Genomic DNA, 184,311 nt, shown 5'->3' with positions numbered 1-184,311 from the left:
GTCCGAGGCGGACGCCGTGCAGGCGCCAGACGAGGTTCTTGAACGGGGTGCCGTTGAAGGCGTTGAAGTGGGTGTCGGGGACCTTCCACAGCCGCTCGTGGTGCCAGAAGTACGGGTCGTAGATGGAACACACCTGGGGCCGCAGCGGGCGGAACCGCGTCATGCACCGCTCCACCAGCGCGTAGTAGACGGCGGTGAACCCCAGGCTCCCCGCCAGGAAGCCGGCGTCCAGGGCGAGGCCCACGCCGTCGTCGCGGGTGGCGGTCGCCAGGCTCAGCAGCGTCAGGCCGAAGACGTGCACCCACCGGATGAACAGGACCAGGGCGATGGTGCGGAGGTTGTAGCGGTTCTTGGCGGCCAGTCGTCGGTGCAGTTCGTCGCCGCTGCGCAGGTGGTCGAAGCGGCTGTCGCGCTCCACCGACCTCGGTATCTCGAAGCACGGTGAACCCAGCAGGCCCACACCGGTGCGGACCTCCCCGTCCAGCGGGACCATCACCTTGGTCGCCAGCAGGCAGTTCTCACCGGTGCGACCCTGTGCGGGGTAGGCGATGTAGTTGCCCAGGAAGTTGTGGTTGCCGATCGTCGTGCGGGCGACGCTGAAGGAGGTCCGGGAGATCTCGGCGTTGAGCAGCGACAGGCCGTCGGCGACCATCGTGCCGGTGCCGACCGTGCTCAGGTACGGGGAGTCGTGCTGGAGCCCGATGCCGAAGTTCGAACCGGTCTGCTCGACGGGGGAGAGACGGTACCCCAGGCCCCGTTGCAGGTAACTGACGATGGCGGAGCTGTCCCCGAAGAGCCAGACGAAGAACTTGAGGTTGGTCATCCGCGCGACCGTGCGGTGCACGGAGTAGCGGAATCCGTAGAGCGGGTAGGCCGTCCCGGGGACGAGCAGCCGGTGCAACAGGCGGGGAACGGTGCCCAGCACGGCCAGACCCACGACGACGAAGCCGACGAACCCCACGAGGGAGAGGGCCAGGGCGTCGAGGAGCAGCGCGCCGGAGGTGACGGGCTGCGGAGCGAGGCCGTCCGGGCCGTCCAGCACCGGCACCCGGGTCAGCAGCAGGGCGGTGCCGGCGACGATCAGCGGCACGCCGAGGAGGAGCGCCTTCGCCAGGCCCACCACGCCGAACGCGGCCCGTCGCCAGGTGCCGCACCGCACCGGTGGGACCCGTACGTAGTTGACCTCGGTGGGTTGGGCCGGCGAGCCGTGCCACCGCTGCCCGCTGGGCACGCTCGCACCGCGCGGCAGCGCGGAGGTGTGGCCGAGCTGCGCACCGTCGCCCATCGAGGTGCCGATGTCCAGGACCGTCCGCTCGCCGACGAACACGTCTCGTCCGAGGGTGACAGGACCCGTCTGTATCCGCCCGGCATGGGCCCGGTAGCAGAGGAAGAACGCGTCCTTGCGGATCACCGTCCCGGCGCCGATCGTGAGCAGGTCGGTGCAGACCGGGACCGTGCGGGACAGGATCGTGACGTGCTTGCCGACCCTCGCCCCGAGCGCCCGCAGGTAGAGCACGTACACGGGACTTCCGACGAACAGCACGACGGGGTTGGCGTGCACCAGGACCTTCACGATCCAGAAGCGCAGGTAGGTCAGCCCCCAGACGGGAAACGCGCGGGCCGTCCACCGGCCTATGAGGAGCCATTTGGCGAGGACCGGGAAAGCACACAGCCCGAGGAATTCGGCGCCTCCGAAGGCGACCGCCCGACGGTAGACGCCGCTCGGTCCCGAACCGTCGGCCACCCATCGGTATCCGCGCGTGGTGGCGAATGCGACGAGGCCCGAATACCCGAGGAAGAACACCAACTGGGCCACCCCGCACAGGACATAGCGCACGGTGCTGCCGGTGGGTGGTGCCTCGTCCGGCGGTGCGGCGGTCGGGGCGGATTCCGTGACACCGGGGGCGGTTCGGGCGGGCGCGGCATCGACCACCGCGACCGCGAGGCTGCGCACCGTCGAGTGCTGGTAGATGTCCTTCATCGACACCGGCGGCAAATCCGGCCGCTTTCTGACCCGTGCGCAGAAGTGCGCCATCACCAGCGAGTCGGCACCGAGGTCGGCGAAGAAATGACTGTCGACCGCGACCCGCTCGGTGCGCACGACCTCGGCCAGCAATTCGGCGAAGGCGCGCTCCACGCCGGCCGCTGAATCGCCGCCGTCCGCAGGCGGCGTGCGGGATTCCAGCGGGTCGCCGGGCGGGCCGTCACCGGGTTCTCTGACCATGCGAACTCCTTGAGTCTCATGCGCTTTGTGCGCACTGAATCCGATGCGCCGGACCTGCGGGTCGGGGCGGGCCCGTGGGGGCCGCGGGGCCGGCGGAGGGCGTGCCGTGGTGCGGTGCGTCAGGGCGCGTCCGCCCTGTTGAGCGAGGAGACCGGGCCTTGCGGGCATGCCGACGTCGCGGGCGTACCCGCAACGGCGCCAGTGCCGTGAGAAGTGCCGGCCCGCCGGCACCACCTGTCGGGCGACGCGCAGCAGTCGTCGCCCGACAGTCGTGTCCCGTGCCGTATCGGACGACACCGGAATGCTCAATGCGCCCGCCGGCAGACGAATTCACCAACGGTCCCCTGGCATAACCTCAGGCGTACCGCCGGCGACAAAGGACGTACGACTCCCCGATGGTTTCCCGGCGCCCGAAAGCGCCGCCGATCCTCGACCTCTACGCCCGGGCGCAGTCGTTTCGCACCCAGCGTGAGAACGCCGGTCTGGGCGTGCTCGTGTTCGCCGTTCGGTGCCCTTTCACAGCCCGGCCAACGGCAGAACTAAGGGATACCTCACAACGATCAATCGGCAACCCGCCGGGGGCTTCCAGTGACCATCCCGGGCCGGTTCCGGTCGAAGTCAAAACGACGCGCAGAGGGAATCCAGCATTGTGCCCCCTTTCCGATCCGGTCGAATGGGGTCGTTGAAGAACGTAGGACCCGACCGGAAGGTGAACTAGGCAGGTGTAGGCCAATAAAAATGCACGCCTGCACACGACGAAAATGGATCAGCTCGTCCGTTCCCCCGAGGTTTGGCCTCCGTGTAACGCAGCCTCACGCGGGGTTCACCACCTGCTGGTTCGTGCCGCGCCCGCCTCGTCTGAGAGGTCGGTACGCACCCGCCCACTACCTCACAAATGTCAAGAAACGCCACAAAACGCAACAAATTTCCATAACTCTCAAAAGGTGTGAATGGCTACGCGCGGCGGTAAGGGAGAGTGGGCGCTATACGCGTCAACACGGGAGCGGGCTGGCGCAAAGCAGCCGACGGGTCGAGTGCCCTCGCTAAAGATTCGACCGCTCTCCGGCAAGGGCTCGCCACGCTCCGGTAAACCAGTCGCCAGGCCGCTCGGAGGGGAATTTTTACTCTCATTCCTCCGGTTTTCCTCCGGCGCGCTCGGTGTTCCCCCGGTCCGTTCTCCGCGACGGTGCGGGTGGGGTGCGTGGTGCCGCGCCGTGGTGAGGAAACGTCACATCAGGGTCAGAGCTTGTGAACATCATCCAAAAGCGGTAATGGCCGCAGACCGCTCATGCCCCTATCATCTGCGACATGACGCCCACATGCGTCCCAGACGCCACTGCCGAGGCCAACGAGCGCATACGTGCGTTCATGGCCGCCCGAGTCGGTCGGCCGCTATGGCCCGAGGAGCAAGCCGAGTACGAGCAACTGCTCACCGCCTGGGCGAACTCCGTACAGACATCCCCCACCACCAGTTGAACTGGACCAGCCCCGCCCCTGCCACGGCAGGGGCGGGGCGTCGTTCGGTTCGGGGCGCGGTGGGGCGGGACGGGCGAGCCTGCGCCGCCGTCCGGGGCTCGTCACGGCCGGTGCCACCAAGGCGGTCGGGACGTCCCAGTCGGTCCGACGGAGACGCACCCCCCTCGTGGCGCTGCTCACGACGAAACCGCCCTTGGGTGGAGCCACTTGGCGTGGTCGCACCGCCGAGGCCAGGAGCGCCCCTGAACCGCCTACCGACCAAGTCCCTTGGCAATAAAGGATGTTCGGATTAGTGTGCGACGCGCCCATCAAATGAGGTACCTGGTTGGTGACGCCCGCGGTGCATGCATCCCCGGGAATGGTGGTAGCGAGGGGGCGCGCAGAAGCGCGAGTGAGCCCCTTCTGCAACATTCTGATGTTTGCGCCCCCTGAATGCGAAGGCGCCCCCCTTCGCGCCGTACCGGGATGATCTCTCGCCTGTTTCGCTTGTCCCTGCGCACGGCCACCCTGCGCACCACTGGCCGTTCTGCTCATCTCTGTTCACCTCCCGGGAGGGAATGTGTCCACACCGGACAGCGTCACCGGTTCCGCCACCGAAGAGCCCGCACTCGAACCACCCGCAGACAGCGCGCGCACCAGCCTCGCCACACAGGCCGCACGCCAACTCGCCACCACCACCAAGACCGTGCCCCAGATGCAGGCCATCACCTCGCGGTGGCTGGTGAAGATGCTGCCGTGGGTGGACGTCAAGGGTGGCACCTACCGGGTCAACCGGCGTCTGCAGCTCCGAGTCGGCCGGGGACGCGTCCAGTTCGAGCAGAACGGCGCGGACGACATCAAGGTCATCCCGCAGACCCTCACCGAACTCCCCGTCCTGCGCGGCTACGACGACGTCGAGGTCCTCAAGGAGATCGCCGGCCGCTTCCGCGTCCGTGACGTCCGGGCCGGCCAAGTCCTCTTCGAGGCCGGGCAGCCCGCCACCGAGGCGTACCTCGTCGTCCACGGCCGGTTCGCCCGCTACAAGGCCGGCAAGTACGGCGAGGACGAGGTCATCGGCGTCGTCACGGACGGCGACCAGATGGGCGACGAGGCGATCGGCCAACCCGAACCGCGGTGGTTGAGCTCCGTACGGGCCGAAACCGCGGGCGTGGTGATGGCCCTGCCCTGGGGCGTGCTCCAGGAGTTCACCGAACGGGCGCCGTCCCTGGCCGCCCACCTCACGGCGTACGCGGAGCAGCAGCAGCGCCCCACGAACCGCAAGGGGGAGGCGGAGGTCCCGGTACAGGCGGGCCACGTCGGCGAGCCGACGCTGTCCGGCGGCTACGTCGACTACGAACTCGCCCCCCGCGAGTACGAACTCTCCCTCACCCAGACCGTGCTCCGGGTCCACAGTCGCGTCGCCGACCTCTACAACGAGCCGATGGACCAGACCCAGCAGCAACTCCGGCTCACCGTCGAGGAGATCCGCGAGCGCCAGGAATGGGAGCTGGTCAACAACCGCGAGTTCGGACTGCTGCACAACGCCGACTACGGCCAACGCATCAGCACCTACACCGGCCCCCCGACCCCCGACGACATGGACGAACTGCTGTCCATGCGCCGCAAGACCCGACTGTTCCTGGCCCACCCGAAGGCGATCGCCGCCTTCTTCCGGCAGTGCAACAAGCGCGGACTGGTGCCGGGCACGGCCGACGTCGACGGCCACGAGGTCCCCGCCTGGCGCGGCGTCCCGATCTTCCCGTGCGGCAAGATCCCGATCGGCGACGCCCACACCAGCAGCATCATCGCGCTGCGCACCGGCGAGGCGGACCAGGGCGTCGTCGGCCTGTACCAGACCGGTATCCCCGAAGAGTTCCAACCCGGCCTGAACGTCCGCTTCATGGGGATCGACCAGGCCGCCATCATCAAGTACCTCGTCACCGCCTACTACTCGCAGGCCATCCTCGTGCCCGACGCCGTCGGCATCTTGGAGAACGTCCAGCTCGGCCGGAGCGCCGACTGACCCGGTGGAGTCTGAAGCATGAGCACGCCCCCCAACACCGACACCGGGTTCTCGCTGCCCGGACCGCCCAACCTCGCCCGTGACCTGCGGGCCCGCCGCAGCGGAGCGGTACCCGGCCTCGCGTACCGGGCCGCCGCCCCCGCCGACCCGGAGAAGGCCGCGGAGATCGACCGCCGGCTGGAAGCCTGGGCCCGCGGCCTGGACCTCTTCCCCGCCCAGTGGAGCGGCGACTTCGCGGAGTTCCAGTGCGGCCGCGCCGTCGTCCTGCAACACCCCGGCGCGCTCGACCTCGAACGCCTCACCGCCGCCGGCAAGTTCCTGCTCGCCGAGAACGTCGTGGACAGCTGCTACTGCGAGGAGGACGAAGGGCGGGGCGCCTCGCGCAGCATCCTCGGCGGTCGCCTGATCCTGGCCCAGTCCGCCCTCGACCCCTACCACGGCACCCCCGCGCTGGAGGCCGAGTGGCTGGAGGGCATGCAGGCCGACGGCCCGCTGCGCTCGTACTACTGGGCCATGAAGGACTACGCGGCCCTCGCCACGCCCAGCCAGGCCGACCGGTTCGTGCACGACATGGCCCGGCTGCACCTCGGCTACCTCGCCGAGGCGTCCTGGTCGCAGTCGCGGTACGCACCGCAGGTCTGGGAGTACCTGGTCATGCGGCAGTTCAACAACTTCCGCCCCTGCCTGTCCATCGTCGACACGGTGGACGGCTACGAACTGCCCGAGGCGCTCTACGCCCGACCCGAGGTCCAACGGGTCACCGCCCTGGCGTGCAACGCCACGACCATCGTCAACGACCTGTACTCCTTCACCAAGGAGCTGGCCAGCGACCCGACCCACCTGAACCTGCCACAAGTGGTGGCCGCCAACGACAAGCGCGGCCTCAAGGCCGCCTACCTCAAGAGCGTCGAGATCCACAACCAGGTCTTCGAGGCGTTCGAGACCGAGTCGGCCCCCTTGGCCGCCCTCTCCCCACTCTTGGAGAGGTACGTCCGGGGTCTGGCCGACTGGGTCGCCGGCAACCACGAATGGCACTCCACCAACACCGACCGCTACCAGCTGCCCAACTACTGGTAGATCGATCCACGTACCACTGCAAGGAGTCACCGTTGACCATCGCACACGCCGACACCGCCACCCGCACGCCGGTGCCGACCCAGTCCACGTACCAGTCACGGGTCGCGGACTACTGGAACGCCGAAGAGAACCCGGTCAACCTCGAACTCGGCAAGATCGACGACCTGTACCACCACCACTACGGCATCGGGGACGCCGACCGTTCGGTGCTGGACGAGCAGGACGCCGACCTGCGCCGCGAGCGGGTCACCGGCGAACTGCACCGCCTGGAACACGCCCAGGCCGACCTCCTCGCCTCCCACCTCGGTGACCTCGGCCCCACCGACCGCGTCTTCGACGCCGGCTGCGGACGCGGCGGCGGCAGCGTGGTGGCGAACCTGCGCTACGGCTGCCACGCCGACGGCGTCACCATCTCCGCCAAGCAGGCCGAGTTCGCCAACGAGCAGGCCCGCAAGCGCGGCATCGACGACAAGGTGCGGTACCACCACCGCAACATGCTCGACACCGGCTTCACCACCGGCGCCTACGCGGCGTCGTGGAACAACGAGTCGACCATGTACGTCGAGCTGGAGCTGCTCTTCGCGGAGCACGCGCGGCTGCTGCGCCGCGGCGGCCGCTACGTCACCATCACCGGCTGCTACAACGACGCCTACGGCCGCGCCTCCCGCGAGGTGTCGCTGATCAACGCCCACTACATCTGTGACATCCACCCGCGCTCGGCGTACTTCAACGCCATGGCCCGCAACCGGCTGGTCCCCGCGCACGTCGAGGACCTCACCGAGGCCGCGCTCCCGTACTGGGAGCTGCGTCGGGAGGCCGACCACCTGGTCACCGGCATCGAGGACACCTTCTTGAACGCCTACCGCAACGGAAGCTTCCAGTACCTGCTGATCGTCGCCGACCGCGTGTGACCTCCCGGGGGCCGCGCGGCTGACGGCGCGGCCCCCGGAGCCCCCTGCGACGCCCCGACCGACCAGGCACTACGGTGTCTGGTCGGCGCCGCGTCCGGTGCCGTCAACGGGACTCAGGGGGACAACCGTGGCCACTCCGCCACCGCCGTACGGATCCGCACCACATGCCTGGGCCCCGCCGCCCGGCGGCCAGGCACACCACCAGGCGCCCTACCCCAACGGGCCGTACGCCCCGCCCCAGCCACCTCCCGGATACGCCGTGCCCCAGCCGTACGGTCCGTACCCGCCGCAGCCCGGCACGCCCGCCTGCGGTGTCTGCGGGGCGGGGCCCGCGGCGCCCGCCGTCGTCCGCGGTCACCAGGGCATCATCGTCCTGATGCGGTTCCTGAGCCGGCGTGGGACGTTCTGCCGCGACTGCGGACTCGCCACCGTCCGCGAGATGTCCGCACGGACCCTGTGGCAGGGCTGGTGGGGGCCGATGTCCCTGTTCATCACGCCCGTCACCCTGCTGATGAACCTCGGCCCCGCGGCCCGCTTCCGCGGACTCACCGCCCCGACGGGCGGCTTCCGACCGGCGCTCGACCCGGGGAAGCCGTTGCTGCGCCGACCTGAGGCGCTGCTCTTCCTCGTGCCGATGCTGCTCGTCGCCTTGGCGCTCCCCGCGCTCTTCGTCATCGGCCTGCTGTCCGACGGGGCGAGGTCCTCGTCCGGACCCGGCTTCGACACCGCGCCGACCCTCGCCGTCGGAGCCTGTGTGCGCAACGACGGTGACTGGCACGAACAGGACCTACAGGTGACGGAGTGCGGCGCACCGGACGCCCAGTACCGGGTGACGCGTCGCCTGGAGCGGGCCGGAACGAGTTGTGCCCGCGGGGAGTTGTACGCCGACCTCAGGTACGGTCCCGGCGGCACGACGGTGTCGTGCCTCGAACCGCTGCGCTAGGTCCGTACCGCTGGGCGCGCCGGAACCACCAGGTCGGCGCGGGCCGGCAACGAAGTGCGGTCGCGGGCGTACCGGGGGCGGCCGGGCCGGTATAACCTTCCCCATGCCTCTTGACGAAGCCGCACCGCAGCAGCCCTCCGGCCGGCCCGCCGCATGGTCCGACCTCGATGCGGAGGCCGAGGACGTGACGGTGGCGGTCATGACGGCGTCCCGCCTGCTGATGGCCGTCTCGGCGCGCGCCCTGTCCTCCATAGACGACGCCGTGACCCTGCCCCAACTGCGGGCCCTGGTCGTGCTGGAGAGCTGCGAGCCACTCAAACTCGCCGCGCTGGCCAGCACGTTGGGGGTGAACCCGTCGACCGCGATGCGGATGGTCGACAAGCTCGAAGCCGTCGGACTGGTCGACCGCCGGGCCAACCCGGAAAATCGCCGCGAGGTCGTCCTGCGCCTCACGGCGGCGGGACGGGACGTGGTGGAGCAGGTGCTCGCGCACCGCCGGGCCGAGATCCGCACGTTGGTGGGCCGGTTGCCGGCCGAGCAACGCGAGGGACTGGTACCGGCGTTGCAGGCACTGATCCAGGCCGCCGGGGAGCTGGCCGTGGATCCGGTCGACGAGGTGCGGCGGACGGGCGGGCTGGTGCCGAACCCGCTCGCGCCGGGCGGGCGCGACGGCCTGGGCTGAAGCTGCGCGGAAGCGGGCCCGCGCGGGCCGGCCGGCGTACCGGTCAGTGCGGTGCGTCGATCCGCTTCCGTCGGGCGGCGGGCTTTCGGCGGACGGGCCCTGCGGTGGCGGGGTGACGGTAGGGCGTGGCACGGGCCCGCGAGCGGTAGACGACGTAGGGCCGGATCAGGTAGCCGACGGGGGCGGTGAAGGCGTGGATGAGCCGGCTGAAGGGCCAGAGCGCGAACAGGGCCATCGCCAGCAGGGCGTGGACCTGGTACACCAGCGGCGCGTGTGCCATCGCCGGGACGTCGGGGTCGAGGGCGAACAGGCTGCGGAACCAGACGGAGACGCCCAGGCGGTAGTCGTAGGGGTTGGCCACCGAGGAGGCGGTGGCGGTGAGCCCGGCCAACAGGACGACCGTCAGCAGCGGATAGACCAGGCGGTCGCTGCGGCTGGTCGCCTGGCGGACGGCGGGCACCCGCAGCCGGCGCCAGAGCAGGACCGCCAGGCCGCAGACGGCCGCGATGCCGGCCGCGCCGCCCATGGTGAGCGCGACCGTGTGGTACATCGTCTCGCTCACCTGGAGCCGTTGGGTGAGCCCTTCGGGCACGAGCAACCCCATGACGTGGCCGCCGGCGACGAACAGCAGGGCGTAGTGGAACAGCGGGCCGCCGACGCGCAGCATCCGGGACTCGTGGAGCTGACTGGAACGGGTGGTGAAGCCGAAGCGGTCGTAGCGGTAGCGCCAGAGCGTGCCGGCGATCAGGACGGTCAGGGACAGGTAGGGCAGGACGCCCCACAGGGCGATGCGCACGTGCGTGGTCACCGGCGGACTCCTTCGTCGCCCGGGGCGCTCAGGAGGGGGAAGGGTACGGGGGTCGGGGCGTCCGCGACGGGCGCCGGCGGCGGGCCGGCGGGCACCGTGCGCTGGACGGCCCGCAGGACGTCGACGTAGGGGCTGCGGTGGGCTTCGAGGGCCTGGGTGAGCAGGTCCACGGCGCCGCGGTACTGGTGGAGCAGGGGCGTGCCCGCCTGGGGGCAGCGGGCCGCGAATTCGAGCAGGGCGGGGAGGAAGTCGGGGAGTTCGCCGTCGTCGGGCTGCCAGCCGTGGGCGCGGTACCGGCCCTTGAGCGCGGCGAGGGTGGCGCCGCGCCGGCGGGTGTCGCCGTCGGTGTAGTGGGTCAGGTGCAGGGTCCGGCGTCGCGTGCGGTCGAAGGTGGTGACGTAGCGCGCCGCCAGTTCCAGGGTCGGGGCCTGCGCCGGCCCGTGGCAGAAGCAGAGCAGCAACTCCACCTCCGGGCCGCGGAGTTGGGTGAGGGCGGCGGTGACGTGGGCGACCCGCTGCGGCCAGTTCGGGTCGGGGTAGGACAGGAGCAGGGCGGCCGCCTGGTGCACGGCGCGGTGGCGGTTCATCGGCTGCCGCCCTCTTCGCCGCGGGACGGGAACAGGCCCTGTGGTCGGCCCCGGCCGTTCCAGTTCAGCAGGTTGATCCGGTCGCGCAGGCCGCCCTTGCGCGCGCCGGCGGCGGCCACCGGCGGGGCGTGGAAGGCGTCCGGCTCGTACATGCCGGGTCCGCCGTGCCCCTCCAGGCTGCACCCGTCCCCGGGATCGGCGTCCCGGTCGGTGTCGACGGTGTATCCGGTGGGAATCACGTAGCGCTCCTCGTACTTGGCCAGCGCCAGCAGTCGGTACATGGCTTCGATGGACTGCTCGTCCATGCCGACGCCGCGGGCGATGTCGGGGTTCCGTTCCTCACCGAGGTTGATCCGGCGCATGTGCGCGCGCATCGCGGCGAGCCGGCACAGTGCGGCCTCGACCGGTGCGGTGTCCCCGGCGGTGAACAGCCCGGCCAGGTAGTCGAGGGGGATGCGGAGCGTGTCGATGGCGCCGAAGAGGTTGGCGGGGTCCTCGCCGTCGTGGCCGCTGCGGGTCAGGGCGTCGACGACGGGGGAGAGCGGGGGGACGTACCAGACCATGGGCAGGGTGCGGTACTCGGGATGGAGGGGGAGGGCGACCCGGTAGCGGGTGATCAGGTCGCGGACGGGGGAGTGGCGGGCGGCGGTGATCCAGTCGTGTGGGATGCCGGACTCCTCGGCGGCCCGGACGACCTCGGGATCGTCGGGGTCGAGGAAGCAGTCGAGTTGGGCCTCGTACAGGTCCCGCTCGTCGGGGACGGCGGCGGCCTCGCCGGCCCGGTCCGCGTCGTAGAGCATCACACCGAGGTAGCGCAGCCGGCCGACGCAGGTCTCCGAGCAGACGGTGGGCTCGCCGGCCTCGATGCGCGGGTAGCACAGGGTGCACTTCTCGGCCTTGCCTGTGCTGTGGTTGAAGTACACCTTCTTGTACGGGCAGCCGCTGACGCACATCCGCCAGCCGCGGCAACGGTCCTGGTCGACCAGGACGATGCCGTCCTCGATGCGCTTGTAGAGCGCGCCGGAGGGACAGACCGCGACGCAGGACGGGTTCAGGCAGTGTTCGCAGATCCGCGGCAGGTAGAACATGAACGCCTGCTCGTACTCCAGCGCGACCTGGTCGTTCATCTTGCGGAGCACCGGGTCGCCGGCCAGGTGCTCGGGGCCGCCGCCGAGGTCGTCGTCCCAGTTGGGACCCCAGGTCACCGCCGTGGGCCGGCCGTCGATCAGGGAGTGCGGGCGGGCGGTCGGCAGGTCCTCGCCCAGGGGCGCGGAGATCAGCGTCTCGTAGTCGTAGGTCCAGGGCTCGTAGTAGTCGTCGAGTTGCGGGAGTTCGGGGTTGGCGAAGAGTCGGGCCAGGCGGCGGGCGCGGCCGCCGGAGCGCGGCACGAGGCGGCCCCGGCCGTCCAGGCGCCACCCGCCCTTCCACTTGTCCTGGTCCTCGTGGCCGCGGGGGTAGCCCTGGCCGGGGCGGGTCTCGACGTTGTTGAACCAGGCGTACTCGGTGCCCTGGCGGTTGGTCCAGGTCTGTTTGCAGGTGACCGAGCAGGTGTGGCAGCCGATGCACTTGTCGAGGTTCATGACCATGGCGACCTGCGCCATGCAGCGGCCGACGGGGCTCTTGCGACGGGGCATCTTCAGTACTCCACGTGCTGGGTGCGGCGGCGGATGACGGTGACCGCGTCCCGCTGGTTGCCGGTGGGGCCGTAGTAGTTGGGGGCGAACGACAACTGGCCGTAGCCGCCGATGAGGTGGGTGGGTTTGATCAGCAGGCGGGTGAGGGCGTTGTGCACGCCGCCGCGGCGTCCGGTGGCCTGGGTGCGCGGGACGTTCACCAGGCGTTCCTGGACGTGGTACATGAACACCGTGCCGGGCGGCATCCGGTGCGAGACCACGGCCCGGGCGGTCACCACGCCGTTGGGGTTGACCGCTTCGATCCAGTCGTTGTCCGCGACGCCGATGGCCTCGGCGTCGGCGACGCTCATCCAGATGACCGGCCCGCCGCGGGCCAGCGTCTGCATGAGGAGGTTCTCCTGGTACTCGGAGTGGATCGACCACTTCGAGTGCGGAGTGAGGTAGCGGACCGTCACCGAACGCGCGCCGTCCTCGACCGGACCGCTGCCCTGCACCGCCGACTGGTCCAACGGCGGCCGGTAGACGGGCAGTTGCTCGCCGAGTTCGGCCATCCAGTCGTGATCGAGGTAGAAGTGCTGGCGCCCGGTGAGGGTGTGCCAGGGCTTGCGGTGTTCGGTGTTGACGGTGAACGGCGCGTAGCGGCGGTCCGGCGCCTCCTTGCCGGACCATTCGAAGCTGGATCCGACCTGGACGGGCCGGTTCTGGGTGTCGGAGAAGACCACCCGCCGCTCGCGGACCGCCTCGGCGAGCGCGGCGAAGCCGCTGCCCGGGCCGCACCGTTCGGCGAGGCGCTCGAAGCCCTCGGCGGCCAGCCGCCCGTTGGTGGTGCCGGACAGCGCCAGGATCGCCTCGCACATCTTCACGTCGGTGTCCAGGCGGGGCCGCCCGCGGGCCGGGCCGTCGGTGACGGTGCCGCAGCGCTCGGCCAGCCAGCGGGCCTCCGGCGCGGGGTGGACGGTGATGCCCTTGACGGTCATGCCGTGTTCCTCGGCGAGCGGACCGAACGCCGCCAACTTCGCGGCGACGGCCGGGTAGTTGCGTTCGACGACGGTGAACATCGGGAGGTTGCGACCCGGCTCCGGCGGCGCGCCGTCCCGCCAGTCCCGCGGCGTGCCGCCCGGTTGGGCCGTCTCGCCCGGGGTGTCGTGCTGCGGCGGGGTGGCCACCAGGTCGTACGCGGTGTCCAGTCGGCCCACGGCCAACTCGCTGAAGCGGGTGGCGAGTCCCTGGAAGACCTCGAAGTCGGTGCGGGCCTGCCAGGGCGGGTTGATCGCGGGGGAGAAGGCGTGCACGTAGGGGTGCATGTCGGTGCTGGACAGGTCGTGCTTCTCGTACCAGGTCGCGGCGGGCAGGACGAGGTCCGCCATCAGCGTGGTGGACGTCATCCGGAAGTCCAGGGCCAGCAGCAGGTCCAACTTGCCGCGCGGGGCCTCGTCGTGCCAGGCGAGGTCGCGCGGCCGGCCGGCGTCCGGGGCCTCCGCCGCCCGGGCGTTGTCGCTCGCCCCGAGCAGATGCCGCAGGAAGAACTCGTTGCCCTTCGCCGAGGAGCCGATGAGGTTGGCCCGCCACACGGTCAGCACCCGCGGCCAGTTGGCCGGGGCGTCCGGGTCCTCGCAGGCGAACGCCAGCCGGCCGGCGGCGAGTTCGATGGCCGCCCACTCGCCGGGTTCGTGGCCCGACTCGTGCACCCGGCGGCCCAGGTCGAGGGGGTTGGCGGTGAACGCGGGGGCGGACGGCATCCAGCCCAGCCGCATCGACTGGGCGACCAGGTCGGCGGCGTGCCGGCCGGCGAACGTCCCGCCGCCGGTCGGCGCGGCCAGCGAGCCGGCGTCCTGGCCGTCGTAGCGCCACTGGTCGGTGTGCAGGTACCAGTAGGGCGTGCCGGCCACCTGGCGGGACGGGCGCACCCAGTCCGCCGCGGACTGCAACTGCTGCCAGCCGGCGTACGGCCGGACCTTCTCCTGCCCTACGTAGTGGGCCCATCCGCCGCCGTTCACGCCCTGGCAGCCGGTGAGCAGCAGCAGGGTGAGGAACGACCGGTAGATGGTGTCGGAGTGGAACCAGTGGTTGGTGCCCGCCCCCATGACGATCATGCAACGGCCGCGGGTCTTCTCGGCGGTGTGCGCGAACTCCCGGGCCGCGCGCACCACCGCACCCGCCGGCACCGAGGTGATCGTCTCCTGCCAGGCCGGGGTGTAGGGCCGGGCGGCGTCGTCGTAGTCCGCCGGCCAGTCACCCGGCAGCCCCGGCCGCGCGACGCCGTACTGGGCCAGCAGCAGGTCGAAGACCGTGGTCACCTTCCGGCCGCCGATCTCCCGCACCGGGACGCCGCACCGCACGGCCTCCGCGGTGTCGAAGCGCGGCATCAGCACCGGCACGCCCGTACCGCCCGCCTCGTGGAGGGTCAGGGCCGGCTCGATCCCGTTCAGGTCCAGGTTCCAGCGCCCGAGGCCGCTCTTGGACCAGCGGTCGCCGAGGGTGCCGTGCGGGACGACCGGCCGGCCGGAGGCCGCATCGAGCAGCACCGGCTTCCAGGCAGCCGCCGCCGCGTCGTCCTCCTCCAGTCCCAGCGCCGCGGCGGTGACGAACTTCCCCGGCACGAACGCCCCGTCCCGCTCGTCGAGTTCCACCAGGAACGGCAGGTCGGTGAACTGCTTGACGTACTCGACGAAGTACGGGACCTGTCGCCGGACGAAGCACTCGGTGAGCATCACGTGCCCCATCGCCATCGCCACCGCGCCGTCGGTGCCGGGGTGCGGATGCAGCCACTCGTCGGCGAACTTGGTCGCGTCCGCGTAGTCCGGGGAGACCACCACCACCTTCTGGCCGCGGTAGCGCGCCTCGGCCATCCAGTGCGCGTCCGGGGTGCGGGTCACCGGCACGTTGGAGCCCCACAGCATCAGGTACGCGGCGTCCCACCAGTCACCGGACTCCGGTACGTCCGTCTGGTCGCCGAAGACCTGCGGCGAGGCGATCGGCAGGTCCGCGTACCAGTCGTAGAAGGAGACCATCGGCGCGCCGATCAGCGACATGAACCGGGCGCCGACCGCGTGCGAGGCCATCGACATCGCCGGGATCGGCGAGAAGCCGGCGATCCGGTCCGGGCCGTACGCCGCGATGGTGTGGACGTGGGCGGCGGCCGCGATCTCCAGGGCCTCGTCCCACCCGATGCGCACCAGGCCGCCCTTGCCGCGCGCCGACTGGTAGCGGAGGCGTTTGTCGGGGTCGCCGGTGATCTCCGCCCAGGCCGCGACCGGATCGCCCAGTCGCTGGCGCGCCTCGCGGTAGAGCTCCAGGAGGACCCCGCGGGCGTGCGGGTAGCGCACCCGGGTCGGCGAGTAGGTGTACCAGGAGAACGAGGCGCCCCGCGGGCAGCCGCGCGGCTCGTACTCCGGCCGGTCCGGGCCGACCGAGGGGTAGTCGGTCTCCTGCGTCTCCCAGGTGATCACGCCGTCCTTGACGTACACCTTCCACGAACACGAGCCGGTGCAGTTCACTCCGTGCGTGGAACGGACGACCCGGTCGTGGGCCCAACGTTCCCGGTAGGGCGTGTCGTTGACGCTCTGGTCGGTCCGGTAGACCGCCCTCAGGTCCGGCGTCGTGGGTGACCTCCGCAAGGACGTTCCGATCCGCAGCAGCTGCTCTGCGGCCACCGCCGCCACGCGTTCAGCTTCCTTGCGGGTACCGCGTCGTACCACCACCGTCGCTCCTTTCACGGTACGCGGGTAGTGGCGCAGACCACTCGGGCCCCCGTGCCGGGGCGGTCGCGTTCCACCGGCATCAGCTTGACCCCGCCGCAGGTGTCCTGACGCGCAATCACGGGAGGGTTGATGAGAGTTATACGTAGTTTTTCTTGCGCTTTGCAATATTTGCCAATGGCATGTACTTCGAAATGATGAAGGTCCGGCCGGGACCTGCGGTGCCGGCCGGACCCGGCGGTTGAGGCGCCCGACGATGGGGAGCTATGAACGACATGACCTCCCCCGCTCCCCGTCGGGCCTTCGAGCTGCTGCTCGCCGGCAACCAACGGTTCGTCGCCGGCACGCCCGCACACCCCAACCAGGACGCCGCGCGGCGTGCCGAGACCGCGCCGGCCCAACGCCCGTTCGCGGTCCTGTTCGGGTGCTCCGACTCGCGCCTGGCCGCCGAGGTCATCTTCGACCGCGGCCTGGGCGACCTCTTCGTCGTCCGCACCGCCGGGCACGTCGTGGGGGCGGAGGTCCTGGGCAGCGTCGAATACGGGGTGGAGGTGCTGGACTGTCCGTTGGTCGTGGTCCTCGGTCACGACTCGTGCGGGGCGATCGGCGCCGCCTGCGCCGCGCTCGAAACCGGTGTGACGCCGAGCGGCTACATCCGTGACGTCGTCGAGCGCGTCACGCCCAGCGTGCTGGCGGCGCGGGCGGCCGGGCGCGTGCGGCCCGGCGAGATCCTCGCCGAGCACGTGGGACACACCGTCGACCTGCTCCTGAACCGTTCCCGGGCGCTGGCCCAGCGGGTGGCGGACGGTCGGGCGGCCGTGGTGGGGCTCTCCTACCGGCTGGCCGACGGGGGCGCCGACCTCGTCGCGGCCCGCGGCCTGGGGGAGCGGTGACCCGCCCCGTGACCTGCATCATTGCAGAATGCAATGGTATTCTGGGGGTGACGTCATTCGAAGCATCTGAAAGGAAGCGATTCGAATGTCGGATCTCTCCCATCACGCAACCACGGACATCACCAGCCACCCGGACGTGGCCGAGATGCGGGAGCGTTACGCCCGTCTGCTCTCCGGACGCCAGGCGACCGCCCTCGACGGATTGGTCCTCCTCGCCGGCATGTATACGGCGATCTCGCCGTGGGTGGTGCACTTCCGGCTCACCAGCCCCGAACTGGCGGTGAACAACCTCATCATCGGGCTCGTGTTGACCGTGATCGGTCTCGGGCTGACCCGGTCGCCGGAGCGCATGTACCGGTTGAGCTGGACCTGTGCGGTGATCGGTGTCTGGATGATCATCTCGCCCTGGGTCGTGACCGCGGGTCACCACCCCACGGCCGGGCTGATCTGGAACAACGTCTGGATCGGCGCCGTGACCCTGGCCCTCGGCCTGGCCGCCACCCGTCTCGCGATGGCGACCGAGGCGCCACCGGCGTCCAGCACGTAGCCGGGGGCGGGCAAGCGCACTGCTCCGGGAGGAGGCGGTCATGGGTCTCCCCATGCGCGACCGGCGGGCCCTCGCCCGGATCGAGGAGTACTTCCTGGCGGACGACCCCGACCTGGCCCTGCTGCTGAGTACCTTCGGGGGCGGGCCGCGGCGGCGCCGCCGGCCCGTGCCTGCCGTGCGGCGCCGGGCCGGCGCCGCCATCGCCTACGTGGCGGTGGCGCTGGGCGCCGCACTGCTGGTCGCGGCGTGTCTGGCGCGGAGCGCGGTGCTGCTGTGGGCGGCCGGGGGCATGGTGTTCCTCTCGGTCGCGCCGTTCCTCGCCGCGCGGCTGCGCGCTCCCGGGCGGCGGGCCCCGGACGCCCGCCGGCACGGGGCGCAGCCCTAGAACGTTGTTCACTGCAATATTTCCCTGTCGATAGAATGGGCCCGGGTGGGCGCACGGGAGGCGGGTGAGTCTCATGAAGTGCTTCGACTGCGCGTGGGCCGAAGAGGTCGTCGACGCGGTGGGTGTGTGCCATCACTGCGGCGTCGGTGTCTGTCTCCGGCACTGCCACGTCGCTCTGGAGCCGGGGCACCGACTCGCCGGTGTCGGCCAGTCGACGCTCGCCCGGCCGGCCCGCGAACTCACCTGCCTGACGTGCCACTTCGCGATGGCGCCCGTGCAACAGGCGGAGGCGAAGCGCAGCGTGCACTGAGGTGTGCGGCCGGGCTGCCGTGCCTGGCGTGACTGGCTCCGCCCGGTCGTGACTGGCCCGTCTTGGTCGTGACTGGCTCGTCCCGGTCGGTCGACTGCGGGAAAGCCTGCGGGGAGGTGTGGGCGGCGCACTGCGGCGCACGGGTCGGGCGGCGTCCGCCCCTGGGAGCCAACCACCGGCCCGTCCGAGTGCTGGACACCACCTGTCAGCAACTTTTGCATACTGCAATACTTCCGGTATGGAAAACATACAAGCGGGCCTGTGGTCGGGCGGGCGAGCGCGGTGCGCCGGACCTCTGCGACGGGGCGGGGCGCTGCGGTGAGCGGGACACGCAAGGGAACGGCCGGGCACCGGGGCGCCCACCTCGGCGACTTCACCGTCCAGCCGAGAATGCTGGTGATCTGCGGCTGGGCGCTGCTCGTGGGCGGTGCCGGGGCGGTGGCGGCACTGGCCTTGTTGCGGTTGATCGGGCTGGTCACCAACGCGGTGTTCTACCAGCGCTGGTCGACCTCGTTGGTCGCACCGGGCCTGGAGCACCGGCCGTGGTGGCTGGTGCTGGGCGCGCCGGTGCTCGGTGGTCTGGTGATCGGCGTGATGGCCCGCTACGGATCGGAGAAGATCCGCGGGCACGGCATGCCGGAGGCGATCGAGGCGATCCTCACCGGCGGCAGTCGGGTCGCCCCGCGGGTCGCGGTGCTCAAACCGGTGTCGGCGGCGATCAGCATCGGCACCGGCGGCCCGTTCGGCGCCGAGGGGCCGATCATCATGACCGGCGGCGCGATCGGCTCCATCCTGGCGCAGGCCCTGCGGCTCAGCGCCGACGAACGCAAGACACTGCTGGTCTCCGGGGCGGCGGCCGGCATGGCGGCCACCTTCAACTCACCGCTGGCGGCCGTGCTGCTCGCCGTGGAACTGCTGCTCTTCGAATGGCGCCCGCGTAGCTTCGTCCCGGTCGTCGCGGCGGTCGGGGTCAGCACCGTGGTGCGCGGCTTCCTGCTGGGCACCGCCCCGATCTTCCCGGTCTCCGCCGCCGGCCTGCACGTCGCCCCGACGGTCGACGTGCTCTGCGTCCTGGCCGGGCTGCTCGGCGGCGCCCTGGCGGTGGCCGCGACCTGGCTGGTGTACCGGGCCGAGGACGGCTTCGCCCGGCTGCCCTTCCACTGGATGTGGTGGCCCGCCATCGGCGGACTGGTCATCGGCCTGGGCGGACTGGTCGAGCCGCGCGCGCTCGGCGTCGGCTACGACGTCATCCAGCAGTTGCTGACCGGCCGCGCCACGGTGTCGCTCATCGTCGGGATCCTCGTCGTCAAGACCCTGATCTGGTCGCTCTCGCTCGGCTCGGGCACCTCCGGCGGGGTGCTCGCTCCGGTCTTCATGATCGGCGGCGCGGTCGGCGCGGCGGAGGGCCTGGTCTTCCCGCACGTCATCCCGGGCTTCTGGGCGATGATGGGACTGGCCGCCGTGGTGGGCGGCGTGATGCGGTCACCGTTGACCGGCGTGGTCTTCACCCTCGAACTCACCCATGCCTGGGGCGCGGTGTTGCCGCTGCTGATCTCGTCCACCGCCGCCTACGCGCTGTCGGCGCTGTTGCTCAAGCGCTCGGTGCTCACCGAGAAGATCGCCCGGCGCGGCCTGCACCTCACCAGGGAGTACTCCACCGACCCGCTGGAGACGTTCTTCGTCGAAGAGGTCATGGATCGCCACCCCGACCACCAGACACGCCTCACGGCCGCCGACCTCCTTGGCGGCGGTGCGGTGACGGACGACCGCGGGGCCGCGGTGGTGACGCTGCGGCCCGACGACACCCTGCGCCGGGCCGCCTACCTCTTCGCCGAACACGACGTCACCCAGGCCCCGGTCGTCAGCCACGGCCCGGACGCGCACGTGGTGGGCACGCTCAACCTCCACCACCTGCTCCACGCGCGACGGCACGACCTGACGGAAGAGCATCACCGGCAACGTCTCCTGCTGGGCAACCGCCGGCGTGCGCCGGACGCCGTCGCCACCTGAGGCCGTGGGGCCCGCGGCGCGCCGCGGGTCCCGTCGGCACTGCCGGTTCCGTCGCTCCGGCCGCCCGCCAACGCGCCCGGCCGGGCCCGCGGAACCGCGCCGCTCAGTACGGGTCGGTCAGCGAATCGGCGGTCGGCTCGCCGGCCGCGTCGGTCAGGGCGCGCAGGCCCCGCACCAACTCGGCGCGCCGTTCGGCGGGGAGACTGGCGACGATGGTCTGGATCTCCTGGTGGCGGTGGGCCAGGACCTGCTCGACCAGGCGCCGGCCGTGCGGTTTGAGGGCCAGGATGACCTCGCGGCGGTTGTCGGGGTTCATCTGGCGGTCCACGAGGCCGCGGGCCTCCAACTTGTCGACCATCCGCATCGCCGTGGACGGGTTCACGTCCAGTCCGGAGGCGAGCGCGGCGAGCTTGACGGGGCCTTCGCCGTGCAGGACCACCAGGGTGCGCAGCTGCGGCAGGGTCAGTGTCGGCTCCGTCTCGGCGAGCGCCCGCGCGGAGAGCGCGACGAACAGCCGGGACGCCGTCATGACGGCGGCGGCGACCTCCTCCACGGTCTCGTGCAGATCGTCCGTCGAGCGGTCGGCGGGGGGTCGGGGGTCGCCGTTCTGAGCTTGTCGCACCATACCGCTTTTATACCGTTCTCCCAGGTGGCGGCGGAGGGGGCGGGCGCGCGGGGCGGTGCGCCCGGGGTGTGCCCGCGCTGAGAACCCCCCGAGTACGTTCACACTTCAATCAACAGTTTGTTTATGATCTGCGGGCCGCACCTGCCTGCCTGGAGTTCCTGCATGTCCGTACCACCGTCCCCCGCCACCCCCAGGCCGCACCCGTTGCACGCGCTGCGGGCCACGGCCTTCGCCCTGGGAGCCCTGCTCCTCCTGGTAGGGGTCGGCGTGCTGCTGCACGAGCCGCTGCTGATCCCGCCCCTGGCGGCCAGCGCGGCCCTGGTGCACGGTGCGCCCGGGCTGCCGATCTCCCAACCGCGCAACCTCATCGGTGGCCAGTTGATGTCCGCGGCGATCGGCTTCGGCACCCTCGCCGTGACCGGGAGCACCGGCTGGGGCGCCGCGGTGGCCGCCAGCCTGTCACTCGGCGCCATGATGCTCACCCACCTCTCGCACTCCCCGGCCGCCGCCACGTCCGTCATCGTGGTGCTCCAGGCGCCGCACCCGCTGCCGTTCCTGCCGCTGCTCGCACTGGCCACCGTCCTGCTGGTGGCGATCGGCCTGTTGCCGGGCCGCATAGGGGGCCACCCGGTCCGCTATCCGGTCGCCTGGTGACGCCGCCCCCGGCCCGCCCGCGCCCGGTCCGGTGACCGCGCCCGCTCACCCCTCCCCGGGCCCCGCACGTCGCCGACGTGCGGGGCCCGGTTCGCTTCGGGACGTCCGTCAAACCGCTCTCGGGGCGGGACGGCACAGCGCGGTGTAGCGCTCCTCGTCGTCCGCGCGCGTCCAGCCGCCGGTGCCGGCGTCCGGATCCACGAGGACGAAGCCGTTGTGCCGCAGCTGTTCGCGCAGGCCGTCGGCGGGGAACCGGGTGCCGTCCTGGGGGTCCCCGGTGGGCCGCAGCGTGACCAGTACGGCCTCGGTGTCGCCGGTGTCGGGCTCGCTGTCGAGGCTGGATATCTCCAAGTGCCAGCGCCCGTCACGGGCGAAGGCCGTGGCGCGGAATGCCGCCCGCCGTGCGGGGGCGGTCCGTTCGGTCTCCGTCATGCGTTCTCCGTCATGCGAGGGCGCCCCTCGGTGGGGCGCGTCAGGCGGGAAGGGCGGGGCGGTGCGACGGGCCGGCCGGGGCGGGACCCCGGCCGGCCGTCCGTGTGGAGTCTGACCGCTTTTCCGCGGCTCGCACGGCGAACACCGAGGTAATTCACCCATCTGGCAAGGGAGTTGGGGAAGAGGGCGGACGCGGAGTGTGTCGACCGGGGCGTTCCGAGGGGCAGTTACGGCACGCGGTCGACGGGCGGAAGGTGGCGGGCGACGTCACCCACGCGCTGCTCGTGGGGCGTGCGGGCGTGGCACGATGCCGCGATGACCTCCCACTCGCCCCGGCCCGAGGAATGTCCCGCCGTCCCGCCCGGCGCACCGCCGGGTGCCGTGCCCGCCGTCGTGCCCGCAGGTCGGCTGGCCGGCAGCGAGCAGCCCGTGCTCGCCCTGTCGGCCGGCCGGGTCCTGCGGCCCTGGCGGCACGGCGACGCCGACGTCCTGGTGACGGCCAGTCAGGACCCGGTCATCCGCCACTGGAACCGCCTGCTGGTGGCCACGGCCGAGGACGCCCGCCGGCGGATCGACGGCATGCACCACCGCTGGCGGTCCGAAGCGAGCGCGATCTGGGCCATCGCGCGACCGGACGGCGACGCCGACGGGCTCATCGGCTGGGGCGACATCGACCTGGCGGGCGGCAGCGCGGAGATCCTCTACTGGGCCCTGCCCTCGGCACGGGGCGGTGGTGTGGTGACCGAGGCCGCCCGGCGGGTGAGCCGCTGGGCCCTGGACGACCTCGGTCTGCACCGGCTCCGGCTGTGCCACTCGGTGGCCAACCCGGCCTCCTGTCGGGTCGCGGCCAAGGCCGGGTTCTCCTTCGAAGGCACCATGCGGAGCGCGCTGTTGCACGCCGACGGCTGGCACGACGAGCATCTGCACGCCGTCGTGCGGGGCGACCTCTGACCCGTGGTGCGCGATCCGTTCCGCCGCGGTCCCTCGGGCGGGTGGACCGGGGCGGCGCCTCACCGCAGCACGGTGCCCGACTCCGCTGCCAGCAGGGGCAGTTCGGCGCGGGTCGGGGCGCCCTCCCAGTCGCCGTGCGCGGCAACGGCGAACGCGCCGGTGGTGACGCCCCGCTCCAGGCATGCCGCCGGGCCCGCGCCGTCCAGGAGCGCGGAGAGGTAGCCGGCGACGAAGGCGTCACCGGCGCCCACCGGGTCCACCGCGCGCACCGGGCGCGCCGGACGGTGCGTCTGCCCGTCCGCGGTGCGGACCAGCGCACCGTCCGCACCGAGCTTCACCACGACTTCCGCGACGCCCGACGCCAGCAGCCACTCCGCCCGTGCCGAACGGTCGGCACCGGCGCCTTCGGGCAGGGCCAGCGGCAGTTCGTCGTCGGACGCGATCAGGACGTCCACCCGCGGGGCCCAGGCGCGCAGCACCTCGGCGGCCACCGCCGCACTCCACAGCCGGGAGCGGAAGTTGACGTCGAGACAGACGACGGAGCCGTGCTCGCGCGCCAGGCACAGTGCCCGCTCGGCGGCGGCGCGGGGGCCCGGGCCGAGCGCGGGGGTGATGCCGGTGAGGTGCACCAGCCGCGGCGGGGCGGTCGCGAAGGCCCGTTCCACGGTCTCCGGGGAGAGCCGGGAACCCGCGGACCCGGAGCGGTAGTAGTGCACGCGGGTCGCCTGCGGGAGGCGGGGCTCGAAGAGCAGCAGGCCCGTCGGCGCCCCGGCGTCCACGGCGGCGGCGGAGACGTCCACCGCTTCGGCGCGCAGAGTGCGCAGGACCAGGCGCCCGGCCTCGTCGTCGCCCACGGCGCCGGCCCAGCGCACGGAGTGCCCGAGCCGGGCCAGGCCGATCGCGACGTTGCTCTCCGCCCCGGCCACGGACACCGCCATGGTGCCGCCCAGTTTCAGGGGGCCGCTGCCGCGCAGGGCCACCATCGTCTCGCCGAAGGTCAGTACGGGCCCCGGGCGCGGTCCGCGCGCCGCACCGGCGCCCCCGTGCCGCGTCGCGGGCTGGTCGGCGGTCATGTCGTGCCTCCCGTCTCTTTCGTTGCCCGCACTCTATTTCTGCCGTGCCCGCCCGTGGCTCGGCGGGCGCTCGCAGTCGGTCACCACTCGGCGAACGAGCCGTCCTGGTGCCGCCAGACCGGGTTGCGCCAGGCGTGCCCGGTGCGGTCGGCGGCCCGCACCGCCGCCTCGTCGACGTCGATGCCGAGGCCCGGCCGCTCGGTGCGCAGCAGGGCGCCGCGGTCGAAGCGGAACGGTTCCGGGTCGACGACGTAGTCGAGGAGTTCGGCGCCCCGGTTGTAGTGGATGCCGATGCTCTGTTCCTGGATTAGGAAGTTGGGCGTGGTGAAGGCGAGTTGGAGGCAGGCGGCCAGGGCGATCGGGCCCAGCGGGCAGTGCGGGGCGAGCTGCGCGCCGTACGTCTCGGCCAGGGCCGCGATCCGGCGCAGTTCGGAGATGCCGCCGGCGTGCGAGACGTCGGGCTGGAGGACGGCGACCCCGGCGTGCAGCGGAGCGAGGAACTCCCGGCGGGAGTAGAGGCGTTCACCCAGCGCGAGCGGGACGGAGGAGGCGTTCACCAGGTCCGGGAGCACGTGCGCGTGGTCCGGGAGCACCGGTTCCTCGACGAACATCGGGGCGTACTCGGCGAGCTGCGGCAGCAGGCGGCGGGCGTTGGCGGGGGAGACCCGGCCGTGGAAGTCCAGGCCGAAGTCGTGTGCGTCGCCGAGGACCTGGCGGGCCGTCTCGGCGCGCCGCAGCACGGCGCGGACCTCGGCGGGGGAGGCGACCGGCGTCATCCGCCCGCAGCCGTTCATCTTGACGGCGGTGAAGCCCGCCTCCAGCTGCGCGGTGACCGCGTCGCGCACCTCGGCCGGATCGTCGCCGCCGACCCAGGCGTAGGCGCGGACCCGGTCGCGCACCGGGCCCCCGAGCAGCTGGTGCACGGGGACGCCGTAGTGCTTGCCCTTGATGTCCCACAGCGCCTGGTCCAGGCCGGCGACCGCGGAGGACAGCACCGGACCGCCGCGGTAGAAGCCGCCCTTGGTCATCACCTGCCAGTGGTCCTCGATGCGCATCGGGTCGGCGCCGACGAGGTACTCGGCCAGCACGTCGACCGCCGCCCGGACGGGTTCGGCGCGGCCCTCGACGACCGGCTCGCCCCACCCGACGACGCCCGCGTCGGTCTCCACCCGGACGAACATCCACCGCGGTGGGGCCAGGAACGTCTCGATGCGGGAGATCTGCACGGCGGCCGTCCTTCGGTGCGGTGTTCCACGGGGAGCGGGGCGTGAACGAGGTGCACGGGAGGGTGATTATTCCCCCGCCCGGCGTCTGCCGTGCGCACGATCCGGGCCACGAGCGGCGAGCCGTGGCGGCCCGGGACACCGGCCGGCGGCGGAAGGATGACGGAAGTCTGACGTCCCGCCGCGGTGCGGCCCGCGGCCGGGCGGGCGGCCGTACGGTCGGGACATGCTGATCCTGGTCACCGGAGGGGCGGGCTTCATCGGCTCGCACCTCGTCACCGCGCTCACCGGGGCCGGACACGCCGTGCGCGTGCTCGACGCCCTGTTGCCCGCCGCCCACCGCACCGCACCGTCCCGCCCCGACGGGGTGGACTGGCGGCACGCCGACGTCCGCGACGAGGAGGCCGTCGCCGGTGCGCTGCGCGGGGTCGACGCCGTCTGCCACCAGGCCGCGATGGTCGGGCTCGGCAAGGACTTCGCGGACGCCCCCGCCTACGTCGGCTGCAACGACCTGGGCACCGCCGTCCTGCTGGCCGGGATGGCCGCGGCCGGCGTGCGCCGCCTGGTGCTGGCCAGCTCCATGGTGGTCTACGGGGAGGGCCGCTACGCGTGTCCGCGGCACGGCGTCGTGCGGCCCGGGCCGCGTCGCGTCGCGGACCTGGAGGCGGGCCGCTTCGAACCGCCGTGCCCGACGTGCGGCGCACCGCTCGCCCCCGACCTGGTGGACGAGGACGCACCGACCGACCCCCGCAACGTCTACGCCAGTACGAAACTCGCCCAGGAGCACCTGGCCGCCGCGTGGGCCCGGGCGACCGGCGGACGGGCCGCGGCCCTGCGCTACCACAACGTGTACGGCCCCGGCATGCCGCGCGACACGCCCTACGCGGGCGTCGCCTCGCTCTTCCGCTCCGCGCTGGCGAACGGCGCCGCGCCCCGGGTCTTCGAGGACGGCGGGCAGCGCCGGGACTTCGTGCACGTGCGGGACGTCGCCGCGGCCAACCTCGCGGCCCTGACCGGGGTCGACGGGCTGCCGCAGGGCACCGTCCGGGCGTACAACGTCGGCAGCGGCGAGCCGCACACGGTGGGGGAGATGGCCGCCGCGCTGGCCGACGCCCACGGCGGACCGACGCCGGTCGTCACGGGGGAGTACCGGCTCGGCGACGTCCGCCACATCACCGCCTCCGCGCACCGGCTGCGCACCGAACTCGACTGGCGGCCGCGAGTCGGGTTCGCGGCGGGCATGGCGGAGTTCGCGGCGGCGCCCCTGCGCGCGGGCGGCCCGCCCGGGGCCGCGACGTCAGCGAACCGTAAGGGTGCAAAGCCCCTTTCGCACCCTTTGGGCTCGTAGGGTGAGTGCGGTGAACGAGCCCTCCCCCTCCCGTCCGCCGGTGGACGTCGTACTGCCCTGCCTCGACGAGGCCGCGGCCCTGCCGTGGGTGCTGGACCGGATCCCGCCGGGCTGGCGGGCGATCGTCGTCGACAACGGTTCCACCGACGCCTCCGCGGCCGTTGCCCGCCGGCTCGGCGCCCACGTCGTCCACGAGCCGCGCCGCGGCTTCGGCGCCGCCTGCCACGCCGGCCTGACCGCCGCGACCGCCGACGTCGTCTGCTTCTGCGACTGCGACGCCTCCCTCGACCCCCAACTCCTGCCGGGGATCGCCGGTCCGGTCCTCGACGGCACCGCCGACCTGGTCCTGGGCCGCCGCCGACCCACCACGCCCCGCGCCTGGCCGCTCCACGCCCGCCTCGCCAACCTGGAGTTGGCGCGACTGATCAGGCGGCGCACCGGACTGCGCCTGCACGACCTCGGACCGATGCGGGCCGCCCGCCGCGAGGCCCTGCTCGCCCTGGACCTCACCGACCGGCGTTCCGGCTACCCGCTGCAAATGGTGGTCCGGGCCGCGGACGCCGGCTGGCGGGTGCGCGAGACGGACGTGCCCTACCACCCGCGCACCGGACGCTCGAAGGTCACCGGTACCTGGCGCGGCACCTGGCACGCGGTCCGTGACATGCGCGGGGTGCTCGCCGAGCCGCCCGCCACCGCCCCGGTGGGAGCCGCGCAGGCGCCCGGAGCCGGACGATGAGCGCGCGGCTCCCGGTGCCGGGACCGGCCACGCTCCTGGTCATCGCCAAGGAACCGGTGCCGGGCCGGGTCAAGACCCGGCTCACCCCGCCCTACACGCCCCGGGAGGCGGCCACCCTCGCCGAGGCCGCCCTCGTCGACACCCTGCACACCGTGTCCCGGACCCCCGCCCGACGGCGCGTGCTGGTCCTCGACGGCCGCCCCGGCCCCTGGCTCCCGCCGGGCTTCGACGTCGTGCCGCAGTCGACCGGCGGCCTCGACGACCGCATCGCCGCCGCCTTCGCCCACTGCGGCCCAGGAACAGCCCTCCTGGTCGGCATGGACACCCCCCAGATGACCGCCGACCTGCTGGCGGGGGTCGGCGGGGACGACGACCACGACGCCTGGTTCGGGCCGGCGGCCGACGGCGGGTTCTGGGCGCTCGGCCTCGCGGACCCGGCCCGCGCCGCGGCCCTGGTGCGGGGCGTGCCGATGTCCACCGACCGCACCGGGGAGCTCCAGCGGCACCGGCTGGTCGCGGCCGGGCTGACGGTGCGTGACCTGCCGGTGCTGCGCGACGTGGACACCGCCGCCGACATCGCCCCGGTCGCCGCCCGCTGCCCGCCCGGCTCGCGGTTCGCCGCCGCCGTCCGCACGCTCGCCGGCGTCGCGCGGTGAAGGGCGCCGCCCGCACCGGAACCGTCGTCACCGCCGCCCTCCTCGTCCTCCTCACCGCCGTCGTCGTCGCCACCCTCCAGGCCGGTGACGGCCAGAGCGCCCCGGGCCGCATCCTGGTCGGCTACGCCCTGGCCTGGGGCCTGTTCGCCGCCGCCGCGCGTGCCGTGCGCTCCGTCCCGGTGCGCGCGGCCACCCCACTGGTCCTGGTCGGTGCCGCCGCCCTCGCACTGGCCGGGCTCGCCGCCCCACCGCGCACCAGCACCGACATGTACCGCTACGCCTGGGACGGGCGTGTCCAGGCCGCCGGGACCTCCCCCTACGCCCACCCGCCCGCGGCCCCCCAACTCGCCCCGCTGCGCGACGCATGGCTCTTCCCCACGGCCCGCCCCTGCACCGGCTGGGGACTCACCCGCACCGACGACGGGCTCTGCACCCGCATCAACCGCCCCACGGTCCCCACCGTCTACCCGCCGCTCGCCGAGGGCTGGTACCTCGCGGTGCACGCCCTCTCCCCGCCGGACAGCCGCCACAAGCCGCTCCAAATCGGCGGCGCCGTCGTGGCGTTCGCGACCACCGTCGCCCTGCTCGCCGTAATGCGCCGCCGCGGCGACCCCCGCCGGGCCCCGCCCCGCGCCGCCCTGTGGGCCTGGTGCCCGGCCGTTCCCTTCGAGGCGGTCAACAACGCCCACATCGACGCCCTCGGCGTCCTGTTCACCGTGCTCGCCCTCGGCACCGCCACCGCCGGGGCCCGCCGCGGCGTCCTCCTCGGGGCCGCGACCGCCGTGAAACTGCTGCCCGTCCTGGCTCTGCCCGGGGCCCTGTCCGGCCAGCGCGCCCCGGCACGGGTCGTCCGGGTGGTGGTCCCCCTCCTCGTGACCGTCGCCCTCAGCTACCTGCCGTACGTCGTCCTCTCCGGCAAGGCCGTCCTGGGCTACCTGCCCGGCTACCTCCACGAAGAGGGCTACGCACCCGGCGACGTGCGCCGCTTCGTCCTGCCGCGGCTGCTGCTGCCGGACGCCGCCGCGGCGGTGACCGCCGGCGTGCTGCTCGCCGCGCTGGCGCTGTCCGTCTGGTGGCGCGGCGACCCCGCCCGCCCCTGGCGCGGCGCCCTCCTGGTGACCGGTACGGCGCTGCTGCTGTTCTCGCCGAACTACCCCTGGTACGCCCTGCTCGTCGTCGGCCTCGTCGCCCTGGACGGCCGCGTCGAGTGGCTGGCGGTCCCCCTCGCCGGCGCAGTGCTCTACCTGGGCGGACCGACGCTGCCGGGCTTCCCCCTCCAGGCGTTGACGTACGTCCTCGCCGCCCTGGCCGTCGTGACCGGGGCCGTCCTGCGCAGCGATGCCGCCCGGCACCGGTTGCCCAGGCCGACCCGGCGGCGGGCCCCGGGGCGGCCGGCCGACTGACCACGGCCGGCCGGCCTTGCCGATCCGCCCCGTTCAGGACTCCTCGTCGTCCCACAGCGGGTGCTCGCGCCGCGCCCAGGCCCGCGAGGCGTAGCCGGAGCGCAGGGCGCGGCGGGCCTCCGGGTCGCGGGCGGCCAGCACCACGTGACCGAGGACGAGGACGCCGACGAACAGCGCGGTCCAGTCGTGCACGAACGTCGCCCCGGTCCGCCACGGCACGGGCACCACACGCGGGAACCACAGCATCAGACCGGTCCCGACGAGGACCAGCGCGGCACCGGCGACCAGCGCCGCGTACGCCTTCTGCCCGGCGTTGAACTTCCCCGAGGGACCGCGCCGCCCCCGCAGGGCCGCCCGGATCCAGCCGCGGTCGTACGGCGCGAACCGGTTCAGCCGGCCCAGGTCGGCGCGCAGCGCCCGCGAGGCCAGACCGACCAGCAACGGCACCGGCAGGGCCAGGCCCGCCCACTCGTGCACGGTCACCACCAGCCGCCGGCGGCCGACGAGTTCGGCCAGCGACGGCACGTACAGACAGGCCGCGGTGACCAGCAGGACGCCCATCAGCGCCGCCGTGATCCGGTGCACCCACCGTTCCGCGCCGGTGAACCGTCGCAGCCTCCCGGCCGCCCGCACCGGGGCCGCGGGCTCAGCCGACGGGGACATCGTCGCGCCCGTTCGACCGGCCCACCCAGGCGTCCACGTCATACCCGTACCGTTCCCAATAGCCGGGCCGGACCCGGTCGGTGACCGTGATGCCGGACAGCCACTTCGCCGACTTGTAGAAGTACATCGGTGCCGCGTACAGCCGGACCGGGCCGCCGTGCGCGTCGGTCACCGGGCGGTCCGCCATCTCGTAGGCGACCAGCATGTCCGGCCGCCGGGCCTGCGCCAGGGTCAGGCTCTCGCTGTACACCCCGTCGAAGCAGGTGAAGTGCACCGCCGCCGCGCCCGGTGCCACCCCGGCCGCGGCGAGCAGGTGGGACAGCGACACCCCGGTGAACGGCGTCCGCGGAACCCGCCAGCCGGTGACGCACTGCACGTCCCGCACCAGCCGGGTGCGCGGCATCCGGCGCAGCTCCGCCAGCGTGTACACCGCGGGACGCGCGACGAGCCCGTCCACCGTGAGCCGGTAGTCGGCGGGGGACCGGTGCGGCACGGAGGGCGCCACCGAGTAGAAGCGGAATCCACCGGCGCCGGGCAGCACGCCCGTGAGGCCGGTGGGGTCCTCGTCCCGTACCGCCCCGAGCGCTCGGCTCACCGCGTCCTGCAAGGGTGCCCCGGTCGCCACTCCCACGGCGCCCAGACCGAGCATCCCCAGGACCAGCCGTCGTCCGACGGGCGTGTCTCGTCTCTCTCCGACCATGCGGCCCAGCAGAGCACCATCCGGGGGCCGCCGACCAGCCCGCACGCCCCGATGTCAGCGATCCGTAAGACCCGTCAGCGCCGCCCACCGGGGGCGCGGCGTCAGCGACGGCGTCGGAACACCAGCAGCCGCAGCACGACGAAGCGCACCACGGTCACCAGCGCGAAGCTCGGCACCAGCACCGCGACCTCGGCCGCCGTCGGGGCGGTCGGCCACCGGTGACGGAGCAGCAGGACCGCGCCCGACGTGGTCGCGTAGGCCACGACGAAGAGCGCGCCCGCAGTCAGGTGGGCCCGCAGGACCCGGGCGGTCGAACCGCGGAAGGTCAGCCGCCGGTTGGCCTCCGTGTTGAGGACGGTGACGACGAGGAGGGACACGAGGTTGGCGGACAGCGGCGGCCACCAGCGCCGCAACGCCCAGTACGCCAGGGCCTGGGCGACCGTCGAGGCCAGCCCGATCACGACGAACCAGCCGACCTCCCTGCCCAGCGCGCCGCGGCCGGGCCGGGCGGAGGCGGAGGCGGTGGCGGACCGTGCGCGGGGTTTTCGCACCGCACCATGATGCGGCCGCGCCCGCACGAGCGGGCGCGCCGCGCGGGGCGGCGGTTCGCCCGTTCGACTGGTGCCGGCCCGGCACGGGCGCGTCGGACCGGGCCGGCGCAGGTCGGGACCAAAGCCCCTACGCGCCGGGCATGATCGTCGGTTGCATGGCTGCCCACGACGCTTTTGTCGTTCCGCCCCCTCGGATTGGGACTTCCATGAGCCATGTCTCCAGACGGCGCCTGCTCGCCGTCGCCCCGGTCGCCGGACTCGCCGCGGCCGTTCCCGCCGCCCTCGCCACCGCCGGCACCGCGGCCGCCGCCCCCGCCCGGCCGGCTGCCGCGCCGCGCACGGCGGCCGCCCGCCCGCTGCAAGAGGTCACGGACGCTTGGGGGAGGTGGATGGCCGCGGAACGCTTCCCCGCCTCCCGCGGCTGCCGGTTCACCGCCTCCACCGACTACGGAACGCGGAGCGAACTGGCCGACTACCACCGGCACCAGGTCGGCGCGGAGTACCGCGGCATCACCTACGACCCCAAGGCCCCCTCGCCCGTACCGGGCCAGGTCAGCTCCGTGACCACCAACTACCGCAACGGGTCGACGGTCGAACAGGTCGTCACGTACAAGCAGAGCAAGACCACCGAGCAGGACCTGCGGATCTCGGTGACGGAGTCCTTGAAGATCGGCGTCACCGTGGAGGTCTCCGCCGAGATACCGGCCGTCGCCAAGGTCAGCGAGACCACCTCGATCGAGACCAACCTCTCCTCGACGCAGGAGTTCACGCACAAGGAGACGCAGAACTGGAGCGTCGACCTGCCGCTGCGGATCCCGCCGAAGTCGCTCATCGAGGCGTCGCTCGTGGTCGGCACCCAGAGTTACGACATCGACTGGACGGCCACCGTGGACCTGGTGGGGAGGGTGGCGATCTGGTTCGAGGAGAAGATCGACCTCAACCACGACGGTGACTACCACTGGCTCTGGTTCGTCCCCGTCGAGGAGGTGTTCCGCGACTGCCGCGCCCACGGCATCGTCGACACCAGCGGTTACGAGATCACCGCGGCCGGCGTGCAGGGCTTCGCGCGCGGGAAGTTCGGCGGCGGCCAAGGCACGTCCCTCAACGTGAACGTCGTCCAGCAGGACCTCGCCGGGCGCGCGCGGCGCAGCGCACCGCGGACCGTCCCGGTACCGCTCGGCCAGGACGGCGCGAAGGCCATCCGCGCCGGCCGCTGACCGGCCGCACCCCGCCGCTGCACCGGCCGCACCCCGCCGCTGCACCGGCCGGACCCCGCCGCGTCAGCCGCGCCAACTGCCGCTGTTCCAGGAGGGGAAGGAGCCCCGCCGGTGATCCGGCGGGGCTCCTTCCGTGCGCACGGCGGGTCAGGGGCGCTGCGCGGGGGTGCGCACGGCGCCCTCGCCACCGGCGAGTTGCCACTCGTGGTGGAGCGGACCGAGCGGAACGCTCCGTTCGAAGACCGGCGTGCCGAAGACGTCCAGGTGCGCCCGGAGGGCGCCGGAGAGGTCGACGCCGCCGTACGCCGCCCACTTCCCGACCGCCGAGCCCGTGCCGTTCGAGGCGCCGGTGGCCGTGCCGGACACCTCGGCGCGCAGGTACGGGGCCAGCGTGCCGGTCACGCCGACGCTGCCGTACAGGCCGACGCTCGCCTCCGCGCCCAGTGCGGCCTTCACCCGGCCGGCCGCCGTCGCGGTCGCCGTCAGCGGGGTGCCGTGCAGGTCGGCCCGGGCGAGCGGCGTCCAGCCCTTGGCCCGGCTGTAGGAGCCGCCGACCCGGAACTGGCCCCGCACGTCCTGTTTCACGTCGACACTCACCGTGCCGTCGGCGTCGACCTGGAGGTAGCAGGTCAGGTCGAGGTTGACCACGACCGGCACCACGCCGACCTGGACGACGGGGTCGGCGTGCAGCTTGGCGAACGGCACCCGCACCGGTTGGCCGTCCGGCGTGGAGGCGGCCGCCCGGCCCTTGAGTTCCCACTGCGAGGCCCAGTCACCGGCCAGGCTCACCGAGGCGGTGCCCGGGGTGCCGGTGGTGGTGCCCTGGCCGTCGTAGGAGAAGTCGACCTCGGGCGAGAGTTGGACGAAGCCCGTGGCCGACGCGTCGACGGTGCCCGCCGGCGTCTTCACCGTGGGCAACGCGGCGCGCACGTCAACCCGCAGGCTGCCGAGCGGCAACTGCGCGCCCGCCGGCCCGAAGTGCACGGTGCCGTTCTTCGCCCAGGACACCTTGACGTTCGGGGTGAGCGGCTCGACCCGCATCGTGGCGGGATCGACCGGGACCTGGCCCTTCGCCGTGGCGCCGCCGAGCAGCGCGCCCAGGGTGGCGGGGGCGGTCTTGACCTCGGTGCCCCGTGCGGTGGTGCCGACCACCTCGGTCACCTTGGCCAGGGCGCCGCGGGGCGCGCCGGGGACAGGGGCGCTGGCGAGCACGTCGCCGACCGCAACCGCGGCCGGCCGGTGGGGAGTCGACCCCTGCTCGTGGTCCGCGCCCCGGCCGCCGTGCTTCCCCTGCCGTTCGCCGTGGTTGTCCTTGCCGGTGCCCTTCGGCGGGGTGCCGGCGGCCGGCCCGGCGATGACGGCCCGGCCGCGCGCGGCGTCGAACGCGACGATCTTCAGCGGGGACTTGGCCGCCGGACGGTGGCCCGTCCCCGGCTTCGCCACGGCGCTGGGCGTCCCGGCGCCGGCCGGCGCGGGGGCCACGGCGAGCGGGGCCTGCGCGTCCGCGTCCTCGGCGGCGGTCACCGGCCCGGCACTGTCGCTCCTGCCTGCTGCGGTGCCGGAGGACCCGTTCGCACAACCGCTGACGACGAGCAGGGACGTGACGGTGAGCGCCGGTAAAACGGCGTATCTGATGGACTTGCGCACTGTTGGTTCCTCGGGAGCGTGGCGGGGGGCGGCCGAAGGGAGGAAGCACTCCGGCCGGGCGGTTACCCGCAGGTAATGATTGGCATGATCGTGCCACGTGTCATACGCGCACAGAGCCGGATAACCGGCCACATGGTGATGATCTGGATCACATCGGTGACGGCCCGCCGACCCCTGCTCCGGGGTGGCGAGCGCGTCCGCGCGCGGTGCCAGGGGCAGCGGCAGCGGGTGCGGATCCGGCGAAGGTGCCGTCCGGCGCCGGAAGCGCACGCCGGCGGGACGGTGGCCGAAACGGCCGCCCGGAGTCTCGCGTCGAGCCCCTGCGCGGTGCACGCGGTCGGACCCGAGGCGGTGCGTCTACGTGCCGCGGCGCTGCGGAAACGCGGCCTCGATCCGCGGGACTGATTCCCTTAGCCGGGGCCCGACCGGAGAATTACTAGAAGTGTCGGCCGGAGCCCGAAAATCGCCTACTGTGCACGGCTGAATAGTTGCGTGGTGAGGTAGGTCACCGCAAAGGGTGGAACCGGTGGCAGGCGTGCGCCATCGCGTGCGATAGCGATTGGCAAAAAATGTTCTACGGGCCCGTCACGGGTGATTCGGCACTTCGGACATGACATAGCATCAGTGCGCCAAGCAACCAGTCCAGAAAGCCGTGCGGAAGCGTCCCTGACCGGGATCGCCCGCACCCGCTGCGACTGTCCCCACACCATGAGCTGGTGCCGCACACCCCGCGGTACCGGTTCTTCTGAATGCGAAAAACAGGAATGCAATGCCCGTTCAACAATTAACGGACCTCATACGCTTCGTGCGTCGCAACTCGCCCTTCTATCGCGAGCTCTACGCCGACCTTCCGGACCGGGTGGCCGAGCTGACGGACTTGCCGGTCGTCCCGCACGACGCATTCTGGCGAGCCAACACACCGCGCGACAACGGACTATTGACCGGACCGCTCGACGAGGCGGTGGTTTTCAAGAGCGGCGGCACCACCGGCGCGCCGAAGTTCTCCGTCTATACCCGAGAAGAATGGCGGGAATTCACCGAGGCGTTCGGCAGCGGACTCGTCGAAGCCGGCCTCCGCCCCGGCCACCGGGTCGCCGACCTCTTCTACGCCGGTGAGCTCTACGCCAGCTTCACCTTCGTCCTGGACGCCCTCCACCGGGCCCCCGTCGCCAACGTCCGGCTGCCGATCGGCGGCGGCGCACCGTTCGCCTCGACCGTGCACACGCTGGCCGAGTTCGACGTCGACGTCATCGCCGGCACCACGACGACGCTCTGCGGCCTGGCCGACCACCTCGTGCGCAACGACCGCCAACTCCCCGACGTGCGCCTGCTGTTCTTCGGCGGCGAGGGACTGTTCGAGGACCAACGGCCGCTGCTCCGCCAGGCGTTCCCGAACGCGGAGGCCCGGTCCATCGGCTACGCCGGCGTCGACTCCGGGCTGCTCGGAGTGGCCGTCCCGGGGGCCGACCCCCGCGTCCACCGCGCGTTCACCCCGCACACCGTCGTGGAGATCCTCGACGAGCACACCGGCGAGCCGGTCACCCGCGACGGCGTCGCCGGCCGCATCGTCGTGACGGACCTGCGCCGGCGGCTGATGCCGATCGTCCGCTACCCGGTGGGCGACCGCGCGGAGTGGACCGACGCCGCCGCCGGGCACTTCCGCATCCTCGGCCGGGCCGAGGAGGGCGTGCGCATCGGCGCGGTGTCCCTCTACACCCAGGACGTGCACGACCTGGTGCGCGCCGCCGACCCCACCGGTCAAGTGCTCGGCACCCAACTGGTGGTGCGCCGCTGGGACGGCCGGGACGGACTCGTCCTGCGGCTGGCCGTCGCCGGCGACCCGAGCACCGGTGACGACGCGGACGCCGGCGGCCTCGGACACCTGGCCGCCGCCATCGCCAAGGAGATCCTCGCGGCCCGCCCGATGTACGCCGCGGAGGTCGACGCCACACGCATCCATCCGCTGGCCGTGGAGTGGGTGCGGCACGACGAACTGGTCGTCAACGCCCGGACCGGCAAGCTGATGCGGGTCATCGACGAACGGCCGCACTCATGACCGCGACCCCGGCCCCGCGCCGGCTTCCCGTGGTCCTGCGCAACCGGGCCTTCGGCGCCGTCTGGGTCGCCCAGGTCCTCACCCAGGCCGCCGGCCGGATGTTCCAGGTCGGCGTGGTGTGGTGGCTGGTCGGCCACGCCGTCGACGGCGCCGGGGACCGCGGTCTCGCCTCGGGGGTGTTCCTCGCGGTGAGCACGCTGCCCGCGGTGGCGCTCGCGCCCCTGGTGGCCTCGATCATCGCCCGCTGCCCGCACCGCACGGTGCTGGCGTCGGCCGCCGCCGTGGCGGGCCTGGTGGCCGCCGCCACCGCCGGTTGGACGCACCTCGGTTCGCCGCCGATGGCGGTCGCCTACGGGGCCGCGCTGCTGCTGGCGGGCTGCCAGGCCCTGTTCGACCCCTGCCTGACCACCTCCGTCCCGGAACTGGTCGACGACGCCGACATCGAGGCCGCCACCGGCTTCGAACTCGCCACCCAGTCCCTCGCCGGTCTGGCCGGCGGGCTCCTCGGGCCGCTCGTGGTGGACGCCTGGGCGCTGACCGGCATCGTCGCCGGCTGCGCCGGCGCCTACCTGGTCGCCGCCGCCCTGGTGGCCGTGACCCGTTTCCCCCGCGCCACCACGGCGCCGGCGGGCACCGCAGCGGCCGACACCGCACCACCGCGCCGGACGCTCCGTCAGATCCTGGCGGACCACCCGTTCATCCGGCGCGTGCTGCTCTGCTTCGCCGCGGTCAACGTCTTCTCCACCGCCCTCTACGTTGTCATGCCCCTGTACACCCGGGCGGTGCTGCACGCCCACGGTTCCACCGCCGCCGCCCTGGAAACCGCACTCGGCATCGGCACCCTGCTCGGCTCGTTCACCGGCGCACGGCTGCCGGGTTCGGCCACCACCGTCGGCGGGGCCTGTCTGGCACTGCTGGCCGTGGCCCTCGGGACGCCCGGCCTGTTCGCGGACCGGTCGGTGGCCGTCGCCGCCCTGATCGTCGCCGGCTGGTGCGTGGGGGCGATCGGCGTGCGGTTCGTCGCGCTCTTCCAACGCCTGGTCCCGGCCGCCGACAAGCCCGGCTTCTTCGCCGTGATGCAGGCCCTGCTCGGCGCGACCTTCCCGCTGTCCTCCCTCGTCTTCGGCGCGCTCGGCGACCACCTGTCACCGCAGACCCTGTGCCTGCTCCAGGCCGTCGGAGTGCTCCCGCTCGCCGCGGCCCTGTGGTCGATCGGGCGACGCGCGGACGCCCCCGCCGAGGCCGTCGACCGCGCCGCCCCGGCCGCGTCCGGGACGCGATCCGCCCCGGCCGCTTCCGCCGCCGGCGCAGCACTGGAGGAGGCCCGATGACCACCACGATCCGCCCCGCCGCACCCCAGGACATCGCCGAACTGCGGCAGTTGTACTTCGAGGTGTACGGCCACGGCTACCCGGTGGCCCTCGGCAGCGACCCGACCGAGATGCACCGCCTGATCACCGACCCGCACAGCCACTGGCTCATCGCCCGCCGCACCGACACCGGTGAACTGGCCGGCTCCGTGGTCGTGCAGACCGACCCCGGCAACCGCGTCGGCAAACTCGTCGGCCTCGCCGTCCACCCGCGCCAACGCCAGTGCGGCCTCGCCGGCCGGCTGACCGGTGCGGTCACCGCCGACGCCCTCGCCGCCGGCACCCTCGACTCCATCCACACCACCGTCCGCATGGTCACCCAGGCCCCGCAACGCGTCGTCGCCCGCAACGGGTACCGGCCGCTGGGCCTGCTGCCCAACGCCGCCGACGTCTCCGGCTGCGAGACCCTGGCGCTGTTCGCCTGCCACGCCGAAGGCGTCCTCGAACGCCGGGAGCGGGTGACCGTCGTGCCCCGGGCCGTCATGCCCCTGCTGGACGCGGCCGAGGAGAGCATCGGCATCCCCTGCGCCGCGGTCCTGCCGGCCGACGCCACGGACCTCGACGCGGCCCCGCCGCTCCCGGGCGGCGGCGCGGGCACACCCCCGGGCGGCCTCCTGACGGCTCCCGCCCGTCCCGCCACCCGCACCCCCATCGAGGTGATCAGCGCACCCGGCTTCGTCCGCCGGCGCTTCCGCGAGCTGTTCCCCGACCCCGCGGGCGCCTACTCCCCGCTGCGCACCCCGAACACGGTGCTGACGACCCCGGACGGCGCGTTCGAGATCTACGCCGACCTCGACCCGGCGGCCAGCAGCTGCGCCCTGGTCGCCGTGCACCCCTACCCGGCGGCCGCCGCCCGGGCCCTCGACTCCCTGATGACCGCGCTCACCCGGGCCGGCGCCGACTACGTCGAGACGCTGGTGCCCCTGGCCGACACCGCCGGGCTGCACGCCTTCCTGGCCGCCGGCTTCGTCCCCAGCGCCAGCTACCCGGCCATGCGCCGGGTCGGCGACCGCTTCCACGACTACGTCGTGCTCTCCCGCACCGACCGGCAGATCGACTTCCGCACCACGGCCGTCAGCCCGCTGGTCCAGCCCTACCTGAACGCCTACCTGACCACGTGGGCGTCGACCTACCTGCCCCACCACGAGGTTGTCCTGTGAACCCGCATCTCGCCCCCGTAGAGGTCCCCGACCCGACGGCCCTCGCCAGCGTCCAACGCCTCTGCGACCTCCCGTCGCCCTACACCACCGGACCCGAGGCCGACGCCCTGTTCGCCGACGCGATGGCCGAGTCGCACGCCTGGCACGCCGACCGCTCCCCGCTATTCCGGGCCCTCCTCGACGACGCCCCGGAGGTCCCGGCGCCCACCGTCGGCGCGCGGACCCGCACCCCGCTCCTGCACGCCAACTTCTTCAAGCGCCACGAGGTGCTCTCCGTCCCGCGCGAAGAGGTCTTCCTGCACCTCACCTCGTCCGGCACCACCGGCCAGAAGTCCCAGATGTTCTACGACCGGTGGACCATCCGCGCCGCCCAGCGCATGGTGGCCCGCATCTTCGACCACTACGGCTGGATCACCCCCGACCAGCCCGTCAACTACCTCCTCTACAGCTACGAACCCGCGCCCGAGGTGCGCCTGGGCACCTCCTTCACCGACAACTACCTCTGCGACTTCGCGCCCGCCCGGCACACCACCCACGCCCTGCGGCACACCGGCACCGGCACCGGCCACGCCTTCGACGTGCGCGGCTGCATCGACGCCCTCCGGCGCTACGCCGAGGACGGGCTGCCGGTCCGGATCCTGGGGTTCCCGGCCTTCCTGCACTTCACCCTGGAACGGATGCGCAGCGCCGGCATCCCGCCGCTGCAACTGCCGCCGGACTCCCTGGTGCTCCTCGGCGGCGGCTGGAAGGGCCACGCCGACCGGCAGATCGCCAAGGAGGAGTTCTACGACGGGGTGACCCGGCAACTCGGCATCCCCCCGGAGCGGATCCGGGACACCTACGGTTCGGTCGAGCACTGCGTGCCGTACGTCGAGTGCACCCACCACCGCCTGCACGTGCCGGTCTGGTCCCGGGCCGCGGTCCGTGACACCCGCACCCTGCAGCCCCTGCCGTACGGCCGACCCGGCTATCTCCACCTGGTCTCCCCGTACATCACCTCCGTCCCGGCGCAGAGCGTCGTGATGGGCGACCTGGCCTCGCTGCACCCCGGGGACGCGTGCCCCTGCTCCCTGGACACCCCGTGGTTCACGATCCTCGGCCGCGCCGGGGTGAGCCGCAACCGCAGCTGCGCGGTGGCCGCCGCCGAACTCCTGAAGGGCATGTGATGACGACCCGACTCCACTACTGGCAGGGCGCGTTCATCGACGACGCCGAGGCGGCCGAACGCCTCACCACCCTGCCGGACCTGGTCGCCCGCACCCTGGCGGAGCCGCTGTCCACCGAAACGGTCCTGCTCGCCTGCGACACCGTCAGCCGCGCCCTGCACCAGCCGCACGGCGACCTCCACGCCCGCCTCCTCGCCCACCTGACCGACCCCGACGGCGCCGCGCCGACCGACCCCGAGGAGGCCGCCGCCACCCTCGCCGAGATCGCGGACGCCCTCGCCCGGCCGGCCCTGGAACGCAAGCTCCGGCGCGAACTCGGCGGACCGCGCCCGGAACGCCTCACCCGTCCCGACGCCCGCGAGACCACCTACGAGGCGTGGGCCCCGGTGGGCCTGCTCGTCCACATCGCCCCCGGCAACGCGGCGGCGGTCGCGTCGCTGAGCGTCGTCGAGGGCCTCCTCGCGGGCAACGTGAACGTCCTCAAGACCAGCAGCGGCGACACCGCACTCGCCCCGCACCTGCTCGCCGAACTGGCCGCCGCCGACCCCACCGGGGCCCTCGCCCGCCGGATCGTCGCCCTGCGCTTCCCCTCCAGCCGCCAGGACCTGATGCGGCTGATGTGCGCGCCCGCCGACGCGGTGGCGGTCTGGGGCGGCGAGGACGCCGTGCAAGGGGCCGCGGCCCTCGTCCCGCCCGGCTGCCGGCTCGTCGAATGGGGCCACAAGATCTCGTTCGCTTACCTGACCCGCGACGCCCGCACGGACCGGACCGCCCTCACCGAGCTCGCCGCCGACGTCTGCCGCGCCGAGCAGCAGGCGTGCTCCAGCCCGCAGGTCGTCTACCTGGACGCCGAACCGGACGACGACACCACCACCGCGGCCACCACCCGCGACGAACTCTTCGCCTTCGCCGAGGAGTTCGCCGCCGTGCTGGCCGAGGTGTCCGCGAAGACCCCCGGCCCGAACGGCGACCCCGACGGGGCGGACGCGGCGGCCGGCGCCGACCTGGCCCGCGCGGCCGAGCGGGCCGAGGTCACCACCACCGAACTGGTCGCCCGGGCCGAACAGCACCTCGGCCTGACCAAGGTGATCGCCGCCGACGACGGGAGCTGGCGGGTCTTCGCCGACACCCGCCCGGCGCTCACCGCATCCCCGCTGCACCGCACCGTCTGGATCAAACCCCTGCCCCGCCGCGACGTCGTCGCCACCCTGCGCCCCATGCGCCGCTACCTCCAGACCGCCGCGGTGGCCGGCACCCCCGCCGACGTCGCCCAGATCTCCCGCACCCTCCTCACCGCCGGCGTCCAGCGGATCACCCCGCTCGGCTCCATGCTCGACGGCTACCACGGCGAACCCCACGACGGCGTCTACGCCCTCCAGCGCTACAGCCGCCGGGTGAGCGTCCGCGCCCCGCACGCCGCGTTCGCCACCACGCCCTGCCTGGACGAGCTGATCGCCCCCGCCGCCCCGCCCGCGGCACCCACCGGCCCGCTGATGGACAAGGCGGCGGCCCAGGCCCAACTGGCCACCCTGGCACCGGAACACGCCCAGCTGTACTTCCGTAGCGGCGGAACCACCGGCGCCCCGGCCCTGTCCGTCTTCACCTGCGACGACTACGACACGCAGATGCGCGCCTCGGCGCACGGCCTGCTCGCCGCGGGCTTCGACCCGGCCCACGACCGCGCCGCCAACCTCTTCTACTGCGGCGACATGTACGGCAGCTTCATCAGCTTCTTCTCCATCCTCGAACGCCTGGGCGCCACCCAGATCCCGATGGCCGCCGGCCCCGACCACGAGGCGATAGCCCAGGCCCTCGTCACGTACCGGGTGGACACCGTCTTCGGCATGCCGTCGTACCTGTGGCAGCTCTTCCACACCCAGGGCGAGCGCCTACGCGCCTACGGCGGCATCCGCAAGGTGTTCTACGGCGGCGAGCACTTCACCGGCGAACAGCGGCGCATCCTCACCGAAACCTTCGGCGTGCAGGTCATCCGCTCCGCCGCCTACGGCAGCACCGACCTGGGCCCGCTCGGCTACCAGTGTAGCCACGCACAGGGCACCGAACACCACGTCCTGACCGACCTCCACACCCTGGAGATCCTCGATCCGCAGGAGGACCGCCCCGTGCCCGCGGGCCAGCCGGGACGCCTCGTCTTCACCACCCGCACCCGGGCGGGCCAGCGCCTGGAGCGCTACCAGATCGGCGACCTGGGCCGGGCCGTCGCCGGGGTGTGCCCCTGCGGCAGCCACACCCCGCGCATCGAACTCCTCGGCCGGTACGGCGAGGTTTTCCGCATGGGCACGTACCACTTCAACTACCGCCGCTTCACCCAGGTCGCCGAGGAACACCTCGGGTACCGCGGCGAGTTGCAGCTCGTACTGTCCAACGAGGCCGGCCGCGAACACCTCACGGTCCGCCTCGACGCCCACTACGCCCCCGACCCGGCCGCCGCCCGCGCGGCCCTGCTGACCCACGTCCCCGAACTCGGCTCGGCGGCCGGCCCGGAAGCCCTCCTGACCCTGGCCGTCGAAACCGCCCCCACCCTCGCCTTCGAGCGCACCCCCACCAGCGGCAAGCTCCGCACCGTCATCGACCGCCGCACGCCGACCTCCTGAGCGACCGGCACCGTCAGCGCGGGGGCCGGGCCGTCCGGGCACGGTCCCCGCGCACCCGCACCGCCGGGCACGCAGCCGTACGGGACGCGTGCCCGGCACCCCAGGAACGGCCCGGCCGCCGCGGGCTCCCCGCGGCCGCCCGGCGCCGCACCAGCCACCCCACCCCCACGGCCGCCGCCGCCAGGGCGTAGGCCGTGGTCGCCACCGCTCCGTGGGCCGGGAAGGCCCGCGCCGTGACGTACGCGACGGTGCCCGCGGCGGCGACGGCGAGCCATTCCCAACGACCGTCCAGCGCGACCAGCGCGACCAACAGCAGGGCGTACCAGGAGTAGCCGGGCGTGAGCAGCAGGAAGGCGGCGCCGGTCACCAACAAGGCCCCGCGCCACGGGCGTTCGGGGCAACCGCGCCACAGGACGCCGCCACACACCGCGAGCAGGACCACCACCAGCACCGGCAGCGCCCAGGCATCCGGCAACAGCAGTCGCAGCAGCGCGTACCGGCTGCCGGCCGACGCGTCGCGGTAGCCCTCCTCGTTGAGGTAGCCGCTGAGGTAGCCGAGGACGGAGTCGTGCGAGGCGAGCAGGTAGGGGAGGTAGCAGAGCGCGAGCACCGCGGCGGCGGGGAGCAGCACCGCGACCGCGTCGCGGGGGCGGCGCACGCCGGACAGCGCGCCCGGCAGGACGACGGCCGGCACGAGTTTGGCGGCGACCGCGGCACCGAGCAGCGCGCCGCCCCGCGCCCGCCGCACCGCCACCACCCCCAGCCCCGCCACGGTGAACAGCACGCCCAACACGTCGACGTGCGCGTTGTTGACGGCCTCGACGGGAACGGCCGGGCACCACGCCCAGTAGGCCGCGGTCCGGGGGTCCCCGCGGCGGCGCAGGACCAGCAGCAGGGCGCCGGTGACCGCGACGGACAGCACCGCTCCGCCGACCTGGAGCGGCTTGAGACGGGCGCCGTCGGGGGAGAGCAGGTGCACGCCGAAGAAGTAGGACTCGGCCAGCGGCGGATAGATGGTGTGCACGGTGGGCCGGTTGAGCAGGGTGCAGTGCGGCGTGGCGCCGGGGGAGGCCAGCCGCGCCCGGTCGGGGCCCGTGCAGGCGGCGCCGGTGGGGAACAGCCAGGCGTCGCGGAGCGGAGCCAGTTGCGGGGCGGCCGGCACGTAGTCGTAGGGCGAGGTCCCGGATGCCTGGACCCGGCCGTCCCAGGCGTAGCGGTAGGCGTCGGTGCTGGTGCGCGGCGGTGCGACGAGGCCGGTGACGGCCAGCACCGCCGACCCGGCGAGGATCAGGGCCACCGCCCGGCGCACCGGTGCCCGCCGCACCGCCCACGCGGCGCCCGCGAACAGCGCCCAGCACAGCGCGTACCGCCAGGACAACCCCCCGGGATCGCGGCGGTAGCCGTCGAACGCGACCGTCCACACCAGGGCGACGGCGAGGGCGGTGGTCAAGGCGGCGGCGAGCAGCAGGCGGCGACGTGGTTCGATCACGCCTGCAGCCTGGCAGCGGACGGTGGCCGTGCCGAGGGCGCACGGCCCGCCGTCCCGGTTTCGTAAGGAGTTCCACGGTCCCGAACGGCCCGGCGCGCGGTGTGATGGGAACCATGCAACCGTCACCGCGCCGGCCGCTGCGCCGGCTGCCGTCCGTGCCCGCCCGCATCTCCGCGCTCCACGACGCCCGGACCGCAACGGTGGTGGGCCGCTGGTTGGGCCTGGCCGTCGCCCTGTGCTTCGGCACCGGTCTGGTCAGTCACCTCCTCCAACACCCCCCGGACTGGCTCCGCGACCACCTGCCCAGCCGGCCCGCGTGGGGCTACCGGCTCACCCAGGGACTGCACGTGGCCTGCGGCATCGCCGCGCTCCCGCTGCTGCTCGCCAAGTTGTGGACCGTGTACCCGAAGCTGTTCGCGTGGCCGCCGGTGCGGTCCGTGCGGCACGGCCTGGAACGGCTCTCGGTGGCGGTGCTGGTGGCGAGCGGCGTCTTCGAGGTGCTGAGCGGCCTGCTGAACATCGTGCAGTGGTACCCGTGGCCGTTCCCCTTCGTGCCCGTCCACTTCGCCGTCGGCTGGCTCCTGGCCGGTGCGGTGGTGCTGCACCTCGCCGTCAAGTGGCCGCAGATCACGGACCATTGGAGCCGGCGCGCACCGGGCACGCGCCGGCTGCCGGCCGCGCACGGACCGGACCGGCGGGCACTGCTGGCGGGACTGGGGGCGGCGGTCGGCGCCGTCACGCTCACCACCGTGGGCCAGTCCGTCACCCCGCTGGGGAAACTGGACCTGCTCGCGCCCCGCCACCCCGGCCACGGACCGCAGGGGCTGCCGGTCAACCGCACGGCGCGGGCGGCCGGCATCACCGCCGCCGGCCCCGACTGGCGGCTGACCGTCACCGGCCCACGGCCGTACGAACTGAGCCTGGCCGCCCTGCGGGCCCTGCCCCAGCACGAGGTGGAACTGCCGCTGGCCTGCGTGGAGGGGTGGAGCGTCGCGGCCCGCTGGACGGGCGTCCGACTGTGCGACCTCCTCCGGGCGGCCGGCGCGGACCCGGCCGCCCGGGTCCGCGTGGTCTCGGCGGAGCGGTCCGGCGCCTACCGGGTCACGGAGATGGGCGCCAGCTACGCCGCCGATCCGCTGACGCTGCTGGCACTCCGCCTCAACGGCCAGGAACTCTCCCTGGACCACGGCCACCCCGCCCGCCTGATCGCGCCCAACCGCCCCGGGGTCCTCCAGACCAAGTGGGTCTCGCGCCTGGAGGTCTTGTGAGGACGGTACGGATGCGGTACGCGGCAGGATTCCTGGGAGTGTTCGGAATGGCGGTGGGCCTGCTCCTGGTCTGGGGCACGGGGTGGGCGGGCCACGTGGTGCTCTGGTTGGCCGGGGCGCTGCTCCTGCACGACGGGCTGCTCGCGCCGCTGGTCTGCGGGGTCGGGTTGCTGCTGCCCGGCCCGACGGGGCGCGGGGGACCGGTGCGGGGGGTGGTGCGCGGTGCGCTGATCGTGGCGGGCGCCCTGACCGCAGTGGCCCTACCGCCCCTGCTGCGGCCCGGCGCCCCCGCCAACCCCTCCGTCCTGCCGCTGGACTACCCGCGCGACTGGCTGGTGTCGGTCCTGGCCGTCACGGCCGGGGCGGCGGCGCTCGCCGGCGTGCGGCCGCTCGCACGGTGGTGGCGCGGGGCTCAGTCCCGGCGCAGCTGAACGAACCGGCGGTCGCCCACCCGCCACTGCTCGACCGCCACCCAGCCGGCCCGCCCGCCGTACGCCAGCAGCGCGCGGGTGCCGAGCCGGGCCCACGGGAACGGCGTGCCGTGCCCGCCGCGGCCGTCGTCCACCCGGACCACGACCCGCTCGTCGAGTTCCGTCCCGGCCGTCTCCACGATCACCGTGCCGTCCGGCGCCGCGAGTTCGCGGGCCCGCGCCAAGAGGGCCCTCGGGTCACCCCCGATGCCGATGTTGCCGTCGATCAGGAGCAGCGTCGCCCACCGGCCCGTACCGGGCAGCGGGTCGAACACCGAACGGCACAGGGCGGCACCGCCCTCCCGCACCGCCCGTTCCACGGCGTGCCGGCTGACGTCGACGCCGAGCGCCGGCCGACCCCGCGCGGCGAGGGCGGCCACCAACCTGCCCGGTCCGCAGCCGACGTCGAGGACCCGGCCCCGGCAGCGGGCGAGCACCGTGGCGTCGGCCTCGTCCGGCGGCGCGCACCAGCGCTCCACCTCCAGCGGCAGCAGCCAGCCGTCGCCGCGCCGCAGGAACAGCGGCCCGCGGCCGGTGCGCAGCGCATCGGCGTAGGGGTCGGCGTGCCAGTCCCGGGCCCGGGCGGCGGGCGCGGGCGCGGGCCGGTCCGCGAGCGCCAGCGCCCGGCGGTCCACCGGTGTGCGCAGCGCCCCACCCGACGTGTCCACGAGGGCGGCGCCGGCCGGGTCAGCGGCCTGCCGCGGGGGGAGGGGCGGGCCGGACGCGCCCACCGCGCACTGTTCCATCGAGTCGTTCACGGCCCTCACGCTACGAACCGCAACGCGCCCCGTGGGGCTCCCGGACCTTACGAAACGCGGACGTCGACGGCGCGCCGGCCGCTGCGCCCCGGCGGGGTGGGAGGCTGGACGCATGAAGAACGTGCTGGTCGTGGACGACGACCCCACCGTCTCCGAGGTCCTGGCCGGCTATCTGCAACGCGCCGGTTTCGCCGTGCGCCGGGCCGCCGACGGCCCCACCGCGCTCACCTCGGCCCGCGCCCACCGTCCCGACCTGGTGGTCCTCGACTTGATGCTGCCCGGCATGGACGGTCTGACCGTCTGCCGGGAACTGCGGTCGCACGGCCCGCTGCCGGTGATCATGCTGACCGCCCGCAGCGACGAGGAGGACCGCATCCTCGGGCTGGAAGTGGGCGCCGACGACTACGTGACCAAGCCGTTCAGCCCACGGGAGCTGGTGCTGCGGGTGACCTCCGTGCTCCGCCGCGCCGGTACGGCCGACGCGGCGGGCCCCGTGCTGCGCGCCGCCGGATTCGACGTCGACCCGGCGGCCCGCCGCGCCCTGCACCACGGCCGCGAACTGGCCCTCACGCTGCGCGAGTTCGACCTGCTCTGCTACTTCCTGCGCCACCCGGGCCAGGTCTGCGGCCGGGAACGCCTGATGCAGGAGGTGTGGGGGTGGGAATTCGGGGACCTGTCGACCGTCACCGTCCACGTGCGCCGCCTGCGCGCGAAGATCGAGGACGACCCGGCCCGCCCGTGCCTGATCCAGACGGTCTGGGGCGTGGGCTACCGCTTCGACCCCCGGCCCGAAGACGCCGCCCACCCCGACGAGAGGCCGTGACCGTGCGGGACGTACTGCTCATCGCCCTGTACGCGTCCGGCGGCGCGGCCGGCGCCGGTGTCCTGGGTGCCGGCGCCCTGCACCTGCTGCGCCGCCGCTCGATCGCCGTGTCCCTGACGGTGGTCGCGGCCGTCGCCGTCGGCGCGATGCTGGCCGGAACGCTCGCGGTCGCCTGGGCGATGTTCCTCTCCTCGCACGACCTGGCCGTGGTCACCACTGTGGTCGCGGTGGCGACCGCCGTCTCCCTGGCCACCGCCCTCGCCCTGGGGCGCCGGCTCGTGCTCGACTCCCGCGCACTGGCCCGGGCCGCCCACGACTTCGGCGAGGGCGGCACCTTCGTGCCGCCCACCCGCCCCGCTGCCGCCGAACTCACCACGCTCAGCGCGGAGTTGACCGCCACCAGTGCCCGCCTGGCCGCCTCCCGGGACCGCGAACGCGCCTTGGAGGAGTCCCGCCGCGAACTCGTCGCCTGGATCTCGCACGACCTGCGCACCCCGCTCGCCGGCCTGCGCGCCATGTCCGAGGCCCTGGAGGACGGCGTGGCGGACGACCCCGCCCGCTACCACCGCCAGATCCGTACCGAGGTCGACCGCCTCAACACCATGGTCGGCGACCTCTTCGAACTCTCCCGCATCCACGCCGGGGTGCTGGCCCTCGCCCCGGCCCGGGTGTCGGTCTACGACCTGGTGGACGACGCGCTGTCCGGCGTCGGCCCGCTGGCCCGGGAACACCGGGTGCGCCTGGTGGGCGACCGGGTCGAAGCCGTCCCGGTCGAGGTCGACAGCAAGGAGATGACCCGGGCGCTGGCCAACCTCCTGATGAACGCCATCCGCCACACCCCGGCCGACGGCACCGTGGCGCTGGCCGCGGAACGCCGTGCCGACACCGTCGTGCTCTCCGTCACCGACGGCTGCGGCGGCATCCCCGAGACCGACCTGACCCGGGTCTTCGACACCGGCTGGCGCGGTACGACGGCCCGGACGCCACCGGCCGGCGCCGGCCTGGGCCTGGCCATCGTCCGCGGCATCGTCGAGGCCCACGCGGGACGGGCGGCCGTCCACAACGTCCCCGGCGGCTGCCGCTTCGAGGTCACCCTGCCCGCCGCGCGGACCTGACCCGTTCCGCCGCGGTGCAAAGGGCGTCGCCGGGCCCGGCCCGGCGTCAGCCGAGTGCCCCGACGAGCGCGGGGACGTCGGCGAACGCGGCGTCGGCCGGCTGGCCGCAGACCTTCCCCGCGGTCTCCCCGGCGAAGCTGAACACGCCGACGAGTTCGGGGCCGCGCCGTCCCCAGGTGACCAGGGGGCTGCCGCTGTCCCCGAAGCACATCGTGGTGCGGCCGCCGGACAGGTCGCGGGCGCAGAAGACCGATGCCGGGTCGACGACCGCCGGGGTCTGCGCGGCGCATCGGGCGTGCGTGCGGACGGTGAGGTCGCCGCGGCGCAGCACGTCGCCGCGGACGTCGGTGCCGGGCCGGTCCGGGTCCGGTGCGGCCGTGGTGCCGTGGCTGAAGAGCGACACCGCGGTGCCGGGGGCCGGCCGGTGCGCGGCGAGGGGCAGCGGCCGGACGCCGCGCACCGGGGCGTCGAGCCGGATCTCGGCCAGGTCGTAGGCGGCCGAGGACAGCTCCGGGGCGTGCGGATCGGCCGGCGACGGCAGGAGCGCGTAGCGCGGGTGCGGGATGACCGCGCGGATGTCGCGCACGGTGCCCGGGTCCCGGGAGAGCACCGCGGAGCCGAGGTGCACCTCCGCCTTCCGGAAGTCCACGCCGTCGAGGCAGTGGGCGGCGGTGAGCACCCGGTCCGGGGCGATGAGCGCCCCGCCGCACGAGGCGCGGTCCAGGAGCGGGCCGCCGCCTTTGACCGCCAGCGTCGCCAACCACGGAGCCGCCCCGCGTCGCGGCACCTGGGTGCCGCCCGACATCGCCTCGGCGGGACCGGCCGTGCCCAGGGCCGCGACCACCGCGACCGCCGCCGCACCCAACGCCGCCGCGGCCCGGCCCCGCCGCGCCGGCTGCCGACGGCCCGCCGGGCCCTTCGTCCGCACCACTTCGCCGCTCATGTCGCTCCGTCCTCGTCCCGTACGGATCGCTCGCTGGTGAACGTCCGGAACCGAACGTAGCGGCGGGCGGCGGCGGGTGTCGTCAGCCCGCGGTCGCGTCCGCCGTCATCCTGCGGGCGCACCGCCCCTGAGTCCCCTCAGGGGCGGCGCCTAGTCCATTCGGCAGTTGCCTAAAAGGTTTAGGCATGTGCATAATCGATTCAGGTAAGCGTAGGAACGAAGAAAGGGCGCTCATGGCGGCGCGGGTAGGACTGACCACGGAACGCCTGACCAGGGCGGGCGCGGAGCTGGCCGACGAGGTCGGCTTCGCGCAGGTGACCGTCTCCGAGCTGGCCAGACGGTTCGACGTCAAGGTCGCGAGCCTGTACTCGCACGTGAAGAACTCCCGCGACCTCAAGACCCGGATCAGCCTGCTCGCCCTGGCGGAACTCGCCGACCGGGCCGCCGAGGCCCTGGCCGGCCGGGCCGGCAAGGACGCCCTGGCCGCCTTCGCCGACGTCTACCGCGACTACGCCCGGGAGCACCCCGGCCGCTACGCCGCCACCCAGTTCCGACTCGACCCAGAGACCGCCCTCGCCAGCGCCGGCGTCCGGCACGCCCAGATGACGCGGGCGATCCTGCGCGGCTACGACCTGCCGGAACCGGAGGAGACGCACGCCGTGCGCATGCTGGGCAGCGTCTTCCACGGCTACGTGAGCCTGGAGTTGGCCGGCGGGTTCAGTCACAGTGCTCCCGACAGCGGGGAGACCTGGTCGCGCGTCGTGGACGCCCTCGACGCCCTCCTGCGGAACTGGCCCACGCCCGGACCGCCGCGACCGTGACGACCGCGGTCGACGGCACCCGCACCACACGGCAAGCCCCCCACCCCCGACGAACAGGTTGAGGCGATGACGACCCCTGCCCACTGGATCACCACCCCCCTCACCGGCGACATCGTGCGCGGCGCACTGGAGTTGGAGCGCACCGAACGCGGCGTGCTCCCGCACCGTCTGCCCGCCCGGGCCCGTGCCCAGTGCGACGACGGCCTACTCGCCATGGCCGAATCCCAACCCTCCGGCGTCCGGCTGGTCTTCCGGACCCGGGCCACCGCCATCGAACTGGACACCCTCCCCACCAAGCGCGTCTACGTGGGTGCGCCCACCCGCCACGACGGCCGCTACGACCTGCTCGTCGACGGCCGTCCGGCCGGCCAGGCCAGCGTGCCCGGCGGCAACACCCTGACCATCGACATGACCAAGGGGACCGCCGAGCACGCGTCCGGCCCGTCCGGAACGGCGCGCTTCGCCGGACTGCCCGACCGCGTCAAGGACGTCGAGCTCTGGCTGCCGTACGACGAGACCACCGAACTCCTCGCCCTGCGCACCGACGCGCCCGTCGAGCCGGTGCCGGACCGGGGCCGCAAGGTGTGGCTGCACCACGGCAGTTCGATCAGCCACGGCACCGACGCGGCCAGCCCCACCACCATCTGGCCGGTGCTCGCCGCCGCCCACGGCGACGTGGAACTGATCAACCTGGGCTTCGGCGGCAGCGCCCTGCTCGACCCGTTCACCGCCCGCGCACTGCGGGACACCCCCGCGGACCTGGTGAGCATCAAGATCGGCATCAACCTGGTCAACGCCGACCTGATGCGCCTGCGCGCCTTCGCCCCCGCCGTCCACGGCTTCCTCGACACCGTGCGCGAGGGCCACCCCACCGCACCGCTGCTCGTCATCTCGCCCATCCTGTGCCCCATCCACGAGGACACCCCGGGGCCCAGCTTCCCGGACCTCAGCGCACTGGGGGAGGGGCGCCTGCGCTTCCGGGCCAGCGGCGACCCGGCGGAGCGCGCGAGCGGCAAGCTGACCCTCAACGCCATCCGGGACGAACTCGCCCGGATCGTTCGGCAGCGGGCGGCCGACGACCCCCACCTGTACTACCTCGACGGCCGGGCGCTCTACGGCAGCGCCGACAACGCCGAACTCCCGCTGCCCGACGCACTGCACCCGGACGCGGCCACCCATCGCCTCATGGGCGCCCGCTTCGCCGAGCTGGCCTTCGCCCCCGACGGCCCCTTCGCCGCCGGAGCGCCCGCCACCCGTTCCGCCGCCGAACCGGCCGCTTGACCCGGGCCGACCGCGCCCCCGGGGCTCCCGGGGGCGCGGACATCGCTCGCGGCGGGCGGCAGGGGTCAGCGCCAGTGGTTGTTGCTGGTGTGGTCGCCGGCGAGCCAGCGGGCGAGGTCGGCGTGTGCCGTGGCGCGCCGCTCGGCGTCGATCTTCTCCACGTCCGGGTGGTCGACGGCGAACTCCAGAATCAGCCCGTTGGGGTCCGTGACGTACAGCGAGACGCAGAACCCGTGGTCGATCACGTGGGCGTTCGTCTCCGCCTGGCCGGCCGCGGCGATGCGCTCGCGCATCGCGTCCTGGGTCTCCGCCTCGACCTTGAAGGCGATGTGGCGCAAGGGGGTGGCGTTGATGTCGGTCTTGAACTCCTCCTGGTCCTTGGGGTCGGCGAACTGGAAGAAGGCGAGCGCGCTGCCGTCGGCCAGCCCGTAGAGGGCGTGACTGTAGGCGCGCTCGGCCCCGGACAGCACCTCGCGCTCGGTCCACGTGGCCACCAGGGGCAGGCCGATCACGTCCTCGTAGAAGCGCCGGTTGGCCTCCTGGTCGTCGGTGATCCAGGCGTGGTGGTGGAGGCGGAGCGGCAGGCTCTGGCTCATGTCGGGTCATCTCCCTTGACCGGATGGGGTGTTGGGCCGGATGCCTTGGTGGTCGCCGGCGCTCTGGCCAGCATGCCGCCCGATTCGATTGAACGTTAAATCAATTCGCGCCATTGTTCGCGCGCCGAGGCGCGGGCCGCCCGTCGGGCGCCGCGACGCCGACCTCACGGGGCGATGCGCCTACGGCCGTTCGGCCTCCGGGGGCTGCTGCCGGGACGGGAAGAGGATCGGGCTGAGGAGGTACGGGTTGCGGTCCGGGGCCGGCCGGGTGGGGGAGCGGCGGAGCCGGCGGGCCGGACGCTTACCTCTGACGTCATCGCTCCCCAGGCGACCCGCGTGTCACGATCACCGGCGTCCGCGCAGGAACGACCGGAAGGCCCTCATGACCGCCTACGCCATAGCGCACCTCCAAGACGCCGCCCCGCACCCGGAGATCGCCGAGTACATCGAACGCATCACCGGCACCTTCGAGCCGTTCGGCGGTCGCTTCCTGGTGCACGCGACGCAGCACGAAGTGAAGGAGGGCAGGTGGCCGGGGAACGTCGTGGTGATCGGCTTCCCCGGAATCGACCGGGCGCGGGCGTGGTGGGACTCGCCCGCTTACCCGGAGATCGCCCCGCTGCGCGCGCGGCACATCGAGGGCGACATCATCCTGGTCGAAGGCGTCCCCGACGGCTACGACCCGACGTCCACGGCCCGCGCGATGCGGGACGCCCTGCCGGCCGACTGACCGCCCCGGCGGGGCGAGGGGACCACGGACCCGTCGGCGCGTCCTCCCGACGTGCGGCCGAAGCAGCGCTCCAGTTCCACCAGGTCGTAGAAGCGGCTGCCCCGGGCGACCGGTCGGCACCCCGTCTTGAAGGCCGTCTCCTTCTCGTTGTAGAGCATGCGCACCAGGTAGGTGTCGCCCCGGCGGAACACGTCCCACTGGATGTTGGCGGCCATCGGGGCGACGGACGCGCCGCGCCAGGGATTGTCGGCGTAGGTGTAGCGCTGTGCGGGGTCGGCGGCCTTGGTGCTGCCGGGCAGCCCCATCAGCGCGGCCAGCGGAATGATCTCCTCGGCGTGGGTGAAGCGCAGCTCGGCGCCGCGCTCGTCGTTGCCGTCCCGCTTGGCCTCCACCTGACGGAAGAAGTCGTCGAGCAGCACGCCGGCCATCGCGTAGGTGATGTCGCTGTCGGCGAAGCCGGGACCCTTCTCGTAGAACTCCGCCGCGTCGTCGAGGTACCCGAACCAGTCGGCGTCGCGCGGCGCGAGGTACCGCTCCAGGCGCCAACCCCGACCGTGCGGGCTCTCCGCGCGCATGGCCGGTGCGATGCCGTAGAGGTGGTGGACGGCCTGCGCGGCGTCGACGGCGCTGCCGATCGACGCGAACTCCCCGTCCACGACGCGTTGGACGAACGCCGGCCGGAAGAGCTTCGCCAGTACGCGCCGCGCGGCGGCGCGGGTCGCCGGCTGGTCGGTGACGTCCTTCAGGGTGTGCGCCAGGCGCTGGTCGTGGGCCAGCCAGTCACGGTAGGCGGCGCCGCCGGCGGACTTGTGGAAGTAGAGCAGGTCCTTGTCGGTGCGGGCGGGCCCGACGAGCGGCTTCAGCGCCGGGTCGGTTCCGACGAGGGCGTCGGCGAAGACGGTCCCGCTGTCGACGGCGCGGCCCTGTCCGGAGCTGACGACGTCGATGCGTTCGTGCTCCGCGGCGATCGTCGCGAACAGCTGCGGCAACCGCTGCGCCATCCGGACGGCCGTGCCCCGCAGTTCCCGCTCGCCCCGACCGCTGAGGTTGCCGTAGCCGACCTTCTCCATGGCGGCGAGCAGCGCCCGCACCTCGGGCCCGAACTGCACACCGAGAGAGGTGAGTTGGTGCTCCTCCGCGGCCCGGTCCCACAGGTGGAGGATCAGCTCGCCGTCCGCACCGTCGGAGGCGGCCCGCGAGCCGTGACGGGAGACGTTCTCGGTGAACACCGGGCGGAAGCCCCGGGGAGCGGACTGGTAGGTCCCCGGATCCTGCCGGGGCGCGTACGGTGCCTTGGTGCTGTACGCGGCGCCGGAGCGGTCTGCGGGGTGCCGCTCCTGGGCCTGCCGGGCGCTACGTGCGGAGGGCCGGGCGGTGGCGTCCGCCGGGGCGGTGGCGGCCAACAGGACGCAGAGGCCGAGGCCGAGGACTGCCGGGGTTCGTCTCATGGCCCCATGGTTTTCGCCGGACGTGAACCGGGGATGGCCGCGAGGTGGCCCGGTGGACGCGGTCAGCGCGGCTGCTGCGCCTTCCGGCGCACCCGACGACGCGGGCGCGCGTTCACGACGGCGCGCCGTCGAGGACCTCCACCGTGCCGGTGTCGAGCCAGTAGTAGGCGCCCACCACCGCGAGGGTGCCCTTCTTGACCAGCGGCGCCAGGTCCGCGTGCGAGCGCAGCGCGGTCGAGGTCAACGTGACCTGGGCGCGGGCCATGGTCTCGACCGGGTCGGCGCCGCCCTTGCGCACCGCCTGCTCGTAGGCGGGTTTGAGGGCCAGGGCGATCGACTGGAGGTTGCCGGGCAGGGGGGTGCCGTCCCGCAGCGCGACGTAGGCGGCCTTGACGGCGCCGCAGCGCTGATGTCCCAGGACCACGATCAGCGGAGTGCCGCTGGTCAGCGGCCCGTACTCGACGGATCCGGTGACCACCGGCGCGAGCGTCTGGCCTCCGGTGCGCATCACGTAGAGGTCGCCCAGCCCGGTGTCGAAGAGCAACTCGTGCGGCACCCGGGAGTCGATGCAGGAGAGGATCGACCCGAAGGGCTCCTGCAGTTGGGCCACCAGCTGACGCCGGTTCGGGTCCCGGTCGGGGTGGTGGAGGTCTCCGCTGACCCAGCGCCGGTTGCCCTCCACCAGACGCGCGAAGGCCGCGGCGGGGGTGCCCGGTCGGGCCCGCGCCAGTGCGGTGGCGGGGGCGGAGGACGCCGGCGCGGCGGTGCGCGTCGCGGAGCACCCCGCGAGGGCGACCGTGGCACCGGCCAGCCCGCCCGCCAGCACGGTCCTGCGATCCAGCGGTCTCTTCCCGTCCATCGGTCGTTCTCCTCGCCGTCGCCCGGCTACGTCCTCGCGTGACCGGGCACATTCTTCGGCGGGGAACGGGGCGGGGGGCGCAGGCACGAGCGGGCGCGCACCACTTGGCCCCCGACGGACCAACCGCCCGTCCTCGTCGGATCGCCACCGGCCCTCGACGGACCGGCGGACCGGGGGCCGCCCCGGCGCACCCGGCATGCTCAGTCGGCGCGGCCCGTGGCGGCGACGATGACGCCGAGCCCGATCATGGACAGGCCACCGACGCCGCCCACCATGGAGAGGCGCTTGGGGGAGCGGGCGAACCAGGTCCGGGCGGTGGACGCGGCCAGCCCCCACACGCTGTCGGACAGCACCGCGATGGCGTTGAAGACCAGGCCCAGCAGCAGCATCTGGACGATGACGTGCCCCTGCGTGCGGTCGACGAACTGCGGCAGGACGGCGGCGAAGAACACGATCGTCTTCGGGTTGGCGATGCCGACCGCGAACCCCTCCCACAGTGTGCGCAGTCCGCCGTAGGCGGGCCCTTCGCCGGCGAACGACGCCTGGAGCGTCCCGCGCTGACGCACCGCCTTGATCCCGAGGTACACCAGGTACGCCGCGCCCAGCAGCTTCAGCGTGGTGAAGACGATCGCGGAACGCTCCACGACGGACCCGACGCCCAGCGCGACGGCCACCACCAGGAGATAGGCCCCCAGGGTGTTCCCCGCGACGGTGGTCAACGCAGCCCGCCGGCCTTGGGCCAGGGCCCGTCCGATCACGAAGAGCACACTGGGACCGGGAATGACGATCAAAAGGAACGACATGGCCGAGAAAGCCAGGAGACGGTCTGTGGATAACATACGGATCATGAAAGCACGCAGGCCCGTTGTCCTTCAGGCTTTCCGTGCACATGGCCGAAAGGCGACCGGAAAGGGCGCCGGCAGCGGAGAATGCCGGCGGGTGTGGCGCGGCGCTTAGGGAAGCTCGATCCGGTAGACGACCTTCCCGTCGAACTCGGTGAATCCCAGTGACGCGTAGAAGGCGCGCGCACCGGGATTGTCCCGGCCGGTCGTCCACTCGATGCGGGTGCACCCGGGGCGGGCCGCGGCCACCGCGCGCAGTTCGCCCATCAGCCGGGCTCCGACGCCTTGGTGGCGGCAGGTGTCGCGGACGTACAACTCCTTGAGGAAGAGCGAGTGCGTGGAGCCCGCTGCCGGCCACAGGAACCCGTAGGCCGCCAGTCCGACCAGGTCGCCGTCGGCGTCCTCGACCAGGAGGACGCGGGCCAGCGGCGGCGAACCGAAGAGGGCCTCTCCCACCTGGCGGACCCGTTCCGCCAGCGGCTGCACCTCGGTCTCCCCGTAGAAGCGGTCCATCTCCTCGACCAGTTCGGCCACCGCCAGGACGTCCCCGGTGTCGGCCGGGCGGATCGTCACGCTCACGGACATCTCCCGTCGTTCTCGGCTCGCTCGACTCGTGACCCTTCAACGGACGGCCGCGGCCCGGCGACACGGCACGGCGGGGCCGTCGGGATGCTCCCGGCCAAATACCGCACCGTCCCGGCCAACTGCCCGGCCCTTCCCGGCCACGGGACGGGCGGATGAGAGGGCGGCGGGCCTGAGGGGTACGCGAGGACGACCGGTTGCCGGCGTGGTGGGGTCCGTTCGCCGATCATTCCCCTGACCACGGGCGGGAATCCCCGAAGGGTGTGGACGAGGTGCCCATGATCGGTAATTGCGGTGACGCCGCGCGGGACAAACAAGATCGTGTCCGTGAATTGAGACGGCTGAGACGCGATGACATGTCTCATGTGGTGGCATGGGCCTGGGGCACCATCGCCCCTCATGGACAGCGACCTGTTCGCCAGACTCGTTCCCGACGGGCTGTGGCAAATAGCCGCCCCGCTATTACCGACGTTCGGCCACCGTCCACAAGGCGGCGGAACGGCCCCGCGAGACGAGCGGATCGTCTTCACCGCAGTGGTCTACGTATTAACCAGCGGCTGCGCCTGGCGCCAGCTGCCGAGGGCGTTCGGCGTCTCGCCCGCGACGGTGCACCGGAGGTTCGTATTGTGGAGCGAAGTGGAACTGTGGCGTCGACTTCATGACGCCATTCCGGAACAGCGCGGCACCTACGGCGAGTTGGCGTGGACGTCGACGATCGTGCAGGCCGCGGCGGCGCGCGCCCACACGACACACGCCGCCCGGCGCCGGCCCGCCCAGCCGCCGGCGGGCGGGCAGCAGGAGCCCGGGGCGGACCGGGATGCCGGCTCGCCACCTGCGCGCTTTCCGGAATGACGGCCCCCTGTGCGGCCTTTCCGACGCGGCCGACCGCCCGCACCGAGTGCGACGTACCAAGGGCACCAGCGCCACCACGTGAGACGTGTTGTCCCGCTTGACGACGCTGTGGGATTTGCGGGATTGTGGCGCCGGATCAAGGGCCTGCGGCATGTGCAGTAGGTAGCGGAAAAAGCGGTTCCGGAAAGACGCGCAAGCCAACTTCGGATGGCGGGGATGTCATTGGAAAACCGTTCTTCCTACCCATTCAGTAAGAATCCGGTACTCGATCAATCAGCCGGAGAGAAACCGGAACCTCCGCGTGTCCGCACGCGGGTGCGCATTCCGTTGAAGATATCCGACGGCAAGCTCGCGCCGAGCGAAATCATCACCTTCGACGGACTCGACGACGGACGCGAACACCTCATGGTCGTGTTCGGGGACGCGCTGACCCAATCCGTACCGCTCGTCCGGCTCCACTCCGAGTGCCTGACCGGTGACGTGCTCGGATCCACCCGCTGCGACTGCGGGCCGCAATTGCGCGAGGCCATGACCTTGATGCACGACAAGGGCGGCCTCCTGCTCTACCTCCGTCAGGAGGGCCGGGACATCGGTCTCTACAACAAGATCGATGCCTATGCCCTGCAAGACACCGGCATGGACACCTTCGAAGCGAATCGTGCCCTGAACTTCCTCGACGACCAGCGCACCTACTCCTCGGCTGCCCAGATGCTCGTCACGATGGGCCTCAAGGAAATCGAGATCCTCTCCAACAATCCGGAGAAGATCCGGCAGCTGGAGGCCGGCGGTATCACCGTCCACCGTCAACGGCGCACCGCCGTCCACCTCACCGAGGCGAACCGCAAGTACCTCCAAGCAAAAGCCATGTACGCCGGCCATTCCATCGAAATCGACTGACGAGGAGGGCGCGCGTGATCGCGCACAAGAGTCCCATCAGCGGTATTGCGGCCTACCAGGACAAGTACATCGCCAGCGCCGGCTACGACAACCAAGTGATCCTGTGGGACCAGGCCACCAAACGCCCGGTCAACCGCGTCCTGCACGACCACCTCGCCAACCAGTGCGCCTTCAGCCCCGACGGCACCCTCCTGGTCACCTCGTCCAGTGACTACAGCGCACGCCTGTGGTCCGTCCCCGACCTGAAGCTCCGCGCGGTCTTCAACGCACAGGCCGACGACGTGGAGATGTCGGCGTTCCACCCGACCCGGGAATGGATCGCCACCGCCTCCCGCGACCACAACCTGCGCGTCTACGACTTCACCGGCACCCTGGTGCACTGCTGCGTCGGCCACACCGCCGACGTCATCTCGGTGGACTGGTCCGCCGACGGAGAACAACTGGTCACCTCCAGCGACGACGGCACCGTCAAACGCTGGTCCGCCACCACCGGCGCCCTCCTGGAGGACATCGACCTCGGCGGCGTCGAGACCGACACCATCGTCAGCGCCCCCGACGGCACCCTCTACGCGGGCAACGACGGCGGCCAGATCATCGTCATCCGCGGCGCGGACCGCACCACCGTCCAGGGACACGACGCCGGCATCAAACGCCTGGTGCTGAGCGCCGAGCGCGGCCTCCTGGTCAGCCTCAGCTACGACCGCAAACTGCTGCTGTGGGACACCGGCGAACGGGAACTCCGCCAGATCGGGCAGTCCGACATCCCCGACGACGTCTGGCCCCGCTCCTGCGCCTTCGCCGCCAAGGACACCCTGGTCTTCGGCACGTTCGGCGCCTCCTACCGCACCTACGACTACCTCAGCGGCCAGTGGAGCGACGCCGCCGTCCCCACCACCCCCGGCATCAACGCGGTCTGCGCCGACGGCGGCAGCGTCTACACGGTCGGCGACGCCGGCACCGTGCTGCGCGACGGCGCGGTGCACGGGCAGACGGGAAGCCTGTGCAACTTCCTCACGCCGCTGAGCCCCACGGTCGTGGTCACCGGCGGCCAACTCGGCAAGCTGATGGACGCCGCGACCGGACGCGTCCTGCACCAGCACCGCTCGCCGCTCAACTGCGGCGTCCGCTACGACGTGGACGGGGTCCCCCACCTGCTGGTGGGTGCCTACACCGGCGAGGGGCTGGTCTTCCGCCTCGCTCCGGACGGCCAACTCCACCACGTCACCGACCTCCCCCTGCACGAGAACGCGGTCAAGGGCGTCGCCGTCTCCGGCGACCTGCTGTTCTCCGTGTGCGCCGACACCGGCGTCGCCTGGCACGACGCGCGCACCAGGGAACTCGTCCACCGCATCGACGCCGCCCACGACCGCATCGCCAACGGCTGCGTGGGCCTCGCCGACGGCCACTTCGCCAGCGTCGGACGCGACCTCAAACTCCGGCTCTGGGCACCGGACTTCACCTCTCGCGTGATCCCCACGACGCACCCCAACTCCATCAAGTGCGTCGCCGCCGACGCCGCCGGCCGACTGATCGCGACCGGTTCCTACCACGGCCACGTCAAGATCTACGACCGCGCCGGCGACCGGTGGACCATCGAGGAACGCCCGACCACCGCCGGCATCTCCTCCCTGTCCCACGACCCCGACCGGGGCCTGTTCCTGGCCGGCTCCTACGACAGCCAGGTCTACGAACTCCCCGGGACGACGGCGTGACCACCTCCACCGGACGGCCCCGACCCACCGTCACCGACCCCAACCGGCTCGACGACCGGTCCGCCATGGGACTGCCCGCCGCACTGGTCGAACGCCTCCCGCACGACCTGTTCGCCCGCCACGCCGACCTGCTGAGCCGCGCACCCGCCGAACTCGTCGACCTGTGCGGCGACGCCACCGCGGACTTCGCCCGCCGCTACGCCGCCGGCACCCTCCTGGGACTGCGCGGCGACCCCCGGATCCGGCCCGACGACCCGGACACGGTGGCCCTGCCCGCCGCACACTGCGCCATCGGACTCCCGGAGGACCAGGTCCAACAGGTCGTCGACGACTGGGCCGACGTCGGGGTGCAGGAATCCTGGATCGTCAAGGAATGCCCCCGCCACCAGATCCACTTCGACGCCTTCCGGATCATGCGGTACCCGGTCACCAACCTCGAATACCGCGCCTTCCTCGCCGACACCGGCGCCGAGGCGCTCCCCACCTCCTGGGAATTCGGCGGCTACCCCCTGCACCGCGCCAACCACCCCGTCTGGACCGTCCGACCGCAGGACGCCGACGCCTACGCCGGGTGGCTGGCCGCCCGCACCGGCCGCCACTTCCGGCTGCCCACCGAAGCCGAGTGGGAGTACGCCGCGACCGGCGGCCGCGACCGCGCGTACCCCTGGGGCGACGCCTTCCGGCCCGACCACGCCAACACCGTCGAGGACGGCCCCCTCACCACCTCCCCCGTCGGCATCTACCCGGCCGGCCGCACCCCGTTCGGCGCCGAGGACATGGCCGGCAACGTCGAGGAGTTCGTCGCCGACGACTACCGCCCCTACCCGGGCGGCGCCGCAGTGGCCGACGACCTCACCGCCGCCGGCTCCTACCGCATCGCCCGCGGCGGCAGCTTCACCCGCTTCGGCGACCTCGCCCGCTGCTCCCGACGGCACGGCTGGTTCGACCGCAAGATCTACGCCATCGGCTTCCGCCTGGTCGAGGAGGTCGCGGCGTGACGGTCGCCAGCGGACGCCCCGTGCCCCCCAACACCGACCTGATCGGCGACCGGCACGCCATGCGGCTGCCGGCCTGGTTCGAAGGACGCACCCGGCCCACCGAACTCCAGCGCCACGCCGCCGAGTTGCGAGGGGAAACCCCCGACGCACTGGTGGCCCTCGCCGAGGACCCGGACGTCCCCTTCGCCCGCCGCCACGCGGCCGGCAACCTGTGCGGCCTGGTGGGGGACCCCCGCATCCGCCCCGACGACCCCCCGATGGTGGACGTCCCCGGCGCCCGCGCCCGCATCGGCCTGGAGGCGGACCGCCTGCCGGAGGTCCTCGCCCAGTGGCGGCACACCGGCCTCCAAGAGGACTTCCTGCGCAAGGAGTGTCCGGCGCACGACGTCGACCTCGCCGCGTTCCGCCTGATGCGCTACCCGGTCACCAACCACGAGTACCGGGTGTTCCTCGAAGACACCCGCGCCCGCTGGCTCCCCACCTCCTGGCACTTCGGCTGCTACCCCGACCACCTCGGCAACCACCCGGTGTGGACCGTCCCCGCCCAGGCGGCGGACGCCTACGCCGAGTGGCTCGCGCACCGCACCGGGCGGGCCTTCCGGCTGCCATCCGAAGCCGAGTGGGAGTACGCCGCCACCGGCGGGCAGCGCCGCGAATTCCCCTGGGGCGACGCCTTCGCCCCCGACCGCGCCAACACCTCCGAAGCCGGACCGCTGTCCGCGACCCCCATCGGCAGCTACCCCGCGGGCCGTTCCCCGTTCGGCGTCCTGGACCTGGCCGGCAACGTCGAGGAGTACGTGGCCGACGACTACCGCCCCTACCCGGGCGGCGAACTCGTCGCCGACGACCTGCTGCCGTACGCCGGCGGCATGCACTCCGCCAACGAGGTGCTGCGCGCCCAGAGCACCTACCGCATCGTGCGGGGCGGCAGCTTCACCCGCCGGGGAGACGTGGCGCGCTGCCGGCGCCGACACGGACTGTACGACCGCGGCTTCTACGCGGTCGGGTTCCGACTGGCCGAGTCCTCCTGAGACAGGGAATCATGCAGCGAGCCCCTCATGTCGCGGTCATCTACCACAGCAGGAAAGGCACCCTCCACGCGCTCGCCCGAGCCGCCGCGGACGGTGCGCTGGCAGGCGGCGCCGCCGTGCGCCTGCGCCGCGTCGAGGACCGCGCACAGCAGGGGCCACCACCCGGTGCACCCCACCCCGTTCCGGTCGCCACGCACGACGACGTGCTGTGGGCCGACGGCATCGTGCTGGGCACGCCCACCTACTTCGGCAACGTCTCCGCCGCGCTGAAGCAGTTCCTCGAATCGACCTCGGACCTGTGGCGCGCCGGCGCCCTCGCCGACCGGGTGGTCACCGGCATGACCAGCGCCAACAGCCCGCACGGCGGCCGCGAAGCCACCCTGCTCGCGCTGTACCGCAGCATGTACCACTGGGGCACGTTGATCATGTCGGCCGACCCCACCGACAGCTCCTTCACCGCCGCCGGCGCCAACCCCTACGGCGTCGGCGCACCCCCGGCCACCGACGGCGCCGTCCCCGCGGCGTACCTGCGCGCCGCGGACGCCCTGGGCCGCCGGCTCGGCCACTACGCGCACCGACTCGCCGCCTCCCACACCGCCGCCCGCATCACCACCCGCCCCACCCGCATCGCCGTCCTCCACCACCCCGACTGCGCCGGCACCCGCATCCTGGCCGACGCCCTCGCCCACGGAGCCCGTTCCCCACACGCCGAGGTCAGGCTCCGCCCGCTCGCACCGCCCGGCGCCGCCCGCACGCCGTCCGGTACCCGGGCCGCCACGCCCGCCGACGTCGCCTGGGCCGACGCCGTCGCGTTCGGCGCGCCGGTCCGCGCCGGCATCGTCGCACCGCTCCTGTCACAGTTCCTGGCGTCCTGCGAACCCCTTTGCACCACAGGTGAGTTGAGGGGAAAGACGGTCACCGCCTTCGTCACCACCCGCCATCCGCACAGCGGCAGCGAAACCGCCCTCCTGGCGCTCTACGACGCCCTGCACCACTGGGGAGCGGTCATCGTGCCCCCCGGCTACACCGACCCCGCCGTCGCGGCGGCCGGCGGGAACCCCTACGGCACCGCGCACTGCACCGCGGGCGGCGCACGGCCCGCGGACGCCACCGTCGAGGCGGCCGTCTTCCAAGGACAACGCCTGGCACGGCTGACCGCACGCCTGCACGGGCGGTGCGCCACCAGCCCGGGCCCGCCGCGCGAACCGCCCGCCCACGGGCCGAACAGGACCGCAGCCGCCCCGCCCGCCGGTGCCCTCCCTGTCCGAGAGGAACTCCACGTGACCCCTGCGAAGGACGCCGCCACCGCCCAGGAACCGAGCGCCGCGCGCATCCGCCACCTCGGCGAACTGCTGGACCACCACAACGCGCACCGGCCGCAGGCACCGGCCGTCCTGTGCCCGAACGTTCCCGCCCTGACGTACCGCGCACTGCACCAGCAGGCCGAGCGCACCGCACGCGGGCTGGCCGCCGCGGGCATCGGGCGCGGCGACCGGGTCGCCGTCGCCCTGCCCCACGGGCCGCACGCCGCCGCCGCGTTCGTCACCGTGGCCCGCACCGCCGTCGTCGCGCCGCTCGATCCCACCGGCACGGCCCGGGAATTCGACGCCTTCTTCACCGACATGGACGCCCGCGCGGTCATCGTCCGACAGGGCGCCGACACCCTGGCCGCCGCCGTCGCCCGCGCCCAGGGCCGCACCCTGCTGCACCTCGTGCCCGTCCCCGACGGCGCGGCCGGCACGTTCGACCTCGTCCCCGACCCGGACGCCGCACCGTCCCCGGCCCGCCGGTCGCCCGCCCAACCCGCCCCACCCGACGACGACGCCGGGCGCGCCGCCGACATCGCCTTCCTCATGCACACCTCCGGCACCACCGGCCGCCCCAAACTCGTGCCGCAGACGCACGACATCGTCTGCCACTCCGCCCGCAACATCGCCACCAGCCTCCAGCTCGAAGACCGCGACCGCTGCCTGAACGTGCTGCCGCTCTTCCACGGACACGGACTGATGAGCCCGCTGCTGGCCACCCTGTGGGCCGGCGCCAGCGTCGTGTGCCCCGAAGGGTTCGACGCCACCGCCTTCCCCGACTGGCTGACCGCCTTCACCCCCACCTGGTACACCGCCGTCCCCGCCGTCCACCAGGCGATCGTCGGCGCCCTGACGACCCGCCCGGACGCCCTCCGGCAGCCCCTGCGCTTCGTCCGCTCCGCCTCGGCCCCGCTCCCGGCCGACCTGCGCCAGGCACTGGAACGCGCCGTGCAGGCACCGGTCATCGACTCCTACGGCATGACCGAGGCGTGCTCCATCGTCACCAGCAACCCCCTACCGCCCGCCCCCCGGAAACCCGGCTCGGTCGGGGTGTCCATCGGCAACGAGATCGCCATCCGCGGCGAGCACGGCGGCCTCCTGCCCCCGGGCGAGAACGGCGAGATCGTGCTCCGCGGCGCCACCGTCATCGCCGGCTACGACGACAACCCCACGGCCGACGCCCAGACCTTCACCGACGGCTGGCTCCGCACCGGGGACTGGGGCCACCTCGACGAGGACGGCTTCCTCTTCCTCACCGGCCGCATCAAGGAGATCATCAACCGCGGCGGGACGAAGATCTCACCCGTGGAAGTGGAAGAGGCACTCCTGGCCCACCCCGCGGTGGCCGAGGCCGCGGTCTTCCCCCTCCCGCACGCCACCCTCGGGGAAGAAGTGGCGGCCGCCCTCGTCGTCACCACCCCGATCGAGGACGACGAGCTGACCGCGTTCCTGGCCACCCGCCTGGCAGCGCCCAAGGTCCCCCGACGCCTCTTCCGCCTGCCGGCCATCCCCCGCACCACCACCGGAAAGATCCAACGCGCCGCACTCGCCACCCGCCTGGCACGCCCCACCACCGGTCGGCAGACCGCACCCAGCACGGCGCTGGAGACCCGCATCGCCGCCATCTGGTGCGACCTGCTCGGCCGCGAACGCGTCGGCACCCAGGACCATTTCTTCGACCTCGGCGGCAACTCCCTGCTCGTCCGACAGCTCCAGGTGCGCCTGCACGACGCCCTCGGCACGGACGTACCCGTCGTGGAACTCTTCGCCCGCCCCACCGTCGGCGCCCTGGCCGACTACCTGGCCCGCGACGACGACCGCACCGAACCGGACCGGGCACCCGACGCGGCGGCGGGCAACCGGCGCCTGGCGCAACAACTCCAGCAGCGCCGCCGGCAGCGGGACGCCGAGATATGAGCACCGGACTGGAAATCGCCATCGTCGGCATGGCCTGCCGCTACCCGGGTGCCGAGAACGTCGGCCAGTTCTGGAACAACCTCCGCGACGGCGTCGAATCCCTCACCCACTTCGACGCGGACGCCCTCGCCGAAGCCGGGGTGCCGCCGGCCCTCCTGGACCACCCCGACTACGTCAAGGCCCGCGGCATCCTCGCCGACCCGGCCCTGTTCGATGCGGAGTTCTTCCAGATCACGCCCCGCGAAGCCGAACTCATCGACCCCCAACACCGGTTCTTCCTGGAATGTGCCTGGGAAGCCCTGGAGGACAGCGGATACGCCAACGAGCGCCGCCCCGCCGCCACCGGCGTCTACGCCGGATGCTACGAGAACACCTACCTGCGCCACCTCCAGGCACACCCCGAGCTGACCGAAGCGGCCGGCTGGCTGCTCACCCACCTCAGCAACGAAGCGGACTACCTCGCCACCCGCACCGCCTACAAACTCGACCTGCGCGGCCCCGCCGTCAGCGTCCAAACCGCCTGCTCCACCTCCCTGGTGGCCGTCCACCTCGCCGGACAGGCCCTGCTCAGCGGCAGTTGCGACCTCGCCCTGGCCGGCGGCAGCACCGTACGGGCCGAGCACACCGAGGGCTACCGTTACGAACCCGGAGGCATCCTCTCGCCCGACGGGCACTGCCGCTCCTTCGACGCCCAGGCCCAAGGCACCGTCAGCTCCAGCGGTGTGGGCGTCGTCGTCCTCAAGCGCCTGGAGGACGCGCTCGCGGACCGGGACACCGTGCACGCGGTCATCAAGGGATCCGCCATCAACAACGACGGCGCCGCCAAGGTGGGCTTCAGCGCCCCGAGCGTCACCGGCCAGGCCCGCGCCGTCCGCGCCGCCCACCTGATGGCCGACGTCGACCCCGGCACCATCGGCTACGTCGAGGCGCACGGCAGCGCCACCGCACTGGGCGACCCCATCGAGGTCGAAGGACTCACCCGCGCCTTCCGCGCCGGCACCGACCGTACCGGCCAGTGCGCCCTGGGCTCCGTCAAGTCCAACATCGGCCACACGCACGCCGCTGCCGGCCTCGCCGGACTCATCAAGACCACCCTGGCCCTGCGGCACCGCCGGATCCCGCCCAGCCTGCACTACCACCGCCCCAACCCCGACATCGACTTCGACCGCTCGCCCTTCCACGTCTGCACCGAACTCACCGACTGGAAGACCGACGAAACCCCCCGCCGGGCCGGCGTCAGCTCCTTCGGAACCGGCGGCACCAACGCCCACGCCGTCCTCGAAGAGGCCCCCGCCCGCCCCACGACCAGCGCCACCCGGCCCTGGCACCTCCTGCTGCTCTCCGGCCGCACCGACACCGCCCTGGAAGCCGCCACCGGCCGCCTGGCCACGCACCTGCGCGAGACCCCCGACCAGCACCTGACGGACGTCGCCTACACCCTCCAGGCCGGCCGCACCCCCTTCACCCACCGCCAAGCCCTCGTCTGCCGCGACGCCACCGACGCCGCCGAGGCCCTCGCCACCCGGGACCCCCGCCGACTGCTACGGCAACGGCAACACACCGGCCAGCGCAGCACCCGCCCGGTCGCCTTCATGTTCTCCGGCCTGGGCGACCAGTACCCGCACATGGCGCACGACCTCTACACCCACGAACCGGTCTTCCGCCGGGAGATCGACCGCTGCGCCCAACTCTTCCAACCCCACCTCGACATCGACCTGCGCACCCTGCTGTACCCCACGGACCGGGCCCCCGAGGCCCCGGCCCCGCACGGCGGCGGGCTCGACCTGCGCAGGATGCTCGGCCGCGGCGCCCCACCGTCCCCCGGCGCCGCCGAACTCCACCACACCCGCTACGCCCAGCCCGCCACGTTCATGGTCGAGTGGGCGTTGGCGCAGCTCTGGCAGGACTGGGGCGTCACCCCGCAGGCCCTGATCGGCTACAGCATCGGCGAGTGGGTGGCCGCCTGCGTCGCGGAGGTACTCTCCCTGGAGGACGCCACCCGCCTCGTCGCCCGGCGCGCACTGCTCATCGACCGCCTGGACGGCGGCGCGATGCTCGCCGTCTCGCTCCCCGAGGCGGCGGCGCGCGCCGTCGACGACCGGCTGTGCGTCGCCGCCCTCAACGGCCCCGCCCTGACCGTCCTGGCCGGTCCGACCGACGCGGTCGCCGAGGTCGAACGGCGGCTCACCGACGACGAGATCGCCTGCCGCCGGCTCCAGACCACGCACGCCTTCCACTCCCGGATGATGGAACCGGCCCGCGCGCCGTTCACCGAACTCACCCGCACCGTCACCCTCCGCCCGCCCCGCATCCCCTACCTCTCCAACGTCACCGGGACCTGGATCACCGACGCCGAAGCCACCGACCCGACCTACTGGGCCCGGCACATGTGCCAGACCGTGCGCTTCTCCAGCGGCGTCCAAGAGCTGTGGCAGGACCCCGACCGCATCCTGCTGGAGGTCGGGCCCGGACAGGCGTACAGCAGCCTGGCACTGCAACTGCTGCCCGAGGACGGCGACGGCAGCCGCACGGCGCTGTCCTCGCTGCCCGCCGCCCACGACGACCAGGGTGCCGGCCCGTTCCTCCTGGCCACCCTCGGCCGACTGTGGCTGGCCGGCCTGGAACCGGACTGGGACCGCGTCCACTCCGGGGCGGAACCCGGGCGGGTCCCCCTGCCCACCTACCCGTTCCAACGCCAGCGGTACTGGATCGACCTGCCCACCACCCCGGGCCGGGACGCCCACCGCCCACCCGGCACCCAGGCACCGACGCCGGCGTCCACCGACCCGCTGCGCAAGCTCCCCGACCTCGCCGACTGGTTCTCCGTCCCCACCTGGACCTCCACCGCACCACCGGCCCCCGTCGACGACGAGGAGCTGGCCGCACACCCGCAACGGTGGCTGCTGTTCCTCGACGACCTCGGCTTCGGCGAACGCCTGGCCGGACGCCTGCGCCGGACCGGGCACGACGTCACCACCGTTGCGCCCGCGGCCCGTTTCCACCACGACGACCGGCACGCCACCCTCGACCCGGACCGGACCGAGGACTACCACGCACTGCTGCGGGACCTGGCCGCACACGACCGCCTGCCCCACACGGTCGCCCACCTGTGGACCGTCACCGCCGACGCCCCCGCACCGCCCGGCCCGGACCGGTACGACGACCACCGGCGCCGCGGCTTCGCCAGCCTGCTCGCCCTCACCCAGGCATGGGGTGCCCTCGGCACCGACGACCCGCTCCACCTGGCCGTGGTCTCCAACGGCCTCCGCCAAGTCACCGACGGCGAGCCGATCAGCCCCGAAAAGGCCACCGTCACCGGGCCCTGCCTGGTCGCCCCGCAGGAACACCCCCGGCTGACGACCCAGAGCATCGACCTCGGCCCCGCCACCGACCGCCCCCGCCTCACCGACCGCGCACTGGACCGCCTGCTCACCGAACTCGTCCGCCGGCCCGCCACCGACCCGGTCGTCGCCCACCGCGGACGCACCCGCTTCACCCCCGGCTGGCAACCACTGCCCCTCGCGCGCCCCGCGCACCGCCCGCCCCGCATCCGGGACCACGGCGTCTACCTGATCACCGGCGGACTCGGCGGCATCGGCCGGACCCTCGCCGCACACCTGGCCCGCACGGCCCGGGCCCGCCTCGTCCTGGTGGGCCGCTCCGCACTCCCCGCCCGGCACGACTGGGACGACTGGCTCGCCACCCACGACGCCGACGACGCCACCGCCACCAAGATCCGCGACGTCACCGCCCTGGAGGAACTCGGCGCGCAAGTACTGGTGCTCACCGCCGACGTGACCGACGCGCCCCAGATGCGCACCGCCCTGGCCACCGCCCGCGAACGGTTCGGCCCGCTCGACGGCGTCATCCACGCCGCCGGCATCCCCGGCGGCGGCCTGATGCAACTGAAGGACCCCGCCACCGCACACGCCGTACTGGCCCCCAAGGTCCACGGCACGCTGGTCCTCGACTCCCTGCTGCGCGAGAGCCCGTTGGACTTCCTGCTGCTGTGCTCCTCCACCATCGCCGTCAGCGGCGGACTCGGCCAGGTCGACTACTGCAGCGCCAACGCCTTCCTGGACGCCTACGCCCGGTACCGCAGCACCGCCGACGGCCCGCACACGGTCGCGGTCAACTGGGACGCCTGGCAGGAAGTGGGCATGGCGGTCAACACCCTCACCCCCGCCGCCCCGCCGCACCCCGAGCACCGCCCCGTCGACCACCCCCTCCTGCACACGTGCCTGGCCACCACCCCCACCCACGCCGTCTACGCCACGCGGTTCACCAGCCCCGACGACTGGCTCGTCGACGAACACCGCATGCTCGGCCACCCCGTCATCCCCGGCACCGCGTACCTGGAGATGGTGCGGGCCGCCGTGGCCGACCAGGGCCACGGCCACCTGGTCGACTTCGAAGACGTCCTCTTCCTCGCCCCCGTCGTCCTGGGCGACGGCCAGGCCCGCGAAGTCCACGTCGTCCTGGAGAAGCACGCCGACGCGTACCAGTTCTCCGTCGCCAGCCGCGCCGGCCACCCGGGCACCAGCGGCCCGCACTGGACCGAACACGTCACCGGCCGGGTCCGCCCCGCCCCGCCCCGGCCCGCCACAGACACCCCGCCGCAGGCCATCCCCGACCTGATAGCGCGCCACGCCCTGCGCGACGCGGGAGCCGTCACCCACCACGGCCCGATGACCTTCGGCCCGCGTTCCCAGTGCGTCGAACGCGTCTGGGTGGGGGAGGGGCACGTCCTGGCCCGACTGGCCGTTCCCGAGCCCTACGCCGACGAGGTCACCGCCCTGGGCCTGCACCCCTTCCTCCTCGACGTCGCCACCGGATTCGTCAGCCTCTACCTGGAACGCGACTACCTCATGCCGCTGCGCTACCGCGCCATCGACATGCACGCACCCCTCCCGCCCCGCCTCCACACCCTCCTGACCCAGCGCACCGAGGGGGCGGGCACGCCGCACGAGACCCGCTCCTTCGACGTGACCCTCCTCGACGAGGACGGCCGCGTCCTGCTGACCGTCCGGGACTTCGTCATGAAGAAGGCCCGCGCCCTGGACACCAAGCTGGTCGCGCTGCGCGACGGCACCTCCGACGAGGTGCCCGCCTTCCGCCACCCGCACCCGCCCGGCCCGTCCCACGAGGAGAACGCCTTCCGCGCCCACCTGGAGACCGGCATCCTCCCCGCCGAGGGCACCGACGCCTTCGAACGCATCCTGGCCCGCGACGTCACGCCTCAAGTCATCGTCGCGACCAAGGACTTGACGGCGCTCATGGGCAACGTCGGGGCCCTGCGACCCGAACCCGCCGACCCCCAGCCCACCACACCGCCCCGGGCCCACGCCCGGCCCCCACTGGCCACCCCCTACGTCGCCCCGACGACCCCCCTCCAACAGCGCCTGGCCGACCTGTGGCGCGACCACATCGGCGTCGAACCCGTCGGCATCCACGACAACTTCTACGACCTCGGCGGCCACTCCCTCCTCGGCATCACCCTCGTCGCCCGCATCCGCGAGACCTGCCAGGTCCACCTCACCCTGCAGACCCTCTTCGACCACCTCACCGTCGCCGCGCTCGCCGACGTCCTCACCGAACCAACCCCCCAGACGGAGCGCACATGACGCCACCCGCACCACCACCGGCACACCCACGCAGCCATCCACCGAGGCACCGCACACCACCGCACGCACACCGGGCCGGCACCCTCCTCGTCGGCCCCCACCAACACCACAGGAGGCAGACATGAGTCGGGTCGGGGTGATCGGCGCGGGCATCATGGGCGGGGGAGTGGCCCAGAGCCTGGCGACGGCCGGTCACGACGTCGTGCTGATCGACGTCAGCAAGGACATCCTGGATTCCACCGCCACCCGCATACGCACCGAACTGCGCCTGAGCCGCCTGGTCGGCGCGACCAAGGAACCCGTCGACACCGACCGGGCCCTCCGGGCGATCACCTTCACCACCGACTACGCGGACCTCCACGACGTCGACTTCGTGATCGAGAACGTCACCGAGAGCTGGGAGATCAAACAACGGGTCTACCCCGTCCTCGACGACGTCTGCCCCCCGCACTGCGTCTTCGCCGCCAACACCTCCGCCCTTCCCATCACCCGCCTGGCCTCCCTCACCCGGCGCGCCCCCCAGGTCCTGGGCATCCACTTCATGAACCCGGTCCCGATGAAGCCCGTGGTGGAGCTGATCCCCGGCCACCACACCACGCCGGCCACCGTGGCCACCGCCGAGGAACTGCTGGCCACCATGGGCAAGACCGCGATCGTCGTCAACGACTCGCCCGGCTTCGTCTCCAACCGCGTCCTCATGCTCACCATCAACGAGGCCGCCTTCCTCGTCCACGAGGGCGTCGCCACCGCCGAACAGGTCGACGCGGTCTTCACCTCCTGCTTCGGCCACCCCATGGGCCCGCTGGCCACCGCGGACCTGATCGGCGTCGACACCATCCTGCGCAGCATCGAAGTCCTCCACGACAGCTTCAACGACAGCAAGTACCGCCCCTGCCCCCTGCTCAAGCAGATGGTCGACGCCGGACTGCAGGGCCGCAAAACCCGGCAGGGGTTCTTCTCGTACGGATCCCACGGCTGGGAGGCTGACCGTTGACCGACATCCGCTCCGACCTCGCGACGTTCCTGGCCGACAGCTTCCCCAACCTGACGATCGCCGACGACGAGGACCTCTTCGGCCGCGGCATCGCCAACTCCCTGTTCACCATCCAACTGATCATGTTCGTCGAGAAGCACTTCGCCGTGCAGATACCGAACGAGGACCTCGAACTCGACAACTTCCGCACCGTGACGGCCATGACCAAGCTCGTCGAACGACTGACGGGAACCCGACCGGATGCCTGACCCCTTCCCCGACACCACCGCCTTCCGTGCCGTCGTCGACGCCGAGATCGCCCCGCACGCCGACCGGTTCGACCGCGACGAACGCCTCCCCGACGACCTGCTGGCCCGCCTCGGCGAACTGGGGTGGTGGGGCGCGATCCTCCCCACCGACGTCGGCGGCGCCGGCCTGGACCTCGTCACCCTCGGCGCCCTGCACGAGGAGGTCGGCCGCGGCTGCTCCTCCGTGCGCAGCCTGCTCACCGTGCACTCGATGGTGGCCCACGCCGTCGCCCGCTGGGGCAGCGCGGACCAACGCGAGCGGTGGCTGCCCCGCCTGGCCAGCGGGCAGGCACTCGGCGCGTTCTGCCTGACCGAACCGGAAGGCGGCAGCGACGCCGCCCAACTGGCCACCACCGCAACCCGCCACTCCGCCGGCCACACCCTCGACGGACACAAGCGCTGGATCACCGGCGGCCAACTCGCCACCCTGCTACTGGTCTTCGCCCGCACCGAACGCGGCCTGACCGCCTTCCTCGTCGAACGCGACACCCCCGGCCTCAGCATCCGCCCGCGCACCGGCATGTTGGGCACCAGGGCCAGCATGCTCGCCGAGATCGACTTCGACCACTGCCCCCTCGGCGCGGACGCCGTGCTCGGCCCGGAGGGCTTCGCGCTCGCCACCGTCCTCACCGGCGTCCTCGACATCGGCAGGTACAGCGTGGCCTGCGGCTGCGTGGGCATCCTCCAAGCCTGCATGGAGGCCAGCGCCGCCCACGCCGCCCTCAAGGGCAACCGCCCCGTCCCGCTCGGCGACCACCAACTCGTGCGCCGGATGCTCACCCGGATGGTCACCGACGTCCGGGCCGCCCGCCTGCTGTGCCGGGAAGCCGGCCGGCTCAAGGACGACGACGACCCGCACACCATCATGGCCACCTGGATCGCCAAGTACTTCGCCGCCACCGCCGCCAGCCGCGCCGCCGCCGACGCCGTCCAACTCCACGGCGCCGCCGGCTGCTCCACCGACCACCCCGTGCAGCGGTACTACCGCGACGCCAAGGTCATGGAGATCATCGAGGGCAGCACCCAGATCCAGGAGGTCCAGATCGCGGAGGAGGCGTACAGATGAGCAGCCGGACACCCGGCACCGCACCAGCCGGCGGCCGACGCGACACCCCGCGCGACAAGCCGCCCCGCGGCCGGGTCAAATGCGTGGTCTGGGACCTCGACGACACCCTCTGGGACGGTGTCCTCCTCGAAGACGGCGACGTCACGCCCCGACCGCACCTCGTCGCACTGGTCGAGGCGCTCGACGCGCGGGGCATCCTGCAGTCCGTCGCCAGCAAGAACGACCACGACGCCGCCTGGGCCGCCCTCACGCGGTGCGGACTGGCCGACTACTTCCTCCACCCCCAGATCAACTGGAACCCCAAGTCCGCCTCGATCGCGGAGATCGCCGGCGCCCTCAACATCGGCGTGGACTCCCTCGCCTTCGTCGACGACCAGCCCTTCGAACGCGAGGAAGTCGCCTTCCGCCACCCGCAGGTGCTGTGCGTGGACGCCGACGAGGCCGCCACCGCCCTCACGGAATGGGAAGAATTCCAGCCACGCTTCCGCACCGACGAATCGCGCAACCGACGGGCGATGTACCAAAGCGGCCTCGCCCGCGACCAGGCGGAAAAGGCGGCAACGGCCACCGGCGAGGACTTCCTGGCCACCCTCGACATGGTCTTCACCCTCACCCCCGCAGCGGAGGAGGACCTCCAGCGGGCCGAGGAACTCACCATCCGTACGAATCAGCTGAATTCCACCGGAAGGACCTACTCGTACGAGGAACTCAAGGTACTGTGCCAGTCGCCCGACCACCTGCTGCTCGTCGCCGAACTCGAAGACCGCTTCGGCCCGTACGGGAAGATCGGGCTGGCGTTGATCGAGACCGGCGAGACGGTCTGGAGGCTGCGATTGCTGTTGATGTCCTGCCGCGTCATGTCCCGCGGCGTCGGCGCGGTCCTGCTCAACCACATCATGACCCTGGCCCGCGACAACAAGGCACGACTACAGGCCGAGTTCGTCGAGACCGGGCGCAACCGGATGATGTTCGTGACGTACCGCTTCGCGGGCTTCCGTGAGGTCGCCCGCGAAGCCGACACCGTACTGCTGGAAGCGGACCTGACCCGCGTCCAACCCCCGCCCCGTCACCTCACCGTGGTGACCGACCCGACCTGACCCCGACCCGCCCGGGCCGCCCGCACCGGCACCCTCGCCCGGACACTCCTCACCTTGGGTGGAGCACTACGCCATGGCAACCTTCGTCCTCGTCCACGGTGCCTGGAGCGGCGCCCACGACTTCCGTCGCGTCCGCGACCTCCTCCAACGCGCCGGCCACCGGGTCTTCACCCCGAGCCTGACCGGCATCGGCGAACGCGCCCACCTGGCGAGCCCGCAGGTCGGCCTGACCACCCACGTCACCGACGTCGTCAACTGCATCCGCTACGAAGACCTCCACGACATCGTGCTGCTCGGCTTCTCCTACGGCGGCTGCGTGATCACCGGAGCCCTCGACCACATCGCCGACCGGGTACGCCACCTCGTCTACCTCGACGCCTTCCTCCCCGCCGACGGCCAGGCAGCCGGCGTCCCCGGCGGCGCCACCCACCCCCGCATCACCGCCCTGGGCGACAGCTGGCTGGTACCGCCGCCGCTGCGCGAGTTCGAGGACCCCGAAGTCGGTGCCTGGGTCACCGCCCGGCGCACCCCGCAACCGATCGGCACCTTCACCGAACCCGTGCGCCTGACCCGCCCGCCGGAGGAGTACCCCTTCACCCGCACCTACATCAAGGCCATCGGCGAACCCCGACCGGAACCGCCCGGCCCGTTCTGGACCGCCGCCGACCGCGTCGCGAAGTCCCCCGACTGGCGCTACCACGAAATCACCTCCAACCACCAGATCCCGAGCAACCGCCCCGAGGAACTCGCCGCGCTCCTGCTGGAGTTGGCCTGACGGCGAGCCGCAGCCACCACGCCCGACGTGACCCCACCCCCACAGGAGAGGACACCCACGTGCCTTGGATCTGCCTGACCTGCGGAAACCACGACTACCACGAAGGGAACGAACCCCCGACCGTCTGCGTCGTCTGCGCCGACGACCGGCAGTGGGTCCCCGCAGGCGGACAGCGCTGGTCCACCCTCGACCGCCTCAAGGCCGACGGCTTCCACAGCCAGGTGCGCGAGGTCGAACCCGGCCTCGTCGGCATCGGCGCCGAACCCGTCATCGGCATCGGCCAGCGCGGACTCCTCCTGCGCACCGACGAAGGCAACGTCCTGTGGGATCCGTCGCCCTACATCGACGACGCCGCCATCCAGGCCGTGCGGGACGCCGGCGGCCTGCGCGCCATCAGCTCCAGCCACCCCCACTTCTACGGGGCCGTCGTCGCCTGGAGCCAAGCCTTCGACGCCGAGATCCTGCTGCCGCAGGCGGACATCCACTGGCTCTCCCGACCCGCCGCCACCGAACCCCTGGTCACCACCTGGGAGGGCACCCTGCCGATCGCCGACGGCGTGACCCTCGTCCAGTGCGGCGGCCACTTCCCGGGCAGCTCGGTGCTGCACTGGGCGGCCGGCGCCGAAGGCCGCGGCCTCCTGCTCACCGGTGACACCATCAACATCTCCCCGGGCGAGGACCGGGTGGCCTTCCTCTACAGCGCCCCCAACCGCCTGCCCCTGCCCGAACAGGGCGTCCACCGCGTCGTCGAAGCCGTCCGCCCCTACCCCTTCGACCGGCTCTACGGCCACTGGTGGGAGCCGGCCATCCGCCGCGACGCGCAACGCATCCTCCAGGACTCCACCGCCCACTACCTCACCTTCATGCGCGGCACCGCACCCTCCTGGGTCGTCGATGGCGACTGACCAGCCCGCCACCGCACCACGCCCCTACGTCCTGCTCAGCGCCGCGATGTCCCTCGACGGCTATCTGGACGACACCAGCGACCGGCGGCTGCGCCTGTCCAACGCCGCCGACTTCGACCGGGTCGACGACGTCCGCGCCACCTGCGACGCCATCCTGGTCGGCGCCACCACCGTCCGGCGCGACAACCCCCGGCTCCTGATCGGCTCGGCCGCCCGAAGGGCCCGCCGCCGCAGCCAGGGACGCCCCGAACACCCCACGAAGGTCACCGTCACCACCAAGGGCCTCGACCCGTCCCTGGCCTTCTTCACCACCGCGGGCGACAAGATCGTCTACTGTCCCCGGCCGGCCCTGCCCACCCTGGCGGCGGAACTCGGCGACGTCGCCGAGGTGTCCGCCGCCGGCGACCCCCTCGACCTCGGCCTGCTCCTCGACGACCTCGGCGGCCGCGGCATCCGCACCCTCATGGTCGAGGGCGGCACGACCCTGCACACCCAGTTCCTCGTCCAGGACCTCGCCGACGAGGTCCACCTCGCCCTCGCCCCCTTCTTCGTCGGCGAAGCGGGCGCGCCGCGCTTCGTGGGCCCCGGCGCCTTCCCGCACGACACCGCCCGCCGGCTGCACCTCGCCGACGTCACACCGGTGGGCGACGTCGCCTTCGTCCGCTACCTGGCCAAACGGGGCGAGGGCGGATGAGCACCCACCGCGGCCAGCCGACCCGACAGGACCGGCACTGGCTCGGCGAAGCGATCGCGCTGTCCCACAAGTGCCCGCGATCCACCACCGCCTTCTGCGTCGGCGCGGTCGTCGTCGACCACCACGGCGAGGAGATCGCCCGCGGCCACTCACGCGAGGCGGACGACCACCAACACGCCGAGGAGGCGGCGTTGGCCAAACTCGACCCGCACGACCCCCGACTGGCCCACGCCACCCTCTACAGTTCCCTGGAACCCTGTGGTCTGCGCAGGTCACGCCCCGCCCCCTGCGCCCGCCTCATCGCCGCGGCCGGCATCCCCCGGGTCGTCTACGCCTGGCGCGAACCGTCCCTGTTCGTCGCCGCCCGGCAGGGCCTGGGCATCCTGACCGCTGCCGGCATCACCGTCGTCGAGATCCCCGACCTGGCCGCCGCCGCCCGAGCCGCCAACACCTACCTCCCGGGCATCGACCCCTGACCGCCCCGCCCCGACACAGGCGGCCACACGCCCGTCCCGACGACCTCGATATGACGCTACGTCAGCGATCCGTCACCGTCACTCGTACCGTGGCCCCCGGCCGCGCCGCCGGCAGTCGGAGCTTCGTCCGTCCGGGCCCGTCCGCGACCACGACCACGACCGGGCCGCCGCCGGTGACGCGTACCCGGGGCCCGTGCGGGAAGGCCGCGTCGGGAAGGGACAGCACCGTCCAGGCACGCCGCGTGGTGCGGTCGGCGGTCAGGGTGAGGGTGTAGGTCCCGGTGGCCGGGCCGGCGGATTCGGCACCGGGGACCCCCGCCACCGCCGTTGCGTACGGGCCGAACGCCGGCTCCTTGCCGGGGGCGGGAACGCCGTCGCGGTCGTAGGCGCAGTAGCCGCCACCCCCGGTGGCGCGGCAGTCGTACCACAGCGCCCACCCCGCGGCGAAGCCCCCGAACGAGGACACTTGACGCTTCATCAGCTCCGCGTTGCCGGGCGTGCGGGCCTGGGGCGGTCCCCATTCGCCGACCAGTACCGGCAGCCGGTGACGGGCGGGGTAGTCGCGGACCGCGGCCTCGTAGCGCTCGATGAAGCGGCCCGAGGGGTCCCAGTCGGCGCCCGATTCGACGGCGGTGTCGTAGGAGTGCGGGGCGTACCCCAACCGGGCCGCGCCGGGCCGCGGGTCGTGGAAGCCGGGCAGGCTGGTGGGGACGCCCTGGCCGACCAGGACGGTGGGTTCGACGAAGAGCCAGGCATCGGGGTCCACGGAGCGCACGGCGCCGATCAACCGCCGGTACATCGCCGCCAACCGCCCGCGCTCCAGCGTGGCGGAGGCGCGCACCTGGTCGTCGGGATCGGTCGGATCACCCGGGACGGGCCCGAACGGCTCGTTGAACAGGTCGTACCCCAACAGGGACCGGTGGCCGCGCAGCGCCTTGGCCACCGTGACGTACGCGGCGCGCTGCGCCGCGCGCAGGTCGGCGTCGTCGTACAGGTGGGTGAAGGCGGCCTGGACGGCCGGCTGGAAGTACTCCGCGAACCAGTCGTCGGGGTTGGGTTCGAAGGGCAGGCCGTCGGTGCGGGCGGCCCAGGCGGGAATGCCGTTGTGGCCGAACGTCGGACCGAACACGTCCTGGTGCCAGTCGACCAGCATCAGCACCCGGTAGCGGTCGGCCCAGCCCAGGACCCGGTCGAGGTAGCGCAGGTAGCCGGCGTCGTAGTGTCCGCGCCGCGGTTCGACCTTCTCCCACTGGACGTTGAGCCGCAGCAGGTTGAAGCCGTGGCCCGCCAGGTCGGCGAGGTGCGCTTCGGTGACGGTGTCGGTCTTGCCGAGGTTGAGGCCGCGCAGCGGCAGCGCCCGGCCGTCCCGGTCGGCGAAGAACGTCCGCCCGGTGCGCGAGGTGACGGTGGCCGTGGGCACGGGCCAGTCGGCCGCCCGGTCGGCCGACGACGTGGCCCGGGCGACCGCCCCCACCGCCGCGGCCGACCCCGCGGCGGTTCCGGCACCACAGACGGCACTCAGCACCGCCACCCCGAGGGCGAGGCTCGACACGGCGCGGCGCAGCGGCATGGTGGCTCTCCAATGACAGCGGCTCGACGTCACTCGGGTCGGCGGTCGCCGACCGCCGTCCGGGATTCTGCGGCACGCACGACACGGAAGGAAGGGGCGTGACGCAGGTGCTCCGGGACCGCCCGGCGGACGCGGAGGGCCGCGCGGACCGGGTGCGCGCGCCCGCCGCGGACGCGGATCAGTCGCGGACCGCCTGGTGCAGCAGGGCGCCGAACTCGACCGGATGCGTAGTCAGGCCGGTGTGCCCGCCGGGGAAGTGCCGCAGCTCGCAGCCGAACCGCTCGGCCAGCAGCGCGGCCGGACGGTAGGGCAACTCGCCCCGGGAGTCCTGGCCGCAGGCGAACACCAGCCGGTCCGACAGGGCCGCCAGCCGTTCGAGGTCGGGGGCGTAGGACATGAAGCCGGGGACGATGCGCCTGACGAAGAAGGGCAGGTCGGCCATCGTCCGCTCGGCCCGCGCCGCGGCCTGCGGCGGCAGTTCGACCTCGGCCCGCGGTGCCGCGGTGCCGCCGTCCTTCGCCAGCCCCGCCGCGAACTCCGCCATCGCCGGCAGCAACCCCTCGCTCCGGAACGTCGCCTGGACGCGGGCGAGCAGGGCGCGGTGCACGGCGGCGTCCGGCAGGACCTCGACGACCGGCGGCTCGTGCACCACGACGCGCTCGACGCGTTCGGGCCGGGCGGTGAGCAGGTGCAGGGCGACGATCCCGCCCGAGCTGGCGCCGAACACCCGGGCGGGCGCGTCGGGCGACAACAGCTCCAGCAGGCGGAACGCGTCGTCCGCGTGCTCGGCCACCCGTTGCTCGGCCTCGGGGTCGTCGAGCGTGCTGCGGGACATGCCGCGCGGGTCGTAGGTGGCCACGGTGTGTGTGGTGGCCAGTTCGTCGGCGACGGCGTCGAAGGCGGCGGCGCCGCCCGTGCCGCCGGGGATCAGCAGCAGGAGCGGTCCCCGGCCGCGCACTTCGTAGTGCAGGGTCGCGCCGTCGACCCGTAGCTCGCCGGTGGTCGGGAGGGTCGGGGTGGTCATCAGGAGTCTCCTTCGGGGGACGGGGGCCAGTGCGCGAGGAGGGCGTGCAGGGCGTCGAGGGCGCGTTCCCACGAGCGCTGCGACGGCCGTGCGTGTGCGAACCCGCCCGCGGCCTCCAGCGCGACGAACCCGTGGAACGTGCTGCGCAGCAAGCGGACCGCGTCGGTGAGGTCCGGCTCGGTCAACCCGTAGCCGCGCAGCACGCCGTAGCTCAACTCCACCGCGCGCCGCGGGCCGGCCGCCTTCGCCACCAGCTCGGGGTCGATGTCGATCGGGGTCTGGGTGGCCGCGTAGCGACCCGGGTGCGCGCGGGCGTACTCCCGCCAGGCGTCCGCGAACGCCACCAGTGCGTCCTTGCCGGACCGCCCCGCGGTCGCCTCCGCGATCCGGACGGTCTTCTCGTCCGCCGCCAGCAGCGCGATCCGTCCGCGCAGGTCCGCCAGGCCGCGGACGTGCGTGTACAGGCTCGCGTCCTGCACACCGAGCCGCCGCGCGACCCGCGCCATGGTCACCTGGTCGAACCCGACCTCGTCGGCGACTTCGGCGCCCGCCACCGTCACCCGCTCCGCCGTCAATCCGGCCCGCACCATGCGCCCTCCCGCTTTCCTAGGGTCCCTAGGTTAAACCTAGGGACCCTAGGAAAGGCAAGCGGAATGCGGCACGCGGGAACGCGGAGAGGGCATCCGCCGGTGGCCCGGACCACGCCGGGCCACCCACGGATGCCCTCTCCTGACGGGGCCGGCGTCAGCGCCGGGCGCGCCGGCCCTCCTCGCACCCGCGCCGCCAGTCCTCCTCGTACCAGCCCGGATGTTCCCGCCCCGCCACCTGGCTGCACGGCGTCAGCCGGTAGGCGCGCAACTTCGTGAACAGTGGGCCGCCCGCGTCCGGGCACCCGGGCTGCGGCAGCCCCGACCCGCAGCCGGGCCGACTGCGCCGCTCCTCCTGGGCCCGTTGCTCCCGCTCGCGACGCTGCCGTTCCTCGGCGGCGACCTCGGCCCGCACTTTCGGGTAGTACGCCGCCGCCCAGGCCCGGCCGTCCTCGTGCACCTGCGTGCGGTGCGCGTCGTGCACCCCCGCCACCACCGCGGTCGCCGTCGCCAGCAGTGCCGCGACCACCCCGACCGATTTCGCCGTCCCCCATGTGTCCTTCATGGCGGTCACCCTGCCACAACGCCCGGCCCGCCCGGACCGCGCCAACCGCCCCTGCGCGCAGTGCACTTGCCGTGCCGTCGGGGCGGGGCCGCCTCCGCCCCGCGGCGTTCGGGCCCGACGTGCCGGACCGGTCCGTGCCGGGCGGCACCGTTCACGGCCGGGTGGCGCGCTCCGGTGGTTATGCTGCGTCCGCTGCGCCTGGCACCGTGCCCCACCGCCACGCGCGGTCACGTCCAAGCGGGGCGTCACCCAGCTCCGGAGCGCCCTGCTCCGCCGGCGGCCGGTTCGTCAGGCCGCCCCACCCAGCAGAGGACACCGGCATGCAGCAGCCCACCACGGTCGCCGACGAGCTCCGCAGCGCACTGCGGACCTTCCCCGACTTCCCCAAACCGGGCATCAACTTCCAGGACTTCACCCCGGTCTTCGCGCAGCCCCGGTTACTGCGCCGGATAGCCGAGTCCCTCGCCGCCGCCTACGACGGGGAGTTCGACCGGGTGCTCGCCGTCGAAGCGCGCGGGTTCGTGTTGGGCACGACCGTGGCCGCCGTCGCGGATCGTCCACTGGCCCTGGCCAGGAAGAAGGGCAAACTGCCCGGCCCGGTCTTCAGCGCCGCCTACGACCTGGCGTACGGAACCGACACCCTCGAACTCCAACAGGACGCCTTCGCACCCGGCGAACGCGTCCTGGTCGTCGACGACGTCCTCGCCTCCGGTGGCACCCTCGCCGCCGCGGCCGGCCTCGTGGCGGAATGCCGCGCCCAACTCGTGGGCTTCAGCGTCGTGATGAGCCTCGCCGGCCTCGACGGAGCGGCCCGGCTCGCCCCCGCGCGGGTCTTCTCCCTCCTCCCCGACCACGCCTGACCCCCGCGCCGGGGCGCGCCCCTGTCGGCCGGCCGCCGTCGCACCGCGCGGCGGCCGGCCGACCGCGGTGGCGGACGGGCTCCGTACCGCTCGGCAGGGTCCGATGCGGGTGGGGTTGAATGGGCTCCGGCCACAGGGCGAGGGGCGTGGCGCCGACGACGGCGCGGGAAGGGTGACTGTGCGCGTTTTGGGGGACCGCTACGAACTGGTGAGGTTCGTGGGTCGGGGCGGCATGGGCGAGGTGTGGGAAGGCCGGGACCGGGTGATCGAACGCCGGGTCGCGATCAAACTCCTGCCACCGCACCACGGCGACGCCGCGGGTGCGGAGTTGTTCTTCCGCGAGGCGCGCACGGCCGGCGGACTGAACCACCGCGGCGTCGTCACCGTCCACGACGTCGGCCGGGACCGCGGCGACGGCACGCTGTTCCTGGTGATGGAATTCGTGGTCGGCCGGGACCTGGCGGCCGTGTTGCGGCAGGACGGGCCGCCGCCGGTGCCCGTCGCCGCCGACTGGGCCGCCCAGGCCGCGGCCGCACTGGCGGCCGCCCACGACGCGGGCATCGTGCACCGCGACCTCAAACCCGCCAACCTCATGCTCACCGCGGAGGGCGACGTCAAGGTCCTCGACTTCGGCATCGCCCGGTTCATGGCGGCCACCGACAAGTCCAGCAAGGTCATGGGCACGCTCGCCTACATGGCCCCCGAGCGGTTCCGCGAACACGGCGGCGACGCCCGCACCGACCTGTACGCCCTCGGCTGCGTGCTGCACGAACTCCTCACCGGCGTACCGCCGTTCCAGGCATCCGACCCGGTGGCCATGATGGCCGCCCACGTCCAACAGGCGCCCGACGCGCCCGGCACCCTGCGCCCCGGCATCCCGGCCGCCGTCGACGACCTCGTCATCCGGCTGCTGGCCAAGGCCCCCTCGGACCGCCCGGCGTCGGCGGCCGAGGTCCACGACGCACTGCGCACGCCGACCGCCACGGCCGGCGCCCTCCCGACCCCGGCCGCCACGGCCGCCACCCCCGACCCCACGGCCGTCGACCCGACGCCGCCCCTCGCCCCGGTCACCGCCCCGGTCACCGCGCCGAACCCGTCTCCCGACCCGCACCGACTCCCCACCCGGACCGCCACACCGCCCCGGCCCCCGCACCCGCCGACCGACGGTCCGGAGCCGACGCAGCCCCGGTCGCTCGGCCGACGCCGCGCCCTGCGGCTCGCCTTCGGCGCGGCCCTCGTCGCCGGCGCGGGCACCGGCCTGGCCCTGCTGCCCTGGGGCGACCAGCAGGAACCGTCCACCGCGGCGGGCGGGCAAGGGGGCGCCCCTTCCCTGGCGCTGGCCGACGCCCGCCCCTGGCGCTTCGACGCCCCCATGATCATCCCGAAGGGGCCGGTGCTCTCCCGAGGCGTCCTGTACCTCATGGACGGTGCGACGATCCACGCCGTGGACGCCCGCACCGGCAAGCAACGAGCGACCCTCACCGTCCCGGACCCCCAGGTCGGCAGCGGTTGGCTCGCGGCCGCCGCCGGGACCCTCTTCGCCGTCGGCGCCAAGGGCAAGCTGTACGCACTGAACGGCGCCGACGGCAGCACCCGGTGGACCTTCGCCGCCGGCGACGACATCGGCTGCGATCCCACCGTGGCCGGCGGACTGGTCTACGTCGGCAGCCTCGACAAGAACCTGCACGCCGTGGACGCCGCCACCGGAGCCCAGAAGTGGGCCTTCCCCACGGGCGACTTCGTCCTGTCCACCGCGACGGTGTCCGGCGGGACGGTGTACGTCGGCGGCGACGACAAGCACTTCTACGCCGTGGACGCGGCCACCGGCGCCAAGAAGTGGGCGTTCGGTGCCGGCGGCACCTTCCGGGCCACCGCCGCCGTGGCCCACGGCACCGTCTACGTCCCCAACAACGACCAGCGCCTCTACGCCCTCGACGCGGCCACCGGCGCACAGCGCTGGACGGCCCCCCTGGGCGGCGGCGCCACACCCGACGACAACGACCGTCCCTCGTGCCCGGTGGTCACCGCCGACATCCTCTACGTGGGCGGCCGCGACGGCCTCCTGCACGCCCTGGACCCCACGACGGGCCGGCGCAAGTGGACCTACGGCACCGCCGGCGACTTCCGTCCGACGACCCCGGCCGTCGCCGACGGCACGGTGTACGTGGGGAACCGGGCCGAGGCCCAGGGAACCCTGCACGCCGTCGACGCGGCCACCGGCACCAAGCGGTGGAGCGTGCGGACGGGCGGCGCGCTGGGTGACACCTACGCACCCGTCGTGGCCGACGGCCTGGTCTACCTCACCAACAGAGCGGGCCTGTCCGCCGTTCCCACCGCCCCGGGACCGGGCCGGAAGTGACGCCCGCGGGGTGACCGCGGCGACCCGCTGCGCCGCGGACCGGCGCGCCCGCGCAGGACGCGCCCGGCCGCTGCCTGCTCCCGGCCCGCGGACCGCACCGTGTGTCACTGCTGCGAGGGTCGGCGGCTGCCCGGGATTCTGGACGGGAGGCGCGGGTACGGCCTCGCCAAGCAACCCACGGGTAGGTCGCACATGACGGAGCTCGTCCCCGGAACCCGGCAACGGCGCGTGGTGCTCGTCGTGTGTTGCGGTGCCCTGTTGCCCATCGGCATCGACATCACCGCGATCAACGTCGCCCTGCCGGCCATGGAGACGGAACTCGGGGCCACGATCGCCGGCATGCAGTGGGTACTGGACTCCTACAGCCTGGCGATGGCGGCCCTGATGCTGCTGTTCGGCTCGGTCGGCGACCGGGTGGGGCGGCGGCTGGTGCTCCAGATCGGCTTCGCCGTCTTCACCGCCGGCTCGGTGCTGTGCGCGCTCGCCGGGTCACTGGAGTCGCTGGTGGTGTTCCGGGTGGTGCAGGGCGTGGGCGCGGCGAGCCTGTCACCGGTCTCGCTCTCCCTCGTCGCCCAGGCGTTCCCGGGCACGGCGGAGCGGGCCCGCGCGATGGGCGTGTGGATGTCCGCCTACGGCCTGGGCCTGGCCGTGGGGCCCTTCCTGGGCGGTCTCTTCGTGGACAGCATCGGCTGGCGTCCGCTGTTCTGGCTGAACCTGCCGGTGGGCCTGCTGGCGATGGCGCTCACCGCCCGGTCCGTGCCGGAGTCCCGGGCGGTGCAGCCGCGACGCCTGGACGTGGTCGGACAACTCCTGGTGGTCGTCTTCCTCGGGGCGCTGGCCTACGCCGTCATCGAGGTCCCGCACAAGGGCTGGGCGGATCCGGTCATCGCGGGGTGCCTGGCGCTCGTCGTCGTCTCCTGCGGCGGGCTGCTGTGGTGGGAGCGGCGCTGTCCCGAGCCGCTGCTCGAACTCGACCTGCTGCGCGATCCGCGCTTCAGCGGCGCCATCGTCGCGGGGATGGGCGTCTTCGGGACGTTCGGCGGCTTCTTCTTCCTCACGTCGCTCTCCCTCCAGCACCCGCAGGGCCTGTCCGCCCTCCAGGCGGGCCTGTGGATGCTGCCCACGTCGATCGTGCTCGGCGGGTGCTCGCCGCTGGCCGGACGCCTGGCCGACCGGTACGGCACCCGGCGCCTGCTGGTGACGGCCGGACTGGCCCTGGCGAGCAGCGCGGCCCTGCTCACCCTGCCGAGCGTCAACGCCCCCGGGATTCTGCTCCTGGTCGACTACCTGCTCTTCGGCCTCGGCGTCGGCCTGGCCGCCCCCTTGCTGATCAGCGCCGCGGTCTCCGGCCTGCCGGCCGACCGGGCCGGCTTCGCCTCCGGGCTGTTCACCACGGCGGGCCGCTCCGGCTTCGCCCTGGGCGTCGCCGTGCTCGGCGCGATCCTCGCCGCCGGGCTGCACCAACGCCCGCTGTCCCACGCCGCCGCGTTCGAGGAGGCGGTCCGACCGGCCTGGTGCCTGGTCGCGGCGGGTGGCCTGGCGGTGGCGGTGCTCGGGGTGCTGATCACCACCCCGCGGCCGGTGCACAGCAGCGCGCGATGAGCGGCCGGCCCGGTGCGTGCCCGACCGGACACGCACCGGGCCCGCCGGCTGGCCCAGCAGCCCCGTCCACCGAAAACCAAAGAAATCTCGGCGCCGATGTCGAGAATCCCCGGACGGCTTCGTCCCCGGTGGTGAACGCGCCCACAATGGGCGCCACCAGCATCAAGGAGAGTCATCATGGCCAAGTACCTGCTGCTCAAGCACTACCGCGGTGCCCCGGCCGCGGTCAACGACGTGCCGATGGACCACTGGACGCCCGAGGAGATCTCGGCGCACGTGCAGTACATGCAGGACTTCGCGGCGCGGCTGGAGAAGACCGGCGAGTTCGTCGACGGCCAGGCGCTCTCCCCCGAGGGCACCTTCGTCCGGTACGACGGCGAGGGCCGCCCGCCGGTCACCGACGGACCCTTCGCGGAGACCAAGGACCTCATCGCCGGCTGGATGGTGATCGACGTCGACAGTTACGAGCGCGCCGTCGAACTGGCCGGGGAACTGTCGGCCGCCCCCGGGGCCGGCGGCGAGCCGATCCACGAGTGGCTTGAGCTGCGCCCCTTCCTGAGCGCGCCCCCCACCATCACGGAGTGACCGGACCGATGGACGACGCCCTGCTCCGCGGCCTCACGCCGAGCGTGCTCGCCCTCCTCGTCCGCCGCGGAGCCGACTTCGCGGCGGCCGAGGACGCGGTGCAGGACGCCCTCGTGGAGGCGGTCCGGGTCTGGCCCGACGACCCGCCGAGGGACCCGAAGGGCTGGCTGGTCACCGTGGCCTGGCGCCGGTTCCTCGACGCGGCCCGGGCGGACGCCGCCCGCCGCCGGCGAGAGGACCGCCTCGACGAGGAGCCGGCGGCCGGCACCGCGTCCGCGCGGGACGACACGCTCCAGCTCTACTTCCTCTGCGCCCACCCCTCGCTGACGCCGGCCTCCGCGGTCGCGCTCACCCTGCGCGCCGTCGGCGGCCTGACCACCCGTCAGATCGCGCGGGCGTACCTGGTGCCCGAGGCGACCATGGCGCAGCGCATCAGCCGGGCCAAGCGCACCGTCTCCGCCGTGCGCTTCGATCGGCCCGGCGACGTCGCCACCGTGCTGCGCGTCCTGTACCTGGTCTTCAACGAGGGCTACTCCGGCGACGTCGACCTCGCCGCCGAGGCCATCCGGCTCACCCGGCAGCTCGCGGCCGCCATCGACCACCCCGAAGTGGCGGGCCTGCTCGCCCTCATGCTGCTCCACCACGCCCGACGCGCCACCCGGACCGCGCCCGACGGGAGCCTGGTGCCGCTCGCCGAACAGGACCGCAGCCGGTGGGACACCGCCTCGATCGCCGAGGGCGTCGAGCTGCTGCAGGCGGCCCTGGCCCGCGACCGGTTGGGCGAGTTCCAGGCCCAGGCGGCCGTCGCCGCCCTGCACGCCGACGCGCGCACCGCGCAGGAGACCGACTGGGTGCAGATCGTCGAGTGGTACGACGAACTCGCGCGCCTGACGGACAGTCCGGTCGTACGCCTCAACCGGGCGGTCGCCGTCGGCCAGGCGGACGGCCCGCAAGCCGGCCTGGCCGCGCTCGCGGAGCTGGACCCCGCACTGCCCCGCCACACCGCGGCGGCGGCGTACCTCCACGAGCGCGCCGGCGACGCGGCGACGGCGGCCCGGCTCTACGCCGAGGCCGCCGACAAGGCGTCCAACCTCGCCGAACGCGACCACCTGCTGCGCCAGGCCGCACGGCTCAACGCCCACAGGCACGGTTGACGGGGCGCGACCAGACCCGTGAGCCTCGACAACCGCCAGGTCAGCGGCGTGCCTTGGACCTTCCGCCGAGGGAGCTCCGCCGGCATGGTCGGGACCGCACCTTGCGCACGGCGGGGTGGAGGGTTTGGCTGGTCAGGGTCACGACGGCGTGGGCCGCAGCCAGTCCGGGGAACGGGACACGGCACGGGCGCGCACCGCCGCACCGCCCCCACCTCGTACAGGAAGACCCGCATGACATCCCTACTCGACGGCTGTACGCCGTGGCCCGAGGTGTTCGTCGACCGCTACTGGGCGGTCGGGCACTGGCGCGGCAACACGCTCGACAACCTGCTGCGCGGTTGGGCCCTGGAGCACGGACCCCGGACCGCGCTGGTGCACGGCACCGACCGCCTCACGTACGGGCAGCTGAACCGGCGGGTGGACCGCACGGCCGCCGGGTTCCGCCTGCGCGGTCTGCGACCCGGGCAGCGGGTCGTCGTCCAGCTGCCGAACGTCCCCGAGTTCGTCGTCACCGTGTTCGCCCTGATGCGCGTCGGCGCGGTCCCCGTCCTCTGCCCGCTGGCGCACCGGACATCCGAGGTCTCCCACCTCGTGCGGGTCACCGAGGCCACCGGCTACGTCGGCCCGGCCACGTCCCAGGGCTTCGACCACACCGCGATGGCTGCGGAGATCGCGACCCAAGGACCGTTCCTGCGGCGGGTCTTCACCTACGAGGCGCCAGGCACCTCGTCCCCCTACGGCGGCCTGGCGACCGACCGGTCGGGCTGCCACTACTTCCCGCTGGCCTCCATCGACGCCCCACCCGAGCCGCCGCGCGCACAGAGCGCCGACCACGTGGCGTTCTTCCTGACCACCGGCGCGACCACCGGGGCGCCCCGGCTCGTCCCGCGCACCCACGACGACTACGTCTACCAGGCACGGGCCGCCGCCGAACTGGTCGCCCTCACCGAACACGACGTGTACCTCGCCGCGCTGCCCGCCGACGCCAACGTCGCCTTCGGCGCGCCCGGCATCATCGGCACCCTCTCCGTCGGCGGCACCGTCGTCCTGGCCGACAGCCCGGAACCCGAGGAGTGCCTGGCGGCCGTCGAACGGGAACGGGTCACCCTCACGTCCGTGACGCCCGCCGTCGTGCGGCGTTGGCTCGACGCACCGCCCGACGGCCGGGCCGACGTGAGCAGTCTGCGGCTCGTGCAGGTCGCCGGCGCGTCCCTGGAGCGTGCGACCGCCGAACGGATCGGCCCCGCCTGGGGATGCGGCCTGCAACGGGTCTTCGGTACGGCCCTGGGGCCGCTCGTCCTCACCCGCCCCGCCGATCCGGACGAGACCGTGCTCACCACCCTGGGCCGACCCCTCTCGCCCGACGACGAGATCCGCCTCGTCGACGGCGACGACGCGGACGTGCCCGACGGCGGGACCGGCGAACTCCTCGCCCGCGGCCCGTACATCCCGCGCGGCCACTACCGCGCTCCGGAGCACGACGCACGCGCCTTCACCGCCGACGGCTACTTCCGCACCGGCGCCCTCGCCCGGCGCACCCCGGACGGCAACCTGGTGGTGACGGGCCGCCTCGAAGGCGCCCCGCAGCGCACCGACCACGAGGACCCAACTGGCCCATAACCACCTCCGGCGCCGCCCCGGGAGCCTCGGGACCCTTGGGCCCGCCCGAGGCTCCCCCACCTCACCCCTGCGGCCAGAGCCGGCAATGGTGTGCGGCCGCGAGGTCCACGCGGTGGATCCCGCCAGCACCGGTGTCGAGCTGCTGCGCGTAGGGGGCGGCGGCGCCGGCCGACACCGGCCGCCAGGGCGCGAGCCCCCGCCCGCCCGGTGCGCCGTTTCGCGCGAACGCCGTCCAGTAGTCGGTCATGTCCGCGGCCAGCGCCTCCTGCGCCCCGGTGAACGAGGCGTGTCGCCCGCCCAGGTCGAACAGGTAGGGCAGCTCAGTGGCGTGGGCCGCGCCCAACGGCAGCTGTGGGGACGTGGGGTAGCCGATGCCGGGCGCGTCGCGGTCGGCGAACTCGTAGGCGTAGGTGGGCGTGTGCGCGGCCAGCAACCGATCCGCGGCGAGCGTCTGACAGGCGAAGACGCGGTCGGTGTTCAGCGCCGCCCAGGCCAGTGCCGGTGTGCCGTACGCGGTCGGGGAGTACACCGCCGCGAGGCGCCCGGCCCGGTCCCCGAAGGTGTCCCGCAACAGGGCGCGGTACGACTCCGCGGTGATCGGTTGGTTCTGTTGCAGGGCGGCTACGTAGGCCCGCATCTCGTCCCGGTTGCTGCCTTGCAGCACGGGAACCCGGTGGAACCGGCCGTCGCGCAGGGCGCTCGCCGGCCGCCGGGGCACCAGGGGAGTGCCGTAGGAGACCTGCTGGAAGTCCTGGTTCGCGCGCAGCAGTTCGGCCGCGGGCTTGGCGCGCAGGCACGCCAGCGCTCGCGATGCCTGTGCGCAGCCCAACGTGCCGGCGGCCTGCCGGCCCGCGGACTGCACGGCCGGCAGCGAGGTCCACGGCGAGAAGCCTGCGACGCCCGGATAGACGGCGTTCTTGCCGAAGTCGAGGGTGCAGGGCCCGCTTTGGACGATCGCCTTGGCGAACAGTCCGGCCGCGCTCGGCGAGGTCAGCTGGGTGCAGGTGCTCATTCCGCCGGCCGATTCTCCGGCGAGCGTCACGTTGTGGCGGTCGCCGCCGAACGCGGTGGCGTTGCGTTGGACCCAGCGCAACGCCGCCTGCTGGTCGGCCAGTCCGAAGTCACCGGAGCCGGCCAGCCCCGGGTAGCCGAAGTCGCCGAAGATCCCCAGCCGGTAGTTGAGCGTCACCACGACCACGTTCCCGCGCTCGGCCATGCGGTGCGCGTCGTAGCTGCTGCCGGCGCCGCTGAGGAACCCGCCGCCGTGCAGCCAGACCACCACCGGCAGCGGCCGGTGCCGGTCGGTGCGCGGGGCGGTGACGTTGAGGTAGAGGCAGTCCTCGTTGGTGCTCCCGCCGTGTACCTCGTGGCTGGCTGCCTGCGGGCACGGGCTGCCGGGGCGGCCGGCGTCCCGCACGCCCGACCACGGTCGGGCCGGGGCGGGCAGGCGCCACCGCAACGCGCCCACCGGCGGCGCCGCGTAGGGGATCCCGGCGAACGTCCGGTAGGCGCCGTGGTCGACGCCGCGCACCAGTCCCGCCTCGGTGGCCACCAGCGGGCGCCCCGACGCCTCGGATGCCGCGGCCGGCGGCGCGGGCGCGCCGAGGCAGACGACGGACGTCAGGCCGAGGGCGAGCACCGGCGGCAGGAGACGGCGCGACAGGAACCTCATGGGTCCTCCAAGGGCTGGGATGGTCCTCCCCAGCCTCGCGGCCCGCCCCTCCTCCCGGTAGGGCCGGGCAACCCCCGCCCCGGCATGACATTTGTCGTGGTCACTGCTCCGAGACCTTGTGGACCAGGGTGTCGTCGGGTCCCAGCCGTCGCCCGTCCGCCGACCGCACTTCCAACGCGTCGAGGGGACGCCCCTGTTGACGGTCGACCAACTCCGAGTGGGGTTCGCCGGCGGAGAAGAAGTGCTGTTCGCCCCACTGCCGCAGGGCCACGATGACGGGGAACAGCGCCTCGCCCTTCGGGGTCAGCACGTACTCGCGGTAGGCGCTGCCGTCCGAAGCGGGGACGGAGGCGAGAACTCCGCCGGCGACCAGGGCCCGCAGTCGCGCGGTGAGGATGTTCTTCGCGACGCCGAGGCTGCGTTGGAACTCCCCGAAGCGCCGACTCCCGTCGAAGGCGTCCCGCACGATCAGCAGCGACCACCAGTCGCCGATCGCGTCCACCGACCGGGCGACGGGGCATGCGCTGTCGTCGAAGCGCGTCCGGTTCACCATGTGCCGGCCCTCCCTTTCAAGATAGTTGCAACATGCTACCAAGAAGGCTACCGTCCCAACTGGTAGCAAGTTGAAACCGAAAATCGCGAAAATCGCGGAGGAGTACTGATGCCAGGCAACGGTGAGGCCGTGACACGACGGACCGAGACCCGCAACGAGGAGGAATCCGGGTTCGTCCTGTCCCGTCGCGTCGTCATCCTGTTCGCCGTCGCCTGCGGGGCAGCGGTGGCCAACGTCTACTTCTCCCAGCCGCTCCTGGTCACCATGGGGCACGACCTCGCCCTGAGCCCGGCACTCGTCGGCAGCGTGGTGACGCTCACGCACGTCGGATACGGCCTGGGACTCTTCTTCCTCGTGCCGCTGGGCGACGTGGCCGACCGCAGGCGGCTCATCGTGGCCCAGTTACTGCTCCTGGTGGTGGCGCTGGCCGTGGTGGCCGCCGCCCGCACCGCGGCGGTCCTGCTCGCAGGCATGGCCGCAACGGGACTCCTCGCGGTCGTCACCCAGACACTGGTGGCCTTCGCGGCCTCACTGGCCCCGCCCGCCGGGCGCGGACGGGTGGTCGGTCTGGTCACCAGCGGCGTGGTCGTCGGAATCCTGCTCGCCCGCACCGTGTCCGGCCTGCTGGCCGATCTCGCGGGCTGGCGCTCCGTCTACCTCGCCTCGGCGTCACTCACCGCCCTGCTCGCCCTGGTGCTCCACCGCGTACTGCCCCGTCACAGGACCGCTCCTGTCAGGGTCCTGACCTACCGTCAACTCCTGCTCTCCACCGCCACGTTGTTCGCACGGGAACGACTCCTACGGCTCCGGGCCCTCTTCGGCCTCCTGGTCTTCGCCGCCTTCAGCACCCTGTGGAGCAGCGTCGCGCTGCCGCTCAGCGGCGCACCGTACTTCCTGTCCCACAGCGCCATCGGGGCGTTGGGACTGATCGGCGTCGCCGGCGCCCTCGCCGCGACCGTGGCGGGCCGCCTCAACGACCGCGGACTGTCCGGCCGGACCACCGGCATCGCCTTGGCGCTGCTCGCCGCCTCGTGGCTGCCCTTGTCCCTCACCCGCAGCTCGCTGTGGGCCCTGGTCGTCGGGGTGGTCCTCCTCGACCTCGCCGTGCAGGCGGTGCACGTCACCAACCAGACCCTGATCTACGCCCTGCACCCGGACGCGGGCAGCCGGCTGATCGGCGGCTACATGGTCTTCTACTCGATCGGCAGCGCCACCGGCGCCCTCGCCGCAACCGCCCTCTACACGGCGGCCGGCTGGGGCGCCGTGTGCGGGCTCGGCGCCGCCTTCAGCTGTGCCGGGCTCGCGCTGTGGGCGCTCACCCGACGCGACGCCCCGCACCCCGCCACCGAGCCGGCTCCCGGTGGCGCAACCCGAGCGAGCGCGCCCAACGCCGAGTGACGACCGTACCCGCAGCTCAGAACCACGCTCTGACCTGCGGGTTCAACCACCGGAGAGCAGCGTCGCCGCTTCCGTCAGCCGTTCTTGAGCGCGTCGGTGAAGGCGAACGGCGACTGGGAGACGCCGCTGCACACCGGAGAGGCCGCCGGTTTCATGAGCTGCGCGGCGCCCATGCGGCCCTTGGGCGCCGTCCGCGCGAGTGAGCCGCACGCCTGGTCGCGGCTGACGGACCAGTAGGACATCCGGCCGACCCCGTTGCCCGCCGCCCAACTCGCCACCGAGGCGGCGTCGGCCAGGCTGAAGGTGGAACCGTCGTCGTTCACGCCGATCATCGGGGTGATGCCGAGGTTCGCGTAGTCGTAGCCGGGGTCCACGGACTGCATCTGCGCCAGGGTGGCCTTGCCGGCGCTGATCGCCGCCGCGCCCATGTCGGTACCGGTGCCCTGCCCGTAGTCCATCGTCATCACGTTGACGTTGTCCAGCTTCACGCCGGCTGCCTTGGCGGCCTTCAGCACGTTGACGCCGTCTGCGGTCAGTCCGGTGGGCAGCACCGGCAGCGTCACCGAGGCGGTCAGTCCGGAGTTGTTCGCCTTGAGGTCCTTGATGGCCGTCATCTGCCGGGCCACGCCCGCGGTGTCGGCGACGGCCGCGCCCTCGATGTCGAAGTCCAGGGCGTCGGCGCCGTAGGCGGTGATCTCCTTCTGGTAGCCCGCGTCGATCTGGCTCTGGTCGGTACAGGTGAAGGCCAACGGCAGACCGCCGGCGCCGCCGGACGAGATGATCACGCTGGCACCCTCGGACTTGGCCTTGGCGATCACCGGGTCGATGTTCGGGTCGTTGCCGACGGGGAGCGTGTCGCCCCAGATGTTGTTGCAACCGGCGCCGATGGTGAAGGCGGCGCTGTAGGTCTTCAGGCCGTGACCGGTGATGGCGGCATCGAGCTGGGACACGCCGGAGTTGCTCATGTCCACGTACGGGGCGAACTGCGTCGCGCTGACGCCTACGGTCGGCTGACTCGTGTGCGGGTGCACGGTGCCCGCGTTGGCGGTGGGGATCGCGAGGGGGGACAGGGCGCCGGCGGCCGCCGCGGCCAGGGCCATTCGGGTCGACATCCTCATCAGGTGTCCGGTCCTTCCGTGGGGGGAGGAAGAGCGAAGTGCGTGACCGATCACCGACAAGAGTTGGACTAGACCAAAGCCGGAGTCAAGAGTCCAGGAGGGCGCAACTACCCAAGTTTTGCGACGACTTGGGGTACTCCTGGGCGCCACATGGCCGTCGAACCGGACGCCGGGCCGCCGGCCGGGCGGGGCGGGGTGGTGCCGGGCGCGGGCCCGTACCGGATCCGCGTCGGGTCCGTATCGGTCCGGTGAGCGGCAGGCCCGCCGCCCCGGGGCATGACGCACCGGAGCGGCGGGCTTCCTCGGCCCGGAGGGCTCGGAGTCATGGCCTGACCGGGCGACCGACGGGCTGCCTGGCCGGCCGACTGAACTACCGACCGGCCGAGCGACCGGTCAGGCCCGGCAGCGCAGCATTTCCAGCGGCGGGTGCGCAAGGGCGTCCGCCCAGAAATCCTCGCCGAACTCGCGGATGCCGGCCGCGGACACCTGGAGCGGAACCCACTCCACCGCACTGAACCCGGCCGCCCGCAGGCACTCCTCGTAGACCTCGCGACGCGGTGCCGTGGCGACGATGCTGATCGGCTCCGGTTCGAGGAGGGCCGTGACCCGCACCCGCGGACCCATCTCGGTCTCCTCGCCGGTCGGCTCGCAACGGAACCCGTATGTGTCGAGGGACGGGCAGTCGAACGCGTAGTCCGGCTTCTGGGCGAACACGAAGAACTCGCCGCCAGGCACCAGGCTCCGGTGGATGTTGGCGGCCATCCGCTCCAACTCCACCGCGTCCGCCGCGTAGTTCAGGCACTGCACGCCCACCGCGACGTCGAAGCGCCGCTCGACGGACCGCAACTCGCCCACGTCACCGACCTCGTACCGCACGCCCAGCGGCTCGCGTCGCTCGAACTCCTCGGCAACGGCGATCATTTCGGCGGAGATGTCGACACCGAAGACGTCCGTGGCGCCGCGCCGCTTGAACTCCCTGCTGTAGAAGCCGGTCCCGCACGCCACGTCCAGAACGGACTTGCCTCGCACGTCCCCGACCATGCCCAGGAAGCTCGGCACCTCCCCGTAACGCACCAGTGGCAGGGCCTTGAACCCCTCGAATGCTTCACCGATCTCGTCGTACTGCTGCACGCTCACGTGCGGCCCCTCCCGTGCTTCGTCGGTGTACGTGACCACGCCGGCCCCACGGATGCACCGGATGGAGCGGATGCACCGGATCAACGGCTCGCGGCGTGGCCGAAAGTCTCCTCCGTCGTGCCTGGCCGCTGTATTGGCAAATGATACAAAGAAGGTGGTGGGACGATCCTCCAATCACCCAACACCACCTGGCGAATCCGGCCGTGACCTGGGCCTGCGCTCTCCGTTCCCACCACCCGACCCGTTCCCACCACTCGACCCGATCCGGCCACCAGGCAGTCGTCCGCACGCACCACGCCCGCCGTCCCCTCACCCCCAAGCGTCGTCTTCCCGGGGGTGATTCGCCCATCTGGTGGAGATCATCTTCCGGCCTCGCCCCGGCGTGCGGGATCCTCGGCACCAGCCGTCGGCGCAACGTCCAGGCGGCTGCACCAGCCGCCGCGCGGCGTCCACGGCCCCGGCGGACGAACCACAGGCACGTCCACGAGACGGACCGGGCAACAAGGAGGCAGGAAGTGGTGAACACGGACGAGACGTTCGTCATCGTGGGCGGGGGACTGGCCGGCGCCAAGGCAGCCGAAACCCTGCGCGCCGAAGGCTTCGGCGGCCGGGTGATCGTCCTCGGCGACGAAGGCGAGCGCCCCTACGAGCGTCCGCCGCTGTCGAAGCAGTTCCTCGCGGGCAAGGCCGACCGGGACAGCGTCTTCGTCCACGCGCCCGACTGGTACGAGCAGGCCGACGTCGAACTCCGCCTCGGCCAGCCCGCCGTCCACCTCGACCGGGCGGCGAAGACGGTGCGCCTCGCCGACGGCACCTCCGTCCGCTACGACCGGCTGCTGCTGGCCACCGGTGCCGAACCGCGCCGCCTGGACGTCCCCGGCGCCGGCGTCGCCGGCATCCACCAGCTGCGCAACCTCGCCCACGCCGAGCAACTGCGCGAGGTCCTCGCGAAGACCGGCCGTGACCAGGGGCACCTCGTCATCGCCGGCGCCGGTTGGATCGGCCTCGAAGTGGCCGCCGCCGCCCGCGAGTACGGCGCGGAGGTGACCATCGTCGAACCGGAACCCACCCCGCTGCACGGAGCGCTGGGCCCGGAACTCGGCGTGGTCTTCCGTGACCTGCACGTCGAACACGGCGTCCGCTTCCACTTCGGCGCCCGCCTCACCGAGATCGTCGGCCAGGACGGCATGGTCGTCTCGGTCCGCACCGACGACGGCGAGGAACACCCCGCCCACGCGCTCCTCGTCGCCGTCGGTGCCGCCCCGCGCACGGCGCTCGCCGAGGCCGCGGGGCTCGCCCTCGTCGACCGCGCCGCCGGCGGCGGCATCGCCGTCGACGCCTCCTTGCGCACCTCCGACGCGGCCATCCACGCCGCCGGCGACGTCGCCGCCGCCCTCCACCCCCTGCTCGACACCCGGCTGCGCGTCGAGCACTGGGCCAACGCCCTCAACGGCGGCCCGGCCGCCGCCCGCGCCATGCTCGGCCAGGACATCAGCTACGACCGGATCCCGTACTTCTTCTCCGACCAGTACGACCTCGGCATGGAGTACTCCGGCTACGCCCCGCCCGGCTCCTACGACCAGGTCGTCTGCCGCGGCGACGTCGGCAAGCGGGAGTTCATCGCCTTCTGGCTCCGCGAGGGACGCGTCCTGGCCGGCATGAACGTCAACGTCTGGGACGTCACCGAGCAGATCCAACAGCTCGTCAGCTCCGACGCCCGACCCGACCCGAACGCCCTCGCCGACCCGCAGGTACCGCTCGAATCGTTGGTGTGAGGCGAACGGGACGGGCTCGGGCGCAGCTGGCCGCGGTCGCCGGCCCGGCCCGCCTCGACCGCCACGGTCCTCACCTCCGCCCGCCGAACTCCCAGTCGTGCACCTCGATGTCGGCGTACCGCTCGGGCGACAGCACGGCGCGCGCCGAGCCCGGATCCGGTGCCCGGAGCAACGCCGCCGTGCCCAACCAGGCGGAACCGTCGTCGGACAGCAACGGACCGTAGGCGATCAGCTCGTCCCGGTCGGATGGCGGCGCGAGGTCGGCCGCCTCGCCGGTACCGAGGCCGAGCACCAGGTACCGGTTGCCGCCGAGCCGGCCGCCGGGGAAGTCCCACATGGTGCGCCCCAACGTGTTGCGCCATCGCCGTAGCAGCACGTCCCGGTACGCGCCGGCCTGGTAGTTGGGCTCGTCGAACGCGAACGCGCGGGCGGCGGCGGGATCGGGCAGGTCGAGGACGTGCAGGCTGCCGGTGAGGGTGTCACCGTCGGCGGCGAACGTCGGGCCCCGGGCGATCATCTCCTTCGCGTACCGGTCCATGTAGGCCCAATGCTCCGTCAAAAGCTGTTCGCGCAGCGGCAAGGAGCCGATCCGGTCCCGGTGGTAACAGAGGAATTCCATGTCTCATGGTCCCGCCACGGAGCCACGCCGTCCATGGTGGGAGTGCTGGTCGGCGTACGTTCCGCGCCGCCACGCGCCGTGCCTACGGACCGTCACCGCGTCCCCCGGGGGTACCCTGCGCCCTCCTTTGGTGCTGCAATGCAAGGAACTGGACGGCGACGTACGGGGGTTGCACGGTGCGGTATGTGCGCGATCTGGTACGGGAAGTGGTGGCCGAGCACGCGGCCCACGAGTTGCCGCTCGTCGACAGCCTGCGGACGTTGGACGACGACCGGGTGGTGCGCACCCTCGCTCGGCGCGGGAGCCGGCGGGAGCCGCTCGGTTTCGGCTACGCGGATGTGTCCGCGGTGGTGGCGCCGGTGGTCTGGCTCGTCCTCGACCAGGCGGCGCGCCGCACGGTCGACCGCGCCACGGAGGGGCTGCTGACACGCGGCCGGGCCGGCGTGCGCAGACTCCTGCGCCGTGCTCCGGCCACCGCGAACCGCACCCTGACCGCACTGGATCCCGGCGAATTGGCGCTGGTCAGAGCGCACATCGTGGAACGGGCCACCGAGCGGGGCCTGGACCGCCCGGACGCCGAGGCGCTGGCCGACGGCGTCGTGGCGCGGATCGCGACGGCGGCCGCGGTCGACGACGGGCACCCCGAGACCCCCGGCACCACGTCATGAAGGCCGCCACGAAGGCCGCCACGTCGTGAAGGGCATGGTGTCGTGAAGGCGTTCGCCGGGCTCCGGAGCGCGACCGGGACGGGACCCCGCTTCGCGTTGTTGATGGTCCTCGTCGTGGTGTCGAGCGTCCCCACGCTCGACGAACTGCTCCAGAGCGTCCCGGCGGTCCTCGGGCTGCGCGACGGCCGGGCGGCCCTGGACGGCCCGTCGGGCTGTCTGTACGCCGCCGGCTTCGACCCGGGCAGCACCGACCCGCAGAACCTCCTGACGGCCCTGACCCGCCCGGGCACCCTGCACGCGTGCATCGGCGACCACGCGCTCGTCCCGTACCAGGGCGCCCTCGCCACCGTCGTGCTGCTCGCCCTCGCGGCCGGGCTGTACTGGTGGCTGCCGGCGGCCCGCGAGCGGTGGCGGCGGCTGCTGCCGCTCGAAGCCGTCGACCTCGACGGCACGCTGCGGGCGGAACTCGCCGCACTGTGCGCCCGCACCGGTGTCCGCGCACGGCTGCGCTTCCGCGTCGACCCCGCACGGACGACCTCCGGCGCCAGCGTCCACGGCCGCTCCGGCAACTACACCGTCTGCCTGCACTCCGGCCTGCTGCCCCGACTCGGCACCGACCCGGAGGGCTTCCGCGCCGTCGTCCTGCACGAACTCGCCCACGTGCACCACCGCGACGTGGACTACGCCTACGCCAGCACCGCCCTGTGGCGGGCCTACGTCCTGCTCGCCCTGATCCCGACCTTCGCGGAGACCGGCTGGGTCCTCGCCCTGGCATTGTCCGGCGTCAAGTCCCCGTGGTGGCCGGGCGGCGCGGCCGTGCTGTTGGCCCCCGTGCTGGTCGGGCTGTTGCTGGCCGCGCTGGTGCACCTGGCGCGGGCCGACCTGCTGCGGCGGCGCGAACTGTTCGCCGACCGCCGGGCGGTCGCCTGGGGCGCGGACGCCGCCAGCTGGCAGCGCCCCGATCCCGCCGGGCCGGTGGCACCGTGGCTGCGCCGGTTGACCGCGCTGCTGGGGACCCATCCGCAGTGGGCGGAACGCCGACGCGCGCTCGTCGACGCCGGGCGCCTCGACCGCGTCGGTGCGCTGGCGATGTTCCTCACCGGTGTCTCGGCGGCGCTGCTGTACCAGTCACTGATGACGCTTCCGGTCCTGTCCGACGGCCCGGGCTCGATCTGGATCACGGTCGGGACCGTGGCACCGGTGCTCTGCCTCACCCTCGGCCTGCCGCTCCTGCGCGGCTCGGGCACCGCCGACGGAGCGGGGCCCTCCGCCGCGGTGGCGGGCCTCTGGCTCGGACTCGGCCTGCTGCTGGGCCAGTTCGTCTCCAGCACCCAGTACCGGCTCGACTGGATGCTGCCGCAACCCCAGTACCTGCTCGCGTTCCTGCTCGTCGCGGCGGTGCCCGCGGTGTGGTGGTCCCAGTCCCTGCGCCTGGCACTCGCCCTGCCTGGCCGGGGGCACCGCTGGGCGGCCGCGGCCTGCTGCGCGCTGGTGACCGCCGCGGTGCTGTGGGCCGGACTGCGGTGGTGGTCGGTGGCGGGCGAAAGCCTCTCCCTGGGCATCGGCGACCGGGGCGCGGAACTGGCCGCGTACTACGCCCGGACGGTCCCGGGCGACTGGCACGGCTACGGGCCGGACCTCTCGGCGTTCTCCACCGGCCTCATGGTCCTCACCCCGCTGGGCGGCGACCTCCTCGTCGGGATCGTCACGCTGTCGATGTGGCTGCTGCCGCTGGCGCTGGCCCTGTTCCCGGGCGTGCGACGGACGGTCACGGGTCTGGCGGGCCCGGCTTTGCGGCCGGTCACGCCCCTGCGGCTGCGGTGGACGCTCGGCGCCGGTCTCGTCGGGGCCCTGGTGTGCGGGACGGGCCTGGTCCTGGCCCAAGTCGTGATGAACCAGTCGCGGCCGGCGACGCCGAAGGGGCCGGCCGGCCCCTTCGTCCTCATCCACATGTGGTGGGTGAGCGTGACGGTCCTGGCGGCCTGTCTGCTGACGGCCGCGGTGGTGGCCGCCGGGGCACGCCGGCACTGGCTGCTACGGGCGCTGATCGCCGCGCAGGTGGTCCAACTGCTCGCCTACGCCGAGGTGTTCGTCCTCTTCTCCCTCGACGGCTGCCTGGGCCCGTTGAACACCGCCTTCGACGGGTGCCGGTGGCGTCCCCGCAACGGCCTGATCATCGACGGCACGGTCACCTCCTTGACGCTCGTCAACGCCGTCCTCGGATCGGCCTGCGCGGCATTGGTGGGGGCGGGACTGGCGTGGGCGGTGCGCCGGTTGCGCGGCCGACCCCACGCGGACGAGGCCGCCGCACCTGCGCCCAGTCCGACGCGCCGCCCGCCCTCGACGCTCCTGAAGGCGGGGACGCTCCTCGCGCTCGGCCTGCCGGCGGTGGTGCTGGCCGCCGTGACCCTCACCCAGGCGGCTGGCTCCGACGACTCCCGCCAGTGGCAGGAAGCGGCCGACGCGGTCCGGAAGCAACGCGGGCCCGCCCCTCCGGCGCGGACACCGCAGACCCGCGCCTGGCAGGCGGCGTCGTGGCTGAACGCCGGCGGCACCCGGCTTGCCCACCAGATCAACGCCGCCTCGATCGCCCTGGACTCCGAACTCCTCAAGGCCGCCGCCGGCAAGCGCCACGCCGACGGGACGGTCGCGCTGGACGAGCAGGCGTTCCACCGCCGCTGCGGCACCCTCGGCCAGCCCGTCGAGGAGGCCCGCGCCTACTTCCCCGTCCCGGCCCGGGACCTCCAGCGGAACTGGTCCGCCGCACTGGACCAACTCCACCGAGGGGTGCAGGACTGTCAGGAGGCGACCGTCCCGTCCAAGGGCGCACCACACCGGAGCGATGCGGAACGCGAGCACCTCTTCACCACGTCCCTCAACGAGATCGTCAACGCGATGCGCACCTTCGGCACCGCGATCGGGGACATCAAGCGGGCCGCGACCACGCCGCCCCGCTAGCGCCCACGGGACGAACCGCCGCGCAGGACCGTCCGCCGGCCCGAACGGTGACGCCGGCTTCGGCCCGTCAGGCGCCGTCCGGTGCCGGCGCTGGTGCCGACTCCGGCGCGGCGTGCGGCGGCGCGGCGCGGCGGGGGAGCAGGAGCGGGGTCGCGAGCAGGAGCACGCCGGCCAGACCGATGGCGGTGCGCGGGCCGAGGAGGCCGGCCAGTGCGCCCCATGCGGCCGTCAGGAGTGCGGTGACGGCTTTGGTCGTCACCGACCAGGCGGACAGCGTGCGGGTGATCCGGTCGTTCGCGGTGCGTTCGAGGCGGTAGGTGGCGTAGACGGGGCCGAAGACGCCGCAGCAGAAGATGAGCCCGAGTTCGACGCCCATCACCAGGAGCAGGCCCCCGGTGCCGGGCCCCGTGAAGGCCAGCCCGACGGGCCAGAGCGCACGCAGCCCGCCGACCACGACCAGGACCCGGTGCGCTCCGAACCGGGTGGCGAGCGGCCGGGCCAGCCGCGACCCCAGCAGCCCGCCGATGGAGGGCACGGCGAAGGCGAGCCCGTACTGCCAGGGCGAGAACCCGAGCCGCCCGAGCATCAGCACGGCGAGCAGCGCGTCGGCGGCCATCAGCAGGCCGTTGAACAGCGCGGTGTTGAAGAACAGCGGACGCAACGTCGGGTCGGCGAGGATGTACCGCCAGCCGTCGAGCAGGTCACCGGCCCGCAGGCGCGCGGCCTGCGGACGCTCCGGTCGCGGCTCCCGACCACCCGTGGCGCGGATGCCCAGGGCCGAGAGCAGGTAGCTGACCGCGTCGGCCACCACCGTCGCCACGGGACCGAGGAGCCCGATCGCCGCGCCGCCCAGCGGCGGTCCGACGACCGTGGTCGTCCAGGCCGTGGACTCGAACCGGGCGTTGGCGACGAGCAGGTCCTCGGCCGGCACCAGCGTCTTCAGGTACGCGCCCGAGGCGGCGCGGAAGGTGATGTCGGCCGCCGAGACGACGACCGCGACCAGCAGGAGCTGGACGAAGGAGAGCACGCCGCACGCGAAGGCGACGGGGATCGTCAGCAGCGCGACGCACCGCACCAGGTCCGTGGCGACGAGCACCGGCCGCTTGCGCCGGAACTCCACCCACGGGCCGAGCGGCACCGCCACGGCCGCGCCCACCGCGGTCCCCACGGCGGACAACGCCGCGACCTTCGCCGGCCCGGCGTGCAGCACCTGGATCGCGATCAGCGGGAACGCGCCGAAGGCGAGCCAGGTGCCGAGCGCGCTGGCCCCGTACGCACCCCACAGCCACCCGAACCGACGCCCCAGCCGATGCCCGTTCCCCATGTTCGACGCCTCACCGCTCACCCGTACAACCGATCCGTGATCGGACGTATCAAAGCGAGCGCGATACCCGGACGACAAACAACCGCAGTACCACCTTGCCACAACCAAAGGTTGTTCCAGTAGGCTGGCAACTGTGGATCTCGAAGCAGTCCGGACCTTCGTCGCCGTCGCTGACGCCGGGCAATTCCAGGAGGCCGCCGTCGAGCTGGCCGTCACCCAGCAGGCCGTCTCCAAACGCATCGCCGCGCTGGAGCGCAACCTCGGGGTGCGGCTGTTCACCCGCACCCCGCGCGGCGCGCAGCTCACCATCGACGGGCAGGCGTTCCTGCCCCACGCCCGGGAGCTGCTGCGCGTCGCCGACCGGGCCGTCGCGTCCGTGCGCGCCGGCCGCCGTCCGCTGCGCGTCGACGTGATCAACTCGCGCGGCGCGGCCTCGGGCCTGATGCGCGACTTCCACCGCGCCCACCCCGAGATCGACCTCGACGTGATGTTGCTGTTCGAGATGGACACGGCCGTCGCCGCCATCCGGTCCGGCGCGCTCGACGCGTCGTTCCGCGCCGTCGGCGTGCCAGGTCGGCCCCTTCCCCCGGACATCGAGTCCGTCCGGGTGGTCGACGAGCCGCTCCAGCTGCTCACCGGCCCCGGCCATGCGCTGGCGGGCGCCCGATCGGTGACCGTCGCGCAGCTCACCGGGCACCGGATCTGGATGCCCGGCATCGTCCCCGGGACGGAGTGGGCCGCCTACTACGACGACCTCGTCGCCGAGTTCGGCCTCACCATCGAGGCGACCGGTCCCAACTTCGGCTCGGACGCGCTCCTCGACACCGTCGCCGACACCCCGGCCCTGGCCACCTTCATGGGCGAGCACACCCGCCTCGTCTGGCCCGCCGACCACGGCCTGCGCCGCATCCCGGTGACCGACCCGACCCCGGTCTACCCGCACTCGCTCCTGTGGCACCGCGACAACCCGCACCCCGCGCTCGCCACGCTCCGCGCGTACCTCGCCGGCACGGCGGCCGACCACGACGGCACCGGCACCTGGACACCGGACTGGACGCCGCACTGGACGACCGCACCCTGAACGCCGCCGCGGGGGAGCGGGCCGACCGGGATCCGGCGGGCGGACGGTTCGCCGTCCGGCCGCCGCGTCAGCCGAGGCCGGCCGCCCACGCCGTCAGCACGGCGAAGTCGTCGGCGGTGAGTCCGTGCCGCGGGTCGACGCGGTGCAGGAGGGCGGGACCGTCGTGGTGCTCCGCCACCCAGGCACGATCCGCCCGTGTGATGTCGTCGTCCACCCAGGCGAACGCCCGACCCCTCGCCCACGCCACGATCGCCGGCGTCTTCCAGAACACGCCGTCCTCGGGCTCCGGCCGCGGCGAAGGCCAGGCGATGAAGGGCAGTTCCGGCAGCCCCAGGACCGGCGCGACGTAGGCGTTGGCCTCGTCCTCCCACGTCGTCGCCCACACCAGGTCGAAGGGGAGCGAGCCCAGTGCCGGGCCGTGATCGGGGTTGAGCCACACCCGCAGCGGCTTCACGCGCTCGTCCGGCACACCCCAGTCCGCCAGCCGACGCCGCTGGGCGGCCTCCCAACGAGGCGTCAGCAGACGGTGCGTCTGATAGCCCGCGGGCCGCCGCTGCGGTTTCGCCGCATACGGATTCAACGGTCCGTCCACGTCCACCAACAGCAGCGGGCGCACCGGCTCGCTCCCCTCTTCCGATGCCTGGCTAGGCCGCGTCGGCCAGTTCCTGCGGCCTGACGACGACGTACGCCTGGCCCTGTGCCGCCTGGAATCCGGTCTCGCGATGGGCCAGGAACGTCGATACCGGGGTGGGGATGTGGTAGCAGAGCACCGACGAGGGGACGGAGAACACGCCGGGCGAGTCCGCGAAGAGCGGGGCCTCGGCGAGCACGTAGTCCAGACCGGCCCGCAGGTGTTCCGCGGAGATGCCGACGCCCTCACCGGGCCGGTTCATCACCACGGCGCGCACCATCTCCTCGCAGACGGTGGCGAAATCGCCGTCCTCAAGGAAGGCCCGGTCGGTGCTCTCGCGTGCGGCCCGGTACTCAGGGGTCTCCTGGATCTCGGACAGGGACCGGACGCGGAACCGCTCGCCGTGTTCGCTCACGCTCTCCAACGAGCGCCGTAGCCTGCGCCGCAGATCCTTGAGCGTGCGCTTGACCGACTTCTCGGCTTCCTGGGGGCTGCGGCCGTCCGCGATCAGCATGTCGTCGATGTGCGTGTCCACGTAGACGACATCCGTGCGCTCGAAATGCTGCCCGGCCCATTGCAGCAGCATGGTGACGTTCTTCTGGCTGAAATAACTGTTGCCCGCACTGATTCCAATGAGAGCGTGCTCACCGCGTTGCCGGATCTTTCGGCCGCGATTGCCAAGTATTTCTTCCCGCATACTGTGGTCCAGCGCGGGAACTAAGCCTGATAGCATGCTATGAAATCCTTTTGGGATGGCCCCGGACGAATGTCAGGGGGTTTCTATTTCCGGAAGGGCGCCCGCCATTTGGCGACACAGGTCGTCCAGGATCTCGCCCATGTCCCGGTCCTCGCCCATCGGCGCGAACATGACCTCGTCAAGGCGTTCGCGGACGGCGGTCAACCGCGCCGTGCTGCCCCCGTGTTCGCCCAGGAGTTGCAGCACCCGGCGGGCCCCGTCGGTGCAGCGGTAGATGCCGTAGTCGGCCGGCTCGTCCAGGAGTCCGCGACCGCTGCTGAGCAGAAAGGCGGCGAGGAGTGCGATGTCCTCACGCAGTTGGGGCGGCAGCACGGTTTCCCCAGGATTCATAGTTGACGACCTCATTCTTGGCGCGGCGGGGGGACGAGACGAGTGCCGTCGCGGGACGGCCGATCGGGACGACGAGCATGGGCTCGAGGTGTTCCGGGATGCCGAGCATGCCCTTGACGATCTCGGACCTGAAGCTGCCCACCGGGCATCCGCCCAGGCCGAGCGCGTGCGCCGCGAGCAGGAGGTTCTCCACCGCCATGGCGACGCAGAGCTTGCTGGTGTCGTAGATCGTCTGGGAGAGCTTCGGCGAAAGGTTGTCGGTGAGGCTGCGGTCGACGCAGGCCACGACGAAGAAGGCGGGCGTGCCCAGCACCCCGGGCGAGAACGCGCGCAGTTGGCGGACCCCGGCGGGCCTGCGCACGACCACGAAGGACCAGGCCTGCCGGTTGGAGGCGGTCGGCGCGGCGAGCATGGCCTCCAGAAGGCGCTCGATCAGCGCGTCGTCGACCGGCTCCTTCGAGTAGTTGCGTACCGCTGTACGGGTTTTGAGGACCGTCAACGCGTCCGCAACGGATTCGGGCGGCGATTCAGGTGAACTTTGAGTTAACATCAATCCCCTTCTTTTTGGGCGCACTTATCACCGGCCGCTGTGCGGCAATTCTGGTGGCTGACGTCTCGCCGGTACTCGCTCATCCGGACGGTTCCCGGACACGGTCGCCAGCAGCGGGCAATGACAAGTCGATTGCCCTGCGGCTGGATTCGCGACCGGTCCGCTCGACGGGCCGGTGGCTGGGTTCGATTCAGTTCGGCGAAACAATTTTCGGACCAGGTGTACCAGCTCAAGATCCAGCCGGACAAGGGGGATCGGAGGAAGCTTCGTCACATTGACGCGGATTTAAGCATTCCGCAGCATCGAATTCCGCCACGGGTACCACTGAACCGGAAACGTTCCCACCGGTTTTCGAAGTGGCGAGAAACCGGACGGTGCCTACCTCGGAAGGGACGGGCCCGCCCCGAGCGGATCGCCGCGGAAGGGCGCCATGCGCTCGATTTCGGCCAGTCCCAAACGCCACAGAAACCTCAGACACCTCAGATGTGTCAGTTATCTCAGCCGTTTTCGGCGTGTCGCGGGCGGTTGCGGCGGGACCGTCGACTGGTGGGCGCGCATGGCGGCGCGGGCAACGGACCGACCCGCGACCGCAGCGTCGGCCGCACCGCCGGCGAGCACCCCTCTCCTCGACCGGCCTGGCGGCCCACGACGTGCTCAGCGCCACGCGCGGCTCTCGCCGTCATGCCTGGGCGCGTCCCCGCCCGCGGCCGCCTGCCCGCCCGCGGTCGCCGCACACAAGCGGGCGGCGACGCTTCCCGCCCGCCTACCCGCCCGCCTACCCGCGCGCCGTACTAGTGCTGGATGACGGAGCGGATCCAGGCGAGTTGCTGGGAGATCTCGCCGGCCTCGGCGATCTCCTCCCGGTCGGAGCCGTCGAAGACGCCGAGGAGCGTCTCGGTGCCGCGCGGACCGACGCTCATCACCGGACCTCCGGAGTCGCCACCGGCGGGAATCCCGGCCACCTTCTCCATGCAGAAGTCCGAACCGCCCGGCGCGGTGTGGCCCTCGCAGCGAGGGTCGTCCGCCGCTACGACCCGCAGGTCCGACTGCTTGAGCACCGGGGACTGGCAGGTGTTCTCGTCCCCGGTGCAGGTGGCGCCCCACCCGTACTGCCGCACGACCTGACCCCGGTGGACCCCGGCCGTGGCCAACGGGGCCGTGCGGACTTTCATCGGCGGGACCTTGACGAGCATCATGTCGGCGTCCGCGCTTCCGGCGCGTCGGCCGGGCACCGGGCGGACCGTGACGCCCTTCCGCATGTCGAGGTTGCCGACCCGGAACGAGATCCGCTTGTCGGCGACCGGCTGGGCCTGCTCGAAGAAGCAGTGCGAGGCGCTGAGGATCCACTGGGGTGCGACCGCCGTCCCGGTGCACGTCGGCTTCCCGTCGACGAGCATCCGCACCGCCCACGGCCCGTAAGTGCTCTTCGACCCGCCGATCACGGCGGAGGCCGGCGCCGACGACATCACCGCCCCCGCCGCCAACACCAAGGCACTCAGCAGCAGCACACGAACTCGACGCATCATCCGGAAAAGCTCCTCGCTTGTGGGGGCACGCACTGGTGGAGATGCCCCACTGGGCCGAACAGTTCCGAATGATCTCCGTGAAACGCCGCTGCGGCACCACAACGGCCCGCGCCGCTCGTGTCGTTGGAGCGGCATCGGCCGTCAGGGGAACCGGTCACCGGCATCGCCTCGTCCCGACCGGTGGGAACGGCGCTCCAGGATTGCCCGGCCGGCCCCGAGGGGCCGGCGGCGGGGAAGTCAGCAAGGGCCATTGACAGGGGCATCGCCTAATTCCCTTTCCACTGGGGCAAGTTCACGAATGCCACCCCATCGACAGGAGATTGGTCCATGACTTTTGCATTAGGACGAGGCAGGGCGCGAACGGCTGCGGCCGCGCTGCTGCTCGTAGCGGCACTCTTCGCCGGTGCCAAGGCGACCGCCGCCCCCGCGACCGCCGCCCCCGCGGCAGCGGCGCCGGTCAAGAAGGGGCCCACCTCGGTCGCCTACGTCGAGGTGAACAACAACAGCATGCTCAACGTCGGCAAGTACACGCTGGCCAAGGGCGGTGCCAACGTGTTCGACGTCGCGGTCGTCTTCGCCGCCAACATCAACTACGACACCGCCAAGAAGTCGGCCTACCTGTACTTCAACGAGAACGTGCAGCGCGTCCTCGACGATGCGGCGCACCAGATCCGACCGCTACAGGCCAAGGGCATCAAGGTGATGCTGTCGGTGCTCGGCAACCACCAGGGGGCCGGCTTCGCCAACTTCCCGTCCAAGGAAGCCGCCTCGGCATTCGCCAAGCAGTTGTCCGACGCCGTCGGCAAGTACGGCCTGGACGGCATCGACTTCGACGACGAGTACGCCGAATACGGGAAGAACGGCACCGGGCAACCCAACGACAGCTCCTTCGTCCACCTGGTCTCCGCACTGCGTGACTACATGCCCGACAAGCTCATCTCCCTGTACAGCATCGGCCCGTCGGCGGAGAAGCTGTCCTACGGCGGCGTGGACATCACCTCGAAGTTCAACTACGCCTGGAATCCCTGGTACGGCCAGTGGCAGGTGCCGGGCATCGCGCTGCCCAAGTCGAACCTGTCTCCGGCAGCCGTCCAAATCGGAGCCACGCCCGCGGGCACCGCAGCCGACTTCGCCCGGCGCACCGTGGGCGAGGGCTACGGCGTGTACCTGACGTACGACCTGGACGGCTCCGACCGGCACGAGTACCTCTCCAGCTTCACGAAGGAGCTGTACGGCAGCGACGCCGTCTACACCCCGTGACGACGTTCGGGCGCGCTGCCGACGCCTGCGCCCCGTCGGGCAGTCCGTAGGTCAGCGAAGACGCCCCGCCCCGCCCCGAGCCCCCGGGGCGGGGCGGGGCGTCTTCGTCGCGGCAGCCGTTTCGACCTGCCGGCCGATCGTCGTCGAAGCGAGCGCGAACGCCGTCACCGTGCTTCCCCGATGCGCGCGGACGCAGGCGGGCGGCACCTGCCGGGACGGTCATGCCCCGGGTGCGGGACACAAGGGGCCGCCGTAGAAGGCGATGCGATAGGGCTATTACCTGCCCACCGCTTGCCCGCGCCCGCGGGTTCTGGTGCGGGCGCCGCCGGGTTTCGGTGGGGCCAAGAGCCGCAAGCCGCATCCGCACACCGCGCGCCTCGCCCTTCCCGTCGAGGGAACCTTGTCTAATGTCCCGAGCTGTCCAAATTGATCCGTAATGGGTCGGTTTGTATAGGTTCGGTGAACCACTTCACGCGCTTTGCACATCGAGAAGGGTTACGAGCTCCATGAAGACCTCCCGCATCTTCCCCGCCTCGCACGCCTCCCTGCGTGCCGTCTGCACCGCCGCTGTGCTCGCCGGGGCGATGGCCGTACCGACCACCGCGTTCGCGGTGGGCACCCCGGAGCAGCAGGACCGGCCCGCGTCCGCCGGCGCCGCGCGCACCGCACCCCAGGCGCCGGTCAAGGACAGGGTCAGGGCCGTCGGCCTCGGCGGCGGCATGGAGGCCGTGATCCACAACGGGGTCTGCGACCTCCAGGCGATCGGCAGCGGCAAGCCGTTCGCGACCCTCAAGAAGGGCCAGAGCTACAACAAGGGCATCTACGTCTACTTCGACGGCACGCACGTCCACTCCAAGACGCCGCGCGTGAACAACCACGGCAAGAACAAGCCGGGCCCGGCCCGTACGGTCATGCTGACCAACGGCGCGCGCGCCACCGTGCAGAAGGTCAACGGGAGTTACACGGCGAAGATCCAGCTCAAGAACAAGCAGATCGCCACCCTCAGCTCGACCCACCGCTCCGTCACGCACGAGGGCGTGCGCTACACGGTGAACCCGGCGAACGGGACGGTGGCGCTCCAGCGCATGGCCAAGCGTCAGGGCAGGCACGGTGCGAAGCACCGGGTGATCCACGTGCGGGCGCAGATGCGCCGCGCCCCGCAGCGCCAACTCCAGGCGCCGGTGGCCACCCAGGCCCAGCCCGTCGTGACGGAGCAGGCGCAGTCTCCCGTCATGAACCAGGCACAGCCGGCCATGACGGGCCAGGTCCAGGCACCGGCCTACGGTGACTGGGCGGCGCACCGCTCGTACCGTCCGATGGCTCGGGCGGGCGCGGTGGCGATGTCGTTCGCGGCCGCGGGTTCCGGCGGGGGCCGCTGAGATCGCAGGAGGCCGCTCGGGCCGAGGTCGGCGCGCGCGTGCCGTAGGCCCCGTGTGCACCGTCTCCGGTCCCGCCGTCCCCGCCCGAGCCCGTACGCGGGATCGCGCGAGCATCGGCCCGAACCGCCACATCGGCTTCGGCGCGAAGTGCGCCCGTGCATCCTGACCGGCGGCTGCTCCACGGAGCAGCCGCCGCTCGCGGCACCTGCCGGCCCCCTCAGGGCAGTTGACGGCCCCTCCTCGCCGTCCGCCCGTTCCGCCCCGTCCGCCCCTTGGTGCCCCACCACTCCTCCCACGCGACGCGAACCAGGCGTACGAGTTGCCGGAGGCGCTCGGGGTCGGGGCTGGGGAGGTGAGGACGTCCCCTTCGCCCTTCTCCCGTGTGGCACGGCCTCGCTCCGTGCTCGCGCGCGAGGACGTGCAGTGCGCACCAGCGTGCCTCGGTAGGTGTGCCCTTACACGTACCGGGTCAGGAACTGGACGGCCAAGCTGGTGGCGGACACCACCAGCCACAGGCAGCCGCCGAGCAGCAGGGGAGCGGCGCCGGCGCGGCGCAGCTTGGCGGGTTCGGTGGACAGGCCGATCGCCGAGAGGGCGACGGTGATCAGGAAGACCGCGAGCGCGCTGAGCGGGCCGTGGGCCGCAGACGGGACGAGCCCGACGGTGTTCGCGGCCGCGAGGACGAGGAAGCCGCCGAGGAACCACGGCACCAGACGGCCGACGCGGACCCGGCGGGGGAGCCCCTGCTCCGTACCTGCTGCGCCCGTACTCGCGTCGGCCGTCCGCGCGCGGCGACGGGCGAGGGCGGCGAGGCCCAGGCAGATCGGGATGATCAGCAGTGTGCGGGCGAGTTTGACCACCACCGCGTAGTCGGCCGCCGGGCCGCCGTAGGTGGTGGCGGCGGCGACCACCGACGACATGTCGTTGACCGCCGTGCCGGCGAACAGTCCGAAGGTGTGCTGCCCCATTCCCAGCAGGTGCCCGAGCACGGGAAAGGTCAGCACCGCGGCGATGTTGAAGACGAAGATCGTGGAGACGGCGTAGGCCACCTCCGCCTCGGCCGCGCCGATGATCGGGGTGACCGCGGCGATCGCGGAGGCGCCGCAGATGCCGGTGCCCACCCCGATCAGGGTGCGCAGGTCGCGGACGACCCCGAGGCGGCGTCCGATGCCGTACGCCGCCGCCAGGCAGACCGCGAGGGTCACGATCATCACCGGCAGCGAGCTGACGCCGACCCGCAGCACCTGTCCCAGGGAGAGTTGCGCCCCCAGCACCACCACCGCGGCCTGGAGCACTCCGCGTCCGGCGAAGGCGATGCCGGGGCGCAGCCGGTCGCCGGGTCGCGCCACGACCGCCACCAGCACCCCGAGCACGATGCCGCTCACCGGCCCGCCGACGACGGGCACCAACCGACCCAGTGAGGTCGCGACGAGGGCGACCGCGACGGCCAGGGCGAGCCCGGGCAGCCGGTCGACGAGGGCGGCGCCGGGCTTACGGGCGGGGGCGGGCTCACGGGCGAGGTCGGGCGGGTGGGTTGGCCGGGGGAGGCTGGCGTCCTTCATGATCACCACTCTGGGTGACCCCGTGCTCGCCCTGTAGCCCCTGATCGTGCAGGAGGTCATAGCCTGCACGCATGACCGAGTCATACGCTGGGGCTGTGACAGACTCCTCCGCGTCCGACCGCCCTTCCGCTCACCTCCCCCTGCGCACGCCCGACCTGGAGTCGCTGCGGCTTCTGGTCCTCGTGGCCGATCTCGGGAGCCTCGGCCGTGCGGCGGAGCGGCTGCGGATCTCCCAGCCGTCCGCCAGTCGCCGGCTGTCGACGTTGGAACGGGGCCTGGGACTGGTGCTGGTCGACCGGACCCGACGCGGCTCCCGCCTGACGCTGGCCGGGCAGGTCGTCACGGGGCACGCCCGGTCCGTCCTGGCCGAGCTGGACGACCTGCTCACCGGGGCCGGCAAACTGCGCGACCGGCGGGAGTCCGAACTGCGCGTCGCCGCGAGCCTCACCATCGCGGAGTACCTGCTGCCGACCTGGATCAGTGAACTGCGGAGCCGCCGGCCGGAGCTCTACATCGGGCTGCAGGTGACCAACAGCGAGCATGTGCCCGAGCTGGTGGAAGCGGGCGAGGCCGACATCGGGTTCATCGAGGGACCACGCCTGTCCCGCGTGATGTCCACGCGGCAGGTGGCCGAGGACCGGCTCGTCGTGGTGGTCGACCCCGGGCACCCGTGGGCGCGCCGCCGCGAGCCGCTGTCGGCGCGCGAACTGTCCCGCACCCCGCTGGTGCTGCGGGAGAGCGGTTCGGGCACGCGGCAGACCCTGGACCGTGCGCTGCACCTGGCGGGCTGCGACCGCGCCCGGCCCTTGGTGGAACTCGGCTCGACGGCCGCCGTGCGCGGCGCCGTGATCGCCGGCACCGGGCCGTCCGTCCTGAGTGAGCTGGCCGTCCGCGGGGACATCGTCGAGGGTCGGCTGACCGGCGTCGACGTGGCGGGCGTCGACCTCACCCGCGACCTGCGTGCGGTCTGGCCGAGCGGACGGCGCCTGGTGGGGCCGGCGGCGGAACTGGTCACGGTGGCCCGACGGGAAGCCACCGTCTAGCGGCCTGCCTGCCTGCGCGGTGCTGGGCGGACACCGCGCCCGCCCCCCAGCCCCTTCCGCACTGGCAGAGTGCTGACCCGGCCCGTTCGTGGTGAGCGGGCCGGGCTCCGTCAGTGGAAGCAGAGGCAGAACGGATGGCCCGCCGGGTCCGCGTAGACCCTCCAGTTGGCCCCGGGGCGGATCTGGTCCGTTCGCTCCAAGACGGTCGCGCCGAGGGCGAGCACCCGCTCCTCCTCCCCGTCGAGGTCGTCCACGTCGAAGTCCAAGTGCAGCTGTTGCGGACGCTGTTGACCGGGCCAATCGGGTGGTCGGTAGCCGTCCACCCGTTGACAGGCCAGCGGCGTCCCCTCGAACCCCTGCACCTCGACCCATCCGGGCTCCTCCGGGTCCGTGACCACCCGGCCGCCGAGCAGTTCCGCGTAGAACTCCGCGAGCCGTACCGGATCGTCGCAGTCCAGCGCGATCGCTTGCAGCTTCCGCATCACTTCCGACAGCCCTCGCTCTCTCGTCACTTCCACCACGCCCCGTGCGACAGGGGCGTACCCGTCACCGCGGCCGGACATGCGCGGCAGTGCTCCGGACGTCCTGGTGGGGCCGCGGCGTGCCGTGCCTCGCGATGCTGCGGTACGGGACGTGCCCGGCGACGGCCCCTTGGTGATCCCGCGAGGGCGAACGAACCGGTGGTCGGTGCCCGCCCCGACCGGTCAGGTCAGTTCGGCGGTGATCCGCCAGAACGGCAGGAGAACCCTGTCGTACTCGTCCACCGACACCAGGCCCTCTCCTTCCGGGGCGTTCGAGAGCGCGGGCGACAGGCTGTGCCACTGCTGCATGGACAGACCGGTGGTGTACTGGCAGGGCTCCATGCGCCGGATCGCCCAGTCCTCGGCGAAGTCCGCGCGCAGGCTGTCTTCGTCCATGGCGGCCGGCATCTTGAGGAAGGCCGCCAACTCGCCGCTGAAACAGAGGACGTGGAGCTTGGCGCCGGGTGCGCACACGCGACGCAGGCCCGTCAGGTACGCCCGCCGCTGATCGGCGTCCAGGCAGTGCAGCATGGCGCTGTCGACGACGGTGCGGAAGCCACCGGGGACACCGATGCCGTTCAGCTCGGTCGCGTCGGCGACGGTGAAGGTCACCGGGGCGGCGGCGGTGACCTTGGACCGGCTCTGCTCGATCGCGGACGGCGCGGCGTCGAACGCGGTCACCTCGTGTCCGCGGCTCGCCAGGAAGACGGCGTTGTCCCCCAGCCCGCAGCCGCATTCCAGGACCGGGCCGGTGATGTCGCCCGCCGCCTCCAGCTCGACGAGCAACGGCTGGGGACCGTCCAGCCGCCACGGGATGAGGTCCGTCTGAGGAGAGGCCGCACCGTAGGCGATCTCGCGCCCTTGGTACACCGCCTCGAAGTCCAACGCCGGCTCTGAGCCGCCTTGGTGGTCACGCACCGCATGCTGATCGGCCACAACTCTCACCCCTACTAGTAGACGAGGCTGTTCACTAATGCAAGTGTAGGCAGGAAGGAACGCCACCGTCTACTGTCGGGGGCATGGGAGAGAGTGCGAACCCGGGCCGCCGCCGTGGCGCGGAACTAGAACACGCGATCTACGCCGCGACGCTCGACGAGCTGGCCGCGAACGGCTACGGCCGACTCTCCATGGACGGCATCGCCGCCCGGGCCGGTACGGGCAAGGCCGCGCTCTACCGCCGCTGGCCCGGCAAGCAGCCCCTGGTCCTGGACGCCCTGCGCCACGCCCTGCCCCCGCTGCCCGAGCCGAACCCGGAACGCTCGACCCGGGAGAACCTCGCCGACGTCCTCACCGCCTTCAACGACGTACTGGCGGGCCGGACCCTGATACCGGGCATCGAGTTCATCGTCGACATGCTGCACGAGCCGGAGCTGCGCACCCTGTTCGCGCAACAGGTCATCGCGCCACGGCTGGCGAGCATCGACGCCCTCCTGCACGAGGGCGTCCACCGCGGCGAGTTCGACTCCGGGGCCGTGCAGCCCCTGGCCGCCCGCACCGGACCCGCGCTCATACTGCAGAGCTTCCTCCTCACCGGCGAACCGCCCGGCCCGCGGGAACTCGACCTCATCATCGACACCGTGCTCCATCGACCGGCCCCGCCGCAGCGGTAGGCGCGCGACGAGGGCGGGGCACTCGCGCCCTCTGTACCAGCCGGAGGCGGACGGGTCGGCGCACCGCCCGTGACGCCGTCAGCCCTGCACGGTGGGGCGGACGACGATTTCGCTCACGTCGATGCCCTCGGGCTGCTCGATGGCGTAACCGATGGCGGCGGCGACGGCCGACGGCGGCATGGCGATCTCGTCGCGCTGTCGGGCGATCGCCGCGGCCGCCGCAGGGCTCCCTCCCTTGCCCACGCCCTCCGTGTCGGTGAACCCCGGCGAGACCAGGGTGACGCGCAGGTCGGGCCCCGACTCCTGCCGCAGGCCCTCGGTCAGCACCTTCACCGCCGTCTTGGTGGCCGCGTAGACGGCCTGCGGGGACTTCACGACGTAGGCCGCGGTGGAGGCGACGTTGACGAACTGGCCGGAGCGCTGCCGCCGGAAGACCGGCAGCGCCGCCCCGATGCCGTTCAGCAGGCCGGTGACGTGGGTGGCCACCATGGCGTCCCAGTCGTCCTGGCGCAGCTCGTCGAACGGCGAGATGGCCATGGTCCCGGCGTTGGAGACCAGCACGTCGAGCCGGCCGAAGCGATCGAGTGCCGTGTCCGTCAGGCGCTTGAGGTCCGCGCGGCGCGTCACGTCGACGACGACCCCGACGGCCGAGCCGCCCCGCGCCGTGATCCGCTCGACCACCGCGTTCAGTCGTTCCTCGCGTCGGGCGCCGAGCACCAGGTGGGCGCCCCGTTCGGCGAGGTGGGTCGCCGTCGCCGCTCCGATGCCGCTGCTCGCACCCGTGATCGCGACGACCTTGCCCTCGACACCTGACATGACCGGATTCCTTTCGACGGGGAATTCCACTCCACGGGGAGTGCGCAGGTCAGCGCGTTGCCCTAGAGTAAAAGCGGGGGTGTCCCCACTTGGTGGAAAGAGTAAGTGGGGACACCCCCAGTTAGCAAGAGGAGAGCAGGAGAGGGGATGGCAACCGCTGATGGCTGACGGAGGAGCACCACGACCGCTGCGGGCCGACGCACGGCGCAACCGGGAGAAGATCCTCAAGGCTGCCGTGCGCGCGTTCGCGACGGAGGGGCTGGACGCGCACCTGGAACGCATCGCCAAGGAGGCGGGCGTCGGCAGCGCGACGCTGTACCGCAACTTCCCCACCCGAGAGGCACTGATCGAGGCGGTCTACCGCAACGAGGTGGCCCAACTCTGCGACGCCGCACCCACCCTGCTCGCAACGAAACCACCCCACGAAGCCCTGCGCGCCTGGACACTGCTCTTCCTGGACTACGTCACCGCCAAGTACGGCATGATCGACGCCCTGCGCGCCCTCGCCGCGACGGGAAGCAACCCCTACGGGAACAGTCGGGAAATGATCCGTACGGCCCTCACCGCACTCATGGACGCGTGCGCGACCGCCGGCACGATCCGCACCGACATCAGCCCCACCGACCTCGCCGCCGCCCTCGAAGGCATCGCCCTCACCTCGGCGCACCCCGACCAACGACCGCAAGCGGAACGCCTGCTGGCCCTCACCCTGGACGGCCTCACGGCCCGCCCGTGAAGACCCCTGCGGCACCGGTCGAGCCGCCGGTGCCGCTCCCGTCGCTCAACGGTGTCGCGGGTGGCGTGCGCGAGGCACGGTCACGCCACCAGGCGCAGCCAGGCCGCCGCGAGTGCGGCGTGACCGGCCGGCGTCGGGTGCACGCCGTCCTCGGACCAGTGCTCCGGCCCGCCCGCCGCGGCGAGTTCGGCGAACATGCCGTCCGCGGCGAGCAGGTGCGCGCCGTACGTGCGGGCGAGTTCGCGCACGACCTGGATCTTCGGGTCCAGGTCGGCCCGCCACTGCGCGCGGACCGCATCGTCGATGTGCGCGTGGCCGTCGCCGGCCATGACCGTGCCGCTGACGGGTACGAGGAACGGCTCGATGAGGATCAGCTCGGTGCCCGCCGCGGCCAACGGGGCGAGCAGGCGGTCGTAGCCCGCCGCGAACTCCTCCGCGGGGATCACGCGGCCCTCCGGGTCGATCGTGTGCCAGCCCATGTCGTTGACGCCGACGAGGATCGACACCACGTCCGGACGCGCGTCGAGCACGTCCGACTGCCACCGGGCTTCCAGATCGCTCACCTTGTGGCCGGCGATGCCGCTGTTCAGCCAGTTCACGGGCCGGTCCGGGTGCCTGAAGCCCCACTCGCCCGCAATCCGCAGCGGGTAGCCGAAGCCGAGGCCGTCCTCGCTGTCCAGCCGCTGGCTGTCGGTGACGGAATCGCCGGCGAACATCACGGTGGTTCCCGGACGGAGGGTGATCGTCATCTGTGCTCCTTGAGAGGTGGGGCGGGGGAGGGGGTCGGGAGTGCGGAGAGGGGGCGGCGGTTCAGGCTCCGGCATTGCCGAACCACTGGTCGGCGGCCTGCTCGAACGCCTTCCGGTCGACGTCGCGTTCGCCGATCCAGGCGACGACGCCGTCCGGCCGGACGAGCACGGCACCCAGCCCCAGGTCGTCCTTGGCCGTCCCGGCCGCGTACCGCAGCCGGCTCCGCCGGTCCGCTGCCGCGTCCCGCAGGCGGTGGTCGGTGCTGAAGTCGAGCACGACGCCCCGTCCGTCGTGCATCAGGTCGGCGAGGTACGCGCCGTCCTCCAGGCGGAAGTCCGGGGCGTTGCGGCCGACCAGCGGATGATCGCTGCCGAGGTCGTGGCGGACCGACGAGCCCGAGAGCTTCCCGAACGCGTAGGTCGTCCCGTCCTGGGTCCCGAGCAGGTCGCGCAGCACTCCTTGGAGGGCCTGGCCGTGCCGGTCCGGCGACATGGCCGCCACCTGGGCACGCGACCAGTCGAGCACCTGCGCGCCGACCCGGTGGCGTTCGCGGGTGTAGGTGTCGAGGAGTCCGTCCGGTGCGTGCCCGTGCACGGTCGCCGCGAGCTTCCACCCCAGGTTCAGGGCGTCGCCCAGCCCGGTGTTGAGCCCCTGCCCGCCGAGGGGGGAGTGGATGTGCGCGGCGTCGCCTGCGAGCAGGACGCGGCGCTGTCGGTAGGTCGTCGTCTGCATCGCCCGGTCGGTGAAGGTCGACGCGCGGTGGACCTCGGTCAGCGTCACGTCGGTGCCGGAGACGCGGCGCAGCACCGTCTGGAGGTGGTCCAGCGTCGGCGGCTGCGAACGGTCGAACGCGCCGCCGTCGAAGTCCATCGCGCCGATGTGCCCCTCCGCGCGCAACCGGAGGTACATGCCGGTCGGCGTCAGGTTGATGCCAGGGCGCAGCACCTCGGGATCGGCCAGGGTGGCGACCACCGTGTAGCCGGTGAACCGCGGTTCGGTGCCGACGAACTCGAAGCCGGCGAGCCGCCGCACCACGCTGCGCCCGCCGTCGCAGCCGACGACCCAGCGGGCCGCGTACGCCTCTTCGCCGGCCCGTACGACCACGCCGTCGTCGTCCTGTGCGAGGCCGGAGACGGTGACGCCGCGCCGGATCTCCACGCCGAGCTGGGACGCCCGCTCGGACAGCACCGTCTCGACCGCGGCGAGGCTGGTCATCGTGAAGTCCGGCGCCAGGCTGGGCAGTCGGAACGGCAGCGCGGTGAGGTCCACCTTGGTCGGGTCGAGCACGATGCCGGCGAAGTGCCCCACGCCACCGCGGATGGGCGGCGGCCCGTCCGCGTCGAGCTCCGGACCGGGCACGTCATGGGCACCCGACGCGGCCAGCAGCGGGGGCAGCAGGCCGCGGCGGTGGAACGCCTGGAGCGACGCGGCGAACAACCCCCGGACGCCGAGCGGCTCCGCCCGCCACGGGGACCCGGGCTCCGCCTCCCGCTCCAGCACGACGACGGAGCAGCCGGCGAGCCCCAACTCGCAGGCGAGGAACAGACCGACCGGGCCGGCGCCCACGATCACTACGTCAGGCATGAGGAATTCCCTTCGAAAGAACCCAACTCGTTGACGCCCCAAGGCTGCGGGGTGCCGCTCACACCGGGCTCACACGGCGCTGACACGGGAGCGCACCGGTGCCGCCCTGACGTGCGGACCCCGCGGCGCGTGCGCGAGGATGGGCAGATGGACGGGGGTGTGCGGCTCGGCGTCACGCTGCTCGGCGCCTTCGAGGCGTCGCGCGGTGACGTCGTCCTGCCCGTACCGGGCGCCCGCTTACAGGCCCTGGTCGCGCGGCTGGCGCTCGCCGGCGGGCGCGCCGTCGCACGGGAAACACTGGTCGACGCGATCTGGGCCGCGGACCCGCCGACCGACCCGGCCCACGCCCTCCAGGCCCTCGTGTCACGACTGCGCCGCACCCTCGGATCGGCCGGCGCCGTCGCGCCGGGCACCGGCGGCTACCGGCTGGCCGTCGACGCCGCCGACGTGGACGCACTGCGGTTCGAGCAGCTCGCCGAGGACGGCCGGCACCACCTGCGGGCCGGCGCACCGCATTCCGCGGCGACCGTGCTCGGGGAGGCCGTGGCGCTGTGGGGCGAGTGTCCCGGCGTCGAGCCCGCGCTCGTCGCCGTAGTGGCGCCCGCCGTCGCGACCCGGCTGGCCCACGCCTCGATCGAGGCCGTCACCGACCTCGCCGACGCCGAACTGGCCCTGGGGCACGCCGACGCGGCCGCCGTCCGCCTGACCGCCCTGCTCGCCGAGCACCCCGTCCACGAACGCGCCGCCGCGCTGCTCATGGACGCGCTCGCCGCCCAGGGCCGCCAGGCCGAGGCCCTGGCCCGGTACGAGCAGGTCCGCGCCACCCTGGCCGACGACCTCGGCACCGACCCGGGCGCCGCCTTGCGCGAACGCCACCTGCGCCTGCTGCGCGCCGACCGGCCCGCCCCCGACCCCGCGCCGACCGGACGGAGCAACCTGCCCGCGCCGCTGACCAGCTTCGTCGGCCGCGACGACGACCTCGCCCGGATCGACACGCTGCTCACGGCCGGACGGCTGGTCACTGTGGTCGGTCCCGGCGGCGCGGGCAAGACGCGGCTCGCCGTCGAGGCCGCCCGCCGCCACCGCCGCGAGTACCGCGACGGCGCCTGGATGATCGACCTCGCCTCGGTCACCGAGCCCGCCAAGCTCGGCGCGGCGCTGCTGGCCGCGATCGGGCTGCGCGGCTCGGCACTGTTCGAGGCCTCGGCCAAGCTGCGCGGCGACGCCAGGGGCGAACTGGAGGTGCTGGCCGACCAGTTGGGCGGCCGGGAGAGCCTGCTCGTGGTGGACAACTGCGAGCATCTCGTCGACGCCGTGGCACACCTGGTCGCGGCGCTGCTGGCCCGCTGCACCGGGCTGCGGGTACTGGCCACCAGCCGCGAGCCGTTGGCGATCGACGGCGAGAGCCTCGTCCTGCTCGGCCCGCTCGCCCTCCCCGCACCACACGCCGACGTGGCACGGGCCCGCCGGTCGGCGTCGGTGCTGCTGTTCAGCGAACGGGCGGCGGCCGTGCGGCCGGGGTTCGACGTCGACCGGCACAACCTCGGCGACGTGCTGCGCGTCGTCCGCAGCCTGGACGGCCTGCCGCTCGCCCTGGAACTGGCCGCGGCCCGCCTGCGCACCCTCTCGCTGCCGGACCTGGCCGCCGGGCTGTCCGACCGGTTCCGCCTGCTGACCACCGGCAGCCGCACCGCCGCCCCGCGGCACCGCACGCTGCGCGCGGTCATCGCGTGGAGCTGGGACCTGCTCGGCGCGGACGCGCGGACGGTCGCGGAGCGGATCGCGGTGCTGCCCGGTGGCGTCACGCCGGCCTCGGCCACCGCGATCTGCGCCGGCACCGCGGTACCGGCCGGCGAGGTCCGGGAACTGCTCGCGGACCTGGTCGACCGGTCGTTGCTGCACCTCGCGCCGGACACCGGCCGGTACCGGATGCTGGAGACGATCCGCGAGTACGGCCTGGAGCGCCTGGCCGAACAGGGCACGTCGACCGACGTGCGGGATCTGGCAGCCCGTCACTTCGCCGAACTCGTCGCCCGCCACGACCCGCTGCTGCGCGGCCCCGAGCAACTCGACGCGCTCCACGCGCTGCACGCCGAGTACGCCAACGTCCTCGCCGCGCTGCGCCACCTCCACGACACCGGCGCCGCCGCCCGCGCGATCGGGCTCGCGGTGAACCTCATCTGGTGCTGGCGCATGCTCGGCCGGCACGTCGACGCCGCCCACTGGCTCGGCGCGGCGGTCGCGTTGCCGATCGAGCAGCCGAGCGTGGAGCGCGACATCGCCGAGGGGATGCTGCGGCTCGACCTCGTCGCCACCCCGGGCACCCCGGTCCTCGACGTGACCGAGGAGCGGGGCGAGGAACTGTGCGCGCTCATCGGCCGCCTGCGGAACCATCCGGAGCTGCCGGGCGCCGGTGGCGCCCTGCTCGCGACCCGACTGGCCGCCCTGGACGAGGAGGCCGACGCGCCGTCGACGTTCCTCGGGCGGCTCGTCGACGGGCCGGACCCGTGGCTGGCCGGACTGGCCCGCATGTTCCGCGCCCACTTCGCCGAGAACGAGGCCCACCTCGATCAGGTGCGCAGCGACGTGCCCGCCGCCCTGGCCTGCTTCGAGGCAGCGGGCGACCGCTGGGCCCTGGCCAAGGCACTGCCGTTGCGTGCGCTGCTGCGGCAGTACGACGGGGACCTCGACGGCGCCCTGGCCGACCTCGACGAGGCCATTCGGCTGGCCCGCGAGTTCGGGTCGCTCAGCCTCGACGACGAGATCTTCATCGAACTCCGTCGCATCGACGTGCACGAGCGGCTCGACGACGGCGGACGGGCGGGGCGACTGATCGCCGCGGCCCGCGAGCGCGCGGCGCGCTCGGCCTCACCCGAGCTGGCGATCGTGCTCGACGCCCGGGAGGCCGGTCTGCACGTCCGGACCGGCGATCTGGACCGGGCGCGCGAGCTGGTCGAGTCGGCCGAGGCCGGGCTGTCCGAGCAGCTTCCGGCCGTCGGCGCCCACGGGCGGGCCCTGGTCGCCACGGCACGGGGCGCGCTCTGCCTCGCCCGCGGCGACGGGCCGGGCGCCCAGGAGGCGCTGGACCGGGCGTACGAGGCGGCGGTCGACAGCAGGGACATGCCGTTCGCCGCGACGGTGGTGGTGACCGTGGCCGGCCTCGCCGCGCACTACGGGCGGCACCGGGACGCGGCCGGCCTGCTCGGCGCGGCGGCCCGTCTGCGGGGCGCCCACGACCACACCGACCCGCAGGTCCGCGCGGTGAGCAACCGCAGCCGGCGCGCGCTCGGCGACGACCGCTTCGCCGAGGCGTACGGGGCCGGCTGGAACCTCGACCCGTCGGCGGCCCTGACCCGGACCGACCCGACGCGCCTGCGCTGCGTGCCGCCGCCGTCCGGGCCACGTCCCGAACCGGGCCCCGTCGTGCAGCGGTGACCCTGGGCGGCCGCCATGCCGCCGCTGCCCACCGAACGTCCTCCCGCGGGCGTGGTCAGCTGCTGCCCTCGCGCTTGAACAGCGTCTCGACCACGCCGTGCGGGTCGGGGGAGTGGGGGCGGAGTACCAACCTGGTTCCCGCGCCGCCCACTCCGTACGTGAAGGGATCGGACCGTGCCATCCAGCTTTCGTCCTGCTCCTCCTGAATCGGGTTGCACTTGCGGTGGGTGGTCGGGCGCATGGCGGAGACGGTGAGGACGTCGCCGGTGAAGTGGGCTCGGGCGGTGACGCCGTTGCAGACGAGTCGGCCGGTCATCGTCCCGTTCTCGTGGAAGATCCAGGAGATCCTCCTGCTGTCCGGGTCGGAGCCCTGTCCGCCGTCGTCGCCCTGCACGTACCAGTAGTGCCATCGTGCGCCGAAGAAGCCCCGCGCCGGCCGGGTCACGCTGAGGGCCACGCGGTCGCCCCGGTCGTTCTTCAGGTCGAGGGTGCCGTCTTCGCCCGCGCGGTCGGGCTTCCGCTCGGATATCGCCAGGTGCCCGGTGAAGACTTCCTTGAGCTTCTGCTCGAAGGACGTCAGGCGCTGCGGGCAGCCTGAGACGGTCGCCGCCGGGCTGTCGCCCTTGAGCGTGAGGTCGTCGGCCCGCACGTCCGCCGTCAGCCGGAAGGGCGTGCAGCCGTAGGTGCCCGACACGGTGCCGTCGCGGCGGAACTCGACCCAGTTCCTGAGGAACGTCGTCGCTTCGGTGAGGGGTGGCGAGGAGAATTTCCGGCCGTCGACCTGGCCGCCGTCGAAATTGAGGACTGCGCCCACCAGCAGGTCGCCGGCGCCGCCCGGACGTTGCTTCGGGACGTCGGGGTCCGCGCGCCCGGCGTCACAGGCGGTGGACATCAGCAGTGTGACCAGCACGGCGAAGGTGGGGGAGAGGGCTCGGCGGAATCGGCGCATGGTCACAGGACGCGTGAGCGAACGGGTGGGTTGTACGCGCGGCCGAAACCGGCCGAGGATCCGCCGCGGATGTTAGTGGGGTGTTAGTGGGGTGGCAGGCGGGTGGGGGAGGGTGGGTGCCGCACCGAGAAGACACCGAGAAGACACCGCGAACACATCGCGAACACTGACTGTCCCGGGGGACCCGAGATGAACTCCAACACCGCTGTCGGCACTGTCCGCACGGCCCGCCGTCGGCGTGCCCTGCGCCTCGTCGCGACCGGACCGCAGTCGGGCGGCCCGCACGCCGGCCAGGGCACGTCGCAACCCCCGCTCCGCGCCGCGCAGTTGGCGGACGACGGCAACGCGGAGGTCCACTACCTCGACCAGTGGCGTCATCACGCCGAGGCCGTCAGCCGTGGTACGGCGGTGGCGACGTCGGAGACCGGGGCCGTGCTGTGGGCCTCGACGGCGACGGCATGTCCGCTGTGCTCGGCACCGGCGGCGTGACCGTCGCCCACGCGTGCATCCGGCCTGGCCACGAGCGGTGGAACTCCCCGGGGGGGGGGCTCCGCCGCCGCAGCAACCCGCGCCAGACCACGCAGGGCGCCATCCGCTCGGATGCGAGCCCGATGCCCAGCAACTGCGCCACGGTAAGGAAGGTCGCTGATGTCCCGTCAGTCGAAGATCGCCCTGTTCGCCTCCCTGCTCACCCTGATCATCGGGCTGGTCTGCGCCGCACAGGACCAGATGGCGGGCAGACCGCAGGCGCAGCCGGAAGCGGAAGTGGGGGCGAAGGTGGGGCACGGGGCGGTGCCGGCGGTCAACGCCGCGGGGACGTTCCGGAACCCGCTGAACACGGGGGCGGACCCCTTCCTCACCTATGCGAACGGGGCCTACCACCTCACCACCACCCAGAACGACAGCATCAAGATGTGGAGTTCGCCGTCGCTCGGCACGCTGCTGGACGCGGACCCGGTGACCGTGTGGCGGGACAGTGACCCCACCCGCAACCAGCACATATGGGCGGCCGAGTTCTACCGTTTCGGCAACCGCTGGTACATGTACTACACGGCCGACGACGGCGTGGACGACCATCACCGGCTGTACGTCCTGGAGTCGGACGGCGACGACCCGGCCGGGCCGTATCACTTCAAGGCGAAGCTGACCCCGCCCGACCACACGAACGACTTCGCCATCGACCCGAGCGTCTTCCAGCACAACGGCAAGCTCTACCTGGCCTATTCGGGGCTCAACCCCTACCAGCACAACGGCCTGAACATCGCCCCGATGTCGAACCCGTACACCGTCTCCGGGGACGCGGTGGCCCTCAAGGCCGACGGGGGCTGCCCGGAGGTCCGTGAGGCCCCCGAATTCCTCAACCGCAACGGGCGCACCTGGCTGACGTACTCCACCTGCGACACCGGCAAGCCCGACTACCAGCTGTGGATGCTGTCCCTGCCGGACAACGCCGATCCCCTGCAGCCAGGCAATTGGCAGCAGCACCCCGGGCCGGTCTTCGGCCGCAACGACGCCAAGGGGGTCTACGGCCCCGGCCACCACGCCTTCTTCCGGTCACCCGACGGCACCCAGGACTGGATCGTCTACCACGCCAAGTCGACCTCGGCGTACACCTACGGCAACCGCACGACCCGGGCCCAGCCGATCCGCTGGCGGGCGGACGGCAGCCCGGACCTGGGCCGGCCGTTCGCCCTGGGCGCGACGCAGGGCCTGCCTGCCGGCGACCCCGGCAACGGCAACTACTGGATCAACGACGACGGCCGGTCGAGCGGACCGGGCCACGTCACCTACCAGGGTGCCTGGAACTCGGGCAAGGGGTGCGCGACCCAGTGCTTCTGGGGCGACGACCACTGGAGCGACCGGACCGGCAACACCGCGACCTTCACCTTCACCGGCACCCGCATCGCGCTGCTCTCCGTACGGGACACCGGCAACGGCATCACGGCCCTCAGCGTCGACGGCGGCCCCGAAAAGCGCGTCGACTTCTACGCCTCACCCCGCACGGGCGAAACGCTCCAGTACCTCAGCCCGCGGCTGCCTTCCGGCAAGCACACCCTGCGCGTCCGGGTCACCGGGGAACACGGCGCACCGTCCACCGGAGCCTTCGTGAGCGTGGACCGGGCCGAGGTCTACACCGACTGAGACCGACCGAGGGCCCGACCGTCCGCGTCGTCGCGCACGGTTCGGGCGCGCGCGCCGACCCGTGACGTGCCGGCGCTGCCTGCGGCCGGCGGCGCGGCGCGGAAGGTCCGCCGGTACGTCGACGGGGCCACGCCCGCCTCCGCCGCCAGGTGGCGCCGCAGCGAGGTGGCGGTGGCGAAGCCGACCTCGTGGGCGATCCGTTCCACCGACAGGTCGCTGGACTCCAACAGGTGCCGCGCGCGCCGCAGCCGCTGCTGGGTCAGCCAGCGGCCGGGGCTCAGCCCCGTCTCCTCCCGGAAGCGCCGGGCGAAGGTCCGGGTGCTCATCGCCGCGTGCGCGGCCAACTCGTCCAGGGTGAGCGGCAGTTCCAGCCGATGCAGCGCCCAGTCACGGGTCGGCCCGGTGCCCGTTCCGCCCGCCGGCGGCAGCGGCCGCTCGATGTACTGCGCCTGACCGCCGTCCCGGTACGGGGGCACGACGCAGCACCGGGCGACGTGGTTGGCCACTTCACTGCCGTGATCCTGGCGGACCAGGTGCAGGCAGACGTCGACGCCGCTCGCCGCGCCCGCCGAGGTCAGCACGTCACCGTGGTCGACGAAGAGCACACCGGCATCGAGCTCGACCCGCGGGAACAACTCCCGGAAATGGTCGGCGAGCGCCCAGTGGGTGGTGGCCCGACGCCCGTCCAGGAGGCCGGCGGCGGCCAGCAGGAAGGCGCCGGTGCAGATGGACACCAGACGGGTGCCCGGGCGGACGAGGGAGAGCGCCGCGAGCGCTCGCGGGTCCGGGGCGGTGGCCGAGGCCCGGGAGATCGCGTACGGGGGGATGACCACGGTGTCCGCCTCGGCGAGCACTTCGGGACCGTGCCCGGGGGTGACGGTCAGGTCCGCGTCGGTCCGCACGGCCCGCCCGTCCACGCTCGCGGACAGCACCTGGTAGCGGCCACCGGCGGACCCCAGGACCCGGTGCGGGATGCCGAGTTCGAAGGGGTAGACGCCGTCGAGGGCCAGGACGACGACCTGGTGGGCGCCGGGCCGCGGATCCGGGTGCATCCGGCGGTCCGCTTCCGCCGCGCGGTCGGCGAGGCCACGGGCCCGGGTGGGCAGAGAGGGCACGGTGGGCGCGGTGCGGGCGGTGGGAGCGCCGTCGGTACCGGGGACGCGGCGGGCGGCAGGGTCGAGAGCCATGGCAGGAATGTATCGAAGGCTGACCTTCTGGCCATCGTCCAGGCGCGGACCGTACGGCCAATATCGAGGCATGACTTCCACGCACACCCCTGACGACCTCAACTCACCCGATAACTCACCCGATGGCTCACCTGATGACTCACCCGATGCGACGACCATGACGAACCCACCTGAGCCCGCTGACTTCCCTGACTTCCCTGACTCCCTTGGCTCCCCGGAATCTCCGAAAACTCCGAAATCTCCTGACCTCGCTGCCGCCTCGAACGGCGCCCCCGTGATGCACGCCCTGCACCAGACGACCCTCGGCGGCCCCGAAGTCCTCCAACTGACCGAGCTTCCCCGGCCCGCGCCCGGCCCCGGCCAGATCCTCGTCGCCGTGCACGCCGCCGGACTCAACCCCACGGACTTCAAGCACCGCGCCCTGCGCATCTTCCTGCCGCCCCCGCCACTGACCCTCGGCTGGGATGTCTCCGGCACCGTGGTGGAGACCGGCGTCGGCGTGACCCTCTTCCGGCCCGGGGACGAGGTGTTCGGCATGCTGCCCTACCCGCACGGGGCCGGCTCCCACGCCGAGTACGTGACCGGACCCGCCCGCGCCTTCGCCGCCAAACCGGCCGGCATCGACCACGTCCAGGCGGCCGCCCTACCGCTCGCCGCACTCACCGCCTGGCAGGCCCTCGTCGACACCGCGGACCTCCGGGCCGGTCAGCGGGTGCTGATCCACGCCGCGGCCGGCGGCGTCGGTCATCTCGCCGTCCAGATCGCCAAGGAACGCGGCGCGCACGTCACCGGCACCGCGAGTGCCCCCAAGCACGACTTCCTGCGCGCACTCGGCGCGGACGCCTGCATCGACCACCGCTCCGAGGACTTCACCGACACCGAGGAGCGCTACGACGTCGTCCTGGACGCCCTCGGCGGGCAGACCGCCACCCGTTCCGTGCGCGTGCTCCGCCCCGGCGGCGTCCTCGTCTCCCTCCTACCGGGTGCCGAGGACACCCTGGCCGTGGCGGAGCAGGCACGGGTCCGCGCCGTCAACCTGCTCGTCGAGCACGACCAGGCCGGGATGCGCGCCCTCGCCGAACTCGTCGACCGGGGCCGGCTCCGCGCCCATGTCTCCGCCACCTTCCCCCTCGCCGACGGCGCCCGGGCCCACGCGCTCGGCCAGACCGGCCGCACCACGGGCAAGCTGGTCCTCACCGTGCGCTGAGTTCGGCACTTCCCCATGGGGAGGCGTGACTTCCCCACGGGAAGGACGGGTCACCGGCCGACCGTCGCCGTGAGGCGTCGCAGTGCGGCGCGGGCGGGCGGGCCCCAACTGGGCTTGCCCCCGGGGCGGCCGCGGACGCCGGCGTCCGCGATGTGGATGCCGGCGAGGGCGCGCAGCACCGCCCAGCCGCGGGCGCGACGGAGGGTGGCGGCGTCCGGGCCGGGCCGGTACGCCGCGTGGAAGCGGTCGAGGGCGCCGTCCGGGAGCAGGATCCACGCGGCGGCGAGATCGCAGGCCGGGTCGCCGGCGAAGAGGTCGCCGAAGTCGATGACACCGGCGAAGGCACCGTTCGTGGTCAGGACGTTGGCCGGGTGCAGGTCGCCGTGGAGCCAGTGGGAGGGGCCTGCCCAGTCCGGCGCCGCGGCGGCGTCCACCCAGACCGCACGGACCGCGTCCGGGTCACGGATCAGCCCCAGTTCGGTGGCCGAGGCGAGCCCGTTGGCGAAGCGTTCGGCATGGCCGGCCAACGGTCCACCGCGGTCCCGGCCTGTGGGTGCCCCGGCGGGGGCGGGGCGGTGGAGAGCGGTCAGGAAGGCGGCCAAGGTGTCCGCCGCCTCCGCTGCGTGCGTGGCGGGGGCGCGGTCGGCGGGTTCGCCCGGCACCCACGTGGTGACGAGCCAGGGCCGCGGAAACCGTGCGGAGGGCTCACCGAGACGCTGCGGCACGGGGATCGGCAGCGGAAGGTGCGGGGCGAGGACGGGGAGCCAGAGGTGTTCCTTGCGCAGCAGCGCGTCCGCGGACCGCGTCGCCCAAGGCAACCGCACCGCGAGGTCGTCGCCGAGCCGCCACATCTGATTGTCCCAGCCGAGCGCTCCGAGCTTCAGCGGGCGATCCGCCAGGTCGGGGTGCTGCTCGCGCAACAGATCACGGATCACGTCCGCGGTGATGTCTCGGTCGGTCTCGATGGCCGTCATGCGGAGCAACGGTAGTCGGGGAGCGGCCGGTCGGGGTTCCGGGCGGATCCGCGTCGAGCACGGGCGGGCCTCGGCGACGTCAACCGATCGGTCGACACCGGCGTCCACCGATCCGCACGTCGCGGTGAGCCGCTCCGACGACGAGACGCGGCCGGACACGACCCAGGATGGACGTGGACCTGGACGTGGACGGGGGGTCGGTTGGGGATGAGGCAGTGGGCGCAGGCGGGTCCGGCCCGCCGAGGGGCGTCGGGTGCAGTGGCGCCGAGCCAGGCACTTCCGCCCCCGACACCCCTGAGAAATAACGGAGTTGATGGGATTTGACCCGCGCAGAGGATGGCGAAGAGGTCGCCGAGCGAGGCCGCCGCGCCGGCCGAGTGCCCCGCGGCCTGCCGAACGCGCCGCACCGTGCCGCGGCCCCGTGCCCGATCTCGTTCCCGGCCCCACCGCCGACCTCGACGGCCAACGGGACCCCCCGTCCCGTGCGCCGTCGGCCCCACCTGTCCGCGGCCCGCATCCGCGCCGGACTGCGGGCGGGGATCGGGATCGCGGTCCGTACGAAGACGGCGACGACGCTGTCCGTGCTGCGCACCCGTACCCCCTGGAGTCCTAGGAGCACCACGATGCATGCCCTCGATCGCGCCTTGCTGGAGGCCGCCAGGCACGGCGACACCGACGCCGTGCGCGCCGCCCTCGACGGAGGCGCCGCGGTGGACACCCGTGACGCGCACCGCCGTACTCCTCTGCTGCTGGCCGCCCTCGGCGACCACGTGACGGCCGCCGAGGTGCTGGTGGCCGCCGGTGCCGACCCGAACGCCCAGGACGACCGGGACGACAGCCCGTGGCTGGTCACCGGCGTCACCGGCAGCGTCGCCATGATGCGCGCCCTGCTCCCGGCCGGCCCCGACCTGACGGTGACCAACCGCTTCGGCGGCACGTCCCTCATCCCGGCCGCCGAGCGCGGTCACGTCGGCTACGTGCGTGCCGTGCTCCGCGAGACCGACATCGACGTCGACCACGTGAACCGGCTCGGCTGGACCGCCCTGCTGGAAGCCGTGATCCTCGGCGACGGCGGCAGCGCCCAGCAGGAGATCGTCGAGCTGCTGATCACCGCCGGCGCGACCCTGGACCTGCCCGACGAGGACGGCGTCAGCGCCCTCAGGCACGCCGTGCGCCACGGGTACACCGAGATCGCCGACCTGCTCAAGGCCATCCGATGAGGCGGGCCGCACCCCGGCGGCGGGCCCTTGCGGCCGTCCGTGCCTCGGCCGTGTGCGTCACCGTCGGACTCGTCGTCGCGGGATGCTCCGCCGGTCCGGCGGCCGACGCGTCGGCCGCGCACGACGGTTCACCGTCCGTCGCGGCGCAGAAGGTCCCCGCGCCCTCCGGCCGGACGCCCGAAGGCACCGTGCTCGTCGCCGACTTCGGCGCCGACACCGTGACCTTCGTCGATCCCGCCCGGGGCGCCTTCGACGCCGTGCGCGTCGGCACCGCTCCGTACGGGCTGGCCGTCGGCGGCGACGGCCGTGCCTGGGTCGCCACCGCCGAGGGCGTCGCCGTCGTCGACACCGCCGGACGCAAGCGGATCGCCCGCATCCCGTACGCGACGAAGGGCATCGGGGAGCCGACGCACGGCGAGTACCGCGGCGGCGGCATGGGCATCGCGCTCGCTCCTGACGGCCGGCATGCGTACGTCGGCGTCAACCGGCCCGGCGGCAACGGCACCGTCGAGGCGATCGACACCCGCAGTCTGAAGGTCACGGGCGTCGCCGAGGTGGGCCGTCGCCCGTTCGACGTGGACGTCGCACGGGACGGGCGCGAGGTGTACGCCACGGATCACGACTCCTTCGACGTCACCGTGGTGACCGCGGGCTGCCTCCGCACCCGGCGCATCGAGGTCGCCCCCTACGGCACCGAAGGCGGCCTCGGCTCGTGGCTCAAGCCGCACTACACCGCCGTACGCCCTTCGGACGGCAAGCTGCTGCTGCCGTTCGAAGGGGAGCGGCTGGCCGTCGTCGACCCGGAGACGGGCCGCACGCGCATCGAGAGGATGACCGCCAACACCCATCAGCACGGCGTCACGATCACCGACGACGGCACGCTGTTCGCCGTCGGCACCGGCCCGATCGACCCCTCCCGGGACAAGGGCCCGTCGCTGACCGTGCGCACCCCGCAGGGGCACGAGAAGGTGATCCCGCTGGACGGCCCCCACGAGGACGTCGCCGTCTCGGCCGACGGCCGCACCGCCTACGTCACCGGTGGCTTCACCCGCGACGGCTACTGGAACGGCCTCTCCGTCGTCGACGTGGACTCCGGCACCGTCCGACGCCTCACCGCGGGCGCCCGCCCTTTGGGCATCGCGATTCTCTGAGCCGGAGCTCGCCCGTCGCACCGGCGACCCGATCGTCCGCGCCTCGGCCCGTCGTCAGCGGCCGGTGACTGTGTTCGCGGACAGCCCCCGGTCAGCGAGTTGTTGGGCGTAGAGACTGGTGGGAAGGGTGTGGTGGCCGGGTGACTGGACCTGTCCGTCGCTTCCGCTCTGCAGGGTTCCGGTGCAGCCGATGGCCCAGTTGTGGGCGGTGGGGGGTTCCTGGACCGTGTAGCTGCGCGTGGTGCAGTTGTAGGCCGTGCTGTTGGCGTCGGACCAGCCGTGACCGCCGCCGCGGGTGCCGTTGTTGACCAGCAGCAGCGAACCGTCGAGCGTGACGTTGTCGTACAGGGTGCCGCTGCCCCAGCGCTGGTGGCCGCCCGCGTCGTAGGTGTCCTTGACCAGGGTGGCCTTGCAGCCGACGAAGGCGTTCGGGCCGGCCTGGCGGCCGTAGGTGGTGAAGGCGTGGACCTTGGCGGCGGTCACCGCGCAGTCCTGGACGAGGTTCTGCTGGCCTTGGAGCAGGTACGCCTCGGAGCGGGCGGAGCTGTCGGTGGTCAGCATGTCCAGTGCCTGGGTGTGCAGGACGGAGATGCGGCGGGACTGGGGACCGAGCGCGGTCTGACCGCTGCCGCCGAAGTGCCGCCAGGTGACGCCCGAGATCCAGGAGTCCTGGACGGCGTTGAACTCCCAGGGCGCGGCGTTGTAGAAGGTCTTGGCGTAGTCCGGGGCGGCGGCCATGGCCCGGCCGTCGAGGGCGAGGTCTTCGATGCCGACGTGGTCGATGCGCGGGAAGGCGTAGCGGTAGACGGTGGCGTGCGTGTACTGCCGCTCCAGTGCGTTGGTGAGCGGAACGTCGAGGGTGATCCGCCGGCCCTGGATCGCGGTGATCTTCCGCTCGAAGCGCAGGCTCCAGTTGGGGGTGAAGATGCCGTGCATGCCGATCGCGTCGATCCATGCCTGGGTGGTGGGCCGCTCCACCACCACCTCGTCGCCCACCTTGAGCCCCGTGGTGCCGGCGAGGGTGAGGCCGGTCGCGCCGACGGGCACGTAGCCGTCAGTGACTGGCTCCGCCTCACCGACCCGGGCGTACGAGGACTTCCTGCCCAGCGTGATCAGCGTGCGAGCGGTCGCGGTGTCCGCGACCAGTGTGGTGCCCGAGGCTCCGCCACCGGCCCCGCGCAGGACGACGCCGCCGGCGTCGAGGTGGAGTTGGCCGGCGATGTGGTAGCTGCCCGGCGCCAGTTGGACCGCGCCGCGCACACCGTCCTTGCCCACGGGCAGGGCGGACGCCTTGTCGAGGGCGGCCTGGATCGCGGCGGTCGCATCGCCGGCGCCGGGCGCGGGCACGGTCACCCGAGTCGCGACCTTCGGCAGCGGGACGCCCCCGCCCTCGTACCCGGCGTAGGAGTAGTCGGGCACGCGGTTGCCCTGCGCGTCCCGCCCGTAGGCCAGCCGTCCACCCTTCGTGCTGATCCACGTGCCACCGACCGGGGCCGCGGATGCTGCCGAACGCTTCCCGGCCCCGGCCCCGACCCCGGTGCCGGGGCTGCCCTGGGCCACCGCCTGGGTGACCACGACGGCTGCGATCCCCGCGACCACGGCCACCGCCGACACATACGCATACCGGCGACTTCGCGTCCGGCTCCTGACCTGATCCACTGGGTGCTCCCGTTGCGGTGTGGGGATCGTCTGCGCTGGTCAAGATGGCGCGCCCGGGGTGGGAGTTCGGGTGTCGGCACATGCTTGGGACGCCCTTGACGCGTTCGAGGCGAAGCGATGGCCAAGCGCTGGTACGGACATGACGGTGCGCCAGGGATGGAAACGAGAGGCCGGACGGGACCCTTGCGGCGGTTGGCGCGCGCGGCCTCACTCAGCGTCTGTCGACGACGATCTTGCCGTTCAGGACCGTCATGCTGAGTTCGCGCAGATTGCCGACGTCCTCGGTGGGGTCGGCGGTCAGGACGAGAAGGTCGGCGCGCTTGCCGGGCGCCACCGTGCCGAGATCGGGGCGGACGCACTGCCGCGCCGCGCCGCTGGTGCCGGCGACGAGCGACTGGAGTGGCGTCATCCTCGCTGAGACCATCAGCGCGGCCTCTTCCCGGGTGTTCGCCCCGAACACGCCCCGGCCGCTGAAGGTGTCACTGCCCAGGGCGATGCGCACGCCGGCCTCGGCGACCTTCTTGACGTTGCCCCGAACATCCGGTCAATCCGGCGCCTGACGTGTCGGGAGGGACGCCCTCGGCCTCCTCGGGCCCGGCCGCGGTCGGCATGGCGTCTCGTGCGAGGGAGCGGAGGCAGTCGGGCGAGGACGCGCGAAGGCCCGCTGTCCCTGTCGTGCGGGGCCGGGCCTACTCCGACGGCTCGCGCAGGCGCACGGCGAGGGCGGCGATGTCGTCGTCCAGGCGGCCTTTGCTGTAACGCAGGAGGTCGCGGTGGAGCGCCGTGAGCAGCTCGTGCGGCGCCCGCGGCAACTGCCGGCGCATCCAGGCGGCCAAGGGGAAGAACTCGCCGTCGCGGGCGCGCGCCTCGGTGACCCCGTCGGTGTACAGGAGCAGCAGGTCGCCGGGGGAGAAGTCGAAGGCGTCGATGGTGTAGTGATCGCCGATCAGTTCCGCGAGGTTGAGCAGTGGCGAGGGGTCGGTGGGTTCGAGGGCACGGAGTTCACGGTGGTTCAGGAGCAGCGGCGGCGGGTGTCCGCAGTTGAGGATCTCGATGCGCCCGCCCCCGTGCGGCATCTCCGCGAGGAGGGCCGTGGCGAAGCGCTCCACCGGCCCCTCGGCGGGGAAGGCGGCGTTGTAGCGGGCGGTGCTGGCGTCCAGTCGGCGCGCGACGCTGACCATGTCGGCCTCGCCGTACGCCGCCTCCCGGAAGGAGTTGACGATCGCCGCGGCCGCCCCCACGGCCGGCAGCCCCTTGCCCCGCACGTCGCCGATGAGCATCCGCACCCCGTAGTGCGTGTCGACCACCTCGAAGAAGTCCCCACCGATACGGGCCTCCGCCGCGGCCGCGACGTACAGCGATTCGACTTCGATGTTCCCGAAGCGGCGCGGCATCGGGCTCAGCACCACCTGTTGTGCCGCATCGGCGACGAGTCGCACTTGAAAGAGGGTCCGCTCCCGCTGGAGCCGGACGTGACTTCCGTACGCGGCGGCCACCGTGACCGCGATGATCCCCCCGGCCGTCCACCACGTCCCCAGCCCGGGGAACACGATGCTCAGGCCGATCATCAGGAAGAGGCAGACCGTCCCCAGCAGGACGGTGGGAAGCACCGGCCACATGGCGGCGGCGAGGGCCGGCGCCGCGGGCAGAAGGCGGCTGAAGGCCATTTCCGGGGGAGTGGTGTAGGCCAGGCTGGCGATGACGACGGTGAGGACGACCGGCGATAGCCGCACGAGCCTCCACCGGCCGTATCGAAGGAGCCGCTGCCGCCCAGACCCAATCACGTTTCACAGAATATCTATACAAAGAGAACAAAGCGCTCTGATGGCTCGGAGTCGGCCACCTGTCGTCGGCCGGCCTCGGCGTGCCGCCATGGTTTTGACCTCCGCCGCCCGGCCGGGACGCCGCCCGGCTGCCCGGACAGCGGCCACCCCGTTCCGCGCCCCGCCCGGTAACCCGAACACCGTCCGGAACCGCGGCATCGCCGTCGGCAGGACCGCCACGAGGACCGCCAGGAGGACCACCGGCAGGGCCACCCAGCAGATCGGCGCGGGCCGGTCGTTCACCGCGATGGCGGACACCGAGGTTGACGCGACCTCGGGGCTGCTGCGGGGCGGTCCAGCGGTCACAGGGGGACCCCGCCCAGGCCGTGGCGGTCAGCGGGCGTTGGCACCGGCTTCCCAGACGAATTCGTCCAGGTCTCGGCAGGGACTGGCGGCGCCGGACAGCACGAGGCGGTGGGACCCGGAGCCTTCCGCGGAGACGCCCACGTCCTTGGCGAGCGCGCGACGCTTGTACAGCGCGAGCTTGACGCGGCCGGGGGCGCTGGCGAACTCGACGTACTTGCCGCCGAAGCTCCTGCCCACGCTCAGGCCCCGCTCCGCGTAGAACTGCTTGGTGGCCTTCACGTCCTCGACGCCCAGCAGGAGCACGACGTCGTCGAAGTCACGGGTGACCGGGCCGGTGTCCTTCTTCGCCGACGTCGCGATCTTCACGATCGTGCCGTCCGGGGCCTGGACGACGCCGCCGTAGCCCCACAGCGACTTCGAGGCGGGCTTGAGCACGGTGGCCCCGGCGTCGAGCGCCGCGGTGACGAGGGCGTCGACGTTGCCCGGCTGGGACGCCACCAGCGACAGTGCGAATCCGCGGAAGCCGCTGGTGGGGTCCCCGGATGCCCGTAGGCCCAGGTACGGCGAGTCGGGCCCGAGGAGGGTGGAGTAGAAGCGGGTGGCGGCCGGAAGGTCGGCCACCTCCACGATGACGGTGTCGAGGGAGTTCATGCCGTCGACGGTAGGGGCGGCCGGGTGAGCGGCGCTTCTCGAAAACTGATCGCTTCCGGATGGCGCCGCCGCCGTCCCCGTCCCCGCCGCCGTCCTCGCCGCCGCGTGGTCGGCCGCCCCGCCGCACCGTCGTCGAGCGCCAGGTCCCGCTGCGGGACGTGGCCGCGGACCCTACTTGGCTTCGATCCGTCCCACCGCGTCGGGTCCGGTCGTCAGCGCCTCGCAGGCGGTCCGCCAGGCAGGGGCGCCGGGGTGGAACTGGGTGTGGAGGTAGGCCGCGGTGAGCCGGGCGAGGGCGGCGACGCGCGCCGGGTTCTCGTCGGTGGTCTCGGCGGCGTCGTATCCGGCGATCCCGCCGAGCCCGTGTTCCGCGTCGAACAGGGTGAGCAGGGTTTTGGGGCCGGGAGCGAGGGCGTAGGGGTCGCCGTGCCAGTCCGGCCCCATGTCCGTGAAGTGCCGGGAGTCGTCCTTGTCGCCGGCGACGACCAGCGCGGGTGCGGTCATGGTGGAGAAGTCGACGGCTCCGACGATCGGCCACTGTTCGGCCATGGGCCCGTTGAAGACGTCGCCGCCCCTGCCGGGCGCGGCGAGCAGCACGCCCGCCGTGATCCGCGGCTCGACGAGGTGCACCACGTTCCCGGTGTCGGGGTCGGTGAGCCCGGCACCCAGCAGGAGGGCGGCGGTGAAGCCGCCGAGCGAGTGTCCGGCGAGGGCGATCTTGGTGTGGTCGATCCGTCCGGCGAGCTGCGGTACGGCGTTCTCGATCACGTCGAGCCGGTCGAGGACGTGGGTCATGTCCTCGGCGCGGGAGCGCCAGAAGTCGGGTGCGCCGGGGGCGTCGGCGACGAGGTGGGTCAGTGTGCGGGAGGTGAGGTGGGTGGGTTGGACGACGACGAATCCGTGTGCCGCCCAGTAGTTGGCGAGTGGTGCGTAGCCGTTGAGCGAGGAGAGGTTGTTCGAGGGGCCGTGGCCGTGGGAGAGCAGGATGACGGGGAGGCCGCGTCCGGTTGCGGGTGCGGAGACGCGTACCTGGAGGTCCACGGGCCGTCCGGGCACGGGCAGGACCACGGGGCTGAAGGAGAGGACCGGCACGGCCGTGTCGGGAGTGTCGGTGGTGGTGGGTGCGATCACGGTGCGGGGTCCCTTTCGGTGGCGCCTACCGCTCGCCGGTCTCCTGCGGCCGACGGGCGGGCAAGGCGGGGTCAGAGGCGTCCCGTGTCCGCTAAGCTGAAACGGAACGCTGCTCCATTTAGTATCCGGAGCGCTGATCCGTTTTGTCAATCGGTGTGGAGGAGAACGCGATGACCGCCGGGGGCCCAGCAGGGGAAGTGCCGTCCCGAAGCAAGCGGGCCGACGCCCAGCGCAACCGGGAGGCGGTGCTCACGGCCGCAGCCGCGGTGTTCGTCACCGCCGGCGTCGACGCACCGATCCGCCGGATCGCGGCCGAGGCCGGCGTCGGGATGGCCACGATCTACCGCCACTTCCCGACCAGGGCGGACCTCGTCACCGCCGTGTACCAGCACCAGATCGAGGCATGCGCCGAGGCCGGCCCGCACCTGCTGGCCGACGCCGACTCGCCGCTCGACGCGCTGCACCAGTGGATCGACCTCTTCGTCGACTTCCTCGTCACCAAGCACGGCCTCGCCGACGCCCTGCAGTCCGACAGCGACCGCTTCACCGCGCTGCACGCCTACTTCCTCGACCGCCTGCTGCCCGTCTGCGCCCACCTGCTCGACGCCGCGGTCGAGGCGGGCGACATCACTCCCGGCACGCAGCCCTACGAGCTGATGCGGGGCATCGGCAACCTCTGCATCGGACGCGACAACGACCCCCGGTACGACCCCCGACGCCTGGTCGCCCTCCTCCTCCAGGGGCTCCGGCGATCGTCGACGGCCTGAGGCACTGACACCGCACGCCCTAATATCGAGAGATCGCGGTGGGCCCGGAGGCCGTCCCGATCGCGATGTGCGGCCGCTGCCGGGGCTCGGCCCAGGCCAGGATGCGGCGCACGGCGTCCGCGGTCGCGGAGACGCATCCGGCCGTCGCCGCCCGCCCGTTGACGTGCAGGAAGATGCCCGCGCCCCGGCCGCGCACCGGCTCGTCGTAGTTGAAGCCGATGACGAGCGCGCGGGCGTACTGGGTGCCGAAGTCGGCGAGGTGCTCGGACTCGGCGGCACGGCAGTCGGCGGGCAGCGGCTCGGCCCAGCGGTTGTAGGCGCGCGAGCGGTCGTCCTCGCACCACCAGGAGTTCCGGTTCACCCGGCGGTACGGCACCGAGGTCCCGCGTGGCGCGGCCTTGATCCCGAAGCCGTAGGGAAGGTCGTACAGACCGGTGGGGGTGGTGTCGGTGCCCTGTCTGCGCTCGCTGCCCTCCACGAGCCCCTTCGCCCCGAACCGGGCGGGCGCGCTACCGGCCATGACCCACCTGCCGCCCCGCCGGTCCCACCAGGTCAGCGCCCCTGTCGTGGCATCGGTGCGGGGCGCGACGGCGATGATCAGCTGACTGCCCCCGCCGGTGTCGGCGAGCCGGTCGGGCAGCGGCGGACCGCTGCCGAGCGGGAGCAGGGCGAACGAGACGGCAGAGAGCGCGACAGCGGCAGGTACGACGGGCACGGCAACCCCCTGAGGGAGAGCGACGGTTGCTCAGAAGTTACTGGGCGGCGCCGCAGAAGGCAGCCCGGGCGGGCCGTCGTTGCTCCCTCTGCGAGGCGATCTGGTCCTTCTCGGTGACGCACGCGCCCGGCGCGGAGCCGCCCGCACGCGTGCGGGAAGCGCTTGCCGCGCAGGGCGCGATTTTCGTCGTCCGAGGGGTACCGGGTGTGCACAGGTGACACGGACGAGCCCGGCCGGGCTCGGCTTCGCCTTCGTAGGTGGGCCCTCCCGCACCGAGGACGGGACCACTTCCCTGTGTCATCCGACCCGGCGAACTGCCGGTGCCCGCTTGCTCCTACTCGGGTAGGCGTATTCGGCGCACGCCGCCTGGGTCTCGTCCCGTCCCTCGCGGACCCGGGGCGGTTGACGGAGGACAGGTCGGTGATCGTGGTGATCGTGGTGGTCGGAGCGTTCAACGGGCGTCGCGGAACGTGCGGCGCTCCGGCCCGGTCCGCCTGATGACTGCGGGCCGGGCGGGGGCGGCGGCAGAGGCAGGCGGATGGGGGAGGGGGGACGGGGGACGGGGGACGGGGGAGAAGCCTGGCGAGGGCGAGGAGCCTGGCGGTGGGGAGAACTCCGGTGGTGAGGAGAAGCCTGGTGGTGAGGAGAAGCCCGGCGCGGAGCACCCGGACCTCGGCAACATGAACGGCGGGATCGGTGCCGGCAACGCCACCGGTCCCGCCGCGTCCGCCTCTCCCAAGGGCGGGAGTGATGCCGCCGCGCCAGTCACCCAGGGCCCTGACGCGGCCGGCGACGACACCGGCAAGACCAACGAGGGTGCCTCCCTGGCCGAGACCGACAGTGACGCCGCCTCCTGCTGGATGCTCGGTGTTGGCGGCGCGTCGACGGCCCTGGGCACGGCTCTGGCCGTCGCAGCCCGCAAGCGTCGCGGCAAGACTTCCTGAGCAGTTTCCTAGCGGTGCCCGTTGAAGGCGGCTGAGAGGACTTGACTGGCCATCGACCAGCCAACTCCTCCCGACCGCCGTGCCTTTGCCGGATCCGACGGCCGGACCAGACAGCCGGCACCGTCGGCTTCTGACGCCGTCAACGGCCGTTCGCGTCGCCGTGAGACCACCAGCACGAACAGCGCGACGCGCAGGCCCTCGGTGCGATCGGGGCGGGTGGCGGCGCGTTTGTCGTGGATTCGTAACGGGCGGGAGTGAGGCGCAACGAGCGAGGTGGACGGCCCGTCTGGTTGGTCAGCGAAGCGCAACGGGCGCTTCTGCGAACAGGTGGGTCTCACCCCGCGCGGGGGAGATCCATGGGAGGGGAAGTCCATGACCAGGACGAAGAAGAACGGGATGACCATGACGCGTGGCCGTCGGGCAGCTGTGGTCGGTGCGTTGGGTCTGGCGGCGGTGACGCTGGCCGCTGGGCCGGCGTTCGCCAAGGGCACGGTGGACATCACGGCGCCGGGCACGGCAAAGGTCGGCAAGACCATCACGGTCAAGGCGCACGGCGGCGACGACAGCGCCGGCTACCTGCATCAGCTGTGCCTGGAGGAGAACGGCTTCGGCGAAGGGTGGCACCAGGAGACCTGTAGCGCCGTGGTCAAGGGCGATGCGCAGGCCACCGCACAGGGCACGTCCGCGCGCCGCGGCAACCTGCAGTTCCGCGCCGTGCTGTACGGCCTGACCAGCGCGCACGACCAGCACCCGGTGCGCCTGCACGGCTCTGACGTGGTGACGGTGCACGTCCGCTGAGCCAGCAGCGCGGCCGTGGCGGGGGCACGACGACCGCCACGGCCGCGCGGTGCACATCCGATCGTCGACCGGACCGTCGACCGGACCAGCGCTGGACAGAGCGGCCAGGCAGCCTCCCGGCGACAGGTTGCGGGCAGCCGGGCAGCCGGGCAGCCAGGCAGCCGGGCAACAAGGGTCTGGTCATCTCCTGCTCATGCCCCCGATGTCTGGCTCCCGAGCTTGCCGAACTGGCGTTCCAGAGGCTTCGATGATCCCCGTGTCCCGAACCTTCTTCCTGACCGGACGTCACGGCCGACCGCTCCGGCGAACGACTGCCGCCGCGTTGAGCCTCATGACGGTGGGCCTGCTGGCGCTGACCGGCTGCACGCAGTGGGACGACCCGCCGCCCCTTCCGCCCGCTGGCGTATACAAGCACGGTGCGGCCGCTGAGAACTCGCGGGCCGAGCCGATCCGGCCCAGCGGCGTGGCAGCAGCCCTCACCCGGCCTTTGCGGGAAGCCGGTTGGTTCTGCGCGCAGGCCCGGGCCAATGCGGACGGCCGTGAACTGTGGTGCCGGAAGGGTCACCGCGACGAGTCGGACATGGTCACTTCGCAGGTGGCACAGTTCCTGCTCGACCGTGACGACCGGCTTGCCTGGGCGTGGTTCCCGCCCGCCGGGGCGGTCCCTGAGGCCAAGGAGGTCGTCGGGGCCGCGGCACCGACGCTGACCGCGATCTGGCCCGACGCCGGCGATCGCGTACGGGAGGAAATCAACGACTTCGAGAACGACCTACGCACCGACCCGGCGGCGCACAACGGCGACACGCCCCGGACGGGGTGGCGCGACACGCACGCGGCGTACAGGTACGACCGGCTCAACGGACTGGTCGTCACCGCCCAAGACACCTTCGTGCGGCGCTGGCCGTTCGGATCCGAGCACTACGCGACCTCGATGAGTTCCGCTGTTGACGATCTTCTCGCCGGTGGTTACGACTGCACGTATCCACCCCAGCAGACCTGCAATCGCGTCCAGTCGAACGGCGCGTTCCACGTCACCCTCCGTGGCGACCAGATCGTCTCAGCCCGGTTCGGCATCGGCAGCCAGATGGAGTCCGGACGGCAACGACATCGGCTCAGCGAGGAGTTCCCGCACGGCCTGACCTTCCTCACCGACGCGGTCCGCGGTCCCGTCACGGAGCGCATCGAACAGTCCCGACGAACCGGCACCAGCTTCGCCGGCATCGTGGCCGGAACAATCGTGATCATCGACGCACGCAAGGGCTCCTCCGACGGAGACGACCTCGTGGCCTACCTCGACATCCAGATCGGCGCACCGCTGGCCGCAACCTCGCCCGTCTGAGGAGCCCTGACCGCCACCCAGCACCCCCAGTGCCCGTCGTTCCTCGGCGTACACGTCGTTCCTCGGCGCGGGCCCGATGCTCGTTCTGATGAGGTGTCAGGTGGCCTTCGGGAAGGTCATGTGCCGTCAAGGTGGCGAGTGTCGGTGGGGGGCGAGAGCAGGCGGCGCTCTGCGCGGAGCTGCTGGTTCCTCAACCGAGCGATAGGAAAGCCGAGTTCGCCGGCGCGAAATCCGACGACGTGAACGTGGACGTCTCGTTCCGGATTGCCGGCGCCACTGTGTTTCCTCTCTGCGGGATGCCGACAACGTCGGCTCATTGCGCTGTTATGGGAATCTCCGCCGGACTTCGGCGGGTCACGGCAAGCGCCGCAGCACGAGGAGAAGGTTCCAGGTGATGATCTCCCGTACGCCCGGGAGGCGGGGGATGGCCTCGGCGAGGAACGGGGCGTAGCGGGAGCGGGCGGTCAGGATCGCGACGTCGTCGCGGGCCTTGACGTGCCGCAGGGTCGGGCCGATGTGGTGGGCGAAGAGGTTCTCGCCCAGGGTGTGCTTGGCGGGCCGGCCGGTGCGGCGGCGGTAGCGTTCGCGGGCCCGGCGGGCGCCCAAGTAGTGCCAGGGCGCGGTCTCGTGGCCGCCCCAGGGGGAGAGCCAGTTGGTGAACGCGGCATAGATCAGGCCGCCGGGACGGGTCACCCGGACCATCTCGCCGAGGAAGCGGTGCGGGTCCGGCACATGCTCCAGGACGTTGGAGGAGAAGGACACGTCGGCAGTGCCGTCGGCGAGCGGGAGTTGGAAACCGTCGGCGATCACGCCGAAGTCCGGAGCCTTGCCACGGGCGGTCAGCTCGTGCGGGTCGAGCTCGAAGAGATAGCCGCGCGCACCCCGGCGTCGGAACTCCGCGGTGAAGTGGCCGGGGCCGCCGCCGACGTCGATCACGACCGCGTCCTTGAGGGGGATGTGGCGCTCGATCTGGTCGGCGGAGTCGCGGGCGAGCAGGTCGTAACAGGCCGCCGGGTCGCTCTGCTCGTGCAGAAAGGAACGGAAGAGGGCGAGGGAGCGGCGGAGCGAGGGGTCGCGCGGGGGCCTCGGTGGGGCCGGGACGGGTGGGCTCATCGCTGGGCGGCTGCCTTGGGGTTGGTGAGCGGGGATGCGGCGGTGCAGCGGAGGGGCCGCCCTGCCCCGACATGGGGGCCGGGGCAGGGCGGTTATTTCCATTGCGGGCGTCGGGCCGACCGTTGGGATCAGGTGTGGCCGTCCTCCAGGTCCGCGATGACCAGGGCCTTGACGGTCCCCCGGAAGCCGTACCCCGAGCTTGCCGCGTAGTTGGGGTGAGGGCGGAGCCACGCGGACAGCCGGACGCTGCCGCTGCGGTGACCGGAAGTGGTCAGCTCCACGCTCACCTTGTCGTGCCAGACCATGAACTCGGTCGGGTTTCCGTTGGCGAGGGCTTCGAGGTCATACGCCTTGATGGCCACGTCGACGACGAGGTTGTCGTTGTCGTCCACCTTGATCTTGCGGGGGAAGTCGAATTTCTCGTCGTGCTCCCATGCTGCCGAACAGTCGCGCGGGCCGATGGGGACTTCGATTTCCCGAAATGCGAGTGCCATTCCGACCACCTTTCCGGTTTTTGAGTGGGGACGGCAGTGCCGTCACTTCCGTCACGGTTCCCCGTCCGCCGAGCGGGCTTCCGAGGAACTTGCCTCGAGATCATTGGGCCGAGTCAGTGTTGGCATTGAGGAGACGGGAGTGCAACGGTCGCTTCGGTGAGAATTCAACAGTGCTGGCTGAAATATTGGCGAAGCCTTGTGCGACACCAGTGTGAGCTGGGCATCGGCGGCTACGGGAACCATTCGAGATGGCTGGTTCTCTCTTTGGGGGTCGGACATCGCATTCGAGCCCCATTGATGTTGCGACGTTGTTGCCGGTGGAGGTGGCTCGATGGTGGTGTCCGGGACGGAACTCAAGCCCTGACTTGCCGGAGACGGAGCTCGGTGGCGATTACGGGGGTTGGCCGGATGTGTTCGACAAGGGGGCGAGCACGTCAAATCGCACTTGCGTCAGCCAAGTTGGTGACGGGTAGCGTCGGGCCGCTCGTGAAAAGGCCGAGGAAAGGGAGAGTAATGGCGTTCATCGTCGCCCAGGGATTGCCGCTGCCGGTGTATCTGCAGAGGGGAAAGGTTGGGTATCTCCCGATCGACCTGCTGCTGACGCCGGGCAGTGGTCCGGTGTCCGGTGACCCCGGGACCATCCTGGTGACCCTGCCCAACGGGATTGTTTTCCCCGAGGACGGGACGGTCCGTTACATCGTGCCGAAGGGGAGCGTCAACCCGACGGAGACCATCCTGAAGGAAGCGTCCTTCGATCCGAAGACGCGGGTGCTGCGCTTCAGCAACGAGCTTCATCTCAACGATGATTCGGATCAGGCGAACGGGTTCTACTCGGTCAGCGTGCGGGCGCTGGACGACGCGCCGTTGGGGTTGGTCTGGGGTGCAATTCAGGTGCCCGGCCCCAAGCCGGAGGTCAAGGCTCCGCTGCGCATCCAGGTTTCGCTGCAGCCTGATCCGACGCCGCACCCCCAACCGGTCGGGAAGAACCTCATCGAGAACGGCAGCTTCGGCTCGTACGATTTCAAGAAGCCGGGCGGTGACTGGTACGACAACAACGGCACCGAATACGCGAAGCAGCTGCAGAACATCGCTCCGTGGACGGTGGGCAAGTACACCGGCAGCGGGAACTGGCAGGTCTCCAAGAACGGGCCCGACGGGCTGATAGACGTGATCCGCGGTGAGGGCGGGCGCTTCCCGGTGGATGAGGAGCACGCCTTCACGCAGGGCGAGAACATCGTCGACATCAACGGGAAGAACACCTGCGGCTTCATCGAGCAGACCGTCACGGTGGACCCCGGCGTCACGTACGAGCTGTCGTTCTACACGGGCTTCCACTTCCTGCGGGAGCGCGACAAGCCCACCTATCTGCGGGCTGAGGTGCTGTTCGGTGAGCAGGCCGTTCCGCTGGCCTGTGAGGACTACGTGCAGTACTTCAACGGGCAGGCCTTCGAGTCCGCCAAGGACGCCAAGGACGCCAAGAAGAAGCTCAACGAACCGGGCTGGCGCAAGCGTCGGCTGCGGTTCCAGGCGCCGTCAGACGTCCGCTCGGTGACGGTGCGGTTCGCCAACCCTGGCTATGCGGGCTTCAACACCTCCAACGCTCTGCCGGACGGGGATACCGGGATGCTGCTCGCACACCTCTGGATGTCGCCCGTCCAGTAGCACGTCCAGGAGCTGGTGGTCTCGTCCGTACCGGGAGGAGGCCGCCGGCTCCGCCGTTGGCCCGTATGTACCACGTGCGCCGCCCGGCAGTACGTCGCCGAACGGCCGTAAAGGAGAGTCCTGTTGGAATCCGTCCGCGTGGCAGCACGTCACACTCTCGGCCCGATATCGGAGTCCGGTTCCGCTCCAGTCGCCGGTGCCGGTGACCTCGGACGCAGCGACGTCGCAAGCATCGCCCCCGCAAGCGTTGCCCCCGAACAAGTCGATCTGGAACTCGTCATTCCCGCCTACAACGAGGAACGCCGGCTCGGCCCCACCGTGCTGGCCCTCGCCGAGGAACTGCGCGGCCTGCCGCTGAGTGCCGCGCTGCGCGTGATCGACAACGGCAGCAGCGACCGTACGGCCGAGTGCGTGGACCGACTCTCGGCCACCGGCACCCCCGTCACCGTCACCGGCTGCTCCCGGCGCGGCAAGGGCGCGGCCGTGGCTCGGGGCATGGTCACCACGCCGGCCGCCCGCTGGGTCGGCTTCTGTGATGCCGATCTGGCCACCCCCGCTGCCGCCATCGAGGACGCGCTCGCGCTGCTGCGGGACGGCTGGCAGGTTGTGATCGGCTCCCGCCGCTGCTCGGGTGCGCGTATTCCGGTGCGTCAGCCGGTGCTGCGGCGGATGGGGAGTGCTGGGTTCCGGCTGCTGACCCGGCGGTTCTCGGGGTCGGTCAGGGATACCCAGTGCGGGTTCAAGTTCTTCCAGGCGGAGGCGGCGCGCCAAGTCTTCACCGGGATCACGGCCACCGGCTTCGCCTTCGACCTGGAAGTGATCGCCCGGGCCCGGGCGTTGGGGCTCACGCTGGCTGAGTTCCCGGTGGCCTGGAGCGACAAACGGGGCTCCAGTTTCCGGGTGTTCGCCGACGGGCGGCGGGTGGTCGGCGAACTGTGGCGGCTGCACAGGGAACTGCCCAATGCCCTGCCGCGGCCGGCCGAATCCCCGCTGGCCGAGCCCCGCGCGGGCGAGCCCCGACTGGCCGAGGGCGCCGGATGACTCTGCACCAGGTCTTCCCCGCAGCCAAGGATTGGCAGGGCCGTCATGTGGTGGTGTGCAACTGGCGGGACGGCCGCCACCCGCAGGCAGGTGGCGCTGAGCTGTACTGCGAGGAGACCGCCCGACAGCTGCACGAGGCCGGCGTCGAGGTCACCTACCTGACCGCCCGCCCCCAGGGCGCCGCCCGCCGGGAGAGTACGGGCCACGGCACGGTGGTGCGCGGCGGCGGTCGGTTCACCGTCTATCTCTTCGTCCTGCTGTGGCTGCTGAGGCACCGCCGCTCCGTGGCCGCCTTGATCGACTCACAGAACGGCATCCCCTTCTTCACCCCTCTTGTGCTTCCCCGGCGTACCCCTGTGGTGCTGCTCATCCACCATGTGCATCAAGGGCAGTTCGGCCTGTGGTTCCCGCGTCCGGTTGCGCGGCTGGGGCGCTGGCTGGAGGACCGGGGCAGCCGCCTGGTGTACGGGCGGCGCGCGGTGTGCGCCGTCTCGCCCTCCACCCGTACCGAGATCCGCAGGCGGCTGAGCCTGTGCGGTCCCGTGCATTTCGCGCCCCCCGGCCTGGCTCCGTCGCCCGCTGCTGAGTCCGCGGACCGCGCTGAGCCACGGCGGCGCGCGTCGGCGCCCCGCATCGTGTGCGTCGGGCGGCTGGTTCCGCAAAAGCGCGTCGACGAGCTCGTCCGCGCGATGCCCGCGCTGCGTCGCGAACTGCCGGACGCGGAACTGCACATCATGGGTGAGGGCCCGGTACGCGCGGACCTGCGCGGCCTGGTGGACACGTTGGGTATCGGCGATGCCGTCGTCCTGCACGGCCGGGTGTCCGCCGCGGAACGGGACGCGCTGGTGGACTCCGCGTGGATCGCCGCCACCGCCTCGCTCGGCGAGGGCTGGGGGCTGACCATCATGGAGGCGGCAGCAGCGGGGGTGCCCGCGCTCGCCTACGACGTGCCGGGGCTGCGCGACACGGTCCGGGACAACGTCACGGGCTGGCTCCTGGAGCCCGATGACGACCTCGCGGCCGGGCTCGCCAAGACCCTCCGCACCGTCGAGGCGCCGCAGTCGGCCGCCCGTTGGGAGGCGGAATGCCGGGCCTGGGCGGCCGGATTCCGCTGGCCCGCCACCGCAGCCCACCTCCTGGCGGCGCTGGCCTCGGAAGAGGGGCGGCTGAGCCGGGGCGCGGACAGCGACCGGCGTGCTGTCACCGATACCTGCACGCTGGTCACCATGCCCGCCGAACTGATGGAGCGGGCCGACCTCGGCTCGCTGCGTACCACCGACCTGGTGAGCATCAGGGGCACGCGCAGCGCACTGTTGCTGTCCGGCGCCGACGAACGGGACGCCGAGAGCGTCCTGGCCCGGATCGGTGTGGACAGCGATGATGAGCGCGTGGCGGTGCGCCTGGCCCGGCACGGCGACGTTCTCGGCTGGCCGGAGCATCCTCCGGCGCGGCCCCGGCACCACGTGCCGGTGCGGCGTGGGCGGCGCCGCAAGATCGGTTGGGGCCTTGCTCTCTTCGCCCTCTTCGCCGGCGCACTGGCGCTGCGACTGGCCTTCGTCGGACGCTCCTACGACATCTTCGTCGACGAGCTCTACTACACCACCATCAGCCGCCACCTCGCAGACGGGCAGGGCCCGACCTTCGACGGGCAGTTCTTCGCGCTCCACCCGCCCGCCGTCTTCGCCGTCCTGGCGGCCTTCATGCGTGTCACCGGCCGGGAGTCCGGTGACTTGCTGCACCAAGTGTTGGAACTGCGGCCGGTGCTGGCGGTCTTCGGCTCGGCGGTCGTGGTTTCGGCCACCGCCGTGCTGCGCCGCTCCGTCCGGCTGCCCCTCGCCGTGGCTGCCGGGCTGTTCCTCGCGCTCGACCCGTTCCTGAACCGCTTCGACAGCCGGGTGTTGCTGGAGGCACCGGCCACGGCCGGCTCCGCACTGGGCATGCTGGTGCTCGCCCGTATGCCGACCACCCCACGGGGCCGCGTCGCGACGGGGGTGGGCGCGGGCCTGTTCTTCGCGTTCGCGGTGACCTCCAAAGAGCTGTACGCGCTCGGCACGTTCGTGCCCGTCACCGTGCTGGCCTTCGCCGGGAAGCGGGCCGCGCGGGGCATGCGGCTGACCGCCGCTGCCGTCACCGCCGCCGGGTACGCGGCGTACGTCGCGACCGTGGCGGCCACCGGAGCCTGGTCGGCGTGGTGGGTGCAGCAGACCGACGGCATCGCCCGCGCCTTGGGCATCAAGCAGATCTCCGGCTTCAACAGCAGTGACGGCTCGATCAGTTTCACCGACCGGCTGTACGCCCAACTGGACCAGTTCGCCATCCCGTACACGGTGATCGCCCTCGGCACGGCGGCGACGGTATGGCTGCTGTGGTGCCGTCTCCGGCGGCCTGCGCGCTTCGCCGGCCGCCCCGGGCGGAGCCTGGTCACCGCCTGGGCGGCGTGCACGTTGCTGCACCTGATGTACGCGATGGCCGTAGGCACGCTTGAGGAGCAGATGTTCTACCCCCTGGTAGTCACCAGCACGGCCGCCCTGACGCTCGCCTCCGAACTGGCGCTGCCGGCCCGAAGCGCCCGCACCGGTACGGCAGCCGTCCCGCGTCGTACGGCAACTGCCGTGGTGAGCAAGGCGGTTACCGTGCTCGCCGCCGCCGCGCTCGCCGTGGACGCTGTCGTCTGGGCCCGCGTGCACTCCCGGCACGACGACGCCTTCCGGCGCACGCTGGCCTGGACCCGTACCCATCTCCCCGACAACAGCGACGTCGCCGCCATGGAGGAGACCGCGGCTTTCCTCCTGCCCGGGTCCCGGCTGGAGACCTGGGACACTCCGGCCGACCTCCGTCGCGCACACGTCGGTCTTCTCGTGCTCTCCACCCAGCTGGTGGCGCAGGGATACGGGCGGCTCGCGCCGGGCCTGGCCATGCTGGTGGAACGGCGGGCCTCGCTCCTGCACAGCGAGCCTGGGAGAACGGCGGGAGAGCTGCGGGTGTACGACGTACGGCCGCTGACCGCCCCGGCCGGGGCCCGGGCCGTGAAGGCGGGGCGGCGATGACGATGCCCCGTACGCGCCCGCCGGCCGGGTCCGGTGACACGCCTGCCGCGGCATCGCCGGACGCGACCGCTTCGCCGGATGCGCCGCCTGCCGCGGACGCTGGTCCGGACACCCCGGCGGGCGACAGCATCGGGCGCGGGGCCGTGCCGCTCACCGCCTCCGCGGTGCTGGTCGGTGCGGGCAACTACGGCCTCTCGCTGATGCTCGTCCACCTCCTTCCTGCACCCCAGTTCGCCGTCTATTCCGCCCTCTCCTCGGTGTTGTTGAGCGTCGGCACCCTGGCCGGTGCCACCGTGCCCTGGGTGCTGGCCCGCGAGGTCGCGGCGAGCGCCCCCGGCAGCGCCCGTCGACGGCTGTCGGTGCGCTCCTGCCTGTGGTTGGCGCTCGGCCTGTCCCTCCTGTGCTCCGCCGCGGCCTGTGGCGCCGTCGCCTCCTACGCCGGGCCCGGCCCGCTCGCCGGTCTCGCGGCCGCGTGCCTGATGATCTGGCTCAACTCGGTCGGCGCCGGCTATCTGCAGGGGTGTCGTCGCTTTGTGTCCCTCGCCGGCCTGCGGGTGGCCGAGGTGGCCGTACGGATCGTCGTCACCGTCGCCGCCGTGCTCGCCGGATGGGGAAGCGCCGGCGCGATCGGGGCTTTCGCCATCGGCGCGGCGGTCACCTCGGTCGCCGGACTCCTCGCCTTGCAGGGGGACTTGACGGACCGTCGGTCGGCCGAAACCACGGCCAGGGAACGGGCAGCCCAGCGCGCCGGTCTGTGGCGGCACGCCGGGACCGTCGGCGGCATCCAGGTCCTGGCCTGCGTGCTGTTCACCCTGGACGTGGTGGTCGCCGCCGCGGTACAGGGCGGTTCCGCTGACCTGGCGCCGTACCAAGCCCTGCTCGTCCTCGCCCGGGTGCCACTGTTCCTGTCCACCGCCCTGGCCACGGTCGTCTTCCCGCGGCTGGTGCCCGCCCGCGCGCCGGGGCGCGGTCCCGGGCGCAGCGAGGCCTTTCGCGTCGCGGTGCGACTGCACTGGATCATCGGCGCCACGGTGACCGCCGTCATCGCCACCTGCCCCGACGAGGTGGCTGGTCTCGTGCTGCCGCAGCACTACGCCGCGTCCGCCGCGTTGCTGCCGCCACTCGTCCTGGCCGGGTTCGCGAGCGCCACGATCGCCGTGATGACCGTCGTGTTCCAGGCGTGGGGGCCGTCCCGTCCCGTCATCGTGACACTGTCTGCCGCGTGTCTGCTCGGCGGCGCCGGCTACGCCCTGACCTCTGCCCACCTGCCGGCACTGGCCTGGAGTTCGGCCACCGTGACCGGCGCCGTCGCCGTCCTTGGGACCGTGCTGGCGCGCCGCAGGGTCGCCGGACTCGGCCCGGCCGCCGGAGCCGCTGGCCCGCTCGTGGCGGGGGCCGCGGGCGCCGGAGTCCTGATGCTGCTGCGGCCGCACCCCGTGCTGTGGGCCGTGGCCGCGCTCGCCGTGGCGCTCGGTGCGCTATACGCGGCACGCCCCCGGCGGCGGCGCCCCGGCCCGTACCGGGTGCTGCACCTGGGCTTCGAGGACCCGCTGCAGCCCGGAGCCGGGGGTGGGTCGATACGTACGCACGAGATCAACCGGCGGTTCGCCGTGCGCGGTGTCGAGGTCACGGTCCTCTGCGCGCCCTGGCCCGGGAGCACCGTAACGGTGCGCGACGGGGTCCGCTATCTGCCGCTGCCGACCCGTCTCGGGCCGCTCGTCCACAAGCGCTTTGCTCCCCAACTCGCCTACTACGCAGCTGTCTTGACACGGCTGGGCCTGCTGGTGCGCCGCCATGACCCGGATGTCGTCGTGGAGGAGTTCGGCGTCCCGTTCTCGTCAGTCTGTGTTCCCCATCTGACCCGCAGGCCGGTCGTCGGCGTGGTGCAGGCGCTGGCCGCGGAGGCGAAGGCCCGCGAATACAGGCTGCCCTTCGACGTCGTTGAGCGGCGCGGAGTGGCCTCGCACAGTTGGCTCGTCGCCGTCAGCGACGGCCTCGGCGCGGAGCTGGGCCGGCGGAATCCGGCAGCGCACATCCAGGTCGTTCCCAACGGCGTCGACCCGGCCGCGTTTTCCCGGTGCACCGTCCCGCGCGGCGACCACTTGCTCTACCTCGGCCGCCTGGAGACGGCCTCGAAGGGCCTGGACCTGCTGCTGCGCGCCTATGCCCGGGTGGCGCCCGTCGTGACCGGCGATCTGCACATCGCCGGTCACGGACCGCACGCCCACCGCCTCCGTGCCCTCGCCGACGAACTCGGTATCTCCGACCGCGTCCACTGGCTCGGCCATATCGACGGCCCGGACCGATTCGACCTCCTCGCCTCGGCCCGACTGGTCTGTGTGCCCAGCCGCTACGAGACCTTCGGTATGGTCGCCGCCGAAGCCCTGGCCACCGGTACCCCAGTGCTCGCCTTCGACATCCCCAACCTGTGCGATCTGGTCACCGACGACGTGGGTGTGCGCGTCCCGCCCGGGGACCTCGACGCCTACGCCAAGGCCCTGGCAGCCCTGGCGACTGACCCGGCCCACTGCGCTGCGCTGGGCGCCAACGGGCCGGCGCGGGTGCGTCATCTGGACTGGGAACGTGCCGCCGAGGCACAACTCGCCCTCTACCGACGGGTTTCGGAAGGAGCGAGCCAAGCTGTGAACCCCTCGCCTCGACCACCGCGGCAGCATTGATAGGCACGTATTTGGTTGTGATCAAGGGATGGCTCGTGCGAGGACCTTGATTCAGATCGTTTCAGCGTCGTCCCGGCACCCGAGCACGGCCGCTTCGGGCAGGACGCGGCGGATCAGTGCCCGCGCGAAGAGTCGTGATCGTCACGATGGTCATGGCCCTCGGGGCGTCGGGCCAGAGCCTGAGCGCGTGCGGTGACCTCGTCCGCCGACACCGTCCGTAGGTCGACGAGCACGTCCTCCAGGGCACCCAGCCACAGCTGGTAGTGGTCGTAGCGCTCCTCCCGCGCCGATGCGCTTTCCCAGGCAGCGATCCGGGCGATCAACGCGGCCCGGAACCGCGACCAGGTGAACGCGCCCGCCTCGCACAAACTGACCGCCATGCCGAAGGCGCGGCTCTCCCACGGCTCGGCGAACACCAACTCGCCGTTGGAACAGGGCGGTGCGGCCGGACCCTCGACGTCCAACGACTCGCTCATGGGGCCTCGACCTTCGCCACGCCCACCATCGCGTCCCTCGTCACCAGCCGCACGAGCTCCTCCTCCGACAGGTGCTCGGTGCCGGCCGGACGTTCGGGCAACACCAGCCAACGCACCTCGCTGGTCGAGTCGCGGACGACGATCCGCACGTCGTCGGAGAGTTCCAGTCCCAACTCGGCCAGCACGGTGCGCGGTTCCCTGACGATCCGCGCACGATAATCGGGGTCCTTGTACCAGCTCGGCGGCAGGCCGAGCACCGGCCACGGATAGCACGAGCACAGTGTGCAGACCACCACGTTGTGGAGGGTCGCGGTGTTCTCCACGACGACGATGTGCTCGCCCTGCTGCCCGGCGAAGCCCAACTCCTTTATGGCGGCGGTGTCGTCAGCCAACAGCCGCCGCCGGTACTCCGGGTCGGTCCACGCCTTGGCGACGACCGTGGCACCGCGCAGCGGCCCCACGTTGGTCTCGTAGGTGGTGACGATCCCGCTCATCGTCTCCGGGGCGAACAGGCCCCGTTCGGTGAGCAGCTGCTCGAGCGCCTCGGTGCGCAGGGCCGCGGGAAGCCTCTCGCCCGGCCCGTCGGTCCAGACGAGCCCAAGCCCCAAGTCGCGGCGCTCTAAAGCAACTTGCACGCAGCGCCTTCCTGCGCGCTCTGCTCGTCCTGACCGACCTTGAAGTCAGCCGCTGACAGACGGCCGTCAGGCGATCAAGACCGCAGACTCCCGCCCGCGACCAGCACGAGCACCCCGACCGAGTGTCACGCCAGCCCCTCTGACCAGCACGTTCGAAGACGGCGAAGGCTCGATGTTGAGACTGCGGCGTCGGCGCGGCTCAGCTTGTCTCGTGAGGGGCAAGGAGACCGGACCCGGCCTGCACGAGCTGGCGGAAGTTCTCCCGGGGCAGCGCCCGGCGGGGACGCCACATCGCGCAGCTCCCTGCGCAATCTTGAGCTCGGACGTCAGGCTCCGCACCCAGTAGCCCGATGATCACACGTCGTCAGCTCGAACGACGTTGTCGTTGGTTCGCCACGGCGGGCGGGACCGGTGTATCGGCGTCGTAGGCGGCCTGGGCGGCCTGGATCGTGCTGGTGTGGTGGTCGACCCAGGTGACCAGATCCTTGAGGCGCGGGACCAAATCCCTTCCCAGGGCTGTCAGTTCGTAGGTGACCTGGATCGGCACGGTGGGGGTCACGGTGCGCTCGACGAGCCCGTCACGGGTGAGGGCCCGCAGGGTCTGGGAGAGCATCTTCTCGCTGACGCCCCCGATCCGGGCAGCCAGCTGCGCGAAGCGGTGCGGTCGGGCTGCCAACACCGTGATCACCAAGGTGGCCCAGCGGCTGGTGATGTCGCCGAAGATCGGCCGGACCGGGCAGTCGGCGGCGAAGACGTCGTGCGAGCGCACCGGCTCCTGGCCCATCGGTTCCGATGTCGACTGGTTCATAAGCGGGGAGCTTACCCAAAGGTATGTACTTCCTATTGGTAAGCCCTCCTCGTTACCTTCGTCCCGTTCGGCAGTCAGCACCGCAGCGAGGAGCAGGTCAATGGTCGATCTCAACGGACGCGTCGCCCTGGTGACCGGAGGAGGCAAAGGCATCGGCCAGGGAATCTCCCACGCCCTCGCCGCCGCCGGAGCCTCGGTCGCGGTCAACTACGCCACCGACCGCACGGCCGCAGACCTGACCGTCGCGGACATCGTCGGCAGCGGCGGCAAGGCTGTGGCAGTGACCGGCGATGTCGGAAACCCCGACGATGTCGAGCGAATGTTCGCGCGGGCCGGCAACGTCCTCGGCCCGGTCGACACGCTGGTGAACAATGCGGCGCTCTACTCCTTCCAGCCGTTCGAGGACGTCACCCTGAGCGACTTCGACCGGCACTACCGGACTAACGTGCTCGGGGTATTCCTCACCTGCCAGACCTTCGTCAAGCAGGCGCCCGAGGCCGGCGGGTCGATAGTGAACATCTCGACCTCCGACATCTCCAGCAACAATCCCGGCTCGGCCCTTTACACCTCCACCAAAGGCGCCCTCACCACGTTGACCACAGTCCTGGCCAACGAGCTGGGACCACGCAATATCCGGGTCAACGCCGTGGCGCCGGGCGCCACCGACACCGACGGTGCCCGGGCCCTCGGCCTCATCAACGACGAGAACGTCGCCAGGGTCGCTGCCATCACACCCCTCGGCCGTCTCGGGCACCCCGACGACATTGGCTCCGTGGTGGCCTTTCTTGCCTCTCAGGACGCCGCATGGATCACCGGCGACGTCATCTTCGCTTCCGGTGGACTCCGCTGACCCACACTTTTCAGGCAACCCTTGTGGGCGTGTAAGCGATCTCGTGTAAGGGCGCCCGCCAGTAGGTCATCGGATGCGGGGGCTTCGAGGCCGGGTGTCCCAGCGGTAGACGGACCAGGCGCGGCGGATGAGGCACCGGACGATGATGATTGCGCTGGCCAGGGTGAGGAAGAACTCGACGGCTGCCTTTCGCCGTTCGGTGCAGCGACGGAGCTTGCCGAAGTTGTTCATCCACGAGTTCGTGCGTTCCACCACCCAGCGGCCGCCCAGGACTTCGGCGTAGTCGGATGACGTCCGGTTCGTGGCGGTCTGTCGCATGAGTGGCCGGGAATGAAGGCAGACACGGCTACCAAAATCATGGAGTTCTCGACGCCCCGTGATCCGACTGGGAGACCGTGTCTGCCCCCGCATCATCGCCGATCCCGCCCGCCCTTGACCAGCTCCGCAACCAGCCGAAGGCCGGGCTCGGGGAGGTTCCCGGCCTGCTGGAGCGGCTGTCCCAGGTGCCGGACCCGCGCGATCCGCGCGGCGTGCGGCACGCTGTGGCCGTCCTCCTTGCCCTGACCGCGTGCGCGGGACTGCGCGCCCTGGCCGTGGACGGCAAGAGCCTGCGGGGCGCCGCCAAGGCGGACGGTCGGAAGATCCACCTGCTCGCCGCTACGGAGCACACCACCGGCCTGGTCCTGGCCCAGCTCGACGTCGGCGAGAGGACCAACGACATCACGCGCTTCCAGCCGCTGCTGGACGCAGTCGCCGAGCTCGCCAGGGTCGTGGTCACCGCCGACGCGCTGCACACCCAACGCGAGCACGCCGCCTACCTCCTCGGGCGGCAGGCACACTACATCGTGATCGTCAAAGGCAACACGAAGAAGCTGCGCGGCCAACTCAAGTCGCTTCCCTGGAAGGACATTCCACTGCAGGGCCGCGTCGAGGGCGTCGGCCACGGCCGCGCGGAGATCCGCCGGATCAAGGTCGCCACCGTGAACAACCTGCTGTTCCCCGGAGCCCGGCAGGCCATCCTCATCAAACGACGGCGGACGGACCGCAAGACCGGCAAGACCGCCGTCAAGACCGTGTACGCAGTCACCAGCCTCACGGCCGAGCGGGCCGGCCCCGCCCAGCTCGCCCTGCTGATCCGCGGACACTGGCAGGTCGAGGCCCTGCACCACATCCGGGACACCACTTCGCCGGCGACGCCTCCCAACTGCGGACCGGCAATGCACCCCGCGCGATGGCCACCTGGCGCAACCTGACCATCGGCGCCCTGAAGCTCGCCGGACCGTCAACATCGCCGCTGGCCTCCGCCACAACGCCCGCGACCCACACCACCCGCTCGCACTCCTCGACCTCGGGTGATCACAAAACGGACATCACGCGACTACGCCGAAGCCCTGAGGCGCCAGCCACCGAGAAGAGCAGCAGCACGCAACAACAAAGTCACCCGAGTCTGATCAGCGCACGACACCGACACCCCGACTGGCTACCGCTCCAGAGTCGTCGATCACAGTGCGGACCAGGCCGGCTGACGTCCCTCGTCCGGACGACAGGCCCCGCAGCGCCCGCGCGCGGCGCGCCCCGGCACCCGAGCACGTCCGCACTCCGCGCTTAAGGTGACGCCCGGAGGTGGAGCATGAGAGTAGGGCTGCACGCGCTCGGCATCGGTGACGGAGCCCGTCCCGAGACGATCCGTGCGGTCGCCACGGCCGCGGAGGCACACGGCTTCGCGCGACTGTGGTGCGGCGAGCACGTGGTGCTCGTGGACACCCCCACCTCTCGCTACCCCTACGCTGCCAACGGTCGGATCGCCGTCCCCGCGGACGCGGACTGGCTGGACCCGCTGCTCGCCCTGACCTTCGCGGCGGCAGTCACCAGCCGGATCGAACTCGCCTCCGGCGTACTCCTGCTGCCTGAGCACAACCCGGTCCTGGTCGCCAAACAGGCCGCCACCCTCGACGTGCTCTCCGCCGGTCGGTTCACCCTCGGCGTCGGGGTCGGTTGGTCGGCCGAGGAGTTCGCAGCGCTCGGAGTCCCCTTCGCCGGGCGCGGGCGGCGCACCGACGAGTACCTCGCCGCGATGCGCGCCCTCTGGACCGAGGACCCGGCCACCTTCACGGGGGAGTTCACCCGCTTCGACGCGATCCGGGTCAACCCGAAACCGCTGCGCGGGGGCCGGCTCCCGGTGGTGGTCGGCGGCAACAGCGACGCCGCCTTGCGCCGGGCAGCCACCCTCGCCGACGGCTGGTACGGCTTCAACGTCCCGGCGGCCGACGTCCCGACGCGCATCGCCGTTCTCGCCGACGAGTGCACCCGCCAGGGACGCGCCCTCGACGAACTCACGGTCGCCGTCGCACTGAGCGACGGCACCCCGGAGCACCTCGCCGCACTCAGCGCGGCGGGCGTCACCGAACTCGTCGTCGTCGACGCACCCCCGCCCACCCCCGAAGCGGCTGCCACCTGGGTCGCGAAACTCGCCCGGACCTGGATTCGTCCGGACCAATAGCCAAGACAGCCCGTGGCACCAGCCGCAGGCTTTCACGCCCGCCAGTCGCCCCCAACGACAGCGACACGCGACTGACCTGCGGCCTCACCGTCATCCGCAGGGCCCCCGAACTTCTGCTGCCGCCGCTGGTCCGTCTCCGGCCGCCCGTTCCCGCTGGCTCCGAATCGGCGAGATCCCATCGGGCTCGCTTCTGGCTCGCCGCGACCCGACCAGGAAGTAGTTAATATGCAACAATCATTTCGCGGGGGGCCCGCAGGCGACTCCCCCCAACCCTCGGAGGAAGCCCTGACCCCCGACTCGAACAGTGCCTCGTCCGCTCAGGCCTGGGCCGCGGTCCACGCGTTCATCACCGGCCAGGACCGACGCCGCGCGCTGCGTAGGGAACTGGACCTCGGCCCAGGCAACGCCGAGCAGTTGATCAACCTCACGCGAGCCCCGATGACGATGCGCGAGATCGCCCAAGCCGCCGCGGTGGACCCCTCCGCTGCCACCGTCGCGGTCGACCGGCTGGAGCGGCGGGGCCTGGTGCGCCGCGAGAGCCACCCCGATGACAAGCGCCGCAAAGTCGTCCACCTCACCGACCTCGGCCGGCAGACCGCCGCGGCCGCCCAGCGCCTCCTCACCGAGCCGCCCCGCGCCTTCACCGAGCTCGCTGCCGACGACCTCGCCGCGCTCACCCGCATCTTCACCACGCTGAACTCCGCAATGAACTCAGCAACGAACTCCGCACCGGCCGCCGAACGCCCCTGACCGGCCCGCACACCAAGGAAAGAGCAGCCCCATGGCCGTACTCGGCACCCTCCTGCGCAACCGCCGCCCCCACGAACGCAACCACGCCTGGAACCAGGCCAACCTGACCGGCCCGCCGACCCTGACGATCACCAGCCGGGACTTCCCAGACAACGGCACGCTGCCCGTGAAGCACTGCGGCACCCGCGTCGGCGGCCAGAACCTCTCCCCCCACCTCACCTGGAGCGCACCGCCCACCGGAACGTCCGAGCTCCTCCTCGTGGTCGAGGACATCGATGTCCCCCTCGGCTCGAACCCCGCCATCCACTGCCTCGCCGCCATCGACGAAACGCGCCTCGCAAGCCCCCACGAACTGCCACCCGGCGCCCTCGGCAAGAACACCCCCGCGCCGGGCGTGACCCTGTTGCGCTCGTTCATCAGCCGCGGCTACTACGGCCCCGAGCCTCTCAAGGGCCACGGCCCCCACCGCTACGTCTTCGAGCTCTACGCCCTGGGCACGCCCCTGCTCGACCGCCCGGACCGCGACGCCCTCTTGAAGACCCGCCCCCGCCGACTCCTGGCCGCCGTCGACGCACCGGTCCTCGCCCGCGGCCGCATCACCGGAGTCAGCGAGCGCTGACCGGCAGCACGTATCACGAAGGACCCGGAAGCCGAGAACGACATCGTCCTGGACCACGGTGTAGCGGCCAGCTGAGTCGGCTGGCCGCGCTGAGGGGGCCAACAATCAGGCTTGGGCGATGGTGCGACCGGGCATCGGTTCCGCCAGCGCGGCCCGCCAGCTCGGTGCGCTGAACGGAGTCGCGAAGTACTGCGTCTCGTGCACCACGCGCTCGTCAGCGAATTGCATGACGCTCACCGAGTACGAAGGCACATCGTCGTAGGTGATGATGCATTCACTCACCCAGAGATTCGCGTGGCCGGTGATCCGCTGGACGACGAAGTGCCGGTCGGCCGGGTGCCCGCCGCGTTGAGCCGAAATCGTCGCGCGGCCCCGGAACCGCTCACCCGACTGCGGGTAGTCCAGAATCGCGTCCACGGCGTAGATGGCGTGCTCGGCTTCGGTGTCACCGCGTTCCGAGGCCCGCCAATGCTCCTCAATCGCGGCCCTCATTCGGGAATCAACATCCATGGCACCTTCCTTCCGCGGCAGCGTCAGCCTAGGTCCTTCGCCTCAAAGACCACCCGAGACAAGTGGATGTGCGCAACTAACTCCTCCCTTTGGCCGGATGGGGGCGTCTTGGGGTCCCGGCAAGAAAGTTTTCACCAGCGGCAAACGGTGGGCGAAGCCTCGCGAGGACGATCGACGATGGTGGCCCGCGCTCCGTTGGACCTGGATGAGCGGGTTCAGCACCGGACGCTGCTGAGGGACGAGCAGCGTGCCCCCGCTACTCTGCCCGGGTGAACGGTGCGGATGAGGTGCGGGGTCTTCCCGACTGGCGGGTGCTCGTCGTCGGGGGCGCGTCGGGGATGGGGAAGACCGGTGTCGGTCGGGCATTGGCGCGACGGTACGACGTCCCCGTCGTGGAGGTCGACGACATCGTGGAGGCACTCCTTGCGGTGACACGGCCTGAGCATCTGCCGGAGGTTCACTTCTGGCGCACTCATCCGGAGGCCGTCTGTCAGGCGCCCGAGTCGGTGGTCGAGCGGCAGATCGCGATCGCCGAGGCGTTGGTGCCGGCGATAGAGGCGGTGGTGGCCAACCATGTGGGCACCGACACCCCGGTGATTCTGGAAGGGGACTACGTCCTGCCTGGCCAGGCCACACCCGGAGGTCCAGTCCGTGCCGTGTTTCTCCATGAGGACGACGAGGCGCGGGTGGCGGCCAACTACCTGCGCCGGGAGCCGGAGGTCGGCCCGCAGACCCATCGCGCACGCGTCAGCGTGCTGTACGGCCGATGGCTCGTCGCGCAGGCGCGGGCGGCCGGGGTGCCGGTCGTCGCTCCGCGTCCGTGGGAGGACCTGGCCGGCCGTGTCGCCGAGGCAGTGGGGGCGTGAGGCGCTGCCGCCTCTCGTGGCGGCGAGGTTGAGCGGTGTCGGCGTTCACCGGCCGCGGCGACGGAAGCCGGACGGGCACCGGCCCTTCAAGGTGTGCAAGTGCGGCCGGCCGGGGCCGCGATGGCTCGGGCCGGATACCTGCGGTCCCGGACGCGAGGTCGCCGTGCTCCACCGCGCCGACGAAGATGGTTGGTTCCGCGTGCGGTGGGTTCATCCCCGCTACAAACCGTTCGTATTGCCGGCGATGGCGGTGGTGCGTACGGCACCACCGAGGAACTCCGACGGCGTTGCCGTTCAGACCGCTGATGAAGTTCCCCGAATCCTGGCCGTTCTGATCGGCGCTGAGGTGCTGGCGGTTGCTGCCTTGCTGGGCCCGATCGCAGATGCTCGCATCGGTGGCCTGATCCGCGAACCGCGAGAGGCTCCCGATACGGGAGTTTGCGGACTGGTCGTCGTCCGAACCACTCGGGGACTTCCGCTAGTTGCCCGAAACGACCGGCTCAAACTCGGATCAGAGCCGCCTTGCGAAGGGCGACCGCGCGAGAGGGGCGTGACCTGGCAGCGGCTCACGATTCGCGTCTGTTCGACCGGGCCAACTCGCCGTCCGCGATGACGTCGAACTCGGGGGACGGGCGGCGACTGAGCTCGTGCATCGTGGCGGTCTGCCGCTCCGCCGCCCGAGCGGCGACCGGGTGCACCAGGTGATGTGGGACCCCTCCTTGGTGCGCGGCGAGCGAGCGGCGCAGCCCTCGGACGCCGCCTCCCGCGTCCTCACCGGATTCAGATCGACGTCGAGCAGCTTGCTGCCGTTCATGCTTGCCCCCGGGTGCACCTGCGGTTCAGGTGCACCCGGCTGCACAGGCCCTGCACGGTCACGACGAACTCAACTCCGGATGGCTGCCGCTGTGGCCGTACCGCTCGACGTGATCATGGACGACGATCTGGTGATCGGCGGCGGCGCGGTCGCACCGGTCCAGGACCTGGTCGAGGGCCAGGTCCTCGAAGAACTGCTCCTGGTCGTCGTGACGTCCGCGAACTCCGGCTCCTGGGCCGGAGCGGCAGCCGGGCGGGCGGCAGAACGACCGTGAGGCTGTCCGCGGCCGTGCGACCGCGGCCCGGCACGAACCGCGACGACCGCCTGCCCGGCACGGCTCCGATCCTCCCGAACTCACGTGGCCACGCCCTGGCCACCACCTCCCCGCGCGACCGCCATCCGGCAACCGCCCACCACTCCGCTTCGGAAGCCCCGGGAACCCGCAAGGGCTGCCGCGATCGCGCGGCGCTGCACATGTCTGTCGGGCTGCTGGTCCGCGTACCGCAGGCAGTCCCGGTCCGACATCGCACTCCCAGATCGCCGTCTGCCGCGACGCTGACCGCCACCAGGTCACCAGAGTCCGCATGTGCGCTCGGCCCAGGCGAAGACACCCGCTGACGCTGTACGACATCGCACGGTCGGCACCCGTCATCCCTCAGGGTGAGCGAGGGTCCGGACCGGGCTGGATCAGCGCAGCCCGGCGAACAGGTCGTTCTCGGGCACGGCCGCGTCGGTGGTGTCCTGGACGCGTACGAAGGTTTCGAGGCCCATCAACTCGGTGAACTTCTCCCGGCCCATCCCGAGGAAGAAGATGTTCTCCCCTTGGCTGGCGTGGGCGGCCAGTGCATCGAATTTCTGACCGCCGAAGTCGCTGGTTTCCACCCAGGTGGTGATCTCCTCGTCGGGGAGTCCGATCTCGGCCATCGCGGCGGCCTCGGCGGGATCCGGCTCGTGGTCGTCCGCACCGAACTCGCGCATGATCTCCCCGAACCGCTGCATCATCGAACGGGGCGCTGTCGTCCAGTACACCTTGGGTGTCAGCTCGACCTTCGCCAGCGCCGCCATCGTGATGCGGTTGGCCTGAATGTGGTCGGGGTGGCCGTAGAAGCCGTTCTCGTCGTAGGTGACGACCACGTCGGGTCGGTAGCGGCGCATGAGCTCAGCGAGCCGGTCAGCGCCTTCCTCCACAGGGGTCCGCCAGAAAGATCCAGGGGTGTCGTTGGTCGGCCAGCCCATCATCCCGGAGTCGGCGTAGTCCAACATCTCCAGATGACTGATCTTGAGGATGTCGCAGCTCGTCTTGAGTTCCTGACGCCGCATCAAGGCAACGGCCGCCGGATCGTGTCCGGGGTCACCCGGCTTGACGCCGCCTGGTCCGTCACCGCAACCGCCGTCGGTACACGTCACCAGGACGGTGCGAATGCCCTCCGCTGCGTACCGCGCGAGGACACCTCCCGTTCCTGTGGCCTCGTCGTCGGGGTGGGCGTGTACGGCCATGAGCGTCAAGGGCCAGTCATTCATGAAACGGTCCTCCTGGGTGAAAAGGTATAAGTCTGAGTCCGCGGCGGGCGTACGAGCAGGCGCCCCTCGATACCAGATGGGCGCGCCTCCCCGCGGCGTCGAGGGCCGCGATCTCTTGGTCCCTGCGTTCCCCGTCGCGCGGCACACCGGTTCCTCAGCCGGTGCAACAGTGCTGGCTGGGCCAGTGTTCCCGCCGTGCACAGAATCTCCCCTGGCCTTGGCCGTGTGGGTCCGCACCGTGGCGCACGCCGCCGGCCTTTGTGGCGGGCAACGAGCGGGCTCACGACTCCCAGCACCGGGACACGGCCGGGGCCGCCTCTCACCGAACCCGCGCCAAGCGGGCCCGGGCAACATGGTCGGCCGCATGCGGCGGACCGGCCGGTCGAGGCCCTCGTGTCCGCTGCATCCGGCTGACCGGTGCGGGCAGCTGTCGGCCGATGCGCAGTACCGCGCCGCGCCCGCCTTGAGCAGGACGGCACAGCTGTCGAACGTGGTGGCTTCGTGACCCATCGGGTCGGGAGCGCCGTGGTCACCGCAGGGGGCGCGCCGTTGTTCCCGCGCCCGCGGGGTAGCTTCGAGGTTCGCACCGTCGAAACGACGGGGGGAGGGCGTCCCTGCACGCGGGGGCCCCTGGGGGCCGGCACCTGTCCGCCGCACCAAGCGGGCCCTCGCGGACTGCTGGCGGTACCTCGCGCTCGTCCGCACGCTCGTCGCGCTCGCCGGTGCCGTACTGATCATCTGGGCCGGGATCACGTCCGAGGCCAGCCGCGCCGATCAGCTCGCGGCCGCGGCCGACCGGCGCGGCTCGGCGGCGTCGACGCTGGCGTCTGATGTGCGCACGCTGCGGGTGCAGGTGAAAGCGGTCGGCTGGGATCCGGCTGCGCCGGATCCGTCGCAGGCCATCGCGGGCCTGTCCGACCGGGCGCGGGTGCCGGTGCCGATCCCGGGGCCGGTCGGCGCGACAGGCCCGCAGGGGAAGCCCGGGGCGGTGGGGCCGTCAGGTGCACCCGGGCGGACGGGGACGGCCGGCAGCTATGGGAAGGACGGTTCCGGGGCTGGCTGGTCCTGCGGGGGCGGCGGGGAAGGACGGGACAGCGGGACGGGCAGACCTGTCAGGCCGGGTACCGGCTCCAGGTCCCGCCGGGCGATCCGGATGCGCTGGTGTGCTGCCGCGACGGCGCTCCCGCGTCGCCGGGCCCCAGCCCGTCAACATCACCGCCGGCTGTCCTCGCCCCCGACCGGCGCCGCACCTGACCACTCTGGCATCAAGGCGCCCGCCCCGCTTCGGCAGGGTGCGCGCCTTGGTCGTTCAGCTCGGAGTCGACCGAGGAGGTAGGAGTCGAACCAAGCGGCGGACAGCCTAAATGGCCATGAGATCCATGATGTGGTCGTCGAGATCGGCCACCCACGGCTCTTGGCGCCACGGCTGCAATTCGCGTCGGGCGCGCCGTAGCCGAGTGACCACCACTCGCCCTCCTGTTGCGGCGGCTGCATCAAGGCACGCGTGGAGGAGCGCGGCGGCGGATTGTGGATCATTGAGGCGTAGCAGTGCCAGCGCTTGGTCTGAGGTGACGATGGCGCGCTGTACTTGCTCGCGTGGCCGTGTCAAGGCTTGCGCGGACCGTGCGAATTCGTCGTGTGCAGCGGCGGCATCACCTACGTACAGCGACGTGACGCCCTCGAAGCCGCGCAGGTGAGCGCGGGTGAAGGACGAGGTGGAGGGATCGGTGTCGGTGTCGGTGTCGGTGTCGAGGTCGTACCAGGCCAGGGCGAGTGCTGCCCGTGCTTGTCGCTCTGCTTGCGCTCCGCCGGTTCGCGCGATGATCTCCGCTTGCAGGGCGTGGGCGCGGGCTCGCACTGTGGTGCTCTGACCTGCGCGCGCGTCACGAACGGCAGCGTCGACGAGGTGTCGTGCTGCCTGGAGGCCGGGCGTTGAGTACAGAGTGACAAGAGCGTGGCTCATGTGGACCACGGCCCGGCGCCAAGGGGCGCCAATGTTGCCGGCGGCATCCGCGGCTGCGAGATAGAGGCTGCGGGATAGAACGTCGTCCCGTGTTTCGAAAGCGAGGCGCCCCGCAAGGGTGAAAGCCTGGGCAGCCACTGCTCGGAGTCCCGGCACGACCGGCGCAGGTACGTCGCTGTCGAGCAATCTGCGGCAGGTCTCAATGACGGGAGCCAGCAGCAGCTGTAGTCGCACAAACGGAAGGCTGCCCACCTCTCGATTCACGTCGTGGACTGCCGTGCTCAACACGGTGAGCAGAGCCTCGTCCGCGTGCTGCGGATAGGTGAGCGCGCTGGCGAGCGTCGTGCGGGCCTGAGGGCCGAGAATGGCGAGCAGATCTGGGCCGCGGTCCGTGGACGACCGTACGAGTAAACGGCGTAGCTCGCCTACAGCTTGCTCGCTCTCCCCTAGGTGCAGCAGAGCATCCAGCAGTTCCGCGAAATCCGACCCGGGGCCCAGGGCCGTCTGACCGCCGGCCTCGACGGCGTACACGTGCGCGAGCAGGAGTTGATACCGGGCGCTGGGCAAGATGGGCGCTGCACTCTCCCAGCGGGCAACGGATCGTTGGACGCTGGGGATGCTGCTGCCGAGCGGCTGTCCAAGGCGCGTAGCCACCTCGGCGAGAGCACGGGCAACGTCGGCCAACGACATGCCTCTGCTGCGACGCAGACGCTTGAGTGTGGCGGCGCCGACGTGTCGGCCGTGGTCGCTCATGCGCCCATCATGCCCGGAGACGGTCGGTCACACTGGGACAATGAGACGGGCCTGCTGGTTCTCAGCAGCGTGATTGATCGTCTGCCAGGTGCCCGACGTGCGCTCGCCCCCCTCTAGAGGGAACCCAATCACCATGTCGGATCGGTCGACCATGTATCGATTCCGAGCGTAGTAGGCGGGTGTCCGCAGCTCAGGAGCACGGAGTTCAACCACCTCGCTGATCCGCTCCCGACAGTGGTTGACCGCCTGCTGTGCCTCTGCCGGCTGTTGATCGAGTGTGCCAGGAACAACGACGGTGACAGGGGCCTTCGAGTGGCCTGCGAGCCAGAGAAGCGACAGCGAGTCGATGCCTTTTGCCCCGCCGACGTAGAACCGGTTTGCTGCGTCGGTGAATGGCCCGAGGTAGCGCGCGAAAAGCGCGGTGTACCAGGTGAGTTGGTGGTGGCCGGTTGACCGCGTTCCGGTGATGGTGATGGTCAGAGTCATGATCAACTCCATGTCATAGGTTGTCAGATGCCGAGCGAGCTTCCACAGCTGTGAACTTGGGGCATGGACGCAAGAGTCGACTCGGTCGTCATTCTGGCCGATCATCTTCGGGAACATGGGGTCACGGCCACAGAAGCCGATAAGAAGACCCTAACTGTAGGAAACCCGCTCAACTCAGCCGTGAGTGAAAACGTGACTGCCGTAAGTGGCCGGTATGTCACCACGTACGGCTATGAGGTGGGTGAAGTCGGCGACGAGAAGGCCACCGCAAGCCGCGTTGCCTTCCTCGTCGGAGCCAGCAGCCAACCCCAGCCCCTGCTGATCGACAGTGACACGATCGCCGACACGATCCGCCGGGCGCTCGGCTTCGGATCGATCCGGCCGAGTCGGGAGGAACTCGCGGCTACGGACGAGGTGCTGCGTGGTCACGTTGCGCTGCTCCTCGCCGAGGCCCGGCAGAGCGCCGTCCCTCAACCGCCGGACCGCTACCGCCTCGACCGGATCTCGAAACACATGGCTTTCCCGTTGGGCAAGGGCCTGTTGTCTGCTGACGCCGAGGTGCACCAGCGCGCCCGGGACTGCCAATGGCTGCTGGCACACTTCACCGCCGGCCGCGACGAGTACAAGCCCCGCCATGGAGCGGCCCGCACCACGCCTGCCGCGGGGAGACGAGCGTGAGATTCCGGCAGTGCAGCGCGCGTCACCCGTGGCCCGTCCCGCACCGCCCCCTCGGCCACCCGAGGTGGGCCCGGTGCGACGGCCGCCACCAGCACAAGGGCGGCCACCGCACCCGGCTCCCCGAGTTCGGCCTCGAACTGCGATGGGCGCGGCGATGACGACGACCAACGAACCCCCGTACGGCGTGATGGCGGGAACCATCGGCGAAGACGTGATCACCGTCCACGAACTCGTCTGGGTCGCCGGCAAGCAGCGCCCGAAGTGCGGCGACGGCGCTCCGGAGGACCAGGTCGAGGAGTGGTTCCGCCGGGTCAACTGCCCCTACTGCCTCAACGACGAGCAGGCCCCCGCCACCTGATCGCCCAGACTCCCGGCGCACGGATCGCCGGGCGCGCTCCCCACCGCCACCCCGGGGCTTTCTTCCTTTCACCCGGCGGTGGCAGACGGGGAGCGCAGCGCCCGCCCCAGGTTGGTTGCCGGCAGCGGGCGGGCGCACCTCTCTCCTGCACCCCACGACGAGGACACAGCCATGCCCCAATCCACCCCCGACGACGAGCAGTTCTTCAACGATATCGCTTCCCTCGGCGAGACGGCCAACGCCGCCCGGGACCAGGGTCTACCGCCCGCGGTGCACGAGGTGTTGCACGACCTCGCCGCCGAACAGGCTGCGGACGTCGCCCGCAACCACGGCAGCGGCAGGTGAGCCAAGTGACTGTCACGAGGGACCAGTTCACCGACCCGGACGGCCGCAGGATCGGCGCCCTCGCCCTCTTCCGCAACACCGCCGGCCACCCCCTGATGCTCCGCAAGCGCAACCGGGACGAACTCCCGTGGTGCCTGCCCGGAGGGTGCGCCGTCGGCGGCGAATCCGCCCTCGCGGCGCTGCGCCGCAAGGTGCTGGAGGAGACCGGACTGCACGCCACCCCCGGCCTGCTGCTTGTCGAGCACTACATGCCGGCCACGGCCGGGCGGGCCGAGGGAAGCAACCTGATCTTCGACTGCGGCGAACTCTCCCCCGAGGCAGAAGTCCGGCTGAAAGAGCCCGAGTTCAGCGAGTTCGCGTTCATCGTCCCGGACCAGCTCGCGGACGCAGCACAGCCGCACACGGCCGCGCGGGTGCAGGCTGCTCTGTACGTGCACAAGATCGGCGGCGGCGCGGTGTACCTGGAAGGCGCCGCCCGGCCGGTGGTGCCATAACCCGACTCCGTCCGGGTGGCTGGCCGAACCCGGCCGGACGGCGCCTGGCCCCCGACGGTCGCCAGGCCGCTCCGCACCTTCCCTCTCCGTGGCGTGCGGGAGGTGCGGAGCACCGGCCGCTCGGACTCGTGGGAAGGCCCGGCCGGCCACCGCTCCAGTGCAAGCCGCGCTTGGCCGCACGACCACAGGCCCCCTCCCGGCCGGTAGTCCTGGCCGGACAGCGCGGCCGGGACGGGTCCGGCCCTCCCAGGCCGCCTAACAACTTACGGAGACACCATGGGCAAGTCTGCCCGGTCCTTACTGTCGCCACAGCAGTACGACGCCGTGTGCGCCACCATCCAGAGCGACAACCCCGACGTTGAACCGGACGACGCCGCGGCGATCCTGAACGAGGCGCTGGCGTTCGTCGCTGCTTGCGTCCAGTTGCCCGAGGTGCGCCTTGTCCCGTCCCGCGTGGTCGACGCCGGCTGGCACGCGCTCATTCTGCACACGACGACGTACGCCGAACTGTGCGGCAAGCTCGGCGCGGTCGTGCACCGCCAGCCCGAGGAGCCGGATCCGACCCGGTACAACCAGGACGCCATCGACCGCACCGCGGCTCTGATCGAGGAGACCGGGTACGGCGTGGACCTGGACCTGTGGGGCCCGCCGGACGGTGACCTGATCGCAGTGGCCGCCAACTGCCAGCACCGCGACGACCGTGGTCCGATCGTGCCCCACCCCAAGCCCAAGGGATAGCCTCCCAACTCCGCGACGGAAGGACCGCCATGGAGTGGATCAACCCAAAATACGCCGACATCGTTGCCTCCCTGCGAATCGCCAAGATCGCGATTGCCAGTGAGGACGATCGGCCGCTGCGAGGCTTCCTCGTCGACCCCGCGCCGGAACCCAAACAGGACTGACCCGAACGCCCTGGCCCACCCGGCCAGCACCGGTGAGACCAGCAAGCACCTGCAGCACTCGACCGGAAGGAACAGCAGCGTGGAACTCCTCGCGGCAGACGACGGCCGGCACGCCGGCCAGCCCTCGGACAAGCCGTGGACGCCGCCGCCCACTCCGCCCTCGCCCGACGGCGACCGGCCCAAGGCGGCATGAGCCGATGACCAACGCCCTCCAGGGGCACGCCGCGCTCGTCCAACAACTCGACGAGCGCGGTCTGTTGAGCCCCGCATGGCGCGCGGTGTGGCAACGCACCCCGCGTGATCCGTTCCTGCCCGAGCGCGTGTGGCGCCAGGACGTCGACCGTTGCCGGTTGGTCACCACCGCCGCGGAGCGCACGGCACTGGTGTTCGCCGACGAGCCGGTAGTGACCCAGGTCGACGACGGCGCCGAGGACGGGCCCGGTGTCGCCACCTCCTCGAACTCCAAGCCGTCCATGGTCGCGCGCATGCTGGGCCTGCTCGACGTGCGCGACGAGCAGCAGGTGCTGGAGATCGGCACCGCCACCGGCTACGTCGCGGCTCTGCTGTCCGCACACCAGGGGGACCAGTACGTCACCAGCGTGGAAATCGACGCCGCACTGTCCGCCCAAGCCGACGCGAACCTGGCCGCCGCCGGATACCGACCGCGGCTCGTGGTCACCGACGGCGAACACGGATGGCCGGCCGGCACCCCCTACCACCGCATCATCGCCACCTGCGCCCTGCGGCACATCCCGCACCAGCTGATCAAGCAACTCCACCCCGGCGGCGTGCTGGTAGCGCCCCGCGTCGGCGACTTCTGGTGCGGCTCACTGGTCCGCCTCGTCGCGGCCGAGGACGGCAGTGCCACCGGCCCGTTCACCGGCACCGCCACCTACATGCCCATGCGCTCCCACCGTGCCCATACCGGCGACGCACCGGACACCTCCAACCCGCGATCACGGGAAACCGCGGTCATCCCGCAGGACATGCTGACGCCCGGCTTCGCCCTGTACGCGAGCGCCCGGGTACCAGGTGTCACGCTGATCGACGGCCGCCACGACGAAGCGCTGCGCGTCTGGGCCATCGACGGTGAAGGGTCGGGCGCCATCGCGGACGCCGACGGCACCGTCACCGAATTCGGAGACCGTGACCTGTGGCATGAGATCGAGACTGCCTGGCAGGAATGGGACAACCTCGGCCGTCCCGCGGCCGAGGACTTCGGACTCACCGTCACGGCCAGCAGCGAGTACGTCTGGCTGCATACCCCTGGCCAACCGGTGCGCCCCTGCCTCGCAGAGCCCCTCGGCGGCACACCGGAAGCCGAGCACGGCTGATACCCACCCGAGCGCTACCCGGTGCGCGACGCCCCCGCCCTCGCCCTCAAGGGGCAGGGACCGGGGGCATCGCCGTTGGCGGCGTGCAGGGTGGAAGGTAAATGCGTCGACAGCGTCCCTCGTCAACCGGCAAAGTGGCCGCCCGTGACGAGCAGTGAGCTGTGGACCCGTGCGACCGCCGACCGCTACGACGCCGAGGAGGCCGAGATGTCCTCGGCCACCGTTCTCGAACCGACTCTCACCTTCCTCGCCGAGCTTGCCGGAGACGGCCGGGCGCTGGAGTTCGCCATCGGAACCGGACGAGTGGGCGTCCCGCTCCGGAAACGCGGCGTGCCGGTAGCGGGCATCGAACTGTCCGAGCACATGGCAGCGGTCCTGCGGCACAAGATCGACGAGGACACGCTCCCGGTAGCCATCGGGGACATGGCCACCACTGTCGTCCCCGGCGAGTTCACCCTGGTCTATCTCGTCTACAACACGATCACGAACCTGCTCTCGCAGGACGAGCAGGTCGAGTGCTTCCGCAACGCCGCACGTCACCTGGCACCTGGCGGCCGGTTCGTCATCGAGCTGGGCGTGCCGCCGCTGCGGTATCTGCCGCCCGGCCAGGTCGCGGTGCCGTTCGACGTCTCCGACCGGCATCTCGGCTTCGACACCTTCGACCTGGTCGAGCAGATTCTCGTCTCGCACCACTTCACCCGCGATGGCGCCGACGGCCGCTACCGCCGCGAAAACTCCCGGCACCGGTACGCCTGGCCGGCGGAACTCGACCTGATGGCCCGGATCGCTGGGCTGGAGCTGGATCGTCGCGTCGCGGACTGGGACGGGGCGCCGTTCACTCAGGACTCCGCGAAGCACATCTCCGTGTGGCGCAAGCCGAACTGAGGTCAGCCACCGGGCCGCACCCGCACGTCCGGCACGTACGACACGTCCGGCAGTCTGCTGTGGAGGTGTGGCATCAAGCCGGTGATCGGATCGGTTGGCGTGGTGTCGTCCGCGGTTCCGGACTGGGAATGGTGCGTTGGGCGGTTGAACAGGCCCCTGCCTGGCTAATCCCAGTGCCAGCGGTTCCGCAGCCGTTGCGGGTGGCGCGCCGATCTGTAGCAGGGCCTGCTCGACCCGTGCCTTCAGGCGCCTCCGCCGGCTGCGGACCTCATTTCGACATGATCGGTTGTCGGGAGGGGATCAGGCCCCACGGGGTCGGTGGGGCAACGGGGGCGGTGTGGTCGGTGTGGTCGGGTGTGGTCGGTTCAGCGGTTGAGGATGCGGCGTAGCCAGCGGACGCGGGCTTCGCGGGCGTCGCGGGCGACGGTGGTGTCGGGTGCGATCTGGTCGAAGCCGTGGAATCCGCCCGACCAGACGTGGAGTTCGGCGTCGCCGCCGGCTTGCCAGATGCGGGTGGCGTAGGCGATGCCCTCGTCGCGGTAGGTCTCGGCGGCGCCGGCGTCGATGTAGGCCGGCGGCAGGCCGGACAGGTCGGTGGCGCGGGCGGGTGCCGCGTACGGCGGGACCCGGTCGGTGCCGCGGGTCTCGCCGAGCAGCGACGTCCAGCCGACTTCGTTGGCGCGCCGGTCCCACACGCCGTGGCCGGCCATCTGCCGGGCGGAGGGGGTGTCGTTGCGGTCGTCGAGCATGGGGCACATGGCCAGTTGGCCGGCGAGGCGTGGTCCGCCCCGGTCGCGCGCCAGGAGCGTGACGGCCGCGGTCAGCCCGCCGCCCGCGCTGCCGCCCGCGATGACGATCCGCTCCGGGGCGCCGCCGATCTGCGCGGCGTGCCGCGCCACCCACACCAGCCCTGCGTAGCAGTCCTCGACGGCCGCCGGGTACGGGTGTTCGGGAGCCAGCCGGTAGTCGGCGGAGACCACGACGAGCCCGAGGGGTGCGGCCCACTCGCGCAGGATGCCGGGCATGCCGGTGCGGCCGGTCCCGCCGATCATGCCGCCGCCGTGCAGGTGGTAGACGACGGGTGCGCCGTCGGGCAGTCCCACCGGGCGGGCGATGAGCAGCGGGACGTCCGGCGCTCCGTCGGGTCCTGGTGCTGCACGCCCCGTCACCTCGAAGGTTCCGCCGTCGCGCAGTTCCTCCAGCGTGGGATCGGGAGCGGTCGCGGCGAGGTGCGCGCGCCACCGCGGCACGTCCGCGGGTGACGACGGCTCGGCGCCGCGCAGGTCGCCCAGCCCGTCCAGGACGGTTGCTGCTTCCGGGTCGAACGGTACGGGGGCGGGCTGGTCTTCCCGGTCCGCCGGAGTGGTGGGTGCCTCGGGAGTCGCGAGGGTCCCGGATGCGGTCGGGTCCGTCGGAGTTGCGGAGGTCGCCGGATCAACGGGTGTTGCCGGATCGACGGGTGTTGCCGGGCCGGTGGTCCGTGGGGGAGTGGTGGGGGTCTGTTGCGGGTCGTCTTCCGGCACGGGGTGGGTGTTCATGGATTCCTTCTCTGGACGGGTGTGGGCCGTGCGTCGGCACGTGCCGGGTGCTTGGGCGGTAGAGCCGAGTGGGGGCGGGGAGGAGCACGCAGGCGGTGAGCGGCGCACAGGTTGTAGGAACGCGCAGGCAGTGGGGAGTTGCAGTCACCAGGTGACAGGCAGTTGGTGTACGCCGTAGGCGATCATGTCGTGTTTGAAGCGGATGTCCTCGTCCGGGAGAGTGGTGCGCAGTCCGGGGAAGCGGCGCAACAGGGCCGGGTAGGCGAGTTGGAGTTCCTTGCGGGCCAGGTTCTGTCCCAGGCACTGGTGGGTGCCGTAGCCGAACGCGAGGTGTCCGCGTACGTCCGGCCTGCCGACGTCGAACCGGTCGGGGTCGCGGAAGGCGCCTGCGTCGCGGTTGCCGGAGGCGTTCGGCACGATCACGCCCTCGCCTGCGCGGATGAGCCGGCCTGCGATCTCGACGTCTTCCGTGGCGACCCGGGAGAGCCCGTTCTGGGTGATGGACAGGTAGCGCAGCAGTTCCTCGACGGCCGACGCCACCCGGGCGGGATCGTCGCTGTCCCGGACGACGGCGAGCTGGTCGGGGTTGCGCAGCAGCACCAGTGTCCCGAGGGCGAGCTGGTTGGTGGTGGTCTCGTGCCCGGCGACGAGCAGCGTTATCGCGGTTTCGACGAGGAGTGCGGGAGTGAGTTCGCCGGTGCGCAGGCGGGTGACGACCAGCGAGCTGAGCAGGTCGTCACCCGGATCGTGGTCCTTGCGACGGATCAACTCGCCGAGGAAGTCGGCGAGTTCGGTGCGGGCGGCGGTGAACTCGTGCACGGTGCTCTCCCGGGAGATCATCGTGCCGGCCACGCGTTGGAAGAGGGCGTGGTCCTGCCGGGGGACGCCGAGCAGTTCACTGATGACCAGGGAGGGCATGGGCAGCGCGAAGGCTTCGACGAGGTCGGTCGGGGGCCCGGCGGCCTGCATCCGGTCCAGCAGGTCGTCGATGATCTGCACCAGCCGCGGAGTCATCGTGGTGACCTGTCTGACCGTGAAGCGACCGATGAGCATGCGGCGTTGACGCGCATGCTCCGGATCGTCCTGCATGCTCAGGGCCTGCACCTCCTGGCGGCCCTGGGCTTTGAAGCCCGCCGTCGGTGCGGGAAAGCCGGGCCTGCTCGGGTCGGCGCTGAAGCGCGGGTCGGCCAGCACGGCGCGCTGGTCCTCGTAACGGGTGACGAGCCAGGGTGTCTGTCCGTCCCAGATCCGTACCCGGGCGAGCGGGGCCTGTGCGCGTAAGGCGGCGAAGTGCGGCGGTGGGTCGAAAGGGCAGCCGGGAGCGCGGTCGAAGGGGAAGTCGGGAATCGTGCGGTGCGGCACTGGTGTCTCTCCTCGTGAACGAAGCGTGAGGGGGGAATCGGCCCGTTGTGGGGCGAACGGTGGTCCCGTTGGGGCTCGTGGTCGACCGCAGCAGGCGGGCCGGCACGATACGCCTCCGGCAGCCGACGTCGACCGGGACGGGCGGCCCGGTACCCGCGCGCGTCCGTCGTCGCCCCTCACCGGGCACGAAGAGGATCAGCGCACACGGTGTGGGGGGAAGGAAGGGAACGGCACTCACGAGGGGACCGGTGAGCCACGAAGGGACCGGTGAGCACACTCACGGCCCGGGGAGCAGAGAGTGACAGCACGCACGGAAGCGGTCCCGCGCCAAGACGTGCGGTACGGCACGCTCACGACGGATGGTGAACGCGCACCCGGGAACGCCGCCTTCGAAGCGGCTAGAGTCTGTCAACCTCGATGATCACGCGGGGATGCTAGCACCGCCGGTCCGCTCCTGACGCGCGTCGTGTGGCGGCGCGGCAGCGATGCCGGGACGTGGCCCCGCGGGTCCGAATGACTGCGGCTTCTCCTAATTTCGGTTGTGTTATTCGGCCCCGGGGTCGCAGTGGTGGCCACCGCTAGGCTCCTCTCAATGCGCTCTTCACGCTTAGTACACACACGGGCGGGCGCGGCGCGGTCTCGGAGAGACGACGACCGCCGCCGGTCGCCGTCGTGCGGAACCAGACTGGGCCGGGCCGTTTCCCTCACGGCCATCACAGCCATCACGGCCGTCGCAGCGATCGTCTTGAGCGTGGCCGTGGCCGGATACGCGTCCGACACCGGGGTACGGGACGCGGGCACGACGGCGGATCTGCCGCAGCCGACGAGCGTCTTCCCATCGGAGCCGGACGGGACGACGACCCCCGAAGGTCCTCCCGTCGACACGTCGGACCGGCGCCCAACCCGTGCCGATGCCCTTCTCTTCCCGCACGGCGCGCCCAGGCTCCCCCCGGCCTTCGCCGGCGTCCTGCCATCCCGCACCGGAACAGCGAGGACATTGCCATGACCGCAACCCCCGCCCTCCATGACGAGCCCGCCGGTCCGCACATCCTTTTCGTGGAGGACGACGCGGTCATCCGCGACACCGTCCGCATCGCGCTCCAGCGTTACGGCTTCACCGTCTCCACCGCGGCCGACGGCCTCACCGGCCTCGAACTCTTCCGGAGCGCGCACCCGGATCTGCTGCTGCTCGACCTGATGCTTCCGCAGCTCGACGGCATCGGACTGTGCCGGAAAATAAGGGAGTTCAGCCTCGCGCCGGTCCTCATGGTGACCGCACGCGGCGACGACCTGGACGTGATCTCCGGGCTGGAGGCGGGCGCGGACGACTACGTGGTCAAGCCGTGCGAGAGCGCGGTGCTCGTCGCACGCATACGATCGCTGCTGCGCCGCGCCTCCTTCGGGTCCCTGTCCGGGGAGTCCGCACGCGAAGAACCCGCACGCGACGGCAGCGCGGCGGACGCCCGGCCCGTCCTCACCTTCGGGGAACTGACCATCGACACCTCCGGAATGGAGGTGCGGCGCGCGGGCGAGATCGTGGCGCTGACGCCCACGGAGCTGCGGCTGCTGCTCGCGTTCGCCGAGTCGCCGGGCGTCGTGCTGGAACGCAGGACGCTGTTGCGAAAGGTGTGGGACCACGCCTGGGAAGGCGACACGCGCGTGGTCGACCTGCACGTGAAGCGGCTGCGTGCCAAGGTCGACGCCGACCGGATCGAGACCGTACGCGGCTTCGGATACAAGCTGCGGCGCTGACGATGCCTTTGCACCCGCCGTCCTCTCCGGCGACCTGGGCCTGGTACCCCTCACGGTCCTTGCGGTGGCGCATCGCGGGACTGGTGGCCGCGGCGACCTGTGTGACCGTCATCGTCCTGGAGATACTGGTCGACCGCGCCTCGCACGCCTTCACGTTGGAACAGTCCCGCTCGATCACCATGCTCACGCTCGACCGGGCCGCCACGTCCTACTCGCGTACGGGCCTGGTCGCCGGAACCGGGGCCGAACTCGACGCGACCGAGGTGCCTGGCAAGTTGCGGGCGCTGGTGCGCGAGGGGCGCCAGGGCACCCAGTACGCGGACGGTCCCGACGGTCCCGCGATGTGGGCCGCGCGCCCCGCCGGCACCCGGACCCTGTCGGTACGGCACTCCTTGAGCACCACGTTGGGTGACCTGGAGGCCTTCAACAAGTCCATTCTGCGGGACGGCCTGTTGGCGATCGTCGTCGTGCTGCCGCCCATCTGGCTCGTCGCCGGGGAGATGAGTCGCAGACTGCGGACAGCCGCGGGCACCGCCCTCCGGATAGCCGCCGGTGACCTGGACGCCCGGATCTCCGCGATGCCCCGCCCGTTCGACGAGATCGCCGAGATCTCCGGTGCGGTCGACTCGATGGCGGCCTCCCTCCAGGCACGGCTGCGCGGCGAACAGCGCTTCACCGCGGACGTCGCCCACGAACTGCGCACGCCCCTGATGGGGTTGGTCACCGCCGCCGAACTCCTGCCGGACGGTGAGGCGGAACGCTATGTGCGCGACCGGGTGCGCGCGCTGTGCGCGCTGGTGGAGGACCTGCTGGAGATCTCCAGACTCGACGCGGGCGTGGAGCGCGCGGACCCGCAGCACTGCGCGCTGGTACCGCTGTTGGAGGAGGCCGTGGAGCGGGTCGGGGTTCCGGCGACGGTGCTCGTCGGGGGTGCCACCCACCCGACGGACGTACGCGTGTGGACCGACCCCCGCAGACTGGAGCGCATCGTCGCCAACCTCGTCGTCAACGCGCACCGGCACGGCCGTCCGCCCGTGGCGGTCACGGTCGGCGTGGATGCCGACACCGGCGTTCCCACCGTCTCCGTACGGGACAGGGGGCCCGGCTTTCCCACCGGACTGCTGGACGACGGCCCTCAGCGGTTCCGGACCGGCGCCCGTGAACGCGGCAGGGGACACGGACTCGGGCTGACCATCGCGCTCGGGCAGGCCCACGTCATCGGCGCCACTTTGACGTTCGGCAACGCGTCGGACGGCCCGGGCGCCGTGGCCCTCGTACGGCTGCCCCGTGGCCCGGCGGCGGAGCCGATACGCGACTGACACGCCGTCGACCCCGTTCGGACGTACCGCTGACACGCCGTCGCGGCACAGTCGAGCCGGCGCCGACCTCTCTCCTACCTCAGGTCGACACAATCGCTTCACAAGATGGCATCCGCACCTGAACTGACGACGTTCCAGGGAAGGACTGCCGCACATGAACGCGAAGACCACTCACGGCGCGCGGGAAGAGGCCGTGGTCGACCTCGCCGCGTACGGCGCGCGATTCGTCGAGAACCCCTATCCCGTCTACGCGGAGCTGCGCGCGAAGGGACCGGTGCACCGGGTCCGTGTCCCCGGCCAGGAACGGGACTTCTGGCTGGTCGTCCGCAACGAGGAGGGCCGCCGCATCCTCGCCGACGAGCGCCTGAGCAAGGACTGGCGCTCCCAGGGGGTCTGGCCGGCCGACGCGCTGCCGATCAACGAGAACATGGTGGAGAGCGATCCGCCCAAGCACACGCGCCTGCGCGCCCTGGTGACCCGCGCGTTCACCGCGCGGCGGATCGAGGCACTGGCTCCCCGCGTCCACACCCTGACCGCGGACCTCCTGGACTCGATGGCCAAGGCCCCGGACGGGCGGGCCGATCTGGTCGCCGCCCTCGCCTTCCCGCTCTCCATGACGGTGATCTGCGAGCTGCTCGGCGTCCCGGACCTGGACCGGCAGTCGTTCCGGGGATGGACCAACGAGATCGTGGCCTCCTCCTCCGACGAGGCGACCGGCGAGGCCGTGCGGGCGGTCAACGCCTACCTCACCGGCCTCATCGAGCAGAAGCGCACAGCACCGGGGGACGACCTGCTGAGCGCCCTGCTGCGCACGACCGACGAGGAGGGCGACCGGCTGAGCCCCGAAGAGGTCGTCGGCATGGCCTTCCTGCTGCTCGCAGCCGGACACGAGACCACCGTCGGCCTCATCTCGAACACCGTGCTGGCGCTGCTCCGCCACCCCGACCAACTCGCGCTGCTGCGGGCCGACTTCTCCCTCACCGGCAACGCTGTCGAGGAGACCCTGCGGTACGACAGCCCGACGGAGAACTCGACGTACCGGTTCGCCACCGAGACCATGGACTTCTGCGGCGCCCGCTTCGAGAAGGGCGATCCGGTGCTGGTGTCGCTCGCCGCGGCCGGGCGGGACGGCGAACGCTTCGAGGACGCCGAACGCTTCGACATCACCCGCACCGCGCGCGGACACCTCTCCTTCGGCCACGGCATCCACTACTGCCTGGGCGCCCCGCTGGCCCGGCTCGAAGCCGGTGCCGCGGTCCGGGCCCTGCTGGAGCGCTTCCCCGATCTGCGACTCGACACCTCCGAACCCCTCGTGTACATCCCGGGGATGCTCGTCCGCGGCGTGCGCCGACTGCCGGTGCGATGGACCGGGTGACCCCGCGACCGCACCGATCCTCCGTCACCCGTCCCGAGCACCCCGAGCACACCCGGAGCACTCCATGAGTACCGACACGGTGAACCCGGCGCACGACGCGGACCGCGCCCCGATCAGCGAAACCGCCAAGATCAGCACGGACGACACCCATACCTTCTTCTTCGACCACCCCCTCGATCACATACCGGGAATGCTGCTCGTGGACACCGCCCTGCACCGGGCGGAGCAGGCAGCCGGCCGGCGCGCCGCGGGTCCCCTGCGGGTCCAGGACCTCGATCTGACGTTCAACGGCCTGTGCGAGCACGGTTCCGAGGCCCTCGTCCATCTCAGGGAGAACGGGCCAGGCACGCGCACGTTCACACTGGACGTGCGCCAGGACGGGACGAGCGTCTGCACCGGATCACTGCGGCTGGAGCCGGCTCCGCGGCGGGAGCTCTTCGCCGAGGCGCCGGGACGGGCACCGGGACGCGACCGCCCGCGGCGCGCGCCCGCGGAGCTGGTCCACAAGAGGTCCTCGGACAACGTCCTGATCGGGCCGCTGCGGCAGACCGGCGAGCACAGCTACACCACCGTCATGATCGGTCCGCCCGCCGACCGGTGGCCCGATGTGCATCCCACGACCGTGTTGGTGGAGGCGATCCGGCAGACCGCGACCATCACCTCCCACACCGCATGGGACATCCCCACCGACTGGCAGTACATCCTGATGTCGATCCACCTGACGCTCACCGACACCGCGACCTGGCCGGCCGCCCCCGAACTGGTCTGCCACGTCAGCCCGTTGAAGGGCCGCGCCCGTGGCGGGATCGACATCGCCGTCCAGGTCGACGGGGCACAGGTCGGTCACCTGCACCTCAAGGCCCGCGCCGTACCTCCGGCCGCGTACCAACGGATGCGCGAGGCCGCTGCGAAGACGGCGGAGGCGACGGCATGAAGCGGTGGATCACCGAGAAGTTCCCGGCGCTCTTCTTCTTCACCGGGCTCCTGGCCGGCGCCGGGGCCCTCGTCCGGGCGGCGCGGGACACCGCGAGCCCCGCCTTCCCGATGCCGGCGGTGATGATCGGCGTCTATCTGTGCTGGGTCCTGCTGGAGGCGCGCATCACCTTCCGCACAGCCGGGATGCAGGACACCGAGGACGACCACGGCACGGAGATCGTCTACGGGCTGTCACGGTTCGCGACCGTCCTCGCCGCGCTCTACGGTCCCCTGCCGGACGGGGCGCCGCTCCTGGCGACCGGCCCGCTGCTGGTCCTGCTGGCCGGCATCGCGCTGCGGCTCGTCTCGATCCGGACACTCGGCGCCTTCTACTCGCACCGGGTGCGCAAGGACGCCCAGCACCGCGTCGCCACCTCCGGACCGTACCGGCTGCTGCGGCATCCGGCCTACGCGGGGATGATCCTCGCGCACCTCGGGCTGGTGGCGTACTTCCTCAATCCGTTGAGCGCCGCGCTGTTGCTGCTGCTGTTCGTCCCCGCGGTCGTGCGCCGGATCTCCGTCGAGGAGAAGGTCATGTCGACCGTCGCCGGATACCGCGACTTCATGGCGAGCCGCAAACGGCTCGTGCCGTTCGTATGGTGACGCAAGCACCGCGCACGGGCCGACTGCCCAGGATCGCCCTGACCGGGGCCACCGGCTACGTGGGCGGCGCGCTGCTGCGGCACCTGTCGGGAATGGCGTCGCCCTGGCCGGTCACGGCCCTGGTGCGGCAACCGCCCACGCGGCGGCTGCCGTTCGTCACCTACGTGCGGGGCGAGATCCCGGGGCGGCTGCCCGCCGACTTCCCGCCGCCCGGCACCGACGTCCTGATCCATCTCGCCAACGAGAACCGCAGCCGCGACCAGGACGTCCTGCACGCCGTGAACGTGGCGGGCACCCGCGCCCTGATCGGCGCGGCCCCCGACTCGCTGAAGGGCGTGCTGCTCGGCAGCTCCATGTCCGTCTACGGCAGGGGCGCCCAGATCCGGGTGACGGAGACGGCCCCCGCCCGGCCGTCGACGGCTCTGGGCCACGCCCGGCTGGGCGCCGAGCACGAGGTCGCCGAGGCCATGCGGCGGCGCGACGCAACGGCCTATCTGCTGCGGCCGCGGTTCATCACGGGCCGGGACGACACCGCGTTCCTGCCCGGCATCAGCCGGCTTCGGCGGCTGCCGCTGCGGGTGCCAGCGGACCGGACCTACTTCAGCGTGATCGACGTGGACGACTACGGCTCGGTGATCGCGCAGCTCGCGCGCCGGGTGCTGGAGCGTGCCGCGTACGGCACGCCCGTACGCACGGCGGTGAACGTCGCCTACCGCAGACCCGTGACCCTGCAAGACCTGTTCGACGTCGTGGCGGCCCCGCCGAGCCCGGACCCCCTGCGTTGGCTGCCGGCCGCTCCGGTAAGGGCCCTGAGCTCCGTGTTCCCCGGGCAACGGGCGTCCCGGCTCGCGGAGCGACTCGAACTGGTCACCCGGTCCCACTGGGCCGACGTCGGCCTCCTGGAGAGCGAGATCGGAACCGCACTGACCGCGAAACCACCGGAAACGGTGGTGCGCTCCTACCGGGCGTACCCACCCGAACAGGAAACCTCATGAACGAGACACTCATCGAGACACTCGGCGAAGGCATGACCCCGGACAGCGTCGGTTGGAAGTTCGCCCGGCTCAAGACCCTCCAGGAGCGGGGCGTCCGGGTCCCGGGCCTGTTCTGCCTCACCGGCGCGGCCTACCACCGGGCGGTGGCGCCGGTCGGGGGCGCCATCGACTCCCTGGTGCGCAACACCGACCTGGACGACTGGGACCAGGTGTGCGCCACCAGCGCCCGAATCCGTGAGGTCATCGCCCACGCCGGACTCGGTTCCGAGGTGGAGACGGCCCTCGAACGCCGGCTGGCCGCCGACTTCCCCGACGGCCCGCTGCTGGCGGTGCGGGCCTCGGTCATCGGTGCCGCGGGCCAGGGCGAGGACTCGGCACGGAACCCGTTCGCGGGCATGAGCGACAGCTTCCTGTACGTCCCGCGGTCCGGGGTGAAGGAGGCGGTGCTCAAGTGCTGGGCGTCGGCGTTCAGCCCGGAGGGACTGCTCTACCGGCACCGTCAGCGGCTGCCCTTCTCCGGGCTGTCCGTCGCCGTCGGCGTCCAGCGCATGGTCTTCGGTGAGCGCTCGCTCGTCCTGTTCACCTGCGACCCCACCAGCTACGCGCGCAACACGGTGATCAGCGCCAGCTGGGGCATCGGCGAGGGCGTCGTCCAGGAGAAGGCCCCGGCCGACCACTACTTCGTGCACTCGCGCACCGGGAACGTCGAGAGCGTCGTGGCCCGCAAGACGACCATGGTGACCCTCGACCGCGAGCGGGGACACGGAACCGTCGAGATCGCCGTGGCGAGCGAACGCGTCGACGTTCCCGTGCTGAGCGACGAGGAGGCCAGGGCGCTGGCCGACCTCGGCAAGGACATCGAGAAGATCTTCGGCGAGCCGCAGGACATCGAGGCGACCTTCACCGAGGACGGCCTCGTGCACGTGGTGCAGTCGCGACCCGTGACCATCGAAGCCGACCGGCACCGGATCTGGAGCAGCGCCAACGTGTCCGAGAGCTTCCCGGACACGACGACCCCGATGACGTACTCGGTGGCGCGCCGCTTCTACTGGCTGCTGAACCACGACTACCTGCGCCGCAGCGGAGTCCCCGAGAGCGAACTGCACGATCTGCACGAGACGATGACCCGACTGCTCGGGTTTCTCGACAACCGCATCTACCACAGCATCAACGCCTTCATCAAAATGCTGTCCGCCGTGCCGATCTTCGACAGCGTCCGGCGCGACTGGGAACGTCTCGTCGCCGAACTCGACACCTTCTACCACCACACCTCCGACAGGCCCACGGGCTTTCGCGCACGCGGTCGCCGGGCGGTCCGGCTGGTCACCGGATGGGGCCGGGTGGCGCGCGCCTACCAGACCCTGCCCCGCGACTTCAAGGATTTTCAGGAGCAGTGGAGCGGGCTGCTGCGGGAGGTGCGGACCGGTTCGACGACGAGCGAGCATCCACTCAAGCTCGTCGCCGACTACCGCCGCACCTGGCGCACGGCGGGACAGCTCTGGGGCATCACACTCGTCAACTACCAGTTCATGGTGCTGTTCCACAAAGCCGTCGAGCTGGCCATGGACCGCTGGGGCGTCGACGAGCAGGAGACCCTCTTCAGCCAGTTGCTGTGCGGCGGCCGGCAGCTCAAAGGCGCGGAGATCGCGCTGAGCGCGGTACGGCTGGCCGAGCGGGTGCGCAGCGACGCGGGACTGCACGATCTGTTCCTGGCCGACCCACCACGCGCCATCTGGGACCGATTGGCGGCGGGCAAGCTCCCACACGACTTCACCGAGGAAGTGCACCGGCACATCGAGCAGTACGGCGACCGCGGCATCGCGGAACTGAAGCTGGAGAAGTCCAACCTCCGCGACACGCCGTGGGAGCTGATCCGGCTCGTCCAACAGTACGCCGCGAGCGACCTGACCGTCGCGGACATGGAAGAGGTGGAACGCAGCACGCGCCTGGCGGGCGAGGCACTGCTGCGCTCCAAACTGCCGCGAGCCCGGCTGCGGCGCGCCGTGCTGCTCGGTCTGTTCGACCGGCTGCGCACCACCCTGTACTACCGGGAAGCCGGCCGGTACATGCGCAGTGAGCTGTTCGGTTACAGCAAGCAGGTCATCCGCGCCCTGGGTGTGGAGCTGCACCGCCGCGAAGTGCTCGGCGACCCGGAGGACGTGTTCTTCCTCGATCTCGACGAGCTCTTCGGCTTTGTGGACGGTACGGGCTCCACCCGCGACCTGGCCGGACTGGTCGCGGTCAGGAGGCGCGACCTGGAGAAGTCCCGGGCGCTGCGGCCGGTGCGCGAGTTCGCCACCGGCGACGTGGTGGCCACATCGGTGCCGCAGCAGGAGGACGTGTCGCCGGACGGCACGGAGGGCGTCGACGGGCTGCGCGGTCTCGGCTCCTGCCCGGGAAAGGTCCGCGGATACGCGCGCATTCTGTCGGACCCGGCCCTGGACGGGGAGTTCCCCGCCGACAGCATCCTCATCACCCGGGAGACCGATCCCGGCTGGCTCTACCTCATGCTCGCCGCGAAGGGCATCGTCGTCGAACGCGGCAGCCTGCTGTCGCACACCGCCATCACCGGCCGGAAGTTCGGCATACCGACGATCGTGGGGGTGCCGGACGCGACCCGGCGGATCCCCGAGGGAAGCCTCATCGAGGTCGACGGCGGCACCGGCAGCGTCGTGATCCTGGACGAGGCCCCCCGGTGAGGCCGCTGCGCGCCTTCTGGCGGTTCTTCTCCCGGCGCTTCCCTGCCCTGCGCTACCTGGCGTACGTCGTGCTGTGGCCGGCGGGCGTGCTGGGCGCGCTCGCGCCGTTGCGTCCCGCTGGGGCGGCGGTGGGCCCCGGCGTCGCGGAGCAGGTGTGCGCCGCGCTGGCGCTGTTCGTGATTCTGTTCTTCATGCGCGCGGTCGACGAGGTCAAGGACCTCGACTACGACCGGGAGTTCCACCCCGACCGCCCCCTCGTGACCGGCGAGACGGATGCCGCGGCGATCCGTGTCTACCTGCTGGGGGCGGCGGCCGCCGCCGTGGCACTGAGCGCCGTCGTCGGTCCGGCGGCCGTCGTGACGGGCGTGGCGATCATGGCCTACAGCGTGTTCCTGCTCCTGCTGGAGAAGGCGTCCGAGCGCTTCCGCGAGAGCGTCTGGGGGAACATCGCCGTCACGATCCAGCTGAAGACCGGACTCATCTGCTACCTGGCGCTGCTGGCCGCCTCCGCCGGCGCCGGGACGCCGCCGCTGCCGACCGCGCTCGTGGTGCTGTCCTTCCTCCTGGCCTATCTGCACTGGGAGATCGCGCGCAAGACGGTACGGGCGCGATTCGCCCTGCCCGGCGAGAAGCTCTACTCGACGGCGTTCGGCGCCCGGTGGAGCCTCAGCGTGGCCACGTTCCTCATGGTCACGGCCTGCTTCTTGCGCGCGGTGGTGTCCCTGGGAGCAGACGCGGGCGAGGTACGGCCCGCCACGCTCGCGGTGTTGGCCGTACCACTCGCCCTCGTCGTCTGGGGCGTCGTCGGCTTCCGCGCGCGCCGGCAGACGCGGCACACCGCCGGCGGGCCCGCGTTCGCCGCGTACCTGGCGTTCCTCGCCACCGGGGCGGTGCAGCCCGCGCTGATGACCCAGGCCCCGCCCTGGTTCGGCTGAGCCGAACTCCCCTCTCCCTTCTCCTCCCTCTCCTCCTTCCCCTCCGACGAAAGGTGTGACGTGTCATGAACGGACGTGTCATTTATGCCGACTTCGAGTACCCCATCCCGCTGGGCGGCGCGCGCATTCTGTCGGCGCACGTGAAGTTGCTGGCGGAGGCAGGGGTGGACGCCTACCGGTGGTCGCCGACACCGGGCTTCCGGTACGCCTGGTTCGACGACAGCGGCGTACCCACCCTGTCGGGCATGGAGATCGAGCTGACGGCCGACGACCTTCTGGTCGTCCCGGAGATCTCGGTCCTGCCCGGACACGACCCGGCGCCCGGCGCCCGCAAGGTCGTCTTCAACCAGGGGCACTTCCTCACCTTCCTCACCAGCGGCGCGGTGGGCCGGTACCCGGGCTTCACCCCCGATCCCGGCATCTGGACGATCTCCCGGGAGAGCGTCGACGTCCTCAGCCGCGCGCATCCGTATCTGCCCACGCCCCTGCTCATCCCGAACCCCATCGACGGCGAGCTCTTCCGCCCCGCCGAGCGGCGGGTGGCGAGCATTGCGTGGATGCCGCGCAACCGCCCCGCCGAGTCGCTGCTGCTGGAGCGGCTGCTCCGCGCCGATCCGCGCGGCGAAGGCGTCGAGTTGCGCCCCATCCGGGGGTTGAGCCACGAAGAGGTCGCCCAGGTCCTCGCCGACACGTCGGTCTTCGTCGCGCTCGGCTCACCGGAAGGAGAGGGATTCGGCCTGCCCGTCGCCGAAGCGCTGGCGAGCGGTTGCCTGGTCGCCGGCTATCCGTTGGGCGGCGGCGAGGAGCTCTTCGACGCGCCCTCGGCCTGGCGCGTACCCGACCTGCGTACGGGCCTGCTGGCGGACCGCGCCCTGGAACTCGTCCGACGCCCGGAGGACGGCGTGCGCGCCGAAGGGCGCCAGTGGCTGCTCGACCGGTACCACCGGAAGACGACCACGGACGCCCTGCTGGCGGCGGTCGACGCGGCCCGGAACCTGCCGGGCGGCCCGGCCACGGCGACGCACTTCCTGGCCTGGTCGGAGGAGTACCGTCCGTTCTTCGTGTCCCAGGTGGCGGCCATGGAGGCGGCACAGAGGGGCAATTGACCGTTCCTCCCGTACTCCCGTGCGGAGCCCGCCGAGGCCGAGGTGACCGGCCCGCTCTTCCCCCGTGCGCGGCGGCTCCTGGACAGCTCAGGGGCCGCCGTCAGGGCACCGGCGTCGCTGCGACGAGGACTACCTGGCTGTCCTGGTCGCCGTGTTCGAGCAGGCGCACCCGGAGCCCGCAGTCGGTCAGTTGGTCGGCCACCGCCGTACTGTCCTGGTAGAGGTAGCGCCAGACGACGACGGTGTCGTCCGGTTCGAACGACACCGTTCGGCTGCCTCCCGCGGCGTCGAAGGTCAC

At 72.3% G+C, this 184,311-nt stretch carries 160 protein-coding genes and 3 pseudogenes; 99 read left to right on the top strand and 64 right to left on the bottom strand.

Annotated features, from left to right (window positions below; genetic code table 11):
• Positions 1 to 2,224: Pls/PosA family non-ribosomal peptide synthetase (locus tag ABD385_RS23895; RefSeq protein WP_344579528.1), on the bottom strand; the 2,224-nt coding region annotated here is incomplete at its 3' end.
• 1,308 nt (positions 2,225 to 3,532) lie between these two features.
• Between ABD385_RS23895 and ABD385_RS23890 the strand changes: the two genes are divergently transcribed.
• The 6 genes from ABD385_RS23890 to ABD385_RS23865 all read left to right on the top strand — a co-directional run bounded on the left by ABD385_RS23890 (position 3,533) and on the right by ABD385_RS23865 (position 9,315).
• A complete protein-coding gene (locus tag ABD385_RS23890) occupies positions 3,533 to 3,700 on the top strand; it encodes a hypothetical protein (RefSeq protein ID WP_165479610.1) in 168 nt (55 codons plus the stop codon).
• 559 nt (positions 3,701 to 4,259) lie between these two features.
• Positions 4,260 to 5,702: a family 2B encapsulin nanocompartment shell protein gene (locus ABD385_RS23885; RefSeq protein WP_344579525.1), complete on the top strand. Its 1,443-nt coding sequence runs from the start codon at positions 4,260 to 4,262 to the stop codon at positions 5,700 to 5,702.
• Positions 5,703 to 5,720: 18 nt separating this feature from the next.
• Entirely contained in the window at positions 5,721 to 6,779 is a 1,059-nt protein-coding gene (locus tag ABD385_RS23880; protein ID WP_344579523.1) for a family 2 encapsulin nanocompartment cargo protein terpene cyclase, read from the top strand.
• Between the two features lie 32 nt (positions 6,780 to 6,811).
• A complete protein-coding gene (locus ABD385_RS23875; protein WP_344579521.1) occupies positions 6,812 to 7,690 on the top strand; it encodes a geranyl diphosphate 2-C-methyltransferase in 879 nt (292 codons plus the stop codon).
• Positions 7,691 to 7,817: 127 nt separating this feature from the next.
• Positions 7,818 to 8,633 carry an LppU/SCO3897 family protein gene (locus ABD385_RS23870; protein ID WP_344579519.1) on the top strand — a complete coding sequence of 272 codons (816 nt, stop codon included), beginning with the start codon at positions 7,818 to 7,820 and terminating at the stop codon, positions 8,631 to 8,633.
• Between the two features lie 103 nt (positions 8,634 to 8,736).
• Positions 8,737 to 9,315: a MarR family winged helix-turn-helix transcriptional regulator gene (locus tag ABD385_RS23865; protein ID WP_344579516.1), complete on the top strand. Its 579-nt coding sequence runs from the start codon at positions 8,737 to 8,739 to the stop codon at positions 9,313 to 9,315.
• 43 nt (positions 9,316 to 9,358) lie between these two features.
• Here the strand turns inward: ABD385_RS23865 and narI are convergent, their stop codons facing one another.
• The 4 genes from narI to ABD385_RS23845 are packed head-to-tail and all read right to left on the bottom strand — an operon-like array spanning position 9,359 to position 16,042.
• Positions 9,359 to 10,123: a respiratory nitrate reductase subunit gamma gene (gene narI, locus ABD385_RS23860; RefSeq protein ID WP_344579514.1), complete on the bottom strand. Its 765-nt coding sequence runs from the start codon at positions 10,121 to 10,123 to the stop codon at positions 9,359 to 9,361.
• Positions 10,120 to 10,710, bottom strand: coding sequence for a nitrate reductase molybdenum cofactor assembly chaperone (gene narJ / locus ABD385_RS23855; RefSeq protein ID WP_344579513.1), 591 nt, complete (start codon positions 10,708 to 10,710; stop codon positions 10,120 to 10,122). Before narJ ends, narI begins: the two co-directional genes overlap by 4 nt.
• The gene (gene narH, locus ABD385_RS23850; protein ID WP_344579512.1) at positions 10,707 to 12,344 is read right to left on the bottom strand and encodes a nitrate reductase subunit beta; all 1,638 of its coding nucleotides are present in this window, start codon (positions 12,342 to 12,344) and stop codon (positions 10,707 to 10,709) included. Before narH ends, narJ begins: the two co-directional genes overlap by 4 nt.
• Positions 12,345 to 12,346: 2 nt before the next feature.
• A complete protein-coding gene (locus tag ABD385_RS23845) occupies positions 12,347 to 16,042 on the bottom strand; it encodes a nitrate reductase subunit alpha (RefSeq protein WP_344579542.1) in 3,696 nt (1,231 codons plus the stop codon).
• 266 nt (positions 16,043 to 16,308) lie between these two features.
• Between ABD385_RS23845 and ABD385_RS23840 the strand changes: the two genes are divergently transcribed.
• The 5 genes from ABD385_RS23840 (at position 16,309) to ABD385_RS23820 (ending at position 20,187) form a co-directional block, all read left to right on the top strand.
• Entirely contained in the window at positions 16,309 to 16,935 is a 627-nt protein-coding gene (locus ABD385_RS23840) for a carbonic anhydrase (protein ID WP_344579511.1), read from the top strand.
• Positions 16,936 to 17,020: 85 nt separating this feature from the next.
• Entirely contained in the window at positions 17,021 to 17,482 is a 462-nt protein-coding gene (locus tag ABD385_RS23835; protein ID WP_344579509.1) for an SPW repeat protein, read from the top strand.
• Between the two features lie 40 nt (positions 17,483 to 17,522).
• A complete protein-coding gene (locus ABD385_RS23830) occupies positions 17,523 to 17,867 on the top strand; it encodes a DUF3040 domain-containing protein (RefSeq protein ID WP_344579508.1) in 345 nt (114 codons plus the stop codon).
• A gap of 73 nt (positions 17,868 to 17,940) precedes the next feature.
• The gene (locus tag ABD385_RS23825; protein ID WP_344579540.1) at positions 17,941 to 18,177 is read left to right on the top strand and encodes a DUF2180 family protein; all 237 of its coding nucleotides are present in this window, start codon (positions 17,941 to 17,943) and stop codon (positions 18,175 to 18,177) included.
• Positions 18,178 to 18,495: 318 nt separating this feature from the next.
• The gene (locus tag ABD385_RS23820; protein ID WP_344579506.1) at positions 18,496 to 20,187 is read left to right on the top strand and encodes a chloride channel protein; all 1,692 of its coding nucleotides are present in this window, start codon (positions 18,496 to 18,498) and stop codon (positions 20,185 to 20,187) included.
• A 103-nt stretch (positions 20,188 to 20,290) separates the two neighbouring features.
• On the opposite strand, the gene ABD385_RS23815 is transcribed toward ABD385_RS23820, so the two are convergent.
• Positions 20,291 to 20,812: a MarR family winged helix-turn-helix transcriptional regulator gene (locus ABD385_RS23815; RefSeq protein ID WP_344579504.1), complete on the bottom strand. Its 522-nt coding sequence runs from the start codon at positions 20,810 to 20,812 to the stop codon at positions 20,291 to 20,293.
• Between the two features lie 162 nt (positions 20,813 to 20,974).
• On the opposite strand from ABD385_RS23815, the gene ABD385_RS23810 reads away from it, so the two are divergent.
• A complete protein-coding gene (locus ABD385_RS23810) occupies positions 20,975 to 21,466 on the top strand; it encodes an HPP family protein (protein WP_344579502.1) in 492 nt (163 codons plus the stop codon).
• A gap of 108 nt (positions 21,467 to 21,574) precedes the next feature.
• On the opposite strand, the gene ABD385_RS23805 is transcribed toward ABD385_RS23810, so the two are convergent.
• Positions 21,575 to 21,898, bottom strand: coding sequence for a hypothetical protein (locus ABD385_RS23805; RefSeq protein WP_344579500.1), 324 nt, complete (start codon positions 21,896 to 21,898; stop codon positions 21,575 to 21,577).
• Between the two features lie 315 nt (positions 21,899 to 22,213).
• On the opposite strand from ABD385_RS23805, the gene ABD385_RS23800 reads away from it, so the two are divergent.
• Positions 22,214 to 22,849, top strand: coding sequence for a GNAT family N-acetyltransferase (locus ABD385_RS23800; RefSeq protein ID WP_344579498.1), 636 nt, complete (start codon positions 22,214 to 22,216; stop codon positions 22,847 to 22,849).
• Between the two features lie 59 nt (positions 22,850 to 22,908).
• On the opposite strand, the gene ABD385_RS23795 is transcribed toward ABD385_RS23800, so the two are convergent.
• Positions 22,909 to 23,922: a sugar kinase gene (locus ABD385_RS23795; RefSeq protein ID WP_344579496.1), complete on the bottom strand. Its 1,014-nt coding sequence runs from the start codon at positions 23,920 to 23,922 to the stop codon at positions 22,909 to 22,911.
• Between the two features lie 80 nt (positions 23,923 to 24,002).
• Positions 24,003 to 25,148 carry a galactonate dehydratase gene (gene dgoD, locus ABD385_RS23790; protein WP_344579494.1) on the bottom strand — a complete coding sequence of 382 codons (1,146 nt, stop codon included), beginning with the start codon at positions 25,146 to 25,148 and terminating at the stop codon, positions 24,003 to 24,005.
• A gap of 223 nt (positions 25,149 to 25,371) precedes the next feature.
• Here dgoD and ABD385_RS23785 point away from each other — a divergent pair, with 223 nt between their 5' ends.
• Genes ABD385_RS23785 through ABD385_RS23770 form a run of 4 tightly spaced genes read left to right on the top strand, consistent with a single transcriptional unit; the run spans position 25,372 to position 29,288 of the window.
• A complete protein-coding gene (locus tag ABD385_RS23785; RefSeq protein ID WP_344579492.1) occupies positions 25,372 to 26,493 on the top strand; it encodes an NAD-dependent epimerase/dehydratase family protein in 1,122 nt (373 codons plus the stop codon).
• A 1-nt stretch (position 26,494) separates the two neighbouring features.
• The gene (locus ABD385_RS23780) at positions 26,495 to 27,229 is read left to right on the top strand and encodes a glycosyltransferase family 2 protein (protein WP_344579490.1); all 735 of its coding nucleotides are present in this window, start codon (positions 26,495 to 26,497) and stop codon (positions 27,227 to 27,229) included.
• On the top strand, positions 27,226 to 27,885 hold the full coding sequence (locus ABD385_RS23775) for a TIGR04282 family arsenosugar biosynthesis glycosyltransferase (RefSeq protein ID WP_344579488.1): 660 nt from the start codon (positions 27,226 to 27,228) through the stop codon (positions 27,883 to 27,885). The genes ABD385_RS23780 and ABD385_RS23775 overlap by 4 nt, the downstream gene beginning before the upstream one ends.
• The gene (locus ABD385_RS23770; protein ID WP_344579486.1) at positions 27,882 to 29,288 is read left to right on the top strand and encodes a glycosyltransferase 87 family protein; all 1,407 of its coding nucleotides are present in this window, start codon (positions 27,882 to 27,884) and stop codon (positions 29,286 to 29,288) included. Before ABD385_RS23775 ends, ABD385_RS23770 begins: the two co-directional genes overlap by 4 nt.
• 33 nt (positions 29,289 to 29,321) lie before the next feature.
• Here the strand turns inward: ABD385_RS23770 and ABD385_RS23765 are convergent, their stop codons facing one another.
• The 3 genes from ABD385_RS23765 to ABD385_RS23755 all read right to left on the bottom strand — a co-directional run bounded on the left by ABD385_RS23765 (position 29,322) and on the right by ABD385_RS23755 (position 31,202).
• Complete coding sequence (locus ABD385_RS23765) at positions 29,322 to 29,951, bottom strand: cytochrome b/b6 domain-containing protein (protein ID WP_344579485.1); 630 nt, start codon at positions 29,949 to 29,951, stop codon at positions 29,322 to 29,324.
• Positions 29,935 to 30,651, bottom strand: a complete 717-nt coding sequence (locus ABD385_RS23760; RefSeq protein ID WP_344579483.1) for a molybdopterin-dependent oxidoreductase — start codon at positions 30,649 to 30,651, stop codon at positions 29,935 to 29,937. The genes ABD385_RS23765 and ABD385_RS23760 overlap by 17 nt, the downstream gene beginning before the upstream one ends.
• 101 nt (positions 30,652 to 30,752) lie before the next feature.
• On the bottom strand, positions 30,753 to 31,202 hold the full coding sequence (locus tag ABD385_RS23755) for a GtrA family protein (protein ID WP_344579482.1): 450 nt from the start codon (positions 31,200 to 31,202) through the stop codon (positions 30,753 to 30,755).
• Between the two features lie 206 nt (positions 31,203 to 31,408).
• Between ABD385_RS23755 and ABD385_RS23750 the strand changes: the two genes are divergently transcribed.
• Positions 31,409 to 32,419, top strand: coding sequence for an ETX/MTX2 family pore-forming toxin (locus ABD385_RS23750; RefSeq protein WP_344579480.1), 1,011 nt, complete (start codon positions 31,409 to 31,411; stop codon positions 32,417 to 32,419).
• Between the two features lie 147 nt (positions 32,420 to 32,566).
• Here the strand turns inward: ABD385_RS23750 and ABD385_RS23745 are convergent, their stop codons facing one another.
• Positions 32,567 to 34,066, bottom strand: a complete 1,500-nt coding sequence (locus ABD385_RS23745) for a hypothetical protein (RefSeq protein WP_344579478.1) — start codon at positions 34,064 to 34,066, stop codon at positions 32,567 to 32,569.
• Positions 34,067 to 34,835: 769 nt separating this feature from the next.
• Between ABD385_RS23745 and ABD385_RS23740 the strand changes: the two genes are divergently transcribed.
• The 5 genes from ABD385_RS23740 to ABD385_RS23720 are packed head-to-tail and all read left to right on the top strand — an operon-like array spanning position 34,836 to position 42,433.
• Positions 34,836 to 36,122: a phenylacetate--CoA ligase family protein gene (locus ABD385_RS23740; RefSeq protein WP_344579476.1), complete on the top strand. Its 1,287-nt coding sequence runs from the start codon at positions 34,836 to 34,838 to the stop codon at positions 36,120 to 36,122.
• The gene (locus ABD385_RS23735; RefSeq protein ID WP_344579474.1) at positions 36,119 to 37,453 is read left to right on the top strand and encodes an MFS transporter; all 1,335 of its coding nucleotides are present in this window, start codon (positions 36,119 to 36,121) and stop codon (positions 37,451 to 37,453) included. Before ABD385_RS23740 ends, ABD385_RS23735 begins: the two co-directional genes overlap by 4 nt.
• On the top strand, positions 37,450 to 38,652 hold the full coding sequence (locus ABD385_RS23730) for a GNAT family N-acetyltransferase (protein ID WP_344579473.1): 1,203 nt from the start codon (positions 37,450 to 37,452) through the stop codon (positions 38,650 to 38,652). Before ABD385_RS23735 ends, ABD385_RS23730 begins: the two co-directional genes overlap by 4 nt.
• Positions 38,649 to 39,818 carry a LuxE/PaaK family acyltransferase gene (locus ABD385_RS23725; RefSeq protein WP_344579472.1) on the top strand — a complete coding sequence of 390 codons (1,170 nt, stop codon included), beginning with the start codon at positions 38,649 to 38,651 and terminating at the stop codon, positions 39,816 to 39,818. Before ABD385_RS23730 ends, ABD385_RS23725 begins: the two co-directional genes overlap by 4 nt.
• Positions 39,818 to 42,433, top strand: a complete 2,616-nt coding sequence (locus ABD385_RS23720; protein WP_344579470.1) for an acyl-CoA reductase — start codon at positions 39,818 to 39,820, stop codon at positions 42,431 to 42,433. The genes ABD385_RS23725 and ABD385_RS23720 overlap by 1 nt, the downstream gene beginning before the upstream one ends.
• A 13-nt stretch (positions 42,434 to 42,446) precedes the next feature.
• On the opposite strand, the gene ABD385_RS23715 is transcribed toward ABD385_RS23720, so the two are convergent.
• On the bottom strand, positions 42,447 to 43,922 hold the full coding sequence (locus ABD385_RS23715; protein ID WP_344579468.1) for a glycosyltransferase 87 family protein: 1,476 nt from the start codon (positions 43,920 to 43,922) through the stop codon (positions 42,447 to 42,449).
• Between the two features lie 113 nt (positions 43,923 to 44,035).
• Between ABD385_RS23715 and ABD385_RS23710 the strand changes: the two genes are divergently transcribed.
• Together ABD385_RS23710 and ABD385_RS23705 are read left to right on the top strand one after the other, a co-directional pair.
• Positions 44,036 to 45,190 carry a molybdopterin-dependent oxidoreductase gene (locus tag ABD385_RS23710; protein ID WP_344579466.1) on the top strand — a complete coding sequence of 385 codons (1,155 nt, stop codon included), beginning with the start codon at positions 44,036 to 44,038 and terminating at the stop codon, positions 45,188 to 45,190.
• An 11-nt stretch (positions 45,191 to 45,201) separates the two neighbouring features.
• A complete protein-coding gene (locus ABD385_RS23705; protein WP_344579464.1) occupies positions 45,202 to 45,621 on the top strand; it encodes a hypothetical protein in 420 nt (139 codons plus the stop codon).
• Here the strand turns inward: ABD385_RS23705 and ABD385_RS23700 are convergent.
• Positions 45,603 to 46,406, bottom strand: a complete 804-nt coding sequence (locus tag ABD385_RS23700) for a class I SAM-dependent methyltransferase (RefSeq protein ID WP_425585459.1) — start codon at positions 46,404 to 46,406, stop codon at positions 45,603 to 45,605. The genes ABD385_RS23705 and ABD385_RS23700 overlap by 19 nt on opposite strands.
• 124 nt (positions 46,407 to 46,530) lie before the next feature.
• Between ABD385_RS23700 and ABD385_RS23695 the strand changes: the two genes are divergently transcribed.
• Together ABD385_RS23695 and ABD385_RS23690 are read left to right on the top strand one after the other, a co-directional pair.
• Positions 46,531 to 47,241 (top strand): response regulator transcription factor, encoded by a 711-nt coding sequence (locus tag ABD385_RS23695; RefSeq protein ID WP_344579460.1) that lies wholly within the window; start codon positions 46,531 to 46,533, stop codon positions 47,239 to 47,241.
• 2 nt (positions 47,242 to 47,243) lie between these two features.
• Positions 47,244 to 48,356 carry a sensor histidine kinase gene (locus tag ABD385_RS23690; RefSeq protein ID WP_344579539.1) on the top strand — a complete coding sequence of 371 codons (1,113 nt, stop codon included), beginning with the start codon at positions 47,244 to 47,246 and terminating at the stop codon, positions 48,354 to 48,356.
• Between the two features lie 46 nt (positions 48,357 to 48,402).
• Here the strand turns inward: ABD385_RS23690 and ABD385_RS23685 are convergent, their stop codons facing one another.
• Positions 48,403 to 49,299, bottom strand: a complete 897-nt coding sequence (locus tag ABD385_RS23685; protein ID WP_344579459.1) for a S1 family peptidase — start codon at positions 49,297 to 49,299, stop codon at positions 48,403 to 48,405.
• Positions 49,300 to 49,532: 233 nt separating this feature from the next.
• On the opposite strand from ABD385_RS23685, the gene ABD385_RS23680 reads away from it, so the two are divergent.
• Together ABD385_RS23680 and ABD385_RS23675 are read left to right on the top strand one after the other, a co-directional pair.
• Positions 49,533 to 50,120, top strand: coding sequence for a TetR/AcrR family transcriptional regulator (locus ABD385_RS23680; RefSeq protein ID WP_344579458.1), 588 nt, complete (start codon positions 49,533 to 49,535; stop codon positions 50,118 to 50,120).
• Positions 50,121 to 50,186: 66 nt separating this feature from the next.
• Positions 50,187 to 51,401 carry a GDSL-type esterase/lipase family protein gene (locus tag ABD385_RS23675; RefSeq protein WP_344579457.1) on the top strand — a complete coding sequence of 405 codons (1,215 nt, stop codon included), beginning with the start codon at positions 50,187 to 50,189 and terminating at the stop codon, positions 51,399 to 51,401.
• 65 nt (positions 51,402 to 51,466) lie between these two features.
• Here the strand turns inward: ABD385_RS23675 and ABD385_RS23670 are convergent, their stop codons facing one another.
• Positions 51,467 to 51,997, bottom strand: coding sequence for a VOC family protein (locus ABD385_RS23670; RefSeq protein WP_344579455.1), 531 nt, complete (start codon positions 51,995 to 51,997; stop codon positions 51,467 to 51,469).
• A 382-nt stretch (positions 51,998 to 52,379) separates the two neighbouring features.
• Here ABD385_RS23670 and ABD385_RS23665 point away from each other — a divergent pair, with 382 nt between their 5' ends.
• Entirely contained in the window at positions 52,380 to 52,727 is a 348-nt protein-coding gene (locus tag ABD385_RS23665; RefSeq protein WP_344579454.1) for a DUF1330 domain-containing protein, read from the top strand.
• On the opposite strand, the gene ABD385_RS23660 is transcribed toward ABD385_RS23665, so the two are convergent.
• The 4 genes from ABD385_RS23660 to haaN form a co-directional block, all read right to left on the bottom strand.
• Entirely contained in the window at positions 52,673 to 54,175 is a 1,503-nt protein-coding gene (locus ABD385_RS23660; protein ID WP_344579452.1) for a histidine-type phosphatase, read from the bottom strand. The two genes, ABD385_RS23665 and ABD385_RS23660, sit on opposite strands and share 55 nt — an antisense overlap.
• 112 nt (positions 54,176 to 54,287) lie before the next feature.
• Positions 54,288 to 55,034, bottom strand: a complete 747-nt coding sequence (locus tag ABD385_RS23655) for a carbonic anhydrase (RefSeq protein WP_344579450.1) — start codon at positions 55,032 to 55,034, stop codon at positions 54,288 to 54,290.
• A gap of 200 nt (positions 55,035 to 55,234) precedes the next feature.
• Entirely contained in the window at positions 55,235 to 55,873 is a 639-nt protein-coding gene (locus tag ABD385_RS23650) for a LysE family translocator (protein WP_344579448.1), read from the bottom strand.
• Positions 55,874 to 55,987: 114 nt separating this feature from the next.
• A complete protein-coding gene (haaN, locus tag ABD385_RS23645) occupies positions 55,988 to 56,455 on the bottom strand; it encodes a cyclophane-containing RiPP N-acetyltransferase HaaN (RefSeq protein ID WP_344579446.1) in 468 nt (155 codons plus the stop codon).
• Positions 56,456 to 56,857: 402 nt separating this feature from the next.
• On the opposite strand from haaN, the gene ABD385_RS23640 reads away from it, so the two are divergent.
• From ABD385_RS23640 to ABD385_RS23570, 15 genes are all read left to right on the top strand, one after another.
• Positions 56,858 to 57,310 (top strand): transposase, encoded by a 453-nt coding sequence (locus ABD385_RS23640; RefSeq protein WP_344579444.1) that lies wholly within the window; start codon positions 56,858 to 56,860, stop codon positions 57,308 to 57,310.
• Positions 57,311 to 57,526: 216 nt separating this feature from the next.
• The gene (locus tag ABD385_RS23635; protein WP_344579442.1) at positions 57,527 to 58,207 is read left to right on the top strand and encodes a GTP cyclohydrolase II; all 681 of its coding nucleotides are present in this window, start codon (positions 57,527 to 57,529) and stop codon (positions 58,205 to 58,207) included.
• A 14-nt stretch (positions 58,208 to 58,221) separates the two neighbouring features.
• The gene (locus ABD385_RS23630; protein WP_344579440.1) at positions 58,222 to 59,919 is read left to right on the top strand and encodes a WD40 repeat domain-containing protein; all 1,698 of its coding nucleotides are present in this window, start codon (positions 58,222 to 58,224) and stop codon (positions 59,917 to 59,919) included.
• Positions 59,916 to 60,917, top strand: coding sequence for a formylglycine-generating enzyme family protein (locus tag ABD385_RS23625; protein WP_344579438.1), 1,002 nt, complete (start codon positions 59,916 to 59,918; stop codon positions 60,915 to 60,917). The genes ABD385_RS23630 and ABD385_RS23625 overlap by 4 nt, the downstream gene beginning before the upstream one ends.
• Entirely contained in the window at positions 60,914 to 61,948 is a 1,035-nt protein-coding gene (locus ABD385_RS23620) for a formylglycine-generating enzyme family protein (RefSeq protein WP_344579436.1), read from the top strand. The genes ABD385_RS23625 and ABD385_RS23620 overlap by 4 nt, the downstream gene beginning before the upstream one ends.
• Before the next feature lie 11 nt (positions 61,949 to 61,959).
• Complete coding sequence (locus ABD385_RS23615) at positions 61,960 to 65,172, top strand: AMP-binding protein (RefSeq protein ID WP_344579434.1); 3,213 nt, start codon at positions 61,960 to 61,962, stop codon at positions 65,170 to 65,172.
• The gene (locus tag ABD385_RS23610; RefSeq protein WP_344579432.1) at positions 65,169 to 70,796 is read left to right on the top strand and encodes a type I polyketide synthase; all 5,628 of its coding nucleotides are present in this window, start codon (positions 65,169 to 65,171) and stop codon (positions 70,794 to 70,796) included. Before ABD385_RS23615 ends, ABD385_RS23610 begins: the two co-directional genes overlap by 4 nt.
• 121 nt (positions 70,797 to 70,917) lie before the next feature.
• Positions 70,918 to 71,790 (top strand): 3-hydroxyacyl-CoA dehydrogenase family protein, encoded by an 873-nt coding sequence (locus tag ABD385_RS23605; protein WP_344579430.1) that lies wholly within the window; start codon positions 70,918 to 70,920, stop codon positions 71,788 to 71,790.
• Complete coding sequence (locus ABD385_RS23600; RefSeq protein ID WP_344579428.1) at positions 71,787 to 72,038, top strand: acyl carrier protein; 252 nt, start codon at positions 71,787 to 71,789, stop codon at positions 72,036 to 72,038. The genes ABD385_RS23605 and ABD385_RS23600 overlap by 4 nt, the downstream gene beginning before the upstream one ends.
• A complete protein-coding gene (locus tag ABD385_RS23595) occupies positions 72,031 to 73,143 on the top strand; it encodes an acyl-CoA dehydrogenase family protein (protein WP_344579426.1) in 1,113 nt (370 codons plus the stop codon). Before ABD385_RS23600 ends, ABD385_RS23595 begins: the two co-directional genes overlap by 8 nt.
• Positions 73,140 to 74,240 (top strand): HAD-IIIC family phosphatase, encoded by a 1,101-nt coding sequence (locus tag ABD385_RS23590; protein ID WP_344579424.1) that lies wholly within the window; start codon positions 73,140 to 73,142, stop codon positions 74,238 to 74,240. The genes ABD385_RS23595 and ABD385_RS23590 overlap by 4 nt, the downstream gene beginning before the upstream one ends.
• A 73-nt stretch (positions 74,241 to 74,313) precedes the next feature.
• Positions 74,314 to 75,015: an alpha/beta fold hydrolase gene (locus ABD385_RS23585; RefSeq protein WP_344579422.1), complete on the top strand. Its 702-nt coding sequence runs from the start codon at positions 74,314 to 74,316 to the stop codon at positions 75,013 to 75,015.
• A gap of 59 nt (positions 75,016 to 75,074) precedes the next feature.
• Complete coding sequence (locus ABD385_RS23580) at positions 75,075 to 75,920, top strand: MBL fold metallo-hydrolase (protein ID WP_344579420.1); 846 nt, start codon at positions 75,075 to 75,077, stop codon at positions 75,918 to 75,920.
• Positions 75,910 to 76,614 carry a RibD family protein gene (locus ABD385_RS23575; protein WP_344579418.1) on the top strand — a complete coding sequence of 235 codons (705 nt, stop codon included), beginning with the start codon at positions 75,910 to 75,912 and terminating at the stop codon, positions 76,612 to 76,614. The genes ABD385_RS23580 and ABD385_RS23575 overlap by 11 nt, the downstream gene beginning before the upstream one ends.
• Complete coding sequence (locus ABD385_RS23570; protein ID WP_344579416.1) at positions 76,611 to 77,090, top strand: deaminase; 480 nt, start codon at positions 76,611 to 76,613, stop codon at positions 77,088 to 77,090. Before ABD385_RS23575 ends, ABD385_RS23570 begins: the two co-directional genes overlap by 4 nt.
• Before the next feature lie 61 nt (positions 77,091 to 77,151).
• Here the strand turns inward: ABD385_RS23570 and ABD385_RS23565 are convergent, their stop codons facing one another.
• The 4 genes from ABD385_RS23565 to ABD385_RS23550 all read right to left on the bottom strand — a co-directional run bounded on the left by ABD385_RS23565 (position 77,152) and on the right by ABD385_RS23550 (position 80,836).
• Positions 77,152 to 78,660 (bottom strand): cellulase family glycosylhydrolase, encoded by a 1,509-nt coding sequence (locus ABD385_RS23565; protein ID WP_344579414.1) that lies wholly within the window; start codon positions 78,658 to 78,660, stop codon positions 77,152 to 77,154.
• A 178-nt stretch (positions 78,661 to 78,838) separates the two neighbouring features.
• Entirely contained in the window at positions 78,839 to 79,684 is an 846-nt protein-coding gene (locus tag ABD385_RS23560) for an alpha/beta fold hydrolase (protein WP_344579412.1), read from the bottom strand.
• The gene (locus ABD385_RS23555) at positions 79,684 to 80,274 is read right to left on the bottom strand and encodes a TetR/AcrR family transcriptional regulator (protein WP_344579410.1); all 591 of its coding nucleotides are present in this window, start codon (positions 80,272 to 80,274) and stop codon (positions 79,684 to 79,686) included. Before ABD385_RS23555 ends, ABD385_RS23560 begins: the two co-directional genes overlap by 1 nt.
• A gap of 154 nt (positions 80,275 to 80,428) precedes the next feature.
• Positions 80,429 to 80,836: a hypothetical protein gene (locus ABD385_RS23550; protein WP_344579408.1), complete on the bottom strand. Its 408-nt coding sequence runs from the start codon at positions 80,834 to 80,836 to the stop codon at positions 80,429 to 80,431.
• A gap of 320 nt (positions 80,837 to 81,156) precedes the next feature.
• On the opposite strand from ABD385_RS23550, the gene ABD385_RS23545 reads away from it, so the two are divergent.
• The 6 genes from ABD385_RS23545 to ABD385_RS23520 all read left to right on the top strand — a co-directional run bounded on the left by ABD385_RS23545 (position 81,157) and on the right by ABD385_RS23520 (position 89,016).
• Positions 81,157 to 81,696, top strand: a complete 540-nt coding sequence (locus tag ABD385_RS23545; protein WP_344579406.1) for an adenine phosphoribosyltransferase — start codon at positions 81,157 to 81,159, stop codon at positions 81,694 to 81,696.
• Positions 81,697 to 81,868: 172 nt separating this feature from the next.
• Positions 81,869 to 84,055, top strand: coding sequence for a serine/threonine-protein kinase (locus tag ABD385_RS23540; protein WP_344579405.1), 2,187 nt, complete (start codon positions 81,869 to 81,871; stop codon positions 84,053 to 84,055).
• A 192-nt stretch (positions 84,056 to 84,247) separates the two neighbouring features.
• The gene (locus ABD385_RS23535) at positions 84,248 to 85,657 is read left to right on the top strand and encodes an MFS transporter (protein ID WP_344579403.1); all 1,410 of its coding nucleotides are present in this window, start codon (positions 84,248 to 84,250) and stop codon (positions 85,655 to 85,657) included.
• Positions 85,658 to 85,834: 177 nt separating this feature from the next.
• Positions 85,835 to 86,242, top strand: a complete 408-nt coding sequence (locus ABD385_RS23530; protein ID WP_344579402.1) for a YciI family protein — start codon at positions 85,835 to 85,837, stop codon at positions 86,240 to 86,242.
• Positions 86,243 to 86,250: 8 nt separating this feature from the next.
• Entirely contained in the window at positions 86,251 to 87,396 is a 1,146-nt protein-coding gene (locus ABD385_RS23525; RefSeq protein WP_344579538.1) for an RNA polymerase sigma factor, read from the top strand.
• 231 nt (positions 87,397 to 87,627) lie between these two features.
• On the top strand, positions 87,628 to 89,016 hold the full coding sequence (locus ABD385_RS23520) for a (2,3-dihydroxybenzoyl)adenylate synthase (RefSeq protein ID WP_344579400.1): 1,389 nt from the start codon (positions 87,628 to 87,630) through the stop codon (positions 89,014 to 89,016).
• A 61-nt stretch (positions 89,017 to 89,077) separates the two neighbouring features.
• Here the strand turns inward: ABD385_RS23520 and ABD385_RS23515 are convergent, their stop codons facing one another.
• Together ABD385_RS23515 and ABD385_RS23510 are read right to left on the bottom strand one after the other, a co-directional pair.
• On the bottom strand, positions 89,078 to 90,688 hold the full coding sequence (locus ABD385_RS23515) for a carboxylesterase/lipase family protein (protein ID WP_344579398.1): 1,611 nt from the start codon (positions 90,686 to 90,688) through the stop codon (positions 89,078 to 89,080).
• Positions 90,689 to 90,788: 100 nt separating this feature from the next.
• Complete coding sequence (locus ABD385_RS23510) at positions 90,789 to 91,241, bottom strand: winged helix-turn-helix transcriptional regulator (RefSeq protein ID WP_344579396.1); 453 nt, start codon at positions 91,239 to 91,241, stop codon at positions 90,789 to 90,791.
• A 108-nt stretch (positions 91,242 to 91,349) separates the two neighbouring features.
• Here ABD385_RS23510 and ABD385_RS23505 point away from each other — a divergent pair, with 108 nt between their 5' ends.
• Entirely contained in the window at positions 91,350 to 92,639 is a 1,290-nt protein-coding gene (locus tag ABD385_RS23505) for an MFS transporter (protein ID WP_344579394.1), read from the top strand.
• A gap of 74 nt (positions 92,640 to 92,713) precedes the next feature.
• Here ABD385_RS23505 and ABD385_RS23500 read toward each other — a convergent pair whose 3' ends face one another.
• Positions 92,714 to 93,757, bottom strand: a complete 1,044-nt coding sequence (locus tag ABD385_RS23500; RefSeq protein WP_344579393.1) for a chitinase — start codon at positions 93,755 to 93,757, stop codon at positions 92,714 to 92,716.
• A 393-nt stretch (positions 93,758 to 94,150) separates the two neighbouring features.
• Positions 94,151 to 94,894 carry a class I SAM-dependent methyltransferase gene (locus ABD385_RS23495; protein WP_344579391.1) on the bottom strand — a complete coding sequence of 248 codons (744 nt, stop codon included), beginning with the start codon at positions 94,892 to 94,894 and terminating at the stop codon, positions 94,151 to 94,153.
• A 515-nt stretch (positions 94,895 to 95,409) separates the two neighbouring features.
• Between ABD385_RS23495 and ABD385_RS23490 the strand changes: the two genes are divergently transcribed.
• A complete protein-coding gene (locus ABD385_RS23490) occupies positions 95,410 to 96,669 on the top strand; it encodes an NAD(P)/FAD-dependent oxidoreductase (RefSeq protein ID WP_344579388.1) in 1,260 nt (419 codons plus the stop codon).
• A 70-nt stretch (positions 96,670 to 96,739) separates the two neighbouring features.
• Here ABD385_RS23490 and ABD385_RS23485 read toward each other — a convergent pair whose 3' ends face one another.
• A complete protein-coding gene (locus tag ABD385_RS23485; RefSeq protein WP_344579384.1) occupies positions 96,740 to 97,288 on the bottom strand; it encodes a YciI family protein in 549 nt (182 codons plus the stop codon).
• 185 nt (positions 97,289 to 97,473) lie between these two features.
• Between ABD385_RS23485 and ABD385_RS23480 the strand changes: the two genes are divergently transcribed.
• Both ABD385_RS23480 and ABD385_RS23475 read left to right on the top strand, forming a co-directional pair.
• Positions 97,474 to 97,956 (top strand): hypothetical protein, encoded by a 483-nt coding sequence (locus ABD385_RS23480; protein ID WP_344579382.1) that lies wholly within the window; start codon positions 97,474 to 97,476, stop codon positions 97,954 to 97,956.
• A gap of 42 nt (positions 97,957 to 97,998) precedes the next feature.
• Positions 97,999 to 100,914, top strand: coding sequence for a M48 family metalloprotease (locus ABD385_RS23475; RefSeq protein WP_344579379.1), 2,916 nt, complete (start codon positions 97,999 to 98,001; stop codon positions 100,912 to 100,914).
• 67 nt (positions 100,915 to 100,981) lie between these two features.
• Here ABD385_RS23475 and ABD385_RS23470 read toward each other — a convergent pair whose 3' ends face one another.
• Entirely contained in the window at positions 100,982 to 102,238 is a 1,257-nt protein-coding gene (locus tag ABD385_RS23470) for an MFS transporter (protein ID WP_344579377.1), read from the bottom strand.
• A gap of 133 nt (positions 102,239 to 102,371) precedes the next feature.
• Between ABD385_RS23470 and ABD385_RS23465 the strand changes: the two genes are divergently transcribed.
• Positions 102,372 to 103,319, top strand: coding sequence for a LysR family transcriptional regulator (locus tag ABD385_RS23465; RefSeq protein ID WP_344579375.1), 948 nt, complete (start codon positions 102,372 to 102,374; stop codon positions 103,317 to 103,319).
• Between the two features lie 67 nt (positions 103,320 to 103,386).
• Here ABD385_RS23465 and ABD385_RS23460 read toward each other — a convergent pair whose 3' ends face one another.
• The 5 genes from ABD385_RS23460 to ABD385_RS23440 form a co-directional block, all read right to left on the bottom strand.
• Complete coding sequence (locus ABD385_RS23460; protein ID WP_344579536.1) at positions 103,387 to 103,926, bottom strand: hypothetical protein; 540 nt, start codon at positions 103,924 to 103,926, stop codon at positions 103,387 to 103,389.
• 37 nt (positions 103,927 to 103,963) lie between these two features.
• The gene (locus ABD385_RS23455; RefSeq protein WP_344579372.1) at positions 103,964 to 104,647 is read right to left on the bottom strand and encodes a tRNA-dependent cyclodipeptide synthase; all 684 of its coding nucleotides are present in this window, start codon (positions 104,645 to 104,647) and stop codon (positions 103,964 to 103,966) included.
• Between the two features lie 72 nt (positions 104,648 to 104,719).
• Positions 104,720 to 105,037 (bottom strand): DUF6092 family protein, encoded by a 318-nt coding sequence (locus ABD385_RS23450; protein WP_344579369.1) that lies wholly within the window; start codon positions 105,035 to 105,037, stop codon positions 104,720 to 104,722.
• On the bottom strand, positions 104,997 to 105,536 hold the full coding sequence (locus ABD385_RS23445; protein WP_344579366.1) for a nitroreductase family protein: 540 nt from the start codon (positions 105,534 to 105,536) through the stop codon (positions 104,997 to 104,999). Before ABD385_RS23445 ends, ABD385_RS23450 begins: the two co-directional genes overlap by 41 nt.
• A gap of 842 nt (positions 105,537 to 106,378) precedes the next feature.
• Positions 106,379 to 107,113: a S1 family peptidase gene (locus ABD385_RS23440; protein WP_344579365.1), complete on the bottom strand. Its 735-nt coding sequence runs from the start codon at positions 107,111 to 107,113 to the stop codon at positions 106,379 to 106,381.
• Between the two features lie 327 nt (positions 107,114 to 107,440).
• Between ABD385_RS23440 and ABD385_RS23435 the strand changes: the two genes are divergently transcribed.
• Positions 107,441 to 108,373: an endo-beta-N-acetylglucosaminidase H gene (locus ABD385_RS23435; RefSeq protein ID WP_344579362.1), complete on the top strand. Its 933-nt coding sequence runs from the start codon at positions 107,441 to 107,443 to the stop codon at positions 108,371 to 108,373.
• Positions 108,374 to 108,879: 506 nt separating this feature from the next.
• Entirely contained in the window at positions 108,880 to 109,752 is an 873-nt protein-coding gene (locus tag ABD385_RS23430; protein WP_344579360.1) for a hypothetical protein, read from the top strand.
• 455 nt (positions 109,753 to 110,207) lie between these two features.
• On the opposite strand, the gene ABD385_RS23425 is transcribed toward ABD385_RS23430, so the two are convergent.
• On the bottom strand, positions 110,208 to 111,314 hold the full coding sequence (locus tag ABD385_RS23425; protein WP_344579357.1) for a YeiH family protein: 1,107 nt from the start codon (positions 111,312 to 111,314) through the stop codon (positions 110,208 to 110,210).
• A gap of 95 nt (positions 111,315 to 111,409) precedes the next feature.
• Here ABD385_RS23425 and ABD385_RS23420 point away from each other — a divergent pair, with 95 nt between their 5' ends.
• On the top strand, positions 111,410 to 112,357 hold the full coding sequence (locus ABD385_RS23420; RefSeq protein WP_344579354.1) for a LysR substrate-binding domain-containing protein: 948 nt from the start codon (positions 111,410 to 111,412) through the stop codon (positions 112,355 to 112,357).
• A gap of 110 nt (positions 112,358 to 112,467) precedes the next feature.
• On the opposite strand, the gene ABD385_RS23415 is transcribed toward ABD385_RS23420, so the two are convergent.
• On the bottom strand, positions 112,468 to 112,842 hold the full coding sequence (locus ABD385_RS23415) for a VOC family protein (RefSeq protein WP_344579535.1): 375 nt from the start codon (positions 112,840 to 112,842) through the stop codon (positions 112,468 to 112,470).
• Between the two features lie 219 nt (positions 112,843 to 113,061).
• Positions 113,062 to 113,814, bottom strand: coding sequence for a class I SAM-dependent methyltransferase (locus ABD385_RS23410; RefSeq protein ID WP_344579351.1), 753 nt, complete (start codon positions 113,812 to 113,814; stop codon positions 113,062 to 113,064).
• A gap of 83 nt (positions 113,815 to 113,897) precedes the next feature.
• On the opposite strand from ABD385_RS23410, the gene ABD385_RS23405 reads away from it, so the two are divergent.
• On the top strand, positions 113,898 to 114,488 hold the full coding sequence (locus ABD385_RS23405) for a TetR/AcrR family transcriptional regulator (RefSeq protein ID WP_344579350.1): 591 nt from the start codon (positions 113,898 to 113,900) through the stop codon (positions 114,486 to 114,488).
• A 78-nt stretch (positions 114,489 to 114,566) separates the two neighbouring features.
• On the opposite strand, the gene ABD385_RS23400 is transcribed toward ABD385_RS23405, so the two are convergent.
• Complete coding sequence (locus ABD385_RS23400; protein WP_344579347.1) at positions 114,567 to 115,304, bottom strand: SDR family oxidoreductase; 738 nt, start codon at positions 115,302 to 115,304, stop codon at positions 114,567 to 114,569.
• 160 nt (positions 115,305 to 115,464) lie between these two features.
• Between ABD385_RS23400 and ABD385_RS23395 the strand changes: the two genes are divergently transcribed.
• A complete protein-coding gene (locus ABD385_RS23395) occupies positions 115,465 to 116,040 on the top strand; it encodes a TetR/AcrR family transcriptional regulator (RefSeq protein WP_344579344.1) in 576 nt (191 codons plus the stop codon).
• An 80-nt stretch (positions 116,041 to 116,120) separates the two neighbouring features.
• Here ABD385_RS23395 and ABD385_RS23390 read toward each other — a convergent pair whose 3' ends face one another.
• Together ABD385_RS23390 and ABD385_RS23385 are read right to left on the bottom strand one after the other, a co-directional pair.
• On the bottom strand, positions 116,121 to 116,789 hold the full coding sequence (locus ABD385_RS23390; RefSeq protein ID WP_344579342.1) for a GDSL-type esterase/lipase family protein: 669 nt from the start codon (positions 116,787 to 116,789) through the stop codon (positions 116,121 to 116,123).
• Between the two features lie 61 nt (positions 116,790 to 116,850).
• Positions 116,851 to 118,374, bottom strand: coding sequence for an FAD-dependent oxidoreductase (locus ABD385_RS23385; protein ID WP_344579341.1), 1,524 nt, complete (start codon positions 118,372 to 118,374; stop codon positions 116,851 to 116,853).
• Between the two features lie 147 nt (positions 118,375 to 118,521).
• Between ABD385_RS23385 and ABD385_RS23380 the strand changes: the two genes are divergently transcribed.
• Positions 118,522 to 121,809 (top strand): ATP-binding protein, encoded by a 3,288-nt coding sequence (locus ABD385_RS23380; protein WP_344579339.1) that lies wholly within the window; start codon positions 118,522 to 118,524, stop codon positions 121,807 to 121,809.
• A gap of 55 nt (positions 121,810 to 121,864) precedes the next feature.
• Here ABD385_RS23380 and ABD385_RS23375 read toward each other — a convergent pair whose 3' ends face one another.
• Complete coding sequence (locus ABD385_RS23375; protein WP_344579338.1) at positions 121,865 to 122,758, bottom strand: META domain-containing protein; 894 nt, start codon at positions 122,756 to 122,758, stop codon at positions 121,865 to 121,867.
• Between the two features lie 189 nt (positions 122,759 to 122,947).
• Here ABD385_RS23375 and ABD385_RS23370 point away from each other — a divergent pair, with 189 nt between their 5' ends.
• Together ABD385_RS23370 and ABD385_RS23365 are read left to right on the top strand one after the other, a co-directional pair.
• Positions 122,948 to 123,247 (top strand): hypothetical protein, encoded by a 300-nt coding sequence (locus tag ABD385_RS23370; RefSeq protein ID WP_344579337.1) that lies wholly within the window; start codon positions 122,948 to 122,950, stop codon positions 123,245 to 123,247.
• A gap of 159 nt (positions 123,248 to 123,406) precedes the next feature.
• Positions 123,407 to 124,900, top strand: coding sequence for a family 43 glycosylhydrolase (locus ABD385_RS23365; RefSeq protein WP_344579335.1), 1,494 nt, complete (start codon positions 123,407 to 123,409; stop codon positions 124,898 to 124,900).
• On the opposite strand, the gene ABD385_RS23360 is transcribed toward ABD385_RS23365, so the two are convergent.
• A complete protein-coding gene (locus ABD385_RS23360; protein ID WP_425585458.1) occupies positions 124,888 to 126,087 on the bottom strand; it encodes a GlxA family transcriptional regulator in 1,200 nt (399 codons plus the stop codon). The two genes, ABD385_RS23365 and ABD385_RS23360, sit on opposite strands and share 13 nt — an antisense overlap.
• A 277-nt stretch (positions 126,088 to 126,364) precedes the next feature.
• Here ABD385_RS23360 and ABD385_RS23355 point away from each other — a divergent pair, with 277 nt between their 5' ends.
• The gene (locus ABD385_RS23355) at positions 126,365 to 127,294 is read left to right on the top strand and encodes an NADP-dependent oxidoreductase (protein ID WP_344579333.1); all 930 of its coding nucleotides are present in this window, start codon (positions 126,365 to 126,367) and stop codon (positions 127,292 to 127,294) included.
• A 50-nt stretch (positions 127,295 to 127,344) separates the two neighbouring features.
• Here the strand turns inward: ABD385_RS23355 and ABD385_RS23350 are convergent, their stop codons facing one another.
• Positions 127,345 to 128,268: an aminoglycoside phosphotransferase family protein gene (locus tag ABD385_RS23350; protein WP_344579331.1), complete on the bottom strand. Its 924-nt coding sequence runs from the start codon at positions 128,266 to 128,268 to the stop codon at positions 127,345 to 127,347.
• 623 nt (positions 128,269 to 128,891) lie between these two features.
• On the opposite strand from ABD385_RS23350, the gene ABD385_RS23345 reads away from it, so the two are divergent.
• A complete protein-coding gene (locus ABD385_RS23345; protein ID WP_344579531.1) occupies positions 128,892 to 129,488 on the top strand; it encodes an ankyrin repeat domain-containing protein in 597 nt (198 codons plus the stop codon).
• Positions 129,485 to 130,639 carry a hypothetical protein gene (locus ABD385_RS23340; RefSeq protein WP_344579330.1) on the top strand — a complete coding sequence of 385 codons (1,155 nt, stop codon included), beginning with the start codon at positions 129,485 to 129,487 and terminating at the stop codon, positions 130,637 to 130,639. Before ABD385_RS23345 ends, ABD385_RS23340 begins: the two co-directional genes overlap by 4 nt.
• Positions 130,640 to 130,693: 54 nt before the next feature.
• On the opposite strand, the gene ABD385_RS23335 is transcribed toward ABD385_RS23340, so the two are convergent.
• The 5 genes and pseudogenes from ABD385_RS23335 to ABD385_RS23315 form a co-directional block, all read right to left on the bottom strand.
• Positions 130,694 to 132,244, bottom strand: a complete 1,551-nt coding sequence (locus ABD385_RS23335) for a peptidoglycan-binding protein (RefSeq protein ID WP_344579328.1) — start codon at positions 132,242 to 132,244, stop codon at positions 130,694 to 130,696.
• A gap of 265 nt (positions 132,245 to 132,509) precedes the next feature.
• Positions 132,510 to 132,815: pseudogene (locus ABD385_RS23330) on the bottom strand (amidohydrolase family protein); the annotation flags it as partial.
• A gap of 172 nt (positions 132,816 to 132,987) precedes the next feature.
• Complete coding sequence (locus ABD385_RS23325) at positions 132,988 to 134,031, bottom strand: PP2C family protein-serine/threonine phosphatase (protein WP_344579326.1); 1,044 nt, start codon at positions 134,029 to 134,031, stop codon at positions 132,988 to 132,990.
• Between the two features lie 423 nt (positions 134,032 to 134,454).
• Positions 134,455 to 135,078, bottom strand: coding sequence for a glyoxalase (locus ABD385_RS23320; protein ID WP_344579324.1), 624 nt, complete (start codon positions 135,076 to 135,078; stop codon positions 134,455 to 134,457).
• A 171-nt stretch (positions 135,079 to 135,249) separates the two neighbouring features.
• Entirely contained in the window at positions 135,250 to 136,209 is a 960-nt protein-coding gene (locus ABD385_RS23315; protein ID WP_344579322.1) for an alpha/beta hydrolase family protein, read from the bottom strand.
• Positions 136,210 to 136,379: 170 nt separating this feature from the next.
• Between ABD385_RS23315 and ABD385_RS23310 the strand changes: the two genes are divergently transcribed.
• On the top strand, positions 136,380 to 136,976 hold the full coding sequence (locus ABD385_RS23310; protein ID WP_344579320.1) for a TetR/AcrR family transcriptional regulator: 597 nt from the start codon (positions 136,380 to 136,382) through the stop codon (positions 136,974 to 136,976).
• A gap of 19 nt (positions 136,977 to 136,995) precedes the next feature.
• Here the strand turns inward: ABD385_RS23310 and ABD385_RS23305 are convergent, their stop codons facing one another.
• The gene (locus tag ABD385_RS23305; RefSeq protein ID WP_425585457.1) at positions 136,996 to 137,691 is read right to left on the bottom strand and encodes a L,D-transpeptidase family protein; all 696 of its coding nucleotides are present in this window, start codon (positions 137,689 to 137,691) and stop codon (positions 136,996 to 136,998) included.
• 680 nt (positions 137,692 to 138,371) lie between these two features.
• Between ABD385_RS23305 and ABD385_RS23300 the strand changes: the two genes are divergently transcribed.
• The 3 genes from ABD385_RS23300 to ABD385_RS23290 all read left to right on the top strand — a co-directional run bounded on the left by ABD385_RS23300 (position 138,372) and on the right by ABD385_RS23290 (position 140,772).
• Positions 138,372 to 138,635 (top strand): hypothetical protein, encoded by a 264-nt coding sequence (locus tag ABD385_RS23300; protein WP_344579318.1) that lies wholly within the window; start codon positions 138,372 to 138,374, stop codon positions 138,633 to 138,635.
• Positions 138,636 to 139,007: 372 nt separating this feature from the next.
• Positions 139,008 to 139,433 (top strand): hypothetical protein, encoded by a 426-nt coding sequence (locus ABD385_RS23295; RefSeq protein WP_344579317.1) that lies wholly within the window; start codon positions 139,008 to 139,010, stop codon positions 139,431 to 139,433.
• A gap of 580 nt (positions 139,434 to 140,013) precedes the next feature.
• Positions 140,014 to 140,772, top strand: coding sequence for a hypothetical protein (locus ABD385_RS23290; protein ID WP_344579316.1), 759 nt, complete (start codon positions 140,014 to 140,016; stop codon positions 140,770 to 140,772).
• A 354-nt stretch (positions 140,773 to 141,126) separates the two neighbouring features.
• Here the strand turns inward: ABD385_RS23290 and ABD385_RS23285 are convergent, their stop codons facing one another.
• Both ABD385_RS23285 and ABD385_RS23280 read right to left on the bottom strand, forming a co-directional pair.
• The gene (locus ABD385_RS23285; protein WP_344579314.1) at positions 141,127 to 141,885 is read right to left on the bottom strand and encodes a class I SAM-dependent methyltransferase; all 759 of its coding nucleotides are present in this window, start codon (positions 141,883 to 141,885) and stop codon (positions 141,127 to 141,129) included.
• A gap of 128 nt (positions 141,886 to 142,013) precedes the next feature.
• Positions 142,014 to 142,379, bottom strand: coding sequence for a hypothetical protein (locus tag ABD385_RS23280; protein WP_344579313.1), 366 nt, complete (start codon positions 142,377 to 142,379; stop codon positions 142,014 to 142,016).
• A gap of 513 nt (positions 142,380 to 142,892) precedes the next feature.
• On the opposite strand from ABD385_RS23280, the gene ABD385_RS23275 reads away from it, so the two are divergent.
• The 4 genes from ABD385_RS23275 to ABD385_RS23260 all read left to right on the top strand — a co-directional run bounded on the left by ABD385_RS23275 (position 142,893) and on the right by ABD385_RS23260 (position 150,807).
• Positions 142,893 to 144,041 carry a carbohydrate binding domain-containing protein gene (locus tag ABD385_RS23275; RefSeq protein ID WP_344579312.1) on the top strand — a complete coding sequence of 383 codons (1,149 nt, stop codon included), beginning with the start codon at positions 142,893 to 142,895 and terminating at the stop codon, positions 144,039 to 144,041.
• Between the two features lie 138 nt (positions 144,042 to 144,179).
• On the top strand, positions 144,180 to 145,082 hold the full coding sequence (locus tag ABD385_RS23270; RefSeq protein ID WP_344579310.1) for a glycosyltransferase: 903 nt from the start codon (positions 144,180 to 144,182) through the stop codon (positions 145,080 to 145,082).
• On the top strand, positions 145,079 to 148,129 hold the full coding sequence (locus ABD385_RS23265; protein WP_344579308.1) for a glycosyltransferase: 3,051 nt from the start codon (positions 145,079 to 145,081) through the stop codon (positions 148,127 to 148,129). Before ABD385_RS23270 ends, ABD385_RS23265 begins: the two co-directional genes overlap by 4 nt.
• A gap of 143 nt (positions 148,130 to 148,272) precedes the next feature.
• Positions 148,273 to 150,807, top strand: a complete 2,535-nt coding sequence (locus ABD385_RS23260) for a glycosyltransferase (RefSeq protein WP_344579306.1) — start codon at positions 148,273 to 148,275, stop codon at positions 150,805 to 150,807.
• Positions 150,808 to 150,920: 113 nt separating this feature from the next.
• Here the strand turns inward: ABD385_RS23260 and ABD385_RS23255 are convergent, their stop codons facing one another.
• From ABD385_RS23255 to ABD385_RS23245, 3 genes are all read right to left on the bottom strand, one after another.
• Positions 150,921 to 151,283, bottom strand: coding sequence for a nitrile hydratase accessory protein (locus ABD385_RS23255; RefSeq protein ID WP_344579305.1), 363 nt, complete (start codon positions 151,281 to 151,283; stop codon positions 150,921 to 150,923).
• On the bottom strand, positions 151,280 to 151,918 hold the full coding sequence (nthA, locus tag ABD385_RS23250; RefSeq protein WP_344579304.1) for a nitrile hydratase subunit alpha: 639 nt from the start codon (positions 151,916 to 151,918) through the stop codon (positions 151,280 to 151,282). Before nthA ends, ABD385_RS23255 begins: the two co-directional genes overlap by 4 nt.
• 364 nt (positions 151,919 to 152,282) lie before the next feature.
• Positions 152,283 to 152,726 (bottom strand): winged helix-turn-helix transcriptional regulator, encoded by a 444-nt coding sequence (locus ABD385_RS23245; RefSeq protein ID WP_344579302.1) that lies wholly within the window; start codon positions 152,724 to 152,726, stop codon positions 152,283 to 152,285.
• 100 nt (positions 152,727 to 152,826) lie between these two features.
• Between ABD385_RS23245 and ABD385_RS23240 the strand changes: the two genes are divergently transcribed.
• Positions 152,827 to 153,576 (top strand): SDR family NAD(P)-dependent oxidoreductase, encoded by a 750-nt coding sequence (locus tag ABD385_RS23240; protein ID WP_344579301.1) that lies wholly within the window; start codon positions 152,827 to 152,829, stop codon positions 153,574 to 153,576.
• A gap of 66 nt (positions 153,577 to 153,642) precedes the next feature.
• Here the strand turns inward: ABD385_RS23240 and ABD385_RS23235 are convergent, their stop codons facing one another.
• Positions 153,643 to 153,894 (bottom strand): transposase, encoded by a 252-nt coding sequence (locus ABD385_RS23235; RefSeq protein WP_344579299.1) that lies wholly within the window; start codon positions 153,892 to 153,894, stop codon positions 153,643 to 153,645.
• A 77-nt stretch (positions 153,895 to 153,971) separates the two neighbouring features.
• On the opposite strand from ABD385_RS23235, the pseudogene ABD385_RS23230 reads away from it, so the two are divergent.
• The 4 genes and pseudogenes from ABD385_RS23230 to ABD385_RS23215 all read left to right on the top strand — a co-directional run.
• A pseudogene (locus ABD385_RS23230) lies at positions 153,972 to 154,700 on the top strand (ISAs1 family transposase); the annotation flags it as partial.
• Between the two features lie 506 nt (positions 154,701 to 155,206).
• A complete protein-coding gene (locus ABD385_RS23225) occupies positions 155,207 to 156,076 on the top strand; it encodes an LLM class F420-dependent oxidoreductase (RefSeq protein ID WP_344579296.1) in 870 nt (289 codons plus the stop codon).
• Between the two features lie 225 nt (positions 156,077 to 156,301).
• The gene (locus ABD385_RS23220) at positions 156,302 to 156,826 is read left to right on the top strand and encodes a MarR family winged helix-turn-helix transcriptional regulator (RefSeq protein WP_344579294.1); all 525 of its coding nucleotides are present in this window, start codon (positions 156,302 to 156,304) and stop codon (positions 156,824 to 156,826) included.
• Between the two features lie 31 nt (positions 156,827 to 156,857).
• Positions 156,858 to 157,445: a YbhB/YbcL family Raf kinase inhibitor-like protein gene (locus ABD385_RS23215; RefSeq protein ID WP_344579292.1), complete on the top strand. Its 588-nt coding sequence runs from the start codon at positions 156,858 to 156,860 to the stop codon at positions 157,443 to 157,445.
• 105 nt (positions 157,446 to 157,550) lie between these two features.
• Here ABD385_RS23215 and ABD385_RS23210 read toward each other — a convergent pair whose 3' ends face one another.
• Positions 157,551 to 157,955 (bottom strand): nuclear transport factor 2-like protein, encoded by a 405-nt coding sequence (locus ABD385_RS23210; protein WP_344579290.1) that lies wholly within the window; start codon positions 157,953 to 157,955, stop codon positions 157,551 to 157,553.
• Positions 157,956 to 158,224: 269 nt separating this feature from the next.
• On the opposite strand from ABD385_RS23210, the gene ABD385_RS23205 reads away from it, so the two are divergent.
• Together ABD385_RS23205 and ABD385_RS23200 are read left to right on the top strand one after the other, a co-directional pair.
• The gene (locus ABD385_RS23205; RefSeq protein ID WP_344579287.1) at positions 158,225 to 158,821 is read left to right on the top strand and encodes a hypothetical protein; all 597 of its coding nucleotides are present in this window, start codon (positions 158,225 to 158,227) and stop codon (positions 158,819 to 158,821) included.
• An 893-nt stretch (positions 158,822 to 159,714) separates the two neighbouring features.
• Entirely contained in the window at positions 159,715 to 159,909 is a 195-nt protein-coding gene (locus ABD385_RS23200) for a hypothetical protein (protein ID WP_344579285.1), read from the top strand.
• Positions 159,910 to 160,322: 413 nt separating this feature from the next.
• Here the strand turns inward: ABD385_RS23200 and ABD385_RS23195 are convergent, their stop codons facing one another.
• The 3 genes from ABD385_RS23195 to ABD385_RS23185 form a co-directional block, all read right to left on the bottom strand.
• Entirely contained in the window at positions 160,323 to 161,156 is an 834-nt protein-coding gene (locus ABD385_RS23195; protein WP_344579282.1) for a PIG-L family deacetylase, read from the bottom strand.
• Between the two features lie 1,360 nt (positions 161,157 to 162,516).
• Positions 162,517 to 163,872: an NsdA family TPR-like regulatory protein gene (locus ABD385_RS23190; protein ID WP_344579280.1), complete on the bottom strand. Its 1,356-nt coding sequence runs from the start codon at positions 163,870 to 163,872 to the stop codon at positions 162,517 to 162,519.
• A 27-nt stretch (positions 163,873 to 163,899) separates the two neighbouring features.
• A complete protein-coding gene (locus ABD385_RS23185; protein WP_344579277.1) occupies positions 163,900 to 164,358 on the bottom strand; it encodes a hypothetical protein in 459 nt (152 codons plus the stop codon).
• A 63-nt stretch (positions 164,359 to 164,421) separates the two neighbouring features.
• Between ABD385_RS23185 and ABD385_RS23180 the strand changes: the two genes are divergently transcribed.
• The 8 genes from ABD385_RS23180 to ABD385_RS23145 all read left to right on the top strand — a co-directional run bounded on the left by ABD385_RS23180 (position 164,422) and on the right by ABD385_RS23145 (position 169,354).
• A complete protein-coding gene (locus ABD385_RS23180; RefSeq protein WP_344579275.1) occupies positions 164,422 to 165,036 on the top strand; it encodes a DUF6415 family natural product biosynthesis protein in 615 nt (204 codons plus the stop codon).
• Between the two features lie 154 nt (positions 165,037 to 165,190).
• On the top strand, positions 165,191 to 165,394 hold the full coding sequence (locus ABD385_RS23175) for a hypothetical protein (protein ID WP_344579272.1): 204 nt from the start codon (positions 165,191 to 165,193) through the stop codon (positions 165,392 to 165,394).
• 171 nt (positions 165,395 to 165,565) lie between these two features.
• Complete coding sequence (locus tag ABD385_RS23170) at positions 165,566 to 165,739, top strand: hypothetical protein (RefSeq protein ID WP_344579270.1); 174 nt, start codon at positions 165,566 to 165,568, stop codon at positions 165,737 to 165,739.
• 5 nt (positions 165,740 to 165,744) lie between these two features.
• On the top strand, positions 165,745 to 166,233 hold the full coding sequence (locus tag ABD385_RS23165) for an NUDIX domain-containing protein (RefSeq protein WP_344579267.1): 489 nt from the start codon (positions 165,745 to 165,747) through the stop codon (positions 166,231 to 166,233).
• A gap of 276 nt (positions 166,234 to 166,509) precedes the next feature.
• On the top strand, positions 166,510 to 166,971 hold the full coding sequence (locus ABD385_RS23160; protein WP_344579264.1) for a glycine-rich domain-containing protein: 462 nt from the start codon (positions 166,510 to 166,512) through the stop codon (positions 166,969 to 166,971).
• Positions 166,972 to 167,000: 29 nt separating this feature from the next.
• Positions 167,001 to 167,135 (top strand): hypothetical protein, encoded by a 135-nt coding sequence (locus tag ABD385_RS23155; RefSeq protein WP_344579262.1) that lies wholly within the window; start codon positions 167,001 to 167,003, stop codon positions 167,133 to 167,135.
• A gap of 197 nt (positions 167,136 to 167,332) precedes the next feature.
• On the top strand, positions 167,333 to 168,469 hold the full coding sequence (locus tag ABD385_RS23150; protein ID WP_344579260.1) for a methyltransferase domain-containing protein: 1,137 nt from the start codon (positions 167,333 to 167,335) through the stop codon (positions 168,467 to 168,469).
• 144 nt (positions 168,470 to 168,613) lie between these two features.
• Positions 168,614 to 169,354, top strand: coding sequence for a class I SAM-dependent DNA methyltransferase (locus ABD385_RS23145; protein WP_344579257.1), 741 nt, complete (start codon positions 168,614 to 168,616; stop codon positions 169,352 to 169,354).
• A gap of 365 nt (positions 169,355 to 169,719) precedes the next feature.
• Here ABD385_RS23145 and ABD385_RS23140 read toward each other — a convergent pair whose 3' ends face one another.
• Positions 169,720 to 170,892 carry an alpha/beta hydrolase gene (locus ABD385_RS23140; RefSeq protein WP_344579255.1) on the bottom strand — a complete coding sequence of 391 codons (1,173 nt, stop codon included), beginning with the start codon at positions 170,890 to 170,892 and terminating at the stop codon, positions 169,720 to 169,722.
• 144 nt (positions 170,893 to 171,036) lie between these two features.
• Positions 171,037 to 172,254: a cytochrome P450 gene (locus tag ABD385_RS23135; protein WP_344579253.1), complete on the bottom strand. Its 1,218-nt coding sequence runs from the start codon at positions 172,252 to 172,254 to the stop codon at positions 171,037 to 171,039.
• Positions 172,255 to 173,256: 1,002 nt separating this feature from the next.
• Here ABD385_RS23135 and cseB point away from each other — a divergent pair.
• The 9 genes from cseB (at position 173,257) to ABD385_RS23090 (ending at position 184,013) form a co-directional block, all read left to right on the top strand.
• The gene (gene cseB, locus ABD385_RS23130; protein WP_344579251.1) at positions 173,257 to 174,006 is read left to right on the top strand and encodes a two-component system response regulator CseB; all 750 of its coding nucleotides are present in this window, start codon (positions 173,257 to 173,259) and stop codon (positions 174,004 to 174,006) included.
• Between the two features lie 59 nt (positions 174,007 to 174,065).
• Positions 174,066 to 175,325: a sensor histidine kinase gene (locus ABD385_RS23125; protein WP_344579248.1), complete on the top strand. Its 1,260-nt coding sequence runs from the start codon at positions 174,066 to 174,068 to the stop codon at positions 175,323 to 175,325.
• Positions 175,326 to 175,479: 154 nt separating this feature from the next.
• Complete coding sequence (locus ABD385_RS23120; protein ID WP_344579246.1) at positions 175,480 to 176,700, top strand: cytochrome P450 family protein; 1,221 nt, start codon at positions 175,480 to 175,482, stop codon at positions 176,698 to 176,700.
• A gap of 64 nt (positions 176,701 to 176,764) precedes the next feature.
• Complete coding sequence (locus ABD385_RS23115) at positions 176,765 to 177,634, top strand: AfsA-related hotdog domain-containing protein (protein ID WP_344579245.1); 870 nt, start codon at positions 176,765 to 176,767, stop codon at positions 177,632 to 177,634.
• Complete coding sequence (locus ABD385_RS23110; RefSeq protein ID WP_344579243.1) at positions 177,631 to 178,278, top strand: methyltransferase family protein; 648 nt, start codon at positions 177,631 to 177,633, stop codon at positions 178,276 to 178,278. Before ABD385_RS23115 ends, ABD385_RS23110 begins: the two co-directional genes overlap by 4 nt.
• The gene (locus tag ABD385_RS23105; protein ID WP_344579242.1) at positions 178,275 to 179,273 is read left to right on the top strand and encodes an NAD-dependent epimerase/dehydratase family protein; all 999 of its coding nucleotides are present in this window, start codon (positions 178,275 to 178,277) and stop codon (positions 179,271 to 179,273) included. Before ABD385_RS23110 ends, ABD385_RS23105 begins: the two co-directional genes overlap by 4 nt.
• On the top strand, positions 179,270 to 181,972 hold the full coding sequence (locus ABD385_RS23100; protein WP_344579241.1) for a PEP/pyruvate-binding domain-containing protein: 2,703 nt from the start codon (positions 179,270 to 179,272) through the stop codon (positions 181,970 to 181,972). The genes ABD385_RS23105 and ABD385_RS23100 overlap by 4 nt, the downstream gene beginning before the upstream one ends.
• A complete protein-coding gene (locus tag ABD385_RS23095; RefSeq protein WP_344579240.1) occupies positions 181,969 to 182,907 on the top strand; it encodes a hypothetical protein in 939 nt (312 codons plus the stop codon). Before ABD385_RS23100 ends, ABD385_RS23095 begins: the two co-directional genes overlap by 4 nt.
• A gap of 65 nt (positions 182,908 to 182,972) precedes the next feature.
• A complete protein-coding gene (locus ABD385_RS23090) occupies positions 182,973 to 184,013 on the top strand; it encodes a glycosyltransferase family protein (RefSeq protein ID WP_344579238.1) in 1,041 nt (346 codons plus the stop codon).
• Between the two features lie 100 nt (positions 184,014 to 184,113).
• On the opposite strand, the pseudogene ABD385_RS23085 reads toward ABD385_RS23090, so the two are convergent.
• Positions 184,114 to 184,311 (bottom strand): annotated as a pseudogene (locus tag ABD385_RS23085) (L-histidine N(alpha)-methyltransferase); the annotation flags it as partial.

Origin of the sequence: Streptomyces lunalinharesii (assembly GCF_039532155.1) — a bacterium.
Taxonomy (GTDB): domain Bacteria; phylum Actinomycetota; class Actinomycetes; order Streptomycetales; family Streptomycetaceae; genus Streptomyces; species Streptomyces lunalinharesii.
This window is presented reverse-complemented; position numbering and strand designations above follow the sequence as displayed.

What these genes read in the sequence shown, in the direction of transcription:
- ABD385_RS23160 (WP_344579264.1), top strand. Translation starts at nt 166,510, where the DNA reads ATGGGCAAGTCTGCCCGGTCCTTACTGTCGCCACAGCAGTACGACGCC.
- ABD385_RS23710 (WP_344579466.1), top strand. Translation starts at nt 44,036, where the DNA reads ATGCAACCGTCACCGCGCCGGCCGCTGCGCCGGCTGCCGTCCGTGCCC.
- ABD385_RS23400 (WP_344579347.1), bottom strand. Translation starts at nt 115,304, where the DNA reads ATGTCAGGTGTCGAGGGCAAGGTCGTCGCGATCACGGGTGCGAGCAGC.
- ABD385_RS23425 (WP_344579357.1), bottom strand. Translation starts at nt 111,314, where the DNA reads ATGAAGGACGCCAGCCTCCCCCGGCCAACCCACCCGCCCGACCTCGCC.
- ABD385_RS23835 (WP_344579509.1), top strand. Translation starts at nt 17,021, where the DNA reads ATGTCGGATCTCTCCCATCACGCAACCACGGACATCACCAGCCACCCG.
- ABD385_RS23520 (WP_344579400.1), top strand. Translation starts at nt 87,628, where the DNA reads ATGACATCCCTACTCGACGGCTGTACGCCGTGGCCCGAGGTGTTCGTC.
- narJ (WP_344579513.1), bottom strand. Translation starts at nt 10,710, where the DNA reads ATGAACCGCCACCGCGCCGTGCACCAGGCGGCCGCCCTGCTCCTGTCC.
- ABD385_RS23680 (WP_344579458.1), top strand. Translation starts at nt 49,533, where the DNA reads ATGGCGGCGCGGGTAGGACTGACCACGGAACGCCTGACCAGGGCGGGC.
- ABD385_RS23505 (WP_344579394.1), top strand. Translation starts at nt 91,350, where the DNA reads ATGCCAGGCAACGGTGAGGCCGTGACACGACGGACCGAGACCCGCAAC.
- ABD385_RS23585 (WP_344579422.1), top strand. Translation starts at nt 74,314, where the DNA reads ATGGCAACCTTCGTCCTCGTCCACGGTGCCTGGAGCGGCGCCCACGAC.
- ABD385_RS23280 (WP_344579313.1), bottom strand. Translation starts at nt 142,379, where the DNA reads ATGGCACTCGCATTTCGGGAAATCGAAGTCCCCATCGGCCCGCGCGAC.
- ABD385_RS23100 (WP_344579241.1), top strand. Translation starts at nt 179,270, where the DNA reads ATGAACGAGACACTCATCGAGACACTCGGCGAAGGCATGACCCCGGAC.
- ABD385_RS23750 (WP_344579480.1), top strand. Translation starts at nt 31,409, where the DNA reads ATGAGCCATGTCTCCAGACGGCGCCTGCTCGCCGTCGCCCCGGTCGCC.
- ABD385_RS23290 (WP_344579316.1), top strand. Translation starts at nt 140,014, where the DNA reads ATGGTCACTTCGCAGGTGGCACAGTTCCTGCTCGACCGTGACGACCGG.
- ABD385_RS23640 (WP_344579444.1), top strand. Translation starts at nt 56,858, where the DNA reads ATGGACAGCGACCTGTTCGCCAGACTCGTTCCCGACGGGCTGTGGCAA.
- ABD385_RS23555 (WP_344579410.1), bottom strand. Translation starts at nt 80,274, where the DNA reads ATGGTGCGGGCCGGATTGACGGCGGAGCGGGTGACGGTGGCGGGCGCC.
- ABD385_RS23510 (WP_344579396.1), bottom strand. Translation starts at nt 91,241, where the DNA reads ATGGTGAACCGGACGCGCTTCGACGACAGCGCATGCCCCGTCGCCCGG.
- ABD385_RS23615 (WP_344579434.1), top strand. Translation starts at nt 61,960, where the DNA reads ATGCAGCGAGCCCCTCATGTCGCGGTCATCTACCACAGCAGGAAAGGC.
- ABD385_RS23375 (WP_344579338.1), bottom strand. Translation starts at nt 122,758, where the DNA reads ATGCGCCGATTCCGCCGAGCCCTCTCCCCCACCTTCGCCGTGCTGGTC.
- cseB (WP_344579251.1), top strand. Translation starts at nt 173,257, where the DNA reads ATGACCGCAACCCCCGCCCTCCATGACGAGCCCGCCGGTCCGCACATC.
- ABD385_RS23665 (WP_344579454.1), top strand. Translation starts at nt 52,380, where the DNA reads ATGACCGCCTACGCCATAGCGCACCTCCAAGACGCCGCCCCGCACCCG.
- ABD385_RS23370 (WP_344579337.1), top strand. Translation starts at nt 122,948, where the DNA reads ATGAACTCCAACACCGCTGTCGGCACTGTCCGCACGGCCCGCCGTCGG.
- ABD385_RS23570 (WP_344579416.1), top strand. Translation starts at nt 76,611, where the DNA reads ATGAGCACCCACCGCGGCCAGCCGACCCGACAGGACCGGCACTGGCTC.
- ABD385_RS23805 (WP_344579500.1), bottom strand. Translation starts at nt 21,898, where the DNA reads ATGACGGAGACCGAACGGACCGCCCCCGCACGGCGGGCGGCATTCCGC.
- ABD385_RS23245 (WP_344579302.1), bottom strand. Translation starts at nt 152,726, where the DNA reads ATGAACCAGTCGACATCGGAACCGATGGGCCAGGAGCCGGTGCGCTCG.
- ABD385_RS23545 (WP_344579406.1), top strand. Translation starts at nt 81,157, where the DNA reads ATGCAGCAGCCCACCACGGTCGCCGACGAGCTCCGCAGCGCACTGCGG.
- ABD385_RS23825 (WP_344579540.1), top strand. Translation starts at nt 17,941, where the DNA reads ATGAAGTGCTTCGACTGCGCGTGGGCCGAAGAGGTCGTCGACGCGGTG.
- ABD385_RS23310 (WP_344579320.1), top strand. Translation starts at nt 136,380, where the DNA reads ATGACCGCCGGGGGCCCAGCAGGGGAAGTGCCGTCCCGAAGCAAGCGG.
- ABD385_RS23880 (WP_344579523.1), top strand. Translation starts at nt 5,721, where the DNA reads ATGAGCACGCCCCCCAACACCGACACCGGGTTCTCGCTGCCCGGACCG.
- ABD385_RS23385 (WP_344579341.1), bottom strand. Translation starts at nt 118,374, where the DNA reads ATGCCTGACGTAGTGATCGTGGGCGCCGGCCCGGTCGGTCTGTTCCTC.
- ABD385_RS23360 (WP_425585458.1), bottom strand. Translation starts at nt 126,087, where the DNA reads ATGGCTCTCGACCCTGCCGCCCGCCGCGTCCCCGGTACCGACGGCGCT.
- ABD385_RS23635 (WP_344579442.1), top strand. Translation starts at nt 57,527, where the DNA reads ATGTCATTGGAAAACCGTTCTTCCTACCCATTCAGTAAGAATCCGGTA.
- ABD385_RS23535 (WP_344579403.1), top strand. Translation starts at nt 84,248, where the DNA reads ATGACGGAGCTCGTCCCCGGAACCCGGCAACGGCGCGTGGTGCTCGTC.
- ABD385_RS23225 (WP_344579296.1), top strand. Translation starts at nt 155,207, where the DNA reads ATGAGAGTAGGGCTGCACGCGCTCGGCATCGGTGACGGAGCCCGTCCC.
- ABD385_RS23795 (WP_344579496.1), bottom strand. Translation starts at nt 23,922, where the DNA reads ATGACCGCCGACCAGCCCGCGACGCGGCACGGGGGCGCCGGTGCGGCG.
- ABD385_RS23365 (WP_344579335.1), top strand. Translation starts at nt 123,407, where the DNA reads ATGTCCCGTCAGTCGAAGATCGCCCTGTTCGCCTCCCTGCTCACCCTG.
- ABD385_RS23155 (WP_344579262.1), top strand. Translation starts at nt 167,001, where the DNA reads ATGGAGTGGATCAACCCAAAATACGCCGACATCGTTGCCTCCCTGCGA.
- ABD385_RS23220 (WP_344579294.1), top strand. Translation starts at nt 156,302, where the DNA reads ATGCAACAATCATTTCGCGGGGGGCCCGCAGGCGACTCCCCCCAACCC.
- ABD385_RS23740 (WP_344579476.1), top strand. Translation starts at nt 34,836, where the DNA reads ATGCCCGTTCAACAATTAACGGACCTCATACGCTTCGTGCGTCGCAAC.
- ABD385_RS23865 (WP_344579516.1), top strand. Translation starts at nt 8,737, where the DNA reads ATGCCTCTTGACGAAGCCGCACCGCAGCAGCCCTCCGGCCGGCCCGCC.
- ABD385_RS23730 (WP_344579473.1), top strand. Translation starts at nt 37,450, where the DNA reads ATGACCACCACGATCCGCCCCGCCGCACCCCAGGACATCGCCGAACTG.
- ABD385_RS23265 (WP_344579308.1), top strand. Translation starts at nt 145,079, where the DNA reads ATGACTCTGCACCAGGTCTTCCCCGCAGCCAAGGATTGGCAGGGCCGT.
- ABD385_RS23525 (WP_344579538.1), top strand. Translation starts at nt 86,251, where the DNA reads ATGGACGACGCCCTGCTCCGCGGCCTCACGCCGAGCGTGCTCGCCCTC.
- ABD385_RS23190 (WP_344579280.1), bottom strand. Translation starts at nt 163,872, where the DNA reads ATGAGCGACCACGGCCGACACGTCGGCGCCGCCACACTCAAGCGTCTG.
- ABD385_RS23120 (WP_344579246.1), top strand. Translation starts at nt 175,480, where the DNA reads ATGAACGCGAAGACCACTCACGGCGCGCGGGAAGAGGCCGTGGTCGAC.
- ABD385_RS23500 (WP_344579393.1), bottom strand. Translation starts at nt 93,757, where the DNA reads ATGAGGATGTCGACCCGAATGGCCCTGGCCGCGGCGGCCGCCGGCGCC.
- ABD385_RS23605 (WP_344579430.1), top strand. Translation starts at nt 70,918, where the DNA reads ATGAGTCGGGTCGGGGTGATCGGCGCGGGCATCATGGGCGGGGGAGTG.
- ABD385_RS23550 (WP_344579408.1), bottom strand. Translation starts at nt 80,836, where the DNA reads ATGAAGGACACATGGGGGACGGCGAAATCGGTCGGGGTGGTCGCGGCA.
- ABD385_RS23810 (WP_344579502.1), top strand. Translation starts at nt 20,975, where the DNA reads ATGTCCGTACCACCGTCCCCCGCCACCCCCAGGCCGCACCCGTTGCAC.
- ABD385_RS23575 (WP_344579418.1), top strand. Translation starts at nt 75,910, where the DNA reads ATGGCGACTGACCAGCCCGCCACCGCACCACGCCCCTACGTCCTGCTC.
- narH (WP_344579512.1), bottom strand. Translation starts at nt 12,344, where the DNA reads ATGCCCCGTCGCAAGAGCCCCGTCGGCCGCTGCATGGCGCAGGTCGCC.
- ABD385_RS23735 (WP_344579474.1), top strand. Translation starts at nt 36,119, where the DNA reads ATGACCGCGACCCCGGCCCCGCGCCGGCTTCCCGTGGTCCTGCGCAAC.
- ABD385_RS23115 (WP_344579245.1), top strand. Translation starts at nt 176,765, where the DNA reads ATGAGTACCGACACGGTGAACCCGGCGCACGACGCGGACCGCGCCCCG.
- ABD385_RS23345 (WP_344579531.1), top strand. Translation starts at nt 128,892, where the DNA reads ATGCATGCCCTCGATCGCGCCTTGCTGGAGGCCGCCAGGCACGGCGAC.
- ABD385_RS23255 (WP_344579305.1), bottom strand. Translation starts at nt 151,283, where the DNA reads ATGAGCGAGTCGTTGGACGTCGAGGGTCCGGCCGCACCGCCCTGTTCC.
- ABD385_RS23560 (WP_344579412.1), bottom strand. Translation starts at nt 79,684, where the DNA reads ATGACCACCCCGACCCTCCCGACCACCGGCGAGCTACGGGTCGACGGC.
- ABD385_RS23695 (WP_344579460.1), top strand. Translation starts at nt 46,531, where the DNA reads ATGAAGAACGTGCTGGTCGTGGACGACGACCCCACCGTCTCCGAGGTC.
- ABD385_RS23890 (WP_165479610.1), top strand. Translation starts at nt 3,533, where the DNA reads ATGACGCCCACATGCGTCCCAGACGCCACTGCCGAGGCCAACGAGCGC.
- ABD385_RS23675 (WP_344579457.1), top strand. Translation starts at nt 50,187, where the DNA reads ATGACGACCCCTGCCCACTGGATCACCACCCCCCTCACCGGCGACATC.
- ABD385_RS23380 (WP_344579339.1), top strand. Translation starts at nt 118,522, where the DNA reads ATGGACGGGGGTGTGCGGCTCGGCGTCACGCTGCTCGGCGCCTTCGAG.
- ABD385_RS23295 (WP_344579317.1), top strand. Translation starts at nt 139,008, where the DNA reads ATGACCAGGACGAAGAAGAACGGGATGACCATGACGCGTGGCCGTCGG.
- ABD385_RS23235 (WP_344579299.1), bottom strand. Translation starts at nt 153,894, where the DNA reads ATGCGACAGACCGCCACGAACCGGACGTCATCCGACTACGCCGAAGTC.
- ABD385_RS23390 (WP_344579342.1), bottom strand. Translation starts at nt 116,789, where the DNA reads ATGACGATCACCCTCCGTCCGGGAACCACCGTGATGTTCGCCGGCGAT.
- ABD385_RS23565 (WP_344579414.1), bottom strand. Translation starts at nt 78,660, where the DNA reads ATGCCGCTGCGCCGCGCCGTGTCGAGCCTCGCCCTCGGGGTGGCGGTG.
- ABD385_RS23210 (WP_344579290.1), bottom strand. Translation starts at nt 157,955, where the DNA reads ATGGATGTTGATTCCCGAATGAGGGCCGCGATTGAGGAGCATTGGCGG.
- ABD385_RS23670 (WP_344579455.1), bottom strand. Translation starts at nt 51,997, where the DNA reads ATGAGCCAGAGCCTGCCGCTCCGCCTCCACCACCACGCCTGGATCACC.
- ABD385_RS23090 (WP_344579238.1), top strand. Translation starts at nt 182,973, where the DNA reads ATGAACGGACGTGTCATTTATGCCGACTTCGAGTACCCCATCCCGCTG.
- ABD385_RS23840 (WP_344579511.1), top strand. Translation starts at nt 16,309, where the DNA reads ATGAACGACATGACCTCCCCCGCTCCCCGTCGGGCCTTCGAGCTGCTG.
- ABD385_RS23350 (WP_344579331.1), bottom strand. Translation starts at nt 128,268, where the DNA reads ATGACGGCCATCGAGACCGACCGAGACATCACCGCGGACGTGATCCGT.
- ABD385_RS23785 (WP_344579492.1), top strand. Translation starts at nt 25,372, where the DNA reads ATGCTGATCCTGGTCACCGGAGGGGCGGGCTTCATCGGCTCGCACCTC.
- ABD385_RS23355 (WP_344579333.1), top strand. Translation starts at nt 126,365, where the DNA reads ATGCACGCCCTGCACCAGACGACCCTCGGCGGCCCCGAAGTCCTCCAA.
- ABD385_RS23760 (WP_344579483.1), bottom strand. Translation starts at nt 30,651, where the DNA reads ATGGTCGGAGAGAGACGAGACACGCCCGTCGGACGACGGCTGGTCCTG.
- ABD385_RS23610 (WP_344579432.1), top strand. Translation starts at nt 65,169, where the DNA reads ATGAGCACCGGACTGGAAATCGCCATCGTCGGCATGGCCTGCCGCTAC.
- ABD385_RS23405 (WP_344579350.1), top strand. Translation starts at nt 113,898, where the DNA reads ATGGGAGAGAGTGCGAACCCGGGCCGCCGCCGTGGCGCGGAACTAGAA.
- ABD385_RS23815 (WP_344579504.1), bottom strand. Translation starts at nt 20,812, where the DNA reads ATGGTGCGACAAGCTCAGAACGGCGACCCCCGACCCCCCGCCGACCGC.
- ABD385_RS23595 (WP_344579426.1), top strand. Translation starts at nt 72,031, where the DNA reads ATGCCTGACCCCTTCCCCGACACCACCGCCTTCCGTGCCGTCGTCGAC.
- ABD385_RS23200 (WP_344579285.1), top strand. Translation starts at nt 159,715, where the DNA reads ATGGCTGCCGCTGTGGCCGTACCGCTCGACGTGATCATGGACGACGAT.
- ABD385_RS23195 (WP_344579282.1), bottom strand. Translation starts at nt 161,156, where the DNA reads ATGAATGACTGGCCCTTGACGCTCATGGCCGTACACGCCCACCCCGAC.
- ABD385_RS23650 (WP_344579448.1), bottom strand. Translation starts at nt 55,873, where the DNA reads ATGTTATCCACAGACCGTCTCCTGGCTTTCTCGGCCATGTCGTTCCTT.
- ABD385_RS23720 (WP_344579470.1), top strand. Translation starts at nt 39,818, where the DNA reads ATGACGACCCGACTCCACTACTGGCAGGGCGCGTTCATCGACGACGCC.
- ABD385_RS23435 (WP_344579362.1), top strand. Translation starts at nt 107,441, where the DNA reads ATGACTTTTGCATTAGGACGAGGCAGGGCGCGAACGGCTGCGGCCGCG.
- ABD385_RS23470 (WP_344579377.1), bottom strand. Translation starts at nt 102,238, where the DNA reads ATGGGGAACGGGCATCGGCTGGGGCGTCGGTTCGGGTGGCTGTGGGGT.
- ABD385_RS23830 (WP_344579508.1), top strand. Translation starts at nt 17,523, where the DNA reads ATGGGTCTCCCCATGCGCGACCGGCGGGCCCTCGCCCGGATCGAGGAG.
- ABD385_RS23275 (WP_344579312.1), top strand. Translation starts at nt 142,893, where the DNA reads ATGGCGTTCATCGTCGCCCAGGGATTGCCGCTGCCGGTGTATCTGCAG.
- ABD385_RS23530 (WP_344579402.1), top strand. Translation starts at nt 85,835, where the DNA reads ATGGCCAAGTACCTGCTGCTCAAGCACTACCGCGGTGCCCCGGCCGCG.
- ABD385_RS23655 (WP_344579450.1), bottom strand. Translation starts at nt 55,034, where the DNA reads ATGGACGGGAAGAGACCGCTGGATCGCAGGACCGTGCTGGCGGGCGGG.
- ABD385_RS23215 (WP_344579292.1), top strand. Translation starts at nt 156,858, where the DNA reads ATGGCCGTACTCGGCACCCTCCTGCGCAACCGCCGCCCCCACGAACGC.
- ABD385_RS23140 (WP_344579255.1), bottom strand. Translation starts at nt 170,892, where the DNA reads ATGAACACCCACCCCGTGCCGGAAGACGACCCGCAACAGACCCCCACC.
- ABD385_RS23685 (WP_344579459.1), bottom strand. Translation starts at nt 49,299, where the DNA reads ATGAGCGGCGAAGTGGTGCGGACGAAGGGCCCGGCGGGCCGTCGGCAG.
- ABD385_RS23240 (WP_344579301.1), top strand. Translation starts at nt 152,827, where the DNA reads ATGGTCGATCTCAACGGACGCGTCGCCCTGGTGACCGGAGGAGGCAAA.
- ABD385_RS23175 (WP_344579272.1), top strand. Translation starts at nt 165,191, where the DNA reads ATGACGACGACCAACGAACCCCCGTACGGCGTGATGGCGGGAACCATC.
- ABD385_RS23180 (WP_344579275.1), top strand. Translation starts at nt 164,422, where the DNA reads ATGGACGCAAGAGTCGACTCGGTCGTCATTCTGGCCGATCATCTTCGG.
- ABD385_RS23515 (WP_344579398.1), bottom strand. Translation starts at nt 90,688, where the DNA reads ATGAGGTTCCTGTCGCGCCGTCTCCTGCCGCCGGTGCTCGCCCTCGGC.
- ABD385_RS23800 (WP_344579498.1), top strand. Translation starts at nt 22,214, where the DNA reads ATGACCTCCCACTCGCCCCGGCCCGAGGAATGTCCCGCCGTCCCGCCC.
- ABD385_RS23395 (WP_344579344.1), top strand. Translation starts at nt 115,465, where the DNA reads ATGGCTGACGGAGGAGCACCACGACCGCTGCGGGCCGACGCACGGCGC.
- ABD385_RS23185 (WP_344579277.1), bottom strand. Translation starts at nt 164,358, where the DNA reads ATGACTCTGACCATCACCATCACCGGAACGCGGTCAACCGGCCACCAC.
- ABD385_RS23765 (WP_344579485.1), bottom strand. Translation starts at nt 29,951, where the DNA reads ATGTCCCCGTCGGCTGAGCCCGCGGCCCCGGTGCGGGCGGCCGGGAGG.
- ABD385_RS23150 (WP_344579260.1), top strand. Translation starts at nt 167,333, where the DNA reads ATGACCAACGCCCTCCAGGGGCACGCCGCGCTCGTCCAACAACTCGAC.
- ABD385_RS23430 (WP_344579360.1), top strand. Translation starts at nt 108,880, where the DNA reads ATGAAGACCTCCCGCATCTTCCCCGCCTCGCACGCCTCCCTGCGTGCC.
- ABD385_RS23320 (WP_344579324.1), bottom strand. Translation starts at nt 135,078, where the DNA reads ATGAACTCCCTCGACACCGTCATCGTGGAGGTGGCCGACCTTCCGGCC.
- ABD385_RS23705 (WP_344579464.1), top strand. Translation starts at nt 45,202, where the DNA reads ATGCGGTACGCGGCAGGATTCCTGGGAGTGTTCGGAATGGCGGTGGGC.
- ABD385_RS23450 (WP_344579369.1), bottom strand. Translation starts at nt 105,037, where the DNA reads ATGAATCCTGGGGAAACCGTGCTGCCGCCCCAACTGCGTGAGGACATC.
- ABD385_RS23775 (WP_344579488.1), top strand. Translation starts at nt 27,226, where the DNA reads ATGAGCGCGCGGCTCCCGGTGCCGGGACCGGCCACGCTCCTGGTCATC.
- ABD385_RS23590 (WP_344579424.1), top strand. Translation starts at nt 73,140, where the DNA reads ATGAGCAGCCGGACACCCGGCACCGCACCAGCCGGCGGCCGACGCGAC.
- ABD385_RS23455 (WP_344579372.1), bottom strand. Translation starts at nt 104,647, where the DNA reads ATGCGGGAAGAAATACTTGGCAATCGCGGCCGAAAGATCCGGCAACGC.
- ABD385_RS23110 (WP_344579243.1), top strand. Translation starts at nt 177,631, where the DNA reads ATGAAGCGGTGGATCACCGAGAAGTTCCCGGCGCTCTTCTTCTTCACC.
- ABD385_RS23700 (WP_425585459.1), bottom strand. Translation starts at nt 46,406, where the DNA reads ATGGAACAGTGCGCGGTGGGCGCGTCCGGCCCGCCCCTCCCCCCGCGG.
- ABD385_RS23340 (WP_344579330.1), top strand. Translation starts at nt 129,485, where the DNA reads ATGAGGCGGGCCGCACCCCGGCGGCGGGCCCTTGCGGCCGTCCGTGCC.
- ABD385_RS23170 (WP_344579270.1), top strand. Translation starts at nt 165,566, where the DNA reads ATGCCCCAATCCACCCCCGACGACGAGCAGTTCTTCAACGATATCGCT.
- ABD385_RS23300 (WP_344579318.1), top strand. Translation starts at nt 138,372, where the DNA reads ATGAACGGCGGGATCGGTGCCGGCAACGCCACCGGTCCCGCCGCGTCC.
- ABD385_RS23285 (WP_344579314.1), bottom strand. Translation starts at nt 141,885, where the DNA reads ATGAGCCCACCCGTCCCGGCCCCACCGAGGCCCCCGCGCGACCCCTCG.
- ABD385_RS23485 (WP_344579384.1), bottom strand. Translation starts at nt 97,288, where the DNA reads ATGGAATTCCTCTGTTACCACCGGGACCGGATCGGCTCCTTGCCGCTG.
- ABD385_RS23660 (WP_344579452.1), bottom strand. Translation starts at nt 54,175, where the DNA reads ATGAGACGAACCCCGGCAGTCCTCGGCCTCGGCCTCTGCGTCCTGTTG.
- ABD385_RS23440 (WP_344579365.1), bottom strand. Translation starts at nt 107,113, where the DNA reads ATGATGCGTCGAGTTCGTGTGCTGCTGCTGAGTGCCTTGGTGTTGGCG.